This window comes from Faecalicatena contorta (assembly GCF_022835095.1).
Lineage (GTDB): Bacteria > Bacillota > Clostridia > Lachnospirales > Lachnospiraceae > Faecalicatena > Faecalicatena contorta.
Genome location: NZ_BQNQ01000001.1, coordinates 2652892 through 2883577 on the forward strand (window position 1 = coordinate 2652892; position 230686 = coordinate 2883577).

At 46.5% G+C, this 230686-nt stretch carries 203 protein-coding genes, 4 tRNA genes, 1 pseudogene and 2 other annotated features (2 of these 210 running past the window's edge); of the genes and pseudogenes, 43 read left to right on the top strand and 165 right to left on the bottom strand.

The genetic code is table 11. From position 1 onward, the window contains the following. Window positions 1-1078: the start of an ABC transporter permease gene (locus MWG26_RS11820; protein ID WP_244062727.1), read on the bottom strand. 1325 nt of this gene lie to the left of the window's left edge; 1078 of the gene's 2403 nt are visible here — the first part of the coding sequence; its start codon is at window positions 1076-1078; its stop codon lies off the left edge, out of view. A 363-nt stretch (window positions 1079-1441) separates the two neighbouring features. On the opposite strand from MWG26_RS11820, the gene MWG26_RS11825 reads away from it, so the two are divergent. Beyond that, window positions 1442-2986, top strand: coding sequence for an amidase family protein (locus MWG26_RS11825; protein WP_025657358.1), 1545 nt, complete (start codon window positions 1442-1444; stop codon window positions 2984-2986). A 102-nt stretch (window positions 2987-3088) separates the two neighbouring features. On the opposite strand, the gene MWG26_RS22730 is transcribed toward MWG26_RS11825, so the two are convergent. From MWG26_RS22730 to infC, 8 genes are all read right to left on the bottom strand, one after another. Next, window positions 3089-3211, bottom strand: coding sequence for a hypothetical protein (locus MWG26_RS22730; protein WP_275891945.1), 123 nt, complete (start codon window positions 3209-3211; stop codon window positions 3089-3091). Then, a complete protein-coding gene (locus MWG26_RS11830; protein WP_025657357.1) occupies window positions 3208-3480 on the bottom strand; it encodes a response regulator in 273 nt (90 codons plus the stop codon). Before MWG26_RS11830 ends, MWG26_RS22730 begins: the two co-directional genes overlap by 4 nt. A 971-nt stretch (window positions 3481-4451) precedes the next feature. Beyond that, a tRNA-Leu gene (locus tag MWG26_RS11845) sits at window positions 4452-4536 on the bottom strand. Window positions 4537-4704: 168 nt separating this feature from the next. Next, window positions 4705-6090, bottom strand: coding sequence for a TrpB-like pyridoxal phosphate-dependent enzyme (locus tag MWG26_RS11850; protein ID WP_117440849.1), 1386 nt, complete (start codon window positions 6088-6090; stop codon window positions 4705-4707). 1302 nt (window positions 6091-7392) lie between these two features. Continuing rightward, window positions 7393-8415 (bottom strand): DUF2804 domain-containing protein, encoded by a 1023-nt coding sequence (locus MWG26_RS11855; protein WP_025657356.1) that lies wholly within the window; start codon window positions 8413-8415, stop codon window positions 7393-7395. Window positions 8416-8503: 88 nt separating this feature from the next. Continuing rightward, the gene (gene rplT / locus MWG26_RS11860) at window positions 8504-8860 is read right to left on the bottom strand and encodes a 50S ribosomal protein L20 (protein WP_025657355.1); all 357 of its coding nucleotides are present in this window, start codon (window positions 8858-8860) and stop codon (window positions 8504-8506) included. 31 nt (window positions 8861-8891) lie between these two features. Next, window positions 8892-9089, bottom strand: a complete 198-nt coding sequence (rpmI, locus tag MWG26_RS11865; protein WP_009004123.1) for a 50S ribosomal protein L35 — start codon at window positions 9087-9089, stop codon at window positions 8892-8894. 61 nt (window positions 9090-9150) lie between these two features. Beyond that, entirely contained in the window at window positions 9151-9645 is a 495-nt protein-coding gene (infC, locus tag MWG26_RS11870) for a translation initiation factor IF-3 (RefSeq protein ID WP_025657354.1), read from the bottom strand. Window positions 9646-9987: 342 nt separating this feature from the next. On the opposite strand from infC, the gene MWG26_RS11875 reads away from it, so the two are divergent. Both MWG26_RS11875 and MWG26_RS11880 read left to right on the top strand, forming a co-directional pair. Then, window positions 9988-11334, top strand: a complete 1347-nt coding sequence (locus tag MWG26_RS11875; RefSeq protein ID WP_025657353.1) for a sodium-dependent transporter — start codon at window positions 9988-9990, stop codon at window positions 11332-11334. 88 nt (window positions 11335-11422) lie between these two features. After that, window positions 11423-12781 carry a sodium-dependent transporter gene (locus MWG26_RS11880; protein ID WP_025657352.1) on the top strand — a complete coding sequence of 453 codons (1359 nt, stop codon included), beginning with the start codon at window positions 11423-11425 and terminating at the stop codon, window positions 12779-12781. Window positions 12782-13329: 548 nt separating this feature from the next. Here the strand turns inward: MWG26_RS11880 and MWG26_RS11885 are convergent. Together MWG26_RS11885 and MWG26_RS11890 are read right to left on the bottom strand one after the other, a co-directional pair. After that, on the bottom strand, window positions 13330-14193 hold the full coding sequence (locus MWG26_RS11885) for a DegV family protein (RefSeq protein WP_025657351.1): 864 nt from the start codon (window positions 14191-14193) through the stop codon (window positions 13330-13332). A gap of 18 nt (window positions 14194-14211) precedes the next feature. Beyond that, window positions 14212-15531, bottom strand: coding sequence for an MATE family efflux transporter (locus MWG26_RS11890; protein ID WP_044927337.1), 1320 nt, complete (start codon window positions 15529-15531; stop codon window positions 14212-14214). Between the two features lie 310 nt (window positions 15532-15841). Between MWG26_RS11890 and MWG26_RS11895 the strand changes: the two genes are divergently transcribed. After that, window positions 15842-16723, top strand: a complete 882-nt coding sequence (locus tag MWG26_RS11895; RefSeq protein ID WP_081733184.1) for a CPBP family intramembrane glutamic endopeptidase — start codon at window positions 15842-15844, stop codon at window positions 16721-16723. Window positions 16724-16805: 82 nt separating this feature from the next. On the opposite strand, the gene MWG26_RS11900 is transcribed toward MWG26_RS11895, so the two are convergent. The 11 genes from MWG26_RS11900 to MWG26_RS11950 all read right to left on the bottom strand — a co-directional run bounded on the left by MWG26_RS11900 (window position 16806) and on the right by MWG26_RS11950 (window position 30477). Then, window positions 16806-18173: a spore germination protein gene (locus MWG26_RS11900; RefSeq protein ID WP_025657348.1), complete on the bottom strand. Its 1368-nt coding sequence runs from the start codon at window positions 18171-18173 to the stop codon at window positions 16806-16808. 157 nt (window positions 18174-18330) lie between these two features. Next, window positions 18331-18852, bottom strand: a complete 522-nt coding sequence (locus tag MWG26_RS11905) for a dCTP deaminase/dUTPase family protein (protein WP_025657347.1) — start codon at window positions 18850-18852, stop codon at window positions 18331-18333. Window positions 18853-18933: 81 nt separating this feature from the next. Then, entirely contained in the window at window positions 18934-19425 is a 492-nt protein-coding gene (gene nrdG, locus MWG26_RS11910) for an anaerobic ribonucleoside-triphosphate reductase activating protein (protein ID WP_025657346.1), read from the bottom strand. 1 nt (window position 19426) lies between these two features. Then, the gene (gene nrdD, locus MWG26_RS11915; protein ID WP_025657345.1) at window positions 19427-21547 is read right to left on the bottom strand and encodes an anaerobic ribonucleoside-triphosphate reductase; all 2121 of its coding nucleotides are present in this window, start codon (window positions 21545-21547) and stop codon (window positions 19427-19429) included. Window positions 21548-21746: 199 nt separating this feature from the next. After that, entirely contained in the window at window positions 21747-22763 is a 1017-nt protein-coding gene (locus tag MWG26_RS11920) for an alpha-hydroxy-acid oxidizing protein (RefSeq protein WP_025657344.1), read from the bottom strand. A 130-nt stretch (window positions 22764-22893) separates the two neighbouring features. After that, entirely contained in the window at window positions 22894-23919 is a 1026-nt protein-coding gene (locus MWG26_RS11925; protein ID WP_025657343.1) for a GntR family transcriptional regulator, read from the bottom strand. A 48-nt stretch (window positions 23920-23967) separates the two neighbouring features. Next, window positions 23968-25446: a xylulokinase gene (gene xylB, locus MWG26_RS11930; RefSeq protein ID WP_117441180.1), complete on the bottom strand. Its 1479-nt coding sequence runs from the start codon at window positions 25444-25446 to the stop codon at window positions 23968-23970. Between the two features lie 13 nt (window positions 25447-25459). Beyond that, the gene (locus MWG26_RS11935) at window positions 25460-27871 is read right to left on the bottom strand and encodes a pyruvate formate lyase family protein (RefSeq protein WP_240285764.1); all 2412 of its coding nucleotides are present in this window, start codon (window positions 27869-27871) and stop codon (window positions 25460-25462) included. Between the two features lie 24 nt (window positions 27872-27895). Beyond that, a complete protein-coding gene (locus tag MWG26_RS11940; RefSeq protein WP_025657341.1) occupies window positions 27896-28762 on the bottom strand; it encodes a glycyl-radical enzyme activating protein in 867 nt (288 codons plus the stop codon). A 165-nt stretch (window positions 28763-28927) separates the two neighbouring features. After that, on the bottom strand, window positions 28928-30097 hold the full coding sequence (locus tag MWG26_RS11945; RefSeq protein WP_117441179.1) for an aminotransferase class I/II-fold pyridoxal phosphate-dependent enzyme: 1170 nt from the start codon (window positions 30095-30097) through the stop codon (window positions 28928-28930). 152 nt (window positions 30098-30249) lie between these two features. Beyond that, complete coding sequence (locus MWG26_RS11950) at window positions 30250-30477, bottom strand: helix-turn-helix domain-containing protein (RefSeq protein ID WP_025657340.1); 228 nt, start codon at window positions 30475-30477, stop codon at window positions 30250-30252. Between the two features lie 105 nt (window positions 30478-30582). Here MWG26_RS11950 and MWG26_RS11955 point away from each other — a divergent pair, with 105 nt between their 5' ends. Further along, window positions 30583-30801: a hypothetical protein gene (locus MWG26_RS11955; protein ID WP_025657339.1), complete on the top strand. Its 219-nt coding sequence runs from the start codon at window positions 30583-30585 to the stop codon at window positions 30799-30801. A gap of 260 nt (window positions 30802-31061) precedes the next feature. Here the strand turns inward: MWG26_RS11955 and MWG26_RS11960 are convergent, their stop codons facing one another. From MWG26_RS11960 to MWG26_RS12000, 9 genes are all read right to left on the bottom strand, one after another. Then, window positions 31062-31295, bottom strand: a complete 234-nt coding sequence (locus tag MWG26_RS11960; protein WP_025657338.1) for a hypothetical protein — start codon at window positions 31293-31295, stop codon at window positions 31062-31064. A 283-nt stretch (window positions 31296-31578) separates the two neighbouring features. Continuing rightward, window positions 31579-32937, bottom strand: a complete 1359-nt coding sequence (locus MWG26_RS11965; RefSeq protein WP_025657337.1) for a DUF1958 domain-containing protein — start codon at window positions 32935-32937, stop codon at window positions 31579-31581. A gap of 189 nt (window positions 32938-33126) precedes the next feature. After that, window positions 33127-34071 (bottom strand): homoserine O-acetyltransferase MetA, encoded by a 945-nt coding sequence (gene metA / locus MWG26_RS11970; protein ID WP_025657336.1) that lies wholly within the window; start codon window positions 34069-34071, stop codon window positions 33127-33129. A 3-nt stretch (window positions 34072-34074) separates the two neighbouring features. Then, window positions 34075-35424 (bottom strand): AI-2E family transporter, encoded by a 1350-nt coding sequence (locus tag MWG26_RS11975; protein ID WP_025657335.1) that lies wholly within the window; start codon window positions 35422-35424, stop codon window positions 34075-34077. Between the two features lie 152 nt (window positions 35425-35576). Further along, window positions 35577-35930 carry a DUF1540 domain-containing protein gene (locus MWG26_RS11980; protein ID WP_025657334.1) on the bottom strand — a complete coding sequence of 118 codons (354 nt, stop codon included), beginning with the start codon at window positions 35928-35930 and terminating at the stop codon, window positions 35577-35579. A gap of 58 nt (window positions 35931-35988) precedes the next feature. Continuing rightward, entirely contained in the window at window positions 35989-37914 is a 1926-nt protein-coding gene (gene thrS / locus MWG26_RS11985; RefSeq protein ID WP_025657333.1) for a threonine--tRNA ligase, read from the bottom strand. 76 nt (window positions 37915-37990) lie between these two features. Next, window positions 37991-38205: a binding site (T-box leader), on the bottom strand. 134 nt (window positions 38206-38339) lie between these two features. After that, the gene (locus MWG26_RS11990) at window positions 38340-38939 is read right to left on the bottom strand and encodes a DUF2798 domain-containing protein (RefSeq protein WP_025657332.1); all 600 of its coding nucleotides are present in this window, start codon (window positions 38937-38939) and stop codon (window positions 38340-38342) included. Between the two features lie 248 nt (window positions 38940-39187). Next, window positions 39188-39904, bottom strand: coding sequence for a YdcF family protein (locus tag MWG26_RS11995; RefSeq protein WP_025657331.1), 717 nt, complete (start codon window positions 39902-39904; stop codon window positions 39188-39190). Between the two features lie 105 nt (window positions 39905-40009). Continuing rightward, entirely contained in the window at window positions 40010-40525 is a 516-nt protein-coding gene (locus tag MWG26_RS12000; protein WP_025657330.1) for an SEC-C metal-binding domain-containing protein, read from the bottom strand. A 330-nt stretch (window positions 40526-40855) separates the two neighbouring features. Between MWG26_RS12000 and MWG26_RS12005 the strand changes: the two genes are divergently transcribed. Continuing rightward, a complete protein-coding gene (locus MWG26_RS12005) occupies window positions 40856-41080 on the top strand; it encodes a hypothetical protein (RefSeq protein ID WP_025657329.1) in 225 nt (74 codons plus the stop codon). Window positions 41081-41084: 4 nt separating this feature from the next. Here MWG26_RS12005 and MWG26_RS12010 read toward each other — a convergent pair whose 3' ends face one another. The 3 genes from MWG26_RS12010 to cls all read right to left on the bottom strand — a co-directional run bounded on the left by MWG26_RS12010 (window position 41085) and on the right by cls (window position 44755). Then, window positions 41085-41246 (bottom strand): hypothetical protein, encoded by a 162-nt coding sequence (locus tag MWG26_RS12010; RefSeq protein WP_153920911.1) that lies wholly within the window; start codon window positions 41244-41246, stop codon window positions 41085-41087. Between the two features lie 490 nt (window positions 41247-41736). Further along, entirely contained in the window at window positions 41737-43026 is a 1290-nt protein-coding gene (locus MWG26_RS12015) for an adenylosuccinate synthase (protein WP_025657328.1), read from the bottom strand. Between the two features lie 169 nt (window positions 43027-43195). Continuing rightward, window positions 43196-44755 (bottom strand): cardiolipin synthase, encoded by a 1560-nt coding sequence (gene cls / locus MWG26_RS12020; RefSeq protein ID WP_025657327.1) that lies wholly within the window; start codon window positions 44753-44755, stop codon window positions 43196-43198. Between the two features lie 180 nt (window positions 44756-44935). Between cls and MWG26_RS12025 the strand changes: the two genes are divergently transcribed. After that, window positions 44936-45223 carry a hypothetical protein gene (locus MWG26_RS12025; RefSeq protein ID WP_025657326.1) on the top strand — a complete coding sequence of 96 codons (288 nt, stop codon included), beginning with the start codon at window positions 44936-44938 and terminating at the stop codon, window positions 45221-45223. A 45-nt stretch (window positions 45224-45268) separates the two neighbouring features. Here MWG26_RS12025 and pdxR read toward each other — a convergent pair whose 3' ends face one another. Both pdxR and MWG26_RS12035 read right to left on the bottom strand, forming a co-directional pair. Beyond that, window positions 45269-46666, bottom strand: a complete 1398-nt coding sequence (gene pdxR / locus MWG26_RS12030) for a MocR-like pyridoxine biosynthesis transcription factor PdxR (protein WP_025657325.1) — start codon at window positions 46664-46666, stop codon at window positions 45269-45271. Window positions 46667-46749: 83 nt separating this feature from the next. Next, window positions 46750-48417 (bottom strand): glutamine--tRNA ligase/YqeY domain fusion protein, encoded by a 1668-nt coding sequence (locus MWG26_RS12035; protein ID WP_025657324.1) that lies wholly within the window; start codon window positions 48415-48417, stop codon window positions 46750-46752. 216 nt (window positions 48418-48633) lie between these two features. Here MWG26_RS12035 and MWG26_RS12040 point away from each other — a divergent pair, with 216 nt between their 5' ends. After that, window positions 48634-50106: a sodium-dependent transporter gene (locus MWG26_RS12040; RefSeq protein ID WP_025657323.1), complete on the top strand. Its 1473-nt coding sequence runs from the start codon at window positions 48634-48636 to the stop codon at window positions 50104-50106. A 48-nt stretch (window positions 50107-50154) separates the two neighbouring features. Here the strand turns inward: MWG26_RS12040 and MWG26_RS12045 are convergent, their stop codons facing one another. The 3 genes from MWG26_RS12045 to MWG26_RS12055 form a co-directional block, all read right to left on the bottom strand. Beyond that, window positions 50155-50859: an NUDIX domain-containing protein gene (locus tag MWG26_RS12045; protein WP_025657322.1), complete on the bottom strand. Its 705-nt coding sequence runs from the start codon at window positions 50857-50859 to the stop codon at window positions 50155-50157. A gap of 175 nt (window positions 50860-51034) precedes the next feature. Next, window positions 51035-52525, bottom strand: a complete 1491-nt coding sequence (locus MWG26_RS12050; protein ID WP_025657321.1) for a DUF4367 domain-containing protein — start codon at window positions 52523-52525, stop codon at window positions 51035-51037. 5 nt (window positions 52526-52530) lie between these two features. Further along, window positions 52531-53046 carry an RNA polymerase sigma factor gene (locus tag MWG26_RS12055; protein ID WP_025657320.1) on the bottom strand — a complete coding sequence of 172 codons (516 nt, stop codon included), beginning with the start codon at window positions 53044-53046 and terminating at the stop codon, window positions 52531-52533. 224 nt (window positions 53047-53270) lie between these two features. Between MWG26_RS12055 and MWG26_RS12060 the strand changes: the two genes are divergently transcribed. Beyond that, window positions 53271-54149 (top strand): AraC family transcriptional regulator, encoded by an 879-nt coding sequence (locus MWG26_RS12060; RefSeq protein WP_025657319.1) that lies wholly within the window; start codon window positions 53271-53273, stop codon window positions 54147-54149. A gap of 232 nt (window positions 54150-54381) precedes the next feature. Here MWG26_RS12060 and MWG26_RS12065 read toward each other — a convergent pair whose 3' ends face one another. After that, window positions 54382-54711 carry a hypothetical protein gene (locus MWG26_RS12065; protein ID WP_025657318.1) on the bottom strand — a complete coding sequence of 110 codons (330 nt, stop codon included), beginning with the start codon at window positions 54709-54711 and terminating at the stop codon, window positions 54382-54384. 203 nt (window positions 54712-54914) lie between these two features. Between MWG26_RS12065 and MWG26_RS12070 the strand changes: the two genes are divergently transcribed. Then, window positions 54915-55502, top strand: coding sequence for a DUF6512 family protein (locus MWG26_RS12070; RefSeq protein WP_044927322.1), 588 nt, complete (start codon window positions 54915-54917; stop codon window positions 55500-55502). A 105-nt stretch (window positions 55503-55607) separates the two neighbouring features. Here MWG26_RS12070 and MWG26_RS12075 read toward each other — a convergent pair whose 3' ends face one another. Continuing rightward, the gene (locus tag MWG26_RS12075) at window positions 55608-56306 is read right to left on the bottom strand and encodes a LiaF transmembrane domain-containing protein (protein WP_117441178.1); all 699 of its coding nucleotides are present in this window, start codon (window positions 56304-56306) and stop codon (window positions 55608-55610) included. Window positions 56307-56310: 4 nt separating this feature from the next. Next, window positions 56311-56763, bottom strand: coding sequence for a LytTR family DNA-binding domain-containing protein (locus tag MWG26_RS12080; RefSeq protein ID WP_025657316.1), 453 nt, complete (start codon window positions 56761-56763; stop codon window positions 56311-56313). Window positions 56764-56979: 216 nt separating this feature from the next. Between MWG26_RS12080 and dtd the strand changes: the two genes are divergently transcribed. Beyond that, entirely contained in the window at window positions 56980-57426 is a 447-nt protein-coding gene (gene dtd / locus MWG26_RS12085; protein WP_025657315.1) for a D-aminoacyl-tRNA deacylase, read from the top strand. 136 nt (window positions 57427-57562) lie between these two features. Here the strand turns inward: dtd and MWG26_RS12090 are convergent. The 16 genes from MWG26_RS12090 to MWG26_RS12165 form a co-directional block, all read right to left on the bottom strand. After that, window positions 57563-57635: transfer RNA gene (locus MWG26_RS12090), tRNA-Thr, on the bottom strand. 162 nt (window positions 57636-57797) lie between these two features. Continuing rightward, window positions 57798-58454, bottom strand: a complete 657-nt coding sequence (locus MWG26_RS12095) for an ABC-2 transporter permease (protein ID WP_025657314.1) — start codon at window positions 58452-58454, stop codon at window positions 57798-57800. Further along, window positions 58451-59302, bottom strand: coding sequence for an ATP-binding cassette domain-containing protein (locus MWG26_RS12100; RefSeq protein ID WP_025657313.1), 852 nt, complete (start codon window positions 59300-59302; stop codon window positions 58451-58453). The genes MWG26_RS12095 and MWG26_RS12100 overlap by 4 nt, the downstream gene beginning before the upstream one ends. Before the next feature lie 2 nt (window positions 59303-59304). Further along, window positions 59305-59676 (bottom strand): GntR family transcriptional regulator, encoded by a 372-nt coding sequence (locus MWG26_RS12105; RefSeq protein ID WP_025657312.1) that lies wholly within the window; start codon window positions 59674-59676, stop codon window positions 59305-59307. Window positions 59677-60025: 349 nt separating this feature from the next. After that, window positions 60026-60640, bottom strand: a complete 615-nt coding sequence (locus tag MWG26_RS12110; RefSeq protein ID WP_025657311.1) for a sigma-70 family RNA polymerase sigma factor — start codon at window positions 60638-60640, stop codon at window positions 60026-60028. 54 nt (window positions 60641-60694) lie between these two features. Next, on the bottom strand, window positions 60695-61465 hold the full coding sequence (gene rlmB / locus MWG26_RS12115) for a 23S rRNA (guanosine(2251)-2'-O)-methyltransferase RlmB (protein ID WP_025657310.1): 771 nt from the start codon (window positions 61463-61465) through the stop codon (window positions 60695-60697). A gap of 66 nt (window positions 61466-61531) precedes the next feature. Further along, complete coding sequence (locus tag MWG26_RS12120; RefSeq protein ID WP_025657309.1) at window positions 61532-61975, bottom strand: Mini-ribonuclease 3; 444 nt, start codon at window positions 61973-61975, stop codon at window positions 61532-61534. Next, window positions 61960-63366, bottom strand: coding sequence for a cysteine--tRNA ligase (cysS, locus tag MWG26_RS12125; protein WP_025657308.1), 1407 nt, complete (start codon window positions 63364-63366; stop codon window positions 61960-61962). The genes MWG26_RS12120 and cysS overlap by 16 nt, the downstream gene beginning before the upstream one ends. Continuing rightward, window positions 63353-64114, bottom strand: a complete 762-nt coding sequence (gene epsC, locus MWG26_RS12130; RefSeq protein WP_025657307.1) for a serine O-acetyltransferase EpsC — start codon at window positions 64112-64114, stop codon at window positions 63353-63355. The genes cysS and epsC overlap by 14 nt, the downstream gene beginning before the upstream one ends. 120 nt (window positions 64115-64234) lie before the next feature. Continuing rightward, window positions 64235-64465 (bottom strand) — a binding site (T-box leader). A 131-nt stretch (window positions 64466-64596) separates the two neighbouring features. Continuing rightward, window positions 64597-65724 (bottom strand): GNAT family N-acetyltransferase, encoded by a 1128-nt coding sequence (locus MWG26_RS12135; protein ID WP_025657306.1) that lies wholly within the window; start codon window positions 65722-65724, stop codon window positions 64597-64599. A gap of 19 nt (window positions 65725-65743) precedes the next feature. Then, on the bottom strand, window positions 65744-66289 hold the full coding sequence (gene ispF / locus MWG26_RS12140; protein WP_025657305.1) for a 2-C-methyl-D-erythritol 2,4-cyclodiphosphate synthase: 546 nt from the start codon (window positions 66287-66289) through the stop codon (window positions 65744-65746). A gap of 24 nt (window positions 66290-66313) precedes the next feature. Further along, window positions 66314-66859, bottom strand: coding sequence for a hypothetical protein (locus MWG26_RS12145; protein ID WP_025657304.1), 546 nt, complete (start codon window positions 66857-66859; stop codon window positions 66314-66316). A 106-nt stretch (window positions 66860-66965) separates the two neighbouring features. Next, window positions 66966-67039 (bottom strand) — tRNA-Met (locus MWG26_RS12150). A gap of 21 nt (window positions 67040-67060) precedes the next feature. Next, window positions 67061-67133, bottom strand: a tRNA-Val gene (locus MWG26_RS12155). Window positions 67134-67366: 233 nt separating this feature from the next. Further along, window positions 67367-71122 (bottom strand): phosphoribosylformylglycinamidine synthase, encoded by a 3756-nt coding sequence (locus tag MWG26_RS12160; RefSeq protein ID WP_025657303.1) that lies wholly within the window; start codon window positions 71120-71122, stop codon window positions 67367-67369. Window positions 71123-71221: 99 nt separating this feature from the next. After that, window positions 71222-71917, bottom strand: coding sequence for a TIGR01906 family membrane protein (locus MWG26_RS12165; RefSeq protein ID WP_025657302.1), 696 nt, complete (start codon window positions 71915-71917; stop codon window positions 71222-71224). A gap of 130 nt (window positions 71918-72047) precedes the next feature. Between MWG26_RS12165 and MWG26_RS12170 the strand changes: the two genes are divergently transcribed. The 6 genes from MWG26_RS12170 (at window position 72048) to MWG26_RS12195 (ending at window position 79244) form a co-directional block, all read left to right on the top strand. After that, window positions 72048-72920 carry a LysR family transcriptional regulator gene (locus tag MWG26_RS12170; RefSeq protein ID WP_044927320.1) on the top strand — a complete coding sequence of 291 codons (873 nt, stop codon included), beginning with the start codon at window positions 72048-72050 and terminating at the stop codon, window positions 72918-72920. Window positions 72921-72933: 13 nt separating this feature from the next. Further along, the gene (locus MWG26_RS12175) at window positions 72934-73638 is read left to right on the top strand and encodes a response regulator transcription factor (RefSeq protein ID WP_117441177.1); all 705 of its coding nucleotides are present in this window, start codon (window positions 72934-72936) and stop codon (window positions 73636-73638) included. Beyond that, on the top strand, window positions 73639-75048 hold the full coding sequence (locus MWG26_RS12180; RefSeq protein ID WP_025657299.1) for a HAMP domain-containing sensor histidine kinase: 1410 nt from the start codon (window positions 73639-73641) through the stop codon (window positions 75046-75048). 215 nt (window positions 75049-75263) lie between these two features. Next, on the top strand, window positions 75264-77741 hold the full coding sequence (locus MWG26_RS12185) for an ABC transporter permease (protein WP_181969601.1): 2478 nt from the start codon (window positions 75264-75266) through the stop codon (window positions 77739-77741). A gap of 15 nt (window positions 77742-77756) precedes the next feature. Beyond that, window positions 77757-78452: an ABC transporter ATP-binding protein gene (locus MWG26_RS12190; RefSeq protein ID WP_025657297.1), complete on the top strand. Its 696-nt coding sequence runs from the start codon at window positions 77757-77759 to the stop codon at window positions 78450-78452. Window positions 78453-78824: 372 nt separating this feature from the next. Continuing rightward, window positions 78825-79244 (top strand): Hsp20/alpha crystallin family protein, encoded by a 420-nt coding sequence (locus MWG26_RS12195; RefSeq protein WP_025657296.1) that lies wholly within the window; start codon window positions 78825-78827, stop codon window positions 79242-79244. A gap of 151 nt (window positions 79245-79395) precedes the next feature. On the opposite strand, the gene MWG26_RS12200 is transcribed toward MWG26_RS12195, so the two are convergent. The 16 genes from MWG26_RS12200 to MWG26_RS12275 form a co-directional block, all read right to left on the bottom strand. After that, window positions 79396-81771: an ATP-dependent DNA helicase gene (locus MWG26_RS12200; protein ID WP_025657295.1), complete on the bottom strand. Its 2376-nt coding sequence runs from the start codon at window positions 81769-81771 to the stop codon at window positions 79396-79398. A gap of 48 nt (window positions 81772-81819) precedes the next feature. Continuing rightward, the gene (locus MWG26_RS12205) at window positions 81820-82671 is read right to left on the bottom strand and encodes a sensor histidine kinase (protein ID WP_025657294.1); all 852 of its coding nucleotides are present in this window, start codon (window positions 82669-82671) and stop codon (window positions 81820-81822) included. Beyond that, window positions 82664-83386 (bottom strand): LytR/AlgR family response regulator transcription factor, encoded by a 723-nt coding sequence (locus MWG26_RS12210; RefSeq protein WP_025657293.1) that lies wholly within the window; start codon window positions 83384-83386, stop codon window positions 82664-82666. The genes MWG26_RS12205 and MWG26_RS12210 overlap by 8 nt, the downstream gene beginning before the upstream one ends. 80 nt (window positions 83387-83466) lie before the next feature. Continuing rightward, window positions 83467-84399, bottom strand: a complete 933-nt coding sequence (locus tag MWG26_RS12215) for an SPFH domain-containing protein (protein ID WP_025657292.1) — start codon at window positions 84397-84399, stop codon at window positions 83467-83469. A 3-nt stretch (window positions 84400-84402) separates the two neighbouring features. Continuing rightward, a complete protein-coding gene (locus tag MWG26_RS12220; RefSeq protein ID WP_025657291.1) occupies window positions 84403-84846 on the bottom strand; it encodes an NfeD family protein in 444 nt (147 codons plus the stop codon). 224 nt (window positions 84847-85070) lie between these two features. Then, complete coding sequence (locus MWG26_RS12225; protein ID WP_025657290.1) at window positions 85071-85871, bottom strand: TIGR03915 family putative DNA repair protein; 801 nt, start codon at window positions 85869-85871, stop codon at window positions 85071-85073. Window positions 85872-85884: 13 nt separating this feature from the next. Continuing rightward, complete coding sequence (locus MWG26_RS12230; protein WP_025657289.1) at window positions 85885-87216, bottom strand: putative DNA modification/repair radical SAM protein; 1332 nt, start codon at window positions 87214-87216, stop codon at window positions 85885-85887. Window positions 87217-88275: 1059 nt separating this feature from the next. Further along, on the bottom strand, window positions 88276-89709 hold the full coding sequence (locus MWG26_RS12235; protein WP_025657288.1) for a PTS transporter subunit EIIC: 1434 nt from the start codon (window positions 89707-89709) through the stop codon (window positions 88276-88278). Continuing rightward, window positions 89706-92039: a glycoside hydrolase family 95 protein gene (locus MWG26_RS12240; RefSeq protein ID WP_117441222.1), complete on the bottom strand. Its 2334-nt coding sequence runs from the start codon at window positions 92037-92039 to the stop codon at window positions 89706-89708. Before MWG26_RS12240 ends, MWG26_RS12235 begins: the two co-directional genes overlap by 4 nt. A gap of 132 nt (window positions 92040-92171) precedes the next feature. Continuing rightward, the gene (locus MWG26_RS12245; protein WP_244062728.1) at window positions 92172-92975 is read right to left on the bottom strand and encodes a MurR/RpiR family transcriptional regulator; all 804 of its coding nucleotides are present in this window, start codon (window positions 92973-92975) and stop codon (window positions 92172-92174) included. Window positions 92976-93005: 30 nt separating this feature from the next. Continuing rightward, window positions 93006-94628, bottom strand: a complete 1623-nt coding sequence (gene ptsP, locus MWG26_RS12250) for a phosphoenolpyruvate--protein phosphotransferase (RefSeq protein WP_025657286.1) — start codon at window positions 94626-94628, stop codon at window positions 93006-93008. 40 nt (window positions 94629-94668) lie between these two features. Continuing rightward, complete coding sequence (locus MWG26_RS12255; protein WP_025657285.1) at window positions 94669-94926, bottom strand: HPr family phosphocarrier protein; 258 nt, start codon at window positions 94924-94926, stop codon at window positions 94669-94671. 192 nt (window positions 94927-95118) lie between these two features. Beyond that, entirely contained in the window at window positions 95119-96051 is a 933-nt protein-coding gene (gene cysK, locus MWG26_RS12260) for a cysteine synthase A (protein ID WP_025657284.1), read from the bottom strand. A 126-nt stretch (window positions 96052-96177) separates the two neighbouring features. Next, complete coding sequence (locus MWG26_RS12265; protein ID WP_025657283.1) at window positions 96178-97467, bottom strand: O-acetylhomoserine aminocarboxypropyltransferase/cysteine synthase family protein; 1290 nt, start codon at window positions 97465-97467, stop codon at window positions 96178-96180. 61 nt (window positions 97468-97528) lie between these two features. Continuing rightward, window positions 97529-97969, bottom strand: coding sequence for an RrF2 family transcriptional regulator (locus MWG26_RS12270; protein ID WP_025657282.1), 441 nt, complete (start codon window positions 97967-97969; stop codon window positions 97529-97531). Window positions 97970-98353: 384 nt separating this feature from the next. Then, the gene (locus tag MWG26_RS12275; protein ID WP_025657281.1) at window positions 98354-98791 is read right to left on the bottom strand and encodes an RrF2 family transcriptional regulator; all 438 of its coding nucleotides are present in this window, start codon (window positions 98789-98791) and stop codon (window positions 98354-98356) included. A gap of 262 nt (window positions 98792-99053) precedes the next feature. Here MWG26_RS12275 and MWG26_RS12280 point away from each other — a divergent pair, with 262 nt between their 5' ends. Beyond that, the gene (locus tag MWG26_RS12280) at window positions 99054-99251 is read left to right on the top strand and encodes a cold shock domain-containing protein (protein WP_025657280.1); all 198 of its coding nucleotides are present in this window, start codon (window positions 99054-99056) and stop codon (window positions 99249-99251) included. Between the two features lie 516 nt (window positions 99252-99767). Here the strand turns inward: MWG26_RS12280 and MWG26_RS12285 are convergent. From MWG26_RS12285 to MWG26_RS12330, 10 genes are all read right to left on the bottom strand, one after another. Next, window positions 99768-100211 (bottom strand): amino acid-binding protein, encoded by a 444-nt coding sequence (locus tag MWG26_RS12285; RefSeq protein ID WP_025657278.1) that lies wholly within the window; start codon window positions 100209-100211, stop codon window positions 99768-99770. A gap of 14 nt (window positions 100212-100225) precedes the next feature. After that, on the bottom strand, window positions 100226-101560 hold the full coding sequence (locus tag MWG26_RS12290; RefSeq protein WP_025657277.1) for a phenylacetate--CoA ligase family protein: 1335 nt from the start codon (window positions 101558-101560) through the stop codon (window positions 100226-100228). Between the two features lie 42 nt (window positions 101561-101602). Continuing rightward, window positions 101603-102022, bottom strand: a complete 420-nt coding sequence (locus MWG26_RS12295) for an ACT domain-containing protein (protein WP_025657276.1) — start codon at window positions 102020-102022, stop codon at window positions 101603-101605. 18 nt (window positions 102023-102040) lie between these two features. Beyond that, a complete protein-coding gene (locus tag MWG26_RS12300) occupies window positions 102041-102610 on the bottom strand; it encodes an indolepyruvate oxidoreductase subunit beta (RefSeq protein WP_025657275.1) in 570 nt (189 codons plus the stop codon). Window positions 102611-102612: 2 nt separating this feature from the next. Further along, a complete protein-coding gene (iorA, locus tag MWG26_RS12305; RefSeq protein WP_025657274.1) occupies window positions 102613-104358 on the bottom strand; it encodes an indolepyruvate ferredoxin oxidoreductase subunit alpha in 1746 nt (581 codons plus the stop codon). 3 nt (window positions 104359-104361) lie between these two features. Continuing rightward, window positions 104362-105672 carry a phenylacetate--CoA ligase family protein gene (locus MWG26_RS12310; protein WP_025657273.1) on the bottom strand — a complete coding sequence of 437 codons (1311 nt, stop codon included), beginning with the start codon at window positions 105670-105672 and terminating at the stop codon, window positions 104362-104364. A gap of 230 nt (window positions 105673-105902) precedes the next feature. Further along, window positions 105903-107138 (bottom strand): serine hydroxymethyltransferase, encoded by a 1236-nt coding sequence (gene glyA / locus MWG26_RS12315; protein ID WP_025657272.1) that lies wholly within the window; start codon window positions 107136-107138, stop codon window positions 105903-105905. Between the two features lie 122 nt (window positions 107139-107260). Next, window positions 107261-111697: a PolC-type DNA polymerase III gene (locus MWG26_RS12320; protein WP_416388522.1), complete on the bottom strand. Its 4437-nt coding sequence runs from the start codon at window positions 111695-111697 to the stop codon at window positions 107261-107263. Between the two features lie 59 nt (window positions 111698-111756). Continuing rightward, a complete protein-coding gene (gene ispG / locus MWG26_RS12325) occupies window positions 111757-112812 on the bottom strand; it encodes a flavodoxin-dependent (E)-4-hydroxy-3-methylbut-2-enyl-diphosphate synthase (RefSeq protein ID WP_025657270.1) in 1056 nt (351 codons plus the stop codon). Window positions 112813-112886: 74 nt separating this feature from the next. Continuing rightward, window positions 112887-113345 (bottom strand): hypothetical protein, encoded by a 459-nt coding sequence (locus tag MWG26_RS12330; protein ID WP_025657269.1) that lies wholly within the window; start codon window positions 113343-113345, stop codon window positions 112887-112889. Window positions 113346-113548: 203 nt separating this feature from the next. Here MWG26_RS12330 and MWG26_RS12335 point away from each other — a divergent pair, with 203 nt between their 5' ends. After that, the gene (locus tag MWG26_RS12335) at window positions 113549-113914 is read left to right on the top strand and encodes a helix-turn-helix domain-containing protein (RefSeq protein WP_025657268.1); all 366 of its coding nucleotides are present in this window, start codon (window positions 113549-113551) and stop codon (window positions 113912-113914) included. Window positions 113915-114083: 169 nt separating this feature from the next. Here the strand turns inward: MWG26_RS12335 and hisC are convergent, their stop codons facing one another. The 4 genes from hisC to MWG26_RS12355 all read right to left on the bottom strand — a co-directional run bounded on the left by hisC (window position 114084) and on the right by MWG26_RS12355 (window position 119565). Further along, entirely contained in the window at window positions 114084-115145 is a 1062-nt protein-coding gene (gene hisC / locus MWG26_RS12340) for a histidinol-phosphate transaminase (RefSeq protein WP_117441223.1), read from the bottom strand. Window positions 115146-115161: 16 nt separating this feature from the next. Next, on the bottom strand, window positions 115162-116349 hold the full coding sequence (locus tag MWG26_RS12345; RefSeq protein WP_025657267.1) for a pyridoxal phosphate-dependent aminotransferase: 1188 nt from the start codon (window positions 116347-116349) through the stop codon (window positions 115162-115164). A gap of 91 nt (window positions 116350-116440) precedes the next feature. Next, complete coding sequence (locus MWG26_RS12350; RefSeq protein WP_025657266.1) at window positions 116441-117355, bottom strand: DUF2156 domain-containing protein; 915 nt, start codon at window positions 117353-117355, stop codon at window positions 116441-116443. Window positions 117356-117828: 473 nt separating this feature from the next. Further along, window positions 117829-119565 (bottom strand): ABC transporter ATP-binding protein, encoded by a 1737-nt coding sequence (locus tag MWG26_RS12355; RefSeq protein ID WP_025657265.1) that lies wholly within the window; start codon window positions 119563-119565, stop codon window positions 117829-117831. 343 nt (window positions 119566-119908) lie between these two features. Between MWG26_RS12355 and MWG26_RS12360 the strand changes: the two genes are divergently transcribed. Then, window positions 119909-120526, top strand: coding sequence for a VanZ family protein (locus MWG26_RS12360; RefSeq protein ID WP_044927311.1), 618 nt, complete (start codon window positions 119909-119911; stop codon window positions 120524-120526). 116 nt (window positions 120527-120642) lie between these two features. Here the strand turns inward: MWG26_RS12360 and prfA are convergent, their stop codons facing one another. From prfA to rpmE, 4 genes are all read right to left on the bottom strand, one after another. After that, window positions 120643-121716: a peptide chain release factor 1 gene (gene prfA / locus MWG26_RS12365; protein WP_025657263.1), complete on the bottom strand. Its 1074-nt coding sequence runs from the start codon at window positions 121714-121716 to the stop codon at window positions 120643-120645. Between the two features lie 28 nt (window positions 121717-121744). Further along, the gene (gene prmC, locus MWG26_RS12370; RefSeq protein WP_025657262.1) at window positions 121745-122650 is read right to left on the bottom strand and encodes a peptide chain release factor N(5)-glutamine methyltransferase; all 906 of its coding nucleotides are present in this window, start codon (window positions 122648-122650) and stop codon (window positions 121745-121747) included. After that, complete coding sequence (locus MWG26_RS12375; protein WP_025657261.1) at window positions 122647-123699, bottom strand: DUF1385 domain-containing protein; 1053 nt, start codon at window positions 123697-123699, stop codon at window positions 122647-122649. Before MWG26_RS12375 ends, prmC begins: the two co-directional genes overlap by 4 nt. 212 nt (window positions 123700-123911) lie before the next feature. Then, the gene (rpmE, locus tag MWG26_RS12380; RefSeq protein ID WP_025657260.1) at window positions 123912-124112 is read right to left on the bottom strand and encodes a 50S ribosomal protein L31; all 201 of its coding nucleotides are present in this window, start codon (window positions 124110-124112) and stop codon (window positions 123912-123914) included. A gap of 195 nt (window positions 124113-124307) precedes the next feature. Here rpmE and MWG26_RS12385 point away from each other — a divergent pair, with 195 nt between their 5' ends. Then, the gene (locus MWG26_RS12385) at window positions 124308-125090 is read left to right on the top strand and encodes a sulfite exporter TauE/SafE family protein (protein ID WP_153920998.1); all 783 of its coding nucleotides are present in this window, start codon (window positions 124308-124310) and stop codon (window positions 125088-125090) included. A 67-nt stretch (window positions 125091-125157) separates the two neighbouring features. On the opposite strand, the gene rho is transcribed toward MWG26_RS12385, so the two are convergent. After that, complete coding sequence (gene rho, locus MWG26_RS12390; protein WP_025657258.1) at window positions 125158-126507, bottom strand: transcription termination factor Rho; 1350 nt, start codon at window positions 126505-126507, stop codon at window positions 125158-125160. Window positions 126508-127203: 696 nt separating this feature from the next. Between rho and MWG26_RS12395 the strand changes: the two genes are divergently transcribed. The 3 genes from MWG26_RS12395 to MWG26_RS12405 are packed head-to-tail and all read left to right on the top strand — an operon-like array spanning window position 127204 to window position 129784. Beyond that, window positions 127204-128352 carry an NAD(P)-dependent malic enzyme gene (locus MWG26_RS12395; protein WP_025657257.1) on the top strand — a complete coding sequence of 383 codons (1149 nt, stop codon included), beginning with the start codon at window positions 127204-127206 and terminating at the stop codon, window positions 128350-128352. Continuing rightward, complete coding sequence (mnmL, locus tag MWG26_RS12400) at window positions 128353-129279, top strand: tRNA modification radical SAM protein MnmL/YtqA (RefSeq protein ID WP_173005753.1); 927 nt, start codon at window positions 128353-128355, stop codon at window positions 129277-129279. Continuing rightward, complete coding sequence (locus tag MWG26_RS12405) at window positions 129272-129784, top strand: DUF4364 family protein (protein WP_025657256.1); 513 nt, start codon at window positions 129272-129274, stop codon at window positions 129782-129784. Before mnmL ends, MWG26_RS12405 begins: the two co-directional genes overlap by 8 nt. On the opposite strand, the gene MWG26_RS12410 is transcribed toward MWG26_RS12405, so the two are convergent. From MWG26_RS12410 to MWG26_RS12420, 3 genes are all read right to left on the bottom strand, one after another. After that, window positions 129761-131077, bottom strand: coding sequence for a replication-associated recombination protein A (locus tag MWG26_RS12410; RefSeq protein ID WP_025657255.1), 1317 nt, complete (start codon window positions 131075-131077; stop codon window positions 129761-129763). The two genes, MWG26_RS12405 and MWG26_RS12410, sit on opposite strands and share 24 nt — an antisense overlap. A gap of 35 nt (window positions 131078-131112) precedes the next feature. Then, complete coding sequence (locus MWG26_RS12415; RefSeq protein ID WP_025657254.1) at window positions 131113-131838, bottom strand: tRNA threonylcarbamoyladenosine dehydratase; 726 nt, start codon at window positions 131836-131838, stop codon at window positions 131113-131115. Window positions 131839-131924: 86 nt separating this feature from the next. After that, a complete protein-coding gene (locus MWG26_RS12420) occupies window positions 131925-132635 on the bottom strand; it encodes a polysaccharide deacetylase family protein (protein WP_044927308.1) in 711 nt (236 codons plus the stop codon). Window positions 132636-132757: 122 nt separating this feature from the next. On the opposite strand from MWG26_RS12420, the gene MWG26_RS12425 reads away from it, so the two are divergent. Continuing rightward, window positions 132758-134152, top strand: a complete 1395-nt coding sequence (locus MWG26_RS12425; protein WP_025657252.1) for an MATE family efflux transporter — start codon at window positions 132758-132760, stop codon at window positions 134150-134152. A gap of 2 nt (window positions 134153-134154) precedes the next feature. Here MWG26_RS12425 and MWG26_RS12430 read toward each other — a convergent pair whose 3' ends face one another. Further along, window positions 134155-134985 (bottom strand): AraC family transcriptional regulator, encoded by an 831-nt coding sequence (locus MWG26_RS12430; protein ID WP_044927306.1) that lies wholly within the window; start codon window positions 134983-134985, stop codon window positions 134155-134157. 255 nt (window positions 134986-135240) lie between these two features. Between MWG26_RS12430 and MWG26_RS12435 the strand changes: the two genes are divergently transcribed. Genes MWG26_RS12435 through galT form a run of 3 tightly spaced genes read left to right on the top strand, consistent with a single transcriptional unit; the run spans window position 135241 to window position 138944 of the window. After that, window positions 135241-136413, top strand: a complete 1173-nt coding sequence (locus tag MWG26_RS12435) for a galactokinase (RefSeq protein WP_025657249.1) — start codon at window positions 135241-135243, stop codon at window positions 136411-136413. Window positions 136414-136449: 36 nt separating this feature from the next. Further along, a complete protein-coding gene (gene galE, locus MWG26_RS12440; RefSeq protein WP_025657248.1) occupies window positions 136450-137460 on the top strand; it encodes a UDP-glucose 4-epimerase GalE in 1011 nt (336 codons plus the stop codon). Continuing rightward, window positions 137454-138944, top strand: a complete 1491-nt coding sequence (galT, locus tag MWG26_RS12445; RefSeq protein ID WP_025657247.1) for a UDP-glucose--hexose-1-phosphate uridylyltransferase — start codon at window positions 137454-137456, stop codon at window positions 138942-138944. Before galE ends, galT begins: the two co-directional genes overlap by 7 nt. A 760-nt stretch (window positions 138945-139704) precedes the next feature. Here galT and MWG26_RS12450 read toward each other — a convergent pair. Further along, window positions 139705-140286: a flavin reductase family protein gene (locus tag MWG26_RS12450; RefSeq protein ID WP_025657245.1), complete on the bottom strand. Its 582-nt coding sequence runs from the start codon at window positions 140284-140286 to the stop codon at window positions 139705-139707. 71 nt (window positions 140287-140357) lie between these two features. After that, entirely contained in the window at window positions 140358-142010 is a 1653-nt protein-coding gene (locus MWG26_RS12455) for a putative manganese-dependent inorganic diphosphatase (protein ID WP_025657244.1), read from the bottom strand. Between the two features lie 730 nt (window positions 142011-142740). Here MWG26_RS12455 and MWG26_RS12460 point away from each other — a divergent pair. Then, a complete protein-coding gene (locus tag MWG26_RS12460; protein ID WP_025657243.1) occupies window positions 142741-143436 on the top strand; it encodes a S1 RNA-binding domain-containing protein in 696 nt (231 codons plus the stop codon). Window positions 143437-143509: 73 nt separating this feature from the next. On the opposite strand, the gene MWG26_RS12465 is transcribed toward MWG26_RS12460, so the two are convergent. From MWG26_RS12465 to MWG26_RS12485, 5 genes are all read right to left on the bottom strand, one after another. Next, entirely contained in the window at window positions 143510-144337 is an 828-nt protein-coding gene (locus MWG26_RS12465) for an Mrp/NBP35 family ATP-binding protein (protein ID WP_025657242.1), read from the bottom strand. A gap of 195 nt (window positions 144338-144532) precedes the next feature. After that, on the bottom strand, window positions 144533-145927 hold the full coding sequence (locus MWG26_RS12470) for an MATE family efflux transporter (RefSeq protein ID WP_347555526.1): 1395 nt from the start codon (window positions 145925-145927) through the stop codon (window positions 144533-144535). A gap of 178 nt (window positions 145928-146105) precedes the next feature. Beyond that, the gene (locus MWG26_RS12475) at window positions 146106-147257 is read right to left on the bottom strand and encodes an ABC transporter permease (RefSeq protein ID WP_025657240.1); all 1152 of its coding nucleotides are present in this window, start codon (window positions 147255-147257) and stop codon (window positions 146106-146108) included. Then, complete coding sequence (locus MWG26_RS12480) at window positions 147244-148374, bottom strand: ABC transporter permease (RefSeq protein WP_117441224.1); 1131 nt, start codon at window positions 148372-148374, stop codon at window positions 147244-147246. The genes MWG26_RS12475 and MWG26_RS12480 overlap by 14 nt, the downstream gene beginning before the upstream one ends. Window positions 148375-148385: 11 nt before the next feature. Next, on the bottom strand, window positions 148386-149315 hold the full coding sequence (locus tag MWG26_RS12485) for an ABC transporter ATP-binding protein (protein ID WP_025657239.1): 930 nt from the start codon (window positions 149313-149315) through the stop codon (window positions 148386-148388). 306 nt (window positions 149316-149621) lie between these two features. On the opposite strand from MWG26_RS12485, the gene MWG26_RS12490 reads away from it, so the two are divergent. The 3 genes from MWG26_RS12490 (at window position 149622) to glgX (ending at window position 153544) form a co-directional block, all read left to right on the top strand. Then, the gene (locus MWG26_RS12490) at window positions 149622-150740 is read left to right on the top strand and encodes a sensor histidine kinase (RefSeq protein ID WP_244062729.1); all 1119 of its coding nucleotides are present in this window, start codon (window positions 149622-149624) and stop codon (window positions 150738-150740) included. Between the two features lie 3 nt (window positions 150741-150743). Continuing rightward, window positions 150744-151364: a response regulator gene (locus MWG26_RS12495; RefSeq protein WP_025657237.1), complete on the top strand. Its 621-nt coding sequence runs from the start codon at window positions 150744-150746 to the stop codon at window positions 151362-151364. A gap of 62 nt (window positions 151365-151426) precedes the next feature. After that, window positions 151427-153544, top strand: a complete 2118-nt coding sequence (gene glgX, locus MWG26_RS12500; RefSeq protein ID WP_025657236.1) for a glycogen debranching protein GlgX — start codon at window positions 151427-151429, stop codon at window positions 153542-153544. Window positions 153545-154027: 483 nt separating this feature from the next. On the opposite strand, the gene dnaJ is transcribed toward glgX, so the two are convergent. The 4 genes from dnaJ to hrcA all read right to left on the bottom strand — a co-directional run bounded on the left by dnaJ (window position 154028) and on the right by hrcA (window position 159057). Continuing rightward, a complete protein-coding gene (gene dnaJ / locus MWG26_RS12505; RefSeq protein WP_025657235.1) occupies window positions 154028-155224 on the bottom strand; it encodes a molecular chaperone DnaJ in 1197 nt (398 codons plus the stop codon). A 136-nt stretch (window positions 155225-155360) separates the two neighbouring features. Further along, window positions 155361-157238: a molecular chaperone DnaK gene (gene dnaK, locus MWG26_RS12510; RefSeq protein WP_025657234.1), complete on the bottom strand. Its 1878-nt coding sequence runs from the start codon at window positions 157236-157238 to the stop codon at window positions 155361-155363. A gap of 40 nt (window positions 157239-157278) precedes the next feature. Beyond that, the gene (grpE, locus tag MWG26_RS12515) at window positions 157279-157980 is read right to left on the bottom strand and encodes a nucleotide exchange factor GrpE (protein ID WP_025657233.1); all 702 of its coding nucleotides are present in this window, start codon (window positions 157978-157980) and stop codon (window positions 157279-157281) included. Window positions 157981-158007: 27 nt separating this feature from the next. Then, the gene (gene hrcA, locus MWG26_RS12520) at window positions 158008-159057 is read right to left on the bottom strand and encodes a heat-inducible transcriptional repressor HrcA (protein ID WP_025657232.1); all 1050 of its coding nucleotides are present in this window, start codon (window positions 159055-159057) and stop codon (window positions 158008-158010) included. Window positions 159058-160583: 1526 nt separating this feature from the next. Here hrcA and MWG26_RS12525 point away from each other — a divergent pair. After that, window positions 160584-161129: a chromate transporter gene (locus tag MWG26_RS12525; protein WP_025657231.1), complete on the top strand. Its 546-nt coding sequence runs from the start codon at window positions 160584-160586 to the stop codon at window positions 161127-161129. Next, the gene (locus MWG26_RS12530) at window positions 161126-161680 is read left to right on the top strand and encodes a chromate transporter (RefSeq protein WP_025657230.1); all 555 of its coding nucleotides are present in this window, start codon (window positions 161126-161128) and stop codon (window positions 161678-161680) included. The genes MWG26_RS12525 and MWG26_RS12530 overlap by 4 nt, the downstream gene beginning before the upstream one ends. A gap of 232 nt (window positions 161681-161912) precedes the next feature. Here the strand turns inward: MWG26_RS12530 and hemW are convergent, their stop codons facing one another. The 37 genes and pseudogenes from hemW to MWG26_RS12710 form a co-directional block, all read right to left on the bottom strand. Then, the gene (gene hemW / locus MWG26_RS12535) at window positions 161913-163094 is read right to left on the bottom strand and encodes a radical SAM family heme chaperone HemW (RefSeq protein ID WP_025657229.1); all 1182 of its coding nucleotides are present in this window, start codon (window positions 163092-163094) and stop codon (window positions 161913-161915) included. A 1-nt stretch (window position 163095) separates the two neighbouring features. Further along, window positions 163096-164910, bottom strand: a complete 1815-nt coding sequence (gene lepA, locus MWG26_RS12540; RefSeq protein ID WP_025657228.1) for a translation elongation factor 4 — start codon at window positions 164908-164910, stop codon at window positions 163096-163098. Window positions 164911-164931: 21 nt separating this feature from the next. Further along, window positions 164932-165921 carry a DNA polymerase III subunit delta gene (gene holA, locus MWG26_RS12545; protein WP_025657227.1) on the bottom strand — a complete coding sequence of 330 codons (990 nt, stop codon included), beginning with the start codon at window positions 165919-165921 and terminating at the stop codon, window positions 164932-164934. Window positions 165922-166242: 321 nt separating this feature from the next. Beyond that, a complete protein-coding gene (locus tag MWG26_RS12550; RefSeq protein ID WP_244062730.1) occupies window positions 166243-166578 on the bottom strand; it encodes a type II toxin-antitoxin system HicB family antitoxin in 336 nt (111 codons plus the stop codon). An 11-nt stretch (window positions 166579-166589) separates the two neighbouring features. Then, window positions 166590-166844, bottom strand: a complete 255-nt coding sequence (locus MWG26_RS12555) for a type II toxin-antitoxin system HicA family toxin (protein WP_025657225.1) — start codon at window positions 166842-166844, stop codon at window positions 166590-166592. A gap of 118 nt (window positions 166845-166962) precedes the next feature. Continuing rightward, window positions 166963-167691 (bottom strand): ComEC/Rec2 family competence protein, encoded by a 729-nt coding sequence (locus MWG26_RS12560; protein WP_244062731.1) that lies wholly within the window; start codon window positions 167689-167691, stop codon window positions 166963-166965. Window positions 167692-167900: 209 nt separating this feature from the next. Next, window positions 167901-169229 (bottom strand): ComEC/Rec2 family competence protein, encoded by a 1329-nt coding sequence (locus MWG26_RS12565; RefSeq protein ID WP_240285767.1) that lies wholly within the window; start codon window positions 169227-169229, stop codon window positions 167901-167903. Beyond that, on the bottom strand, window positions 169226-170158 hold the full coding sequence (locus tag MWG26_RS12570) for a GerMN domain-containing protein (protein WP_025657224.1): 933 nt from the start codon (window positions 170156-170158) through the stop codon (window positions 169226-169228). Before MWG26_RS12570 ends, MWG26_RS12565 begins: the two co-directional genes overlap by 4 nt. Before the next feature lie 17 nt (window positions 170159-170175). Further along, window positions 170176-171648, bottom strand: coding sequence for a sensor histidine kinase (locus MWG26_RS12575; RefSeq protein WP_173005793.1), 1473 nt, complete (start codon window positions 171646-171648; stop codon window positions 170176-170178). Beyond that, window positions 171605-172294 carry a response regulator transcription factor gene (locus MWG26_RS12580; protein WP_025657222.1) on the bottom strand — a complete coding sequence of 230 codons (690 nt, stop codon included), beginning with the start codon at window positions 172292-172294 and terminating at the stop codon, window positions 171605-171607. The genes MWG26_RS12575 and MWG26_RS12580 overlap by 44 nt, the downstream gene beginning before the upstream one ends. A 93-nt stretch (window positions 172295-172387) precedes the next feature. Continuing rightward, window positions 172388-173002, bottom strand: a complete 615-nt coding sequence (locus MWG26_RS12585; protein WP_044927287.1) for a helix-hairpin-helix domain-containing protein — start codon at window positions 173000-173002, stop codon at window positions 172388-172390. 126 nt (window positions 173003-173128) lie between these two features. Next, window positions 173129-173560 (bottom strand): DMT family transporter, encoded by a 432-nt coding sequence (locus MWG26_RS12590; RefSeq protein ID WP_025657220.1) that lies wholly within the window; start codon window positions 173558-173560, stop codon window positions 173129-173131. Between the two features lie 105 nt (window positions 173561-173665). Continuing rightward, the gene (locus MWG26_RS12595; RefSeq protein WP_025657219.1) at window positions 173666-174856 is read right to left on the bottom strand and encodes an aspartate aminotransferase family protein; all 1191 of its coding nucleotides are present in this window, start codon (window positions 174854-174856) and stop codon (window positions 173666-173668) included. Further along, window positions 174843-175745 (bottom strand): acetylglutamate kinase, encoded by a 903-nt coding sequence (gene argB, locus MWG26_RS12600; protein ID WP_044927289.1) that lies wholly within the window; start codon window positions 175743-175745, stop codon window positions 174843-174845. The genes MWG26_RS12595 and argB overlap by 14 nt, the downstream gene beginning before the upstream one ends. Window positions 175746-175777: 32 nt before the next feature. Beyond that, the gene (argJ, locus tag MWG26_RS12605) at window positions 175778-177001 is read right to left on the bottom strand and encodes a bifunctional glutamate N-acetyltransferase/amino-acid acetyltransferase ArgJ (RefSeq protein WP_025657218.1); all 1224 of its coding nucleotides are present in this window, start codon (window positions 176999-177001) and stop codon (window positions 175778-175780) included. Between the two features lie 164 nt (window positions 177002-177165). Then, the gene (locus MWG26_RS12610; RefSeq protein ID WP_025657217.1) at window positions 177166-177612 is read right to left on the bottom strand and encodes a GNAT family N-acetyltransferase; all 447 of its coding nucleotides are present in this window, start codon (window positions 177610-177612) and stop codon (window positions 177166-177168) included. A gap of 111 nt (window positions 177613-177723) precedes the next feature. After that, window positions 177724-178764, bottom strand: a complete 1041-nt coding sequence (gene argC, locus MWG26_RS12615; protein ID WP_025657216.1) for an N-acetyl-gamma-glutamyl-phosphate reductase — start codon at window positions 178762-178764, stop codon at window positions 177724-177726. 765 nt (window positions 178765-179529) lie between these two features. Beyond that, window positions 179530-180780: a glutamate-5-semialdehyde dehydrogenase gene (locus MWG26_RS12620; protein WP_025657215.1), complete on the bottom strand. Its 1251-nt coding sequence runs from the start codon at window positions 180778-180780 to the stop codon at window positions 179530-179532. Then, window positions 180752-181750, bottom strand: a complete 999-nt coding sequence (proB, locus tag MWG26_RS12625) for a glutamate 5-kinase (protein ID WP_025657214.1) — start codon at window positions 181748-181750, stop codon at window positions 180752-180754. The genes MWG26_RS12620 and proB overlap by 29 nt, the downstream gene beginning before the upstream one ends. Window positions 181751-182186: 436 nt before the next feature. Then, window positions 182187-182321: a hypothetical protein gene (locus MWG26_RS22735; RefSeq protein WP_276519061.1), complete on the bottom strand. Its 135-nt coding sequence runs from the start codon at window positions 182319-182321 to the stop codon at window positions 182187-182189. Window positions 182322-182516: 195 nt separating this feature from the next. Next, the gene (locus tag MWG26_RS12630; protein ID WP_025657213.1) at window positions 182517-183158 is read right to left on the bottom strand and encodes a GyrI-like domain-containing protein; all 642 of its coding nucleotides are present in this window, start codon (window positions 183156-183158) and stop codon (window positions 182517-182519) included. Then, the gene (locus MWG26_RS12635) at window positions 183151-183492 is read right to left on the bottom strand and encodes a TfoX/Sxy family protein (protein ID WP_025657212.1); all 342 of its coding nucleotides are present in this window, start codon (window positions 183490-183492) and stop codon (window positions 183151-183153) included. The genes MWG26_RS12630 and MWG26_RS12635 overlap by 8 nt, the downstream gene beginning before the upstream one ends. Window position 183493: 1 nt before the next feature. Then, complete coding sequence (locus tag MWG26_RS12640) at window positions 183494-183949, bottom strand: GyrI-like domain-containing protein (RefSeq protein ID WP_025657211.1); 456 nt, start codon at window positions 183947-183949, stop codon at window positions 183494-183496. Window positions 183950-184031: 82 nt separating this feature from the next. Further along, window positions 184032-184940 carry a helix-turn-helix transcriptional regulator gene (locus MWG26_RS12645; protein WP_025657210.1) on the bottom strand — a complete coding sequence of 303 codons (909 nt, stop codon included), beginning with the start codon at window positions 184938-184940 and terminating at the stop codon, window positions 184032-184034. A 133-nt stretch (window positions 184941-185073) separates the two neighbouring features. Next, entirely contained in the window at window positions 185074-185691 is a 618-nt protein-coding gene (locus MWG26_RS12650) for a pentapeptide repeat-containing protein (protein WP_081733180.1), read from the bottom strand. Further along, on the bottom strand, window positions 185692-186189 hold the full coding sequence (locus MWG26_RS12655; protein ID WP_025657208.1) for a hypothetical protein: 498 nt from the start codon (window positions 186187-186189) through the stop codon (window positions 185692-185694). 224 nt (window positions 186190-186413) lie between these two features. Continuing rightward, a pseudogene (locus MWG26_RS12660) lies at window positions 186414-187603 on the bottom strand (iron-containing alcohol dehydrogenase). A 37-nt stretch (window positions 187604-187640) separates the two neighbouring features. Continuing rightward, on the bottom strand, window positions 187641-188165 hold the full coding sequence (locus tag MWG26_RS12665; RefSeq protein ID WP_025657206.1) for a cysteine hydrolase family protein: 525 nt from the start codon (window positions 188163-188165) through the stop codon (window positions 187641-187643). Next, complete coding sequence (locus MWG26_RS12670) at window positions 188162-189214, bottom strand: hypothetical protein (RefSeq protein ID WP_147324106.1); 1053 nt, start codon at window positions 189212-189214, stop codon at window positions 188162-188164. Before MWG26_RS12670 ends, MWG26_RS12665 begins: the two co-directional genes overlap by 4 nt. Window positions 189215-189276: 62 nt before the next feature. Further along, window positions 189277-189825 carry a signal peptidase I gene (gene lepB, locus MWG26_RS12675; RefSeq protein WP_153921746.1) on the bottom strand — a complete coding sequence of 183 codons (549 nt, stop codon included), beginning with the start codon at window positions 189823-189825 and terminating at the stop codon, window positions 189277-189279. A gap of 2 nt (window positions 189826-189827) precedes the next feature. Beyond that, window positions 189828-190868, bottom strand: coding sequence for a threonine aldolase family protein (locus MWG26_RS12680; protein ID WP_025657204.1), 1041 nt, complete (start codon window positions 190866-190868; stop codon window positions 189828-189830). Window positions 190869-191393: 525 nt separating this feature from the next. Next, on the bottom strand, window positions 191394-192161 hold the full coding sequence (locus MWG26_RS12685; protein ID WP_025657203.1) for an ABC transporter permease: 768 nt from the start codon (window positions 192159-192161) through the stop codon (window positions 191394-191396). Further along, window positions 192158-193075, bottom strand: coding sequence for an ABC transporter ATP-binding protein (locus MWG26_RS12690; RefSeq protein ID WP_025657202.1), 918 nt, complete (start codon window positions 193073-193075; stop codon window positions 192158-192160). The genes MWG26_RS12685 and MWG26_RS12690 overlap by 4 nt, the downstream gene beginning before the upstream one ends. Next, window positions 193072-193275, bottom strand: a complete 204-nt coding sequence (locus MWG26_RS12695; protein WP_025657201.1) for a PLDc N-terminal domain-containing protein — start codon at window positions 193273-193275, stop codon at window positions 193072-193074. The genes MWG26_RS12690 and MWG26_RS12695 overlap by 4 nt, the downstream gene beginning before the upstream one ends. 159 nt (window positions 193276-193434) lie before the next feature. Continuing rightward, window positions 193435-194532, bottom strand: coding sequence for a helix-turn-helix domain-containing protein (locus tag MWG26_RS12700; protein WP_025657200.1), 1098 nt, complete (start codon window positions 194530-194532; stop codon window positions 193435-193437). 283 nt (window positions 194533-194815) lie between these two features. Further along, window positions 194816-195895, bottom strand: a complete 1080-nt coding sequence (locus tag MWG26_RS12705; RefSeq protein ID WP_025657199.1) for a DUF4179 domain-containing protein — start codon at window positions 195893-195895, stop codon at window positions 194816-194818. Beyond that, complete coding sequence (locus MWG26_RS12710; protein ID WP_025657198.1) at window positions 195879-196421, bottom strand: sigma-70 family RNA polymerase sigma factor; 543 nt, start codon at window positions 196419-196421, stop codon at window positions 195879-195881. Before MWG26_RS12710 ends, MWG26_RS12705 begins: the two co-directional genes overlap by 17 nt. Before the next feature lie 320 nt (window positions 196422-196741). Between MWG26_RS12710 and MWG26_RS12715 the strand changes: the two genes are divergently transcribed. Beyond that, window positions 196742-197962, top strand: coding sequence for an argininosuccinate synthase (locus MWG26_RS12715; protein WP_025657197.1), 1221 nt, complete (start codon window positions 196742-196744; stop codon window positions 197960-197962). A 160-nt stretch (window positions 197963-198122) separates the two neighbouring features. On the opposite strand, the gene uraA is transcribed toward MWG26_RS12715, so the two are convergent. The 11 genes from uraA to MWG26_RS12770 all read right to left on the bottom strand — a co-directional run bounded on the left by uraA (window position 198123) and on the right by MWG26_RS12770 (window position 214815). After that, window positions 198123-199385, bottom strand: coding sequence for a uracil permease (gene uraA, locus MWG26_RS12720; protein ID WP_025657196.1), 1263 nt, complete (start codon window positions 199383-199385; stop codon window positions 198123-198125). A 366-nt stretch (window positions 199386-199751) separates the two neighbouring features. Continuing rightward, window positions 199752-201647, bottom strand: a complete 1896-nt coding sequence (locus MWG26_RS12725; protein ID WP_081733179.1) for a S8 family peptidase — start codon at window positions 201645-201647, stop codon at window positions 199752-199754. Window positions 201648-201682: 35 nt separating this feature from the next. Continuing rightward, window positions 201683-203608: a DUF5722 domain-containing protein gene (locus MWG26_RS12730; protein WP_025657194.1), complete on the bottom strand. Its 1926-nt coding sequence runs from the start codon at window positions 203606-203608 to the stop codon at window positions 201683-201685. 114 nt (window positions 203609-203722) lie between these two features. Next, the gene (locus MWG26_RS12735) at window positions 203723-204799 is read right to left on the bottom strand and encodes an S-layer homology domain-containing protein (protein WP_173005757.1); all 1077 of its coding nucleotides are present in this window, start codon (window positions 204797-204799) and stop codon (window positions 203723-203725) included. A 25-nt stretch (window positions 204800-204824) separates the two neighbouring features. Next, complete coding sequence (locus MWG26_RS12740; protein WP_025657191.1) at window positions 204825-206819, bottom strand: S-layer homology domain-containing protein; 1995 nt, start codon at window positions 206817-206819, stop codon at window positions 204825-204827. Window positions 206820-206985: 166 nt separating this feature from the next. Next, window positions 206986-207786: a hypothetical protein gene (locus tag MWG26_RS12745; protein ID WP_025657190.1), complete on the bottom strand. Its 801-nt coding sequence runs from the start codon at window positions 207784-207786 to the stop codon at window positions 206986-206988. Between the two features lie 26 nt (window positions 207787-207812). Further along, window positions 207813-209210 carry an alginate O-acetyltransferase AlgX-related protein gene (locus MWG26_RS12750; RefSeq protein ID WP_117441167.1) on the bottom strand — a complete coding sequence of 466 codons (1398 nt, stop codon included), beginning with the start codon at window positions 209208-209210 and terminating at the stop codon, window positions 207813-207815. Between the two features lie 13 nt (window positions 209211-209223). Next, the gene (locus MWG26_RS12755; RefSeq protein WP_309295986.1) at window positions 209224-210606 is read right to left on the bottom strand and encodes an MBOAT family O-acyltransferase; all 1383 of its coding nucleotides are present in this window, start codon (window positions 210604-210606) and stop codon (window positions 209224-209226) included. Between the two features lie 41 nt (window positions 210607-210647). Beyond that, entirely contained in the window at window positions 210648-212399 is a 1752-nt protein-coding gene (locus tag MWG26_RS12760; RefSeq protein ID WP_025657186.1) for an S-layer homology domain-containing protein, read from the bottom strand. 89 nt (window positions 212400-212488) lie between these two features. Beyond that, the gene (locus MWG26_RS12765) at window positions 212489-213721 is read right to left on the bottom strand and encodes a glycosyltransferase family 2 protein (RefSeq protein WP_025657185.1); all 1233 of its coding nucleotides are present in this window, start codon (window positions 213719-213721) and stop codon (window positions 212489-212491) included. Beyond that, on the bottom strand, window positions 213718-214815 hold the full coding sequence (locus tag MWG26_RS12770; protein WP_117441168.1) for a polysaccharide pyruvyl transferase family protein: 1098 nt from the start codon (window positions 214813-214815) through the stop codon (window positions 213718-213720). The genes MWG26_RS12765 and MWG26_RS12770 overlap by 4 nt, the downstream gene beginning before the upstream one ends. A 187-nt stretch (window positions 214816-215002) precedes the next feature. Here MWG26_RS12770 and MWG26_RS12775 point away from each other — a divergent pair, with 187 nt between their 5' ends. Then, complete coding sequence (locus MWG26_RS12775; protein ID WP_025657183.1) at window positions 215003-216565, top strand: glycosyltransferase family 39 protein; 1563 nt, start codon at window positions 215003-215005, stop codon at window positions 216563-216565. A gap of 46 nt (window positions 216566-216611) precedes the next feature. Here MWG26_RS12775 and MWG26_RS12780 read toward each other — a convergent pair whose 3' ends face one another. Continuing rightward, the gene (locus MWG26_RS12780) at window positions 216612-217610 is read right to left on the bottom strand and encodes a dipeptidase (RefSeq protein ID WP_049915870.1); all 999 of its coding nucleotides are present in this window, start codon (window positions 217608-217610) and stop codon (window positions 216612-216614) included. 206 nt (window positions 217611-217816) lie between these two features. On the opposite strand from MWG26_RS12780, the gene MWG26_RS12785 reads away from it, so the two are divergent. From MWG26_RS12785 to MWG26_RS12795, 3 genes are all read left to right on the top strand, one after another. Continuing rightward, window positions 217817-218557: a gamma-glutamyl-gamma-aminobutyrate hydrolase family protein gene (locus MWG26_RS12785; protein ID WP_025657181.1), complete on the top strand. Its 741-nt coding sequence runs from the start codon at window positions 217817-217819 to the stop codon at window positions 218555-218557. 183 nt (window positions 218558-218740) lie between these two features. Beyond that, window positions 218741-218923: a hypothetical protein gene (locus MWG26_RS12790; protein ID WP_025657180.1), complete on the top strand. Its 183-nt coding sequence runs from the start codon at window positions 218741-218743 to the stop codon at window positions 218921-218923. A 12-nt stretch (window positions 218924-218935) separates the two neighbouring features. Continuing rightward, window positions 218936-219193, top strand: coding sequence for a spore coat protein (locus tag MWG26_RS12795; protein ID WP_025657179.1), 258 nt, complete (start codon window positions 218936-218938; stop codon window positions 219191-219193). 423 nt (window positions 219194-219616) lie between these two features. On the opposite strand, the gene MWG26_RS12800 is transcribed toward MWG26_RS12795, so the two are convergent. Genes MWG26_RS12800 through MWG26_RS12810 form a run of 3 tightly spaced genes read right to left on the bottom strand, consistent with a single transcriptional unit; the run spans window position 219617 to window position 222656 of the window. After that, a complete protein-coding gene (locus MWG26_RS12800) occupies window positions 219617-220669 on the bottom strand; it encodes a lysylphosphatidylglycerol synthase transmembrane domain-containing protein (protein WP_025657178.1) in 1053 nt (350 codons plus the stop codon). 11 nt (window positions 220670-220680) lie between these two features. Further along, window positions 220681-222036, bottom strand: a complete 1356-nt coding sequence (locus MWG26_RS12805; protein WP_025657177.1) for a radical SAM/SPASM domain-containing protein — start codon at window positions 222034-222036, stop codon at window positions 220681-220683. Between the two features lie 44 nt (window positions 222037-222080). Beyond that, window positions 222081-222656 carry a manganese efflux pump MntP gene (locus tag MWG26_RS12810; protein WP_025657176.1) on the bottom strand — a complete coding sequence of 192 codons (576 nt, stop codon included), beginning with the start codon at window positions 222654-222656 and terminating at the stop codon, window positions 222081-222083. A 208-nt stretch (window positions 222657-222864) separates the two neighbouring features. Here MWG26_RS12810 and MWG26_RS12815 point away from each other — a divergent pair, with 208 nt between their 5' ends. Further along, a complete protein-coding gene (locus MWG26_RS12815; RefSeq protein ID WP_117441169.1) occupies window positions 222865-223434 on the top strand; it encodes a TetR/AcrR family transcriptional regulator C-terminal domain-containing protein in 570 nt (189 codons plus the stop codon). Window positions 223435-223447: 13 nt separating this feature from the next. Here the strand turns inward: MWG26_RS12815 and MWG26_RS12820 are convergent, their stop codons facing one another. From MWG26_RS12820 to MWG26_RS12840, 5 genes are all read right to left on the bottom strand, one after another. Next, window positions 223448-224257 carry a DUF6179 domain-containing protein gene (locus tag MWG26_RS12820; protein WP_025657174.1) on the bottom strand — a complete coding sequence of 270 codons (810 nt, stop codon included), beginning with the start codon at window positions 224255-224257 and terminating at the stop codon, window positions 223448-223450. A gap of 29 nt (window positions 224258-224286) precedes the next feature. Further along, window positions 224287-224829 (bottom strand): DUF6323 family protein, encoded by a 543-nt coding sequence (locus MWG26_RS12825; RefSeq protein WP_025657173.1) that lies wholly within the window; start codon window positions 224827-224829, stop codon window positions 224287-224289. Between the two features lie 181 nt (window positions 224830-225010). Beyond that, on the bottom strand, window positions 225011-225253 hold the full coding sequence (locus tag MWG26_RS12830; protein WP_025657172.1) for a putative signal transducing protein: 243 nt from the start codon (window positions 225251-225253) through the stop codon (window positions 225011-225013). A 17-nt stretch (window positions 225254-225270) separates the two neighbouring features. After that, window positions 225271-225489, bottom strand: a complete 219-nt coding sequence (locus MWG26_RS12835) for a DUF3795 domain-containing protein (RefSeq protein ID WP_181969598.1) — start codon at window positions 225487-225489, stop codon at window positions 225271-225273. Window positions 225490-225521: 32 nt separating this feature from the next. Then, on the bottom strand, window positions 225522-226718 hold the full coding sequence (locus tag MWG26_RS12840) for a coenzyme F420-0:L-glutamate ligase (protein WP_025657170.1): 1197 nt from the start codon (window positions 226716-226718) through the stop codon (window positions 225522-225524). 246 nt (window positions 226719-226964) lie between these two features. On the opposite strand from MWG26_RS12840, the gene MWG26_RS12845 reads away from it, so the two are divergent. From MWG26_RS12845 to MWG26_RS12855, 3 genes are all read left to right on the top strand, one after another. Further along, window positions 226965-228965, top strand: coding sequence for a hydantoinase/oxoprolinase family protein (locus MWG26_RS12845; RefSeq protein ID WP_025657169.1), 2001 nt, complete (start codon window positions 226965-226967; stop codon window positions 228963-228965). A 233-nt stretch (window positions 228966-229198) separates the two neighbouring features. Beyond that, a complete protein-coding gene (locus MWG26_RS12850; RefSeq protein WP_025657168.1) occupies window positions 229199-230446 on the top strand; it encodes a PocR ligand-binding domain-containing protein in 1248 nt (415 codons plus the stop codon). Between the two features lie 152 nt (window positions 230447-230598). After that, a protein-coding gene (locus tag MWG26_RS12855; protein WP_025657167.1) for a uroporphyrinogen decarboxylase family protein crosses the window boundary here: on the top strand, window positions 230599-230686 show its start. Its footprint extends 923 nt past the window's final position; the window shows 88 of its 1011 coding nt (coding positions 1-88); the start codon lies at window positions 230599-230601; its stop codon lies beyond the right edge, outside the window.

Consider the following 230686-nt stretch of genomic DNA (forward strand, 5'->3'; position numbering starts at 1 on the left):
CATTCACCCACAGATTAACCCGGGTATCTTCCATAATCATATTGCCGCTGACGGATGCGACCATCATTCTGCTGACAGGAATACTTGCTCCCAGTCCTGCCGCAGCGCCAATAAAAACGATCAGGATATATTTTATAAGGTAAAGCTTTTTAATCGCAAAATTCTTAAGTCCTATGGCTTTCATGATACCGATCTCCCGGTACTCTTCTTCTATTGTAAATACCAGCGTGAACCGAAGCACCAAAAGTGCTATCAGGATCAGGCAGATTCCGATCAGGATCAGCAGGCCCGCCATAATCATATCGAAAGAATACGCCATCGTATAAGTACTTTTGGTAATCGAGTTCATGGAAGTCACAAAACCTTCCGCGTCAAATCCGCGGACAAACCTGTTCACATCCTCCACATTAAAGTAATACAGCCCAATGAGGTTAGCATCCTCTCTCCCCGAAAAGAATTTATAATCCGCTGGGCAGACAATCATCCGGCTCATACCGGCCATATCGCTCCCGAAAGCAGCATCCTTGATCAACAGCTTAACGGTAAACAGCTTCTCAGAACCGCCCACGCTGAGTTTCACCTTGCTGCCTTCCTCCAGCTTATTTTTACCGGCCATTGCCTTCCCCAGCGCAATCTCTCCCTTTTCCAGGCTGAAATCCTTCCCGGCCGTATCATATACCTTGCAGTAATCGGCATCCTTTGTGCCCAGATACATGCTCGCCCCATGCGTATTAAAAGCCTGATCTTTTCCGTCTGCCCGGATCCGGATGTCCTTTTCGTTCAGCATAATAACCGTATTATAGCCCCACTCTTTCACGCCCGGGGCATCCTTCTCAATCCAGCTGTCGATCTGTTCCTTTTCCTGGGTACCCGAGATAATATAATTCACATCGGGTACATTGGCATAATCCATATAGTAGTTCACTGCAGAAGACACTACCATAATATTGTTGATGCTGCTTGACAGAAAGATGGACGCAATCATAATGAACAGAAAAAGAATGATATTAACGCTCTTTCTCCTCTTCAGATCCTTTTTCAATATCCTCTGTATCATGTAATTTTCCTTCCCTTTCATTGGTGATAAGGAGAGTATAGCGTACTGTTTATTAAAAATTCCTTAAATGAGAAGAATTTTGTATTCCAAATGATTCGTAACAACAAAAAAACACCATTCATATAGTATCATACTTATGGCTGAATTAGAAAATGCTATCAAATATTACCATCCCGGAGGAGGTGATATTACACTGAAAAGTACAATAGGTGTTGGGACTACGATCACCATTATCTTATAAAATCTCTATTTTAAAGCCAAATACAGGCCTGCCGCATAATCCTTGGCAAAAACGCAGACTATAAGTTAGTATTTACTTTTACTATTTGATCAAGATTGCATTTCAGATACACAAAATATAACAATCAATTGGAGGGAAATGAAATGAAAAAAAAATATAAGATTTTTATTGGGATCCTTATCCTCTTTTTCTGTATAGCTGCCGGAGGCTTCCTCTATTATAAAATGGCTGCCCCGCCGGGTGAAGAATGGCTGGCTTATCATAACGAGGAGCTGATATCTAATATCGACAGACAGCTTTCCGGTTTGGATATCGACAGTATCGTCCAGAATAAGGAAAAGTTTGTGATTGAAAAAGAGATCACAGATATTCAGGATACAATAAAGGCTGGCCGACTTACCTATGAGGAGCTGACAGCGATCTGTCTTTATAGGATCAAGACCTTGGATCAAAAGGAACATGGTCTTAATTCAGTTCTGACCATCAATCCCCATGCAATGGATGAAGCCCGCCAAAAAGATCAGATGTATAACAAGCGGACAGAAGTTAACTCCGAGATATTCGGAATTCCGGTTCTGTTAAAAGATAACATCAATACTGCTGGGAGCCCCACCAGTGCAGGTGCTGCTGCATTGGCAGATTTTATTCCTGCCGAGGATGCCGATGTTGCGGCCAATTTAAAAAAACACGGCGCTATTATTTTAGGAAAGAATAATCTCTCTGAATTTGCCGGATATATGTCCAGTACAGCCCCCGCCGGATACAGTAACGCAAAAGGACAGACCATCAATCCTTTCGGGCCTTTAAAGATCTCTGCGTCCGGTTCCAGCAGCGGAAGTGCTGTTTCCGTAACTGCCAATCTGGCCCCTGTATCTATAGGTACAGAAACAGACGGTTCCATCGTCGCCCCCGCATCCGCAGGATCAGTAGTTGGCTTTAAGCCCACCCGTTCTACAGTCTCCGGCGCAGGTATCCTTCCCCTCATAAAACAGATCGATACCCCTGGCCCAATTGCAAAAAATGTCCAGGATGCAGCGGTTGTATACAATGCCATGTCTGATCAGGCCATCACCCCTGTATGGGATAAAGATTTTCTGCAAGATAAGACCATTGGATTAGCCAGCTATGAATATAATGACAAATCCCAGGTAAGTATTTTAAAAGAAGCGCTCCAGAATGCAGGTGCAAAAGTCATCGATATCCCACTCAGCCAAGAAGGGGTCTTAGTCTTCAGCAACATCCATTTGACTCTCAAAAAAGATTATGAAGACTTTGCCAGTATCTATGATTTACCTGTCAAGACGCTGGATAACTTGATAACCCTTAATAGTAAAGATAAAGACAAAAATGCCAAATACGGTCAGGACTATCTGGAAGAAGCTGCGAAGACTGCAATTACTAGTTCTGATGAGATCAGCAAAAGTATAGAAAAAGCCGCATCTCTTCTTGAAACAGCCTTTAAAGAAAACGGTCTGGACGGCATTGCGTTTTTGAATAGCACTGCCTCCACTTTACCAGCAGCGGCAGGCTTCCCTGAACTCACGATCCCTTTAGGAAAAGATAAGAACGGTGTACCACAGGGAGCCACATTAACCGTTCCATCCGGCGAAGATGAAACTCTGTTAAAAATGGGTTATAGTTTTCAGGAATATACAAAGGGCCGCATATATCCACTGGGAACTCCCTAAGTCCAATATGGAATTTACTCTGTGAACACTGAATGGAAAAGCTGTAGATTTTACCAACAAGGAGTAAGCTGTTCTGGATGACCGCATATATCATTCGCCTTCTTAAGAACGCCAGTCATAGTAGCTCTGTCTGCCTGAGCAATCATCTCCAACACCCTGCTGTTCACCTATTCCAAAGCCTATGAGGTTCTCATCCAGACACTTCATGATCTTATCTAAATTCATGGAAACAAGACTTTCTTCCTCAACAGGATCAAATCATAAGAGCCCCTCCGGTACATCTCAAACTTTTCTATTGCCTGGCCTCCATCTATGGCTGTATCCATCTCAGTTCCTGCGATATTGCGGATATGGCTGGCAGTTTCCAGTCCATCCACGTTCGGCATCTTCCAATCAATAAAACAGACATTAAATGGCTTCTCCTGTTTCTTTGAGGCTTCAATAAGGGAGAATGCATCGATCCCACTATCCGTCCATTCCTCCTGTACCTGCAATTTTCGATGAAAGTAAAAGTATATCTGATTTTTCTCTGGGAATGAAGCAACGGCTGGGCATTGAATTGGAGCTGCTTAACAGCCCTAAGTTGTTGGTTCTCGATGTAAACTGGTGCAGCCTTTTTGGCTGTGTATTCAGTGCATAGAGTAAAAAAGAATGGAATATAGGTACTGAATGCACAGTCGATACAAAGAAATGTGTATGAAGCAAGAAAGAAATATGAATATCTGATATGTGTGAATAGAACCTCATAGCTAGTTTTTTTTATTGTCAGATATGCACAGTTCACCCATTAAGTCCATTTTCCGCAAGACTTCTTCGCATTTATTTACCCCAATCCCCAGAAGCGTTGCCCGTACTTTTAAGTTTTCGAATGCCGTCAAATTCTCATACAGCGGGGGATTCGAATAATGAACCTATATCCAACAAATCTTTTCCGGTCCAAGGGTGATGATTAAATAAAGTGTCACCGGAAGTTGGGCTGATAATTCCTGTTATCATTTTTAATAATGTGGATCTCCAGCACCGTTAGGTCCTATATCCATTGATTGCTCCCTCATATCAGTATATCCACAGTCAAGAACTGTGGTAACGATTCCTTCTGTTGATACAGCTTTGGAACCATTTCTGAATACTGACTTGCATTTTTGATGATAGTTCTTCCATATCAGAACTTCGTATTTTCAACTTTTAAGAGTAGGCTTCAAGAAGTCTAAAAGCTCTAGCACTAATTATTGCGGAGTTTTAGGGGAAAAGAACTACACTATGTTACGTGACGTTTACAATGAAAGGCTTACAGAGACAACAGAAAAAGAATACTGCTATAAAAACAATATCCCTGGTCTGTTTGATATTCAATTATTGAAATCCGCATATTATTTGCAATCTTATTTACCAGCCATCTGTTTTTCCGCAAAATAAAATAGCCAAAAGCTCCAACAAATCAAAGCTTTCAGCTATCCGCCCTTAATGCGGAAGATGGGACTTGAACCCACACGAGCGCATTGCTCACAAGATCCTTAGTCTTGCTCGTCTGCCAGTTCCGACACTTCCGCATTTTGTAGTGCTGTATCTCAACTGCGCTACGAATGATATCTTACTATTTATTTCCGAAAATGTCAACAGATTTTTGTAAATTTTTTGTATAATTTTGAAAATTTGTTAATGCAATCCCTCCAACCCGGATATTTAAGGGACTTGGAGGGATTAATGAATTAATTTTTTTATACCATGTTGCCCTCAAATTTGGGTATTCCATCAAATCCTGTCTGAAGATCTTCATCCGTAGGAATATAATCGGTCATTTCATTGTTATGGAATTTTTCATATGCAAGCATATCAAAATATCCGGTTCCAGTCAGTCCGAACAGAATAGTCTTCTCTTCTCCCGTCTCCTTGCACTTCATTGCTTCGTCAATGGCAACCTTGATTGCATGGCTGCTCTCCGGTGCAGGGAGGATGCCCTCTACCCGTGCGAACTGCTCTGCTGCCTCGAATACGGATGTCTGCTCAACAGAACGCGCCTCCATGTATCCGTCGTGATACAGCTGTGACAGAGTGGAGCTCATTCCATGATATCTCAACCCTCCTGCGTGGTTCGCAGATGGAATGAAGCCGCTTCCCAGAGTATACATCTTAGCCAGGGGGCAGACCATGCCTGTATCGCAGAAATCATATGCAAATACGCCACGGGTCAGGCTTGGGCAGGATGCCGGCTCAACAGCGATAAACTGATAATCAGCCTCTCCCCTGAGTTTCTCTCCCATAAACGGTGAGATCAGGCCTCCCAGGTTGGAACCGCCTCCGGCACATCCGATGATAATGTCCGGTTTGATTCCATATTTGTCCATAGCAATCTTCGCTTCCACACCGATGATGGATTGATGGAGCAGTACCTGATTCAATACGCTTCCCAGCACATATCTGTATCCTTCAGTATGTGTTGCCACTTCCACAGCCTCGGAAATCGCGCATCCCAGGCTTCCTGAAGTGCCCGGATGCTCAGCCAGGATCTTCCTTCCGACCTCTGTTGTCTCGGATGGAGACGGTGTTACACTTGCCCCATATGTCCGCATCACTTCTCTTCTAAACGGCTTCTGTTCGTATGAGCATTTTACCATATATACTTTACAATCCAGATCCAGATAGGAGCAGGCCATAGAGAGGGCTGTTCCCCACTGGCCTGCGCCTGTTTCTGTTGTCACACCTTTGAGGCCCTGATCCTTCGCATAAAAGGCCTGTGCAATTGCAGAATTCAGTTTATGGCTTCCACTGGTATTATTTCCCTCGAACTTGTAGTAAATCTTCGCCGGAGTCTGCAGCTTCTCCTCCAGGCAGTATGCCCTGACAAGTGGAGCCGGACGGTACATCTTATAAAAATTCCGTATTTTCTCCGGAATCTCAATATGACGGTTGTCATTATCAAGTTCCTGTTTCACCAGTTCATCACAGAATACAACCCCCAGCTCTTCAGCAGTCATAGGCTCTAAAGTCCCTGGATTCAGAAGCGGGGCCGGCTTATTCTTCATATCGGCCCTGACATTGTACCACTCCTTCGGCATCTCGCTCTCTTCCAGATAAATCTTGTAAGGAATTTTGTTTTCACTCATTTTATAAATCTCCTTTCTTTTTTAGGGATAAGCCTTTTTATCTGCATAAAAAAATACTCCTATCCCTCACAATAAATTATTGCAGGGACAAGAGTATGAATCATCAAAACTCCTGCGGTGCCACCCAGCTTGATGCGGCGAACGCATCCTCTCATGCATACTAACATATGCTGACTTTGTTAACGGAGTACTCTCTCCGGCTCACCTACTGTAACTTTCAGTTCGCCCTCAGAAGCCCATTCCCATCTGCCTTGTCCCGCTGCAATCCCACCGCCTGCAGCTCTCTGTGTGGTAAGTACAAAAGGTACTTGCTCTTCCTCATAGGTTTGATAAATACTTTACTACGGGAACTTTCAAATGTCAATACTTTTTTTTAAATCGGGAGTTAGTTAACGAGCTTTAGACTCGTTGACGGACGGGGACGCTTCATGACAGGGAGGCCGGGGAGGTGCTGGGGCTGTATATGCCGTTGCGATATGCACCCATGCTGCTAAGTGATTCTAGAACACCCGATGCCGGATAGGCGGGTACGCTGAACACATTACGGGAAATCTGATGATTTCCCGCGCTGGGTTCAGCAAAAACTTGATTTGGAGATCAAGTTTTTCCCCGCCTATCCGGCATCGGCTGTTCAAGAATCACTAAGCGCACTCCAGCATTTCGCAACGGCATATACAGCCCCAGCACCTCCCCGGCCTCCCTGTCATAAAGCTGGCTCATCCAATCGGCAGGAAAGCTCGCCAACCGGGTGGGTTCCCGACCAGGGCAGCGGATTTGGATTGGCTATGCGTATCTTTTCATCTTCAAGATGTGTATTGAATTATTTTGATACTGGAACCGTATCCCATTGCTTATGTACACCTACTGGGGGCATAAAAGTCCCGCCAATTCAATACCATACGTTGCCCCCGCTTGAGGCCTCTCCTTAGAAACGAGCTTTTTTCTGCCGGTTGGATGCGACAGCTCCATGAAGGGATAGCTGAAAGCCTCCCGGAGAACATCCATGTCCTTTCAAAAACGCTCAAAGCGGACCTTAGAAATTCTTGGTGGGAAACAGCCCGGAAAATGGAGAGATTTTTGGATTCCGAATCCAAAAATCAGATGACCCAGCGCGAGAAATCATCGGATTTCTCGTGATGTGTCAGTGGTGCTCCATTTTCAGGGCTGTTTCCCGCCTAGAATTTCTTAGGTCCGCGGCCGCGTTTTTGAAAGGACATGGATGTTCTCCGGGAGGTTTTCGGCTATCCCTTTATGGAGCGCCCCCATCCGCGCCGAGGCTAAAGCTCGTCGCTAAATCCCGATTTAATAGCGATTATGCACATCTTCCGCAAAGCACATAAAGTCTTTTAATTCGATAAACATCCCGTTATCCAGTATTGCCCTGCCGCTCAGCTTCCCAAAGACCTGATGCTGGTCAGAGGCAATTACCAGCGCTGATATTTTGGCCGCCCGATCCAAGACCGGTTCAAAATCCATCTCGAACCTGCCATCGCTGGATGTAAAACGCCAGGGCTTCATGTAATCGTCCTTTGGTATGTGAAATGTTACATCATCCAGTTTATGACATACGCCGTCATAGAACAGAATATTTTCCGTTGCCGCAGACGTGTCACCGAATCCATAACCTATATTAAAACCAAAGGGCCTTCCTCCCACAGTTCCGTTTCCTGACCCCCAGTACCAGCGGTTGTCATAGGTCCATACGCCGCGTCCCCAGTCCAGGGTTCCGTAATCCGTCTCCGGGCAGAACCAGTAGGTGGTTTCATCAAACGTCACGGATCCTTCGGCGCGCATACAGTTTATTTTCTGGTTGTAATAAAAGGCTGTCTTTTTGTTCTTCCAGGGCGTGGCTATGACCATTGTGTCCATCGGTGGCTGAGAAAGAGTTATCTCACAGTATAAGGGCTTTCCATCCCAGAAGTCCTTGAAATCACAGGTAATCGTCCGCTTTCCGGGTTCCACGCAGAATTCCATCTTCAGGCGTTTATCTTTGTAACGGATATTTCCCTCTGACGAAGTGGATGGCATCTTCATCTTCCCCATGGGAAATTTATTTAGAATCGTCTCGGTGTGTTCCCATCCTTCTTTAAAATTCAGGAGAGAGACTGACTGAAGGCCTATATACCCATCGTCCGATAGCGTAAATGCTGCTGCGAAGTCCTGGTTCAGTACCAGATAATAATCCCATTCTTTGATCCGCAGCTTAGACGCTTTAATCTGGTTTCGGTCATATTCCTGGATAAGCTGCCTGGACCATCCTGGTTCCCTCAGGCTTCCGTCTTTATTTAATAAAGGCTGCTTTGTTGTAACTTCATGGTTTCTCATACAAACATCTCCTGTCCATCCAAATCCCATATAAAAAATGAAAAAAGCCCGAGTCCCTAGGGGATTCGGGCTTCATAGTATTATTTTACTATGCAATCTTTGCTTTTGCAACCTCTGCCAGTGTAGCGAAACCTTCTTTGTCGCTTACTGCCAGTTCAGCCAGCATCTTTCTATTCATATCCACTTCAGCCAGTTTCAGTCCATGCATAAACTTGCTGTATGACAATCCATTCATTCTTGCTGCTGCATTGATACGCGCGATCCATAACTGTCTCATCTGACGTTTGCGCTGTTTTCTTCCTGCATAAGATGATGTAAGCGCTCTCATTACAGACTGTTTTGCAACTCTGTACTGTTTGGAACGTGCTCCTCTGTATCCTTTTGCTAACTTTAAGGTTCTATTATGTTTTTTTCTAGCGTTCATACCGCCTTTAACTCTTGCCATTTCTTAATCCTCCTTCATCAACTTCCAAATCTTACAGATATGGTAATACTTTCTTCATGTTTTTTACATTTGTAGCATCTGTGATAGCCGGGTGTCTGAGATTTCTTTTTCTCTTTGTAGACTTCTTTGTTAAGATATGGCTCTTATATGCTTTATTTCTTTTCAGTTTTCCTGTACCTGTTACTTTGAAGCGCTTTGCTGCCGCTCTATTCGTTTTGATTTTTGGCATGATGTATTTCCTCCTTCATTGTGCGTTTACTGAGTGTATAAACACCCGTAATAATATATTTTTAACGTTTTTCAGTTAAAACTATGCTCATGCTTCTTCCTTCAAGTTTTGCAGGTTTCTCAATAACCGCAATATCTGAAAGCATCCGTGCAAAATCGTCCAGAACATGTCTGCTCTGCTGTATATGAGCCATCTCTCTTCCACGGAAACGCAGTGTCACTTTGACTTTATTACCTTTTGCGATGAACTTCTTTGCATTGTTAACCTTTGTATTTAGGTCATTCGTATCGATATTAGGTGACAGACGCACTTCCTTTAACTCGACAGTCTTCTGTTTTTTCTTAGCTTCCTTGTCTTTTTGTGTCTGCTCGTATTTAAATTTGCCATAATCAATAATCTTGCAGACCGGCGGTTTCGCCATCGGTGCAATCTTCACCAAATCAAGTTCCGCATCCATGGCCATCTTCAGGGCCTCTCTGGATGACATAATCCCTAACTGTTCCCCATCCTCACTAACCAGACGAACTTCTTTGTCTCTGATCTGCTCATTAATCATTAAATCGCTAATTGTTGTATACCTCCATCAAATGAATTTCCTTCAGGTTCTTCCGCGATAGCAAATTGTTTCATAGGATCTGATTTCCTATAAAATTAAAAAAACGAGTGAACATCTCCACCCGTATATTGACATACACAGCCAATGACCGTGTAAATGTTTCAATATCAAACCAATAGTCACCCGATTGTGCTATGGTGAGAGTGGATACTCTACTTTATTTTTTGCCTCACGCAGATTATAATTTATCATATTTTCAGGTAAATGTCAATAGATTTCCTCTTAATTTTTCCATTAATCTATGTTATAATATTGCTACTTTTACAGAAAAGAGGAATGACTATGAGTAGTTTACAGCAAAATGGGGCAAAGAGCAAGCCGTCAGAGGACAAATTCAAAAATAAATGGGGATTTATCATTGCCTGTATCGGGAGTTCCGTGGGCATGGCCAATATCTGGCTCTTTCCCTATCGGATCGGAGAATTCGGCGGATTTGCATTTTTAATTCCTTATATCCTATTTGTTGTGCTGATCGGCCTTACCGGAGTGATTGGTGAGATGGCTTTCGGGCGCGCAATGCAGTCCGGACCGTTGGGCGCTTTCAAAAAGGGATTTGCGCAGAGAAATGCACCGGGTCTTGGAAGCCTGGTGGGGCTGATTCCGGTCATCGGCTCCCTTGGAATCGCCATCGGATATAGTGTTGTCATCGGATGGATCCTGCGTTTTCTTTTCTCTTCTATAACAGGGGACATTCTGGGTTCCAGGGAACCGGGAGAGGTTTTCGGAGCGCTGGCGCAGGATTTCGGAAGTATACCCTGGCATTTTCTGGGACTTTTGATTGTCCTGGTCTGTATGTCCTTTGGCATCTCACACGGAATCGAAAAAATCAATAAAGTCATGATGCCTGCATTCTTTATACTGTTTATCTTTCTTGCAGTACGCGTTGCCATGCTGCCCGGATCATTTTCGGGATATGCTTATTTATTCAAACCGGACTGGGGAGCCATGTCCAATCCAAAGACCTGGGTTTTTGCAATGGGCCAGGCATTCTTCTCCCTTTCTCTTGCGGGCAGCGGCACGGTTGTATACGGAAGCTACCTGAAAAAGGACGTGGACATCATCAGCTGTGCAAAAAATGTGGCTGTCTTTGATACGCTGGCCGCGCTTCTGGCAGGAATCGTTATTATCCCGGCAGTTTTCGCTTACGGCATGTCTCCCGATTCCGGTCCCGGGCTTCTATTTGTTACGATCCCTGCAGTCATCAGGAGTCTGCCTTTCGGCCGCCTGTTTGCAGTGGTATTCTTTTTTGCGGTACTCTGTGCAGGGGTTACCTCCCTGATGAACCTTCTGGAAAGCCCTGTGGAAGCTCTGCAGAGCCGTTTTGGATTTTCCCGTGTAAAGTCGATTGCCATCATCGGAGTGATCACACTCGGCATCGGTATCTTTGTAGAAGGTGACCTGCTCAGCATCTGGATGGATACCATATCGATCTATGTTATTCCGCTCGGCGCCCTTCTGGCAGGAATCACGATGTTCTGGGTCTGCCGCAGAGGTTTTGCCCTGGAATCTGTTCAGGCGGGCAGAAAGAAAAGGGTCGGCAAATGGTTCGAACCCATGACCAGATATGTATTCTGCGGTGTTGCCGTTCTTGTATATATTCTTGGAATTTTTTACGGTGGAATTGGTTAATTCCACTTGTCAACAGCCGCGCTTCATGTCATAATATAGCCATTAGTGTCTAATATTACGGGTCAAAATGAGGAGGTTTTTTTATCAAATGAACGAAAACAGAAGTAACTTCACGAGCAAAATCGGCTTTATTCTGGCTGCCGCCGGTTCTGCTGTAGGTCTCGGAAACATATGGCGTTTCCCATATCTCGTAGCCAAATATGGCGGAGGAACATTTTTATTATGCTATATTATCCTTGCTATAACTTTTGGTTTTACTCTTATGGTTGCCGAAATTGCTCTCGGCCGCAAGACAGGCCTGAGTGCAATCGGAGCTTTTAAAAAGCTCGATAAGCGTTTTGGATTTCTCGGAGTCCTGGCCGCTGTCGTACCGATCATCATACTGCCTTACTATTCTGTTATCGGCGGATGGGTTATCAAGTATTTTGCTACTTTTGTAACAGGGGGAACAAAAGCTGCCGCAGGAGATGACTATTTTACCACATTTATCGGCGGAGTCAAGAGCCCGATACTATGGTTTGCATTATTCGTTGTTTTCACGGCTGTTGTTGTTATTTTAGGTGTTGAAAAGGGAATTGAAACTGTCAGTAAGTTCCTGATGCCGGTACTCGTTGTCCTGACCATCGGTATCTCAATCTACGTTTTAACAATGGACGGAGCCATGGAAGGCCTCAAATATTACATTATGCCCCACATGTCCGACTTTTCGGTCAAGACATTGCTTGCAGCCATGGGGCAGCTCTTCTATTCCATGTCACTTGCAATGGGCATTATGATTACTTATGGATCTTACATGAAAAAATCTACCAGCTTGGAGGGCTCCGTGCGGCAGATCGAAATATTCGATACCGGTATCGCATTCTTTGCCGGGCTCATGATCGTTCCAGCCGTATTTATCTTTTCCGGCGGGGATCAGTCCGCCCTCAGCGCAGGCCCCGGACTTATGTTCATTACACTGCCCAAGGTATTTGCTAGTATGCCAATGGGAGGATTTGTAGGAACCGTATTCTTTATACTGGTATTCTTTGCCGCAGTAACCTCAGCCATTTCCTTGATGGAAACAATCGTCTCCATCCTGATGGACCGGTTCAAGTGGAAAAGAAAGTTCACTTGTATCATTGTAGTAATCTACGTACTGCTGATGGGAATCCCCTCTTCCCTCGGATTCGGAGTCTGGGATTTCATCCAGCCCATCGGAATGTCTATACTGGACTTCTGGGACTTTTTGAGCAACAGCGTCCTAATGCCGATCGTAGCACTCTTCACCTGTATCTTTGTTGGTTTTTTCATCAAACCCAAAACCATCATCGAAGAGGCATCCGCAGAAGGCGCAGCCTTTAAAAGTAAAAAACTTTTCACAGTCATGATAAAATGGATCGCGCCTATCTTACTGGTACTTATACTAATAAGCTCCGTAATGAATGCCTTAGGGATTATGAGTCTCTAGGGAGAGCTCCAGAAGAGGTCGCTAAGTGAAAGACGGGTGTGGGGGACGGGGGGCAGTGGATCTTTTTGAATACACGGAACGAAATTATACCGGTAGGCTATGCATATGTCTCTGTCAGTTAACAAAACAACAGGTATTTATGTTACGTGTATCCAAAAAAGATCCACTGCCCCCGTCTCAGAGCCCCACTAGAGGTGAGGATTGATCTGCCTTGATGCGTCCAGCCTGCCTGGAATGTGGAGCGGGATGTCCCGGGATAAAAAAGGATGGGGGCTGGATGCGTAGAGACCGCGGTTAGAAGTCCTTACGTAAAAGAAGCCGTCCATGAGGGCTGGGAAGTGATTTTCCAAAATCACTTCCCAGTACAACCTAAGACGGGAAAGCATCAGGCTTTCCCGTTGCATGTTGTACGTGCCCTCATGGACGGTTTCTTTTGCGTTAGAACTTCTCCGCGGACGGGTCGCATCCAGCCCCCATCCTTTTTTATCCCGGGACATCCCGCTCCACATTCCAGGCAGGCGTCCCCATACCAGCCACATCCCCTCGCACTAACGCTCTTCCCCCATGTAGAAGATGGCTACGACTCCCGGCCCTGTATGGCTTCCAATTACGGTTCCGATATTGTTGATCAAAACTTCCTTGGCTCCGAGTTTTTCTTTTGCCAGTTCTGCCACGTACTCTGCTTCTTCGATGCAGTCTCCGTGTGTGATCATAACCATGTCATTGTCCCAGCCCTGGGCTCTCTCTGCGGCCATTTCTACAATCTTGTTCAGCGAACGCTTGCGGCCCCGCTCTTTTGCGATTACCTGCAGCTTGCCCTCGTTGTCTACGTGGATGATCGGCTTGATCTTGACCATGGTACCTACGATTGCCGTGGCCTTTGATACGCGTCCGCCTTTGTGCAGATGATGCAGGTCGTCTACGGTTACATTGTGGCAGATATGCAGCTTGTTCTCTTCTACCCACTGTGCGATCTCATCGATATTCCTGCCCGAAGCCTTCTGTTGCAGCACTTTGTAGAGGAGAAGGCCTTCTCCCAGGCATGCACAGAGTGTATCAATGATGATGACCTTGGCTTCCGGATACTTTTCCGCCAGCTCTTCCCCTGCAATCCTCATACTGTTGTACGTGCCGCTCAGGCCCGATGAGAATCCCAGATGGAGTATGTCTTTTCCTTCTTTTAAAAATGGCTCCAGAGCTGCCTTGGCTTCATCCGGATTCACCTGGGAGGTTACGGACATATGCCCCTCTCTCAACTTTGCAAAAAATTCTTTGCCGGTGAGACCATACATATCTGTATAGGTTTCCCCGTCGATTGTATATTTTAAAGGAACAACCGGTACATTCCTCTCTTCTAACCATTTTCTTGGCAAGTCTACCGTACTGTTAACTGTAATTATAAATTCTCTCATATCCTTCCCTCCTGAAATTTAAGCTTTACCTATCATATCATTTTTTTCGTCAGAACGCAAAATCTTTTTGGCCGTAAGGAAAAAGAGAAGTGCTGAGATCGCCACGGAAGTAAAATCAGCTATCGGTTCGGCTCTGTAGATTCCTATGACTCCCATGAACTTCGGAAGGATAATGGCAAGTGGTATCAGCAGGATCACCTTACGCAAAAGCGCAATGATTAGTGAGACTTTTGCCTGGCCCAGAGCCAGGAATGTGGTCTGGCACGCCATTTGGATTCCAAACACCGTAATTCCGAGGAAATATACCGGCATTACCTTACAAGTCAGCGCGATCAGTTCCTGATTGCCTGTAAACAGTCTGGCGTATATTGCCGGATTTATGACAGCAAGCCCGGCCAATAGGACCGTGGCAGACAAACATATTACGATCATCCGGACAAATGCACCTCTTACTCTTTCCAGCTTTCCGGCGCCGTAATTATAGCTCATGATCGGCTGCACTCCCTGGGCCGCTCCCTGCACGGGAATTACAATCAGCTGCATGATGCTTGACATAATGGACATGGTGCCCACGTACAAATCCCCGCCGTATTTCTGAAGACCGGAATTCAAGGTAATCATCACGAGGCTCTCCGTGCTCTGCATGATAAAAGGAGATACACCGAGCGCCGCTATGCTCCCCACTGTTCTCGCATTCAGACGTATATACTGTCTGCGGATACGAATGACGCTTTTCTTTGAAGTCAGAAACCATATCACCCAAAGGGCGCTTACCGCCTGGGAAATGATGGTGGCAAGAGCTGCACCCCGCACGCCCATTCCTGCAGCAAAGATCAGGATCGGATCCAGCACGATATTAATCACAGCCCCAATCAGCACGGAAAACATGGCGATCCTGGCATTCCCCTGGCCGCTTATAAACGTATTAAGCCCCACGGCGAACTGTACAAATATGGTTCCGATCAAATAAATACTTATGTACTGTTCCGCATAAACGATGGTTGTTTCGCTGGCGCCAAATGCATATAATATAGGTGTTTTAAATATCAAAAATCCGACTGTCAGAATCACCGAAAAAATCAACAGCAATCCCACGCAATTACCCAGAATCTTTTCGGCCCCTTCGTAATTTTTCTTTCCCAGTTGTATGGATGCCAGCGGTGCACCGCCCATGCCTGCAAATGCACTGAAGGCCGCGATCACCATTAGAATTGGAAAGGTGACCCCTACTCCGGTCAGTGCCATGTCGCCATAGCCATGAATATGCCCTATATAAATACGGTCTACAATATTATAGAGGACATTGATAATCTGGGCTGCCACTGCCGGAACCGCCATCTCGGCAATCAATTTTCCAAGCGGCGCACTGCCCAGCCTCTCGTCCTTTCCTGGATTACCAGCACTGTCTGCTTTTTCAATTTCCCTGTTCTCTTCCAACTAAAACTACCTCTTTTCTTCACATGATTTTCTACATGCCTCTGCCCCGCCAAACCGGCTTTTAAGGTCTAGGCTGATTCCGGCTAAGAAGCTGTGCTGTAAACCGGAACAATGAATATAGTATAACACACTAACATTCCGGATTCTATATGGAACTTCTTATTAGCCTGTGGTATACTAAAGTCTAAAACAAAAATCTATTCTTTAAAATATGCTTTATAAAAGGAGGTCGATTCTCATTAAAAACATACTAAAAAAAGCCGGTTACTTTCTTATGGCCCTGCTTCCGCTGGCAGCCGCCTTCGCAATCCAGCTCTTTGCCAGCCTGATCTGCTCCTTATGTCAGGCTCTTTATATGCATTTCTTTTCTACGGGGGGTTTTGACATAGACGCGTTTGGTTACATCTTACTTGATTCCGGCTTTAATACTAAAATTATGCTCTTATACAGCGCGGTTACCATCCTGCTTCTCGGAACATGGTATCGCATCGCAGCGGTTCCCAAAGGGATGCTGCGGCGCCGGCTGGGACAGATTTTCAACGCCAGGATGCTGCTGGCATGTTTCATCCTGATGGTTTCCATGCAGTACATTGCTTCATATCTAATTATTGTGATTGCTAATTTCCGGCCTGACTGGTACGAAAGCTATAACCAGCTGTTTGAGAGCGCCGGCATGAACGATATGACGGTGCTTCTGACCGTTTATACTGTAATTCTTGCGCCTGTCTGTGAAGAACTGATTTTCCGTGGACTGATGCTTCATTTTTTTCGGAAGGCACTCCCTTTCTGGGCCGCCAATCTGTTACAGGCAGTTCTCTTTGGCGTCTATCATATGAATCTGATACAGGGGATTTATGCATTTTTAATAGGAATTATTTTGGGATGCATTTTAAAATTGGGGAGAAGTATCTATCCTGCTATTCTGTTTCATATCCTGTTCAATCTATTCGGCAGCTATCTGGACTTTTTAGTTGTTTACACAAGCAGCCCCCTTCTCTTTATTATGGTGGCAGCTGCGGCAGTTCTTCTGACAGCCGCCGGGCTTCGCCTGTATAAAAAGGGAGCTGATATGAGAGAGATACAGCGAAGGTGATAAAACGGTATGCCCTGCCTTTCCCATATTGCTTCGGAAAGAACAGGGCATTGATTTTCAGGATGCTTTACCGCTGATTCTGCTACTGTAGTTTTATATTAAGATAGTTTCTTCCGGATAACGTCTTATTAAATGCCAGGAAGCATACGATCAGAATGCATCCGATCACAAACCCAACGGCGTTGAAGCAGGCAGTCAGTATCAGCAGCAAAAGCCGCATGAATTTTAGTGCATACCCCAGTTCAAAGTTGGGCTGCGTATAGTTTGCTACCGCAACAAAAGCCATATAGAGCATCACCTCTGAATTAAACCAGCCTGACTTTACCGAGAATTCGCCCATGACAAGACCCGCTATTACACTGAGCGGCGTGCTGAGCATACTCGGTGTATTCAGTGCCGCAAGCCGCAGGCCGTCAATCGATAGTTCCAGTATTAAAAGCTGGAATATGAGCGGGATATTGACCGTATCTTTTACCGCAACAAATGCAAACACATCCGGCAGCCAGTTCGGGTTCTGCATAAACAGCAGAAAAACAGGAGTCAGAAACACCGTGAGTATGGTGATCAGCGCCCGGGATATTTTGAGGTAAACCCCTGTAAGGGTAGGAAAGTAGTAATCATTTGCCTCCTCAATCATATCAAATATGGAAGTGGGCAGTATCATTGCGGAAGGCGAATTGTCCACCATTATTACGACCTTTCCCTCCAGCAGGCAGGCAGCAGCTGTATCCGGCCGCTCCGTAAACTTGAATTTTGGAAATGGATTGAACCATTTTCGCTTAAACATGGCATCTGCCAGGCTCTGCTGATTCATCCTCAGATCATCCAGCTTCAGGTTCTTGATTCTCTCCTGCACATTCTTAAGCAGTTCCTGGTCTACGCGGTCAGACATGTAACAGAGAGCGATATCCGTTCTGCTTGTCTGCCCGGCTTCTACCATTTCCATAATCAGATGGGGGTCACGGATCCTCCTGCGCATCAGTGCCGTATTGAACACGATTGTTTCTACAAAGCCATCCCTCGATCCCCTGAGAGACTTATCCTTGTCCGGTTCTTCAACGCTTCTGGCGGGATAAGTGCGGCAGTCGATCGCAATACACACCTCATATCCATCAATAAACAGACATGTTACGCCCGAAAGTATATTTCGAAGTACCTGGTCAAAATCTCCGATAATGTCGACCTCCACATAGGGAATACACTGCTGGGCAAATGCGGTGGCGTCCTCAGGCATAGCATCCGCCTGAATTCCGAAAAATGAGGTCATGATCTTCAGCATGGTCTCATCTTTCGTAAATCCATCTATAAAATAAAAACTTGCCTTTTTTCCTCCTATGAGCATATCCCGTTGAATGACATCAAAGCTTTCCTGAACCGGCAGAACCTGATTCATATATTCTATATTTTCTTGGAAGGAGCTGCTGACTTTTTTCGTATTTTTCTCAATCATGGAATCTCTACCCTTTCTCTTTTACTGTCCTTTGGAAACAGATAATCTCTATGGTTAGAATCCCCGGTTCTTCCTGATTTATGCAATCGATTAAAAAGAGCGCGTCCTATGAATTGGTTTCCCATCATAAAACGTGCTCTTGATATCTGCTTTTTTATCAAAGATTTTTCTTTGTTGTACTTCCAAAACCACCGTTCCTGGTCTCGGTGGCATCATCATCGACAGTAATGCCGTATTCGGTGAATATCCCCTGCATGAAGCCTTCGCCTCTGCCTATATCGACGACCTTTTCTTCGTTCGTGTCATTCGTTATTTTCGAAAAAATATGTCCTTCATTATCAGAGTAGAAGTAATCGCTGTCTATAATTCCTACCGTATTATTCAGCTGCAGCCTATATTTGAAACCCAGGCCGCTTCTCGGATAACACTTGAGAACCCAGGAGTTCTCCATCTCTGCACGGATACCGGTAGGAACCTTGATCGTCTGGCCCGGCTCCAGCACCAGGCGGACAGGGGCATAAAAATCATAGCCCGCAGAACCTGCTGTCGCTCTTCTTGGCAGCTTGATTCCGTCATATATTTCCTGGATATCTGCTTCGTCTTCCAGTCCAAATGTATCGATCCAGTCTTTTTTAAACTGCTCCAGACTCACTTTATGAAATTTGGCAATTCTCTGCATGTTCTTTCTCCTTTGTTAACCTTAATCTGCTGCTCTATCGCAGCCTCCACCGCTGCATATGTATTACGCAGTGCTCTTTGGTTATGAGTCGTGCAACACAATCTGCTGCTTTTTCAGGCTTTCCTGAACGTCAATTACCTTCTGGTTTGCACTGCCCTTCCAGTGCAGCTGCGTATCCTTTTGGTCAATTTCAAACCTTCCGTCTACGATAACATCCAGATATTGCATTACAGGCAGGTCTTTGACCTCTTCCCACTCAAAGCCGGTATACAGCCACTGGGTTTTGTCCGGAAATCTTGCACGTATTTCTTTTGCAAGCGCTGTGATACATTCCCTGCTGGCAGGGAACAGCGGATCTCCGCCGCTGTATGTAATACCGCTAATATAATCTTTTTCCAGCTGTTCAAATAATTCCTGCTTTGTTTCTTCCTCAAAGGGGAGCCCGCCGTCCGGATCCCATGTAACAGGATTGTGGCATTCCCTGCATCCGTGTGAACAGCCCGCTGTCCACAGGACGACCCGCAGTCCATCACCGTTAAGCATGTCATCTTTTGTAATATTGTGATACTGCATGTTACATACTTTTCCTTTCCGCAATCTCTGCCATCTTGGCATCATTAAGTCTTGTATCGCCTTTCACTCTGGAGTAGGACAAATAACCGTTCATCCGGTCTATCTTGGTCAGATTCTTACTTCCGCACACCGGGCACACATCCATATCCAGTTCTTCATGGCCGCAGTCATCGCAGTAAGATAAGGACAAATTGACGCCCTCGTAGTATCCTTTTTCCATCGCTCTTCTGACCAGCGCCTTCACGGCTTCCGTATTGTAGCTGATGGGATACTTCACATACTGAATCTTACCGCCGTTGCTCAGATTCCAGAATCGTCCCTCCAGATCCTGCTTCTCAATCGGAGTGATCTCTTCGCTGACATGGCAGTGAAAGCTGTTGCTTACATATTCCCTGTCGGAAACATTTTCAATAATCCCGTATTTTTTACGGAACTGCTGTACCTGCACCCCACAGAGATTCTCCGCCGGCGTTCCGTAAATCGCGTACAGATGCCCGTCTTCTTTTTTGAATTCATTGACCTTGTCGTTGATGTAATTCAACGTTTCCAGCGCAAATGAGCCGTCTTCTGCAAGGGACTTCTTGTTATGGATCTGCTGCAGTTCATTCAGGGCAGTTATGCCAAATGATGCGGTGGCAGATTTTAACAGTGGCTTGATCTTATCATACAGCCCCAGGTGACCGCCATAGAAGCCGCCTTCACAGTATGCGAGCGGATTCGTGGATGCCTTCATCTCTCCCAGATAATCGTAGGTCCTCTGATGAAGCCTTCTGATCAGGTTCATATAATAATCCAGCACATCGTGGAAGTTCTTACTCTCTTGCTGTGCCTTTGCATAAATCATTGGCAGATGCAGGCTGATGGCTCCAATATTGAACCTTCCTACAAATACCGGTTTATCGTTCTCATCTGCCGGTTCCATACCGCCTCTTTCATACCATGGAGACAGAAATGCACGGCAGCCCATTGGGCTGATGATTTTCCCGTATTTTTTATAGATACTTGGAACATATCCCTCGCCTGTCAGGCTGAGCCAGTCGGGATACATCGTCTTTCGGGAACATTCAATTCCCGCTTCAAATACGTCCTCCAGCGGTTTTCCCGGCCCATGCAGGTTCTCATCGTATAAGAATACAATCTTCGGGAACAATACCGGCTTTTTATGTCCCTCTTTCCCCTGCCCCTTCCGGCGTACTTCCAGCATTTTTTTTGTAGCCAATTTGCCGTATTCGCTGGTTCGTGTACCTGCACTCACGGTAATAAAAGGATAGTCTCCCCTGCTTGAGGATACGGAATTAAACTTATATTCCCATCCCTGGAAACCCTGCTCCATCTCTTTTTCCAGGTCAGCCCAGGCAACCTCCTGCACCTTATCCTCCGGTAGTCCCAGGTTTCTATATTTCTCAATCAGTTTATTGTGCGATTTTTCTGCGTAGGGCTCCAGAATCTCGTCCACACTCGGCACCGTGAAGCCGCCGTACTGCTGGCTTGCGGCGCTGAGCACGATGTCTCCGATCACATCAAAAGCCGTATCCAGTGTCTTTGGCTCATTGTACCAGAGATTTCCCATCTCAAACCCGCCGTTTAACACGCTCTTCACATCAAAGAGGCAGCAGTTCATGGTGTCTCTTCTGGCAGACATATCATGTATGTAGATGTACCCTTCCCTGATCGCCTGTATCTCCTCAACGGTCAGGAAAAACTTCTTATATAACTCCTTATTCAATTCGTTGAAAATCAGGCTTCTTTTTGTGGAAACAAGGGCGCTGTCTGTATTGCTGTTCTCTTTGTCTCCAATGTACATAATAGACTGGCTCTTTTTATAAACCTCGTCCAGCATCTGTACAAAGTCCTGCTTATAATTCCGATAATCCCTGTAGCTCTTCGCGACAACCGGATTCACTTTCTCCAGCGCCCCCTCCACTACATTGTGCATCTCAGCGATCGGGATGTCCGTTATAGCCATGGACTGTACCTTTTCTTCCACAAAGCGGCAGATATAATCCAGTTCTTCATCCGTAAACTTGATGAGTGCGCGGTAGGCCGATTTGTTCACCGCAACAACCACTTTATGCACGTTAAAATCTTCTTTTGTTCCGTCCTTTTTTACTACATGCATCATGATGTCTTCTTCCTTTCCTGTTGTCATTTATTCTATATTTAGTATTCACTGCGCAATTCGCAAACTATATCCTGTGCCGTACAAACAATACTACCACTATAGAGCCTGCATCGTCAATACAAAATCTTTCACAAAAAAGGAGGAGGATAACGAATGAAATTTTGTTAAAAAATAAACTGGTAACTTCTGGAAACAATGTTTAGTTCCAGATCATATCACGCCGGATATCTGATAGAGTGAACGCCCCACACATAGACATGGTATCTTTTAGCTCTGCTTCAATCCTGTTGATATACGCTTTGACACCGTCTTCCTCGCCGCCGTATACCGCGGTCACGAATGGACGGGCAATCAGGACAGCGTCTGCCCCGAGTGCAAGTGCTTTAAATACATCGATCCCTGTCCGGATTCCTCCGTCAACAAAAATCGTCATCTCTCCCTTCACTGCTTCGACAATAGACGGCAGAACCTCCGCCGTTGACGGACACTGATCCAGCACGCGTCCCCCATGGTTCGATACAACGATCCCCTGGACCCCTGCTTCCTTTGCCTTAAGAGCCGCCCTGGGTGTCATAATACCCTTTAAGATAAACGGGATCTCGGCAATCTTCACGATCTCTTTCAACTCCTTCACAGACTTGCTTCCTGCAGGAGGATTCAGATTCTGCAGAAAGGGAAGGCCTGCCGCATCGATATCCATTGCCACTGCAAATGCGCCTGACTTCTTCACAAGCTCCATCTTTTCTCTGATTGTACCCATATCCCACGGCTTAACAGTGGGAATGCCCATGCCGTCAAGTTTCGTGATCGCTTTTGTGGCTTCTATCATGACATTATAATCTGTCCCGTCACCTGTAAATGCCGCTATCCCATTCTGTGCACAGGCGGAAACCAATATGTCATTATACTCCTGGTCCGAATATTTATCGCCGTAGTGCAGCTTCACAGCGCCCACCGGACCGGCAAAAAACGGGGCGGTGAATTCTTTTCCGAACAATTCGGTCTCTGTCTTCACCTGCTTCTGCCCGCAGAGGGTATCCATATTGATACGGATTTCCTGCCATTTCTGATAGTTTCGTGCTGCGAGGTCACCGACTCCTTTAGATCCCGGTCCCGGCATTGTATTTCTGCACGCAGCTCCATTGCAGGTATTGCATGCCTTACAGTAAGGCCCCATACAAGATCTTGCATTTTTGATTACTTCACTGTACTCCATATTCATTTTCTCCCATTCTAATAGAATTCTGCGGCCATCCGCAGAGACACCCGCAGAGCATATGCTGCGCAATGCCCTGCGGGTACGAATTTTCAAACACGTTATAGTATAGCACTTCTGGATTTATTCATCAATAACAAGTGAGCGTTCCCTCCACCTTACAGAGCTCCGCCTTCCACTCAGACTGTTTCTGGTTCTGCATAGCCAGACAGTAAAAAATCTGTTTCACGCTCCCCTCCAGGTCCTGCCTGTATGTGATAACCTGCCTTCTCCCGGCCTCTGGAAAATCATCAATCCCCGCCACCCGGATCTGCACCTCCTTCAGCCGCCGAACCGAATAGGATACAGCCGCCGCGATTTCCCGGTCACCACAGACAATGGCCTCAGGCAGGGGTTTGTTGTAACGCCTTAGATAATCCAGGACAAATTCGCTTACATGGTGCCTGCATTCCCACGGAAGATGAAGAAAGGGCACATCTTCACCTGTTTCTTTCAGACATGCCTCTTCACGGCATGCGATGCTGTATATATCCCGGCGGTCCCAGCCTGCATAACGGATGTCCCGGCAGCCCTCTTTTTGCAGCTCACCGCAGAGCGTACGCACTGCCTTGCCATTATCCAGCGCTACACAGTCCGCGAAGGGCAGTCCTTTATCTGTATCAAAGAAGACCATGTTCATGCCCAGCGCACGGAGGCGTTTCAGCTTTTCCATGTCCACCGGCAGATCTTCCAGCCATATCACCGTGTTCTGAAGCCCCCGTTTATAAAGGCGGTAGAGACAGTTCTCCAGGGTTTCCGTGCGCGGCTTCTCCACATACAGAATCATGGCCCCCTCCTGCTCCGCATAGGTCTGGATCTGTGCGATAAATTCAGCAAAAAACGGATTCTTCGCTGGAGCTATCAGTACGATCATATCCATACTGCTGGCGGTTCCATAATTGTGGAAACACACCCTCGTCCCGCTTCCAACTTCTCTGACAATCAGATGATCATGCTCCAACAGATCCAGGGACTTCCTAACCGTTACCCTGCTCACCTCCAAAGTCTCCGCCAGTATGCGTTCGGAGGGTATCCTCTTCCCTTCCTGATAGGTTCCGTTAAATATCAGGTCACATATTCTGTTTTTTACGTTGATGTATAAATTTTCTTCACTCATGCAAACAATTATAGTCTTTCTGCATTACTGATGCAATAGAGGTTACTATTAAAATAAATCTTTATTTCTGGGATACAGTTCTTTGTAGATCTGATATCTTTCCTCATATACTTTCTGATTTTCCGGATCCGGCGCTGCCACATCACTGCTGAGCCGGACAATCCAGCCGCATGCCTCTTCAAACGATGCATAACCGCCCGTGCCCACCGCAGCCGTGATGGCAGCCCCCATACAAGCCTGTTCCTGAATCAGGCTTGTATAGATTTCTTTTCCAAACATATCCGCCTGGATCTGACGGAAAAGACGACCTCTTGCACCGCCCCCGGATGCAAGGATACGCTGGAATCCAACCCCCATATCCTGAAAGATTTCCAAAGAGTTTTTCAGCCCGAAGATAATCCCTTCCATTGTGCTGCGTATCAGATCCGCCTTAGTATGGCTCAGTGTCAGGCCATGGTAGATGCCTTTTGCTTCCGGATCATTGTAGGGCGTGCGCTCCCCGCTCAGATAGGGGAGAAAAAGAAGGCCCCTGCTCCCGGCGGGAACCGTCTCGGCCAGGGCTGTCATATCATCGAAGGACTGCATATCCAGAATATTTTTCATCAGCCACTTCAAAGCCACGCCTCCGCTCAGATTGGCGCCCATGAGCATCCACCGGTCTTCTCGTACATGGCAGAAGGTGTTTGTTCTGTAAAGTTTGTCATACAGCGGTGTGCTGACAGCACAGGCCAGCTGGCTGGCCGTCCCAATATTAGCCGACAAAGTTCCCGGTGATATGATACCATTTCCCACCGCCTGCATCAGGCTGTCGCCTCCGCCATATACGAGCTTTGTCCCTGCCTTCAGCCCCGTCAGCCTCTCGCACGCAGCAGTTGACTCCCCAGCCGCCTCATAGGCTTCACGGCACGGTACGAAAAAGCCTCTCTCCAGTCCCAGCCGGTCTATGAAATTCCAAGCCCACTGCCTGCTTTTTGTGTCAAAAATGGCAGTGCTGGAGGCATCGGACATATCTGTGCCCAATTCTCCGCACATTCTGTAACGCAGATAGTCCTTGGGCAGCATTACCTTATCAATAGAATTGTAGACTTCCGGCTCATGCTCTTTCACCCACATCAGCGAGCTGATTAAAAAACCGGTACTCAGGGAATTCAGCGAGATTTGATGATATTCCTCCCTTGGTATGATGGAATATAGATTCTGAATCTCCTGCTGCGAGCGCTGATCGGCCCATATAATCGCATTTCTCAGGGGTTTCCCGTCTCTGCCAATCATAACCAGGCCGTGCATTTGCCCGGAAAAGCCCACGCCTTTGATACAAGCCCTTGCATCCTGATGTTTCTCCAGCAGTGACCTGACCGTGCGCAGGGCTGCATCGCAGAGCAGGTCTATATCCTGCTCCGCGTACTGCTGTTCCCGTTTTATAATTTCATATCCCACCTGTGCGGTCCCCACCGCCCTTCCATTTTCCTCCATAAGAAGAGACTTTACACTGGAGGTTCCCAGATCGATCCCTATATAATACTGCATATGATCCTCCTTTTTATAAACTGGTTGACTCTAGATCCAGACGTTTAATAATATCCTCCTGGATATCCGGCGAAAGATCCAGGAAGTTAACAAATGTACCGTGGATTCTCATAATATATACGCCGCTGGGGGCGTATTTTTTGGGATTTTCCAGCACCTTGCGCAGCATGCCGGGAGTTGTTACATTCACATACAAGTAAAATGGGGATACGCCCTCCTTCTGCGGATTATAGAACAATGGAGATATAATCTTATCCCGGAATTCCCTCCCTTTCTGCTCAAACAACTGGGTTTTAAAATAATTCGGATTGATCCCCAGATGGGATGCATAGCCGCCGTTCATTTTATCGAAAGGAAGCTTCATATTAGAAAGCATCCTGAATCCAAGCCCCTGATGCGCTTCCCCATACAGCGGATCCACTCCATATCCCAGCTGTTCTCTGGACTTCCTGCCGTCCGGCGTGGCTCCTACCCAGTATCCATAAAGCAGATGTGTCGAAGGAGTTGACCAGTCAGGCCGGAATGGATTGCCAAGATAATTCTTTTTGGATGCAATCAGGTCGCTGACACGGTTCGCGATCTCTGCGGCCTCGTTATCGACCCTTGCGATATTATTACCGAATTTAGGCGCTGTCAGAAGATACTGCTGCATCTCCGGATCCTGCTCAAAATTCGTGCGCAGCGCTTCAATCAGCCGGTCTGCATCCTGGGGGCATTCCTCCAGCAGGGTGTCAATGGCGGTGAATGCATCCGCCACAACTGACAGACCGTGAATCAGACAGCCGCTTCCGTTGTACCTTGTTCCCTGGCGCTTCGTGTCTCTGACATCTATCCCGCTCTCCACTCCGCCCATCATAGAAGATAAGAATGGAACCTGGAGCAAGCCAATCGCCTCTGATGCCGCATTCGCACATTCCACCATCATATCTGTATATTCCTCCAGATTGCTATAAAATATGGAACGAATATTTTCAAGAATCTCACGTTTATTCCCATATCCCAGCTCCTCGTCGCTTTTACCGAGCTTCCTGCCGGTGATCGTGGAGACACCTCCGTTCAGGGAAAGCTCCAATATCTTGCCGAGATTCAGCCAGCTGTTCGTTGTATTGCCATTGTCTTTCCCCATGATCAAAGGCTCCTGGCAGCCGGCTACCGAGTAATCCTGCAGGTCTTCCTCTTCCACACCGCTCTGGTTTTTTAGGACACAGAATACTGCATCGTCGTTAAACAGCGATGGGGTCAGGCATCCCGGAGTGAAGAAAAATCTGCCCATGCTCTCATATAGTTCCGGGGGCGTATTCTTATGAAGCTTAACAGAGAGAATAGGCTGCGGCAGATTCATATCGTAGTAGGCATCCAGGAGTGCATAAGAGGATGGATTTGTCAGGTCCTCCCCTTCATTTGATTTACCGCCTATCATTAGATTCTGAGAGATCGCCCAGCTTCTGTCCGCAACATTAAAAAACACAAGCAGATGCTTGAATAAAGCGGCTGCTGTCTCCCGGTCAGTCCCGTCCATTGCCCGGTAGGGTTCGAAAATCCGATCCGCATTTCCCACGGAAAATGCAAAGGGGTTCGGTGTCTGCTCCAGGCACATGGTCTGCCATATTAAAATAAAGGACTGAACCGCCTCGTACAGATTCTCAGCCCCACGTCCAGGAACCTTTCTCAGAGCCGCTTCCATCATCGCAAACCTTGGCTTATCCTCCTCCCCTGCACTTTCCCATTTTTTATGGGCAAGATCCGCATACCGGCCTGCAAGGACGAGAGCCGCATCCAGTGCCGTATTCATTGCGGTATAATAAATCTTCTTCTCCTCGTCTGTTACGGATGCCATCTGCTCCCGGATCTGTTCCTTAACGCCATGTATCCCTTTTTTTAACATAGGCCGTACGTCCGGAATCAGATGTCCTGTTACTTGTTCGATAAAAAATATGGCTTCACTCGTGCTGTCGCCCGCTATATCATAGGCCCGGCGCAGAGCATCTGCAAACTTCGTGTGATTGTTATATTCCCTTAGATCCTCAATTCTTTCTCTGGTGATATCACCAATGGGATCGATATCTCCAAATACAGCTACCGGATCACAGTATCCGCTGAAAGAGTCCACTGTGAATGCCGGATTGATCAATGCGTAGGAACGCGCAAAGGAATCATCCTGAGTTCCTGCAAACAGGTGATAGTCGCTGATCCACAGCGGAAGTTCCCTGGCAATCTCCACAAGTGTTTTGGCAATGCGGATGGAATCCGGATCTTCCCTGAATTCACTGTCACATCTTCTCATGATTTCTTTTGCCAGAAACCACCCTTCCAGATGGTCTATGCTCCGTTCCTCCTGAAATCTTTTTTTTGCAAGTTCCGTAATTTTTTCTGCCGTCAATACGTTTTCTGCCATCATAATCGCTGCTCCTTTCTCTCTTTTCAAACACACTTCCATATGCAAATCCATCTATGTACGCATATAATTCAGGCCAAGTTCCACGATTTTCTCCCTGAACAGCTGGATTGTCTCCTCTCTTACGTGGGCCGTTTCTGACATCTTGTATTCCCAGCCACACTGTTCCCATTTCTTTTTTCCAAACTCATGATAGGACAAGATCTCAAACGTCACATTATCTCCCCCGATGGTTTGAAAGAATTCGAGAAAATCTCTGATATCTTCTTCACTGTCGTTCACTTTACCGATCAGGGGAATTCGTACGTGCAGGCAGGGATGGACTCTGGCAGCGTGCCTTATATTCTCCAGAGTCTGCTTATTAGAAATGCCGGTTGCTATTCTGTGTTTTTCCTCATCACACAGCTTACAGTCCATGATCAGCTGGCTGATATAGGGAAGACATTCCTTCAGGCGCGGACTGGCGCCATTCGTTTCCAACGCTGTATGAATCTCCGCTGCATGCAGGCGTTCCAGAGTCTCCAGCAGTTCATCAAACTGTAGCGTTGCCTCTCCTCCGGTAAATGTAACCCCGCCTCCATCATAAAACATAGGGCTGTTCGCTGTAACTTCTTCTACGACTGCCTCCACCTCCACCTCTTCATAGGAAAGGCGTATTCCCTTCGTCCGATGCTTAGTCACGCATTCTTTTTCCATGCATTCCCGGCAAATCGTCCTGTCCAGCGTCTTATTTCGAACTGCATGATGTGGACAGACCTCATCCAATAGCCATTCTTCCTCTGTTATTAGTACGCCTTCCCATCTCATTCCTTCGGGATTCGAACACCAGGGGCAATTCATATTGCACCCTTGTAAATGATAGACCAGCCTATTTCCAAATCCATCCTGGGAATAGTTAAACCCTCTCTGAAATATCCGCATGGCATTGTCCTTTCCTTTCTGTGAGAAATAGTTCCCCTTCTAATTGGTATTGTATAATAATACCAATTAGAAGTCAACATAAAATACGCCTAAGAAGATTATAAAATCAAAAGCGTGATTGAAAATTGCTTGCCGCAGGCTGTTTCAATCACGCTCTCATACATCTTAAAATAAGTCCGCAGCTTCTACGGCATGCAGGATTTCCTCGATCTCCCCAGTTCCGACAACAAGGGCCATCCTGACGTATCCTTCCCCCTCGCTTCCAAATGCGCTGCCCGGCGTTACAATCAGCCCTGTTCGTTCCATCAGTTCCATACAGAATGCAAATGAAGACTCATATTTTTCCGGTATCCTGGCCCAGACAAACATCGTTCCCGCGCTGTCCGGGACATCCCAGCCGATCCGTCTCAATCCGGCGCACAGCGCCCTGTTCCTCCTCTCATATTCCAAGCGCTGCTCTTCGATAAAATCATCCGGTCCGGTCAGTGCGGCGATAGCCGCATACTGCACAGGCAGGAATATCCCATAATCAATCTGTGAACGCAGCGTCTTAAACTTCTCTACAATCTCCCGGTTCCCCACCACAAACGAAATTCTGGCTCCTGTGAGATTATAGGACTTTGACAGAGAGTAAAACTCTACGGCAACCTCCCTGGCCCCTTCAAAGGAAAGGAAGGACCGCCCCTGTTTCCGGGTATAAATAATATCCGAATAGGCATTATCGTGCAGAATAATGATTTGATGTTTTCTGGCAAACACAATCAGCTTTTCATAAAATTCATCCGGCGCACAGGCACAGACCGGATTGAGCGGGTAGGAAACAACCATGTATTTCGTTCTTTTCAGCACATCCTCCGGAATTTTCTCCAAATCCGGCAGATACCCGTTCCGCTCTTCTATCTTATAAGTCTCAACAGCTGCCCCCGCCATGATACCGCTCATCTCAAACAGAGGATACCCCGGATTCGGTACCAGGATTGATTCCCCCGGATTACAAAGGACCAGGCCAATATGGGCCATGCCTTCCTGCGACCCATAGACCGACATCACCTCATCTGGCTCAAGTTTCACCCCGAACCTTTTCTCATACCTGTACTGTACCGCCTCAATCAGCTCCGGCAGATCGGTAAGTGAGTATTTATAATTCTCCGGATCTTTGCAGGCATCCTGCATCGCCTTCATGATATGCGGGGCCGGTTTAAAATCAGGGGTACCGACCGACAAATTATATACCCTGCGCCCACGGGCAAGCAGCTCATTCTTCTTCTGATTCAGCGCGGAAAAGATTCCGGGTTGAATACTATTAACTTTTTCTGAAAATTGAAAACTTTCCATTCTTTGTGCCTCCTCTTTTGCAATACAGGTATTATATCATGCATTTCAGGATATGTGAATGCACTTGCCGCAGCTGGCGCGAATGCCAATACATTCGCGCCGCCTGCGGCAACGGGATTTGAATTATTTGAATTTTAGCCAGGTATTTCCGATCATTTCATAAAACGCTTCTTATCCTCCGGTGTCATTATGTACTGTACAATATCCTGCACATCACATTCCAAAATCGTGCACAAATCATTTAGTGTGACTGTGCTGATCGGTGCATTTTTTCTCAATCTGTCTATTGTAGAACCGGATACTTTGTAATCTTTTATTAATGTATAGGTGGATTCGTCCGAATTTTGAAGAGTCATCCAGAAAGGACTGTAGTCAATCATATCAATCTCTCCTTTTTTATAGGATAGTATGCGGTTCTTTAATTGACTATAGTCTATAAAGCGACTATAATAAGTACAAAGGAGGGATTCGTTTTGTTGCACAATATGAATTATGAACAAAAAAAGAAATTCTGGAACTTTGTGTATATGGATGATATCGATTTTTTTTATGAGTTTATCGCAGATCTGTCTGATGATGAACAGATTAGATTTTTTGAAGAAACACCTGATTTTCTGAGTGATAATTTAAATAACAACGAGACCACCGATCTGGAAGAGGATGCAATCTATCAGCGCATTATGAAGAAAATCAGTCAGCTTTAGGAATCAGACCGGTGAACAGATCAGGGGGAATATTACTCCAAAATGCAGACAGCAAAGTGGGCAAGCCCGCCTCAACGCCCCACCCCACTCATGAGGGGCTTGTACACTTTGGCGCCGCGATGCCGCTTGCGGCTCTGTACCTTATCGCGGCGAGTGCATCCTCCCGGAGGGTTTTATGATATAGGAAATTCCAGAGGATTTTCCTATATCATAAAACAGGGGTTCGGCTTTTATAACCGACCCCCTGTTTTCACCTTTGGTTAAGCAGTCTGCTGCTCTGTATGTTCTTCCTGCCCCACCAGATTATATATATCCTGAATGGACATATTATTTGTTGTCATAAAATCGTAAAGTTCTTTCAGCTCCTCGTCTCTCTTCTTATTCAATAGCTCTTTCTTTTGCTGTACTAATGCATCCAGCTTTTCCTGCAGTTTATTAATCTGCTCGTCCAAATTACGAATTTGTGTTTCCAGTGATTTTCTCTGTCTTGCCATTATACTTCTCTCCTATCATCAAATCTTGTAATTTAATAGTACTATATTAAAGTATATGTACAAGCTTGATAATTATTCCAAAATATTCCATATCTGTCTAAATAATTCTTTTATTTACCATCCTTTATGCTTCCGCAACGGTAGATTGCAATTTTAACGCAGGCTGGTCCAGTCATTTCATTTAGTACAGAAGATGACAGTGTGATTGTTTTTATATGCAGCAATGACTTTTAGAAACACTATTCGAATGCGGTTATGACTGATAAAAGCACTGGGAGAACACTTAATGATCTTTATCATGCAACGACCTGGTATTCTGCAGTTTTCTGCGTTCCATTCGTCTTTTACGGAGTTTTTTCCTCTGAAGTAAAACATAATAGAAACGGAGGCACCCTAGTAACAGGAGAATCATAATAATGAGAAGCAGAACTTTTATTACTATAGTAGACCATGAACCCGCACTCCCGGAAAAAATCGGGGCAGCTTCATATGAAACGGCAGGAGTTTGATAACCGGGCAGAAATTCTCTTTTTAAATTTACAGATACTTTCCCGTTGTCCAGATTAAATGAAACATCAGTATTTTGGGGGACACAGTCCCACAGGTCTTTTTTAATCTCAATTTTCTTATCATTAATCGTGTGGATACCTTTTTTTAGTACTTTCCGGTACTCAAAATTTTGGAAGGCCTGTTCCATAATGGCATTGCCAATGACATGGCGTATTTCCTCACCTGCCTGATCCTCCCACTTTGAAACACCCATTACAATCTCTACAAGACGGGTGTTTCCGCGCAGTGCAGTGGAAGAATAATTAAAACCGTTTTGATTGGAACCGGTCTTTAATCCATCGGTTCCTTTCAGCGAATATTTGGCTCCTTCGATCGAATACTGGTAAGTATCAAATTTCTCTTCGTACGGAGTTCCTTCTTTTACCACGATCTTAGGGTATTTTGTATGATTTAGGATATCCGGATAAGTTTTCACAAAATAGCAGCATAGCAGGGCATAATCCTCCGGTGTTGTGACATTCACATCCGTAAGTGAGGCATTGACAGGCTGGTAGGGAATCAGCAGTTTGTTAGGAACTCCCACAGGGTTATAATACCGGGTATTCTTCATACCAATGGATGCAGCTCTTTCGTTCAGAAGTGTAACGAACTTGTCCGGGTCTGGCTCAATCAGATCTGCAAGCATATAGGTTGCGGCAGCTGAAGATGGGACAATGATCAGATCGAATAATTCTGCTACAGTATAGGTAGCTCCGGCCAGCATCTTGTTGTTGCTCAATGAATACCTGCTGGCTATATCCAGATATTTGTCAGTGACAGAAACCTGGGTGTTCAGCGAGAATTTGCCTTCCTGAATGGCATCGTAAGCCAGCAGTATGGTCATAAGTTTAGACATGCTGGCTGGCTCCCAGGATATCTGCGGATTTTCCTGCCACAGGACTTGACCTGTATTTATTTCTACAATAATAGAACCAGCAGGCTGATAGCGCTCTTCCAGTTGATTACCGTTACTCCGGGCAATATCAATGGCCCGTTCTGCCCTGACTTCCATTCCGGGAAGCAAAAAAGATAAACATAGTGAAAAGGCAAAAACAAGAATAGCATATAAAAATAGATGCTTTTGTGTTTTCATAGATGTGAATCCTTTCTCAAAATTGTATTGTGATATAGTGTGTGCCCGAAAGTTGCAGACTATATCATACCCAAAGGGCATGAATTACGGGGTCCCTTTGGGTATACCCTTCCTACAATATATGATAAGATTTTGATATGCCCGCGGAATTGCTGCCGTTTCAGAACTACATGAATTCTCAATCCCCCCTTAACCACGCGGTTTCTCTATATTCTCAAAAGGTGTTCCATACAGGTCGTAAGGAGTCAGCTGATAGACGTAATAATTGAGCCAGTTCGAATAAAGATTGTTTGCATGAGAACGCCAGAGCAGTTCGGGCTTATTGCCCGGATCGTTGTTTGGATAATAGTTCACAGGCACTTTTATATCCAGCCCCTTGGCTTTATCCCTCTTATACTCCGCATCCAGCGTCACTCTGTCGTATTCAGGATGCCCCATTACAAAAATCTGGCGTCCTTCCTTTGCCATGCAGAGAAATACACCGGCCTCCTCCGATTCTGCCAGAATCGTAATTCGGTCATCTTTCTCCAGCAGCTCGCGTGGAACTGTCGTATGTCTGGAATGCGGTGCAAAGAACACATCATCGAACCCTCTGAGGAGAGGAATCTTACGGTTCCTGACATGGTGCGGGAATATGCCGAACATCTTTTCAGGAAGCTGCACTTTATTAATCCCATAATGATAATAGAGTCCCGCCTGGGCTCCCCAGCAAAGATGAAGCGTAGACGTAACATTGGTCATGGTCCAGTCCATGATCTCCTTCAACTCTTCCCAATAATCCACCTCCTCAAAAGGCATCTGCTCCACCGGTGCGCCTGTTATGATAAAACCGTCAAACTTCTGGCTTTTGATCGTCTCGAAAGCCTCATAAAACTTATAAATATGGCTGGTGGACGTGTTTTTGGACACATGGCTGCTTACCCGCACAAAAGTCACGTCTACCTGAAGAGGTGTATTGGAGAGTGACCGCAGGATCTGAAGTTCCGTATCCTCTTTAAGCGGCATCAGGTTCAGAAGGCCGATACTGATTGGGCGGATATCCTGGTGCGCCGCACGGGATTCGTCCATCACGAATATATTTTCCTGCTCTAAAATCTCTTTAACCGGCAAATCATTTTGTACTCGTATTGGCATATTTTATTCCCCTTTTTCTTTATTTGTTTCATTATCGTCTGAATGTACATAAGTCCCGTCAGCGTCTACATAGCTCATTTCTCCGTACGCTGCGGTATCAATCGGCAGTTTCTTCTTCTCAAGCATATGGTTAATCAGCATATTTATAATATAGTAGATTACCGCAAAAGTAGGCACGCCCAAAATCATGCCGATAACCCCAAACAGCCCTCCTCCCAGCAGGATTGCGAATACGACCCAGAACGCGGATAACCCTGTGGAATCGCCCAGTATTTTCGGGCCGATTACATTTCCGTCCAATTGCTGCAGAACCAGTATAAATAGAATAAAATAAATCCCCATCTTTGGATCTGTGAGCATGATCAGTACTGCACTCGGTATTGCTCCGATATAAGGCCCAAAAAACGGAATCACATTCGTCACTCCAACAATCACGCTGACAAGAAGCGTATATGGCATCTTCAATATGGAAAGCCCAACAAAGCAAAGGACTCCAATGATTGCCGAGTCAATAATCTTACCAATAATAAATCCCCCGAATATCTCATTGCTCTTGATGGTCAGATGCAGAAGCATATTTGCCTGAGAGGGTTTTAAAACTGCATAGACCAGTTTTTTTGATTGTCTTGCAAACTTTTCTTTGCTGAACAATACGTAAATGGATATGATGATTCCGATGACCAGATTCAGAAGTTCGCTGACAATATTGATGACTCCTACCGTCAGATTCGACATAACAACATTAATCTGATTCAGGAGGTCGGTGCGCATCCATGTCTGTATAAAGTCCGTAGCTTCCTTTAAGACATTGCTCAAAAGCTGGCCGAGTGTGGAATCCTGTGAATTCATCTCCATAACCTTGTCCACCAGCTGGTTCAGCTGGCTTGGTACCGTGAGAATCATATCCCTGATGCTTCCATATAATTCCGGTATCATCATATTAAATAATGCGACAATAATAAACAACAGCACCAGAACCGCCGCAAAGATCCCTGCGCCTCTCGAAAGCGCATGAATCCGTCTCTGATCATGTAATTTCTTTTCCAGAAAAGGTTTTAAATGTCTCTCAACAAATTTGACGATCGGATTCAGAAGATATGCAATTGCAAGCCCATAAACAATTGGCTTTAAGACTCTGAATATTTCTTTTAGGACTTCTGAAATTGCGGGCAGCCTTAACAGCGCAAAATAAAAGAGGATACAGGCAGCGATCACTACAAAAATAGTCATGCCCCGGCTGAACTTCTGCCTCAGTTTTGATGGTCCGTTTTGTCCGAAAGAAGGGCGTTTTGCATAATATCCGCTGCTTTCTTCTGTTTTTTTATACACCTGATTCTGTTTTTCTTCACTCATTCACATCAGAGTCCTTCCAATTTTTATGCAGATATTATGATTATAACGCCTAGCAGGTACTCAAGTCAACCAAGAAGAGCAGGTATGCCGGTTTCTAACCCGGATACCTGCTCTTCCTGCTTCACTTTTTCCAAGTGCGGAGTTTAATTTTCTCAACCTTTACATTTAAATGTGGCACATTCTGTACCCTCGCAATGACAGGCATTGCTTCCTTCTACACTGATCTTTCCTGCGTGGCATTCACAGTTACAGTTATACATACATTCTACTGCCTTACAGTCGATACAGCTGCAGTCTGAAGCCTTACCATTTACATCGCTGTAGCTGTTTGAATAGCTGTTGGAATAACTGTTAGAAGAGCTGTCATTCTTTCTTTCCTGGAAACTGTCGCAGCATGTCTCTCTGGGAGTTTTTGCGTTGCTTCCTCCTACCTCGATTTTGTCAAGGTCACATAAAAACTGCTTATTGTGCACACATGTCTGCACGGTACATTTTAATTCTGGCATGATCATACCTCCTTCTTATTAATAAAATCAGTATCATTATGCCCTGCCGCCCTTTGGATTATTCCTGTTTTACTACCTCACGGACTGTCTTTTCGGCAATTTCACTGGAAACAGAAGCAACAAATTCATCCAAGCTCTTCTGACCCTCGTCGCCGGCAAATCTGCTTCTCACAGATACAAGCCCATTCTCTTCTTCCTTTGCGCCTGCCACAAGCATATAGGGGATTTTCTGCATCTGGGCTTCCCGGATTTTATAACCAATTTTTTCGGCCCGGGTATCCATTTCAGTTCGGATCCCGGATTTATTCAGAACTTCAAATACTTTTCTGCCATAATCCATATATTTGTCGGATATCGGAAGTACCCGAACCTGAACCGGAGCCAGCCATGTCGGAAATGCGCCCGCGAAATGTTCAATAAGAATCCCAATAAACCGTTCTATGGAGCCAAATGCAACGCGGTGGATCATAATCGGCCTGTGCTTTTCGCCGTCAGCGCCGGTATACTCCAGGTTAAAGCGGAGCGGCAGCTGAAAATCAAGCTGAATGGTTCCACACTGCCATGTCCTTCCTATGGAGTCCTCCAGGTGGAAGTCGATCTTTGGTCCATAAAACGCACCATCGCCCTCGTTCACCACATAGGAAAGACCAAGATCATCCAGCGCGCCCCTGAGCGCATCTGTTGCCATGTCCCAGTCTTCATCGCTTCCCATGCTGTCTTCCGGACGTGTAGATAGTTCCACATGGTACTTAAACCCGAACAGACTGTATACTTCGTCGATTAGCCTGGCAACATCTTTAATCTCATCACGTATCTGTTCCGGCATCATAAAGATATGAGCATCGTCCTGGGTAAAACACCGTACCCTCATCAGACCATGGAGCTGTCCGGACTTTTCGTGCCGGTGAACCAGACCCAGCTCTCCCATCCTCATGGGCAGATCACGATAAGACCGCGGCTCCGACTGATAGACCAGTATACCTCCCGGGCAGTTCATCGGTTTGATCGCAAAATCTTCTTCATCGATCACCGTTGCGTACATATTATCCTTGTAATGATCCCAATGGCCGGAAGTCTCCCAAAGATGACGGCTGAGCATGATCGGGGTGGATATCTCCACATAGCCGTTCCTTTGATGTATCTCGCGCCAGTAATCCAGAAGCGTATTCTTTAAAACCATTCCTTTTGGAAGGAAAAACGGAAAACCAGGGCCTTCATCCCTCATCATAAAAAGGCCAAGTTCTTTTCCCAGCTTTCTGTGGTCACGCTTCTTCGCCTCCTCCAGCATGGCCAGATACTCATCCAGCTCTGCCTTTTTCGGAAATGCAGTCCCGTAGATCCGCTGCAGCATCTTATTCTTTTCGCTGCCCCGCCAGTAAGCTCCGGCCAGGCTTGTCAGCTTAAAAGCTTTTACCGGTTTTGTCGTCATCAGATGCGGCCCTGCACATAAGTCTGTAAACTCGCCCTGTGAATAAAAACTGATCACAGCATCATCCGGAAGATCTTCAATTAATTCTACTTTATATGGTTCTCCCTTTTCTCTAAAATATGCGATTGCTTCTGCCCTCGGTTTTGTAAATTGTTCGATAGGCAGCGCTTCTTTCACAATTTTTTTCATTTCCGCTTCGATTTTATCAAGATCATCCGCTGTGAGCGGTGTTTCACGGTCAATATCATAATAAAAACCGTCTGCCACGGAAGGTCCGATTGCCAGCTTTGTATCCGGATATAATCTTTTAACGGCCTGTGCCATAATGTGTGAAGCGGTGTGCCAAAATGCACTTTTTCCCTTCTCATCCTGAAACGTGAGAATATTCAGATCACAGTCACTGTCAACCACAGTCCGCAGGTCTGCTGTTTCTCCGTTTATTTCTCCGGCTGTTGCTATGCGTGCAAGCCCTTCACTGATATCAGAGGCTATTGCGATCACGGACTTGCTGCCCGCGTATTCTCTCTCTGAACCGTCTTTTAAAGAAATCTTCATTTTCTTTTCCTCCTAATACATTATTTAAAATTTTTTATTATAGAATATAAAAAATCCCTTTCCACAGAAAACTGCAGAAAGGGACGAGTCTATAAAGTTCTCGCGGTTCCACCCTATTTGTGCTGGTATACTGATACCAGAACCACTTTATTCATGATGATAACGGAATCACCGGACTGTTTTCAGCCACTCGGAGGTAGTTTTCAAATGCTTCCGAAACAGGGAGTTTTCAGCCTTGGCTCCCCTCTCTGGCGCTCTTCCACACTCTACTCGTCTCGTCTGCGTGTTATTATTATGTTTCCATCCACGTCAGGTAATTTCACAAAGTACGACTACAATGTCTGTGGGAGATACCAATTCCTCTCCGCCCGCCATTGCCGTTAATCTTGTTTTTCGTGATTCACCTCTCCCCTATAGAGGTGGGCTTATCTTGTTGAATCTAAACTCATTATAACATCACGGTTATTTTTGTCAACCATATTTTCTATATCTAATCCGGCCGTATTTCCAGCAATTTTCGGGTGCCTGATTTTCATGAATGCTCCGAATAGCAGCCTTGTCAGCGGTCCTGCTGCAAACAGATTCCAAAGCAGTGCCATGGGAAAATTCTTCAGCAGTGTCCCTGCCCAGATGGCCGGCAGCTGGCTCACGGGTGCATGCCCCAGGATAATATTAAACAGTATGGATGCCGCCAAACTCATGGTAGGACACATAATCAAAACTGTACATCCGGACATCATAAGTGTCATATAAAATGGATTATCGATTTCAGGACGAACGATTTTTCCGGCGAGCTTGCGTCCAACTCTGTTTCCCCACAGATTTGAAAAGATAAACACAAGGATCCACATATACGAAACTTCTATAAGCGCCTCCAGAAAAACGTGATTTGTCATATTGCTGAAACTGCCTGCCATTGTATGATACCCCTGTTTAATTGCAACATTGTATACTTCCATACCATAAGCCATGGTTATGGACATGAATGCCCCATATAGAATCCGCTGAAATTTTGTTTTTGGCATAATAAGCCCTCCTTCTCATATTTCTTGTCCTGCATTATTCTGCAGATATAAGAAAAAGGCGTATAATCTTTGAATTTACACTCATAGACTACGCCTTAAAGACTTATTTCTATTGGTATCATATGCCATATATACGAATATGGGGATTATGGCCTTTTTCTTCATTCCATTTCTATTTTAACAGATTTTTTTATTTTGTCAAAGCACTGTTTTAATTTTTTATTGTTTTGGATCCAATGCTTTTTATGTTACTGCCGTATCTTTATCCAGAGAACTGCAAAAAATTCCCTCACAAGATAATTCAGCAGCAGAACCGGATTTGAGCCTGCTGCGATTCCCTTAAGGTTTGTGAAACCTGCCTTTTTCCCAATCAACAGCGCGCGGTACAGATGGAAATTATTAGTCACAACTGCAGCCGGCTGTTCCAGATCTCCAATCATCCTGCCGCTATTTTTCATGTTTTCCCAGGTGGATGTGGAACTGTCCTCCTGAGAAATTCTGTTCCTGTCAATCCCCTGCTGTTCCAGATACACGGCCATTGCCTCCGCTTCTGTTATGTCCTCGCCTTTCCCCTGCCCTCCGGATACAACTGCCTTTGTCTCCGGATACTGCTCCAGGTAAACCAATGCAGCGTCCAGTCTGCGTTTCAGGGAATTTGTAATTTGGGTTCCTCTTACCTGTGCTCCAAGAATGATAATACAGGGCACCTCTTCTTTGGTCCTTCTCAGCATGGCCCTGCAGATCCAGGCCTCCGTATAGAGAAAGACAGCCCAGCAGATCAGCACAATGACGGACAAAAGCTGTCCGGCGGTTCCTCCCGGATCAAGATAGGCCAGTAGCAGGTGCAGCGCCCCGGCAGCAGGCCAGAACAGAGAAAAGGTTGAGGCCCATTTTCTTGTGTACAGATACATCACCAGATAATACATGATGCAAAAAACTCCGGTTATCAAATAATAAATTCTCATTAAGTTCTCCCAGTTATAATCAGATATTCAAAAATCCTCCGGCTTCCGTGCCCAGAGGATTTCTTTTACAATATACTGCCGAAGTATGCCGCCCCGCTTCATAGTCTAGGCGTTCTTACCACAGCACTTTTTATATTTCTTGCCACTGCCGCATGGACATGGATCATTTCTTCCAATCTTCTTTTCCTTACGGACAGTTCCTGACTGTTTCTGTTCGCGGAACAGACGCTTTTTTGACTCCTCATCAAAGATCTTGTCCCACTGGGGAAGCTCGTACAGCCACTCTGCCTTTGCATCCACCATGTTCTTGTATAACTTTTCCTTATCAAAAGCCAAGCTGACTTCTGTTGTTTCTGTCATCGTCTCAATCGGATTCGGTACCTTCAGGCTGTCATTGATGCCGTCCAAAAATCCAACCATCGTCATAACGTCCTGTCCATATTTTGCAGCCAGCTCTTCTACGGTTCCCTTTACTTCCTCATCCGGTGTCTCCAGAAGTTGTTCATAAATTCCCTTTTCAATATCAAAATAGCCGCCCCAGAACTCTTCCAGCTGGTTTTTTGTCAGCTCCTTGTTATAGGCTATATCCCGCCATTGATCCAGTAAACTTTTTTCACTCATTGTATATAACTCCTTTTTTCAAAATTTCGCTCGTGTCCCCATTATATAACAAAATTTACGGTTAGTAAAGAATTTATGGTCAATCCTCTACTACAGGATTTCAATTATGTAATAGTTCGGGCAGGCCAGAACTGTTCCCCAATTGCCCCCTATACAGTAAAAACAAAATACGGGACATTCCGGGCAGATACGCCTGCCTGGACATCCCGTTTCACATTTCACATTGATGCTTTTCACAAAAAGCACCAACTGCCGAAATCTTATTTGAAATACGTCTTTGTTTCGCTTATAATAAAACTATCTTATTATGTATGATAGAAAGGATTTATAATGAAAAAATCGAAACGTATTTTAGCACTGATCGGTGCCGTTCTTCTCCTATGTCTGTATGGCAGTACTTTGATTTTTGCTTTTGTTGACCGTTCCGCATCCTCGGGCCTGCTGAAAGCTTCCATTGCTGCTACGATATTACTGCCTGTTCTGCTGTATGCCTACACTTTAGTTTATCGTTTATCCCAAAAGAAAAAACCGGATGACTCAGATGAGGATCAATAGCCCTCTACACGAATAATGTTGCAATTTCCAGGGCAGCGCTCCATTCTGCTGCTCTTCTTTTTTGTGGTTCTTTCATGAATTCTGTTCTTCTTTTTTCTTGTCTTCTCTCCAGGTATTCTTCCATCGAAATTATCTCTTGAGTTCTTTCATTGTTGCTCTGACGCATAAAAATACCTCCTTTTCTTATAAGCCTCAGCCTTATTATTATATGTATACTCACCCGTAAATATGCCAAATAATGTAATCCAGGGGCTTGCTTCAGAACGAATTTCTGCGGCTGCTTTACCGGTATACATCACCCCTTTTGGCATATGTATATTCTACTGTGTAAATGTGACAGAGTTATGGCAGAAATATAAAGATTTTATTATCTAATTCTTATAAGAAATTGTACAACTATGCAGTTAATTTTCGATATAACGGTCTTCTGCGGAATCTGCCTGACTAGAACAAAGTGGGCAAGCCCACCTCAACTCCCCCCCTCACTCATGAGGGGCTTGCACGCTTTGGCGCCGCCGCGATGCCGCTTTGCGGCTATATACCTTATCGCAGCGTGTGCATCCCCCGGAGGGTTTTTATGATATAGGAAATTCCAGAGGAATTACCTATATCATAAAATACAGCAGGATTTTAAAAAATAAAATCCTGCTGCACTGCTACTCTGATATTATATTACGGTAAATGATGTCTTCTCTGCCCGGCCCATTGCTGATCAGAGTGATCGGATAGCCAATCTCTTTCTCAATAAACTCAATATAATTTCGGCAATTTTCCGGAAGTTCTTCATATAACTTAATTCCGCGGATATCCGTTTTCCATCCCGGCAGTGTCTTAAGCACCGGTTTTGCCTTTTCAAGCAGATGGGTTACCGGAAAATCTTTTGTAACCTCACCGTTGATCTCGTACCCCACACAGACTGGAATCTCATCCAGATAGCCCAGGACATCCAGTACGGTAAAGGCCACATCTGTTGTTCCCTGCAGCCTGCAGCCATATTTGGAGGCAACACAGTCGAACCAGCCCATACGTCTCGGACGTCCTGTGGTTGCACCGTATTCACCGCCGTCACCGCCGCGCCGTCTCAGCTCATCTGCCTCATCTCCAAAAATCTCGCTGACAAATGCCCCCGCTCCGACTGCGCTGGAATAAGCCTTACATACCGTGATAATCTGTTTGATCTCATAGGGCGGAATACCTGCCCCTATGGCGCCAAACGCCGCCAGCGTGGAAGAGGAAGTAACCATTGGGTAGATGCCGTGGTCAGGATCTTTGAGTGATCCCAGCTGTCCTTCCAGCAGTATATTTTTCCCATCTTTCATAGCGTTGTAAAGATACAGAGAGACATCGCACACATAAGGCTCAATCATCTCTTTATATTCTTTCAGTTCCTTATATATATCAGCAGGATTGATCTGTGGTTTGTGGTATAAGTGCTCCAGCAGAACATTCTTTTGTTCCGCCACACGCTCAACCTTCTCTCTGAGCAGTTCATCATCAAACAACTCACTTACCTGAAAGCCGATTTTAGCATATTTGTCAGAATAAAACGGCGCAATCCCCGACTTTGTGGAGCCAAACGATTTCCCGCCAAGCCTCTCCTCCTCATATGAATCGAAGTTTTTGTGATAGGACATAATAATCTGTGCTCTGTCGGAGACAAGAATCTTAGGCTTCGGAACCCCCTGGTCTACAATTGACTGGATTTCCTTAAACAGTACTGGAATATCCAGTGCCACACCATTGCCGATGATACTGGTTGTATGGTTATAAAATACTCCGGATGGCAGCGTATGCAGTGCAAATTTCCCATAATCATTTATGATCGTATGGCCTGCATTTGCTCCTCCCTGAAAACGGACAATGATATCGGATTCTTTTCCAAGCATGTCTGTAATCTTGCCTTTTCCTTCATCACCCCAGTTAGCACCTACTACTGCTTTTACCATGTCAAACCCTCCTGTGTGTATTATTACTTATAAGTTAACATTAGCAGTTCTTATAAATGAACCACCTAATGAATTATACTATATTTTTCCCAATATGTAAATTATTATTTTACAAAAAAGGACAGCTCCATTTGCATAGGAGTCTGTCCCTTTTTGTTCAGGTAATGCTTTACATTAGTGGCGCAATCAGCCGGAGTACTCTTCCGCAAATGGCCATAAGCGGGCTGATCTTTTTCAAGTCCGCTATGGAAATTCTCTGGCATTTTTCCAGAGTTTTCTGAAAATCTGACTCTATCTCTCTGACAACCGGATTGTTGTAAATAAAGACGCCGCATTCAAAATGCAGATACAGGCTCCGGTAATCCAGGTTGATGGTCCCCACGGTTGCCGTGTCGTTATCTGAGACAAATATCTTTGCATGTACAAAACCGGGAGTAAATTCATAGATTTGAACGCCTGCTTCTATCAATTCCCGGTAATACGTCTTGGCAACTGCAAAGGCATACCATTTGTCAGGAATATGCGGCATAATTATGCATACCTCAATCCCGCTCTTGGCCGCTCTTGTCAATGTATCGAGCATTTCATTGTCCAGAATCAGGTATGGGGTCATAATATGGACGTATTTTTTAGCATGATTCAGAATATGGAAATAGACTTCTTCCCCCACATCTTCGTTGTCATAGGGACTGTCTCCGTATGGAATCATGAAGCCAAGTTCGCGGTGCAGTTCGGCCGACATGGGTGTTACATAGCGTTTATACTGATCCGGCTTTAGTTCGGTCACATTCCACATCTGAAGAAACAGCATGGTCAGGCTCTGCACTGCATCCCCCTCCAGCATGACCGCAGTGTCCTTCCAATACCCGAAACGCACTTTCCGGTTGATATACTCATCTCCCAGATTTATGCCTCCTGTAAAACCAATTTTTCCATCTATAACACATATCTTCCGGTGATCCCTGTTATTCTGCGTGGTAGACAGCACCGGACGTATGGGGCTGAACATCTTGCATTGGATACCATACTTTCTTATCGTTTTAGGATAATTATAGGGAAGAAGGGAAATGCTGCACATTCCGTCATACATGAAACGTACTTCTACGCCCTCCTGCACTTTGCGCTTCAGAATATCGAGTATAGAATCCCACATATATCCCTCTTCTACAATAAAGTATTCCAAAAAGATGAATTTTTCCGCCTTCTCCAGACGCTCTAATAAAACAGTAAACTTTTCTTCCCCGCATGCAAAATAAGTTGCCTTTGTATTTCTGTATGTAGGAAACCCAAGCTGGTGCTTCATGTAGTGTGCCAGATTCGCGTTGGCAGGCTTGCTCAGACGCAGATCGTCTATGATCTCCTGTTTTTGTTCCATATACTGCCACGTATCCAGTTTCAGCCTGCCGAGGCGTTTTCCAATATATCTGGTACCCAGCTGGGACTTGACATAAAGATAGAACAGGCATCCGAATACCGGAAAAATCAGGATCAAAAGCACCCAGGTCATATTGAATGCCGGATTACCTCTCTGGTTGATAATATATATAACAATCACGGCGCCCAGAATATTCATGGCGCTGTATACATATACAACATAATCTCTTAGATACGTTGCTATCCCAAGCATCAGTAAAAATTGTACCACTACGAGCAGCAGGATCAACGCCGTCCTGCTGAATACAATACTGAGCGCACCTTTCTTCGCCTTTTCTGCAGTTTTATTTTCCATAATCCCTCACACACTCCTCAATTGGCTTATACTTTAACAGTTTAACACATTCTGCAGACAAATAGTAACCTGCAGTTTATTTTTGAGCACAATTTTGAGTACATTGTTGTAATTGCGTCCAAAAAGTATTACAATAGAAAATGAGTTTAGTTATTATCCCATAGAAAGGAGACTTATACATTGAAAAAGTTTTTAAAATGGTTCATAAGTCTTGCAGCTATTGGTTCTGCAATTGGCCTTATCATAGCTTATTTCTGTAAGGGCAGATGCTGTGACGATAGCTGTGATGACAGCCAGGATGATACAGAAGAGGATGATTTTGACTTGGACAGCGATCTGGAGCCCGTTCCTGACAGGGAATATGTTCCGCTGAACAGAACATCTGATGCTGCTTCCGACAATAAATCGGAAGGAACTGACAAGGAAGAAAAAGGATCTGCCGAAGCTCCTGTCGAAGAAAAAAAATAGATTTAATATCTCACGGAACCTGGACTATTGTCGCAGGTTCTTTTTCTATTTCCATGCCTCATCCAGTATCCTGACCGCTTCCTGTATCTTTTCCTCATTCATATTGGCATAGCCCAGCAGGATGGTCGCCTGTTTTCCCACCTGCGGTTCTATATAATATTCCGTCAGCCCGTAAACCCTGACGCCCTTTTGAGCTGCCCGAGCTGTCAGCTCATCTTCTGCCATATGATTATGAAAATGAAGCAGAAGGTGCACGCCGGCATTTTCCCCGGAGATTACACAGCGGTCCTGGAGGCTTTTCAGGCATCCTAAAAGCGTGTCATGTCTGCTCTTATACAAGGCCCTTGTTTTATTCAGATGCCGCTCGTAATAACCCTCTTCGATAAATTTTTGAAGAATGAGCTGATCTACCTTGGAAACGGTAGAATTTAAAAAACTGCTTTTTTCCTGATACAGGACCAGGAGGGATTTGGGAAGCACCATGTAGCTCATTCGGATTGCGGGTGCAATGGATTTAGAAAAGGTGCCCATATATATTACCTTATCACAGCTGTCATATCCCTGCAGCGCCGGGATCGGCTTACCTTTATAGCGGAATTCACTGTCATAATCGTCCTCTATGATATAGCGCCCCTCCTGCTCATTCGCCCATTTCAGAAGTGCCAGCCTTCGTTTGATCGGCATGACGATTCCAAGGGGATACTGATGGGAAGGCATGACAAAAGCAATGTCCGCGTTAGATTCCGTCAATTTTGTGATGTCCATTCCCCTGGAATCCATGTCGACTGTACAGACCTCATAGGAAAGATTTTTAAACAACCGGTATGCCTGCTTATAAGTGGGATTTTCCAGCGCCACCTTGTGTTCATGGCCAATGACCGTCGTGAGAAGCATAAGCAGATAGTCATTTCCTGCTCCTACGATAATCTGCTCCGGCTGGCAGTTCACGCCCCTTGCCTGATGCAGATAGTCACAGATTGCTTCCCGAAGGCCATATTCCCCCTGCGGCTCACCAAGACGGAACATCTCCGCCCGGTCATCCATCAGGCAGTCCCTGGACAGCTTCCTCCAGGCATTATAAGGAAAGCTGTTCAGATCAACGCCGTTTGGGGTAAAGTCATACGAATACCGCTTTTCTTCACGTACGGATCCTCCCGGGATCCTCTTTGGGCTCTGCTTCAACTGATATAATTCCTCAATCTGCGCCACAAAAAAGCCCCGGTACGGTTCCGATTCCACATACCCTTCTGAGAGAAGCTGTTCGTATGCCAGTTCTACCGTGCTCCGGCTTACTTCCAGATAACGGCTCAGGGAACGGGTGGACGGAAGCTTTTCCCCGCTTTGGATCCGGCCGCTCTGGATGTCTTTTTTTATATAGCTGTAAATCTGCTCGTACAGCGGTATATTCGATTTACTCTGAAGATTTATTGTTAATTCGTTCATATCACGCCTCCAACACCGGGGCTTCCCGGAAATCCCAATTGCCAAAGGGACAGGTCTGATGAATAGACCTGCCCCTTACCTGTTTATTTTGGTAATCTAAAAGAACTTTTCAGTGAAACTATACGATTGAAGACTAGAGCTTCCGGCTTGGAATCTTTTGCATCTATGCAGTAATACCCGTTTCTGACAAACTGGAAGCTGTCATAAGGTGCAGCATCTTCAAAACTTGGTTCTACAAAACAGTTTTTCACGATAGTGAGAGAATTCGGATTCAGATTCAGTGAACCATCTTCCTTATTATAAACGCCCTTTTCCTCGTCTACCAGATTCTCATATAACCTCACTTCGGCTTTCACGGCATAGGGAGCCGGAACCCAGTGGATCGTGCCCTTGACCTTCCTGCCTGTGAAGCCGCTTCCGCATTTTGTCTCCGGGTCATAGGTGCAGTGAATTTCCGTAATATTTCCGTTTTCATCCTTTACAAAACTCTCGCATTTTACAAAATAAGCGTGCATCAAGCGGACTTCATTGCCCGGGAACAGCCGGAAATACTTCTTAGGAGGTTCCTCCATAAAGTCATCTCTTTCAATATAAAGCTCTCTGCAGAAGGGAACCTTCCTGCTTCCAAGCTCCTCGTTTTCCAAATTATTTGCCACGTCCAGGTATTCAACCTGTCCTTCCGGGTAATTGTCGATGATCAGCTTAATCGGATCCAGCACAGCCATCATACGCGGCCTTTTCATCTTTAGATCCTCACGGATACAGTATTCCAGCATCGCATAATCCACAGAACTCTGGCTCTTGGATACCCCGCACATATCAATGAACATCTTAAGGGACTCCGGTGTAAATCCTCTTCTGCGCAGAGCTGCGATTGACACAAGACGCGGATCATCCCAGCCATCTACTATGCCGTCCTCCACAAGCTTCTTAATATACCGCTTACCGGTCACCACATTTGTAAGGTACAGCTTTGCAAACTCAATCTGTCTCGGGGGCTGTTCAAACTCACATTCCTTTACCACCCATTCATAGAGCGGGCGGTGATCTTCAAACTCCAATGTACAGATAGAATGTGTGATTCCCTCGATCGCATCTTCCAGAGGATGCGCAAAATCGTACATCGGATAAATACACCATTTATCTCCTGTATTATGATGGCTCATACGGGCAACACGGTAAATAATCGGGTCTCTCATATTTATATTCGGTGATGCCATATCGATCTTTGCACGAAGGACCTTCTCCCCATCCGCATACATGCCGTCCTTCATATTCTGGAAAAGTTCCAGATTCTCCTCCACCGTACGGTTCCGGTAAGGACTTTCCTTACCGGGTTCGGTCAGGGTTCCCCTGTATTCGCGGATCTCTTCCGGCGTCAGGTCACAGACATAAGCCTTTCCTTTTTTAATCAGCTTTACCGCATACTCGTACATCTGTTCAAAATAATCGGATGCAAAATACAGATGATCCTTCCAGTCTGCCCCCAGCCACTTAATATCTTCCTTGATAGAATCCACAAATTCGACCTTCTCCTTTGTAGGGTTTGTGTCGTCAAAGCGCATATTGAACTGTCCGCCATATTCCTGCGCCAGTCCGTAATTTAAAAGAATAGACTTGGCATGTCCGATATGCAGGTAACCGTTTGGCTCCGGCGGGAATCTCGTACAGACATGGTCATACACACCCTCGGCCAGATCCTTGTCTATCTCCTGCTCAATAAAATTCTTTGAAACTGTCTCGTTTTCCATAGTTTCCTCCTCAAGTAGTAACATTCTGCCAATTATCTTACCATAAAATGTATACCGCGACAAGGACTGCCGCCCAATATTTTCATTTCACTTTCAATGAAAATATGATATACTGTTATGGTTTAAAGCGAAAAAGGAGTGCAAGGGGGTCAGACCCCTCTGCAGAGGGGTCTGACCCCCTTGCACTCCTTTTTCAGATAATTTGGGAGGTTGTTTATGAAAAGAGAAAAATTTGGGTCCCGTCTTGGTTTTATTCTCGTATCGGCTGGATGCGCCATCGGACTGGGGAACGTATGGAAATTCCCGTACATGTCCGGTAAGTTTGGGGGAGCGGCATTCATTCTGATCTATCTGATATTCCTGGCGATCCTGGGTCTTCCTATTATAGTGTGTGAATTCAGTGTTGGAAGAGCCAGCCAGAAGAGCATCGCCACTTCCTATAATGCCCTGGAACCGGACGGCACAAGGTGGCATTTTACCCGCTGGTTCGCGATCGCCGGCAATTACATACTTGTCATGTTTTACTCTATGGTGGGCGGCTGGATGCTCTACTACTGCTTCCGTATGGCCAGAGGTGATTTTTCCGGTATCGTATCGGAACAGGTGACTGCCAACTATGACCAAATGCTCGCGTCTCCGGGAACTTTGATGCTCTGGACCGTAATTGTCATACTGATTGCTTTCGGAATCTGCAGTATCGGACTTCAAAAGGGCGTGGAAAAGATTATGAAGGTAACCATGATCTGCCTGCTGGCTATCATGGTCGTTCTCGCAGTCCGTTCTGTTACTCTGAGCGGTTCCAGCGAAGGCCTTCGCTTCTATCTGGTGCCTGATTTTCATAAAATGGTGGAAAATGGAATCGGAAATGTTATTTTCGGTGCCATGAGCCAGGCATTCTTCACGCTAAGTATCGGAATGGGCGGGATGGCTATCTTCGGCAGCTACCTGGACAAGTCCCGTTCTCTGACAGGGGAATCGCTGAGTATCGTAATCCTGGACACTTTTGTAGCTCTGATGGCCGGGCTCATCGTCATACCGGCCTGCTTTGCGTTCAATGTAGAGCCAGCCGCAGGTCCCGGACTTGTTTTCATCACGCTGCCCAATATCTTTACACAGATGGCAGGAGGCAGGATTTGGGGATCCCTGTTCTTCCTGTTTCTGTTTTGTGCTGCACTCTCTACGATTGTGGGCGTTTTTGAAAATATCGTGTCCTTTGGAATGGATCTGTTTCATTTCAGCAGGAAAAAATCTGTCGGGATCAATATCCTGCTGATTGCCGCCTTAAGCATTCCATGTATCCTTGGATTCAGCGTATGGTCCGGCTTCCAGCCTCTTGGAACCGGAACAAACATCATGGATTTGGAAGACTTCCTTGTATCAAACAATATCCTGCCGCTGGGTTCCGTTGTCTATCTGCTCTTCTGCACCCATAAAAACGGCTGGGGATGGAAAAACTTCATTCAGGAGGCCAACAGCGGCCAGGGAATGAAGTTTCCTGAAAAAGTCCGGGGCTACATGACCTACGTCCTTCCCTGGATCGTAGTCATTATATACCTGAAAGGCTATTATGATATGTTCAGTAAACAAAGCACGGCTATCTTTGTGATATGGATGATTATAGCGGTAGCGTTCCTCGCAATGATACTGTTTGTTACGGGTAAAAGGAAGAAAAAGGGGAACGCCAGGTAAAAGGGCGCGGCATATTGACAGTGCCAGCACCGTTTATCCTGCGCATAGTTACTTCTTCAGCCTCCCACGCAGAATCGTCATGGCCTGGGCCACGATTCCTGCGTGGTCCACTGCGATCATCCCCTGCTCGGAGACTGTAAAATGCTCTTCTCTGATCAGGCCCCGCCTCAGCGTGTGTTCTACCACGGCCCTAGTATCAAGACACTTCTCTTTATTCACAAAATGCAGAATATAGGTCCTTCTGACTGCTTCTTTTTCATTGCTCTCTGCTGCCAGTTCCATCTCCACGTTACACCAGGCCGCATCGGCCGCGTCATCTCCGGCCTTTATATTGACGTCTTTTTCATCCACCATCGCCATGTAGGCTGTCGTTATGACTCTGGTGCGCGGATCCCTGTTATAGTCCCCAAACGTAGCAAACTGCTCCATGACAGGATTTTTCAGACCGGTCTCCTCCATAAGCTCTCTTTTCGCCGTATCCTCCAGATCTTCCTTCATCTCTATAAAACCTCCGGGCAGTGCCCAGAAACCAATGCTGGGATGGTTGCTGCGCTTCACCATCAGGATCTTAAGCCCCTCGAGGGTTTCCGACAGCGCTCCGTCGTGAGAAAATACAACCGCATCCGTCGTACAGCTTGGTTTTTCATATTTATAAGGATCATAGTCCTCCAGAAAGTCCTCCAGCGTCTGTCCCGCCGGATTTTTATCATGAGTCCCGTAAAATGGTGTGATATCTTCCAAAAATGTTTGCATCTGTTTCTCCTCCTGCTGTATAATACCCAATACTGTGTTTGATATTTCAGGTAAACTACTCCGAGTTATAATAGAAAGACGGAACGAGGATGTTCCCCCGTCCCGTCTTTCCATTATATTAGATTTTATGTCTTCTGTAAACAGCTGCTTTTATAATTAAAATTCTGCAGGCTTCCTACTCGCTGATTCTAACGTACGGTGTTGTAATCGCACTACCGTCCGCATTCGTACCACCTGCAAATATCCGAAGATACAGATTATCCAGCTGGTCTTCGTCTGCAACATAGACCAGGGTGTATTCTATCTCTTCTCCTGCTGACATAGGGCGGAAAAATGCAGATTTCATTCTTTCGATCCCTTCCGTATAATATATATCATCGTAATAGATCGGGAAACTGCTGCCATTATTGGAAAGCCACTGCATGCCATACCCTTCATTTGCTGATCTGAAACTGTCCGCTGGATAAGCACAGCTGCCGTCTTCTCTTGGTATCAGTGTTGTCAGATCCGGGGCAATTGAGATGCCCATTATCTGATTGCTCTCTGACTGCACATCGGAATAATTTTTCGCTTTCATCTTAACAACAACATACTTGGACTTCACGGTTTCAAGCACGCCGTCCTGTGATTCCGTGCCATCCTCATCTACCGTATACCGATATCTCTCATGAGGTTTCAGAGTACCGTCTTCTTCCATCCACGGAGCAACTTCATCATAACTGGCAAAGTTCTCTGCCGGGTATTCTGACAGTGGAAGTGCGTCCAGAATTTCCGCATCCTGCACGGTAAAACGGACATCATCCGTGCCATCTATCTGCTGACCGTCCTCCATCATTATATTAGGATCACTGATTTCATCTCCTATTGCATAGATGTCATCGGCTGCCACTCCTGTCTGATAAGACTTTGCACAACCCTTTGCATAAGCTTCCATATCCTGAAGTTCTGCATCTGTCATATAGGGAACGGTCTCTTCCAGGACCTCAATCTTCAGTCCTTCTGCGACTTTTACTATTTCCTCTGCCGGAAGGTCGCTTTCACTCCATACCATTATTCCGTATCCATACTCTTCATTGAATAGATAAATACGCTTAACCGTCTCTTCGCTGTCTGTGTAAAAACTGTCATTCACAAATACATCCGTCTTCATTCCGCTGATTTCCAGCGTGTCCAAGTGGGAGTCCTTTGAATAAGACATGACGTCTACGGCACCGGTACGCTCTAAGTAATCCAGATCCGCTGCATTATATGGGATAACAGAAAGGGCTCCTCCATTTGCCTCATTATGCCACTTATTTCCATATGGGCTGTCTTCTCCGTACAATGTATACCCTTCAGGTATATAAGTCGCTTCCACAGATATCTTATGGGCTTCTTTTTCTCTGTCCACTTGAAAATCATATTTAACAGAGTTCTCATTCTCCACAAGATTTGCAGAAAGGAATTTACTTGCCGCCAGCGTGACAACAGACATTCCCACTGCCAGCACCGCCACTGCCGCCACCGCTGCCCATGTACGCCGCTTCCTTGTATACTTCATCGCTACCTTTTTCCCAATCCCCAGCTGCTCATAAGTATCCTGAATCCGATTCTCTATTTTCTCTGGGATTTCAACATCCTGTTGTAAAATTCGTTCTATTTTCTTTTTTGAATATTCGTTCTTCAACACTTCTACCTCCTTTGAACTGCCACTTCCAGCCCATATACTCTTTCAAACTGCCTGCGTCCCCGGACCAGCCTTGTCTTGACCGTACTCTCTTCCAGTTCCAGTATCTGTGCAATTTCTCTGATCTTGAAACCTTCCGAATAATACAAAAGCAAAACGATCCGATACTTGTCGTCCATCTGGTTCATCAGTTCTTCAAATTCATAATTCTGAAGCGCCATACATGTACCCTCCTGTTCCGGAACAGTATTTGAGAGATATTCCCGTTTTCCGGCTCTCAAAATGTCGTTGCATTTGTTGATCAGAATACGTATCAGCCATGTTTTAAAATACTTGGGTTCTTTCAGCCTGTCGATATTCTCATAGCATGTAATGATCGTTTCCTGTATGGCATCTGCAATGTCTTCCTGTTTATGCAGGTAGCTTCTTGCAGTCTTGTACATATCCTGCTTTACCAGTTCGATCAGTTCCACAAAAGCCTGATCGTCGTGCTTCTGTGCTCTTTTAATAAGGTATTTCAACAGAAGACCTCCTTCCCCTCATCAATGCCGGCATGATTATCTTTCACTTATTAGACGTACCGGGACAGCAAAAAGTTTCAGACTGCTGATAAAAATTTATAAATAGGAAACAAATAATTTCTGAAATTTATCGTAATATTACGAAACAACATTAACATTTCGATTATCTTCCAATGTTTGCCTGTTAGTATTCATGTTATTCTATAAAAAAGGGGGGTGCCGTTATGAACGATAAATTAGAAAGCCTGTTCAGTGCACATTATGGAGATAAAAATTTTCTGAACAGAAACTGTCAGCATTATTACTGCGATGTCCTATCGATTGCTTCAGCAGGGGAATCGACTGAATATCTTTCCAGTCCGTTCTGCCATTCACACCATGCTTACGAATTCATGATTCCATACAGCCCACTTCCCCTCATCATATATGAAGACGCTGTGTATATCGGTGAGGCTGGCTGTGTATATCCCGTGCAGAGCGGCCGGATGCACGCATACAGGTACCGCAATTCCAGTATTGCCCATGATAATATTGTAATTGAAAAGGACTTTTTTGAACAGATCCTGCATGAAAAAGGCTGCTATGGAAAAGAGTTTGATATGAGTTTTGACCTTACGAAAGAGGCCGGAACCTACATCCGGTATTTTAAAGAGGAATTTTCTAAACAAAATAACCGTGATTCCTCCAAGCTTATTCATCTCTCGGCCCTCATTGCTTCTGTGTTCACAGATTGCGAATTTAGTAAAAAAAGAGACCGCCTGAAAGCTCCTCCGCAGTATCAAAAAGGAATCTATCAGATTGTCTCTTATATGAACCAGCATTATGCGGATGACCTGCAGGTAGAAACACTGGCGGCCATGTGCGGCCTTTCCCGCACTTATTTTATAACTGCATTCAAGAAAGCAGTCGGCGAAACGCCTTATAATTATCTTTTAAAACTACGCATAGCCAAATCGCAGCTGCTGCTGGAGAATCCCAATTACTCCATCAAGGAAATCGCTCTGCTGTGCGGTTTTCAAAAGCCAAACACGTTTTCCTCCCTCTTCCGGAATTATACCGGTATGACACCTACCGAATATAAACAAAAACTGCTGCTTCCGTGACATTCACTCTCCAATTGAGTCCTAGGCTGCTGAAGTGAGTGTTTCCACACCTGCCGCAGACTATAACAGATTACATCGTTGCTCTCTGCCAGTCTCCTGTCTTTTCTTTCTGCTCCTTTATCTTGGATCTCATAGACATACAGAAGACCGGCGTAATATTATCCGGACGGCTTTTTGCAGACCGTGGCACATATAGACCCGCTCCCCTGAAAGATAGGGAACTCTTGCTTAACTATGCCAAAAAAGTTTCAATATTGGCAAGCAGTTCTATAAACCGGCAGTCTAATTCTGCCTTTTCCGCCGCGCTCTCCGCAGCAAAATCGAATCCTGGAATACCAAGCATCGCATGATTTGCAGCGCTCCAGTCCCGTACTAAAATCTGTTCCATCTGCTCCCATCCCTCATACTGTACAAGAAAACAGATCTCCAGATTGTATTTCATATTTTCAAGACACCTGTAAAAATATGGAATCTCTTCCATCTGAAGTTCATGAATAAAATCCAACAGTTCATCAAGGCATTTTCTTAACGGAACAAGATCTTCTCTGTCCAGGCTCTTCATGGTATTACCCCCCTCGTTCAAGCCTGCACCGAAAAATCACCCCTGAATCTTTTTGTATTATATCATAATCTCATGGAAATCACTCTATTTTCCGACATATTATAACAAAAATCGACAAAATGTGGCATCCGGTAAAAACCAGGTATAGAACTCGTTATTCCGCACATACTATTAGAAAAAATATCCTTTTGGAGGGTGCCTTAATGAAACCTTTTAACAAAAGAAATAAGCGGCTGTTTATCAGTACAATCATCGGAGTCATCTTTGTCTCTGCTGCAGGAACACTGCTTCATTTTGTCTACAGCTGGACAGGTAATAACTCCATTATCGGGCTTTTTGCCCCTGTAAATGAATCCACCTGGGAACATATGAAGCTTCTCTATTTCCCAATGTTGTTATTCTGTGCCGCGGAATACTTCTTTCTGTCGGGACACTATCAACGGCTGATCCGGGCAGATCTAGCCGGCATACTGGCAGGAACATGGGTGATTCCCGTTATCTTTTATACTTACACAGGAATTCTGGGATTCCATACGCTGGCGCTGGATATTCTAACATTTCTATTCAGCGTCTTAACCGCATTTTATGTGCGCTGCCACTCCCTTCTACTGCCCGGACATATAGAGAACACCCTTTTCGATAAAATATTCAAAACAAAATCAGGAGCGAAGTGCCGGGGACTGTCGGGCCCTGCCTTTTTCTATTTCATATGTGTCCTGATTACAGGTGTATGCTTTCTCATCTTCACTTATTACCCTCCGGCAGCCGGCCTGTTCGTTTTCCCCTCCTGATTAGGTTTTCTTTGGGTATCCAATCCCTCAGCATAAAAAGGAGAAAGCCAGCGAAAGCTTATCCAATTCGGATAAGCAGGGCTTTCTTCCTCTCATGTACCGTTGCTATATATAAATAATTGTAACTCCGGAAAAGCTCACTTTCCCATTGAGCACCAGAGAAACTGTCCCGTCCGGCTGGCATCTTCCCTTCTCGTCAACCCCCCCGAATGCTGCGCTCAACTGATTTACCACCTGCCAGCTGCGTGGAATATAGAGTTCCACACCACCAAAGGAAACATCCAGCTTAACAGCTGCCTGCCCCTGAGGAACCTGTGCATGGTCAAAGTACACCTTCATGGCACCGAAGGAACAATGGATACCAGCTCCCCTGAAGTCTTCGGAGTTAATATACTTAATGCTGGAGCCAAAAGAGCTTTCCATCCTCATCGCATCCCCGTCTATCGTCTCCACTTCGCTGAAGCTGCCGTCAAAGTGGGTACTGTGTTGATGCCAGCTCCGCTCCGGACGGTACAAAAATGCCGCGCCGATACTTCCGAGAAGAGCCGCTCCCAGAACCGTCCATGGGGTCAGTGCCGTAATTCCCAGCGGCTCTGCATAAATAATGCAGAGAAAAGCCAGAGAAAACAATACTCCCGGTATGCTTCTGTGGATCGCACTCTTAATCAGTGTCGCTGCAAAGATCACAGACAAGAGCAGCATCCAGATACTGATCCTTGTATTCAGGATTCCAAGTCTGCTGATGACCAGAAGCACCGCCCCAATGATAAAAAATATTCCCCAGAATAATCGTTCTTTTTTCATGTCCTTACCTCTTTTCTTCCAGCCGGTTTCGAAGCGGCTTGTAATAATATCTGGATACATATACCTGTTTGTGTGTTTCCTTAAACTGGACCACACAGGAAGTGGATACGGAACGATTGATTGCATAGATGCTTTTCGTGTTCAATATCGTAGACTTGGATACTCTCATGAAATATCCCGGCAGAATCTCCTCCAGTTCATACAGGCGGTGCCGGATTTTGTAAATGTCATCCACCGTATGTGCATGGATTGCCTTTCCGTCAGTCTCGAAGAAAAGGATATCGGTAAGCATCAGATAGTACTCTGTCTCTTCCTTGTAGAATACGATCCGCTGCTCCTGCCTGGAGATTTCGCTCAGCGCCTTCTGCACTTTCTGCACCTGGTCATTCAGGCTGCTGCTTCTGATAATGACCTCTTCCTCTGTTAAATTCTCATCAATTTCAATTCGTATTTTCATCTCATTTCCCTTTCCACCCATTTATCTAACCATATATAAACTCCCTTGTAAATACAAAAGGCGCATGTGGTAAAAATGGGAAGGCAAGTGGTCAGAAAACGAGTCTCATGTGCTGCTGCAAATTAAACAGAGGTTTTTACTATACCTGCTGGACTTTATCCGTCCTTCAGTATAGAATAAATACTGAAAGAATTGCAAAAACGGAGGAATCATAAAATGAAATTTTTGATACAGAGAGTATCCGAGGCTTCAGTAGCAGTGGAAGGCAATGTAATTGGTTCTATTGAAAAGGGGTTTCTCGTACTGATTGGCGTATCCGACAGAGACACCGAGGAGACTGCAGACAAGCTGGTACGTAAGATGACAGGGCTTAGAATATTTGAGGATGAGAACGGCAAGACAAACCTCTCTCTGGCTGACGTGGATGGCAGCCTTCTGTTGATTTCACAGTTCACGCTGTACGCAAACTGTAAAAAAGGGAACCGCCCCAGCTTCATAGAAGCAGGCCAGCCTGACAGGGCGAATGCCCTCTATGAATATATCATAGAAAAATGCAGGGCATCCGTCCCCAATGTGCAGACCGGAAGTTTCGGGGCAGAAATGAAAGTCAGCCTCATCAACGACGGTCCCTTTACTATTATTTTAGATTCAGAAGATCTGTGACATGGTGCATCCTGTCGGTAGGAAAGTTCGTCGCCTGGAGGCGGCGGCTGAACGGGAGCAGCGTATTGATTCGTTTGGTGGTACGGAAATTACTGCAAAAAAATACTCCCCTTAGGGAGTCTGAAAAAATTTAAAAAGCTGTCGAGCGGAATCGAACCGCCGACCTCCGCCTTACCAAGGCGACGCTCTACCGACTGAGCCACGACAGCCTGTGCGCGTTACTTACGCAACGATATTAATATACACTAAACCTAGTCTAATTGTCAACATATATTTGAAAATTTATCAAAAGTCAAATTGGATGTACCTAGCAAAAGGACGGCGGCTTTACCTTCCTTTTGCGGCCCCATCCAACGCCTGTAAGACACTTGTCAATACTGCTTTTTCTCAATAATCTTTAATGATGCGAGATAGGAGACCACAGTCAACAGTATACACCCAATGCCTGCAAACAACGCCACCCCTGCGAGTCCTGCAGATGGAAGGCTGTCAATTATAAGAACCAGATCTATCCCCATCATCCCCAAAAGCTTCACCACGGCAAATACCACCAAAAAAACAGCTCCCACCACTCCGATAATTGCTATCCTGCTTTTATCAACACCGAATTTCAACTGGACAGGCAGTGTAAAATCTAGAAATACAATTGCAATGATCAGATAAAATATCATGCTTATCACACTTTCCGTAATATCTGTCCCAGGATACCGGAGTACAGTAAATACTAATACGATTCCACCTGAAACCATCCATGCCACAGCAGCGATCAAAATCCCCAGCATATATTTCTCGATGACATACCCTTTTCTGGTAATGGGAAGCGTAAATAAAAACGCTCTTCCATTGTCAAGCTCATCATAGCTTATGGTGGTCAGTGTAAACATTGTGAAAATGATTGTAATATAATTCATGATAAATAGCAGATTCATATTTGTAAATGCCATCATAATACCAACAATACATATAATATAAAAGAAATTCAGCTGATTTTTTAGTAAACAGAGATCTTTAATTATTAACCCTTTCATTTTCCTTCACCTCGTATCATCATTGCTATTGTTTCATCAATATTACCGCGTTCAATTGTGGCATCCGGATAATTATCCAGGTAAAACTGTTTTTCATTTGTCAGGCAGCTATAGCCATAGCCTTCTCTCTTCCTTTTTATGATAAAACGCTTATCCAGCTTCTCATACTGTGCTTCAGTCACCTTGATTACTCCATAGTCACTCAGGAGCCTGTCGGTCTCTTCGTGCATAATAATCCTGCCGTTATGAATCATATAAATGTCATCACAAAGTCCTTCCAGATCGCTTGATATATGGGAACTGATCAGAATGGAGCTCTCTCCGTCTTCCATATACTCCCGCATCATATCCAGCAGCTCATTTCTGGCCATCACATCCAGTCCGACCGTCGGCTCATCCAGGATCAGCAGGCTGGCTTTATGCGACATCGCAACCAAAACTTTCAGCTTTGCTTTCATACCGGTAGAAAATTCTTTGATCTTTTTTTCAAATGGAATCTCGAATGTTCTGCACCTTTTTTCAAATTCCACTTTATCAAACCCCGGATACATACTGGCCATCACCGGAATGAGGTCCTTTATACAAAGGTAACCACTGAAACCCGAGTCAGAAAGTACAACACCCAGTTTTTCTCTTTCTTCCGTTCCAAGCTTCTTGATGTCTTTTCCGAAGAGTTCGATCTTCCCGCCGTCGATATCGATTAATCCTAACACCGCCTTAAATGTGGTACTTTTTCCTGCCCCATTCTGACCGATCAGTCCTGTAACACATCCCTTGTGTACCTCCAGAGAACACTGCAGATCAAACTTTTCATAATGTTTTTCTACGTTTTGTAATTTTAATACCATAGCTAATCCTCCAAGATAATCTGAAATAACTCTGTAATCTCTTCATTGCTCATTCCACAGCTTCTCCCCTTCCTGATCGCTTTTTCCAGGTCGGCTTCCACTTCTTTCTTCTTCTCCTCCAGCATCAGTTCCTGATTCGCACAGGCTACAAAGCTTCCCTTTCCATGAACGGTTACGACAAACCCTTCCTGTTCCAGGGTATCATAGGCCTTTTTTACGGTCAGTGCGCTGACTCTCAGATCCTTCGCCAATGTTCTGACAGACGGAAGCGCTGTATCTTCTTCAAGTTCCCCCTGCATGATCTTATTTCTGACCTGCGCTACGATCTGCTCGTAGATTGGCTGCATGGAAGAATTGTTAATTATCAGCTTCATTTTCTCCCTCCTTTGTCTATAAACAGTATATAACAGTATGTCACTGTTGTCAACTGTTTTATACTGTTTACTCCAAATAATGAGTTGCTTGTTTACTATGCACGGCCCATAGGCCGTTCATAGTAACTTTGCTTGTTGTGACTGTTCAGACCGTAAAGTGAAGCGGCATATTGCAACAAAGAATTTTCAGGCACGCTCCATGGGCATCTGCCTCTTAAATCAAAAAATCTGGCAAGACCTTTCCGTCATTACCAGATTCTTTCATCTATCTCATTGTAACAGTTCAGCCTGTCTGAGCTGATACAGCTCTTTGCCTTGTCCTCATCTCGTATATAAGGCAGAAAAACCGCTATCTTGCCAGCAGCTTCTCGGCCTTTCCCCGAATCCGCTGGAGCGCGTTGTCTATGGCTTTGGGACTTTTTCCCAGCAGCTCGGCTATAGTTTTATAATCCGTTCCCATCAGATGCAGATACAACACATGGTTTTCCAGGGCACTGAGATTTCCTTTCAGTTCCTCCACAAATACCTCTGTCATCTCTCTGCCAAAATACAAGGTCTCCGGATTATTTTCCACAACAGGTTCTATCGTATCAATCAGAGGTATCTTTTTTTCCTCATCCGTGCCTTCCCCGGCCTCATACAGGGAAATATAAGAATTAAGCGGCATATGCTTTTTTCTCTTGGATGCCTCTATTGCCGTATACATCTGCCGGGACACACACAGTTCTGCAAAGCTGGCAAAGGAGGCGCCCTGAGAAGGACTGAAGTCCCTTACTGCCTTAATCAGCCCTATCATACCTTCCTGTATCAGATCTTCATTCTCACCGCCTATGAGATACATAGCTCTCGCTTTTTTACGAACCATGGTTTTATACTTTACCATCAGATAATCCATAATTTCTGAATTACCTTTTCGAAACTCCAATATCAACTGTTCATCTGCAAGTGTGTCATATTTCTCCATCGGCCTTTTCCTTTCCAACGGTAATCCTCTGCTCTATTGAAAATCACGCCCTTTTTAGAGCATTCTCTGTCGGACAATCTCGTAGGCCAGCACCCCCGCCGCTACGGATGCATTCAGGGAGTCGATCTCGCCTTTCATAGGAATAGCGGCAATAAAATCACACTTTTCTTTTACAAGACGTCCCACACCTTCCCCTTCGCTCCCGATCACAAGCCCAATGGGGCCGGTCAGATTCAGTTTGTACATGAATTCTCCGCCCATATCCGCGCAGACGAACCACATACCCCGTTCCTTTAATTCTTCCATTGTCTTCGCCAGGTTTGTTACCTTCGCCACCGGCGTATAATTCAGTGCGCCCGCGGAAGTCTTCGCCACTACAGCTGTCAGGCCGACTGCCCTGCGTTTTGGTATGATAACGCCATGGGCCCCCGCCAGATTCGCCGTACGGATGATTGCACCCAAGTTATGCGGGTCTTCTATATTATCCAGCAGAATAAAAAACGGATCCTCACCCTTTTTTTCTGCAAGTTTGAACATATCTTCGATATCTGCATACTCGTATGCAGCAGCACAGGCCACCACACCCTGATGCTTGCCTGTTTCCGAAAGCTGCGACAGTCTTTCCTTTCCCACAAAATTTAATATGGTATCGTGCTTTTTCGCCTCCCTGACTATTGTCCGTATCGGACCATCCTGGCACCCATCCAATATGAATACTTTATCAATCGGCCTGCCTGAACGGAAAGCCTCCAGCACTGCATTGCGGCCTTCAATTATCAGCGTATTGTCGTTTTGTTCTCTTTCATTTCTATTATTTTCCTGCATTATATTCTCCATTTATATCCAAAGAAATCACGGATGTTCCCCTGGTCTTTGACTATACTGTTTCGCTTAAATTTCACTCAGGCTGTCCAGTCCTGCTTTTACCAGAGCCATGAGCCTTTCATAATCCTTTTTTAGATACAGGTAACCGAGCAGCGCCTCAAATCCCGTTGCCCTCCTGTAATCCGTGATGGACTGATTCTTTGCCGGTGATACAGATTTGGCATTTCTGCCCCTTCTGTAGATGGCATGCTCTTCTTCTGTCAGGTGCTGCTGCATTGTGCGCATCATCAGAGACTGGGTGGACGCCTGTACAAATCTGCTTGTCTCTTCATGCAGTTTATGCACCTGTTTATTTCCCCGGCTGATGATCATAGACTTGATAACCAGATCGTAGACGCAATCACCGATAAACGCCAGAACAAGAGGTGAATAGCTGTCAGCATCCACCTCTTGAAGACTTAATACTTCCGTTATATAATCATGAAAATCTAAATTTATGCTTTCTTCCATTTTACTCCTTCTCGGGTATCCTCCAGGACGATTCCTCTGGAGAGCAGTTCGTCCCTGATCTCGTCTGCTCTGGCAAAATTTTTCGCCTTTCTCGCTGCCTGGCGTTCTTCAATCAGTGCTTCGATGTCTTCTGCCAGCATCTCCTCGTCCTTCTCCACGATAATTCCCAGAACATCTGTCAGCTTAACAAGCAGATCTCGCAGGTTCTGCAGATATTCTGCTGAGCTTTCACCGTCTGTATTCGTATTGATATATTTAACGAGCTCGAATACAGAGGAAATTGCGTCTGCCGTATTGAAATCATCGTCCATCGCCCGCTCAAAGCTGTCAACATATTCCTGTGTTTTTGCAAATGCTTCCTTCTCCGCGTCTGTCATATCCTGCACTTTCGCATTGCCCTTCAGGAATTTCAGATTGTCAGCCGCGGTTATGATTCTCTCCAGTCCCGTTGCGGCAGCGTCCATAAGCTCTGCACTGAAATTCAGAGGACTTCTGTAATGCGCGCTGAGCATGAAAAATCGCAGAACCTGAAGGTCATATTTTTCGCTGATCTCCCTTACGGTAAAGAAGTTTCCCAGTGATTTTGACATTTTCCTGTTGTCAATGTTCAGGAATGCGTTGTGCATCCAGTAGCGGGCAAATTCTTTGCCGTTCGCAGCCTCACTCTGAGCAATCTCATTCTCATGATGCGGGAATATCAGATCTTCCCCTCCTGCATGAATATCGATCTGCTCTCCCAGATATTTTTTAGACATCTCAGAGCACTCGATATGCCAGCCCGGACGTCCTTCGCTCCATGGAGACTCCCATGCCGGTTCGCCTTCTTTTTTTGGCTTCCATAACACAAAGTCCAGAGAATCTTCCTTTTCGTCCTCTCCCGTTACAAGGAGTGAACGGCCGCCGGATTGAAGGTCATCCAGATTCTTATGGGAAAGTTTTCCGTAATCTTTAAACTTTCTCGTACGATAATATACCGTTCCGTTTTTCTCGTATGCAAATCCCTTCTCGATCAGTGCTCCGATCATATCCACCATACCACAGATTTCTTCTGTTGCCAGAGGATGCTTTGTGGCAGGTTTCACGTTCATGCCTTCCATGTCTTTCTTACATTCTGCAATGTAACGTTTGGAAATCTCATCCGCAGTAACGCCTTCTTCGATTGCTTTTTTGATGATCTTGTCATCTACATCTGTAAAGTTGGAAACAAAATTCACATCGTAACCTTTATATTCAAAATACCTTCTGACCGTGTCAAAGACGATCATCGGCCTTGCATTCCCTATATGGATAAAGTTATAAACTGTAGGCCCGCAGACATACATTCTGACTTTGCCTTCCTCTATAGGTACGAATTCTTCTTTTCTTTTAGTAAGTGTATTATATAGTTTCATCTGATTTCTCCTCTTTCTTTTCTTTTTCTCTGCATCCGCTGCACTGTGCTTCTGCTGGCTCCGTATTTTCCGCAAATTCATCGCCGTCCGGCAGCATACAGCGCATATGCCTCTCCATTTCTTTCAGCTGCTTATACAGGCGTATGTTATCATTCTGAAGCTCCCTGATATCATTCAGAACCGGGTCAGGCAGATGTATCTGATCCATATCCGTCCTCGGTACCTTCTGGTCACCCATCCGCACAATACGCCCCGGCACGCCGACTACAGTACAGTTCGGAGGCACCTCCTCCAACACAACCGAACCAGCCCCTATCTTAGAGTTTTCCCCAATCGTAAAAGACCCGAGTATCTTAGCCCCTGCGCTGACCATGACATTATCCTTCAGCGTAGGATGCCGCTTTCCCTGCTCTTTTCCCGTTCCCCCCAGGGTCACGCCCTGATAAAGCGTTACATTGTCTCCGATGATCGTCGTCTCCCCGATAATAACGCCGCTTCCGTGGTCAATAAACAGTCCTTTCCCAATGGTGGCGCCGGGATGAATCTCAATCCCAGTCTTTCTCGCAGCCTTCTGTGACATCCATCTGGCCAGGAAATAATGTTTCTTCAGATACAGCTTGTGTGCAACTCTGTACCTAAGTATAACTTTAAAACTCGGGTAAAGCAAGACCTCCATATTAGATTTAATCGCAGGATCCCGCTCCCGGATGACCTGAATCTCATTCTTAATATAAGATATAATTCCCATTTCATGATCCTCCATACCAATCGCATACAATATTTACCAACTCTGCTTTCATTTCAATCCACTTCACCTGCCCGAAATTCCAGAGGAATTTCCGGTATCATAAAAAAGACCCCGTCTCTTGTTAGAGACGAAGTCATATCCGCGGTTCCACTCTATTAAAAGAATTACTTCTTTCACTCACTGCATGTAACGTATGCCAAACGTATTCCGCTACTCACAGCATCCCGCCGCGTTTACAGAATCAGCTCCCGGACGCACTTCACAGACTCCTCCTTTAGAACCACTTACAGCCGGTGATGGTCCCTCTCTGCAATCTCGGAATCAGCTACTCTTTCCGTTCATAGCCTTTCACAAAATCAATATAGATATATCTTATGCAAAAAAGAGAAATTTGTCAACTGAATTTTGGAGCGCGAGGTGGGGACACCTGTCCGGGAGTGTTCAGCCCTTTCCCATTTGATGCGCCCAGCTAACACCCCACATTACACGATTTCATTGAGGTAGAGGGGGCGTAATGGCTCTAGTTTCCCCAGTTCCTGTTTCAGCCTCGGTGTAAGGATTACGCCTTCTTCACGGCTGATTTCATCTATTGTCTGGTAACCGAACAGCAAAGCTGTCAGGGAGTCTATTGTAAGCACTCCTTCCGAGTCCTCTGTTTCTGAGACCTGTATATCCGGATTCTCCCCGCTGCTCTTCAGCCTCCAGACTCTGCTGTTTTTTGTGATGATGGAATCAAGTACTGCAAAGGAGCAGTTTATCTCCCTGCCTGCTTTTGCCCTCATAGAAGCCAGAAGTGTCTCCAGGTGAAGAATACGTACCATGATGAGTGGTACTTTCCTGCTCCGGGCATTTTCTCTGCCTGCGTATATCTTTGCAGGAACGCCATGTTCTGCCCGCATCTGGTATACGGCTTTCTGGAATTCAGCTTCGAATCCGGGTAGGTAAAGGGCCTCTCGGATCTCGAGCGTGTTCTCCTCCCTGGCATACGCGAACATTCCAGCTATAGCGCCGTCTTGTTTTAATAGTTTTATACCCCCGTTTTCACTCTGCTGCTCGAATAACATCGTCTGGTAATACTGGTCGTCGCGCACGGCGCAGACCTGATATTGAGCGGCAAAATGGGCATTGAAAAATACGGCCATTGCACCGGCATCCGATAAGCCGGCGTCCGACATGCTGACTGACATGGAACCTGGTTCTCCGCAGGATTCTTCCTGGATCTGCGCGTAGACAAACCGGAAATCATAAGGCCTGTATATGGCCTCCGCTGCCGGCATGAGGAAAGTAAATGGCTGCTTCAGTTTATACATGTCCATCATAGAAGCTTTGAGCAAACGGCCCATATAGCCCCTCTTTCTGTATGCCTCCTCCGTTGCCACGGCAATGATATAATTGCATAACTGCTGTGTCCCGCCGATCCTCAGCATGTAAGGATTAAGCTGGAGCATGGAACGGACAGCTCCATCCTCCTCAATTACATAGATCTGATTGTTCCTGGTCTTTATAAAATAATAGTAGTCCAGAAATGCTTTGCTGTCTTCCGGAAATACCTTCTCCCACAGCGCTCTTGTCCCGCTGTGTTCACTGCTGTCAAGCTTTCGAAGCTGCATTCTATATTCCCCTCTTTTCTTACTGCCTGGGACAGCCCTTGCAGCCCTCGCATCCATTTGGATTCGGGGTTACATCGTAGCTGCTGTAGTTCATAATCTTTTCCAGAGCGCACACCGCCTGAGAGGAAATCCCCTCTCCGCGCCCTGTAAATCCAAGCCCCTCTTCCGTTGTTGCCTTGATATTGACCTGGTCAGGCATAAGATTCAGTGCATCCGCCACATTCTTTATCATCTCATCTATATATGGGCGCATCTTGGGCTGCTGCGCAACAATGGTCGCATCAATGTTCTCTATCACAAATTGCTTGTCATCCAGAAGTGCTGCTACATGCTCCAGCAGCCTGATGCTGGAAATGCCTTTGTACTGCGGGTCTGTATCCGGAAAATGCTTTCCGATATCCCCCAGTGCCGCTGCTCCGAGAAGCGCATCCATAATGGCATGTACAACCACATCTGCATCCGAATGTCCCTGAAGTCCCTTCTCATATGGTATCTCTACTCCTCCGAGAATCAGCTTTCTGCCTTCGACCAGCCTGTGTACATCATATCCCATACCTACACGCATGTTCTGTCACTCCTTATTCATATTCTATCTTTCTTCGTCGTCAGTCTCTTCCATTGACTCTTCCGTGGTATCCCCGTTTAGATCTATCAGTGTATCTGCAGATGTAACTGTGTCCTGGGCTGCATCGTCCTCCATAGCTTCTGCAGTTTTCGTCCTGTTATTCTTCTCACTGTCATCATTTGGATTCACTTTTCTATCATCTGAAGAATCTGTCTCCATGGAATCTGTGTCTTCCTTCCCGGAAGGCATTTCCGCCGCAGACTCCTCCTCGGTATCTTCCTTTTCTGAAGAAGTCTCCTCCTCAGAATCTGCTTCTATTGCATCTTCAGAATTGTCTTCCTCTGAAGATGCCTCTTCTTCGTTCTGCATTTTGTTTCTCATTGCGATTACGCTTTTTGCGGATACAATCACGATCACCGCTCCTATCACAATAAACAAGATACCCGCGGTCATCATAAACACCATGTTTTCGGGTCTTTCAGTAAGCATCCCGCTTACGATCTGGTACCCCAGATAGATCACATACAGGCCGGCTACAATTCTCAAAACGAGCCAGGATTTTTCATTCATTTGTTTGTCCTCCGTTTAATTTCTCATTCTCTGATTCTAACATACTTAGATAAGTATTGCCATAATCAGACACAAAAAAGCTTCGGAAATTTCCGAAGCTTCTCAGTAGCGGAAACTGGATTTGAACCAGCGACACCACGGGTATGAACCGTGTGCTCTAGCCAACTGAGCTATTCCGCCATATAAAATTTTAGAAAGTTATGGGACCTATAGGGCTCGAACCTATGACCCTCTGCTTGTAAGGCAGATGCTCTCCCAGCTGAGCTAAGATCCCATATTCTCCCGGTCTGCGTTTAAGTGTTTGTCTCACCCGCAACCCGCTTTGCTATTATACTATTATTTTTCATCAAATGTCAACACCTTTTTTCCTGTTTTTTCAAATTTTTTTAACAAATCAGAAACTTCATCCGGCGCTGATCATGGAACCCCTTATAAACACGGGCCGTATCCCATTTTTAAATATTTCGTACAGCGGATACGGCCACTTTTTATTGTAATAATTTAGATCTATTTGAAATATTTCACACCAGATTCAAAGATTTTCATGTCCTGTTCCCCATAAATATTTATGGCAACCGAGTTGTCTCTTCTCTCCGAATGCGCCATCTTGCCAAGCACACGGCCGTCCGGGCTTGTGATTCCTTCAATTGCGCGGTAAGAGCCGTTGACATTCCACTCTTCATCCATGCTGATCACGCCGTCAATGTCACAATACTGTGTCGCAACCTGACCGTTGGCAAACAGTTTATCCAGCCATTCTTCACTGGCAACAAAACGCCCTTCCCCGTGGGATGCCGGATTCGTATACACGCCGCCAAGAGACGCCTCCTGAAGCCATGGAGATTTATTTGTCACCACTTTTGTGTATACCATCTTTGAGATATGGCGTCCAATGGTGTTATAGGTCAGTGTCGGAGAATCCTCCTTCTGGCCTGTAATGGTGCCGTAAGGCACAAGCCCCAGTTTGATCAGGGCCTGGAAGCCGTTGCACACACCAAGGGCAAGTCCGTCTCTCTCATTGAGCAGTTTTTCTACCGCCTCTTTGATCTTTGCATTCTGGAAGGCTGTCGCGAAGAATTTGGCAGAACCGTCCGGTTCATCCCCCGCACTGAAACCGCCCGGGAACATGATCATCTGCGCCTGTGAAATGGCGTTTTCGAACTCTGCAACTGAATGACGGATATCTTCCGCATCCAGATTCTTAAATACCTTCGTTATCACCTTTGCCCCTGCGCGCTCAAAGGCTCTCTTGCTGTCGTATTCACAGTTCGTTCCCGGGAATACCGGGATGAATACGGTCGGCTGCCCGATCTTATGGCTGCAGATATGGATATCCTTTGTATCATATAAATTGTCTTCCAATACTTCTTTGCTGTCTGCAGAAGATCTTGTGGCAAATACTTTCTCCAGAGTCTCTGTCCAGGCTGTCTTCGCCTCGCACAGAGTGATCTCCGTGTTTCCATAGCTGAATATGCCGTCGTCTGTCACTTCACCGATGACAGTATAGCTGATTGCCAGTTCTCCCACCTGATCAGCAGGCACTTCCGCAACCAGATCTCCAAATGCTGGCGCAAACAGTTCTCCGGCATCCAAGCTGTGTTCTATCTTCAACCCAAGCCCGTTTCCGAACGCCATTTTACTGACTGCAGCCATCACACCGTGCCGGTCCAGAGCATATGCGGATACAATTTTGCCATTGTGTATATCGCTCTCAAACTTTCCGTACTGATCCATCAGCTGGCCGTAAACAGGGAGATCATATCCATCCTTCTCGATTCTCATCCATACCAGCTTATTTCCCGCCTTTTTCAGTTCCGGGGTAATGATATCCTTCTCCGTTGCCATATCGACAGCAAAAGAAACCAGAGTCGGGGGCACATCAATATCCTGGAATGTTCCCGACATACTGTCCTTACCGCCAATTGAGGGCAGGCCGAATCCCAGCTGTGCGTCATAAGCCCCAAGCAGAGCCGCAAAAGGCTGGCTCCATCTCTTCGGATCTTCTGTCATTCTGCGGAAATATTCCTGGAACGTAAAGCGGATCTTCCTGTAATCACCGCCGGCCGCCACGATCTTAGCCACAGATTCTACGACAGCATATACTGCACCGTGATACGGACTCCAGCTGGAAAGATACGGGTCAAAGCCATAGCTCATCATAGAAACGCTGTCCGTGCTGCCATTTTGCACCGGCACCTTAGCAACCATAGCCTGCGTCTCTGTCATCTGGTACTTTCCGCCATGCGGCATGAATACGGAGCCGGCGCCGATTGATCCGTCGAACATCTCCACAAGCCCCTTCTGGGAGCATACATTCAGATCGCTCAGCATGGCCAGCCATTTTCCTTTTACATCCTGCACGGCTTCCTTTACAAAAATTGTATCTTCTTTATTTGGAATCTCCACCTCAACGGATGTCTCCTGATGGGCACCGTTCGTATCCAGGAATGCACGGGAAATATTAACGATCTCTTTTCCGCGCCATAAAAGCACCAGTCTCGGGGACTCTGTAACTACTGCCACTTCAACAGCCTCCAGATTCTCTTCCTTTGCATAATCCAGAAACTGTTTTACATCTTTCGGATCGACAACAACAGCCATTCTCTCCTGAGACTCTGAGATCGCGATCTCTGTCCCGTCAAGACCGGCATATTTCTTCGGTACCTTGTCCAGATCTACACGGAGCCCGTCCGCAAGCTCTCCGATGGCAACTGAGACACCTCCTGCACCAAAATCATTGCATTTTTTAATCAGGGCGCTGACTTCTTCTCTTCTGAATAAACGCTGGATCTTACGCTCTGTCGGCGGATTTCCCTTCTGCACCTCTGCGCCGCAGGTCTCGATAGACTCTTCCGTGTGGACCTTGGAAGAACCAGTCGCTCCGCCGCATCCGTCACGCCCTGTTCGTCCGCCAAGGAGAATGATGATATCTCCCGGATCGGAAGTCTCTCTGATGACTGCACGTCTGGGAGCAGCGCCGAGTACTGCGCCGATCTCCATACGTTTTGCCACATAGTCCGGGTGATAGATCTCCTTGACCGCTCCGGTTGCAAGTCCGATCTGGTTTCCGTAGGAACTGTAGCCCGCAGCGGCTCCCCGTACCAATTTCTTCTGCGGAAGCTTTCCTTTTAAGGTATCCTTTACAGACACGGTAGGATCCGCGGCTCCGGTCACACGCATGGCCTGGTATACATAGGTCCTGCCTGACAGAGGATCGCGGATCGCGCCGCCCAGACAGGTTGCAGCCCCACCAAAAGGCTCAATCTCAGTTGGATGGTTGTGTGTCTCATTTTTAAAATTAATCAGCCACTCCTCTTCCACGCCGTCTACCTTGATCGGCACTACAATACTGCAGGCATTGATCTCCTCAGACTCCTCCTGATCCTGGAGATTCCCTTCTTTTTTCAGCTTTCTCATCGCCATAAGTGCCAGATCCATCAGGCAGACAAACTTGTCCTCTCTGCCGGCAAAGATCTCGCTGTGGTCTTTCAGATATTGTTTGTAAGTATTTACGATGGGTTCTTTATAATCCCCCTCGCCAAATGTAATCTCCTTTAATTCCGTGGAGAATGTTGTATGGCGGCAGTGATCTGACCAGTAGGTGTCAAGCACGCGGATCTCCGTCATCGTCGGGTCTCTGTGCTCTTCCCCGCTGTAGTACTTCTGGATATGCAGGAAATCTTTAAACGTCATTGCCAGTCCCAGAGAATCATAAAGCTTCTTCAACTCCTCCTGGGGCATATTCTGGAAGCCGTCAAATACTTTTACATCCTCCGGTTCCTCAAATACCGTGACCAGAGTCTCCGGTTTTTCCATTCCGGTTTCCCTGGAATCCACTGGGTTGATGCAGTGGTTCTTAATCGCACCAAACTCTTCTTCTGTTACTGTTCCTTCTATTACATAAGTAGTCGCAGTGCGGATGATCGGCTTTTCATCTTCCTTAATAAACTGCACGCACTGTTCTGCTGAATCTGCCCTCTGGTCAAACTGTCCCGGGAGATATTCTACTGAAAACACATGGCTCTCCTCTTTCAGCGGAAAACTTTCCTTATAAAGTGTATCAACAGGAGGCTCTGCAAATATCCCACTGCATGCTTTTTCAAAAGTGGTATCGGAAAGATTCTCCACATCATAGCGGATCAGGACGCGTACATCTGTCACCGTCTGAATTCCCAGATAGTGTTTAATCTCATGCCGCAGTTCCTTAGCTGAAACAGCAAATTCCGGTTTTTTCTCCACATAAACACGTCTTACATTACTCATAAACGATCTCCTTTGCATTTTATTCTGCCGCAGTTCACTGCGCTCTTTTCTATCCTATCACATTTTTTCTCATTAGTACAATTAATATAATTAAACTTATTAATTAGTACAGTTAATCTTTGACTTTTTTCTCCATATTATGCTGATGATCAGCAGTACTGCAAGCCCCGCTATAAAGAGAACCCCAATTCTAATAACCATATCAGAAAACAGTCCTTCCGGGAGCATTCTGATCATATAATCCTCCGCCGGATCAAACAGCCACAGGTCATTTGTAAAGAAAATCTCATGAAATTTTGTGAAGGCAGCCGAAAAATCCCTCGAAAACAAATACGCCAAAAGAGCCGTTCCCGCCGCCGTTAGCCCCAATGCGATCTGAAAAGCTCTGGGAATCAGATATTTCCAGCTTGCCTTTGCCGCAATCAAAACTACGAGGCAGATCAGCAATACTGCAGCAGCCCAAGTCCTGAGGCGCAGTCCTCCAATGAAAAGTCCCTGCACATCCGCCATATGCAGCTTGTCCTGTTCATTAAAGAAATCCTGTTCCTTCCCATCCACTGTAGTGATCACCTCCAGATTCTCCCGATCCCCCTTCAGATAATCCATCATCTCATGGGTCACATACATCACATCCTCCATCTTCATGTCCAGATCAGGGAGCACGTCGTATTTCTCATACTCTTTTTCATAAAAACCAAAATCCGCATACATCGCCGCTTGAAAGCTCGTGATCAGAAGGATCAAAATCACAGCCAGCGACAGTATAACGCCCAATACCCAATGTACTTTTTTCATCCTGCCATCTCCTATCATTCAATAAGTACAGATTTTATACTATCCAACGTATTTATTTTATCATAATACCGATTGTAATTCATCTCAATTTGGCTTATAATACAAGCAATACTTATTAGGAGGTCTAATAATGGATATCAATTATGAACTGTACAAAGTATTTTTTCATGTTGCATCCACCCTCAGTTTTTCGGAGGCGTCAAAACAGCTTTTTATCTCACAGTCAGCGGTCAGCCAGTCCATCAAAACCCTGGAACGCAAGCTGGACCAGACTCTGTTTATCCGCAGTACTAAACGGGTTCTTTTAACCCCGGAAGGAGAGATTCTGCTTCGTCATATCGAACCGGCCATGCATCTGATTCAGCGGGGAGAAGCACAGCTGCTGGATGCCGCTTCCACGGGAGGGCAGATCCGCATAGGGGCCAGCGACACGATCTGCCGCTATTTCCTGGTTCCATATCTTGAAAAATTTCACAAAGCATTCCCCAGCGCACACATCAAAGTAAACAACCAGACCTCCATCAAATGTGTGGAAATGCTGGAATCCGGCCAGGTTGACCTAATTGTTGTCAACTACCCCAACAATTATCTGAGCAACGTCTCCTCGATTAAGAAAATCAAAACATTCCGGGATGTATTTATCGCGAACGAGTCATTTCATGAACTGAAAGGGAAGAAGCTAACCTATAAACAGCTTTCCCAGTATCCGATCCTTATGCTGGACAGGCACAGCACAACGAGTGAATTTCTCCATCGGTTATTCCAACAGCACCAGCTGGATCTGGTTCCGGAGATCGAGCTGACAAGCAACGACCTGCTCATCGACCTCGCCCGCATCGGACTAGGCATTGCCTTTATCCCCGACTACTGCATGACGGGCGGGCAGAAAGACATATTTGTTGTGGAGACCAAAGAGGAACTGCCCGAAAGAGAATTAGTCATCGCTTATAACGAACAGATGCCGCTCACCAGGGCCGCGGAAGAATTTTTAAATTATTTTTAAGAAGGAAAAGCCGATGAATCATAAAATATTATTAGTAGATGATGAAAAGGATATTGTCGACCTGAACGAGGAAGTGCTGCGTCAGGATGGCTTTCAAAATATTGAAAAGGCATATACCGGGGAAGACGCCGTGGAGTTCTGCAAATCCTTCGAACCGGATGTAATCGTTCTGGATATTATGCTTCCGGACCTGGATGGAATCGAGGTATGTAAGAAAATACGCGGTTTCTCTTTTTGTTCAATTCTATTTCTTTCTTCCAAAAACGATGATGTCAACAAGATCCTGGGACTGTCCAGCGGCGGAGATGACTATATCACCAAGCCATTCAGCCCCAGGGAAGTCGTATTCCGGATCAAGGCACAGCTCCGCCGCCAGCAATATCAGTCCTCCATCCATACCCCTGAGACGGAAACAGTTGCTGCGGGCCGCCTTCTCCTGGACAAGGAAAGCTGCCGCATTCTAAAATCCGGAAAAGAGTTAAGCCTTACGGGCCGTGAATTTCTGCTCCTTGCCTATCTGATAGAAAATGCAGATAAAATCTTAAGCAAAGAACGCCTCTACGAGCATGTGTGGGGGGAATACAGCAGTATCTGTGATAATACAATCATGGTGCATATCCGCCATATCAGAGAGAAAATAGAGGATATTCCATCCAGCCCCAGGCAGCTTGTAACAATAAAAGGGCTGGGTTATAAGCTGAAGAAAAGGGTGGATTAAATGAGAAAATCTGGTTACCGCACTGCTTTTCATATATACCTTATCTTTTTTCTGGCGCTTCTCGGCGCCCTTATTTTCTCTGCCCTGTTTTTTTTCTCGGTTATCACCGTAAAGTTTCCCGATGGTTCTGTACAACGAAGCGATTATCCCAAGGCATTCACAGAGGATTTTGGCAGACAGATTACTTTTATAGATGGCAAACCGCAGATAAAACAGATCGGAATCGAACTGCTCCGTGCAAATCAGGCGGGTATCCAGCTTTTAGACGGCAGGGGCGGGGAAATCGCCAGTTATCATAGACCTGCGGATGCAAAGACTTCCTATTCTGATGCGGAGCTACTGCAGCTTTACCGGACAGGGGAGTTTTTCGGTACCACTGCGTTTATCGGAAATCTGAATGATAAGGACAAAGAGTTTTCTTACATCGTGTATTTTCCTGTAAATATAACAAAAGTCACCATGTTTCTGAACGGCGACAGGTTCACTACCGGTAAAACAATCTTTGCATTGGGCACAGGAGTGCTTATCATGATCCTCCTTGCCGGAAGCCTTATATATGGATTCTGGATCACAAATAAAATGAACCACATTTCTGAATGCGTTCGTTCTATATCAAAACGTGATTATACCCCTCTCATAGTCAAAGGCTCGTTTGGAGACGTATATGAAAGCCTGAATCAGCTTGACCAGGATATCCGGGACACCGACAGCTTAAAAGAACAGACGGAATCGATGCGTGAAGAATGGATTGCCAATATCACACACGATTTAAAAACACCGCTCTCCCCGATTAAAGGTTATGCGGAGATTCTATTTGAAAACGGCTCTGTTACAGGCCCGCAGCTTCATAAGTACTCTGGAGTCATTTTAAAAAATGTCTCTTCCATCGAACGGCTCATCGAGGATCTGAAGCTGACTTATCAATTAGAAAGCGGAATGCTGCCGGTTCAGAGCAGAAGACAGGATTTCGTGCGTTTTATGAAAGAGCTGGTCATTGATATATTGAATAATCCCGCATACGAAAACCGTGTTATACATTTTGAATCAGATCAAGAACCTATCTATTTTTTGTTTGATGAGAAGCTGATGGCAAGGGCTTTCCAGAACCTCATCCTAAATTCCTTTACCCACGGAAACAGGGATACTGAAGTTGATTTGGAGATCACGACACCGGACAGGATACTCACAATCGTTGTAAGCGACAATGGGCCTGGCATGAATCCTTCCGAACTGTCCATGCTGTTTCAGCGCTACTACAGAGGCGCCAGCTCCGGACAGAAAACGGAGGGGACGGGGCTGGGGCTTGCCATCGCCAAAAGTATAGTAGAGACCCAGGGCGGCAGGATCTGTGCAGACAGTGAAATCCATGCCGGAACATCTTTTAAAATAGAATTTCCCACAATGGTGTGAAATAAATTAAGGTTATTTAAGGTTGTGTGAAAATCAGATTAAGGTTGATAGTCTATTATAGATTTATAATAGCTGTCAGCCTTTTTCTAATATAGGAAATTACTCTGGAATTTCCTATATCATATCACCCTCATGAGCGAGGGGGGTGGGGAGCTGAGGTGGGATGACCACTTTGTTATTGGTAAAACAGTAGTCTAAAGAAAGCAGGTGTAAATGTGAAAATTATTTTTAAATACATTCTAACGAATGTGAAGGAAAGAAAGGTAAGAACGGCTGTCATGCTCTTGTCAATTATTCTCTCGACAGTCCTCTTATTCGTTTCCTTTTCGATCGGGGAATCCTACGAAAACGCACAGAGAAAAATGGCTCGCGGTATGTCAGGTACGGCGTCCGTCTCCGTTACTTCCAGGTCTGAAACAACTGGCCTGCAGTTAGAGGACATACCGGATCTGCCGGGTATCAAGGCGAAAGCCGGACTCCTGAAGGAAGACGCTTTATATCATGAAAACGGCTATTATGAATCCATTGACCTGATCGCGTCCGACCTTTCTTTATTGAATCAGATAAATAAACCCCAGCTGAGCGGCGGCGGTGAAATCGAAAATTTCTCCGGCTATCAGGTGATCTTACCGGATCGGTTTACGCAAAAGTATGGCATCAAAAAGGGGGATCGGATAATGCTGCAGATAAACGGCGCTTCTGTCGGATTTGAGGTTGCGGCAATTGCAAAGTATGATACCGTTTTTCTGCGTCAGACCAGAGGTGCAACCGCCCTTCTTCCCTTGGATACCTTGGCGGAAATCACTGGCAGCCCGGGTTACAGCGAAATCCTGATCGAGCCTGCAGACGGTATTTCGGCAGAATCACTGGCGGCTTCGCTCTTGGGCGAATTATCAGACAGTATATTTATCGTTACACAGATCGTTGACGAGGCAGCTATAGCGGACGGTGCCCGACAAAAGACAATGCCCTTTTTCCTGATCAGCTTTTTCTCCCTGACCATGAGTGTCTTCATTATTTACAGCAGTTATAAAGTCATCACTCTGGATCGCCTGCCCGTCATCGGCACCTTTCGCAGTATTGGGGCAACGCAAAAGATGGTCACCGGAATTTTACTCCTAGAAAGTCTTTTCTATGGCTGTGTGGGAGGCCTTGCAGGCATACCACTCGGAATCCTGGTTTTAAGAATGATCCTGCGGGGAATGAGCGGCACATTATCACAGGGCATAGAAATCTCCCCCGTGATTTCCTGGGCTGGAGTCTTACTTTCCTTTGCGGCAGCAGTGATTGTCACGCTGCTCAGCGCATGGTTTCCTGTCCGAAGGGCCGGGCGGCTTCCTGTAAAAGCAGTCGTCTTAGGGGTTGTGGAGGAACAAAAAGCCTCCAGCCGTTTTATTATGGGGACCGGTGCTGTTCTGTTTGTCATTTCAGCCGTACTCCCCTATCTGTTTTCCGGAACATTGCTGTATATAGCCGGATGTTTATCACTGCTTGGGCTGATCGCAGCGGCAATTCTGGTCATACCGCTTGTCACGAACCTGCTTTCAGGAATCCTGGAAAGAATATACGCGGTCCTCTTCAAAAACGAGGGTATGCTTGCCGCAAGAAATATGAAGAATAATAAGAATTTTACGCAGAACATCACCCTGCTGTTTATCAGCATATCAGCCTTGATTGCCATTACGGTAGTGGGAGGGTTTGTAAATACTTACATCACCGATGTCTTTAATGGCGCCGAACTGGAGGGATTTGCCGACGGGGAAATGGATGAAGTTTTTGTAGAAACAGTGCAAGAAATGGACGGAATCGATAAGGTGCTGCCTCTTTATGTTTTCAATAATCAAATAAGCAGCGGGGACATCACATTTACACGTTTGGAGGCCACCGACCATTTAGACTGGTATAATTCCATGTTCAATCTGAACTACACCAAGCACAAAATGGAAGACCAGGCCTCGGAAGATTTTAAGACGCAGCGCTCCATCTTATTAAGTGAGGACTGCATAACCCGTACTGGTTACACCGTTGGAGATCATCTGACCTTATCAGACAGCGACGGGGACTATTCCTATATCGTCGCCGGGAGTTTTAAATCAAGAGCAACCGATGTGGAGGCCATTATCCCTTCCCGCTTTGCCATTTCCGATTTTCACGCATCCACCTTCCATTTTCTGGCTTATACCGCAGCGGATCCGGAAGCGGTCATGGTTCAGATCCGCAGTCTGTTCGGCAAAACACAGAACTGGAGCAGAACCGTCGAGGAATTCAATACTGACGCTCATACCACCGTCGGCGCGTTTCTGAGGCCCATGCAGAGTATGACTTACTTCATACTGCTGCTGGCAGCAGTCGGTAATATTAATAATCTGCTGATCAACTATATACAAAGGCGCCGGACCATTGCCATGTATAAGTCCGTCGGATTAAGCAACAAACAAAACACAAAAATAATGGTAATTGAGAGCTGCACCGCCGGAATGATTGGGGCCTTTGTCGCCGTGCTGGTCTCCTATCTGGAAATAAAAACAATATTTCTAGTAGCAGGCCCCAAGATTTCCATGCAGCCGGAACTGGACATTGTAACCTTTCTATCAGCCGGGGCAATGGGAATAGCCGTAACTTTGGTCAGTTCCGTCGTTCCGATTATAAAAACCCGGAATATGAAATTAGTAGAAGAAATCAAATTTGAATAACTGGAGGTCTGACAGATGAAAGCAATGATCAACGATACAGCCATTGAAGGCAGAAATATTATCAAAGACTTTAATAATATAGGCGGCACACCGACACGGATTCTAAAAAATATATCGCTAAAAGTCAGAAAAGGGGATTTCGTCTCTATTATGGGTCCTTCCGGATCCGGAAAAAGCACATTACTCTACATCCTGGGCGGTTTGGATGTTCCCAGCAGCGGGTCCGTATATATGAACGGGACAGACATCTCAAAATTTGACGACCATAAAATGAGTATCATACGACGCCGTAAAATTGGATTTGTATTCCAGTTTTATAATCTCATCCCCAACTTAAATGTAGAGGAAAACGTCATGCTTCCTCTGCTGTTAGACGGGAAAAAGCTAAAGGATTACAGAAGCAGGCTGGATGACATCCTTGAAACTGTCGGGCTGGCAGAAAGGAAAAAGCACACACCCAGAGAGTTATCCGGGGGGCAGCAGCAGCGTGTCGCAATTGCGCGGGCTCTTATTGGAAATCCCGAGATGCTGTTTGCAGACGAGCCTACCGGGAATTTAGACAGCAAAACAGGTGCTGAAATCATGGAATTACTACATTCCATTAATAAACATACCGGTCAGACTATAATCATGGTCACGCATTCCGCGGAAGCGGCTGAACGCAGTGGCCGCATCATTACAATAAGGGACGGAGTGAGGTGCGTTGATTAATTTTGGGAGGGGCGCTTAATGAAGGGATCTCCGTCAGACTTCCTTCATTTCGCTGGATGCATCCAATCGGAAGAGTGGCTTGGCAAAGGTGGAGGCTCCGTAGCGGGGGCAGCGTATTGATTCGTTTGGGGGATCATATATTTTTCATTACTTTATCCTAAGCATATTGTATCCTTAAACGGATTCATACGCAGCCGCTATCCGTCCGCAAGGCTAGAGCTTGCGGACTTATATCTGTTTTTTGTAGTAGGTGGGGATGGAAATTATTAAGAAATTATAAAATTAGCACTCACCTATTGACAGTGCTAATAATCATATGCTATATTACATGTAGAACAAAGATAACAAATTGATTTTTAGGAGGTATGAACTATGTTATTATCAAACAGAAGTTTTTTTAATGATTTCTTTAAAGACCCATTTTTTGAAAGACCTTTTGACAACGCTTCATCCCAGATCATGAAGACAGACATTCACGAGAAAGACAATAACTACCTCGTAGAAATGGAGCTTCCGGGCTACAATAAAGAGGACATCAAAGCTGACTTGAAAGACGGATATCTCACAATAACCGCCACTCACGAAGAAAGCCAGGAAGAAAAAGACGAAAAAGGCAACTGCATCCGCAAAGAACGCTATACCGGTTCATGTAACCGCAGATTCTATGTTGGTGACCAATTAAAACAGGACGACATTAAAGCATCATTTAAAGACGGCGTCTTATGCCTGTGCGTCCCCAAAGAGGCTCCAAAGGCAATCGAAGAAAAACCTAAATACATCACTATCGATTGACTTTAAGTAAAACCTCTATGTGTAGATGTAAATCGTCTGACCTTTTGAAAATGTATATACGTAAAAAAGCAGGAAACCCAGTGTTTCCTGCTTTTTTATGATATATAGCCACCGAGCCGGCCTGCGTCCATAACAGTTCCTCCGGTCACTATTATACCAGGCTGTCCGAAGGTTCTCCGCCCCAGAATTCCTTTATCTTTAGGCCAAGGTTATCTATCCTGCAGATCTGGTACCCCTCCCACTCACGCGGAAATATCTCCCGGTACTGTCTCTGCACAAACCGCTCATCCAGCAGTATAATAACGCCACGGTCCTCCTCCGTTCTGATGACTCTGCCGGCAGACTGCAATACTTTGTTCATCCCCGGGTAAAGATAGGCATAATCAAACCCCTTCATGTTTCTGCTGTCAAAATACTGTTTCAGTATCTCTCTGTCATTGCATACCTGCGGGAGTCCTGTTCCGATAATCACTGCCCCAATCAGCCTGTCCTGGGTGAGGTCAATGCCTTCCGAAAAGATACCGCCCATCACGCAGAATCCCACAAGGCTGCACTCCCGCGCCTCCTCGAATGTCTCCAGAAAGATTTCTCTGGCTTCTTCTCCCATAAACTGCGACTGCACAATACATTCTATGTCGTGGCGCCCCTGCAGCATATTCTGAAAACATTCCTGTACATCTTCCATAAACCGGTAGGACGGAAAGAAAACCATATAATTGCCCTTTCTACCCTCCACTATATTAAGAATATACCTGGCAAACTTCTCGTACATGTCTGCTCCCCGCATGGTATACTTTGTGCTCACATCGTTGCCAAGAAGAAGAAGACGGTTCTCCCTTGGGAAAGCGGATTCCGCATAGATTGCATAATCATCACTCTCCACGCTGAGCAGCTTTTTATAATAATGGATGGGCAGCAATGTTGCGGAAAAAAATATGGTACTGTTTCCCTGCTCCAAGTAAGTCTGCAGATTTACAGAAGGATTGACACAGAGCAGCTTTACGCGGAAACGGCCGCCACGTTCAAGCTCCGAATAGATGACATAGTTTTCATCTAAAATATCATGAATATTCAAAAAGTCTCTGACTTGAAAATAAAAATCCAAAATCTGCTCTCTTTTTTCCTCGCTGTGTTCTTCCTCCAGATACTCCTCCAGACCGGACATTACATTCATCAGCTTAACCGCGATGTGGGAAACACTTTCCAGAATCTGATAGTTCTCACACTCTCTTTTCAGCATAAGCAGCTGCTTGTTGCACTCCTCCAGTTTTTTCGCCAGCTTAGGATCTTCGTTTTTTACCAGGCGCTTTATCTCAAGCACATCCTCTTTATATAAGACAGCGCTGTACATCTCGCGCCCCCGTTCAACCAGATTGTGTGCCTCATCAATGAGATACAGATAGCCGCCTTTATTTCCCTCGGAAAAAAAACGCTTTAAGTGAGCGTTTGGATCAAAAACGTAGTTGTAATCACAGATAATGGCATCCGACCATACTGAAACATCGAGCGCCATCTCAAACGGACACACATTGTACTTCTGCGCCTGTTTCTCTATTGCCTCTCTGCTCAAATCATCCGAGTTCATAATCAAGTCAAACACGGCATCATTCACTCTGTCATAATGCCCTTTTGCGTATGGGCAGTTGTCCGGATTGCAGACTGTCTCTTCGCAAAAGCATATCTTTTCTTTTGCGGTCAGGGTAATCACCTTCATGAGGAGCCCTTGACCCTTCAGGGTCTGAAAGGCCTGTTCTGCCACGGTTCTTGTAATTGTTTTAGCAGTCAGATAAAAAATGCGTTCCCCCAGTCCTTCCCCCATGGCCCGCACCGCCGGAAAGACGGCCGCCATGGTTTTCCCCACGCCCGTCGGGGCTTGTATAAACAACTTCTTCTTTCTGAGTATCGTTTTATAGACTGAAGTCACAATCTCTCTCTGCCCATCCCTGTACTCAAAAGGAAACTCTATCTTCTTAATCGATGCATTCCGCTCCGACTTCCATTCGATCTGAAACTTCGCCCATTTTTCATACTTAACAACCAGCTCCAGAAACCATTTTTCCAGTTCATCCCTGGTAAACTCCCGGATAAATCTCTTCAGTTCTTCCGTCTCCAGATTACAGTAGGTCATCTGCACACGGATGTTCTGCAGATTCTCCTGCCTGGCATACATATATGCGTAGCACTTAGCCTGTGCCAGGTGTACATTGGAGGGTGCCTCGATATGCAGGAGTTCCCTGAGGACGCCCTTGATTTCATCTATCATGACGCCCTGCCCATCCTCGATGACTCCGTCGGCCCTCCCTTCTACCTGCAGGGTAAATCCTTCGCAGGGAATCTGCGTTTTGAGAGAAACCTCTGCACGATAATCAGAACCCATACGCCGCTGTATCCTGCGATGGATTCTGCTTCCCTGCAGCATGGCCTCTTTGTCCGCGCTGCTCCCTGTTCTGTTGTCGATGTCCCCCTCGCGCAGAATAAATTCCACCAGATTGCGGACAGATATTTTGATCACTTCTTTTTCTTCCATGTATGTTATTATACCTCGTTCAAGCAGGAAAAGCCACTCTTGTTACCTCTAAATTACTACGGCAAACTGAATATAATTCTCTCCGCCGATCTCTTCCTGCCCCACGGTAATCTCACCCCCCGCTTTCTCTGCAATCATTTTGGCGCGGTAGAGGCCAAGCCCCCTGTCCCCTCTCTTTTTGCTCTTCGTAGTAAATCCATTCTCAAAAAAATGTCCGATCTCTTCCAGTGAGATCTTCTCGTGCTGGTTGAATATCTGGAAAATCAGATGATCCTGCCGGGAATCCAGAATCATGCGCACTCGTCCCCCCTCCTCGGGGCACGCCTCATACGCATTGTCTACCAGAACCCCAACAATCTCAATCAGACTGTGTTCTGATACCCGGGAAATAATCTCCCTGCTGCGCACCTCTATCTCTGTCTCAATGCCTTCCCTGGAACTGACAATCTTACTGTAAAGAAAGCCTGCGAGCACCTTATCACTGATTTTCAGAAGAGGCAGATACTGGCTGACGCCCTCTCTGCTGATCGCCTTCACATACTCCGACTGTCTGCGCACAAGTTCTTCATAAGAATCCACAGTAAGGTGCATGTTCAAAACAGCATTCAGATGATTGTCAAATTCATGCTGCCTTGCCCTGATCTCCTTTACCAGTTCCTCCAGCGGTTGAATATAGTGCTGATACATCTTCAGTTCCTTTTCCTGCTCCCTTATGATGTCATTGCTCAGCTTCCAGTCAATCGTCCCCCATATAATCACAACAAGTAATAAAATGAATACAATGATCATCTTAAAATCCAGCGTCCTGCTTATCTTCAGGTCAATCACCAGGTAAACTGCAATCGCAAGGGAAATGAAACAAAAGACCCGGTAAAGGAATTTTCTTACTGTTTTATTCATTTAGCAGCCTCCTGACCTCAGTCTTGTAGGTAACACCGATATCAATTTTCTCTCCATATCCCTCTACCTGTATCATCTGATTTACCATATCATAATACTTCACGTATGTCTTATTCACCGCAAACATCCTGTGGCACTGGAAAAACTCCTGCTTTGGCATTTTCTCCATAAGCTGCCGTATAGAGAGATATGGAATTTCCATCTTCTCCTCTTTCAGATAAAGGCAGACCCCCCTGGGAATTGCCTTACAGAAAACAATCTCTTCACACAATATCTTATAATTAATCCCGTTTTTCTTAACTATAATGTACGGTTTTTCCTCTGCTCGCACGTGGGACAGCACCTTTTTCACCACGGCCTGTACATCTGCTTCGCTGTAAGGCTTTAAGAGATACTGATAACAGTGTATCCTGCGGTAAGCCTCTATCTCCAGGGACGCAACCGATGTGATCATAACAACAGGTGTGAACTCATACTTGATGATATTGCGTATCTCCTCTGCAAAGATCAGGCCGGAGGAGTCTTCCTTGTCCTCTTTTACAAGATTTACATCCAGTAAAAATAAATCAAAAGAAACGGTGCCATGCAGCAGCAGCCTGGCTTGCGCCAGGTCTGCCGCCGTATTCACCGTTATGTCAGCCGATATGCGGCAGAGCATGTTCCGCAGTGCTTCCCTGCTCCGCTCCTCGTCTTCCAATACCAAAATTCTTGCCATATCCTGCTCCTGCTTCTACTGCCTTCTATTGTGCGGCACGCGATCTCCGATTGCCTGATTCCGTCCAGGCCCAAACCGGACTACTCAGCCTTCTCGTAATGCGCGATTTCTGAAATTGTCTTAGTCAGACCGGCAATTCCCTGCAGTTCGGATGGGATGATAATCTTGGTAGCCTTACCGTCAGCCGCCTTTGCAAATGCTTCCAGGCTCTTGATCGTCAGCACTGCTTCATCAGCGCCGGCTTCCCTGATAAACTTAATACCATCAGCCGTAGCCAGCTGTACGGATCTGATCGCTTCCGCCTGTCCTTCGGCTTCCTTAATCCTCTTCTGCTTCTCGGCCTCTGCCTTTAGAATCGCTGCCTGCTTCGCCGCTTCCGCCTCAAGGATCACGGACTCTTTCTCACCTTCTGCCACAAGGATCGTAGACTTCTTCTCGCCTTCTGCCCTGAGGATGGATTCTCTTCGCTCACGCTCAGCCTTCATCTGCTTCTCCATCGCATCCTGGATAGCCTTTGGCGGCATAATGTTCTTTAGCTCGACACGGTTCACTTTGATTCCCCATGGGTCAGTTGCGATGTCGAGAGATGTTCTCATCTGGGAGTTGATCGTCTCTCTGGATGTCAGTGTCTCATCCAGCTCCAGATCGCCGATAATATTACGCAGTGTAGTTGCCGTTAGATTCTCTATCGCTGCAATCGGACTTTCTACGCCGTATGCATACTGTTTCGGATCCGTAATCTGGAAGAATACGACCGTATCAATCTGCATCGTAACATTATCCTTTGTTATAACCGCCTGTGGTTCAAAATCTACCACCTGCTCTTTTAAAGACACTTTCTTTGCAACTCTGTCCAGAATCGGAATTTTAAAATGCAGGCCTACTCCCCATGTCTCTTTGTATCCGCCAAGACGCTCCAGTATATACGCATGTGCCTGGGGTACAATCCTGATATTTGTCACCAGGATTAACAGTACGATAATTAGTATTACAATTCCAATCCAAAGTCCCATATTCTATTCCTCCTCATATTTCTTTACAATCAGTTTCACGCCGGAAATGCTTACCACCTTGGCCAGTGTCCCGGGCTCCAGGATATCCTCATCCTTTTCTGCCCTTGCGGTCCACTCCAGCCCATTGACGACAGCGGTTCCCGTCTGTGCCAGATTATCTACAGTCTCCGTCACCCTGACTATTTTACCTATAACGCCCTCATAATTTGTCTTCTCATGATGGGCATTTATGTATTTTACCGCAAAGGGACGGGTAAAAAACAAAAGTAAAAATGAGACAACGAAAAATGCGCCAACCTGCCAGATCAGGTTCATACCGGCAATGTTTAAAAGCAGCGCTGCCAGAGCGCCCCCGGCCAGCCAGACCGATGTAAGCCCGACCGTTATAATCTCGATTACCAGAAAAACTATCAGCAGTCCAAGCCATACAAAAGCTTCTCTCTCCATATTTCTCCCTTCTCTCAGATTTTATTTCATCCGGTTAATAACCTTTCCTGATGATAGTTATATGTTAATCCAGCTTATTCTATTATACAATACTTTTTGCGTGAATGCAGTGAAATCCTGTTTTAATGAAATTCTTTAACAGTTCAGGTAAATCTGAACTGTTACGCATCCAGCCATTAAAATCGCTTTGCGATGGGATGGATGCCTGTGGCCACCTCATTTTCCTACGGTCTGCGCTGTAAATGCGCAGACCTGACTGCGCTGTCACTAAATTCTGTCATATCCTGTCGGAAATGCATCGGCAGGTGTGACCTCTGCAGGGCCAGATTCTCACGCTCTTTGATCGAAATCGAGCTGCAGAATCCTTTCCATAAACGCTCAAATTCCCCTTCAGCCTCCGATACTCTGCCTGCTGTCTCCGGATTCAGTTCCTCTCCCTGGACGAGAACCCAGTTCTTACCTGCCTGATGAACCAGAAATACCTTATGCGTTTTATCATAAACCATCCAGTTCTCCAGCGGAAAACGATTTGTAAAATGATCTGCAATGCAGGTCAGCACCTGCCCCTTAGGGGTAATCTCCGAGAGCAGGACTCCGTTCTCCAGTTCCCGAAAGCGGATGAACTCCGTAAACAGATGCGCTTCATTGGCCACGCTCCTGCTCAGTTCAAACACCTTGGCAACATATGGATTACTCAGGTGTTCCATGACCTTCCTGCTGTCTGGTATGGTTCTGGCTGCCAGCATGGTGTTATATACGGCATCCGCCTTCTCGGAATCGTCTGCCAGGAGGGCATGATAAATATCCCAGTAAGTATTATACCCAAGATTCTGTTTTATCAGCCGCTCAACCGCAATTGATTTTTTTTCCGACTCTGCGGTCTCCCTGTACTCACAGAACAGCTGCGGGGTCATCTGGCCGCGCAGTGCAATACCAGCTTCACCGTTTCTATTTTCTTTCCACGCATCGTGGATAGCGGAAAATATGCCTGTTATTGTGTCATAACAAATATAGACCTGTTTCATCTCTGTCCCTCTTTTACTCCAATATGCTGAAAACCTGTGCTTCCCTGAAGGTCACATCATCAAACAAAGAAAGCTGCCGGTAGGTCATACCGGTCACAGAATCCGGCAGCTTCTCCTTTGTATTCAGTAAGTTTCTCATAATATAATCCTCTTCTATCCTGGTTTTGTACATCATTCTGCCATTACATGTCAGAAAATAAAGTGCACGCTTTAGAACGACTCCCATCTTTTTTAAATCTTCAAACTGCAGAGTTCCCATCCTTCTCGCCTTCACAATCCTGGCAGCCGACTTTACTCCGATTCCGGGCACCCTCAAAAGTGTATTATAGTCGGCCCGGTTCACCTCCACCGGAAAATATTCCAGATGCTTTATCGCCCAGTCGCACTTTGGATCCAGAAAAACATTAAAATTCGGGTTCTTTTCATCCAGCAGCTCCCTTGCCTTAAATTGGTAATATCTCAGCAGCCAGTCCGCCTGATACAGTCTGTGCTCTCTCAGAAGAGGCGGCCCTTCCCCTGTTCTGGCTGGCAGAGCCGAGTCCTCATTCACAGAAACAAATGCGGAGTAGAACACCCTCTTCAGTTCGAATTTCTTATAGAGAGATTCTGCCACATTGAGGATCTGGTAATCGGTCTCAGGAGCAGCGCCGATAATCATCTGTGTGCTCTGCCCGGCAGGGACAAACCGGGGAGCATTCTTATATTGAACAATCTCCAGCTTATTGTCATTGTGCTTCTGCTGTACCAGACGCATCGGCGCCAGAATATTCTTCCTGCTCTTGTGAGGTGCAAGGAGCCGCAGACTCTCGGCGGTGGCAAGCTCCAGATTCACACTCATCCTGTCCGCTAAAAACCCCACCCGCTGAATCAGCTCCTGATCCGCTCCCGGAATCGCCTTCACATGAATATATCCCTGAAAATTACACTCCCTGCGCAGCTTGTACAGAGCAGCATAGATCAGCTCCATGGTATAATTCGGCGTCTTCAATATCCCAGAACTCAGAAAAAGGCCTTCAATATAATTCCGTCGGTAAAACTCCATAGTCAAAGTGCATATTTCGTCCGGCGTGAACGAAGTCCTGACTACGTCGTTAGACGCTCTGTTGATACAGTATTTACAGTCATAAATACATTCATTCGTAAATAAAATCTTCAATAACGAAATGCATCTTCCGTCAGCTGAAAAGCTGTGGCATATACCCGATTTCTTGCAGTTTCCCATCCCTGTCCCGTCACCCTGCCTGTCCACACCGCTGGACGTGCAGGCCACATCGTATTTGGCGGCATCGCTTAAAATCTGCAGTTTGTCATACATCGACATCTGTTCCTGTATAATCTCCGCCATCTCCGTGCACCCCTTTTCCTATACCTTATTCCGCAGTTTTCTGCGGATCCGCCCGCAGGGCATGAATTACGGGATGCCCTTTGGGTATACTTTCTTCAAATAAATCCTATAGCTATTTCGAACATCTGTTCTAACTATAACAAATCATACCATATCTTCCACGCATTTTCAATAGGGAGTTAGTTAACGAGCTTTAGACTCGTTAACGGATGGAGGACGCGAATGACGAGGTGAGTCCGGGAGCTGGTGGGGCAATGTCTGCTGGTGAAATGTCCTGACACTTCGCGAAGAAGCTGCAGAAGAAAACGGAACGGGAAGGGAGGTACATGCCGCATTTGGCCCGAATGCCGATGCATTCGCTGTTGCATCCAAACGGTAGTTAAGAGCTCATTCCCCAGAGGGGCCCTCGTACGGTAGCAACGGATGGAACAGAATTGGTGATTCGTTTATATAAGTGTAAGTGTTAGATCGCCTTGTTACCCGTAAATATACTGGATTTAAAAAATTGTATGGTTCATTCATAAAAAAGCATATGGAGTTACACACGATAATCGTTACTAAATAAATAGATTTCTTCAAAAACAGTCCCCAAAGCTCCCATACATAAAAGCCTTAAAATCCATTTAATCAAGATGCATGATACGCATAGCCAATTTCATCCGCCTCCCCCGTCTCGGGCTCCACCTTAGGAACGAGTCTTTGCCTACCGGTCGGATGCACCAGCCAAGCGGACTGTAAGCGGCAAGCCCTCCGACCTGTATGGTCGGTTTAAAACCCCTTATAGCGGACGATTAGAAGCTCTTAGAGAGCCGGAGGCATCCGGAAGGGATGAAAATTGATTCTCCGAAATCAATTTTCAATCCGGCCTGTACTGAAAAAATATCATTTTTTTCAGCGCATGCCGGATGTGCCCTTCCAGGTGCCTCCGGGTCTCTTAGAGCTTCTTCGTTAAGCGGTCAGGATTTTAAACCGACCATACAGGCCGGAGGGCTTGCCGCTTACAGTTCGCTTGGCGTCCCCCATCCGTGCCGAGACTAAAGCTCGTCACTAAATCCCGATTTATTTTTGATCCTGCGGCACCGAGTTTTTCCCAAATACTGCCATCAGGATAATTGCCGCAGCAAAACTTACGATACATGCGATAATAGCCGCCACAACCGATGAGTCAAATCCCGTCTCCGGATTGATAACCTGCAGCCATCCGAAGATCCCGTTTGTTCCATAGAAATATTGTTTTACTCCGCCGAATCCTATGATTGCCCCACCAATACCAGAAGCCAGGCACGCCAGGATAAACGGCTTTTTGAACTGCAGTGTGACACCATAGATTGCTGGTTCTGTAATACCTACCATGGCTGAAAGGATTGCAGGGCCGCATACGCTTTTGAGCTTTTTATTTCTTGTTTTGAGCATAATCATCAGTACCACTCCTGCCTGTGCAAATGCGGAAGAGAGACCTGCGATTGTGATCGGGTCGAATCCCATGGTCGCCAGATTATTTACAGAAATTGCAACGAATCCCCAGTGTACGCCGAACATAACACATACCTGAATTAACGCGCCATATAAGAAACCGCTAATAGTCGCGTTGAGATCAAATAATGCCGTAAATGCGGCTCCAAGCAGGCTGCTCGCAAAACTTGCAACCGGCCCGATAATCAAAAACGCCAGGACAATGCTGATGATGAGGGTAAGCGCCGGTACAGCAAAAGTCTTGAACAAGTCGCTCATCCTCTTTGCAAAGAATTTTTCCACTTTTGCAGCAAAGTAACATGTCACAATCGCCGGTATCACAGAGCTTGCATAGTTCATCAGAATGACCGGAATTCCCAGGAATGTTACGTAGACCGGAGATTCAAAAATGGTTCCTGCAAACAGTGTGTAAAGCGGTTCTCCTGCCATAATCGTTGTGAGGGATGGGTAAACCAGCGCTGCTCCAATGGCCATTCCGATAAACGGCGTGCCCCCGAATTTCTTCATCGCGGTGTATCCAAGGAATACCGGCAGAAAGTTGAAAAAGCAGTCGCCCACAATGTTCAGGATCTGATAAGTACCCGATGCGGTTGAAAGCAGGCCGGTCGCGGTAAGCAGTGCCAGAAGACCTTTGATTACACCGGTTGCGGTAAGCATTCCCAGAATTGGCGTGAATACGCCTGATATCAGATCGATAAACTGGTTTGTTACCTTTTTCTTCTTCATTTCTTCTTTGAATTCTTTGGCATCTCTTACTTCCGTCTTTTCGCCGTCCGCCCCCAGCATGGCCAGCATTTCTTTGTAGACATCCCCTACGTGCTGTCCGATCACGATCTGATACTGGCCGCCGCTTTTCACGATGGATAGAACACCTTCAATTGCTTTCACCGCTTCGTCATCCGCTGCCGCTTCGTTCTTCAGTTGAAGGCGCAGCCGTGTCGCACAGTGGTAGACGCTGGTTATATTGTCTCTTCCGCCGATTTTTTCTACAATCTCTTCGATCATTTTTTCGTACTTCATTCGTTAAATCCTCCTTCGCTCAATTCCGTAAAATCAAAAGTCATACTCTGTTCCTTTTGAAACTTAATCTTCTGCCGCTGTCCTGTTCTGTCTGCAAATATAACTGCAGAATCTCGGAGTCCCAGCAGCCTGATCTCTGTAATCTGTGAGTCTTTCCACTCCAGATCCAGAATACATCCGCACTTCAAGCGGATTCCCTGCACCTTTCCATTTTTTAATGCCTGGGGGAGGGCCGGGAGCAGAAAGACGATATCTTCAAAATCCTGCACCAGCATTTCCAGCAGACCGCAGGCGCCCCCAAAGTTTCCGTCTATCTGGAATGGCGGATGCGTGTTGAACAGGTTATCCAACGTGGCGCCAGTCAGCAGCTCACGCTGATTCTTCCACGCTTTTTCTCCGTCCCGGAGCCGTGCGTAAAACAGAATAATCCAGGCCTTGCTCCATCCCGTATGTCCGCCTCCATGACTCAGGCGTCTCTCCAGAGTATGAAGCGCTGCCTGCGCCAGCCCGGGCGTTGTGTCCGGGCGTATCTGCGCTGCAGGGTAGAGGGCAAACAGCTGGGAGATGTGGCGGTGTCCGATCTCCATTTCTTCATAGTCCTTCCGCCATTCCTGAATCTGTCCGTATTTTCCGACTTCGATGGGGGGCAGCCCTTCCAGGCGTATTTTCACATCTTTTTCCAGTTCGTCTTCCAGGCCAAGTTCTTCTGTGATCCTGATATATCCGCCAAACAGTTCCCTGAGGATTTCCGAATCCATGGCAGGCCCCATACAGAGACACCCGCATTCTCCCTGCTCATTCATATAGATATTTTCCGGGGAACTGCTCGGCCCTGTCATCCAGTATCCCTGCTCGTCCTGCACCATATAATCTGCGAAAAATTGTACGCTGTCCCTCAGTATTCCATAAAATTCTTCCATAAATTCACGGTCTTTTGTATACAGATAATGTTCAATAATATGAAGACAGAGCCAGGCCCCGCCCATTGGCCATATAGTTGCCGACACATGGCTGTCCTGCGGTGCGCAGTCCCCCCAGATGTCTGTATTGTGGTGGCAGCAGAATCCGCGCGCTCCATACATTTTCTCCGCGGTCTCCTGCCCATGCGGCCGCATCGTTTTCAGGTGCTCCAATAGCGGCATGTGCAGCCGGGAAAGCCCCGTCTTTTCCGCCATCCAGTAATTCATCTGTATATTAATATTGATCGTATATTTGGAGCCCCAGGCCGGCTCAAAGTCTTCGTTCCAGATTCCCTGCAGATTGGCAGGCAAGCTGTTTTCACGGCTGGAACTGATCAATAGGTACCTTGCAAAATTATAATGTAGATTTACCAGACCAACATCCTCCTCCCCGTTCCTCATCCGGGCAAGACGTTCCGGGGTGGAAAGCCTCTCAAATTCCTCCTCCTTCCCGAGCTCCAGTACACTGCTGTTATAAAGTGCATGATAATCATCGAGATGCTGTTTTTTTAACTTTTCATAAGGCTGGGTACCGGCTGCCTTCAAGGTTTCCATACACCACGCGGCTGGATCTTCGCTCCGGTAAGTGGTCCTGCCGGTTATAAAAAGCACCGCCTCCTTCGCGCCCTCTACGATGATATGACTGCCCATGCGGTACCTGCGCCCTCCTTTTGAGGCAATCCGCACCGCCATCTCAAAGGCGATCCCGTTATCCGCACCGTTTTTACCGTACAGGCGGATCGCATCGTCTCCCAGTGCTTCTGTACCGTCGCAAAAAGACGACCCCCTTCCCGATCGGTTGTCTTTTCGGGTAAGTGAAACCTCAAAATCCAACACCTCATCTGCATCTGCGTACATTTTATAAACCAGAACCTGTGCCGGGGCAGAGGCAAAAAATTCTCTTTTTACAGATCCCTTCTCCGTCTTATATGCAATGCTGCCCATTGCATCCTCCAGATTCAGTCTTCTTCGATATCCTTCGAATACCGGCGGTTCATACTCCACAAACGAAGTTCCGTTCTCTTTCTTCTTCACGATCTGCCTGCCGCGTGTATGAAAAAAATCAATCCATACATCTCCCAATGTCTGATAGTGCCTCATATGGGGATAGGATGCATACATACTGCGGGAAGCCAGAAGTTCCGCCTCCTGCACTCTGCCCTCCTTTAGCAGCTGCCTCACTTCATGCAGATGCTCTTTTGCATCCGGATTGACCCGTTCCATGTATCCGCCTGACCAGACAGAATCCTCATTCACCTGTATCCGTTCAACAGATGTCCTGCCAAAGACCATAGCGCCCATAAAACCGTTTCCGATGGGAAATGCCTCTGTCCACTCCTCTGCTTCGTTCCGAAACCAGATCTCATTCATCGCAATTCTCCTTCCTTCAAATTTCTGAGGCCATTATAGCAAAAAAAACAGAAGTTCCGAAAAAGTTCGCAAAATGGAAACTCTCTCAAAACTTCTGTTATTTTATCCTAATCTTTACAGCAATACATAAGATTAATCAATGATTACATCCTCAGGAAAGCCGTACTTATTCTGATACCTTGCCGTAATCTGTTCGATTAGGAACTGATAAAGAATCGGATGATTCTGAACCCGCTCCCCGTATTTTAGAAAAATGCACATATCCACTCTCGGATCCTTTTCCATCTTTGTGTTAGATGTAATCAGAACTACCCTTGCTTTTGTTTTATTAAAACATTCTTTTTCAGGTTCTCCGTCCAGTTTAGAAAACGTGCTGATATAGCGCCCTGAATTCGAGAAAATTAAAAGCAGTGTATCTGCGCCGGCCTCTGCAATATAATGCTCCTGCTTCCTGTCATTAATCGTTGTATAGACATATTTTCTGTAGTAGGACATTTTGTATTGAAAATTCAACGCTGCCGTCTCGGAATAAATCTCCCCAAAAGCGGCAATTTTCTTATAACCGTGGATATCCTCCACGAGGCGTTCTATCCTTTCCGTATCGATGGAGGCCGCCTGATTCCTGATATCATTCGTCAGCACCTGAACATAACGGTCCATCCCGTACTCCAGAATATAGTCCGTGATATTCACCGAATCTCCGCCCCGGATATAAACATCCTTTTCACGCTGGCGCATGGCCTCCAGCTTGAAATCCGTATAGTCGTCAAAACCAATCCTTCTCACAAACTTGGATACCGTAGACTTTGATACACTGCACAGGGCAGCCATCTCCCCGATCGGTATCTGATACAGCTGGTTGATATTCTCCAGCATCAGACTGGCGATGTGGTATTCTGTGGTACCGACAATCTCCTCATTAATTGTGGTGATCAAACGCTGATATAAAATATGCATTGTCTTTTTCTATTCGCATTCTCTGATTCGCTTTCTCAGCGGAAGTATCATAGAGGGAGATACGGAAAGCTCGTCAAGCCCCATCTTCAGGAATTCTTCCGTCAGTTCCAGATCGGCTCCCAGTTCACCACAGATACCAATCCACTTGCCCTCTGCATGAGCATTCTCAGCTGCCATCCTGATCATTGCAAGCACTGCCGGATGATGTGGATCATAGAATGCATCCAGTTTGGAATTCTGCCTGTCAATCGCCAGCGTATACTGGGTCAGATCATTTGTACCCACGCTGAAAAAGTCTACTTCTTTGGCCAGTTCCCTGCTGATCATGACAGATGCAGGTGTCTCAATCATCACACCGGTCTCTACATTCTCTTTAAACGGAATTCCCTCCGCCTTCAGTTCACTCTGCACTTCTGCAATAATCTCTTTGATCTTGTATATTTCATCAACTGAAATGATCATCGGAAACATAATGGAGATATTACCGAACATAGCTGCACGGTAAAGCGCACGCAGCTGTGTCTTAAAGATCTCTGTTCTTGTCAGACAGATACGGATTGCACGGTATCCCAGCGCCGGATTCTCTTCCTTGTCCAGCCCGAAGTAATCAACCTGTTTATCTGCTCCTATGTCCAGCGTACGGATAATAACCTTTTTGCCAGCCATATTTTCCGCAACCTGTTTATACACTGTAAACTGCTGCTCCTCGGATGGAAACGTGTCGTTCTCCAGGTATAAGAATTCACTCCGGAACAGGCCGATTCCGCCTGCATCATTCTTCAGGACAGCGCCAACATCGGATACATTGCCAATATTAGCATATACATTCATCTTCTGGCCGCTCTTTGTTACATTCTCTTTGCCTTTCAGCTGTTCCAGGAGGGCCTTCTGTTCCAGATCCTTTGCCCGCTTTTCTTGCATCTTTGCCAGCGTCGTCTCGTCCGGGTCAATATACAGCATTCCGGTAAAACCGTCAATTATTGCCATTCTGCCGTCATACTGGGCCGCTAGTTCCTCGCCCAGGCCAATGACTGCAGGAATGTTCATCGTTCTTGCCAGAATTGCCGTATGGGAATTGGAAGAACCATACATGGTTGCAAATCCAAGGACCTTGCTCTTGTCCAACTGTACAGTCTCGCTGGGGGCCAGATCATCCGCCGCAATAATACACGGCTCATCCGTCTGAGCCATACTTTCTCCCACACCGCAGAGGATGTCCAGTACACGCTCGGATACATCCTTTACGTCCGCCGCACGCCCCTGCATATATGCATCATCCATAGAAGCAAACATCTGCGCAAAGTTGTCCGCCGTTGTTGCTACGGCAAATTCTGCATTTACTTCCTGGGTACGTATAATATTTTCGATTGATTCAATATAATCCAAATCTTCCAGCATCATCTGGTGTATCTCAAAAATCATGGCATTCGCTTCGCCCACATCCTCAAGCGCTTTGTCATACAGCCCTTTGAGCTGTTCAACTGCCTCGGCCTTTGCCTCCTGAAAACGGATGCATTCCGCCTCCACATCATCAACGTGTGACCGCTTGATCACTTTTTGGTTCCTCTTATAAAATGAGAGCTTTCCGATGGATACACCGCCAAATACGCTTTTACCTGTTATTGTAATCATAGTACCTTCCCTTATATACAAATGATAAGTGCTCTTTTATTTATAAATTTTCTTTAAAAAATGCCTCTAATTCTGCGATTGCCTGATCTTCGTCTTCGCCCTCGGCTGTCATAGTAATCTCTTCCCCTGTTTTTACTCCGAGTCCCATGACTCCAAAGATTCTCTTTGCATCGGCACTCTTCTCGCCTTTAACGATTTTAACGGCAGATTTATAGCCTGCAGCCTGCTTTACCAACAGCCCTGCCGGTCTTGCATGAATTCCCTCCGGGTCTGTAATAACATATTTAAATTCTTTCATGATACTATTTTCCTCCTGTTTTTTATTTTTAACTTCAATTAGTATATAACATATCTCCGTTTTTTTCAATTGCTTATAAATTATTTCACACTACATTTCCATTTAAGAACTAAAAAAACGACATTTCAAAGGCATTTTGCAGCACGCTCCCTGCGGATTCTCCACAGGGCAAATGCCGCAAAATGCCCTTTTTTATGACTCAAACAACGGTGTAGAAAGATATCTTTCTCCTGTGTCAGGCAGGATCGCCACGATTGTTCTGCCTTTATTTTCCGGTTTTTTTGCAGCTTCAACCGCCGCATGGAGCGCCGCGCCGGAGGAAATTCCAACCAGTACACCCTCTCTCCTTGCCAGAAGTTTTGCAGCCGCATAGGCTTCCTCATCCTTTACCTGCACAATGGATTCATAGATATCTGTATCCAGTACTTCCGGTATGAACCCCGCACCGATGCCCTGCAGCCCATGTGGTCCCGGTTTTCCGCCCGACAGTACCGGGGAGCCGGCCGGCTCCACTGCAATCACCTGCACATCCGGCTTTCTGGACTTCAGATAGGTTCCCGTTCCCGTGATAGTTCCGCCTGTGCCTACGCCCGCAATAATGATATCCACCTGGCCATCGGTGTCCTCCCAGATCTCGGGACCTGTTGTTTTCGTATGAATTTCCGGGTTCGCACTGTTCACAAACTGGCCAAGTACGATTGCATTTTCCCGTTCTTTTACAAGCTGCGCCGCCTTCGCGATCGCGCCGTTCATTCCCTTCGCCCCTTCGGTCAGGACAATCTCTGCGCCATAACCCAGCAGAAGCTTTCTTCTCTCGATGCTCATCGTCTCGGGCATGACAAAAACTGCCTTGTATCCCTTGGCTGCCGCCGCCGATGCAAGCCCGATCCCGGTATTTCCGCTGGTGGGCTCAATAATTGTTGCTCCCGGTCTGATTAGGCCTTTCGCCTCCGCGTCCTCTATCATATTCAGGGCCACGCGGTCCTTCACGCTTCCGGCCGGATTGAAGTACTCCAGCTTTACCAGAACGCGCGCCACCAGGTTCAATTCCTTTTCAATATTCGACACCTCCAGTATCGGTGTCCTTCCTACCAATTCTGTAATGCTTTTATATATATTTGCCATTTTGCTTCCTCCAATTCTCTATCTATATTTTTATAGCTGAAAGCACATAAGTAACCGGATTTTGGTCTCTTATGTGCAATGCAAAATAAGTAACCGTCCAGATCTTCACGAGCCTTACAAATCTTATTATATTCGTTCTAAAGCCTGTTCCAGGTCATACAGGATATCATCTATGTGCTCGGTTCCCACGGACAGCCTGACCGTGTTCGGCCTGATGCCGGAAGCCTCCAGCTCTTCGGGCGTCATCTGGGAGTGCGTGGTACTGGCCGGATGGATAACCAGTGATTTCACATCTGCAACATTGGCGAGCAGAGAGAATATCTCCAGGTTATCAATGAATTTCTTCGTATCTTCCCCAGTGCCGTTTATTTCAAATGTAAAGATTGAAGCACCTCCATTGGGGAAATATTTCTGATACAGTTCATGATATGGACTGTTCTGCACGGACGGATGATTCACTTTCAATACTTTTGGGTGTGCCTGCAGAAATTCTACGACCTTCACCGTATTCTCCACATGGCGCTCCACCCGGAGAGACAATGTCTCCAGCCCCTGCAAAAATAAAAATGCATGGAGCGGCGCCATCGTTGCCCCGGTGTCCCGCAGAATCACCGCCCGTATTCTCGTTACAAATGCTGCAGCCCCTGCCGCCTCATAAAAGCGTACACCATGATAACTTGGATCCGGTTCTGTCAGCTGCGGATATTTACCGGATGCGTTCCAGTCAAAGTTCCCGCTTTCTATAATGACTCCGCCCAAAGCGGTCCCATGTCCTCCGATAAACTTAGTTGCAGAGTGAACAACAATATCTGCACCGTATTCAAAGGGCCTCAGCAGGTATGGCGTGGCAAATGTACTGTCCACTACCAGGACGATATGATATCTGTGGGCAATATCGGCGATCTCCTGTATATCGACCAGATTTGCATTCGGGTTCCCAATAGATTCTATAAATATTGCTTTTGTATTCTCCTGAATCGCTGCTTCCACTGCGCCTTCTACTTCCGGATCCACAAAAGTTGTGGTAATGCCCTGATCCGGAAGCGTATGTTCCAACAGGTTATAGCTTCCCCCATAAATATATTTTGAGGCTACAATATGGTCTCCCTGTTTAGCAAGATTCTGAAATGTGTAAGTAATTGCCGCCGCACCGGATGCAACACCGAGTGCCGCCGATCCGCCCTCCAGCGCCGCGATCCGTTTCTCAAAGACATCCTGGGTGCTGTTCGTCAGCCTTCCGTATATATTTCCTGCATCAGCGAGTCCAAAACGCTGAGCCGCATGCTCACAGTCCCTGAATACATAGGACGTGGTCTGGTAAATGGGAACCGCCCTGGCGTCTGTTGCCGGATCCGGCTGTTCCTGTCCTACGTGTAACTGTAATGTCTCAAATCTTAATTTTCTGTCTCTGCTCATTTGCGTTGTCCTCACTTTCCTGTCAATTCACCTTTACATGCTTCCTTTAAAACTGTCTGAATTAAATATAGTACATATTCGTACTGCAATCCAGATTCTCTCTGTACTCCCGCACCAGCTGGGCCAGCGTCCGTTTACTGAGGAATTCGTTCACCTTACTGTCAATCTCATCCCACACAAGTTCCTGTATGGCTTTCTGTACAGGATCCGCGGCCTCCTCCCCATTCCTGTCGATAATGGAAAATTCCCCTTCCAAAGCCTCCAGTATCTCCTTCACTGTAATGCACTCGGCGCTCTTGGCCAGCTTATATCCTCCGCCGGCCCCTTTCACACTGACAACAATGCCTGCTTTTCTCAAAACTCCAAAGACCTGCTCCAGATAATTTAAAGAAATATTCTGCCGCTTTGCCGTCTGGATCAGGGAAATCGGACCCTCCTGTGAATTCGCTGCCATATCCACAAGTGCACGGAGTCCGTATCTTCCTTTTGTAGATACCTTCATATAACACCTTCTTTCTATATCCTACTATTTTGATATGTATTGTATATTTAATGTTATACACCCATATTCCTACCATGTCAATACAAATTTTAAAACTGGATTTTATACGCTTGGGGGACGCCTTGCGTGGAACGGGGCGGGGGCAGACAGAAGCATACCGCTGTTTGGATACTGAGCGCTGCGCTAAGCAGCAGTAGATGTTTTCCAAACAGCGGTATGCTTCTGTCTGCCCCCGCCCCGTTCCACGCATAGCTAGGTTCATCCAAACGGCAGGAAAAATTAGTTTCCCGGCGGGATTCTAAACCAAGGGCGGCGGATGTGCAGTGGCTGCGCTGTACGTGGTCAGGGTTTTAAACCAACCTTACAGGCAGGACAGCCTGCCGTTTATAGTTTGCTTGACGTCCCCTTCATTTCCGCTGCCCGGATGATATCCGCTATTGTAACCCTGCCTACCGCATCATTCATCGTCTTCCACATTTCTTCCCAAGTATTTCTGGTTGGGCACAATCCGCAGGCTATGCCGCAATTGCTCTCTCTGGTAAGGCAGTGCACCGGAGCCAGTTCCCCCTCTACTGCCGTCAGTACCTCCAGCACGGTCAGTTCTTCGGCATCTCTTTCCAGGCAGTATCCTCCGTAAGCGCCACGAACACTCTTTACGATTCCCTTTTCTTTCATGGGCTTTACTATCCGCTCCAGATATTTCTCAGACAACTTCCGTCTTTCTGCTATATTCTTCAGACTCTCAAGATGATCCCTGCTGGAATGCAGCGCAAGATCTGCCACAATCTCCAGCGCATACTGTCCCTTCGTCGACATTTTCATTTTAAGCTACACTCCTTTGTTTTACTTACAATATGTATTTTAAACAAAACTCGCATAAAAAACAATCTTACTTTTCAAACAATCACGCAGTTCACAGATAATCCGTAATTTTTCGACACTTTTTGTATATTTTTATGGATTTTTTCACAAACACATTGACTTTCATTGTTAAATATGCTACGCTAATACAGCGTTGTTCAGAATAGAAATGAGCATTGCGAACACTTTATTATTTATTTTTTTATTTATGGAGGGCAACACAATGACAGGTACAGTAAAATGGTTTAACAACCAAAAAGGCTATGGATTCATCTCTGACTCAGAGGGAAATGACGTATTCGTACACTACTCAGGATTAATGATGGATGGATTCAAATCCTTAGAAGAAGGCCAGGCAGTTGAATTCGATGTAACAGACGGCGCAAAAGGACCACAGGCAGTCAACGTAGTAAAACTTTAATCAGAATTTTAAATGTACCTTTTAATATATAAATTAGATTTAATATTTAAAAGAAATACAGAGAAATGAGATTAAAAAAAGAGTGCCCGGATATTCCGGGTGCTTTTTTTGTGTATTGGAAGGGGACGCCAGCGAACAGGAGGCGGACTTGAATAAAGCGGATTGGATTGAACTGGATACCCGGAACACATCGTATTTAGTAGTTTTTCTGCAGCTTGCCACAGATCCGCCCAAACCAACCAACTCAATCCGCCTCCCCCGTCTGCTCCCCCACCGGGTAAGGCGCTATTTAACCGCCTTAATGCGCCCAGCCCCGGGAACCGGACACAGGGGTGTCTGGAAGCATAGGAGATGCTGTTAGCCGGAGTAACGGAAAAAAGAAGGAAAACCGGGGCCAGGTCTGCCCCGGTTTTCCTTCTTTTTTCCGTTACTCCAGCTTGCAGCTTCTCCCCCGTTTCCAGACACCCCTGTGTCCGGTTCCCGGGGCGTCCCCATACCAGCCAAATACCGCCCTGCCTACAAGCTTACATTGGAAACGTAAGCTTCCGCTGCCTCCCAGACGTCGAATCCACTTCCTCTTAATATATCAACCACCCTTGCCGGGTCGTCAGTTTTTAATACCGCCGATGCGTCTGTCCCATTTGCGAATGCATACATGTATTCAATATTGACTTCGCCTTCTACGATTTGATGCATTGCCTTGCTTAAGGATCCCGTCGCGTGAGGCACCCGAAGCGCCACAACGTCTGTCAGCATAGCTGTGATTCCATTGTCTTTAAGCACCGCTCTTCCCTTGTTCGGGTCGGATACAATCATGCGGAGCATTCCGTAATCTGATGTATCTGCCAGGCTCAGTGCAACGATATTCACATCGTTGCTGGCCAGCACTGCAAGCACTTCGTCCAGACGTCCCTCCCGGTTTTCCAAGAATACTGATAATTGTTGTATTGTGATTCCCATCGTGCTTACCTCCTCTACTGCAGGTTACGCTTATCTATTACACGTACTGCTTTTCCTTCGCTTCTCTGTATTGTCTTAGGCTCAACCAGCTTCACGCGGACGGAAACTCCAAGCGCCTGTTTCAGAACTGCGCCGATCTTTGCTTTCAGCGCATCCAGTTTTCTGATCTCGTCTGAGAACATGCTCTCATCGACCTCCACCATAACCGTCAGGACATCCAGATTATCTTCTCTGTCCACAATCATGAGGTAATGCGGTGCAACTGCGCCGCCCATGCTGAGAAGTGCTGTCTCAACCTGCGTCGGGAATACGTTGACGCCGCGGATGACTTTCATATCATCTGTACGTCCTGTAAACTTGGATATCCTCGGTGTCGTTCTGCCGCAGTCGCAGGTGCTGTGGTCAATGCTGGTAAGATCCTTCGTGCGGTATCTTAAAAGCGGCATCGCCTCTTTTGCCAGTGTTGTAAATACCAGTTCTCCTGTCTCACCGTCTGCACAAGCCTCGTGAGTTACCGGATTGAGTACCTCCGGATAGAAGTAATCTACATTGATGTGCAGACCTCTATGATGGATACAGTCCTGTGCAACTCCAGGGCCCGTAATCTCACATAATCCGTAAATATCAAAGCAGTTGATATGCAGAATACTTTCGATTTTCTTACGCATCTCTTCGGTCCATGGCTCTGCGCCGTGAATCCCGGCCTTCAGTTTCAGACGGTCCACAACACCGGCCTCCTGCAGGGATTCCGCAAGATGCAGTGCATAGGAAGGCGTACATGCGAACGCTGTAGACCCAAAATCTTCCATACACATCATCTGACGTTTGGTATTCCCCGCCGACATAGGGATCGCTGTCGCTCCAAGCGCCTTAGCTCCAAAGTCCAGACCCATTCCTCCTGTAAATAAACCGTATCCATAGCATACATGGATGATATCTTCCTCTGTCAGTCCGGCCATTGTCAGGCATCTGGCTACACATTCGCCCCACACATCCACATCCTTCTGCGAATAGGACGCCAAAGTCAGTTTCCCTGTCGTTCCTGATGTGCCCTGTACCCGGACAACATCTTTTTTGGGGATTGCCAGAAGCCCGAACGGATAGTTATCCCTCAGGTCTTCCTTTGTCGTAAATGGAAGTTTATTAATATCCTCGATTCCTTTGATATCACCCGGTTCTACTCCAAGGTCCTTCATCTTCTTACGGTAGAAATCTACATTGTTGTATACTCTTTCTACTACATCAGCCAGACGTCTGCTCTGCAGAGCAGCCATCTCGTCACTGCTCATGCATTCTATATCCGGGTCAAAGATCCGCTCTTTCCAGTTTTCTAAAGTCACTGCCGCCATTTTAGTTTAACTCCTTATCTGTTTTCCCATATTTCCGTAATTTTATAGATCCGCTTCTTTTACGACTTTTACCTCCGCTGCTTCCAGAACACGCGCAGCTTTTTCAAAATCATCTGTGTTGAACACCATAACCGGCGCCCTTCCCTCGCGGATTACAAAAGAATAAATATAATTGATGTTGATCCTGCCTTCTGCAAGTATGGAAAGCATCCGGTTCAGGTTTCCTTTCTCATCTTTGAGTTCTACACCAATTACGTCGTGTATCCTGACAACAAACCCCTTGCTTGTCAGATAGGTCTTTGCTTCTGCCGGTTTATCAACCACCAGCCTGAGAATTCCAAATTCAGGCGTATCAAATGAAGCGATCGCCCTGATATTGATATGTGCCTCCGTCAGCGCCGATGTCACCTGCATCAGGCTGCCCGGCCTGTTTTCCACAAATACTGATAACTGCTTAATCATCCTCTCACCGCCTATCCCTTATAATGTGTATCCTACATCAAATGCTTTTTTATTGATTTCAATTGTTTTTGGAGGAACCGTCTTTTCGATCACCTCATACCACTGCTCTTTTGTAAAGTCCATATGCTGTGCTGCAACACCCAGTACAATCAGATTGAATACTTTAGGATTGCCAAGCTTCTTGGACTCTTCCGTCGCATTTACCTTATAGATCTTATACTCTTTTTCCAGGGTCTCCAGGATATTTTCCGGGTATTCTGCTGCGCCGATTACAACCGGCATCGGATCGATGCGCCAGTCATTGACAATCAAAACTCCGTCCTTTTTCAGAAAATGTGCATACCGCAGGGCTTCCAGGCGTTCAAATGCAATGATTACATCTGCCTGCCCCTCTTCCACGATCGGCTCCGCCACCTGCTCGCCATAGCGCACAAATGTAACAACACTGCCGCCTCTCTGTGCCATGCCGTGTACCTCGGAAAGTTTGACATCATAGCCGCCTGCAATGGTAAGTCCTCCCAATATTCTGCTGGTAAGCAGGGTCCCCTGACCGCCTACACCTACAATCATAATATTCTTTGTCGCCATGATTATTCACCCGCCTTTACCAGTTCTATTGCACCAAATTTACATAGAGATTCGCACAGGCCGCATCCCGTACACATAGTATCGTCAATATGGATGGTGCCGTCTGCATTTTTCGTCATTGCGGGGCATCCCGGCTTCATGCACATACCGCATTTTTTGCATTTGTCCTCATGCACGGTATAGAGCGGCTTTTTGGATTTGTCCAGAAGTACGCACGGCGATTTTGTGATAATGACCGACACTTCATCTCTGGCAACTTCTTCCTTAATTGTCCTCTCCAGTGTGTCCAGGTCAAATGCATTTACCTCAATCACGTGATTCACACCCATAGCGCTGCACAGCTTCACAATATCAATGGCATAAGTCGGATCTCCCTGGAGTGTTTTTCCTGTCGCAGCATGATCCTGATGCCCGGTCATTCCGGTAGTGGAATTATCCAGAATCATCACGGTTCCTGTCGCTTTATTATAAACCATATTCATCAGGGAATTCACTCCTGTATGTAAGAATGTGGAATCGCCGATCACGGCTACCCAGTCTTTGATGTATTCCTTTCCCTTTGCCTTTTCCATGCCATGCAGGGTGGAAATGCTGGAACCCATGCACATCGTTGTATCAACTACGCTTAAGGGCGCAACCGCTCCCAGCGTATAACATCCGATATCCCCGGCCGCATGCATTTTCAGCTTATTCAGCACATGGTATACGCTGCGGTGCGGACATCCGGGACATAAAATCGGCGGGCGCTGCGGGGCATCTGCCGCTGGCTGGATATCCAGCTCCTCATTTAATATTGCTTTGCGCAGCATATTCGCGCTGTACTCTCCCTGCACGGTAAAGATCTCCTTACCGACTGCCTTGATCCCCCAGGACTTCACCTGCTCTTCAATGACCGGATCCAGTTCTTCTACAATATAAAGCGTATCTACTTTTGCTGCAAATTCCTCAATCATCTTCCTTGGAAGTGGATTGACCATTCCCAGTTTTAATACGGACGCCTGCGGAAGTGCCTCTTTTACATACTGATAAGGGATACCGCTTGTAATGACTCCTATTTTCGTGTCGTTCATCTCCACACGGTTGATCGGCAGTGTATTTGCGGCCTCGGCCAGCTCTTTGTTGAGCCTTTCTATCTCCACATGGCGCAGCTTTGCGTTGCCCGGCATCATCACATTTTTCCGGATATTTTTCACGTAAGGTTTATCTTCGATCTCTTCCCTGTCACACAGCTCTACCAGGCCCTGGGAATGTGCCAGCCTGGTTGTTATTCTGTAAATAAACGGTCTGTCAAACTTCTCACTTAGTTCAAAAGCTGCCTTGATATATTCTTTTGCTTCCGCACTGTCAGAAGGTTCGATCACCGGGATCTGGGCTGCTCTTGCCACCATCCTGGTGTCCTGCTCGTTCTGGGAGCTGTATAAACCTGGATCATCGGCAACTGTAAGCACAAGACCGCCGTTGACGCCCATATAGGATACGGAATACAGCGGATCCGATGCCACATTCAGGCCGACGTGTTTCATGCAGGCCATCGCACGCACACCTGCGATGCTGGCTCCTACGGCCACCTCAGCAGCTACTTTTTCGTTCGGCGCCCATTCTTCATAAAAAGTATCTTTATACTGAACCATGTACTCACTGATCTCTGTACTAGGGGTTCCCGGATAGGCTGAGGAAACTTTGATGCCGGCCTCATATGCGCCTCTGGCAATCGCCTCATTTCCCAGCATTATCACTTTCTCTGACATAGTTTATAGTCCATCCTTTCGTAAATCTTTCACTCTCTTTGCCTTGCCCTCAAATCTCTGAAGCGAGTTCGGGGCAACCAGCCTGATCTGTGTTGCGAGTCCAAGCTGTGACTTCAGAGAAGCTTTGATACTCTGTTCCAATTCACTTAACTTTGCGTAGCTGTCCAGCAGTCTGTCGTCGATCAGCTCAACAGAGATTGTCATAACGTCCAAACGGTTCTTTCTCTCGACCAGAATCTCGTAATGCGGCCCGATCTCTTCAATTCTCAGAAGGACTTCTTCTATCTGGCTTGGGAATACATTGACACCGCGGATTACAAGCATATCATCCGCACGTCCTGAAAGATTCTCCATACGTACCGTTGTTCTGCCGCATTTGCACGGCTCATACATCAGTTTGGTAAGATCTCCTGTACGGTAACGGACAAGTGGAAGCGCTTCCTTGCACAGGCAGGTTATTACAAGCTCTCCAGTCTCACCGGGAGCCAGCACTTCCTCTGTCTCAGGATTAATAATCTCCGGTATAAACCAGTCTTCATTGATATGCATACCGCATAATTCCGTACATTCCCCTGATACGCCGGGTCCGCACAGCTCGCTCATCCCGTAGTTCTGTGTACAGACAAACTGGTTGCCCCAGACTTTATGCATCTCATCGCGCATGGGTTCTGTCATCCCTTCGCCGCCAAACAGGCCGATATGTATGTTCAGATCCTTTGAAGGGTCAATTCCCCGCTCCCTTAAGATCTCTCCAAGATGAAGAGCATAAGAAGGCGTCGCTACCAGCAGTGTCACACCCATATCCTGCATAAACATAATCTGCTTATTCGTATTGCCTGAAGACATTGGAATAACGGACGCTCCCAACTTCTCCAGACCTCCATGCAACCCAAGTGCTCCGGTAAACGTACCGTATCCGAATGCAATCTGCGCTACATCTTCTGATGTTGCGCCGCCCATACATGCGATTCTTGCCACATTGTTCAGCCAGACATCCAGATCGTTCTTCGTATATGCCACTACGGTTGGTTTCCCTGTGGTTCCAGAGCTTGCATGGTACCTGACAATCTCCTTCTTATCTACCGCAAAAAGGCCGTCGGGATAATGATCCCTGAAGTCTGCTTTATATGTAAACGGCATCTTCTTTAAGTCTTCCAGGCTCTGAATATCTCCTGGCTTCACACCGGCCTCATCCATCTTCTTACGGTAAGGCTCTACCCTTTCATAAATATATGCTGCCGTTTTCTGTAACCGTTCCAATTGGATTTTCTCAATCTCGGCCCTTGGCAGAGTCTCTTCCTTTGCCCAAATCATCGTAAAAACCTCCTTCAACATCACATTCGTTATCCAATAGTATAACACACTGCTTTGACGAATTAAAGCATTAAATTTTAAAAAATTATGGGGAAAGAGTGCTTTGCAGAATGAGCAACGGGAGGGGCCGGAAAGACCTGTGCTGTTTTGTAGGGCGGGCCGCAGACTTAGCGGCAGTAAGAGGAAAAAGAAAGGATTGCAGGGCCCGGCAATCCTTTCTTTTTGGGGGATTAGATAAGCGGGTACTTTTTCGTAAGTTCTGCTACCATTCCCTGTGCTTTTTCTACATTTGCTTCATCATCTATAACCATGGCTATGATTTCTGCTATTTTTGCCATGTCTTCTTCTACCATTCCCCGGGTGGTGACTGCTGGGGTTCCGAGCCTTACTCCGCTTGTTACGAACGGAGAACGGGGATCGTTCGGGATGGTGTTTTTGTTGCAGGTTACGTGGGCTTCGTCTAGACGTTTTTCAAGTTCTTTGCCGCTTAAGTCGTTCTCTGTCAGGTCTACGAGCATGAGGTGGTTGTCGGTTGCTCCGGAGACGATCTTGACGCCTCTTTCCTGGAGGCCTTTGCACAATGCTTTGGCGTTTTTCACTACCTGTTCCTGGTATGTCTTGAACTCAGGCTGCAGGGCTTCTTTGAAGCAGACTGCCTTGGCTGCGATGACGTGCATCAGCGGTCCGCCCTGGATTCCCGGGAAGACTGCCTTATTGAAGTTGAACTTTTTATTCATCTCTTCACTGCACAGGATCATACCGCCCCTTGGTCCGCGCAGGGTCTTATGCGTTGTGGTGGTCGTCACGTGTGCATAGGGGATCGGGCTTGGATGAATGCCTGCTGCCACTAAACCGGCAATATGCGCCATATCCACCATCAGGTATGCACCTACCTCATCCGCAATCTCACGGAATCTCTTGAAGTCGATGGTCCTGGCATAAGCGCTTGCACCAGCAATAATCAGCTTTGGTTTATGTTCTTTTGCGATTTCAAGTACCTTATCATAATCAATGACACCGTTGTCATTCACGCCATACGCTGAGAAATCAAAATACTTGCCTGACAGATTAACCGGTGAACCATGAGTCAGATGTCCGCCGTGATCCAGGTTCATTCCCATCACTTTATCACCTGGCTCCACCATAGCAAACATTGCAGCCATATTAGCCTGTGCTCCGGAATGAGGCTGCACGTTGGCATATTCGCACTGGAACAGCTCTTTTGCCCGCTCTCTGGCAAGATTCTCAACAACATCCACACACTGGCATCCGCCGTAATATCTCTTTCCCGGATATCCTTCTGCATATTTATTCGTCAGCGGGCTGCCCATAGCTGCCATAACAGCCTTACTAACCCAGTTTTCAGAAGCAATCAGCTCAATATGAGAATTCTGCCTGTCCATCTCCGCCTGAATCGCTTCCGCAATCTCTACATCTTCATTCTTGATTTCCTCGAAACCGTACATAATTCTTCTCCTCCATAAATCTTTAAGCATTCCCGGGACATAAAAATTCCCCGATAAAAGTCCATTGGGAACATTATAGCATAAATAAGAATGGAAAGTCCATACATTATTCCCCGCGCTCCCTACCCAAAATCAAATAGCGACAACTGATTACTCTGCGGCAGGTCTCCAAACAGCCCCAGTTCCGCCATAAAATCAATGACTGTTTTGCTGACCTTTGTCCGCTGTCTGAAATCATCCAGAGACAGGTACGGCCCGTCTTTAGCTGCTTCCTCCACAGCCTCCGCGGCTTTCTCACCCATACCTTCAATACTGGAGAGCGGCGGCATCAGTTTCCCGTCTATAATCTGGAATTTGGTTGCCTTTGCCCTATAGATATCCAGAGGCAGGAACTCATAGCCTCTGGCATACATTTCCTGCACGATCTTCATGTCTTTTACTACATCCTGCTCTTTATTGCTCAGCGAATCCGCCCTGCGTTTGTAGTCTTTTATATAATAATTCAGCTTGTCTTTCCCCTGGCACATGATTTCATAAGAAAATGCATTGGCGCGGATACCAAAATAAGCGCCATAATACGCCAGCGGATAATTAATCTTGCAGTACGCGATGCGGTAAGCCATCATAACGTACGCCGCCGCATGGGCCTTCGGGAACATGTAGCTGATCTGTTTACAGGACCAGATGTACCAGTCCGGCACGTTCTTCTCCTTCATGGCTTCTTCCCATTCTGGTTTCAGCCCTTTTCCCTTACGCACACTCTCCATGATTGTAAAGGACAGCGCGCTGTCCACACCCTGGTTGATCAGGTAGATCATGATATCATCACGTGTACAGATACAGGTGGAAATCGTGGCCTTTCCTGATTTTACCAGTTCCTGTGCATTTCCCAGCCACACATTTGTCCCGTGGGACAGACCCGATATACGGATCAGGTCTGAAAGTGACTGCGGCTTCGCATCCTGTACCATCTGAATAACGAAGTCTGTCCCGAACTCAGGAATCCCAAGGCATCCCAGGTTGCACCCGTCTATATCCTCCGGTTTGATCCCCAAAGCACTTGTATCGTGGAACAGGGAGAGCACCTTCTTATCGTCCAGCGGTATATTGGTGGCGATAAACGGATTCTCCTCATTGTACTCATTGTCCATGGCATCCGATGTGATATATTCCTCTAGTGTACGGATCATGGTCGGATCATCATGGCCGAGAATGTCCAGCTTCAAAAGGTTATGGTCAATGGAATGATAATCAAAGTGGGTCGTTATGATATCTGTTGTCATATCGTTTGCCGGATGCTGCACCGGGGTAAACTCATTGATGCTGTGTCCGTGAGGCAGTACGACGATCCCTCCCGGATGCTGGCCCGTACTTCTGCGAATCCCTGTGCATCCCACCGTAATTCTGTCAATCTCACACTTTCTTTTTCTGTGCCCGCGTTCCTCGTAATAGTTCCTTACATAACCAAAAGCGGTCTTATCTGCAAGTGTTCCGATAGTCCCGGCCTTAAACGTATGGCCTTCCCCGAATAGCACTTCCGTATACTTATGTGCCTTTGCCTGATAATCTCCCGAGAAGTTCAGGTCAATATCAGGCTCTTTATCGCCCTTAAAGCCGAGGAAGGTCTCGAATGGGATGTCAAATCCCGCCTTAATCAGCATTTCCCCGCAGTTCGGGCATATCTTGTCCGGCATATCGAAGCCGCAGCCCCCTGCGTATGCCTTTACTTCCGGGGAGTCAAATTCATTATAGTGGCATTTCTCACAGTAATAATGCGGACTTAAGGGATTTACCTCAGTGATCCCTGACATCGTGGCAACAAAGGAAGAACCAACAGAACCACGGGAACCTACCAGGTATCCGTCGTCATTTGATTTCCATACCAGCTTCTGGGCAATGATATACATGACGGAGTACCCGTTCGATATGATAGAGTTCAGTTCCTTCTCCAGACGGGTGGATACCGGCTCCGGCAGGTCTTCGCCATAGATTTCATGAGCCCTGTTGTAACAGATATTCCTCAGATCCTGCTCCGAATTTGCGATCACCGGCGGACACTTATTCGGATTGATCGGAGATATTTTCTCAACCATATCGCAGATCTTGTTCGTATTCTCTATGACAATCTCTCTGGCCTTTGCTGAACCCAGATATTCAAACTCTTCCAGCATCTCCTCCGTTGTCCGCAGATACAGCGGCGCTTGTTCATCAGCATCACTGAATCCCTTACCTGCCATGATAATCCGACGGTACACCTCGTCCTCCGGATCCAGGAAGTGCACGTCGCAGGTACCTACAACCGGCTTTTTGAACTTTTCTCCCAGTTCCACAATCTTTCTGTTAATCTCCTCTAAGTCCTCCGTAGTGTTGATATCCGGAAACTTGTCACTGACCATCATAAACCGGTTGTTGCCGAGTGGCTGGATTTCGTAGTAATCATAGAAATCTGCAAGTCTTGCGATGGACTCTGCAGACTTATTGTTCAAGACAGCCTGGTACAGTTCTCCAGCCTCGCATGCGCTCCCCACGATCAGCCCCTCCCTGTACCTGTTCAGCACACTTTTGGGGATCCTTGGCCTTCTTGCATAGTAGGTCAAATGGGACTCGGTAATCAGCTGGTAAAGGTTATACCGGCCGATATCATTTTTTATCAGTATGATGATATGATAGGTGGGCAGTTTGCGGATGGCATTCGGATTCATGTCTCCAAACTGGTTCATTTCCTTTAAGGTTGTGATATTTTGTTCTTTCAGCATCTGGACAAACTTTACGAATATCTCCGCTGTAGCGGCAGCGTCGTCTACCGCCCGGTGGTGGTTCTCCAGGGAGATCCCCAGTGCCTTCGCCACCACGTTCAGCTTATACTTGGACAGTGTAGGCAGAAGTACCCTCGCCATAGCCACCGTATCCACATAAACAAAGTCCGGCTCTATATCCTGATATCTGCAATTCTGCTCGATAAATCCCACATCAAACCCCGCATTGTGCGCAACAAGCACCCCATCCGCCGCAAATTCCAGAAACTGCGGCAATATCGTCTCGATATCCGGATATCCCATCACCATTTCATCCGTAATGCTTGTGAGCTGTGTGATCTCAAACGGGATCGGCCTTTTGGGATTGACAAAGGTGCTGAACCGTTCCACAATCTCTCCATTTACAACCTTAACTGCTCCGATCTCAATTATTTTATCTTTAATAGCGCTAAAACCCGTCGTCTCCAGATCGAATACGATATATGTATCATCCAGCCGCTCATCCCCGGCATTCACCGCGATCTCCGTCAGATCATCTACAACATAGCCTTCCACACCATAAATCACTTTAAAAGGATCGTCCTTATCAAGTGTCTCGATAAAATGATTGGCATCCGGGAACGACTGCACAATACCATGGTCTGTAATGGCAACGGCGGGATGCCCCCAGTCATGGGCACGCTTCACAATATCCTTTACCTCAGAAACCCCGTCCATATCGCTCATCTTTGTGTGACAGTGGAGCTCCACTCTCTTAACCTGGCTCAGATCCTTTCTTGTAACGGTAAAATCTCCGCTCTTTTTGATGCCTGTCACTGAGCCGATGGTCAGTTCCCCGTCAAATTTATCAATGGTTGTAATCCCCTTGATTTTAACGAAAACACCCTTTTTTAAATCCCCCAGCAGCTCCGGCAGCTGATCATTTCTGGTGAACATCTTCACCGTAATCGTATCGGTAAAATCCGTGACTGCAAACATCAGAATCGTCTTGTCATTTCTGATCTCTCTGGTGTCAAAATTAATGATCTTTCCGTGGACGGTAATCTCTCCCATCTCGGTAACAACCTGATCCAGTGTGATCGGCTCATCATCGAAATTCCTGCCGTATATCAGACTCGGGTCATCGCCTTGCTTAAGCGGCCTGTAGAAATCTTTTTTCTTGAAATCTTTCTTCTTGAAATCGCCTTTCTTCCCGGAGTCTCCCCGTTTTTCCTGGTTCCCCTCCTTTTTTTCTCTCTGGCCGCCAACGCTGTCCTCTGCCGGTTCTTCGCCTCTCTGCTTTGCCCTGCGTTCAAATATGGCATTGATCTCCTGCTGGATCCTCTGCTCTTCATACTGACGGTCCTGCTCTCCCTGCGCCTCGCGGTACGTTACCCTGATGTCGGCTTTGATATGGAATCTCTTTTCATAGATTTCATGAAGCAGATCTACGATATACTCCCGTTTTCCTTCGGATACGATCGTATTGAGCATCTCCAGATACAGGATATCACTGCCTTCAAAGTGCATCTCTGCCTGTTCAAACATACTTGCCGCCAGCACGCTGTGCTGCTTCAGTTCCTGCACAATGCTTTCCCGGTATTCCATCATGAGCGTGCTCGCCGTGTACTGCTCGGACAACGCATACTGCTCTTCCAGGCGGATGGACACCCTCGTATTGCCAAAAAGCTGCTCTTTAATCTTCTGTTCCATCTGCCATATATGCTTTTTCTGGATCAGATGCCTGCTGAAAATGTGGACACGGAGAAAATCACGTTTTGAGTTCGTTGTGATCTTCGAGACCTCCACATCGCTAAAAAGCATCTTGATATCATTTTCCACTTTTAATGTTGGAAAAACATGAAAAAATATCTTTTCGTTCCCTATCTTTTCCAATTTAACAACTCCTGCCGCAAGGTTTCCAGAAGCTCCTCTTCCTTCACCTTTTTCACAATTTCACCTTTCCTGATCAGAAGGCCTTCTCCAATTCCCCCTGCAATTCCGATATCTGCCTCTTTTGCCTCACCCGGGCCGTTAACGACACATCCCATAACGGCAACCTTGATATCCAGAGGGATATCTGCCACCATATTCTCAACCTGGTTTGCAAGGCCGATCAGGTCAATCTTCGTCCGACCGCAGGTCGGGCAGGACACCACTTCGATCCCGCCTTTGCGCAGCCCCAGTGTCTTCAATATCAGCTTTGCAGTTTTAATCTCTTCCAGTGGATCTCCGGTCAAAGAGACACGGATGGTATCGCCGATGCCTTCGTACAGGATGATTCCCAGTCCTACAGAAGATTTGACATTTCCCGAGTAAACAGTTCCTGCCTCAGTGATCCCCACATGGAGCGGGTAAGGACACCTCGAAGCGATCTGTTCGTGGGCCTTCACACACATCATTACATCAGAAGATTTGATACTGACCACAAGGTTATCATACTCCATCTCTTCGATCATTCGGATCTTGTACAGCGCACTCTCCACGATCCCCTCAGCGGTCACGCCGCCGTACTTCTCCAGCAATGGTTTTTCCAGCGAACCGCTGTTGACGCCCACCCGGATCGGCGTCTCATATTCCTTTGCCTTTTTCACGACGGCCTGCAGACGTTCCCTGCTCCCGATATTACCAGGGTTGATCCGGATCTTATCTGCTCCGTTCTCGATCGCCGCAATTGCAAGCCTGTAATCAAAATGAATGTCTGCAACCAGTGGGATATGGATCTGCCTCTTAATCTCTTTTAAGGCATAAGCCGCCTCCATCGTTGGTACTGCGCAACGGATGATCTCGCAGCCTGCCGCCTCCAGCTTTCGTATCTGTGCTGCTGTAGACTCCACATCCTCGGTTCTTGTATTCGTCATAGACTGGATTGCAACCGTATGACCGCCTCCAATAAGGACATCTCCTATTCTGACTGTTTTTGTCTTTTCTCTTAACATCTCCATCGTAATTATCCTTTCTGCACACACCGTCTTATCGTAGAAAAACAGGGAGTGAATTCCCTGTTTTCCGGTTACTTTTTATCAAATATCATCTGATCTCCATACTCTCTGTCGGTCAGTGTCAGTGTACTTTTTTCAATGTTGTAGTCATACGTTCCCTCCAGCGAATTCACTGCCGAACTTAATCCTTCTGCTGTAGCAGTTCCGTCCGATGCATCCGCTGCCTTTTGTACTGCCTCGTCATCCGACCGCAGTGTAAATGTCTTTGTATCTTTGTCAACACTATACCTCATCTCAACAGAGACGCCTTCGCTCTCGAACTCTTCCGGCCATTCAAGTACTGCGGTCCCATTCCCCCTGATCGACATAACCAGGCCGCTGTCCTCATGACTCCACTTGCCTTCCACTGGATTGGCAGTAAAAAGCTTTATCACGAAAAAGGCTGCTATGATGATGATCAGCACAGTTGTCACAGCCATTACAGCCCTCCAGATCCGGTTTCTTTTTTCTTCGTTATTCTTTGCGATCATGCATATACTTCCCTTCTTTTTCTCAATTTCATTATACGAATTTTACCGGTCTGTGTCAACGGGTATCACTTTTGCAGCAATTTGTTCAGTAATCAATACGTGTCATATTGACACTTTTGTTTTTCTTATGTTGATTTTTGACACAATTTGTCTATAAATTGTAACAATCTGGTAAAATATACCATATTCTGGGAGGTGCCATTATGAAGTTTGCATCTACATTGAAACTACTAAGGGAACAAAATCATGTCACGCAGAAGGAACTGGCTGATTATCTGAAAGTGACACGCTCCACAATCGCAGGCTATGAGACGAAGGGCAAACAGCCGGATTATGAACGTTTGCTGCGCATCGCCGCATACTTCGGCGTATCGGCCGATTATCTGCTGACGGGTTCGAAGCTAGGGATTATCACAACCGCCAGTACTGCACCTGAAAGGGGGCGTGAGATCCTGATTTCTTATCTTCATCTTTCCGCGGAATCCCAACGGAAACTGGAAGAATATCTGCATCTGCTGATGCTGAAAGAACAAAATGAGGGAAAAGGACAGATGGAAGCGGGATCCTAAACCAAACCGGAAGTCAAAATATGTATTTCTGACAGCTCTGTTTCCTGTCTCAATACACATTTTGGCTTCCGGTTTTCTATCTGGTGATTTGAAACCTGTCACTTCCTCATTTATGGGGATGCTTCTATAAACTATCGTAACAGTTCAGGCAAGCCTGAACTGTTACAAATTATCTTATATAACTTTTCAGAAATGTGAAAAGTGCTTCCATCTCTTCTCTGGTTCCTACTGTGATTCGCAGATACTGCTCGATCCGTTCGCTGCCCCAGTACCTTACATAAATATTTTCTTTTTTCAGAGCAGCAAACAGTTTTGCTGCATCATAATCCGGGTGAGCAGCAAATATAAAATTAGCTTTTGCGTCGGGAAACTGAAAGCCCAGACTACTCAGCTCTTTCTTGGCCCACTCTCTGGTTTCTATGATACTTGCTGTCGTCTTACCAAAATACACTTTATCTTTTACTGCTTCTGTCCCGCATACAAGCGACGGAAGATTCATGGTATAAGAATTGAATGAATACTTCACATCATCCAGGTATTTAATCAAAGCCGGGCTGCTGATGGCATATCCGATTCGCATCCCCGCCATAGATCTCGCTTTTGAAAATGTCTGCACTACGATCAGGTTCTCGTACCTGTTTAAAAGTTCCAGCGCAGATCTTCCTGCAAAATCAATGTATGCCTCATCTACGATCACAATCACTTCCTGATTATGCTTTAGAATATCCTCAACAAACTCCAGATCCTCATAAACGGCCGTAGGAGCATTTGGATTGGGGAATATAATCCCTCCGTTTTCCTTATAGTAATCTTCCCTTCGGATACGAAAATCTTCATCCAGTTTCGGGCACTCATAAGGGATGTGATAAAGCTCAGCCCATACTTTATAAAACGAATATGTAATATCCGGAAACAAAATCGGCTTTTTTGAATTGAAAAATGTCAAAAAACACATTGACAGTACATCATCAGAGCCAACTCCAACAAATACTTGTTCACGGCTAACACCGTAATACTCTGCCAGTGCCTCCACAAGTGTGCCCGAGGCAGGGTCCGGATAAAGACGCAGACGGTCTGTGTCCAGATGCTTCAACGCTTCAAGCACCCCCGGCGCCGGTGGATAGGGATTTTCATTTGTATTAAGCTTGATTACCTTTTCCTGTGGCTGTTCACCGGGAACATAAGGCTCTACTTTACGTATATTTTCTAACAACTTTGCATTTGGTTCCATTTTCGCTGCTCCTGTCCTATCTGTATTCTGCCGCCAGTTCCGCAAATTTAGGCAGAGAATTCACGATTGTCTCATAGGATACACAATATGCCAGCCTGACATAGCCAGGGCATGCGAATGAGGAGCCGGGCACAATCAAAATATTATACTTTTTCGCTGCGGCACAGAATTCTTTTTCATCTGCAACCGGTGATTTTACAAACAGATAAAAAGCGCCTTCCGGTTTGATACATTCAAAGCCTAATTCTTTTAAACCGTTATATAATGTTTCTCTGTTTCTATTGTAATAAGAAATATCTGTCTTTTCGTTCAGACATTTCTTAACCACCTTCTGCTGCAGGGTAGGCGCATTTACAAAGCCCAGAATTCTGGTCGCCACATTTGCTGCTCCGATCAGCTTTTCACTGTCAGCCGCCTCATCCGGAATTACCAGATAACCGATGCGCTCCCCTGGAAGGGAGAGGGATTTGCTGTAGGAATATCCTACAACCGTATTGGCATAATACTTTGTAAGATACGGAACTTCTACTCCGTCATATGCCAGTTCTCTATATGGCTCGTCGGAAATCAGATAAATCTCCGTCCCATATTCTTTTTGCTTTTCATCCATGACAGCGGCCATCTTACGAATGGTATCCTCCGAATAGACAACGCCGGTCGGGTTGTTCGGAGTATTTACAATGACAGCCTTTGTCTTCGGCGTGATTTTGGCTTCAAATTCATCCAGTTTTGGCTGGAATGTGGAGGTATCCGGAGAAATCTCCACAAGCACTCCGTCATAATTATTCGTATAACTCCTGTATTCGCCGAAATAAGGGGCGAACGCAATGACCTCGTCTCCGGGGTTCAGAAGCGATTTGAGAATGACATTCAGGCCGCCTGCCGCACCAACCGTCATTGTAATATTCTTAGATTCAAAATATGTACCAAATCTTTTATTTAAAGATTCTGCAATGGCCTGTCTTACATCCTCGTAGCCTGCATTACTGTTTGTATATCCATGAAGCACAACGGGGTTTTCTTCATCAAGCAGCTCGCGGATCGCGTCCTTTACCGCCTCCGGCGCGGGAACATTGGGATTGCCCAGGCTGAAATCATATATATTCTCCGCTCCGTAAATCCCCGCCAGACGGTTGCCTTCTTCAAACATTGCGCGGATCGCAGAACTGTTCGCGACCATAGTTTCCATTTTTTTTGAAATCATTTTCCTCTCTCCATTTCTGATTTATTTAATATATGGACATCCGGGGATACCCTTCTGACAGTTCTGCGGAATAGCCGCAGAACTGAATTCGCTATTCGGTACCGCGGGCCGTCTTTTTAGTAACAACCCCTTTTTCTACCAGAAAGGCCGGCCTGTACGAAAGTTTTGCCTTCCTCAGCCCTTCCGCCCCCGTATCCTCCTCGCGGTTCACATATTTATAATCCATGCATTCGTGCAGCACAAACTGCTGGTTAATCATCGGATATGCACCGTCAATATCAGCAAATGCCTTTTCTATATGAACAACAAACGTATCCCCGCATACAGGTTCGCCAATCGTAAATGCGGCAATCTCTCCGTTCACCCTGAGAACACCGCCCCTCTGCCCAAGTTCCTTAAACAAACGCAGCGAATTCAGTGTCACGCACATCTCCGCATTCTTATCGGAATCCTCCTCACACCCATTCTGGTTACGCCATTTCAATGCCATCTGGAAACACTCTTCCTGGTTACTGTCATCCAGCGTCTCATAGCTCCAGTCCGGATTCGCCGTCTTAAACTTATTAATGTGGTTTCGTTTGCTGTGAAGCTTCTTGCCTGCCAACGTCGCTAACTTTTCCGTTTCATACACATAATCCGCTTGATCCCGTTCATACTCAATCTGGTATTCACCGGGATACCAGCGATCCAACTGCGCAAAATTTTCTTCCGTCACGTTATATAGTTTAAACGGATATCCCTTCTCCACGCTGTATTTCATAAGAAATTCCAGTGCATTTTTAACGCACTGTGGTTCTCCCGCCGGATAAGCAAACGCAAGATCAAATTCATCGTCCTGAAATATCAGGGCATCCTCTATAACAGCATACTTAACATGATAATGCCTGGACCAGAGGTACACGTTACTGAATGTCCTTTCGCAGCTCCTGCTAGGTGCCTTATAAAAATAAGAAGTAATGATCTCCCTGTCCTCCAGCTCCGGCCGTTTAAAATTTATATCGTCCATTCCTATCCTTCTCTTTCTGAATGTAATTACTAATAACCTTTTGTATAAACTTGTCTCACAGACAAATAATACTTTGATAGTATACCACATTTTTTCTTTAACTGACAATAAAAGCATAGATATTTAAAAAAATGAGATTTAGAGAGCTTTAGTCCCGGCGCGGAAGGGGACGCTTAATGAAAGGGATGCCGGGGAGGGACTAGGGTTGTATATGGGAGAGAATTGGTGGTTCGTTTATATCGGCAAAACTTTTTTGAGTGCTTTTATATCTTTGACCACACTGGTCTGTAAGACTTTTCAGTGAAAGCCCCCCTTCTCCTTCAAAACTTATCGGGGCTATAAAAGTCCCTCCAATCCAATGCCATACGCCGCCCCCTTTGAGGCCTCCTAAGGAATGAGCCTTTTCGTACCGCCCGGATGCGCCATCCCTTTATGGAGCGTCCCCACCCGTCAATGAGGCTAAGGCTCGTCCCTTAATTCCCGAACTGCATTTGGTACAGCCCCGCATATATCCCCCGTTTTCTCAGCAATTCTTCATGTGTCCCTTCTTCTGCAATCCCATGATCCGCCATGACCAGTATACGCTGTGCATTGCGGATCGTAGACAGCCTGTGCGCAATCACAAAGGTGGTTCTGTTTTTTGCCAGATTCTCCATTGACTGCTGTACTACTTTTTCACTTTCATTGTCTAGCGCAGAGGTTGCTTCGTCAAAGATCAGCACTTCAGGATTCCTAAGGAAGACTCTGGCAATGGAAAGGCGCTGTTTTTGCCCTCCTGACAGTTTTACGCCCCGCTGTCCGATATCTGTATCGTAACCTTCGGGAAAACTCATGATAAACTCGTGGGCATTGGCATTTTTGGCCGCACGTACCACTTCTTCGTCCGTAGCCCCGGGTTTTCCGTAACGGATATTATCCATCACACTGCCCGAAAACAGATAGACATCCTGCTGTACGATTCCGATATGACTGCGTAGTTCTTCCAATTTGATATGCCTGATGTCCGTTCCATCCAGAAGGATCCCGCCCTCAGATACTTCATAGAAACGGGGGATCAGGCTGCAAAGCGTTGTCTTACCCACTCCCGACGGTCCTACCAGTGCTATATAGTCGCCTGCCTCCACTTTGAGATCCAGATTGTCCAGAACTTTCTCACTCTCATTTTCATAGTAAAAGGATACTTTTTTAAACTCAATGGTGCCTTTTACGTCTTTCAAGGAAACCGCATCAGGCTCATCGGCAATATCCGGAGCTATAGACAGGATTTCCAGAAATCTCTCGAAACCGGAATAGCCGTTCTGGAATTGCTCGGTGAAGTTCACCAGTTTCCTTACTGGTTCCGTAAAATTATTAATATAAAGCAGAAATGTAATCAGATCCGTCACGGCAATCGAGCCATTGAGCATCAGGCTCACGCCAGCCAGCAGTACGACAACAGTAATCAGAGTACTCATTGCCCCAAGCCCGGAATTATAAATTCCCATGTACTTATAGCTCAGCTTCTTTGCCGCCACAAAATTCTCATTCCCTGCCTTGAATTTTTTCATTTCCATATTTTCATTTGCAAATGATTTTACGACACGGATACCCGAAAGACTGTCTTCAATCTGGCTGTTTATGTCTGCAATCTTCTCTCGGTTTCTTTTGAATGCAGTTTTCATTTTACCGTTATAATAAAAGGCGAATATCGCCATAACCGGAATAAATATAAAAGCGATCAAAGCCAGTTTTACATTAACAGTCAGCAGAATCACAAAGGAACCGATTATTTTAATAATAGATATCACAAGGTCCTCCGGTCCGTGGTGAAGCAGCTCACTGATATCGAACAGGTCGCTTGTAATTCTGGAGAGCAGGTGGCCGACCTTCTGATTATCATAAAACGCAAATGTCAGCTTCTGATAATGGCCGAATATATCGCTGCGCATATCGGCTTCCATCTTTGCGCCCATCGTATGTCCGAAGTACGCTATGTAAAAATTGCAGAAAACTTCCAGTGCCACAAGCGCCAGCATCACAGCACCCAGAACCAGAATTGCATGTCTCGCATCGGCCCTGTCAAAATAAATAACGTCGTTTGTAATATACCGGACAATCATCGGAATGACCAGGGTCACAGCCGCTCCAAGTATGGCAAAAAACATGTCGCTGTAAAACAGCCCTTTGTAGGGCTTATAATAGGAAAATAATCTCTTCAGTTTTTCTTTCATGGTCTTACCTCTCTCATTATAACAATTCGTATGTTAATCATATTACTCCAGTTCCTTCGTATCTGTAAACCCTTCATTTATATATCCATGCTTCAATACAGTTATACGGCCCTGCATCCGCAGTATCTACGCCCTCAGGCTTTTCGTGATACAGGAACTTCCTAAATCATAAAATCTTAATAAAATCCCCAAAGTATTTTAAGAAGAAGCTGAAATAATGAAACTAACGTAACAAATCAGGCAGGCCTGTCTGAACCGTTACAAACTAATGCATCGAAAATTTAGGTCAGTATAACAGTAAGTTAATTATTTTCGATGTACAAGCATCAAGGAGGAAACCGCTATGGCTGATATTATTATTACGCTCTATCCTATTTTATGTGTGCTGCTGCCCTGTCTTATCTATATGTTTATCCGGGCCCGCAAGCCCGGAAAACATCTGACTAAGGCTCATTTTATCTGGGTATTCCTGTTTGTGTTCTACCTCCATATGGTACTGGACACAACAGGGATCGGAACCATATGGGACATCGGCAAATACGACAGCATCCTTTCACTGGATAAGATCAACCTGATTCCATTTAACGATGGGCTGGAGCTTTCACAGATTTTGAATATCATCATGTTCATGCCACTTGGATTTCTCCTGCCGCTGCTCTGGAGCAATTACCGTACACTCCCTAGAGTCCTTCTGGCCGGAGCCGGCTATTCTCTTTCCATCGAAATCTGCCAGTTATTTAACAACAGGGTTACCGATATTAATGACCTGATCATGAACACCTTCGGCGCACTGGCCGGCTATTGCATCTGGATCGTATACCGGCGCCTGTTTCCCCGGACCGGCACGAGAAAAGAGCTCGCACTCTCCGCCCACGAGCCTGCGGTTTATATGGTGCTGAGCGTACTTGCCGTGTTCTTCCTGTGCAACTGGAGGTGGATGGTATATAAGTTGTATATGTAACAGAGCATACACATAAGAAACCTTTTTCAATCTGTACTAAAGTTTTCTGACGGCGCACAACTATAAGAGTCCGGCATCAGCTTTTACCGCTGATGCCGGACTCTGATTAATCCTGCTTAGTTATCATTCATATTAGCCAGTTTTGCCGCCTGGTCTGCAGCGGTCAGACTATCTATGATTTCATCCAGGTCCCCGTTTAGAATCGTATCCAGTTTGTGCAGCGTCAGCTTAATTCTGTGATCCGTAACCCGTCCCTGGGGGAAGTTGTAGGTTCTGATCTTCTCAGAACGGTCCCCGGTTCCGACCTGGCTTCTTCTCGCCTCAGCCTCGGACGCCTGCTGCCTTTCCAGTTCCAGGTCATACAGCTTGGAGCGAAGCAGCCGGAACGCCTTTTCCTTGTTCTGCAGCTGTGACTTTTCGGTCTGGCTGTAAATCACGATCCCCGTTGGATAATGAGTCAGACGTACAGCGGAGTCCGTTGTATTGACGCACTGTCCGCCGTTTCCTGACGCACGCATAACGTCGATTCGGATATCCTTTTCCTCAATGACAACGTCCACTTCCTCGGCCTCCGGCATAATGGCAACCGTAATTGTGGAGGTGTGGATTCTGCCGCCGCTCTCTGTCTCCGGCACACGCTGTACACGGTGTACGCCGCTCTCATATTTCAAACGGGAGTATGCGCCCTGCCCGCTGATCATAAACACACACTCCTTGAAACCGCCGATTCCGTTTTCATTCAGGGAAATCATCTCCACTCTCCAGCGGCGTCCTTCTGCATAATGAACATACATACGATAGATCTCTGCCGCAAACAGCGCCGCCTCATCTCCGCCGGCTCCTGCACGGATCTCTACGATTACATTCTTTTCGTCATTGGGATCCTTCGGAAGCAGCAAGATCTTCAGTTCCTGCTCGAGCTCTTCAACCCGGGCTTTGGAATCATTGAGTTCCTCTTTTGCGAGTTCCCGCATCTCCTCATCAGATTCTTCATCCAGCATGATCAGGCTGTCCTCTATGTTCTGCTTACACTGCTTATATTCTTTGTATGCCTCTACGATCGGAGTCAGGTCACTCTGCTCTTTCATCAGTTTCCGAAATCGTTCCGGATCATTAGCCACATCCGGCTCCTGCAGTTCTCCCATTACTTCCTCGTAGCGGATCAGCAAATCTTCTAATCTGTCAAACATATTTCTCTATCCTTTCTCACAACTCACTTCATTCATCATACACGCCCGAAACGACCCGGTCAAGTCCTGGCAGATCCTTTTTTACGGCAACATGGGTATAGCCCGCCTCACACATCATGGATTGCACGGCCTCACCCTGATCGGCCCCGATTTCAAACAGAAGACATCCGCCGCTTACGAGAAAGCGCCTTGCCTTGTCCACAATCTCTCTGTAAAAATACAAGCCGTCCTCTTTGCCGTCCAACGCCAGAAGAGGATCATGCTGCCTCACTTCTTCCTGCAGGGTCTTTATCACATCGGTTCTGATATAGGGCGGATTGGACACGATCATCTGGTAGGTTCCCTCCACCTTGTCAAATAGATCGCTGTGCAGGAAATCTGCGCGGATATGGAGCGACTCTGCATTCTCCCTGGCTGTTTCCAATGCTTTCTCCGAGACATCCGTCCCTGTTCCTTGGATCCGCATCTTCTCTTCTTTTCTAATCTCATGCAGAATACTCAGCAGGATACATCCGGAACCGGTACACATATCGAGAAGACGGAATATTTTTTCATTCTTCCCGCAGATGTTTCCGGCGAGCGCACCGCATGACTTTTCTTTATATTTATGAATAAACCGGATGGCTTCCTCCACCAAAGTTTCCGTATCCTGTCTCGGAATCAGCACATGTTCATTCACCCGGAATTCCAGGCCCATAAATTCCTGCGTTCCCGTCAGATGCTGCAGGGGGATCCTCTGCGCCCTTTTTTCTACAAATCCTATATACTGCTTTTCCTGTACCTCGGTCAGAATTTTATCCGGCATGGTATAATACATGGCCCTGCTGACACCGCTCACATGTTCCAGAAGATACCAAGCATCCAGGCGGGCATCTGTGATTCCGGCCTCTGTTAACAACACTTCTCCCCTTTGATACGCTTCACGCAGTGTCATAACTGCTGCCCTTTGGCTGCGGCCCGGCCCGTCATATCATATTGTCCGGCCGTCTGCCCGGATGCCACAACGGTTTTCGTTACTTGATCCAGTGTCTTCTCATCTGGCGTGCCTGCCGGCAGCTGGGTACCGAAATTCTCCGCCAGATATGCCTTCCAGTCAAATACGGCTTCCACTGCACAAATCGCCACTTCAATCATGCTGTCATCCGGCTCTTTCGTGGTCAGATTCTGCACCCACATTCCCGGCTTGCTCAGCAGGTTGATGAAATAGTTATCACTGTTTCCGGCCAGTTTGATAATCTCATATGATACCCCTGCGATCAGCGGGAGAAGCGCGATACGCAGCACAACTCTCATAACCTGTGACTCTGCTGTAATAAAGAAGCAGAATATAATACTCACTATCATGACAAAGAACAGAAAGCTTGTGCCGCAGCGTTTATGCTGCTTGGAGCTTTTCCTTACGTTGTCTGTATTCAGAATGAGCCCATGTTCAATACAATTGATGCACTTATGTTCTGCGCCATGATACATAAATGTTCTCTGGATATCTTCCATCCTGGAGACGAGCAGAATATATCCCAGAAAAATGGCCAGGCGGATCACGCCTTCCAGAATGGTGATTACCCCTCTAGATGCAATGTGCTTCCGCAGTATATTGCTCAAAAAATAAGGAAGAACCATAAATATGGCAACCGCAAGAACTACGGAAAATGCAACCGTCAGATTCATAAACAGTTTATCCTGCTTCTCCTTCTTTGCAATTGCTTCCTCTGTCAGCTCCACCTCTGTCTCTTCTTCCTCTTCAAAAAAGCTCGCCGAAAACATCAGTGTCTTCATCCCCAGGACAAGGGAATCTACAAAATTGAAGATACCCCGTATAAAAGGAATCTTCATCAGCGGCTTACATGGAATTACACTCTTGTACTCCTGTATATCTACCGCGATCTCTTTATCAGGTTTCCTGACCGCCACCGCATACTGATTACCATTCTTCATCATGATGCCTTCCAAAACTGCCTGTCCGCCTATGTTCGATGACTTCATGCGTCCTCCTGTCTTCTGTACCAGAAAAGGGTCAGTTCCTTCTTCTCCGAAGTTGCTGACCTTCTGATCAAATCTGCATATATAGTTACTTGTAAGGAACTGCCCGGAAATCACTTGCGCAATTTGCTGAGCAAAGTGATCATGTGATTACGGACAGTCCTTTACCCAAGAACAGGCTGAGATATCTCACCTCAGCCTGCAATAAGTCATTCCTATTTAATACCATATTTTTTGTTGAACTTGTCAACACGTCCGCGAGCCTGATTTGCTTTCTGCTGTCCAGTGTAGAATGGATGGCATTTGGAACAGATTTCCACGTGAATATTCTTGTTTGTTGAGCCTGTTACAAATGTGTTGCCGCAGTTGCAAGTTACTGTCGCCTGATGGTACTCTGGATGGATTCCTTCTCTCATGATTTTCACCTCTCTATTTTAATATATAGTCATTATAATCTCTAAACAGCTTTGTTATTGTATCATAAGATTTATGGTTTTGCAAGCTATTTTTCAGAATAAACAAATAAAATAGGACAAGTCTTTTTTGTATATCCGGTTTGTGATATAATTCCCATGTTTGATTTATCATTAATGACATAAGGAGTTGCTCATATGGATATCACTACCCCAATTATCGAACTTTCCGCTTCCACATTTCTAATCGTATGCCCCTTTCTTTTTCTTGCCGGGCTGGTAGATGCAATCGGAGGCGGCGGTGGCCTGATCTCTCTGCCCGCCTATCTTATCGCGGGACTTCCTCCTCATATGGCGGTTGCCACCAATAAGATGTCTTCCACCTGCGGAACCACGCTTGCCACAATACGTTTTATGAAAAACGGGCTTGTCAGCTTCCGGCTGGCCATTCCTTCCGTGATTGCCGCAATTGCGGGCTCTTCAATCGGTGCACATATTTCCATGATCGTACCGGAGAAGATCATGCTGTATGTACTCATTGGTATACTGCCAGTATCTGCATTCCTGGTGCTGAATAAAAAGCTGTTCCATGATAAAGGAAGCGATTCTGTTACGCTGGACAAAAGAACTTACATAACCGCAGTCATTGCTGCTTTTATCATCGGTATCTATGACGGATTCTATGGGCCGGGTACGGGTACGTTTCTGATCATCGCTTTTACCGTATTTGCTAAGCTCAGTATTAAAACCGCCAACGCACAGGCAAAAGTAATTAATCTGACAACGAATATTACATCCCTCATTATCTTTCTGCTAAATGGCCAGGTACTGATCCCCGTTGGGATCGCAGCCGCACTGTGCAATATGGCCGGCGGCTACCTGGGTGCAGGAATGGTTATGAAAAATGGCGCTAAAATCGTAAAACCAAGCATTCTGCTAGTGCTTTTCCTATTGCTTCTGAAGGTACTCAATGTATACTAGAACTGCGCTGCGTAAATTCCTTTGATATGGTATTCGCTGTCAGGACCAGCGTATCCTTATGCCATTGCTATAGAAATTTCTTTTTGATCACAACCTGGACAAGATCTGCATTGCTCTTTGTCTGTGAGAACATATTCAGCAGGTTGTCCACGGCTTCTTCCGCTTTCAGGCCGTTCATTGCCCTGCGGATAATATAGACTGCATCCTGTTCCTCTCTGCTGAGCAGGAGGTCTTCCCTTCTGGTTCCTGATTTTGGTATGTCTATCGCCGGGAATACCCTCTTCTCCTGGAGTTTTCGATCCAGCACCAGTTCCATATTGCCGGTTCCCTTGAATTCCTCGTATACCACATCGTCCATCTTGCTCCCTGTTTCCACAAGTGCAGTAGCCAGGATCGTAAGGCTGCCGCCTTCTCTCATATTTCTGGCTGCACCGAAAAACCGCTTCGGCATATGAAGCGCTGCCGGATCAAGACCGCCGGAAAGTGTTCTCCCTGATGGAGGAACCGTCAGATTGTATGCACGGGCAAGCCTTGTAATACTGTCCAGAAGGATCGTAACATCCTTGCCATGCTCAACCAGCCTTTTTGCGCGCTCAATCACCATCTCGGATACCCTTTTATGATGCTCCGGAAGTTCATCAAATGTAGAATAAATGACTTCTACATTCGGTCCTGCGATCGCCTCACGGATATCTGTTACTTCCTCCGGGCGCTCATCAATGAGCAGAATCAGCAGATGCATATTCGGCTCACGCTTTTGTACAGAGAGCGCCACTTCCTTCAGCAGGGTCGTCTTTCCGGCCTTCGGGGGTGACACGATCATCCCCCTCTGCCCTTTTCCTATAGGAGAAAGCAGATCTACGATACGCATAGCTGTAGAACATCCCGGTGTCTCCAGGCGCAGCCTCTGATTCGGGAAGATCGGAGTCAGGTCCTCAAAATTATTTCTCTTCATTGCCTCCGACGGCCTCATACCATTGATGGTGGAAACATACAAAAGGGCGCTGAACTTCTCAGACTGTGTCTTAATTCGTGTATTTCCGGAAATGATATCACCGGTTTTCAGATTAAATCTCCTGATCTGTGAAGGGGATACGTAAACATCGTTTTCTCCCGGCAGGTAGTTCTCGCATCGGATAAATCCGTATCCGTCCGGCAGAACCTCCAGAATCCCGTTGGCTGACTTACCGCTGTCCAGCTGTTCAATATCCGTGCCTTCCTTCTTTTCTTTCAATTCTTCTTTTACTTCTTCCTTGGCTTCTGCCCTTGCTTCTTCCATCTTCTCTTTCTCATCCTGAGCCAGCATAGCGTCAATCAGCCCGCTTTTTTTCATAGCTGATACACCTTTCATTTTTCGTGCTTTTGCCAGGTCTTTTAATGTTGCAAGCGGCAGAGATTCATATTTTTCTCTCGTCATAATACTTTAATTCCTTTCTCAATAAATATATGGCTTTTCTACAGTATTCTTTTGTTTCAATCCACGTCCGATAATTTCACAGAGTACGTGTACATCCAATACAGATGCGTAGATTGATCTCATGCCAGTGGGAGATAGTGACTCCTCTCCTGCCCAAACTGTCGTTAATCTTGTTTTTCATGATTCATCTCACCGTCTATAGCGGCGGGAAAATCCTCATCTTATCTTGTTAAATTTTACGGGAGCCTTTAGTCTGAAACGACTTGTCCGAATTCAGGCGTCTGCCTGTATCCTCAAAGATATACTATTCCTATCCGCACTCGGTAATTCTATAGAGTACGACTGCATCTTCCATCGATGCGTAGATTCATCTCATGTCAGTGGGGGATACCGATTCCTCTCCACCCAACACTGCCGTTAATCTTGTTTCCTGTGATTCATCAATCCACTTATAAAGGGAATGAATCCTCACTTGACTTGTTAAATCTGTAGCTATTATACATCATCTTCCACCAAAAAGAAAGAGTTTTTTTAGAGGGCTTGCGGCTAACACTTCATGGAACGTCCCAGTCCGCCAACGAGACTAAATCTCGTTACTATAGCAATCCTGCCTTGCGTTGCTTTTATAAGAGTGTTATTATATTGGACAGATAGCAAGAATCTATAAGAATATGAAGATACAGCGAGGTAAGAAAGATGACAAACAGTGAAAAAGCATTGCAGATGCACGAAAAATGGCAGGGTAAGATCGAGACTACTGCTAAGGCCCATGTGAACTCCCGCGAGGATCTTGCCATTGCCTATACTCCTGGTGTTGCAGAACCCTGTAAGGCAATCGCAGAGGATCCGGAAGATGCTTATAAATACACGATAAAATCTAATACGATTGCAGTTGTCTCCGATGGAAGTGCGGTTCTTGGACTCGGCAATATCGGCGCCCTGGCTGCAATGCCTGTTATGGAGGGAAAGGCCGTTCTTTTTAAGGAATTTGGCGGTGTCAATGCGGTTCCGATCTGTCTTGATACCCAGGATACCGAAGAGATCATTAAGACTGTAGTTCACATTGCTCCCGCATTTGGCGGCATCAATCTGGAAGATATCGCGGCCCCGCGCTGCTTCGAGATCGAGGAGCGTTTAAAAGAGCTGCTGGATATCCCTGTTTTCCATGATGACCAGCACGGGACGGCTATCGTTGTCCTGGCCGGTATTATCAATGCGCTGAAAGTCACCGGAAAGGTCAAAGAAGAATGCCGCGTGGTGATTAACGGTGCGGGATCCGCCGGTGTTGCTATCACCAGGCTTTTACTTACATATGGTTTCCGTCATGTTACCATGTGTGATATCAATGGTATGATAAGCAAGGCCTCCCCTGATCTGAACTGGATGCAGCAAAAGATGGCAGAGGTTACGAATCTGGAAGGACGGACAGGTACGCTGGCCGATGCGCTTCAGGGTGCAGATATATTTGTAGGTGTCTCTGCACCTAATATTGTGACAAAAGAGATGGTGTCCTCTATGAATAAGGACGCAATTCTTTTTGCAATGGCGAACCCGGTACCGGAGATCATGCCGGATCTTGCAAAGGAAGCCGGTGCAAAAGTCGTTGGGACCGGACGTTCAGATTTTCCGAACCAGGTGAATAATGTGGTAGCTTTCCCGGGTATATTTAAGGGTGCCCTGGAGGGGCGCGCGTCCCAGATTACGGAGGATATGAAGCTGGCTACTGCCAAGGCAATCGCCGGGCTTGTTGCGGAGGAAGACCTGAATGAAAACAATATCCTGCCGGAAGCTTTTGATCCGCGCGTAGCCGAGGCGGTGAGCAAGGCAGTAAAGGAACTGATATAGATGATGCGCTGGGGGGAAAAGCGTTACCACTCCATGGACTATGACCTGAAACAGGCCTATGGAGAGAAGGTATATAAGATCACCCTGGACGGCGGCATGACCTGCCCGAACCGGGACGGCACTTTAGGGCACGGAGGCTGTATCTTCTGCAGCGCCGAGGGCTCCGGAGACTTCGCCGGCTCAAGAGCCTGCTCCGTCACAGAGCAGATTGCCGCCGGAAAGCAGGCCCTGAATGGGAAACGTCCGGTTCACTCTTATATCGCATACTTTCAGGCATTTACCAATACCTATGCTCCGGTACGCCGTCTGGAAGAGCTGTACATGCAGGCCATTGCAGATCCTGATGTCCGAATTCTTTCTATTGCCACTAGGCCCGACTGTCTGGGCCCTGACGTCCTGGAACTGTTAGACAGAATCAACCGGATCAAACCAGTATGGGTGGAACTGGGGCTTCAGACAATCCATCCAGCAACTGCAGCGTACATCCGGAGGGGATATGACCTGCCTGTCTTTGAAAGTGCAGTCGGTGCTCTCAGAAGCAGGGACATTGTCGTGATCGTCCACACCATCCTCTATCTGCCAGGCGAGACCAGAGAGCAGATGCTGGAGACACTGGATTATCTGAACCACATGGATATACAGGGCATAAAGCTGCAGCTTCTGCATATTTTAAAAGGAACGGATCTTGCCCTGGAATATGAAAAGCATCCGTTTTACGTCCCCGGGATGATGGAGTATATTCAATTTTTGGGCACATGTATCTCGCATCTCAATCCCCGGATCGCAATACACCGTCTGACCGGCGACGGTCCCAGCGGTCTTCTGGCTGCTCCGCTTTGGAGCAGCAATAAAAGAACTGTCCTGAATACCCTGCACCGTTATCTGAAGGAGCAGGACATCTGGCAGGGAAAGGAGTATTATGACTGAAACATTTACCCTATATAAGTTAATCGTATTATACATGCTGGAGAAAGTAGATTTTCCTCTGACCACATCCCAGATTTCGGAATTCATTCTGGACAAGGGTTATACTACTTATTTTAAGCTGCAGGAAACGCTGTCGGAGATGGTGGAATCCGGGCTGCTCCGGGTAGAGACCACTCACAACCGTACGCTGTACCACCTGACGGAAAATGGAGCGGAGACAATCCAGTTCTTCAAGAATAAGATCTCAACCGCAATACAGAACGATATTGATGAGTTTTTAAAAGAAAAAAAGTATGACCTAAAAGAAGAAGTTGCTATCAAATCAGACTATTACCTGAATACAAACCATGAATATGAGGTGCGCTGCCAGATCGTGGAAAATGGCTTCAGCCTGATTGATCTTAAGATCACTGTCCCGACGGAGATCGAGGCCGAAACCATTGCCAGCAACTGGTCAAGGGAGAGCCAGAAGATCTATTCCTCACTCCTGTCTCAGCTTCTCTAAATATTCACGTATCGTTTTTTCGTATCCAAGGACGCCCGGTTCATAGAATCTGGCGTCTTTTATTTCGTCCGGAAGGTACTGCTGCTTTACGTAATGCCCCGGATAATCGTGTGCGTATTTGTACCCTACTCCATGCCCCAGCTTCTGTGAACCTTTATAGTGAGCATCCTGCAGATGGGCGGGAACCGTTGTCTTCTTCTGGCGGACACATTCTGTTGCAGAGAAAATGGCATTGGTGGCGGAATTGCTCTTTGGTGCGGATGCGACATAGGTCACTGCCTGCGCGAGGATGATCTGCGCCTCCGGCATCCCGATGCGTTCTACCGCCTGTGCTGCAGATACCGCAACCGTCAGCGCCATGGGGTCCGCATTTCCCACATCCTCCGAGGCACAAATCATAATCCGCCGCGCGATGAACTTGATGTCTTCCCCTGCATACAACATTTTTGCAAGGTAATAAACGGCAGCATCGGGGTCTGACCCCCTCATGCTTTTTATAAATGCAGAGCTTGTATCATAATGGTTATCTCCCGTCTTGTCATACCGCACAACACGCTTCTGGATACACTCAGAGGCCACATCCAGCGTAATATGGATCACCCCGTCCGCCCCTCTTTCGGTGGTCAGGATTCCCAATTCCACCGCATTCAGTGCATTTCTCGCATCACCGCCCGACACATCGGCCAAAAACTCCAGCGCCTCCTCCGTGATCTCTGCCTTGAAAGTTCCCATCCCCTTCTCTTTATCATAAACGGCGCGTTTCAGCAATGTCTTTACATCCCCGCGGCTCAAAGACCGCAGCTCAAACACACTGGATCTTGAAAGCAGAGCTCCGTTTACCTCAAAGTAGGGATTCTCTGTCGTCGCCCCGATCAGCGTGATGGTTCCGTCCTCCACATAAGGAAGCAGGTAGTCCTGCTGCCCTTTATTAAATCGGTGGATCTCATCGATAAAGAGGATGGTCTTCTTCTGGTACATGCCAAGAAGCTCCTTTGCCTCTTTTACCACCTCTTCCATATCCTTTTTTCCGGCAATTGTCGCGTTGATCTGCTTAAACTGGGCGCTTGTTGTATTGGCTATTACTTTGGCCAGCGTTGTTTTTCCGGTGCCGGGAGGTCCATAAAATATCAGGGAACCCAGCTTGTCCGCCTTGATTGCACGGTACAGCAGTTTGTCCTTTCCGATAATATGCTGCTGCCCTACCACCTCTTCCAGAGTAGACGGCCGCATTCTAGATGCCAGCGGCGCTTCCTTCTCCTGATTTGTCTCTCTCATATAATCAAATAAATCCATTCTTTTTCCACTGCTTGACAATCCGAAACAGACCATCAGGCTTTTCCTTTCTCAATGATATCCCGCAGGGCCTCCCCCGCAATCAGAAGTCCTGCAGCTGGGGGCACAAAAGAGATGCTGCCCGGTATGCTGCGGCGCTGCCCTTTGTCCTCCCCGGTATCCCTTTCGGATGTATCAATCGGTTTCTCTCTGGAATACAGTACTTTCAAGTGAAAGATACCCCGGGCTTTGAGCTCTTTTCTCATCACCTTGCACAGCGGACACACGCTTGTTTTGGACAAGTCTGTGATCTCAAACATCTCCGGGTGCAGTTTATTTCCTGTCCCCATGCTGCTAATGACCGGGATATCCAGTCTCAGCGCCAGTTCCACCAGCGCCAGCTTGGCAGTAACTGTATCTATGGCGTCGATGACATAATCCGGCTTCTCCTCAAACAATGCTTCCAGATTGTCCGGAAGCACAAACATCTCATATGTTTTTACGCAGATCTCCGGATTGATATCCCTGATCCGCTCCTTCATAACTTCTGTTTTATATCTTCCGATGGTACTGTGATAGGCAATGGACTGCCGGTTGATATTGGTCAAAGAGACGGTGTCATTGTCGATCAGCGTCAGACGGCCGACACCGCTGCGCGCAAGTGCTTCAATGCAGTGTGAGCCCACTCCCCCTACGCCGAATACCATGACAGATGCAGCCCTCAGCCGCTCCATCCCGGTTTTTCCAATCAATAATTCCGTCCTGGAATATTCATTTAACATCTTTTCCTCCATAAACTGCAGCTCTGCTGCAGCCCCTCAACAGGGCATGTATCCCGACTGCCCCGGGGTTACGTTTATTCTGCATGTCAGTCCAGCATCAGCTCATCTACGGTTACAAACTCATACCCCTCTGCCTGAAGCAGATCGATGATACGCAGCGCCGCTTTTACTGAGCTGTCGTAACAGTCATGCAACAGAATAATATCATTTTCCTGCGCTTCCGTCACTACTTTATTGACAATTTCATCTACATTTTCCGTAGCCCAGTCCAATGGGTCAATGCTCCACATCACTGGCAGCACATGGATCTTCTTTTCCAGCTCTTTCTGCCACAGGCCAAACGGAGGGCGCATAAACTGCACTTCCTCACCCGTAATGTTTTCGATGGCCTCATTGGTGAGCATTAGCTCCTGGTAGGCCTCGTCGTTGCTTACCTTCGTAATTTCCACATGGTGATATGTATGGTTCCCGATCAGGTGCCCTTCTTCATACATACGCTTTACAATCTCACTGCCGCCTTCCTTTTCTATGTTCTGCCCAATCAGAAAGAAAGTTGCCTTCACACCCCTTTCCTTCAGCCCATCCAGAAGCCGGGGCGTGTAGACGGCGCTTGGCCCGTCATCAAAAGTAATGGCAATTTTCGGCTTTTCCATTATAGAATCCGCCACATAGGCGGATGCATTGGCATATGCGGTTCCCGGCGCCTCCCCTTCCGCCTGCTTTCCAATTGTAAACAGGGACGGGCAGACCGCTCCCAGCAGCAGAAGCACGTATACAAAACCGGCTCCCTGCATCATTCTTTTTAAACGCAAACAGCACACAACCCTTTTTTAACGATTCTTTTATATATATGCATTGTACTTAAATTTTATTGATGTTATAATTAACACGTTCTACATATGAGGAGGTTGTATTTAAAATGGAAAAAACACCACAAGCGGAAAATAAAATGGGCGTTATGCCCGTTCCAAAATTATTAATCACCATGTCCCTGCCAATGATTATTTCTATGCTGGTACAAGCGCTCTACAATGTCGTTGACAGCGTGTTTGTCGCACAGATCAATGAGGAGGCCCTGACGGCGGTTTCCCTTGCGTTTCCTGTGCAGAATCTGATGATAGCTATAGCCGCGGGCACCGGGGTCGGCATCAACGCCCTCCTGTCCAGGAATCTTGGGGAGAAAAATCTTGAAGGGGCAAATGCTGCCGCTAAAAACGGAATCTTTCTTGGCATGATCAGTTATATTGTCATGGCGGTCATCGGTCTGGCCGGCTCCCATTTTTTCTTTACCGTCCAGACAAAAGATCCGGTCATTGTTCGCTACGGCACCCAGTATATGCTGATTATAACCGTTGTCTCTGTGGGGATATTTATGCAGATCACTTTTGAACGCCTGCTCCAGTCCACAGGCAAGACGATTTACAACATGATCACCCAGGGAACCGGTGCGATTATCAACATTGTCCTGGATCCGATCCTGATCTTCGGAATGTTCGGCCTGCCGCGCATGGAGGTCGCAGGCGCGGCTCTGGCTACCGTGATCGGACAGCTGGTAGCGGTCTGTATGTCCCTTTATTTTAATTGTAAAAAGAATACGGAGCTGGATCTGAATATGAGGACTTTCCGGCCCAATAAGACAATTATTGCCACTATATATAAGGTTGGTGTTCCTTCGATTATCATGCAGTCCATCGGTTCCGTCATGGTATTCGGGATGAATAAGATCCTTCTGATCTTCTCGTCCACTGCCGCAGCCGTATTCGGCGTGTATTTCAAGCTGCAGAGCTTTATCTTCATGCCCATATTCGGCCTGAATAACGGCATGATCCCCATCATAGCATACAACTACGGGGCAAAGAATAGGGAGCGAATCATGGCTACCATCAAAATGAGCGTCCTGATTGCCGTAGGGATCATGCTGGTGGGGCTGGTCGTGTTCCAGATTTTCCCTGTACAGCTTCTGGAAATTTTTGATGCTTCCGAAAACATGCTTGGAATCGGTGTGCCTGCACTGCGCATCATCAGTCTGAGTTTTATCTTTGCAGGATACATTATTATCATCATCTCCGTTTTCCAGGCGCTCGGGAACGGAGTTTACAGTCTGATGGTCTCCGTGATCAGACAGCTTTTTGTCATTCTGCCTGTGGCTTATCTGTTTGCAAGAGTGTTCGGTCTTTCCAGAGTCTGGTGGGCAATTCCGATTGCAGAGATTGTAGCCGTTACGGTCACCACACTGATGTTCAGGCGCATTATACGGCTGAACATCAAGCCGCTCGAGGAGCCTCGGCTGAACGGGGAACTGATAACAGGATAGGACTAGCCTCGTCTGTACTCGGTGGGGCTGACCAGCATCTGTTTCTTAAATGCTTTTGAGAAATAGAGATTATTCTCAAATCCAACAGAATATGCGATTGCAGCAATAGACAGGCTTGTCTCCTTCAAGAGGAGGCAGGCCTGTTTTACGCGGAAACTGCTCAGATACTCCTTGGGGGACTGCTGTTGGCAGGCCTGGAATGAACGGTATAGATGGCTTCTGCTGATCCCCACATAGGCCGCCACATCTTCCACCGTAATAGGATAGGAATAGCTGGTTGATATATAAGCCTTTGCCTTTTCCACATAGGAGAGCTGAATATCCCTGGCTGGTTCCCTGTTGCCCGAATAATGCATAAATGTGGAGAGCAGCGTGTACAGGGCGCCTGTCATGGCTACAGCCGCTTCATGGCTGTTCCCCTTCACCTCATAGATTCTGCTCAGCTGGCCCTGCAGAATCTTTCTGGGCGGACCTCCGTTCTCTATGAATGGTTTTTCTTTTGTGAAATCAGTTGCACGGATAATCGGTGCAGCATCGGTCCCCATAAATCCTACCCAGGCATATTCCCACGGATCTTCACGGTCCGCATAGTATCTGACCTCCGTATCCGGATACAAGATAAAGGTATCGCCCTCCGCCAGTCTGCTGGTGCTGCCATTTACGCTGTAGAACCCGCTTCCCGAGATAATATGGTGGATACAGTAATGGTCCCGCACTCCCGGCCCCCACTGATAACCCGGCCCGCATTTCTGATGGCCCACATTATAGACTGATAAGGAGGTCAGCAGGTTTTCATCTGCTTTATAAGAATACTTATAGGTTCCTTCCAACATCAATCTCCCCTTTCGTCTAAGATTTTATCCTTTTTTCTGATACCTTTATTCCCTTCTCTTATTATATCCTCCTCTCCATTTCCATGCAACATTATTACATATATCTGCACGGATTTTTTATATACATCCCATCCCTTTTTCGCTATAATAGGGGCAGGATAAAGAAGAAACCAGATGTTACTATTCACGGTACATAGGCCGTGAATAGTAACAACCAGAGAATGTATATACATAGACGAAAGTGAGGCAGAAATCATGAAAGACAAATTATTCGCAAAATTCAAAGAATTCTTCGGAAGCACTGAGGGTGCAGGATTTTACTTTTCGCCAGGGCGTGTGAACCTGATCGGAGAACACACCGACTATAATGGAGGCCATGTTTTTCCCTGTGCGCTGACCCTCGGCACCTATGGCATTGCCAAAAGACGTACTGACAGATCCATGCACTTTTATTCCATGAACCTGGATAGCTTCGGTGTGGTGGAAGCATCTCTGGACGACCTGACAAACAAAGCTTCCTATGGCTGGGCTAACTATCCCCTCGGCGTTGTATGGGCCTTCGCCCAAAAGGGCATCACACTGGACACTGGTTTTGACATGGTGATCTGGGGCAATATCCCGAACGGTTCCGGTCTCTCCTCCTCTGCTTCCCTGGAAGTGCTCACGGGCGTCATTCTGACCGATCTCTTTTGTATTGACCGCTTCAGCATGACCGATCTTGCACTCATTGGGCAGTATTCCGAGAATAACTTCAACGGCTGCAACTGCGGTATCATGGATCAGTTTGCCGTAGCCATGGGCAAAAAGGATCATGCCATTTTCCTGGATACCGCGACCCTGAATTACGAGTACGCTCCGGTTGAACTGGAAGATGCCAAAATCATTATCACCAACAGTAAGGTAAAACACAGCCTGGTGGATTCCAAATACAATGAGAGGCGCCAGGAATGTGCCGATGCACTCGCAGCGCTCCAGAAGGAGCTGGATATCAATACGCTCGGCGACCTGGATATGGATACCTTTGAAAAATTCAAGGAGGTCATCCCTGACCCGGTCAAAGTAAGGCGCGCTAAACATGCCGTTGCTGAAAACCAGCGTACCATCGAGGCTGTCAAGGCGCTGAAAGAAGGAAATATCACCCGTTTTGGGGAGCTGATGAACCAGTCCCACATATCTCTGCGGGATGATTATGAAGTGTCCTGCGAGGAAATCGATATTCTGGTCGACCTGGCATGGAAAGTTCCCGGCGTGACCGGTTCCCGTATCACGGGCGGCGGTTTCGGCGGATGTACGGTCAGCATCGTGGAAAACAGCGCAGTAGATAAATTTATCAAAGCTGTGGGCAGGGGCTATCAGGAAAAAACCGGCGGCGAAGCGGAATTCTATACTGTAGAAATCGGCGGCGGGGCCCGCAGGATTCCGTCTTAGGTAACCTGGAAACAAGATCAGAAAGGTGGAAATGAAATGTCTGTATTAGTATTAGGAGGAGCCGGATATATCGGTTCCCACACAGTGTATGAACTTATTGACAAGGGAGAGGATGTCGTCATTGCGGATAATCTGGAAACAGGCCATATCGAAGCGGTTCATCCCAAAGCGCGCTTCTATCAGGGAGACATCCGGAACCGTGTTTTTATCGATTCCGTTTTTGAAAAGGAAACCATCGACGCGGTCATCCATTTCGCCGCGAATTCCCTGGTAGGTGAAAGCATGGTGGATCCGCTAAAATATTATGATAACAATGTTTGCGGCACTAAAGTGCTATTGGAGTCCATGATTGCCCACAATGTCAAGAAAATTGTCTTCTCTTCCACTGCTGCTACCTACGGAGAGCCGGAAAACATTCCGATCCTGGAAGATGATAATACCTGTCCCACCAATACATACGGTGAGACCAAGCTGGCTATGGAAAAAATGATGATGTGGACAGATAAGGCTCATGGCCTCAAATTTGTTGCGCTGCGCTATTTCAATGCCTGCGGTGCTCATAAAAGCGGCTGTATCGGTGAAGCACACAGCCCGGAGACCCACCTGATCCCGCTGATTCTCCAGGTTCCGCTGGGACAACGCGATTATATCAGCATTTTCGGAGATGATTATGACACAAAGGATGGCACCTGTATCCGGGATTATATTCACGTAACCGATCTGGCACAGGCCCACATCCTGGCGGTAGAGTATCTAATGAACGGCGGGGAGAGCAATACTTTTAATCTCGGCAATGGCGTTGGCTTTACCGTAAAGGAGGTCATTGAAACCGCACGCAAAGCCACAGGTCTGGAAATCAAGGCACAGACTGCGCCGAGACGCGCCGGAGATCCGGCAAGGCTGATTGCCTCCAGTGAAAAGGCAAAGAAAGTACTCGGCTGGAAACCAGAGCATGCGGATCTTGAAGAGATCATCTCTTCTGCCTGGAAATGGCACAGCACCCACCCCACAGGATTTGCCGATGGCAGGAGGGACGCTTCATGTTAAGTAATTCTATCAAAAAGCTGGTTCAGTATGGAATTCAGACCGGCCTGACTCCGGAATGCGAACGCGTTTACACAACGAATCTGCTGCTGGATCTGTATCATGAAGACGAGTATGAAGATACTGACTGCGATCTTTCCGGCATTGTCCTGGAGGATGTGCTCAGAAACCTTCTGGACGAAGCATGCAGCCGCGGAATCATTGAAGACAGCATCGTATACCGCGATTTATTTGATACTAAACTGATGAACTGTCTGCTGCCCCGCCCCGCCCAGATCCAGAAAAAGTTCTGGGAACTGTACGAAACCTCACCTGTGGCTGCCACAGACTATTATTATAAGTTCAGCCAGGACAGCGATTATATCCGCCGCTACCGCGTGGCAAAGGACATGAAATGGACGGTTGATACCCAATACGGCACACTGGATATCACGATCAACCTATCCAAACCGGAAAAAGACCCCAAGGCCATCGCTGCAGCAAGGAACGCCAAGGCCTCCTCCTATCCGAAGTGCCTGCTTTGCATGGAGAATGAGGGATATGCGGGACGTACCAACCATCCGGCCCGCGAAAATCACCGGATTATTCCGGTCACTATCAACGACAGCGGCTGGGGCTTTCAGTACTCCCCCTATGTTTATTACAACGAGCACTGCATCGTATTGAACGGCGAACATGTTCCCATGAAGATAGAAAAAAACACCTTCCGGAAGTTGTTTGATTTTGTCAAATTATTTCCACATTATTTTCTTGGTTCCAACGCCGACCTGCCGATCGTAGGCGGCTCCATTCTGAGCCATGACCACTTCCAGGGCGGTAATTACACCTTTGCAATGGCAAAGGCACCTGTAATCAGCACATTTGAGGTGAAAGGCTTCGAGGATGTCAAAGCCGGCATTGTAAAGTGGCCTCTCTCTGTCATCCGTCTCCAGGGAAATAATGAAAACCGGATCATCGATCTGGCGGACCACATCCTTAAGGCCTGGAGAGGCTATACCGATGAGAAAGCCTTCATCTACGCAGAAACAGAAGGACAGCCTCACAACACCATCACCCCGATTGCCAGAATGCACAACGGTCTGTACGAGCTTGACCTGACACTGCGTAATAACATCACCACAGAGGAGCACCCGCTGGGTGTATACCACCCGCACGCAAACCTGCATCACATCAAAAAAGAAAATATCGGTCTGATAGAGGTCATGGGCCTCGCCGTACTCCCCGCCCGTTTAAAGGATGAGATGGAGCGGCTGAAGACCTTTATACTAGAGAAAAAAGACCTCCGCAGCGATGAGATTCTGACGAAACACGCCGACTGGGCGGAAAGCTTCCTGCCCGGGTATCCGGAGATCACCCCGGAAAATATCGACCATATACTCCAGCAGGAAATCGGTAAAGTCTTCTGCCAGGTACTCGAAGATGCCGGAGTGTATAAATGCAACGAAAGCGGACTCAAAGCTTTCCATAAATTCATAGGGATTCTTTAGGGGCTGGGACGCGGAATCGGGTAAGGGTCCGCCTGTGGAAAGAGGGAGGTCTGGGGCGGGGAAGAAAATACAGGGGAACCTTTGCTAAAGCAGCCCATTCTAGACCGCGCATTCTATGCTTTTGCAAAGGCTCCCCTGTATTTTCTTCCCCGCCCCAGACCTCCCTCCTTCCACAGGCTGCGTGCATCCGGGTATGCAGAGACCAGCCTGTGTGAGGGAATCTGCGGGAGAGACGGATGGGGGCGGCGATACGGAGGGCCGTTTTTGAAGGGCGTATCGGAAAACCCGGTTGGAATATCACGAAATTTCTGGGGAAGATTGGAAATATTGAAAATATTTTTTGGAATGCGCTTCCGCTCCCATCTTCATCCTCACATCCAACCAAGATCCACTGCCCTCGTGAAACGCCTCCCAAAGTAAGTTTTTATTTCCGGCCGGATACGCCCAGCCTGCCTGAGATGGGGAGAGGGATGCCGCCGGGACTTAGAGGAGGCTTTTTGTTCGTATAGAGCGCACGGTCTAGAAGTCCTTACGTAAAAGGAACTGTCCATGAGGGATGAAAAGTGATTTTCCGAAATCACTTTTCAGTACTACCTAATGCGAGAAAGCATCAAGCTTTCTCGCTGCATGTAGTACGTGCCCTCATGGGCAGTTTTTTGCGTTAGGACTTCTCCGTAAGCGGGTTACAAACAAAAAGCCTCCTCTAAGTCCCGGCGGCATCCCTCTCCCCATCTCAGGCAGGCGCCCCCCACCCGCAAACCTACTTCCCCCGTTTCCTCTTCTTGCGAATACTATATCCGAAGGTTCCGATTTTTTTTCCCAGCCCCAGGTATTCTCCATGGGAATAGGCGAGGAGTCCTGTTTTATTGAGTTCGAACTTGTTTTTTTCGTTTAGGTAGGATTCGTCAACCTGTACTGTATTTACCTCGGCCAGGAACATGTGATGGCTGCCGAGTTCTTTGATCTCGGTCACCCGGCATTCAATGCTGACAGGACATTCTTTTATGACCGGTGCATAGAGCAGAGTCTCGGCGGGCCCCGGTGTGAGGCCTGTCTCTTTCCATTTGTCTGTGTCACGGCCGGATCTAACCCCGCAGTAGTCCGTAGCCTTCGCCAGTTTTTCTGTTGTCAGATTTATAACGAATTCACCCGTGTCTTTTATCATCTGATAGGAATAGCGCTCCGGCCGCACGGATATATAGACCATGGGCGGATTCGTACAGATGGTTCCCGTCCATGCGACAGTCAGGATGTTTTGATTGCCTTCCTTGTCCCCTACGCTTACCATAACTGCCGGGAGGGGGTACAGCATATTGCCTGGTTTCCATATTTGTCTGCTCATGAATGTATGTGCCTCTTTTCTTTCTCTTCCAAGTGATGGGTACTTTAATCAGTTTCAATCACGATATGATCCTATTGCTGCAGTGCGCCTACCAGTGTTGGCACAAGCTGTTTCTTTCTCGATACAACCCCCTTCAGAAGGAGATCCTCCGTATCCTCACGCAAATCGTAGGCTGACATTACCTTTTCCCTTGCATCCGGCCCGCAGCAGAGCAGTTCGGAGGATTCGGTCACGATATTGGTCAGCATGAAAAATACCATATCCAGGCCGTGTGATTTTCGCGCGCTATCCAGATGTGGAAGCACTGTGGTCTTGATTTCCTTCAGTTCATCCGCACTCATAGAGTTCACCTGGCCTACGCCTATAACGGTCTCATTAACTGTAAACTGTTTGAAGTCCAGGAAGATAATTTCTTCCGCACTCTTGCCTTTTAGATTGCTGCCCGCATTGAACATTTCCAGGGCCAATTCTTCTATATTGATGTTCGCGGCCCTGGCCAGACTCCTTGCGGATGCCTCATCCAGGGATGTACATGTGGGTGAGCGGAACATCAGTGTATCGGAGATGATTGCGGAACAGAGGAGAGCCGCTATCGTCGGCTCCACTTCCACGCCTTCTTCCTGATACATCTGGTAAATAATCGTGGCTGTACAGCCCACCGGCTGATTTCTGAAAAATACCGGGCCCATCGTCTCAATGCTGCTCAGTCTGTGGTGGTCTATGATTTCCAGTACATCAGCCTCTTCGATCCCGTCCACAGCCTGATTCTTTTCATTGTGATCCACGAGGATCACCTGCTTCTTCCTGCAGTTAAGAAGCCTCCTTCTAGAAATAAATCCAAGGAAATTCCCTCTATTGTCCAGAATCGGAAAATCACGAAACCGCTTATGTGCCATGACCTCCTTCACATCATCCACATAATCACGCATCCTAAATGATATCAGCCCCTCCTTAGTCATAAAATGCCTGACAGGAATGCTCTGGTTGATCTGTCTGGCTACGGTAAACGTATCATGAGGCGTACTTATGATCACAATCTCCTTCTCCCTTGCCTGATCAATAATGTCATCCGGTACTTCTGCCCCCTGGCATACAACCATGCATCCCACATTCAGGTCAATCGCGCACTGCTGGGCTTCTCTTCGGTTTCCCAATATTACCAGATCATCCTGTTCTATAAAATCCGACATTAGATCCCGGCTGGAAGCTGCAATGCCTACTTTTCCTTTCAGCAGATAGCTGTGGTCATTACCGATCACGACCCGCCCGCCAATCGTTGTCGCTATATTGCGGTACTGCGTCCTAGCTCTCGACAGAATTGTACTATCATAAACATCCATATAGGATGTGGCGATATCGCCGATCGTAATCAGCCCTTCCAGCTTCCCATCCCTCGTAACCGGCAGTGTCTTAATATTCAGTTCCTTCATCCGCGCCCAGGCCGTCTTAATCGATACACTGCCGCTCAGCCCTTCAATCTTCCTCAGTTCCACGTCCTTAACCTGTATACGCAGATCCGACAAAAGTGCAGGAACCTTCACCTTAAAACGATCCAGCACATATTGGGTCTCCTCATTCAGCTGCCCCGCCCTGCGAGGAGTATGGTCCTCCCCTGTCACAATCGTCTTAAGCCTTGCATAAGCAATCGCAGAACAAATAGAATCCGTATCAGGATTTTTATGGCCGACTACATATACTTTTCGTTTATTAACTCCATTATCCATTTTATATCCCCTTTAAGCATAAATTCACATAATAGTAGATTGCCACCTTTTTAAGTTTTCGTCAACCAGATTTTAAACATTCACATTATTTTTACATAAGATACTACTCAAAAAACGGCCTGAATCCCACATCTGTCCCTATCCCCTGTATTTGTCCTCCCCCCATATACTATCAACTTTTCCCCAATCTCATCCGCCTGCCCTCGTTTTACCTCCTCTTCAAGAAAAGAGTTCTTCCCTGCCGGCAGGATGAACCAGCCTGGCGGGTGACTGGAGGGGGATGCTCTGACAGTGGATGGGTGCAGGCCTCCTGAAGGGCATACATGTCATTCCTGAGCGCTAAAACGGGCCTTAGAAATTCTTGGAGGCAGACAGCCGGGAAAATGGGGAGATTCCGTGATTCCGAATCACGGAATCAGCTGACCCAGCGTGGGAAAATATCGATTTTCCCATGATGTGTCAGCTGTGCCCCATTTTCCCGGCTGCCTGCCTCCTAGAATTTCTTAGATCCGTGTCCGCGCTTCAGAATGACATGTATGCCCTTCAGGAGGCCTGCACCCATCCACTGCCAGAGCATCCCCCTCCAGTCACCCGCCAGGCGTCCTCCCTCAAAAAACTCTCAATCTAAATTCAGTAATGTTACAAGACCTGTTGTTTTTTGTGGCACAAATATGCTATACTTATACTATATGGACTACATGAATTATAAAAGATAAGTTGAGGTGCGACGATGAGTGAAGAATTGAGAACTGAAGAATTACAGACAAACGATGAACCGGTTGAGACAATGGCAGATTACGAGGAACATTTTGATGATGCCAACCCATGGAACAGAGTGATGGATTATATGGAAAAGAAAACGGTTCTGCCAGTTAAGGTAGAAGGCATTGTCAACGGCGGTGCTATAGCCATGGTAGAAGGGCTACGAGGATTTATCCCTGCTTCCAAGCTTTCTCTTTCATATATTGAAGATCTTGAAACATATTTACTGAAGGACATAGAAGTCCGCGTGATTGATGTGGATCAGGCGAATAACCGCCTTGTATTGTCCGCACGTGAGATCCTGAAGGAAAAAGAACAGCAGGCACGTGCAGAACAGATTGCCAGCATTAAGACCGGCACTGTTATGGAAGGAACTGTAGAGACGCTGCAGAACTATGGGGCATTCATTAAGCTTGACAACGGTCTGTCCGGTCTTGTACACATTTCCCAGATTTCCCAGAAGCGTATTAAAACCCCTGGCGAAGTACTGAAGGTGGGCGACACTGTGAAAGTGAAAGTAATCGGCATCAAAGAAGGAAAGATCAGCCTGAGCATGAAGGCTCTGGAAGAACATCAGGAAGAAGTTGAAGAAAGAGTCGAGATTCCGAAGAGTGAGAACATTGGAACCAGTCTTGGAGATCTCTTCAAAAATATCAAACTTTAATAACTGATTGTTAAAAGGCATCATCCCTATGAAGTATTCACAGCGGATGATGCCTTTTCTTTTCCGACACGCTCTAAAGTTCGATATCTTTGAGATACGGATTCTCCGTCTCGTAGAATTTTTCCTGTTCTACGGCTTCTGCAATCTTTGTATCGACCGGCATCTTGCCAAGAACAGGCAGTCCCAGATCTGCTGCGATCTCATCGATGTGGCTTTCGCCGAAGATGCTGATCTCCTTGCCGCAGTCCGGACATTTTAAATAACTATAGTTCTCTACAATTCCCAGTACCGGAATATTCATTTGTTTCGCCATATTATAGGCTTTTTTCACGATCATCTGTACCAGATCCTGCGGAGAGGTCACGATAACTACGCCGTCTACCGGCAGGGACTGGAATACGGTCAGAGGAACATCACCGGTTCCCGGCGGCATATCCACAAATAGATAATCCAGGTCGCCCCACATAACATCGGTCCAGAACTGTGTGACAACACCTGCTATGACCGGCCCTCTCCAGATCACTGGGGTGTCCTCTTCCTCCAGAAGAAGATTCACGGACATAATCCTTGTCTCATCCTTTGCAATGCAGGGGAACATTCCATCCTCACTGCCCTTTGCCATCTCGTGCACGCCATACATCTTGGGTATGGACGGCCCTGTAATGTCGGCGTCCAGAATACCTACCGTATATCCTTTTTCACGCATCATTCTGGCAAGTGAAGCGGTCACAAGAGACTTGCCCACACCGCCCTTTCCGCTGATAACGCCGATTACTTTTTTTACCTGTGAATATGCATTTGCAGGGACTCTGAAATCTTCTTTTTTACTTTCGCATGTCCCGGCATGTGAACATCCGGAGCAGGATTGCTCACTGCAGCCATTGTTGTACTCTTCTGCCATAATACTCTACCTTCTCTTTCTTTCATGATACCAAATCCGGGCCTTCGTCCTGAACGCCGGCCCACTGTTCCTATTATAACACACTCTAAAAAAAAGTACACCCATGGGAGAAAACTAATCGTTACTGTACACGCCCGCAGTAACAGTTCAGGCCTGCCTGAACTGTTACCGCCCGCAGGGTATGCACAGTAACAACTAATCCAACTCCCGGGTCACGTCCTTCAGCCATTTATAGCTGCGGTACCTGATCCATGTGATAGGTACTTTAATCAGTTCGTCGCTCATCAGTATGATATAGACTACGGGCACGCCGCAGTGGAATACAAAGGCTGCCAGGAAACCAAAGAGTATGGAGCATCCCCACATCGTAGCAACGTCCATGATCAAGCCGAACCTCGTGTCTCCGCCGGAGCGGAACGTCCCGACCACCATCGTTGTATTGAACGACTGGGCAATCACGAAATAAGACATAACAAAGAACATAAACTTCAGATAGCTCTTTGCCGCCGGTGTCAGTGAAAGAAGAGCCGCTGTTACCGGAGCTGCCACGAGTATAATCACGCCGCCTATCGCCCCCATCACCACGCTTAGAAGAAGGAAGCGGTGTGCATAGGCCTTTGCATGTTCGAACTTCTTCTCCCCTATCGTCTTGCCCAGATAGATCGCTGTCGCGCTGGACAGTCCGAATGCAACTACCGTCGCCAGCTGCCTGGCCACCTGCGCCACGGAATTGGCCGCCACAGCCGCACTGCCCATATGTCCAAGAATCGCGGTGTTTGCCGCCGTTCCAAGCCCCCACATCACCTCATTCATCACTACCGGCAGGGCATACCGGAGAAAGTCCCTCACCAGCAGTTTGTCTGTCCGCATAAGATAGCGGAAACGGAACTTAATGTCCTTATTAAAGAGCCTGGCATAACCGAACACAAGTATTAGCTCCACAAACCGGGCTGCCAGCGTACCCAGCGCGGCTCCCTGTATTCCCATTGCAGGGCAGCCGATGAGGCCGAAGATAAAGATCGCATTCAGTATGACATTGCAGATCAGAGAGACCAGGTATACAACCGTTGCGACTACCACCCGTTCCACGCTGCGCATAATAAAAAGGTAAACCTGGGTAATTCCCATCAAGACATAGGAAAAGGCAACAATTCTCAGATACTTCATACCCTCGGAAATGACCGCAGGATCATTTGTAAATATCCGCATCAGAAGATCCGGGATCAGCAGGGCCGCCACCGTAAATATGGCAGTGACAATAATGGCCGCTTTCATCCCCAGTCCCAGAATCTTTTCTATAGTTTTCTTATCTCCCTTCCCCCAGTACTGTGCAGTCAGCACTGTGGCGCCGGAGGTCAGCCCAAACAAAAAAAGCACCATGATATACTGCACTTGTCCCGCCAGGGACGCTCCTGAAAGCGCCTTCTCTCCCACCCTCCCCAGCATAATTACATCGGCGGCGGTTACCCCCACATTAATCAGGTTCTGCAGCGCCATAGGAATTACAAGAGCAAAAACACTCCGGTAAAACTTTCCCCAGTCAATCCCTAATCCGTCATCTCCAAATAGTATTCGCTTCATAAATGTCATATAGTCCCGTACCTCTCCTCACTCAGTAAAATTTATCGTTACCGTTTACAGGTTTGTCTGTAGACAGTAACAATTTTTTCTTTCAATCCCAGAAAAAATGTTCTCCGCACTGTGCAGAGAACATCTTTTTTAGATTCTAACATATATTCCCAGAAAGGTACAGTCCTGTTTTTACAGTTTATGCCCCTATCTTCTTCTTTTTTGACACTGCCATAGCGATACACAGGATAGCCGCTGCAAATACCAGCTGGATGCCAACCGCCTGCAGCACTTCCGTGCGCACACTGCCTGTAATATTTCCAAAGTCCGCCAGCATATCATTCGCTTTTTCGTACCAGTAAACCGGCAGGAACTGTGCAACTGTTATTACCCCTTTATTCAGAACATCCAGCGGCACAAAGACCCCGCACAGGAAGCACATACCAAGCGACACCGTATTAACAATACCGTTGAGTGCATTTGTATTGTTGGTCAGCATTCCCACCAGATATGCCAGCGCCAGAACCACGAGCAGAACCGCCAGCGAGTTGAGCAGATAGTAAGGAATGGAACTGCTCTTGAGGAACGCTTTGCCATAGAGAACCAGGTTCCCCAGCATGCAGACCGCCCACAACGCTCCACCCATGAGCCCGGCAGCCAGAAGCGCTTCCAGGTTCTGCCTCCGGTTTGAAACTGCGCATGCCTGCATTCTTTTGGGGATATCCCCTTTATGGAATGCGGATAAGATATTTCCCAGCACATAGCAGAGGACACTCATCATCAGATATGGAATGTATCTGAAATAATAAGTATAACCTGGCACTTCTCCTGCATTGCCATTGATGTCCAGCATGGTGATCTCTGCCCCCTGCCTTTCCAGAGCCGCATCAACTGCATCCGATGCAGAATATCCGGCTGCATAGTAGGTCTTCACACTATTCAAAAAACTGGTAATCTGCTGATCCACATAAAAACTGGTGTAAGAGCCGGGCACCTTCGTCACCTCCAGCTTCTCCCCGCCTTCCAGACACTTTTTTTCAAAGCCGGCGGGAATCTTTACTATATACTCTAACTCTCTGTAGAACAGGCTTTCCTGTAATTTTTCTTTGTCATTATCTATCATAGTCAGGTTATGGAACTGTCCAAGATACTCCTTCAGCCCTTTTGCCAGAGCGCCCCCGTCCTCATCAACGATGCCTACATGTACGCTTTCCGCGCTGTAGCTGCCGCTCCCGGTATCTTTTGTAACTGCCTGGATCATCATAGTGATGCCGAAAAAGATAGCCAGATACATCAGCATCAGTCCCACATTTGCTTTTACAATTTTCATATAACCTTTAAATACTGTCATAACGTTCCCTCCTGACTGCTAAGAATGATCCCAGGATCAGCACCACTGACATGAACGTTAAGATGAGAAGGCTGCGCCTGAATCTCACCGGATCATCATAGACATTGATACAGTAGAATGCGTCTGATATCAGAGCCGCCGGGTTAATGCGGTTTATAATCGGGCAGTATCTTTCTACCGTATATTTCATTTCCGAGTTCATCAGCCCTGCCAGAAAACTGCATACCATGGAGATTCCGAGGAGTATCCCTATCTTGATGCCTTCCCCAAACTTGCTGATACTGCTGATAAAGATTCCCATGGAAACACCGATCAGACAGCCTATGAATGATACGAGCAGCATCTGCGGCATTTCCCCTCTGAATTCCAAGTGAAGCACATAACGCAGATATAATAGCAGGATGATGATATTCATAAAATGTATACCAAATGAAGTCAGCATCTCTGACAGGATCAGTTTCAGTTTATGAGTCGGCGTAACGCATCTTCTGGACGCAAGTGCGGTCAGGTTGGCCTGCAGGGTGAGCGCGGAACCAAATCCAATAAAACAGCCGTACAGACAGCCCATTGCGATGAGCGCATAAAAGAACTGTGAGTTTCCGTCTGTTGTCTTGCCGCCCAAAGAAACCTGTTTTACCATCTCCTGATAATCGGACATCTGGGCGGCTGCATTACGGATTCCCTCCGGGTGTCCCGCCGCGATCGTCATCATCGTCTGCTTCCCGTCCAAATAACTTTCCAGCAGAGACTGCAGGATACTTTCTCCCATTCCCACGCCTCCAACGGTAAGGGTTGGAGTCTCCCCTACATAGAATATCCCGGATATCTCTTTTCCTTTCAGAGCACGGAGTGCCTTTTTTTCATCCATAGTTTCTATATGGATCAGTTTGGAATCATCCTGCTCCATCATATCCAGAAACTCCAAAAATTCCTGGTCCGCTGCCTGCCCTTTTTCCTCTACAACCGCAGCCGGCACTGTCTCAAAATCAGCTTCGTCTATTTTGCCGAACGCAAAGTAAAAGAAGGTAGCCAGCAAAAGCGGAAAAAAGAAGGGCCAAAACAGCATATTAAAATTATGCAGCTTTACTTTGACATCATATTTCATTAAATGCAGCATGTGATCCCCTCCTAGTCTCTCAGCTCTTTTCCCGTGATTTCGAGGAAAACGTCATTCAGTGTCGGAAGCTCCGAGAATACCCTGCCGAATGGTATTTCATTTTCCTGTAAATAGTTCAATATACGTATCAGATTGTGTTTTGCCCCTGTGCAGCGCACGGTTAGTGTCTGTTCTTCATATTTTACATCGAACACATGGGGCAGAAGGCGGATATCCTTGATCTGTTCCGAATCAAGAGCAGCTGCCTCTATGGTAACCGTCTCCCCTGTCTTAATCATGCCCTTTAGTTCTTCTTTTGTTCCGACCGCAATGCTTCTGCCGTGATCCATAATAGCGATTTTAGTACAGATCTGTTCTACCTCCTCCATGTAATGGGATGTGTAGATGATGGTAGATCCCTGTCTGTTCAATTCCTGTATCCCCTCCAGAATCCGGTTTCTGCTCTGCGGGTCCACCGCAACAGTCGGCTCATCCATGATGATAAGGCGGGGTTTATGTGCAATGCCGCATGCAATGTTCAGACGTCTGAGCAGGCCTCCCGAAAGCTTCTTTGGCCGCATTTTTATATAGTCCTCCAGCCCCACAAAGTGAATGGCCTCCAAAACCAGCTTTTTTCTTCTCTCTCTTTCTTTCACATACAGCCCGCAGAAATAGTCGATATTTTCATAGACAGTAAGCTCATCAAAGACTGCTACATTCTGAAGGACAATTCCAATCTGCTGTTTAATACCATAATTATCAGGCCTCATCTCCTCGCCGAAAATGCTTACCGTGCCTTTGTCGTATTTTAAAAGTGCGAGCATACAGCTGATCGCCGTCGTTTTTCCGGATCCGTTTGGACCGAGCAGTCCATATATCTCCCCTTCCTCTATCTCCAGATTCAAATGATCCAGTGCCACAAGTTTTCCATAACGTTTTACCAGGTTTTCTATTTTTATCATTCCAAAGCCTCCTCTGACTTCATTTTCCTTAGCCGCTCGGCGGCCTTGTTCTTTATAGTCTCAGTATACTTTCTTTTCTTTCCTTCCGGTAGTGTCATACGTCATGATCTTCATGTGACAAATGTCACCTTCTCCTGTATACGTCCGCAGGGTATATACAGGAACGGTATCTCTTACCTGCGGAGCCTGTACCATATTAGTTACGTATCCAGCCATTTTATGATATAATGAGCGTTAGTTAGAAAAGCGTGTCTGTATATTTTCCGAACGGCAAATGGCGGTCATGAGTCTTTGATTCATGGTATAATGGAAAATATAACAGACTGTGATGATTTATCCGCACAGAAAGAGGTTCCCATGAATTTTTTCAGAGACACTGGATTATTGATTATATTTTGCTTTTTCACTTTATTTCATGATTCACCGGATATTGTTTATGTATTTGGGTTTTTAACGGCTCTGATTATCTGCTGCGCCGATTATTTTCTGGAGCTGAATAAGCTGCTCCTGCCCATCTCCCTCCTGTATCTGCTCGTATCCATACTGCTTCCTGAGCTGCTTTATTTTTATCCGGCATGTGCATATGTGCTCCTGCATCATAAGCGCTATATTCCTGTCGCTGCAGGCCTTTGCCTGTATATCTGGGCATATGGCATCCGGGAAGCAGACCTGTACCTTCTCTTTCTTGGAATCTTCGGGGTGATGCTAGCCTTTCTGCTCCAAAGAAACTCGGGAACCTATGAGCAGCTGGACAGTCTCTATAAACGGACAAGAGATGACAGTACGGAGCTGAATCTTCTTCTTACGGAAAAGAACCATGCACTGCTGGAAAAACAGGATTACGAGATCTACGCCGCCACCCTGAGGGAACGCAACCGGATTGCCCGTGAGATTCATGATAATGTCGGACATCTTCTTTCCCGCTCCATTCTCATGGTGGGGGCCCTGCGCGCCGTTCATAAGGAGCCTGCACTGTCGGAGCCGCTGGAGACCCTGGATTCTACTCTGAATTCTGCCATGAACACCATTCGCAGCAGCGTGCATGACCTCCATGATGAGGCCATAAACTTAGAAGAGGCGGTGAACAGCCTCCTCAAAGATTTTACAGCCTGCACGGTATCATTTGAATATGACATGAGCCGGGAATTACCCCGGGAAGTCAAATACTCCTTTATCAGTATTACAAAAGAGGCGCTCTCCAATATCATAAAACACAGCAATGCGACACATGTAACGATTATTATGCGTGAGCATCCGGCACTTTACCAGCTCTTAATTGAGGACAACGGAACAGCCCTTTCCCCCTCGGGTACCGGGATCGGGCTTGTCAATATGAAAGACAGGATCCAATCCCTGAAAGGCAATATACAGATTCAGACAGACAAAGGTTTTAAAATATTTATTACCATACCAAAGGAGATTTAAAGTATGAACATTTTGATCATAGACGATGATTTTCTCGTAGCAGGAGCCCTAAAAACGATACTTGAGACGCAGGAAGACTTTCATGTACCGGCCTGCGGAAGTGACGGAAGTGAGGCAGCGGCGCTGTTTAGGCAGCACCGTCCTGATGTCCTTCTCATGGATATCCGTATGAAAGATATGAACGGACTGGATGCTTCAGCGGAAATACTCCGAGAATTTCCGGAAGCAAGAATCTTGCTTCTTACCACATTTTCTGACGATGAATATATTATCAAAGCGCTGAAGCTGGGTGCAAAGGGGTACCTCCTGAAACAGGACTACCAAAATATCGTGCCTGCCATCCGGGCCGTGTATTCGGGCCAGACCGTGTTCGGAGATGCCATAGTCTCGAAGATTCCCTCACTTCTCCAGAGGCCCCCGGCCTTCGACTACGCTTCCTATGATATCAATGACAGAGAATTGGAAATCATCCGGCTCATAGCCGACGGGCTGAGCAATAAGGAGATTGCCTCTGCTCTGTATCTGAGCGAAGGAACTGTACGGAATTACCTGAGTTCTATCCTCGATAAGCTGGAGCTGAGGGACCGGACCCAGGTTGCTGTCTTTTATTATCAGCACAAATAATGCCGGCACACAAAATTACAGCCAAAATATTCTCAGCAAAAAAAAGAAAGGTTCTGATATTTATGCCATTACAGACTACCGATATGTCTCTTGTCCCCAGCGGGCAGCTGGAACCGCTTGACATGATCAGCGGTTTTCTCGTCCGTCCGGGATTTTTTAATACCTTTGGAGCAACTATCATTCCCGGAGGGGTCAATTTTACAATTCAGTCCCATAAAGCTTATTCCTGCGAACTGCTTCTCTTCCACAGGAAAGCAGAGAACCCTTTCGCAGTGATTCCCTTTCCTGAACATTATAAGATCGGGTTTGTCTATTCTATGATTGTTTTCGGGCTGGACATCGAAGATTTCGAATATGCATACAGCCTGGACGGGCCTTATGACGAGAAGAAAGGCCTTCGTTTTGATAAAACAAAGATTCTGCTGGACCCTTATGCCAGGGCCGTCACCGGCCAGAGCAAATGGGGCTGCATGAACTGCTCACAGCACGGCTACCGGGCGCGCGTTGTGCGCAATAATTTCGACTGGGGACGGGAACGCCAGCCTCAGATCCCCATGGAAGATATGATCATCTATGAGACCCACGTCAGAGGCTTTACCAAAGATGATTCCTCCCGTGTAAAACATCCCGGCACCTTCCGGGGGCTGGAAGAAAAGATCCCATACCTGAAGCAGCTCGGCATCAATACCGTGGAGCTGATGCCTATCTTTGAGTTTGATGAGATGCGCGATGCACGGCTGCTGGACAATAACCAGCTGCTGGACTACTGGGGCTACAATCCGGTCAGTTTCTTCGCCCCAAACACCAGTTACGCCTCTTCCGTGGAATATAACCAGGAGGGCAGGGAACTCAAGGAACTGATCAAAACCCTGCACGACAACGGCATTGATGTGATTCTGGATGTTGTGTTCAATCACACTGCCGAGGGCAATGAATACGGCCCCTGCTTTTGTTTTAAAGGATTTGATAATCATATTTACTACATGCTGACCCCCGATGGTTATTACTATAACTTCAGCGGCTGCGGCAATACGTTGAACTGCAACCACCCGGTCGTACAGCAGCTGATCCTGGACTGCCTGCGTTACTGGGTGACAGATTACCGTGTTGACGGATTCCGCTTCGACCTGGCGTCCATCCTCGGCCGCAGCGACGACGGCTCTCCTATCAGCCAGCCTCCGCTGCTGCGCAGCCTTGCCTTTGACCCTATTCTCGGCAATGTAAAGCTGATCGCAGAAGCCTGGGATGCGGGCGGGTTATACCAGGTAGGCTCCTTCCCATCCTGGAAGCGCTGGGCGGAATGGAACGGCAAATACCGGGATGACCTCCGCAGATTCTTAAAAGGAGATGCCTGCATGGCCAGAGCCGCCGCCATGAGAATCCTGGGTTCACCTGATCTATACGATCCGGATTCCAGAGGCCTGAATGCCTCTGTCAACTTCCTGACCTGCCATGACGGCTTCACCCTCTACGACCTGTACTCCTACAACCAGAAGCACAACGAAGCCAACGGCTGGGACAATACCGACGGAACGGATGACAACAACAGCTGGAACTGCGGTGTAGAAGGCGAAACCGACAATCCTGAGGTCAATACACTCCGTTTCCGCATGATCTGCAACGCCTGTGCGGTCTTAATGTGCAGCAGAGGAACCCCCATGTTCCTCGCTGGAGACGAGTTCGGGGATACCCGTTTTGGAAACAACAATCCCTACTGCCAGGACAATCTCATCTCCTGGCTGGACTGGCGTCTCTTAGAGAAAAACAAAGATCTCTTCCAGTTTTTCTGCTACATGACCGCCTTTCGGAAAAGCCATCCCGTAATCCGAAAGAACCTGGCTCCCAGCCGTACAGGTTTTCCGTGCACCAGTGAACACGGCCTGACCCCCTGGACACCAGACTACACTCCCGAATCCAGAACCATAGGAATCATGTTCGCCGGATACGACGAAGAAACGAAAAAAGAAGACATCGTATACCTGGCAGTGAACCCCTACTGGCGAACACTAGAACTAACCCTTCCTGAGCTCCCCCCGGATTACAGCTGGCACATAGCAGTAAACACCGGCGATTCGTCACAAATGCTTTACTATGAAAACACTGCCCCCAAGGCAACTGGAACCGTACTCCTGGGAGGCCGCTCAATCATCTGCCTGACTGCTGCTTCCCAATATCAGTAAGTCCCCCTTTCTTTGACGGCAGCTAGCCCCCGAGAGCACGAGTGACATATAAATCCTTTGATATTTAATTAAGTCCTTATTTAAAGTAGAGTTCAGTATAACCACCATTGAAACTATACCCGCCTTCGATCCCCATCCCCGCAGCGTTCCTCCCGCCTTGGACACCCCAGCTTAGTGATACCTCGGAACGGCCGTCCTCCCGGGAATCGGATATAGGGGCAGTCGGAAGCGTCTTTTGGCTGTTAGTTGGAGTTAAGGAAAAGAGAAGAAAAACCAGGGTGATTCTTGTGAGCACAAATCACAAAAATCCCTGGCCCCGGCGCGTGAAGCCATCAAGGCTTCACGTGATGTGGCCAGGTTACCCTGGTTTTTCTTCTCTTTTGCTTTACTCCAGCTTACAGTCAAAACCCGTTTCTCCGACTGCCCCTATACCCGATTCCCGGGAGGACGGCTGTTCCGAGGTTTCGTTAAGCGTCCTTCTCTTCACTCATCCAGCGCATCCTTCACCTTCCCTCTGAACCCTTTTTTCTTCCCCTTTGTAGGTTTGCTTTCCTCTTCCGGTTCCACATCCTGGTTCAGTGAATTCCCCGATAATTTATCAAACTGCTTCAATGCTTCCTTTGCCTCCGGGCTAAGTTTTTCCGGCGTCTGGATGACTAATGTCACATAATGGTCTCCCCGCACCTGAGAATTACGAAGGGACGGAACACCTTTTCCTTTTAAGCGCACTTTTGTATCTGTCTTGGTGCCTGCTTTTACGGTATACAAAACGTCCCCGTCTACGGTAGGTACTCTGATGTCCCCCCCCAGCGCTGCCTGTGCAAATGTAATCGGTACGGTTGAGAAGATATGCATATCCTGCCTCTGGAAGATCGGATGTCTGCTTACATTTACTTCTACCAGCAAATCGCCTCTCGGTCCGCCGTTAACCCCCGGCTCGCCCTTTTCCCGCAAACGGACGCTCTGCCCGCTGTCTATGCCGGCAGGCACAATTACCTTGATGCGCTTCTTGCTGGATGTATATCCCGTGCCTGAACAGGACGGACATTTTTCTTTAATGACTTTTCCTGAACCACCGCAGTTCGGACAGGTCTGGACATTCTGTACTGTGCCGAAGAAGGACTGGGATGTATAGACCACCTGGCCTTTTCCTCCGCACTTCGGACAAGTCTCAGGAGATGTGCCCGGCTTTGCCCCTGTTCCGTTACATGCTGTACATGGATCCTTTAATGCAACGTCCAATTCCTTCTCACACCCAAAGACTGCTTCCTCGAATGTAATTCTAATACTCTTGCGGATATTTGCCCCCTTCATCGGACCGTTGCTGGCCCTGCCGCCTCTGCGTCCGCCTCCGCCAAACAAATCTCCGAAAATATCACCAAATATATCACTGAAATCAGCACCGTTAAAATCAAATCCGCCGAAGCCGCCTGCTCCGCCGGCCCCACCTTCAAATGCTGCGTGTCCAAACTGGTCATACTGGCGGCGTTTATCAGGGTCGCTAAGTACTGCATACGCTTCCGATGCCTCTTTAAACCTTTTTTCGGCCTCGGCATCTCCGGGATTCATATCCGGATGGTACTTTTTGGCCAGAACTCGGTATGCCTTTTTAATTGCCGCGTCATCTGCATCCCTGCCTACGCCAAGCACCTCGTAATAATCTCTTTTTGACTCTGCCATAACACTCTACCCTTTCATCTGTCTGCTTAATTCTGCCACAAAAAGACGCTCGCAGCCTTTTTATAGACAGTTTGCAACAAAGAAATTCTACGAGGCCGCATTTCGCGGCTTCGTAGAACCTTTCTGCCAACGGATTTTATACTTCTTTATAATCTCCGTCTACTACATCATCTCCCTGGTAGCCTTCCGGCGCCGGACCTGCTTCCGGTCCCGGACCCTCTGAGAAGCCTGCTCCAGCTCCTGCACCAGCTCCTGCCTGCTCGTACATCTTTGTAAATAACTTCTGAGCGCTTTCCATCAGTTTATCCTTGGCCGCCTTGATCTCAGCAACCTGAGCGTCTGAGGTATCTTCCGGAGTAGATTTTGCAAGGATATCTTTCAATGCCTGGCAGTCAGCCTCTACGGCTGCTTTGTCTGTAGCATCCAGTTTATCGCCCACTTCCTTAATCGCTTTTTCGGTCTGGAATACCATACTGTCGGCTTCATTTCTCGTATCAATCGCCTCTTTACGTTTCTTATCCTGGCTCTCGAATTCAGCAGCTTCCTTAACTGCCTTCTGGATGTCATCATCTGACATGTTGGAGCCCGCCGTAATTGTGATGTGCTGCTCTTTGCCTGTTCCGAGGTCTTTCGCTGATACATTTACGATACCGTTTGCATCGATATCGAATGTTACTTCGATCTGCGGGATTCCACGTGGAGCCGGCGGAATTCCATCCAGCCTGAACTGTCCGAGAGACTTGTTGTCTCTTGCGAACTGTCTCTCTCCCTGTACAACATTGATATCAACTGCTGTCTGATTATCTGCAGCTGTGGAGAAGATCTGGCTCTTCTTTGTAGGAATTGTTGTATTTCTTTCGATCAGTCTTGTTGCTACGCCTCCCATTGTCTCGATAGAAAGTGACAGTGGTGTAACATCCAGCAGGAGGATATCGCCTGCGCCTGCGTCTCCGGCCAGCTTGCCGCCCTGTACAGAAGCGCCGAGTGCAACACACTCGTCCGGATTCAGAGACTTACTTGGCTCTTTGCCTGTCAGACGTTTCACTTCTTCCTGAACTGCAGGAATACGAGTGGAACCACCAACCAGCAGTACCTGGCCCAGCTCAGATGCGGAGATGCCTGCATCTGACAGCGCGCGTCTTACCGGTTCCGCTGTCTTTTCAACAAGATCATGTGTCAGTTCATCGAACTTCGCTCTTGTCAGGTTCATATCGAAATGCTTCGGTCCTTCAGATGTAGCTGTGATGAACGGAAGGTTGATATTGGTTGTTGTTGCGGATGAAAGCTCTTTTTTCGCCTTCTCAGCGGCTTCTTTCAGTCTCTGAAGAGCCATCTTATCCCCGGATAAGTCTACGCCCTCTTTTGATTTGAAGTCAGCCAGCATATAATCTGTAATCTTCTGGTCAAAATCGTCTCCGCCGAGTCTGTTATTTCCTGCTGTAGATAATACTTCGATAACTCCGTCTCCAATTTCAATGATTGATACGTCGAATGTACCGCCGCCAAGATCGTATACCATGATCTTCTGCTCTTTTTCATTGTCCAGGCCGTATGCAAGCGCTGCTGCTGTAGGCTCGTTAATGATGCGCTTCACGTCCAGCCCTGCGATCTTTCCTGCATCCTTTGTTGCCTGGCGCTGTGCATCGTTAAAGTAAGCCGGTACGGTGATAACTGCTTCCGTTACTTTTTCTCCAAGATATCCTTCTGCATCCGCTTTCATTTTCTGAAGAATCATAGCAGAAATCTCCTGTGGAGAATACTTTTTGTCATCGATTGTTACTTTGTAATCGGTTCCCATCTCTCTTTTAATGGAAGAGATTGTTTTGTCTGCATTTGTTACTGCCTGACGTTTTGCAGGTTCTCCCACAAGACGCTCTCCTGTCTTTGTAAATGCTACTACGGACGGAGTTGTTCTTGCACCCTCTGTATTTGCGATGACAGTCGGCTGTCCACCTTCCATAACAGCTACGCAGCTGTTTGTTGTACCTAAGTCAATACCAATTATTTTGCCCATAATCATTTCCTCCTAAAATATTTTGATTTTGAATGAGAAATTAGTTTGCTACTTTTACCATACTATGTCTCACTACACTGTCGCGGTATGTGTATCCTTTTTGGAACTCCTCGGCTACGATATTCTCGCCAAGTTCTTCGTCCTCCACATGCATGACTGCATTATGGAAGTCCGGGTTAAATTCGTTTCCAACCGCCTCGATCGGTTTCACGCCAACCTCTTCTAGTGTAGTCATCAGCTGTTTATAAATCTTTTCCATTCCCTCTGCAAAAGGATTGGACTGTTCTTCCTCCGGCACAGCTGCCAGGCCGCGTTCAAAATTATCCACGACCGGAAGAATCTTTTCTATGATATCTTTCGCACCTATCTCGTACATCTGGGATTTCTCCTTTTCTGTACGCTTGCGGAAGTTATCAAACTCTGCCATTTGACGGGTAAGCCTGTCAGTCAGTTCTTCGATCTTCTCGTCTTTTTTATCTTTTTTATTCTTTCTGCCGAAGCGCTTCTTTTCTTTAACGGATTTGTCTTCTTCATCCTCAGCCGCATCCGGTTCTTCATTATCTTCGGCTTCTTCCGCGTCCTCACCGCTTTCTGTGCATTCTGTTTCTTCCTGTACGTCCTCGCAAGCTTCCGGCCCGGCTTCGGACTCAGACTGGTTTTCGTCTCTTTCTTTTTCCGCTTCCTTTGCGGCCTTGGCCTTGGCTTCCTCTACGGCTTCTCTTACCATATCTTCTTTGCTCATCTTCTCTTCCACCAGCTATTCACCTTCCTATTCTTTTGGGTCTTTGTAATAAATTGCATCCAACTCATTCTGCAGAGTCTTCAGCGTCTTCATGACATGTTCATAATCCATACGCTTTGGACCTATAATACCTATAGTACCCTTCATGCCCTCGCCCAATTCGTAGGTTGCTGTCACAACACTGCAGTCTTTCATGGTCTTCACCGGTGCTTCATCTCCAATGTATACCTGAATTCCATGATTATCTTCACTGGCCAGTGTCTCGGTAACGAGATCGGCCAATTGCTGCTTTTCTTCAAATGCACTGATAATTTCCTGTGCGCTCTGCTTATCGCTAAGCTCCGGATACTTAAAAATATTCGTGGCACCGCTGGTATAAATCTCCATATCATCATCCACATGGATGATTTCTGCCACAGCATCCAGAACATCACTGATCACCTGGCTGTGAATCCCAGCCTGTTCCTTCAGCCTTGCGATCAGGCCGAGGTTAATCTCTTCTATGGACATCCCGTTCAGGGTCGTATTCAGCAGCATATTCAGCTTTAGCAGAGTCTCACTACTTAAAGTTTCACCGACATCAATAATTTTATTCTTGATGACGTTGCCTCCCATCACGATCACTGCCACAATCTGTTCTTCATCCACCTGTGAAAGCTGGATAAACTTCAATGTGTTCCTGCTGTTGACCGGAGCCGAAACCATAGTCGCATAATTTGTATTCGCTGCAAGAACTTTGGCTGCCTGCTGCAATATCTTGTCAACTTTGTCTGTCTTCTCCAGCATTGTATTCCTCAGTTCCGTGATCTCCTGCTCTTTCTCCTCCATCAGCATATCCACATACAACCGATAGCCTTTGTCTGAAGGAATGCGCCCTGCAGACGTGTGAGGCTGGAATATGTATCCCAGATCCTCCAGATCTGCCATCTCGTTTCGAATGGTGGCTGAACTCAGATTCAATTCCGTATATTTCGAAAGGGTTCTGGAACCTACCGGTTCGCCTGTTTCCAGATAATTCCGGATAATTGCTTTTAATATCACTAACTTCCTGTCAGTCATTTCAGTAACTGCTGCCATATCCGGACCCTCCTTTCTGATTCAGCCTTCTCGCTTATTAGCACTCTTTACTTTTGAGTGCTAACACCTTACGTATACTAAGATAGCACCATGAATAATTTTTGTCAACAGTCTTTATATATTTTTTATACAAAATCGGGATATAGTTAACGAGCTTTAGACCTCGTTGACGGACGGCGGACGCGAATGACGAGGTGAGTCCGGGAGCTGGCGGGGCAATGTCTGCTGGTGAAATGTCCTGACACTTCGCGAAGAAGCTGTTGAAGAAAACGGAACGGGAAGGGAGGTACATGCCGCATTTGGCCCGAATGCCGATGCATTCGCGCCGCAGGCGGCATCAGAATTTGCCTGGTAAGGCAAATTCTGCCCTCCCTTCCCGTTCCGTTTTCTTCAACAGCTTCTAATCGCTCGCTTTATGGACTTTTCACCAGCAGACATTGCCCCGCCAGCTCCCGGACTCACCTCGTCATTCGCTGTTGCATCCAAACGGTAGTTAAGAGCTCATTCCCCAGAGGGGCCCTCGTACGGTAGCAACGGATGGAACAGAATTGGTGATTCGTTTATATAAGTGTAAGTGTTAGATCGCCTTGTTACCCGTAAATATACTGGATTTAAAAGATTGTATGGTTCATTAATAAAAAAACATATGGAGTTACACACGATAATCGTTACTAAATAAATAGATTTCTTCAAAAACAGTCCCAAAGCTCCCATACATAAAAGCCTTAAAATCCATTTAATCAAGATGCATGTTACGCATAGCCAATTCCATCCGCCTCCCCGGCCTCCCTGTCATAAAGCTGGCTCATCCAATCGGCTGGAAAGCTCGCCAACCGGGTGGGATCCCGGACCAGGGCAGCGGATGTGGATTGGCTATGCGTATCTTTTCATCTTTAAGATGTGTATTGAATTATTTTGATACTGGAACCGTATCCCATCGCTTATGTACACCTACTGGGGACATAAAAGTCCCGCCAATTCAATACCATACGCTGCCCCCGCTTGAGGCATCTCCTTAGAAACGAGCTTTTTCCTGCCGGCCGGATGCGCCAGCTCCATGAAGGGATAGCCGAAAACCTCCCGGAGAACATCCATGTCCTTTCAAAAACGCTCAAAGCGGACCTTAGAAATTCTTGGTGGGAAACAGCCCGGAAAATGGAGAGATTTTTGGATTCCGAATCCAAAAATCAGCTGACCCAGCGCGAGAAATCATCGGATTTCTCGTGATGTGTCAGTGGTGCTCCATTTTCAGGGCTGTTTCCCGCCTAGAATTTCTTAGGTCCGCGGCCGCGTTTTTGAAAGGACATGGATGTTCTCCGGGAGGTTTTCGGCTATCCCTTTATGGAGCGCCCCCATCCGCGCCGAGACTAAAGCTCGTCACTAAATCCCGATTTTACAAAGGTTTGATTGAATCTTTTTATGAGAAGTCGTAGAATATATAAAATGATATGTTTTTACTAATTAGGAAGGAAAACACTTTCGGATATAAAGTGCCGGAGGGGTGTTTTTGTAATAGGAGGATTCTTATGAAGAAATTATGGGAATTGTATGCGACTTTTTTTCGTGTAGGAGGGCTTACTTTTGGAGGCGGCATGGCTATGCTGCCTATGTTGAAACGTGAGGTTGTGCTGAAAAAGAAATGGGCTACAGATGAGGAGATTCTGGATATCTATGCTATTGGGCAGTGTACTCCGGGTATTATTGCGGTTAATACCTCCACTTATATCGGATATCAACAGGCTGGCGTTCCGGGAGCTGTTTTTGGTACTTTGGGAATGGTAAGCCCTTCTGTTATTATTATCTGTCTGATAGCCAGTATTTTGAGCCGTTTTATGGACATTCCGGTCGTTCTGCATGCACTGGCCGGCATTCGGATTGCAGTTTGCGCCCTGATGATCAATACCGTTATCTCGCTGGCCAGATCAGGCATCCGTGATAAGCTTGGCCTGCTAATTTTCCTCGCTGGTTTTCTACTCGCCACATTCTCTCCGGTTCCTACTATTATACTGGTCATTTGTGCCGCCGGGACCGGCATCATTGTAAATATACTGAAGGAGAAAAAACGATCATGATCTATCTCACCTTATTTATAGAATTCTTTAAAATCGGGCTTTTTTCTATCGGCGGAGGAATGGCAACCGTGCCTTTTTTAATGGAGCTGACCCAAAAATATACATGGTTTACGAAAACGGAACTGGCAAATATGATAGCAATTAGTGAAAGTACCCCCGGCCCGATCGGAATTAACATGGCAACCTATGCAGGCTTTCATGCAGGGGGAATTCCCGGAGCGCTGACTGCAACCATCGGCCTAATCTGTCCTGCCCTCATTGTCATAATCATCATAGCCAAATTCATGTCCAACTTCAGCGAAAACAAATACGTCAAATCCGCCTTTTACGGAATCCGTCCCATGATAGCCGCACTGATCGGATACGCCGTATGGCAGATTGTCCGTATAACATTCGCCGACGCCAGCAAAGAAATCCTCTCACTCAACTATACCGCCATCCTGATCGGATTTGTCATCTTCACACTGCTGCAGATCAAACCACTCAAAAACATCCATCCCCTCATATGGATAATAGCAGGAGCGGTGGCAGGAGTTATTGTATTGAAATAGTGGTATGCTGCAAACTTCCCCCAATCATTAAAGCAGCTTTACCAACATCGCCTTTCAATACCGAACCTCTCCCCAACTCAATCCGCCGCCTCCCCAGAAATCCCCCTGGTAATTTTTCTCCCGCCCTGATGCGCCCAGCCATCGAGGAGCTAGATGCACCAGCGGCATGCGGGAAGGCTTATGCCGCTGGTGCATCTAGCTCCTCGATGGCGCCCCCACAGCCACAAAAAAATTACCCCATAAATTCCAAAAACACCAAATTACTGACATCGATCCCTCTTTCTGTCAGCCGGATACGATCTCCCGACATTTCCAACAGCCCGCTATCCATCAATTTTTTCATTTGTGTCCCATAAACATCAAATATACTCTGTCTATAGAGTTCTTCAAACCCGGAAATTGAAATTCCTTTAGTCTTTCTTAACCCAAGAAACATGAATTCTTCTATCTCGTCTTTAACCGACAGTTGTTCCACGTCCTCTTTTATGTCCGCTTTCTCCTGTACTTTTTGTATATAGGATCGAATATTACCCGTATTGTGATATCTGCTCCTGCCAATAAGGGAGGAGGCACCCAGACCGATTCCCAGGTATTCTTTTCTCTCCCAGTAGCCCAGATTATGGCGGCAGGCATATCCTTCTTTTGCATAGTTGGAGATTTCGTACCTCTGATAGCCATACTCTGACAGAATCTCTGCTGTCATCTCGTAGATTTTTCTTTCTGCGTCTTCATCTGGCAGCGGCGGCGCTGTATTTTCTGCTGCATGGCTTTCCGTCAGACCTTGTCCGGCATTTCCCCCATATCTTTCATAAAAAGGCGTTCCCGCCTCTATCATCAGGCTATAGGCGGAGATATGCTCCGGATCCAGCCTTGCGACTTTGGTGAGCGTCTTTTTCCAGCTCGCCTCTGTCTGTCCGGGGATGGCTGAGATCAGGTCGATATTAATGTTATCAAAACCCTGTTTTCTGGCCAGATCGTAGGTTGTGAGAAACTCTTCCCACGTATGGATTCTTCCAAGCATCTTCAGCTCTTCGTTATCCGCGGACTGAAGTCCGATGCTCAGACGGTTAATACCGGCCGCTTTCCAGGCTTTCAGCTTCTCTTTTGTTACGGTTCCTGGATTGGCCTCGATTGTGACTTCCGCATTCTCTGCAATCTGGAAACTTTGATGCAGGGCGTCAAATATTACTATAACCTGATCTCCCGTCAGCAGGGAGGGAGTCCCGCCTCCCATAAATATCGTCGTGACCTGGTACGGCTCATGGTATGCTTCATATCCCTGTATTTCGCAAAGCAGCGCATTCACATACTCCTGCTTTGCGTCCTCATCCGCAGGCGCAGAGAGAAAGTCGCAGTATGCACATTTTTTCACGCAGAAAGGGATATGCAGGTACAGCTCCAGTTCTTTCTTCATATTACTTATCATCCAATTTCAGCACGCTCATGAATGCCTTCTGCGGTATCTCGACGCTGCCAACCTGACGCATGCGCTTCTTTCCTTCCTTCTGCTTTTCCAGAAGCTTTTTCTTACGGGAAATATCGCCGCCGTAGCATTTTGCGAGCACATCCTTACGCATTGCCCTGACGGTCTCACGGGCGATGATCTTGCTGCCAACGGCTGCCTGGATCGGAATCTCAAACAGTTGGCGCGGTATCTCTTCTTTCAGCTTCTCGCACATCTTTCTGCCTCTCTCGTATGCGGTGCTTCCATGTACGATGAAGGAAAGGGCGTCTACCTCTTCTTTATTAATCAGGATATCCAGTTTCACAAGTTCCGACTGCACGTATCCCAGCATCTCGTAATCAAAGGATGCATATCCCCTGGATCGTGACTTCAAGGCATCGAAAAAGTCATAGATGATCTCATTGAGCGGCAGATGATAGTGCAGTACCGCACGCTTCTCTTCGATATATTCCATTCCCTGGTATTCTCCGCGGCGCTCCTGGCATAAGTCCATGATTGCGCCGATAAATTCGGAAGTCACCATGATCTCCGCTTTTACGATTGGCTCCTCCATGTATTCGATCTCCGCAGGATCCGGAAGGTTTGTCGGATTCGTCAGATCAATGATATCTCCGTTGGTTTTGTGTACCTTGTAAATAACGCTGGGGGCCGTGGTCACCAGATCCAGGTTGTATTCCCGCTCCAGACGCTCCTGAATAATCTCCAGATGCAGTAATCCCAGGAAGCCACAGCGGAAACCAAATCCCAGCGCAACAGAGGTCTCCGCCTCGAACTGCAGGGCCGCATCATTGAGTTGAAGCTTTTCCAGCGCATCCCGCAGATCCGGGTACTTCGCTCCGTCCGCCGGATACATTCCGCAGTAGACCATTGGATTTACTTTTTTATATCCCGGCAGCGGCTCCTCGCAGGGTCTCTCCGCATTGGTCACCGTATCTCCCACACGGGTATCTTTAACATTTTTCAGGCTGGCCGTAATATAGCCTACCATTCCGGCGCTCAGTTCTTCACAGGGAATAAACTGTCCTGCGCCGAAATATCCAACCTCCACAACTTCTGCCGTGGCTCCGGTAGCCATCATACGGATCGGTGTACCTTTCCTTACGCTTCCCTCTTTTACCCGGCAGAAAACGATTACACCCTTATAAGAATCGTAAAGAGAGTCAAATATCAGTGCCTGAAGAGGCGCCGAAGCATCTCCCTCCGGCGCTGGAATCTTCTCCACGATCTGCTCTAGCACCTCTTCCACATTCAATCCGGTCTTTGCCGAAATCAGCGGCGCGTCCTCGGCGTCAATGCCGATCACGTCTTCTATTTCTTCTTTTACCCGCTCCGCATCCGCACTTGGAAGGTCGATCTTGTTGATGACCGGCATGACATCCAGGTCATGATCCAGCGCGAGGTATACATTGGCCAGCGTCTGGGCCTCCACGCCCTGTGCGGCATCCACCACCAGGATCGCACCGTCGCACGCCGCAAGGCTTCTGGACACCTCGTAGTTAAAATCCACATGCCCGGGCGTATCTATCAGGTTGAGGATATACTCCTCCCCATCCTTTGCTTTATAGACAGTACGCACGGTCTGTGCCTTGATGGTAATCCCGCGTTCCCTTTCCAGATCCATATTATCAAGCACCTGGGATTGCATCTCACGGCTTGTCAGCAGTCCTGTCATTTCGATGATCCGGTCCGCCAAAGTAGATTTTCCATGATCGATATGTGCTATGATACAAAAATTACGAATTTTACTCTGATCTATTACTGACACTTTTATTCCTCCAACCTTTCTTTATCTCTTTGACACGGAAGAGTATTTTACAATAAACAGCTCAACCGCCAGTACATCCGTCAGACGCCCTGTTTTCACGCGTTCTTCAATATCCGCACTGTCCTCCATAATTGCGCGGAGTTCGCTGCTTCTGAAGTGTTTTGCCTGATCCATGTATTTGCCCGCAGCAAAAGGATGCAGGCCTGCCTTGGATGCGATTTCTTTTCTGCCATACCCCTTCTTTAGCAGATCCTTAACCTGGTGCAGAATCCGATACTGCCGGGTCATCAGATACAGAATCCGCATTGGAGGTTCTTTCAGAGCTACCAATTCATAGTAAAGCTCCAGCGCCCGCTCCTGCCTCTTATCCGCCACTGCATTGACCATATCAAAAATATGGTTGGAAATCTGCGTCACACATACCGCGTCCACATCTTCCGGCAGAATGCTGTCTTTCTCCAGTGTATAGCAGAATAGTTTTTCCAGTTCCTTCTGTATATTCCCCATATCTGTACCGACTTTATTCAACAGATAGGTCACTGTAGACTCTGATATCTGCTTATTCTCCTTGCGCACCATCCCCAGAATCCACTTTTTCAGCGTCGACTCATCCTGAAACGGCAGCTCTGCAATATGCCCTTTCGCCTTCACTGCTTTAAACAGCTTGCTGCGCTTGTCCACTTCATTTTCTACGAAAATAAAAAATGTAGTATCCGGCATATCCTTAATATAATCGGCCAGATCTGCCCCCGCACTCTTAAAGAATCCGGTGTTTTCGAATACCAGCAGCCGGCGCTCAGCAAAGAACGGCAGAGTTTCAGCCAGATCAATGACCTCCCTGACATCTACGCCTTTCCCTTCATAATAAGCGTAATTCATCGTATCCCCGTTCGGGAGCATTGCCTTCGTAAACCGATCCTTATACTGCTTCTTCAGATAATTTTCTTCCCCGTAGAGAAGATATATCTGCCTGAATTGTCCTGTTTTTAAATCTTCATTTAAACTCTTCATAACGTATCTATTATATAGGAAAGTTCTCGATTATGCAAAATATTTTCCGGCATATTGTAAAATAAATGTAACGGACGTTACTATGCACGGCCATAGGCCGTGCATAATAACTAGTATAACTCAAAGTAAATAGCACAATGTTTCGCCGGTCTGATTTCCCGAAAGCACAGATGCAAAAGCCTCAGCGTAGCCCCACTACGCCTGCGTATTTGCATCTGCACTCTCGAAGAATTATACGCAGCGAACCATCATGCTATTTACTTTGATCTATACTAGCGGACTGTAACAGTTTAGGCCCGCCTGAACCTTTACACGGACTTGTTATTTATGAAACGATGTGCCGGCATATAATGAAATTGCCTTTTCGACTAGTGCATTCAGGGAAATTCCTTCGTTCGCTGCGCGCAACGACGCTTCTCTATGAAGCTCCGGGGCGATCCGTATGTTAAAACTCCCCTTATAGCTCTTATCCGGAGCAATGTGTTTACTTTCACAGTCTTTCAGATATTCATCTACCATTTCCTGAAAAGACGCTCTTAATTCCTGCACACTCTCGCCTTCAAAGGTAACCAGTCCTTTGATACCAAGTACCTTCCCATGAAAGCATTGATCCTCATCTGAATATTCAATCGTACCATAATATTCTTTATATTTCATGCAGTTACCCATCACAATTCCTCCTTGCTTAATAAGCGAATCAGCTCTCTTAAAACATATTTTTTGACGATGTTTCCCGGATGCGGCCTATGTATATAGATGGGGACCCCTAACTCCCTGTTATAATACTTTACAGCTGAGCCGCTGGTTTTCCCGGTTTCTACTTCCCGGAACCCAAAATATTTTAGGAGCTGTCTTAGCTCATCGTATGTAAAATCACTGGGAACCGTATATAGACGCTTTATTAATTTATTTTTCTTACTCATTATTTCCTCCTTTATTATATAATAATGCAGCTGTATTTGCAACTATTTTTTAGTCGCAAAAATCATTAAATCCTTATCATTTTTTTAATAGTTTATAGATGTTCTCCAGTTTCTATATTCAACGGCGAAACGTTCTCAAATAGGCCTCAATCTCTGCGCTTTCTCCATCGGTCGCCAGCATTACCGCACCGCATTCCTGTGTACCGTATATTCTGCTCCCTGTCTCTTCCAGCTTTTCTATCGTCTCTTTGTGGGGATGCCCGTACCGGTTATCAATCCCTGATGATATCCAGGCGGTAACGGGCAGTGTCTGTTCAAGAAATGCCCTGGAACTGGAATTTTTAGACCCATGGTGCGCCACTTTCAGCACGTCATACCGGCGGAGCCCTCCCTGTTCCAGAAGTTTTTCTCCTTCCCCCTCCACGTCTCCGGTAAACAACATATCAAAATCTCCGTATTCTGCCTCCAACACCATGGATGCGGCGTTCCCGGTCTCCCCCTTGTACGCTGCTGCCGGTGCTTTGCAGGACAATTGAAAATTTCCTTCTGTCATTCTGTCGCCCACATCCATCACTACGACTCTCGTATTGTTTTCCGCTGCTTTTACTGCCAGCTTTTTCAGCGCATCGTCCTGTACTCTATCCGGCGGCAGAACCAGATTTCGGATGCGGATTCCCAGACGCTGGTTCTCCAGCAGTTCCTCGATTCCGCTCATATGGTCTGTGTCTCCATGAGAGATAAAGACATAATCCAGCGTTTTTACGCCCTGGGATTTTAAAAAGGGCTCGATCCTGTATTTACCTACATCGGAAACATCGCTGCTCCCTCCATCTATAAAATACTGCATCCCCTGCGGCCCTTTTATGTACAAGCCTTCCCCCTGCCCCACGTCAAGCATAGTAATCCGAAGGGTTCCTCTGGTATGATAGGTCCGCATACATGTGATAAATAATGTGCCGCAAAGGAATAAGAGCCCTGCGCCCCCCATTAGCTTTATGCGGGAGGATATCACGAACGGTAAAGACGCGCGGGATGTCCCCTTTTCTTTTATTGTTTTCAGCCGGTATCCGACAGACAAAACAAAAATAAGAGAATATAGTAAATAACCATCCACCCTTTTTCCGGCTGCCCCGATACAATCCTGCTTACCGGTAATTCCATACTGGCTGAACAAGCTTTTTCGTATAAAAACAGGACCCCCTTACAGACCTGCAGCAGCACTGCGCCTGCCCGTACGGATACAATGGCCGCCAGGGAGCCGATCACACCGCTTCCCAGCACCAGGGACATCAGAGGAATTACAAGAAGATTCAGGATAACGGAATACATAGGGAATTCAAAATAGAAATACAACATAACCGGCAGCAATGTAAGATTGACAGATAGACTTGCAAGGAAGCTGCTGAAGATTTTCCGACCTTTCTTTCCCCGCAAAAAACAGGATTCAAGACACGGATTGACGGCGGTAATTCCCAACAGCGCGCCGAAGGAAAGCAGAAAACCTGCGTCCAGAAGAAAAAGAGGCTGCCATGCCACGATCACTGCTGCCGCAAGCGACAGGCTGGTCGGCATATCGTAGTCTCTTCCGGTTATATCTGCACCCATTCTGACAAAATACATGACAAACGCCCGGATACTGGATACCCCGCAGCCGATCATCAGTGTATAGGACAGTAAGAAACAAATTCCAATCCCTCCGGCTATGCTAAAAGGCAGACCGGCTCTGCGCAATAATTTATACAGCCCGATGCCTAAAAAGGACATATGCAAACCTGAAATGGCGAGCGCATGCCCGATTCCGCTTTTCTGATATAGTTCTTTCAGCTCACTGTCCAGTCCGCTTTTGTCGCCCAGAAGCATAGCGCTCATAGTGTTCCCGTAGTATTCTCCCATGCATTCGATCAGGAGCGTCTTCCATCGCTCCCTGAGCACCGCCAGATTTTCCCGTATCCGATATTCTTCTGCATCCAGTATTTTTACGTCGTTCGCCCATACGGATACATGGATCCCCTGCTTGCGGTAATAAAATTTCTGATCAAAATTCCCCGGATTTCTGGCTTCTTGGAAGACCTCCGCCGTCCCTGTGATCTGTATTTGGTTCCCGATTGCTGTGTGATGTTCTGTTTGGATATAAACAAGAATTTTTGATTCCTGAAAGATTTGATTCTTCAGATGGACAAGATTGTCCTTAAGATATAATACTCTGCAGTTTGGTTTCTCTTCCCTGCGATAGATTGTCCCATCCAGCACGACTTTTTCTTTGCCGCCGATCCCGGACTCCAGCCGGGTGGGTTTCCAGTCCGGTGCTATATGAAACCCGCCCGCCAGGACAGTCTGTATTCCGAGAAAAAGAACTGCTGCCGCACATAGTGGCCTTTTTATCATTCTTCCTCCGCATTTTCTACCCAGCCCATATCCCGCTGCAGTGGCTGGGTCAAATCAACCGCATCCTTGTAAGATATGTTCTTTTCTCCGTTTACCGTAATCTGCACTTTACTCGCCGTTGTCCCCTCTACAAGAGAGTTTACTATGGAATAAATGGTGATCTCCGGTTTGACATCCACTCCCCCTGTCAAGAATTCATCATCCAGATTCACATAACAGATCCCGTCTTTTATTGTCACCCCGAGAAGGCTGACGGCCGGATTAATTGTGGGATATCCTGCATTCTTTTTCGGTCCCTTCATTAGCTTTTCCACGATCAACTTCTCTTTCGACATATTGCTGCTGTATTTTACGTCCATATGCTGCTCTGTCAGTTTATCACCTGTCTCATTTGCGAAGTATAGTGTCAGCGTGCCCGTTTGATAAGAGTTCAGTGAGGAGCCGGTGTTCTGCACAAAATCGTCTTCATTCTGATATCCCAGAATCTGTCCTTCACTGTCCCTCAGATCCTCACCGTCCACTGAAATCCAGAGAACACTGATTCCTTCAATCCGGATCAGAGACTGAACCACTGCCGCCCTCACCAGCTTTTCCTCAAGCGGCGGAATATCCGTATAACGCCCGTTGAAATCGAGATACAGAAGTTCCCCTTCCAGCTTACAGGTATTCACTTTTACCCCTTTTGGTATCGGCGCGGTATAATCAATATCTTCGGACGGCTTCGCCAGTTCTTTCAGCATTGCTTCTGCCGCCTGGAGCGGGTCATTGCTTTTAACCTCATAATTCACTTTTATCAGGCCTGTCCGATCCCCATTCAGACAATAGATAAAGGAACTGTCATCTTTCACTGCCGTCCGCTTTGAACATGCAGACAGAAGGAGAAGCAGGCAGAAACAGACGGTTAACAGGCCTGCAATTCTTCTTTTCATATTGGTACTGCCTCCTTCTAAGCAACATAGGTCAGCGGGATCCGTACCGTGAATGTCGTCCCCTCACCCTCGCTGCTGTATACTTTGATGGATCCCCGGTGCATAATGATTGCGTTTCTTGTAATGGCAAGTCCCAGGCCGGTACCGCCCATCTCCCGTGAATGGGACTTATCCACCCGGTAAAAACGCTCAAATATATGCTGCTGATCCTGTTCCGGGATACCGATCCCTGAATCCGCAACTTTTACATAGAAATATTTGTGGTCAGCATTAAGAGAGACATGAACCCATCCCTCTTCATGGTTGTATTTAATTGCATTCTCCACCAGATTAGAAATTGCCAGAGTAAGCTTTACCTCGTCAATCTCTGCCGTAACCGGACGGAAACTTTCCAGAACCACCTCAACATTCTTCTTTTCTGCAATCGGCTTGAGCCTCTTCAGAATCAGTTCCATCAGTTCGTTGATATTAACCGTATTAATATTCAGATTCTTGGCAGTCTTGTCCATCTTTACCAGAGACAAAAGGTCAGCAATAATATCATTCTCTCTGTCAATCTCTTTCGCAATGTCCCCCATGAACTCCTGATATAATTCGATCGGAACCTCTTCCTGCGACAGAAGGGAATCTGCCAGTACCTTCATGGATGTCAGCGGCGTACGCAGCTCATGTGATACGTTGGATACAAACTCTTCCCTGGATTCATCCAGCTGCTTCAGCCGCCCAAGCATCTTGTTAAAAGCTTCGGAGAGCTGCTTGGTCTCGGTAAATGTATTCACATGGAGTACTTCATCGTCATACCCTTCGGACACATCCGCAATAGATGCTGTGATCCTTCGCAGCGGTCTTACAATCAGATCCGCAATAAACAGGCTCAGTCCCAGCATCAGTATGAAAACGATTCCCAGAATAGCGCTTCCTTTTGTGCTCAGAATCTTCAGGCTGTCTTCAATCGTATCTGTCGATACACTGGCCAGCATGACGCCCGATATCTCTTCCGTATCCCCCGCCATAATCGGCGAGGTCACTTCTATGTACCGGTTCGCTTTATCATAATAATTCGTACTGCTGCCTTTCATACAGCGGATGACATCTTCGGATACGATTGTCTTCCCTTCATCCAGGCTGTAGGTGTCCTTTACGACACGCAGCTCTTTATCTACAATCATTACCCGCCCATTATATATATTCGTTAACTGCGTCAAACTTGCATTGATAACCTCGGATGAAGTATCCGCCAGATAATTATAGCTGTTCAGCTGATTGCTTAGAATTGTACATTGATTTTGTATATCCGCGGTTCTAAGGGATACTGCACGCGCCTCGTATGCCTTGATTATCCCCCTGTATGCTGCAGCACAGGGCACAATAGACACAGCAAGAAGCAGCAGTATAATACAGAACCGCAGGCTCTTTAGAAATTTACTATTTAGATTAAAATGAAAATCACCCCTGGAAATAATAACCAACTCCCCACTTTGTATGTACATATTTTGGCTCGCTCGGATTCTTCTCGATCTTCTCACGCAGGCGTCTGATATGCACATCCACTGTTCTTGCATCTCCCGGATAATCATATCCCCATATCAAATTCAGCAGATTCTCTCTGCTGTATACCTTATTTGGATTCATTGCCAGCAGTTCCAGTACATCGAATTCCTTCGCCGTCAGATTGATCTCCCGTTCACCGATGAACACTCTCCTGCTCTCGCAGTCAATCCGCATGGCCCCTTTTATAATGACCGTACTGCCTGCAGGCTCTTCCCGCTTCGCCGTTCGTCTCATAATGGCCTTTATACGCGCCTTCACTTCCAGGATGTTGAAAGGCTTTGTAATATAATCATCCGCCCCATACTCCAGGCCGAGAATCTTGTCCATGTCTTCACTCTTGGCTGTCAGCATGACAACCGGCATGTCGGAGAACTCCCTGATCTGCTGGCATACCTGAAAGCCGTCCAGCTTCGGAAGCATGACATCCAGGAGAACCAGATCATACTCGCAGTTTCTGGCGTATTCCAGGGCCTCCTCGCCGTCATAGGCACAGTCCACTTCCATGCCGTCTTGTTCCAGGCTGAAACGGATCCCCTTGACTATTAATTTTTCATCATCCACTACTAAGATCTTCTTTTCGCTCATACTCCTCTTTCCCTTACTCCCGCACGCTGAAGATCCGTTCATCCACCATGCCCGTAGACCATAAAAACCTCACGGGCCGAGTGGACAAATACCTCAGCTTACTACTCTGTCTTTTATTTTATTAAATACTCCCTCTTTGATTCCCTCAACCTGCATCAGCTCTTCCACGGTCTGAAATCCGCCGTTTGCCTCCCGGTAGGAAATAATACTGTCAGCTTTGGCATCTCCAATGCCGGGCAGTGTCTTGAGTTCCTCTTTTGCAGCCGTATTAATATTTATCTTTCCCTGGTTGTCCGTTCCTGTTACTTGTGCCGTCTGGCCGTCTACAATCCCTTTTTCCAGTTCCTCCGCCGTCGGTATATAAATGCGCTCCCCATCCGTTACTGTACTGGCCTGGTTTAAAGCTTCCCCTGCTGCTGCATCATTCAAGCCGCCTGCCAGTGCAATCGCCTCATATACCCGCGCATCACCGGCTAATTCATATACCCCCGGAGCATTCACGGCGCCGCATACATAAACGAATACCGTACCGGGATCTTCCCGCTGTACGGCATCTTCTGATGCCTCTTCTGCCTCACCCTTTTCCTGCTCCAGTTCCAACTCCGATAAAGAATCTGTTCTTTCTCTTGCGCATCCTGACGCCAACACTCCTGCGGTACAGGCCGCCAAGAAAAATACACAGAACTTTTTAACCAATCTGTCCTTCATAATTCCCTCACAGTCTTCGTGCTGTTTGAGAATCCCCTCGCCGGACATTAATATTGTAACGAATAATAGTTTAAATTACAATACATATTTTTACGTTTTTGTTACATCTTTATTAAGCCAATGCAGTTATTCCCACTGGAAGATCGCAATTCCGATCAGCGCAAGGGCAAGTCCGCCAATTTTTCTCCAGTCCAGCGGCTCCTTATCCACCCCAAACAGTCCCAGCAGCTCAATCACATATGCAACAATCAGCTGTGCAATAACAATCAAAAGGGCCGCTTTTGCAGGGCCCAGTGCAGACATACTTTTTATGACCGTCCAGGTAATACCTGCACCAATCACGCCTCCCAGCAGCATATATTTAGGCTCTACCTTTGCAATCGCCGTTATACTGTCGCGGCCTGTGATAAACCATGCAACCGCACATACCAAAAAAGCGGACAGCTGTACCCAGGCATTGCCGACCCACATTCCCGTCGTCTTTGTTACCTGTGTGTTAAATACCCCCTGAACGCTCATCAATGCACCTGACAGCAGTGCAATAAAAAAACCAATCATATCCTCATACCTCCTGCAGTTTTTCTTCTGCTTTTCTATAGTATGTCCTCAATGAATGGTTTTTATTTCGAGTATGTTATTATTTTCCGTGGTATAGGAAGGGATCTAGGTTAGTCCGGCAAGAACACGTTCAAACCGCTCCACCATCTCATCGATATGCTGTTCCTCCACAATCAGCGGGGGAAGCAGACGGATCACATTGCTCGCCGCCTGTATCACCAGCAGCCCTTCTTCGACAGCTTTCTGATTTACTTTGGCCACAGGTCTGTCAAATGCAAGCCCCTGCATCAGTCCTTTTCCTTTTCTCTGAAGAATACAGTCCCATTTATCAGTCAGTTCGTCCAGGCGTTTTATCAGATACGGGGAAATGTCATTGACGTGTTCCAGAATGTGCTCCTGTTCAAAGATCTCTATGACCGTCTTCACCGCGGTACATGCCAGCGGGTTTCCGCCATAGGTAGCCCCGTGGTCTCCCGGCTTCAGGGAGTAATCCGCAACCTCCTGGGTCATCGCAAACGCACCTACCGGTATTCCGTTGCCAATTGCTTTTGCCATGGTAAGAATATCCGGTTTTACCCCAAATCCCTGCCAGGTAAACATAGTACCCGTACGGCCCATACCGCACTGGACTTCGTCACAGATCATCAGGATGCCGTTCTCATCACAGATCCGCCGGATTCCTTCCATAAAATCCTGAGTAGCAAGGTTGATGCCGCCCTCTCCCTGCAGCGGCTCCAGGATAATGGCGCATGTCTTTTCATTTACCAGCGCTTCCACACTGTTCAGGTCGTTGAATTTTGCAAATCGTACGCCAGGAACCACCGGCTCAAATGGCTCTCTGTAAGAATCATGTCCGGTAACAGAAACTGCCCCGAAACTCCTTCCGTGAAACGAATTCTCCATTGCAATAAATTCGTATCTGCCGGTCTTTTTCGTATATGCATAGCGCCTGGCTGCCTTTAATGCCCCCTCGTTGGCCTCACTGCCGCTATTGGTGAAAAAGACCCTGTCCATGCCTGATATGCGGTTCAGCTCCCTTGCCGCCTCTCCACAATTCTCATGGTAATAAAGATTCGAAATGTGGTAGATCTTATCGATCTGCGTCTTCAGCGCCTCATTCAGTTTTTTATGGCTGTAACCCAAGCCTGTAACGGCAAATCCCGCGGCAAAATCCAAAAACTTTCTGCCTTCTGTGTCATAAACATACATTCCCTCCCCATGGTCCAGGGCTATAGGGAAACGATTGTAAACATGCAGCAGGTTCTCCTCACCTGCCTGAATCTTACTGTTCACCATGATAATACCTGCTTTCCTCTCCGTTTAGTATTGCGGTTCCAATTCCCTTGTTTGTAAAGATCTCCAGCAGCAGACAATGCGGAATCCGCCCGTCCAGAATATGTACCCTGGAAACCCCGTTTTCTATAGCATCAATACAGTTCTGCAGCTTGGGCAGCATGCCGCCTCCGATATAGCCATCGTTCATCAACTGCTGTGCCTCATCCACCCGGAGTTCGGAGATTAGCGTCTTTGGATCATCAGGATCTTTGTATACTCCCTCAATATCCGTCAGAAACGCTAGTTTTTCCGCTTTCATCGCTCTTGCGATAGCACAGGCTGCATCATCCGCATTGATATTGTATGTATTGTATTCATCGTCCATTCCCACCGGGCAGATGATTGGGAGAAAATCTTTTTCCAAAAGATCATAGAGAATCTCTGCATTCACCCTTTTAACTTCTCCCACGAAACCGATATCCTCTCCGTTGGAAAGCTTTTTATCTACTTTCAGGAGTCCGCCGTCCTTGCCGCTGATACCGATTGCGCGCACGCCCAGCTCCTCTACAAGCTGTACCAGGCTTTTATTCACCTTGCCGAGTACCATCTCCGCCACTTCCATTGTCTCCTCATCCGTCACACGCAGGCCATTGACAAAGTGCGGCTCCATCCCCACCTTGCCGACCCATCTGCTGATCTCTTTTCCTCCGCCGTGCACAATAATGGGCTTAAATCCGACTAGCTTCAAAAGCGTGACATCTTCAATCACCTGTCTTTTCAGCGCCTCGTCCACCATCGCGCTCCCGCCGTATTTTACCACAATTATCTTACGGTTAAAGCGCTGTATATAAGGGAGCGCTTCGATTAACACCTGTGCTTTTTCCAGGTACTGCTGCATATTCTCGTTCATAATTTCCTCCTTACTGCAGATACGGTATACTCTTAACTCCTGTAATCTGCATTGATATCAATATACCCATGGGTCAGATCACAGCCCCATGCCGCAGCGCTCTCTTCCCCTTCCTTTATATCTGCCGTTGCCGTAACCTCAGGCTGGGACAGGATCTCGGTCGCTTTTTCTTCACTGTAAGCGACTGCCGTTCCATTCTCTATAATCTGGATTCTTCCCGCTTTGCTCTCAAAATACAGATCCACCTTTTCCGGATCAAACTGAGCCCCTGAATAACCCATTGCACATAGAATTCGTCCCCAGTTGGCATCATGTCCTGCAATGGCCGCCTTTGTCAGGTTTGAACATACGATCGATTTGGCAAGCAGCTTTGCCTGCTCCTTCGTGGATGCGCCCGTTACCTTTGCTTCAAACAACGCGGTTGCACCTTCCCCGTCTCCGGCAATCTTTTTGGCCAGACATTCATTTACTATATGAAGCGCTTCTGCAAATTTTACATAGTCATCTGTTCCATATTTAATCTTATCGTTTTCCGCCATCCCGTTTGCCAGAAGCAGAACCGTGTCATTTGTAGACGTATCTCCGTCCACGGAGATCATATTATAGGTATCCTCCACATCGGTGCTCAGCGCCTTCTGCAGCGCCTTTCTGGAAATCGCCGCATCCGTTGTGATAAAAGAGAGCATGGTGCACATATTGGGATGGATCATCCCGGATCCCTTCGCCATGCCGCCAATTGTGACGGTCTTTCCGCCTGCCTGAATCGTAACTGCTATTTCCTTCTCGATTGTATCAGTTGTCATAATTGCCTTTGCTGCCAGAGTCCCGCTTTCAATTCCGGGATTCTTATCGGCCGCAAGCTTTGTAATCCCATCTTTGAGCTTCTCCATGGGAAGCTGCATTCCAATCACGCCAGTGGATCCTACCAGCACCCCCTCTGCCTTCACTCCCAGCGCTTTCGCCGCGGCATCCGCGGTCTCTTGGCAGTACGCATATCCCTCTTCTCCGGTGCAGGCATTGGCAATGCCGGAATTGACAACCACCGCCTGGGACTTAATGCCGCTTTCCACAATAGCTTTATCCCATTTTACGGGTGCTGCTTTTACCACATTCGTTGTAAATGTCCCTGCTGCCTTGCACGGCCTTTCACTATATATCAGCGCCATATCCGTCCTGTCCTGATACTTAATGCCGGCTGCCGCCGATGCTGCTTCGAATCCTTTTGCCGCGGTGACCCCGCCTTTGATTATTTCCATTCTGTTTTCCTTTCCTGCGTAATCTTTTTGTTACGCAATCTGCTCATTTTTTATTCATTATCTTATTTAATCCGCTATATATTCATTTGCTGCTCAACAGGCATGTCAGATGAATCGAATGCCTCTGATATGTGTACGTCTATTATTCATTAAATTGTGTACTTCTAATGTTCATTAAATGCGGTAATGTTCTTCTCATTCAACACAAAATCATAATAATTCAAATCCAGCCGTTCTGTCCATCCGATTGTATTCCAGAATGCATTCCCCACATCGTTTTTGGTAAATGCAATCAAAGAAACTTTGCTGATCTCCTCCCTGCGCAGTTCTTCCATGGCCTTTACAACCATAGCCTTTCCAATGCCGCGCCTCCGGTATGCAGCATCTACACATACATGATATAGACATCCCCGCCGTCCATCGTGCCCGCACAGGATACTTCCCACGATCAGGCCGTCCACTTCGGCCACCACGCTTGTTGTTGGATTTCTCTTCAGAAACCTGGCAACCCCCTCTCTGGAATCGTCAATGCTCCGTAGTCCAAAGCCCCTGATTTTTTTCCAAAGGGCATACACGCCGTCATAATCCTCTATTGTCATTGTCCGTACCATTTTTTCTTCCTCTCGATCTCTATTAGAGCCCATCCCTGTTATAATCGGGCTGTCCCAGCCATTTTCCGCCCCCTGAATCGCTTGCGTCCAGGATGTCTTCCGTTCATGCGCCTATGGGAACATCGGCACCAGTTCCAGTCCTTCGGATTCCTTCAGACCGAACATCAGATTCATATTCTGAACCGCCTGCCCTGCCGCGCCCTTCACGAGATTGTCTATAGCCCCCATCATAATGATGCGTCCTGTTCTGTCGTCAATCTTAAAGTTGATATCCACATAGTTGCTTCCTTCCACCCACTTCGTTTCCGGCCAGATTCCCTCCCCGAGTACCCGGACAAATTTCTCGTCCGCATAATATGTATCATATACAGCTTTTATATCCTGACACGTTACATTTTTTACAAGTTTTGCATACTCTGTGGACAGAATCCCTCTGTTCATGGGTACAAGGTGAGGCGTAAAGTTCAGAACCACCTGTTCACCCGCAGCATAACCCAGCTGCTCCTCAATCTCCGGCGTATGTCTGTGCGCAGCCACACCGTAAGGCTTGATGTTCTCATTCACTTCGCAGTATAAATTAGGAAGCTTAGCCCCCCTCCCTGCCCCGGAAGTTCCAGATTTGGCATCAATAATCAGAGTGCTCATATCGATCAGCCCCTCTTTTGCCAGAGGGTACGCCGTCAGTATGGAACAAGTCGTATAACACCCCGGATTTGCCACCAGCCTGGCCTTTTTTATAGCTTCCCGGTTAATCTCACAAAGCCCGTATACCGCTTCCTCAATAAAACGGGGGCTTTTATGCTGTATCCCATACCATTTCTCATATACGGATACGTCTTTCATCCGAAAATCCGCGCTCAGATCAATTATCTTCACTTTAGACAGTATGTCCTCGCTGACCAGCGATGCACACAGCCCCTGGGGTGTAGCAGTAAAGATAACATCCACCTGCTCCGCAAGCTCATCCATATTATCATCCATGCAGACCGCATCCACAATCTGGAACATATTCTGATAAACATCTGCATATTTTTTATCTATATAACTTCTGGATCCATACCAAACAATTTCTGCATCTTTATGTGCCGTTAAAATCCTGACAAGCTCACCGCCCGCATACCCGGTAGATCCAATAATTCCTACTTTAATCATATCTATCTCTTCCTTTCACGCTTCTAGTTCATAATCATATACCACTTTTTCAATGAAGTAAAGTGTTTGCCCGTTTTCTCAATCAGAAATACATATCGACTGCAAAAATGTATATATCTTATGCATGAATAAAAATAACACTTGCATAATTATACATCTATATTGTATATTATGCAACCCCCATCCAGAAATATTTTTAAATCGGGATTTAGTCGGCAAGCTTCAGCCTTGTCGACGGACGGGGACGCTTCATGACAGGGAGGCCGGGGAGGTGCTGGGGCTGTATATGCCGTTGCGATATGCACCCATGCTGCTAAGTGTTTCTAGAACAGCCGATGCCGGATAGGCGGGTACGCTGAACACATCACGGGAAATCTGATGATTTCCCGCGCTGGGTTCAGTAAAAACTTGATTTGGAGATCAAGTTTTTCCCCGCCTATCCGGCATCGGCTGTTCAAGAATCACTAAGCGCACTCCAGCATTTCGCAACGGCATATACAGCCCCAGCACCTCCCCGGCCTCCCTGTCATAAAGCTGGCTCATCCAATCGGCAGGAAAGCTCGCCAACCGGGTAGGATCCCGGACCGGGGCAGCGGATGGGACAGAATTGGCGGGACTTTAATATAGATTGTAAGTTTTAAACGCTTTTTTACCTTACTGATTACTTTACGCCAACCTAATTATTAATAACTTACTGGGGCTATCAAATCCACACCAATTCAATACCATCCGCCCCGGGACTAAAGCCCGTTGCTAAATCCCGATTTAGTTTCTAATCTGTCCGTTCCCAAATATAATATATTTTGTTGTTGTCAGCGCCTCAAGCCCCATCGGCCCTCTCGCATGCAGTTTCTGTGTACTGATTCCTATCTCTGCCCCAAAACCAAATTCAAACCCATCGGTAAATCTGGTGGATGCATTTACATAGACAGCCGCTGCATCAATTTCATCCTGGAATTTAAGCGCGTGGTCATAGCACTCTGTTATAATAGACTCGGAATGACCTGTGTTATAAGTATTGATATGCCGGATAGCAGCATCCAGTGAGTTTACCACTTTTATGGAAATCACTGCGTCCAGGTATTCGGTTCCCCAGTCTTCCTCATCTGCGGGGATAATATCCGCACTGTAACCGCATGCTTTCTCATCCCCTCTGATCTCCACATCGTGCATTTTTAAACGGTTTACGATCATGGGGATCACCTGGGCTGCCACATGGTCATGGATGACTAGCGATTCACAGGCATTGCATACACCCATGCGCTGTGTTTTTGCATTCTCGATAATGTCTGTGGCCATGTTCAGATCCGCACACTCATCTACATAAATATGACAATTCCCGGTGCCTGTCTCTATCACCGGCACGGTACTGTTCTGCACGACGCTGGCAATCAGCCCGGCGCCGCCTCTCGGTATCAGCACATCAATGTATCCATGAAGCTTCATCATTTCATAGACGGTCTCCCGGCCTGTATCCTCCACCAACAGGATCAGATCCTGGGGAAGCTTCTCTTTTCTGAGGCCCTCTTTTACGGCATGTACGATTGCTTTATTCGAATTGATTGCATCACTGCCTCCCCGAAGTATGACCGCATTCCCTGTTTTAAAACACAGTCCAAATGCATCCGCAGTCACGTTTGGACGAGATTCATATATAATCCCGATTACACCGAGCGGAACTCTCTTTTTTCCGATACGCAGGCCGTTTGGCCTGTTTTTCATAGAGAGCACCTCACCAACCGGATCTTCCAGCGCCGCGATCTGTCTCAGCCCTTCCGCCATATCCATAATTCTCTGCTCCGTCAGGCGCAGACGGTCAACCAGAGAACTTTTCATTCCGTTCTCTTCAGCTGCCCTGACATCTTTTTCATTTTCCTCTAAAAGCCGTTCTGTCTCCTGGCATAATTCCTCTGCTACAGACAGAAGCCCACGGTTTTTTTCCTCTGTTCCCAGCGCTGCTGCCTCCCGGGATGCTGCCTTTGCCCTGTTACCCAATGTTTCCATATAACTGCCCATAACTGCCTCCTATCAGATTCATTGATACTCCCATAGTCTCCTGTTCCATATGATACATGGATTTTGTCTCGTCTTCTTTCTGATTCTCTTTCTTCTGTTTTTTTGCCTGCCTGCGATATTGTGCCCGTTCCGGGGCCAATTCATTCTTTAGTTCGATCCCGTGCTCTCTGGATAAAAATAAGGTACCGATCTTCTTACCGGCCATAATGTCATTGATCGTATAAATATTCCTGCCGTTGGCGATCACCATGTCCGCACCGGATGCGGTAGCGATCTTTGCGGCTCCGATCTTTGTTGCCATTCCGCCGGTACCCATATCATTGGAGGCACCCTTTGCCATTTTCTCCAGTTCCTCATCAATGCCCACCACTGTATGGATGAATCTTGCATTCGGGTTCTTCTTGGGGTCATCGGTATAAAGTCCATCGATATCGGACATCAGGATGAGCAGATCTGCATCCACCAGCTTCGCCACATATGCCGCAAGTGTGTCATTGTCTCCAAAGTTACCATATGACAGTTCATCCACAGATATGGCATCATTTTCATTTACAATAGGAACTACCTTCATACGGAACAGTTCGTCAAATGTCTGGCGGGCGTTCTTGCGGCACTCCTCATTGGTAATAGATTCCTTTGTTAGAAGCACCTGTGCAGTCAGCTGGCTGTATTCGTTAAACAGTTTTTCATAGATCATCATAAGTCTTCCCTGCCCGACCGCCGCGCATGCCTGCTTGGCAGCCTCGCTCTCCGGCTTCTGCTGCAGCCCCAGCACATTTCTTCCGATTCCAACCGCACCGGAAGATACCACGATAACCTCCCTTCCTTTGTTGCGCAGGTTAATCAGTATCCTCACAAACTTCTCCAGTTTATCAAGATTAATATTACCAGTTTCATCATACGTAATTGTAGTCGTTCCTACTTTTATTACGATTCTTTTCTTATTTTGCAGAATTTCTTTTCTATCCATAGCGTTTAACCTTCCTCATTTTCCTTCTTGAGAGTGCTCTGCACGTTCCTGATATATAACAAAGTGTGCTAGCCCACCTCCGCTCCCCACCCACCTCACTTCAGAGGGGCTTGCACACTTTGGCGCCGCCGCGTTGCCGCCTTGCGGCTATTTACCATATCGCAGCGTGTGCATCCCCCGGAGGGTTTTTATGATATAGGAAATTCCAAAGGAATTCCCTATATCATAAAAAAGGAGAGCCGGATATATCTTCCGTCTCTCCCGTTCGATGGCTTTCCTGTAAGCTTTTCCGCCCCGGAAACCTCATTCGGTTCTCCTAAGGCACTCTACAGAAAAAGGATGGAAGCTTATTGCCATACTCCCATCCTTTGCATTCTATCCATATCAAACGATCAGCACAACGATATCCTCTTAACTGTCATTATTCATTTTTATACTATGCGCATACCCCAAGGGGACTTGGAACGCACGGCATAAAAACAACGCTGTCAGCAAGCGGCAGAGTCTGATTAAACTGATTCATGATGTCAAGACTGTTATGTTTTGCTTTCATCACTACAACTCCAATCATTCGTGTGTATGTTAGTTACTCCTGTTTTGTTTTATTTTACTCACATTTCCTGATTTGTCAAGGAATTTGGGGGATTTTCTCATGTTTCCAAAACTAGAAGGCAGTCTAAATGAACGCCAGTCTATCGCCGTCTCTATTCTATTTTCAAGGTGAACACAAAAATCATTAACTGGTTATAGATCCCAAATATTTTTCCTATTTTTTCCTCACCGGGTGACGGATTACCGTCTTTAAATTCTCTGGTTTTGTCTTTCTCGGGTCACCCAGATAGATCTCATGATGACGTCTCAGATCCGTAATGTCGGTAATATATCCATTATCCCGGATATATTCTTCCATCTTTGCGATCGTTGCAGGCTCATCATCATAGGGGCCAAAATGCATGACCTGACAGCATAGTCCTTCCCTGTACCGTTCCAGCCTGGTGTTGGAAAAGTCCAGTTCCGGCTTCTTTTTTTGAAGCTCACCCCTGGCCCATTCAAATACTTCTTCCGTCACAAATTCAGGCTGTCGTATCATGGAGGTCCAGCAGAACTTGTCTTTGTCCGTGATATTCAATCCGTCGAATTCCGCTCCTTCCACACTCCACAGGCCTTCCAGAGGCGGCACCACATATTCAAAATAACCTGCCGGCTGATTTCCCTTCATTTTGCTCATCTTGATCGTATAGGAAAGGCCGTACAGAATCTCCATTGCCTGCGCATAACTCTCCGATGTGTTTGGATTTCCTCTGCCATCCGTCATGATAAATACCATCTCAGGTATCTCAATGACAGAAGGTGATTTCTTCGGAAAATACAATTTTTTTTCAGATTTCTTATAATCCACTTTATCCATGATTCCTTGCCTTCTTTCCCGCCGTTTTTTGCTTTGGTTGGGGCAGTTCCTCACAGGTTCTACTTACCAGCTCTTTTAAAAACCGGGTATCCTCCAGATCTTCCACCAGATACATCCCCGGAGTTCCACCATGCGGAGCAGCAGGTTCTGCATCCGGCAGCATTTCGTGCCCTGCCTGCGTCATCTTGACATAAAACTGGTTGTCCTCCACTGTCCCGAAAAATTTGCCGTCGCACCAAAGGCCATACTCTCCAAACAGCTTTTTATAACTTATATTTCCTGCTTGGCCAATCTGTCCGGCCACATATTCTACGTATTCCAAACTGGATGCCATTTTATTTCACTCCTATATACATATGAATTTCAGCCTGCTCCATATCACTATTCTGGTATTCCTCATAATCACAGACATAGGTCCTGGGCAGATCTATTTCCCATAGCTTCTGCCAGAACTTTGCCACTGCCTCGTGCAGTTCTCCTTTTACAATGAATCTGGCATACTTCCCGGCCGGAATGACAGTAACCAATGTCCCCTCCGGCAATTCCCCTGTCCCGTCGGTTTCACAGGCCACCGTGATTGTATAATCTCCCTTTTCATCAGCCTCATATTCTGAATAAATCCCCAGTGCCTTGCCATCCGTTTTTCCCGGAATCATGTTATAGATTCCTTCCCCATAAAAACGCTGCCAGAGCCCTCCGATCACGTTTCCCATATCTGGAGACGCATTGTTCGTTCTGGCAGCCAGTCCTGCTGCTATCTTTTCTTTCATATCTAAGATTTCATATTCCATGTTTATCTTCCTCTTTCCTTTTATTGATAATAAGAGTTTACCAGAGGGAACATGACACCTATATGTCATATTTGATTTTCATTTAATCCCGATATTTTTCAGCCATTCTCCCAAGCATTTCCCGCATTTTCCTGCGGAGTCCGACCGGTTCCAGAAGCTGAGCCCTGTCACCAAAGCTCAAAAGCCAGCCAAACACGCTTTCCTGATCCATAAAACCAAACTGAAAAAGCAGCATTCCGTCGGGCTGCACCTGGAAGCTGTCGATCCCATATTCTTCAATCAGGCGCCACTTCATGGACGGGTCAAACAGTGCCTTCACCTGGAGCTGTGCCGGAAAAACCGCCTCATTCTCAATCCTGAACTCAGGCAGGCTGCGCCCTTCGAACCGCTCTCCTGTGGTTCTTAATTCCAGTATCCGATTCAACTTAAACATCCGGTAATCCTCCCTGTCAAGGCAGTATCCCCAGACATACCAGGACGCCCACTGGAAGACAAGCAGATACGGCTCAATTTCTCTGGTGCTGTCGCCGCCCGGGCCATAATAATCAAACTGGATCTTCTCTTTTCTGTCAATCGCAGACTGGATCAGTTCGATCTTCGGGGCCAGAGACACCTTATACCAGGAGGACAGATCAATCACGATATGCTGATTTGATTTCAGCACGCTTGAATTGCCCACGGACAGTTTCTCCATCAGCTGCTGGTACCTGCTGCTTCCGGCCACACTGTCCAGGCTTCTCAGTCCGGCCAGAATGGCCTGCATATCCGAGGAAGTAAGCAGCGTCCTGTCAATCCGGTACCCATCCATAATGGAGATACCGCCCCCGCTTCCCTGTGTCGTCACAAGCGGAATGCCCGCCTGGCACAGCGCCTCAATATCCCGGTTGATCGTCCGCCTGGATACCTCAAACTTTTCCGCCAGATAAGGGGCCGTTACCTTCTCCTGCTGAAGCAGGATGGATAAAATTCCAATCAGTCGGTCTATCTTCATCTCTCTTTGCTCCTCTGTTATATCTTATTCTGCAGTTATTTCATGTTCTGCAGTTATGCTGCAGGTGAATTTTAATGGGCTGGATGCGTAACAGTTCAGGCAGGCCTGAACTGTTACACGGAATACCTTTTGGTTATACAATCTTTACACCCAGTAGCTTTGCTATCTCCACTGCCTGGAACATGTTGATCTTCATACCTGCTACTTCCCGGTAACTATCCGATACCATGATGCCCTCAATGGTACTGTCGGAAAAATCAATCCCCTTGAGTCCGGTTCTGAAAAAATCTACCTTTGTGAAATCACATTTGGAAAAGCCGGTCTTCTTTAGTTTTACCTCCGAAAAAAAAGCCTCCCGGAAACTGCACGTCTGAGCAAAGCAGCTCTCCCAAAGGCTCTGCCCGAAATTAGCCATGTTCAGCTGTGTATCCTGTAAGCCCGTTTTTTTAAAGACAGCAAGGTCAAATCTGCTGCCGTTACCTTTGCATTCGATAATCTTAGTATCTTTCCAATAACTTCCGCTGAATATACAGTTGGAAAAATCACATTTTTCCAGGCGGGCCTGATAAAAGCCCGCCCCCGTAAAGTCGCATTCTACAAACCTGCACTTTTCAAATTTTACTGCCACAAATTCTACTTTGTGTATATCCGCTCCTGTCACTGTCTCATCTATATAACTCCGGTTTTCAACCGGCATCTCATCCTGTCTCGCACAGGCAATCTCTTCTGCTAAAATATGACTAGTTCCCATTTACTCCTGACGGCCCATTTCCTGACTCAAATGGTATTTTGCCTCCTCCGCATTCTTTTTTTCTGTGTACACTGCATAAGTCGCGTTGCAGTTTTCATTTTCTCCGATTCTTCCCAGCATCTGATTATTCCTGGTGGTGTGGCGCACAATCTTTGAACGGTAACGGATCTTATGGCCGCTTAGTATCCTCTCCGCCCTTGCAAACTCGCCCATATCCATCGTAAAAAAGACTTCTGTTCTGTCCCATATAGGAATCCCGCCAATCAGCCAGAAGGTAAGGGCAGTCACCAGGATTAATAAAATCGCTGCCATATATACAACGGTGAAATCCCGTGCGCTTCCGGCTATAAAAATACTCGTCGGACCATCGGATCTGCCAATCACAGACACAGCGGCATTTAATTTATTCTGCAGCCAGATACAGATCGCGCTGATTACAATCCCCACTCCGCTCAGAACACTTAAGATCCAAAGTATGATTTTTCTTGTTCTGCCCATCTCATCCTCCTGCCTTCTTTCGTTGTTATATTATTTGATAACACTACAGACAGGTCTGCGCATTTACTGCGCAGACCGTACGAAAACATGGTAGTTGCAGGCATCCAGGTCTCCGCTTCGATCCGTGCTAAACGTGCGCCACTGGCGCACAGCACACTTTGCCGCAGGCGGATTTCAATGAGCTGGATGCGTAACAGTTCGGGTTTGCCGCCTAGACTATTACATTATTTACGTACCCGTGCTTCTTTATATATCTTATAAACATCTTCTGCATGCAGCGCCTTCAAGCATCCCACGGTCCGCCGCCCCCAGAAACAACACTTTTCCGCCATCTCCTTCATCTGTGCGTCGGTCGGGTCTATCCCCAGTTCCTTCAGAGACGCAGGCATATTTATAGAACGGTAAAATGCCTCCATAGCCTCAATTCCCTTTAAAGCCGTCTGCATATCGTCTCCGCAGTCAGCCGCTCCCATAACATTTACGGCAAGCTTTGCAAACCGCCCGGGCCTTTCCGATACGACGTACCTTGCCCAGCTGCCCCACACTGCTGCCAGTCCGGCGCCATGTGCAACGTCAAACATGCCGCCCAGTTCATGCTCGATCTGGTGGGAGGCCCAGTCACCGCCGTCCGTACCGCAGCCGGTCAGCCCATTGTGGGAAAGGCTCCCTGCCCACATCACCTCCGCCCTAGACTCATAATTCTCCGGATCCTTCTGAAGAATAGCTGCATGTTTCATAACCGTGCGCAGCAAATGTTCGCTGATGCCGTCCGTCAAATCCATATTCACCGCGCGGTTCAGATAGCGCTCCATCGTATGCATCATGATATCTACGCAGCCGCTCATGGTCTGATACTCCGGCAGCGTCATTGTCAGCTCCGGGTTCATCACTGCAAAACGCGGCCTGCTGTAAGGACTGCTGTACCCCCGTTTTATCCAGCCTTCTTCATTTGTTATGACGGAGGAGTCGCTCATCTCCGATCCGGCCGCTGCAATGGTGAGGACGGCTCCTACGGCCAGGCACGCCTCCGCCTGTCTCTTCCTGTCATAAAAATCCCATACATCCCCCTCATTCGCTACACCATATCCGATCGCCTTTGCCGAATCAATTACGCTTCCGCCTCCTACGGCCAGAATAAAGTCAACCCCTTCCTTTTTGCACAGTTCGATCCCTTCATATATAAGGGATAAGTGTGGGTTGGGTACGACGCCTCCCAGCATAGTATATGCGATCCCAGCCTTCTCGAGAGAGACCGGCAGATCCGTTCCAGCAGTCCTGTCCTCTTCACGCTCCCGCTGCCGTAATGCACAAGAACCTTTGTGCATCCATATGCCTGGATCAGATTTCCTGTCTCTTCCTCCGCCCCCCGGCCAAACACAACCTTAGTTGGGGTATAATATTGAAAATTGTTCATATTCAGGTTCTCCTTATCATTTCTTTTCATTAATCATCTATTCATTGACGATATCAATCTGGCACACTTTCATAGCCTCCAGCGCCTGCCTGTGCGTATCCGGCGTCACCCCGGCACAACAGGATGCGTCCACGATCACCGGAACATCGGGCATGTATGCCTTTAAGAGGAGTGCATTGGATATCACGCAGATATCTGTGCAGACACCGATCAGTGTAATACTCTCTATAGGTTCCTGGTATATATGATAAGCTGACAGCAGCTGCCCCAGCCCTACGCTGCCGAATGTTGGCTTATCAACCGGCTGCTCCGTGAGCAGCGCGGCGATCTCCGGATGGATCTGCCAGCCTGGTGAATTCCGGATACAATGTATAACCGGAAGCTTTTCCCCTTCCTGCGTGTCCAGATACCCCTCCTCGTGGGTGTCTCTGGTTGCCAGGATCCTGCCTTCAAATCCCCTGATCTTCTCTGTCACTTTAGGCACGATGGCCTGCGCCTCCACAGTTCCCAGTGCGCCGGCTATAAAATCATTCTGCATATCGATAACCACTAATACTTTCATACGCTTCCTCCTCTTCTTTCCTGACCGTCAGGCCGCTCGTCCGGGAACAGATCAATAATCTGCTCTTCTTCCACAAGGCATTCCAGCCCTGTTAAGCAGAACTTACCGGACATGGATTCCCGTTCCTCTTTCCAGTAAGGCTTAGAAAAGCAGGGCTGCATATCACCACCGTACCGGCTTTTCTGTTCCGTCTTCCTGCCGGCAAAAAATACGGATACCGGCCCGGACTGGCCGCCGACAATGGACACCGCTCCTTTCTTCTTACCTGAAGCCATACAGGACATTGATGCGCCAAACTTCAACTGCTCATCTTTTCTCAAACCGGGCACGATCTCTGCCGTTGCAAGGGAATACTCCAGCCTGCCGTCGAATACTCCCGGAGCATCCAGTTTCTTTGCATCATAAATATAGACCCTGTGTCTGACATGGGTCAGGGGGTGGATGAACTGCATACACCCCTCCTCTCCCGGAGCCGCCGACGTCTCCTCGTCCAGAACATAGATCTTATGCTTCCTGTCCACCTCCAGCCTGATACTGCTTAGTGTGCAGGCAGTGAAATCCTGCTTTGTCTTTACACAAACGCGCTGACAGAAAAAACACGCTCCCTCTGCCAGATAATCGGAATAAGCCGCCCTGATTACCCGGATCATGCTGCGTGACTTTTCCTCCCGGACTAAAGGCAGATATCCCGTACTGCAAAAGGATATATCCTGTTCCTTTTCTCCATTCAGCCAGATTCCCTTTATGGCCACATTCTGATACGGATTCTCCTGCATGATCTTCTGTACCTGCGTATCGGAGAGCGAATCTGCTATTTTCTCCCAGCCTTTATATTTTTCAAAATATTCAACCATGTCCGTCTCTTCTACTACCGTGAGAATGTCAAAAATAATCCCCTGTTTAAAGCAGTATACTGTGGGGACACAGCGCGTCAGTCCCCCCTCTGTAAATACAGCATCTGTATCCTGCCGGACCTTACATGGTCTTCCCTTTTTTGACAGCCCGATAGATGTATCAAAGTATACCTGCATACTATTTCCTTTCCGCATCAAAGCTCTTATTTATCTGCCCACCTGCGGCAGTTTTCCAGTCGGAACGCCAAGTTTTTCTATCAGTGAAATGATTTTATCTCAGGATAGTATTCAAATTCCGCTTTTCCAATGATAGCGTCTCTGTGAAGGAACTTGTTCAGCCAGTATCTGGAATCCCAGGAATTGGTGCGGTTATCCCCCATCATAAAATAAGTGTCCTTCGGGATCTCATAGGGGCCAAAATCCTCATAGGATACTTCCCGTATATAGGGTTCTTCCAACATAACCCCATCGATATAAACGGCGCCGTCTCTGCCCTCAATCTTTTCTCCCGGCAATCCGACAATCCGCTTCATATACTCCGTCTCCCCATCATCCGGATAGTAAAAAGAAATGATGTCGCCTCTCTGCGGTTCCTGGAACAGATAAGCCTGGCGGTTGACAAACACACGGCTTCCGGTCATCACCGTATTCTCCATAGATCCAGATGTAACCTGCGCATTGGTAATCAAAGTCTTATTCAGCAGAAAAGAAAACGCGACGGCAAAAATAATCACCTTCGAGTATTCCAGAATCTCATGAATAATCTCCTTCCGGGTCCATACTTTTGTATTATCTGTCTCTTTCATCCTTATTCTCCTTTTCCTGAAATATCATCCGCAAGCGCTCTCACGTTCTCCGATATTGTTGCCCAGCTGGTGCAGAACCTGACGGCACTGTGCGTATCGTCTATCCTCTGCTGATAACAAAAAACATACTTCTCTTTCAATTGTTCCAGCTTCTCATCCGGCATGACCGCAAACACCTGATTGGTTGTATTTTCAACCAGAAACGGGTACCCAGCACTCCTGCAGGCATTGCGTATCTCGTCCGCCAGTTTGTTAGCCCGCTTTCCGATTGTAAAATAGAGTCCGTCTTCCAGAAGCGCCTGGAACTGCAATCCCAAAAGTCTGCCCTTTGCCAGCAGCGCACCCTTCTGTTTCATAATGTAGCGGAAATCCTCCTTCAGGCCCGGGTTGGCAATCACCACGGCTTCCCCGAACAAAGCGCCCACTTTTGTTCCTCCAATGTAAAATACATCGCACAGCCCGGCAATCGTTTTCAGATCCAGTTCATTGCCTGCAGCAGAAAGCCCGTATCCTAATCTTGCCCCATCCATATACAAATACAGCCCATTCTTCCTGCACACACCGGCCAGAAGTTCCAGCTCCGCTCTTGTATACAGCGTACCCATTTCCGTTGGATTAGAGATATATACCATCTTAGGCTGGACACAATGTTCGAAACTGTCATCTTCTATATGCCCTTTATAGGCCTCCTCCACCTGCTGTGCCGTAATCTTCCCATCCGCTGAGGGAATCGCCAGCACTTTATGCCCGCAGGATTCAATTGCCCCTGTCTCATGCACATTAACATGCCCGGTTTCCGCCGCCAGAACCCCCTGATGCGGCCGCAGTGCAGCCGAAATAACGGTAAGATTCGTCTGTGTCCCCCCAACCAGAAAATGAATATCCAGTGTATCATTCCCACAAAGCCTCCGTATAATCTCCCTTGCCCGCATGCAGTACGGATCTTCCCCATACCCATCCGTCTGCACCAAATTTGTCTCTAAAAGCCTGTCCATCACCTTTGGATGAGCACCTTCCGTGTAGTCAGAATTAAAAAAAATCATCTTCCAGTCTCCTTGTTTCAATCTACTCTCGGTAATTTCGCAGAGTACGACGGCATCTTATATAGATGCGTAAATTGGCCTTATGTCAATGGGCGATACCGATTTTTTCTCCGCCCGCCACTGCCGCTAATCTTGTTTAATATATAAAAAAATATAGATAAACAGATTATACTACGTCTCCTTCCCTTTTTCCATCCTTTAAAATGGAAAAGGAGGATAAAAATGGCTGAGAATCCGGTTCGGATCCGCTGTTATCAGCTTTCCAGGCGGGGAACATTATTTCTCCCGATTGAATGAGTCCAACTGTAAAGAATCGTGATAGGGCTTTTTTAGAAGTGTCTTTTGCGGTGTAACAGCCGCATCATCCAAAAAAGTACACAGACCGCAGAGCCACCGGGCCTGCGGTCAATTCATATGTTTGCTTTTATTTTGATTAGCAGCTGTTACACCTCAATTCCGTATCCAAAAGAGCCCTGTCGCGATTCCTCGCAGCGCCCCCATTCGAGTAAAAACCGCTTACTCCGTCTAAAGCTTCTTCTTATTGAAGATGATACAGGACAGTGTGACACAGATGAGGGTTCCTATGCATCCCACGACCGTGGGTTTCAGAAAGAGGGTAGACTCGACCTGTCCCTGCAGCAGCGGTGTCCCTTCTGTGATTAGTTCCATAGGGTTGAATTCTTTTATCTTTGGGATCATGTTCAGCAGGATCTGGAGAACAACTGCTATTCCTGTAAACAGGAGGCATCCGTAGGAATTCCTGAACAGGACGCTGCCCAGGATTGTTATGGACAGCAGGAAGATTCCGTACAGCCATGTCGCTGCAATGGCCGCATAGAGGCCTTCCATGCCGGCATCGGCCCTCCAGTAGTACCATGTATATCCATAAGCTGTTCCAAAACACAGCAGATAGGCTGCGGTCCAGAGCAGGGACGCTGCCGTGAACTTTGCCAGGACTACGGTTCTTCTGGGCAGGCCTTTTGTCAGCATGTGGATTAGTGTGCCCCTGGAATACTCTGAGGACATGATGCCTCCAAAGAGAATGACTGCCACCAACAGGCCCAGCTGTGATACGTTTTTGAAGAACTGCATCCAGGCGTCCAGCGCCGTTGGGGTGGTAAGTGCAATCTCCATCCCGGCAGGCATGAACTCACTGATGATTTCAGGCATGTATTTTGCTGCCAGAGGGCTCATGATTCCAAAAAATAAAAATACCAGGCCCAGAATCATCAGTTTATATGTTCTTGTAAACTCTGTAAATTCTTTTCTCGTAAATGCCATATATGCTTTCATTGTATTGCCTCCATAAACAGTCCTTCCAATGACGGCTCCAATATTTCCATCCTGGAGGGCATGATCTGGGTCTCATTCAGCCCTCGGATAAGCTCGGACTCGGCCTGCTCAATGTCTGCCGCCTCTATGATAATCTGACTGCCCTCCTGCCTTGACGAAGCAAGCAGTTTTTTGAAAGCTGTCTCATGTGTAAACCTCTGCAGACTTTCTTTTCTCTCAAATTCGATCAGCAGCGCATTTTTACGGTGCATTTCCCGAATTTCATCCAACCTGCCTTCCATGACTGTCCTTCCGTTGTTCAAGACTGCTACCCTGTCGCAGATTCTTTCGACATCCGTCAGTACATGGGTAGAAAAGATCACGGTCGTCTTGTCTTGGACCTGCTCCATAATATCCAGCACTTCCCGCCGTCCAACCGGATCCAGTGCAGACGTCGGTTCATCACAGATCAGCAGCTTCGGCTCGTTGAACAAAGCCTGGGCGATTCCAAGACGCTGCTTCATGCCCCTGGAAAATCCGCCGATTCTCTTTTTAACGCCCTTCAGACCTACAAGCTCCAGAAGTTCTTCTGTCTTGAGCCGGATCTGTTTCTCTTTCATCCCGGTTATTTGTCCACAAAGTCTTAAGTATTCCACTGGCGTCATATAGCTGTAGAATTCCGGAACATCAGGAAGATACCCGATAAAACGGTTTGCCGCGTTCTCCCCATATACAGACTTTTCTCCAAGCACATGAACCTCTCCGCCGTCCGATTGCAGCAGGCCAAGCACGATTTTCATCGTAGTAGTTTTTCCCGCTCCGTTTTTGCCCAGAAATCCAAAAACCGAGTGTTCCGGCACTGCAATTGATAATCCTCCGAGAACCTGATGGGAACCAAATTTTTTCTTCAAGCCGTTAATTTCCAGTACATTCATTCGTCATCCCCTCTTCCAAATAAGAAATAAACAATAGGACCCGCAATCTGAATAAACACCACGATTACGATCCAGACCACCCGATTGCCAAACCGGTAATTTGGATGGCGCAGCACATGAATCAGAGCCGTCACCATTAAAATCAGTTCTATAATAATCACCGGAAGCAAAATCGGAAAATATTCATATAAAGTATTCATCTTTTTACTCCTTTTTTGTTGTTATTCTTCGTTCTTCCTGTCCATGCCGCTACAAAACCAAGACACCATGGTACTCATGAACTGTCTTAATCTCCCCCGCTGCCTGCCAAAAGCGAGGTACTGCACAGTTACCGTCTTAAGGCCGTCTCCAGCCCTTTATCATCTGCCCCTGCTGAATTCCTCCAGTCTTTTCATAATCCGCTTATAATGTGGATTATCACTCAGGCATGAAAACAATGGGTTTGCCTCTACTGCCTGATAAATGCTCTGTCGGATGGCCGCATCACCTCGGGGAGCATCTTTTCCAAGCGCAAGATCTGACAGCCAGCCGTCCACTTTATCAAAATAGTCATCTCCATGTAATTTGATCGGTGTTTCCTGCATATACACACAGTCGGTATAGCGTTCCAGCATTTTTACGGCTTCTTCCGGGTTTGCTGTAATACAGTAATACTGGGCGGATGCAAGGTACACCTGGACAATGGTGTTAAAATGAAGATAATCCATATGGAATATGTCTGCTACTGCCAATGTACGCCTTATGATCTCTTCCGTTTTCCCGGACGCTTCCTGCTGCCATGCAATATGCATGGATGCATCCCCGATCAGATACAGCAAATGCTGGTACATCGAAATCTGTACAGCCTGCGCAGCTTTATCCAGGTTTCCCCTTAACTGATATGCCTGTGCCTGCATTTCCGCTTCCTGTGAGACCGGCAGAATCTCTTCCCCCAGTATATCCAGAATCTCCTCCGGCTGTCTCTCCATAAGATGGCAGCCACATTTCAGCATTGCCGCATTTTTGGCGAGATGTACATCCTTGCTCTCCTCAGTTATGCGATCTAGCAGTTCCGTGATATCATTCATAACCTCCTGTGGTTTTTCCGCCAGGTGATAATGATTCATTAAAAGAATTGCCATCTGCAAAAGCAGCGGGAAACAGGAATAATACTTTTTGATATATCCATCGCACTCTGCCTTAACCTCCTCAAATGGATCATTTACAAATCTGTCCGCAAGCCTGCGGTACAGCTTCTTAATATCCTCCTTCACCAATTGAGGCTCATACCCAATCAGATCATCGACACTAAGATTAAAGTATGCCGCCAAAACAGGAAGCAGCGTTATATCCGGATAACTCAGTCCCTTTTCCCATTTATTCACCGCCGGAGCCGATACCCCAATATACCTGGCAAGCTCCTCCTGCGTCAGCCCCATTTCCTTCCTCTTACTCCGGATCACATCGTGTATTTTCATATCCGCCTCCTACAACTAAACTTTCATTAATATAGTATTTCCTATTTCTCCTATAGCATAGCAGAACAACTACACTCTCACAACAGACCGCTTGTTAATTTCTATGAATAAAGTTAACCGTCAGTTAATTTTGTTTAGAAGATCACCTCTGCCTAATTGGAGTATGGTAAAAAAGAGGAAAAACAGGGCTGCCCCTGTTTTCCCTCTTTTTTACCATACTCCAGCCATTCCATGCCTCCAAGCACCCTTATATCGGGGGACGTCGCCACTTCCAATCACACACTCACTCCTGAAAATCAACTTGAATTTGGAAGGTGGATTTGGTTTTTATGAATTGTTCGAAGTCATCATCGCGGTACCGTTCCTGGATTGCCACGAATTCTTCCTCGGATGCCGCTGGATAGTAATATACTGTTATTTTTGATACGTTATGGCCATTAATCGGCAACATAAATCCGCCTTTGTCCGGCATATATTTTCCGTCTGCGTCCAGAATAACCATCTGCAGCCGTTCGTCAGTTACTTTATGTTCTTCGCTGAATATGCCATTGAGAATGATTTCGTATGGTGTTTTCGAGACCGTTGCGATTCCCGAACCATTTGGCGCGTATTGGTTGATTTCTTTTGTCACGGTCTGGTCACTATCCTTAGATACATCTACGGAAAATTCCCAGGGTGTGTCCCCGGACAGATGGCTGGCCTCTTTTTCAAGTGAATTGCTCTGTATATGAATTGCGCTTACTGATAGATCCAGATGGAAGGTATCGGGTATTACTACTTGGCTCAGGTCTCCCAGATTAAAATCAATTCTGAAAGCACCGGCAAAAGTATGGTCGTCCAGATACTCCCCGTTCACTTGTACGGAATCCTGCAGCCCCTCCGGCATGAAGTCAAAATTCTCTGCCAGATCCAGATACTGATAGCTGATTGTCCTGTCCCCGGCGGTCTGGTCTGCATCATGTTTGATTTCCGGAAACGGCGTTTCGGATTCGACCAGCACCGATATATTGATTGCTTCTGTATTGCAGTATATTTCTGATAAAGTCATCTTGATCCCACCGGACTCGCTGACATTGCCATCGCGGACCGGCTCCGCATCCTTGCTGAGTTCTCCAGAGTATATCTGCTTATCTTCCACCCTTTCAAATAAATGTCCAATCAGTGGAATCTGTTCCGCCAGAACCGGATTCATGGCACAAAAGCCTATGCCTGCCGCAGCCAAAATCACTGCAGCACTGCATCCTGTCAGGATTCTCCGGACTTTTTTTCTACGGCACTGTTTCTGTATCTGCTCCATATTTTTCTCTACTACAGCTTTTAACTCTTCTTCCGGCACTTCGATGTTGTTAAATGTGATCTGCATACAAATAATCCTCCTTTAAATATTTTTTCAACTCATCACGTCCTCTGCTCAAATAAGCCTTTACCGTTCCCACCGGCACCTCTATGGCGTATGCAATTTCATTTACAGAAAATCCGCTATAATACTTCAGGATTATAACCACCCTGTATTTTTCCGGCAAACGGTTCACGGCATTTTCCAGGTCGCACTTTTCCTCCAATGATACACCCTTATCCTGTTTTGATATCCGGACTTCCTCTATATCACTGAAGTAAACAATCTTTTTCAACTCATCATTTGCTGTATTAATTAGAATTCTGGTTATCCATGTTTTAAACCATTCCGGATTCTTCAGTGTTTTAATGTTCTGAAACCCCTTTAATATAGTAGTTCCCACCACATCAAGAGCATCCTGCTGGTTTTTCATGTAGAGAAAAGCCATTTTATACAGATATTCCTGATATTTTGTTATCAGCTGCCCATAGGCATCGGCATTTCCCCGCACCGCCTTTTTCGCAAGCTTTGAGATCCTCATCTCTTCATCCATCTGTTCACCTTTTCCTTTCCGGCAAAGAAGACTTCCCGCATTCTTTTTTATTTTACATTAGTTAGACCTTCAGGTGCTGAAAAAGGTTACAAATAAATATATTCATTTTCATGCTCCAGAAAGGCATGTTATGCATAAAATATGCATATTCACATCGGTTTAATGCATATTTATTTGTATTTAGTGTATATATTTAATTTTTTTCCGTTTTCTATTGCATAATTATAAAATATGGTGTATAGTATGTTTTAGCTTAAACAAGGGCATCACAAAAATTAAGTGAACAATAATATAACAAGATACATTAGGAGGCAAATGAAATGAGTAAAGAAAAAGTTGTATTAGCGTATTCAGGCGGGCTCGACACTACCGCAATCATACCTTGGTTAAAAGAGAATTTTGATTATGAGGTTATCTGCTGCTGTATCGACTGCGGTCAGGGAGAAGAACTGGACGGACTGGAAGAAAGATCTAAGTTATCAGGCGCTTCTAAATTATACATAGAGAACATCATCGATGAATTCTGTGACGAATATATTATGCCGTGCGTCAAGGCGGGCGCCGTATACGAGAATAAGTATTTACTTGGAACTTCCATGGCTCGTCCTGTTATCGCAAAGAGGCTTGTCGAGATTGCGCGCAAGGAAGGGGCTACCGCTATCTGCCACGGCGCAACCGGAAAAGGCAACGACCAGATCCGTTTTGAGCTTGGGATCAAGGCACTTGCTCCGGATCTTAAGATCATCGCACCATGGCGTATGACAGACGTCTGGACCATGCAGTCCCGTGAAGATGAGATCGAATACTGCCATCAGCATGGAATTGATCTTCCGTTCGATGCAAAACACAGTTACAGCCGTGACAGGAATTTATGGCACATCAGCCACGAAGGACTGGAACTGGAAGACCCGGCCAACGAGCCTAACTATGACGACCTTTTAGTATTGGGTGTTTCCCCGGAAAAAGCACCGGATGAAGGGGAATATGTGACAATGACATTTGAGGCAGGCGTACCGAAGAGCCTGAATGGAAAAGAGATGAAGGTGTCCGACATTATTACAGAGCTTAACGTTCTCGGCGGAAAGCATGGTATCGGCATTGTAGATATCGTAGAGAACCGTGTAGTCGGCATGAAGTCACGCGGTGTTTATGAGACTCCCGGCGGAACGATCCTGATGGAGGCTCATGACCAGCTGGAGGAACTCGTACTGGATCGTGCCACCTATGAAGTTAAAAAAGACATGGGTAACAAATTTGCCCAGATCGTATATGAAGGAAAATGGTTTACCCCTCTTCGCGAAGCAATACAGGCTTTTGTGGATGTAACGCAGCAGTATGTAACCGGCGAAGTAAAGTTTAAACTGTATAAAGGAAATATCATCAAAGCAGGCACAACTTCTCCATATTCACTGTACAGCGAATCACTGGCAAGCTTTACGACCGGAGAATTATACGATCATCACGACGCGGAAGGATTCATTAACCTGTTCGGACTGCCGCTTAAAGTACGCGCTATGAAGATGCAGGAGCAGAAACTGTAAAAAGAAGCATTCTACGAGGCTTATCATACATGTAAGGAAAAGAAGTTCTGATCAGGCGGCACCCCGCATAACAGAACTTCTTTTTCTATATGTCATTTATCATTTTCTAGCGTACTGTTAAAATAAAATATTAGACATATTGCAGCAATGAATTTTCAGGCTAGGCTTCCTCTCTGTCGTTTGTCAGTTTCAGCTTGTCCAGGATAAAGAACATCAGCCCCATCAGCATACCCACGACGCAGGCAAGAACCATTCCTGACAGCTGGATGCTTCCAAACTGAACGGATATACCGGAAAGTCCTGTTACGAAAATTACGGATGTCATTGCCATATTTCTGGATTTTCCGTAATCTACTTGTGCCTCTACCAGAATACGGATACCGGACGCGCCGATCATGCCATACAGCAGGAAAGAAATCCCTCCGATCACCGGACCTGGAATGGTACTGATCAGTGTGGTCATTTTCCCAATGAAGGAACACACGATGGAGAGCACTGCCGCTCCTCCTATGACATAGACACTGTATACTTTGGTGATTGCCATAACGCCGATATTTTCCCCGTATGTTGTGGTGGGCACGGAACCGATAAAGCCCGAAATCATTGTTGAAAAGTTATCCGCAAAAAGAGAGCGGTGAAGTCCGGGATCCTTTAAGAGATCCCGGCCCACAACCTTACTCGTTACAATCTGATGCCCGATATGCTCCGATGCGATGACCAGAAGCACGGGCAGAATAATCACGATTGCCTCCCATTTGAATTTTGGGGCTGCGAAATTAGGGATGGCCAGCCAGGTTGCGGCGCCGACCTCGGTAAAGTCCACGATGCCACAGAGCAGAGCGGCCACATAGCCCACAATGATTGCAACCAGAATCGGTATAACAGACAGAAATTTTCTAAATACCACAGATCCGATCACGGCCGTCAGCAGAGTCGCCAGGAATACGATAACATTTTTGGGATTAATGACCTCATCCTGCAGTCCTGCGTTTGAGGCCGCCGTTCCTGCCAGCTCCAGTCCGATCAGGGCCACAACAGGGCCCATAGCTGCCGGGGGCAGCACAACGTCGATCCAGTCCGAACCGAATTTATAAATAATCAGAGCCAGGATACAGCCAAAGAAGCCCACGACCACAAAGCCGCCCAGCGCATAATTATAGCCCCATTTGCTGATAACAATTCCCGCCGGTGCCAGGAATGCAAAGCTGGAGCCAAGATAAGCCGGTGCTTTCCCCTTTGTAATTAAGATAAATAACAGTGTTCCGATACCGTTCATAAATAGTACTATTGCCGGATTGATTCCAAATATAAATGGAACCAGAACAGATGCCCCGAACATCGCAAACATATGCTGAATGCTCAGGGGCACCAGCATCTTAAACGGTACTTTTTCTTCTACCTGAATGATTTTCTTACTTTCCATATAGCCCTCCATTTCTCTCTTGTTCCTTTAAAGTTTTTCATCTTTTCTATTGTACCACAGAATTCTGTATACAAAAACAACAAATTGAGAGTTAGTTAACGAGCTTTAGACTCATTGACGGATGGCGGACGCGAATGACGAGGTGAGTCCGGGCTCCACCTTAGGAACGAGTCTTTGCCTACCGGTCGGATGAACCAGCCAAGCGGACTGTAAGCGGCAAGCCCTCCGACCTGTATGGTCGGTTTAAAACGCCTTAGAGCTTCTTCGTTAAGCGGTCAGGATTTTAAACCGACCATACAGGCCGGAGGGCTTGCCGCTTACAGTTCGCTTGGCGTCCCCCATCCGCGCCGAGACTAAAGCTCGTCGCTAAATCCCGATTTGCTTTATAAACCTCATCATCATTGTCGCGCAAGCCGCCCGATCTGCAGATGCCGTCGGAGCCAGTGTTCCATCTCCATTACCAGTCATAATACCTTCTGCGTTGGCCCACTGCATTGCTTCTTCCGCAAAGGGGCTTACAGAATAGGCGTCTGGGAAATGAGAAAGACTGTTTTTGTTGGACGTATCAGCGCCGAGGTATTGTACATAACGGTAAAGCAGGACGGCCATTTGTTCACGGGTAATGAAATCTCCGGGGCCGAATGTTCCGTTTTCGTATCCTGTGATAATTCCACGGTCTGCAGCCCATGTTACTGATTCTGAGTAAAACTGGCCGTCTTTCACATCCGGAAATCTGGCTGCAAACGGTGTTTTATTTTCTCCTGATGCCCGATACAAAATTGTAGCAAACTGTGCCCTGCTTACTTTCTCGGACGCACCGAAGACTGTAGGCTCAAGGCCTGTCATTATTTTATTTTTGTACATATAGACGGCTGCATCGTAAAACCAGTCGTTTTTCTTTATATCGTTGTAAGGGAGCGTAACTTCCTCTTCACCCCCATAAAATGATGCTGCCCTTTCCACTGCCTTCTGCGCATTTACAATGCCAGCCCCTGTATAAATATCATAGCCTGGCGTTCCTATATCTGTGGCTGTAACTTGTAGTATTGTTCTTACTTCTTCTACCGAAAGCTCAGGATTTAGAGAACACATCATAGCGGCAACTCCCGCCACTTCCGGAGCTGCCATGGATGTTCCGTTCATATTTCCATAACTGCCGCCCTTAAGTGTGCTCCAGATTTTTACTCCAGGCGCTGATATGTCTTTCAGGGAACCATAGCAGGAACTACTTGCTTTTTGCATATTGTTGTCAACAGCAATTACGCTGATTGTGCTGTCATAATCCGAAGGAATCACGTTGATACTCCCGTTATCTCCAGTACCATAATTACCTGCGGCACATATGATGATGATTCCTTCATCCGCAAGACTGCGGCACATCCTGCTAAGCAGATCATCATACAAACCGATTTCTGACTTTCTCATACCCAGGCTCAGATTTATCACCTTGGCCCCTGCATTTCTGGCATATTCCAATCCCTTTAGAACATATGACACACTCGTTTTCTGATCCTGAGAAAATACATCTACTACCATCAGATCCACAACGGAATTGTCAAGAGCACTTCCGACACCGGCTATTCCCTCGCCGTTGTTGGCCTGTGCCGCAATAATCCCACTGACATGAGTCCCATGCCCTCCTCCGGAAGAATAGACACCATTCTGATATCCATCTCCCTGAAGAGGTCCCATGGATCCGTTTGAATTCAATATCTCTCTGCTGTTGTCAAGATCCAGCACGCTTTTTAAGTCCGGATGAACAATATCAGCTCCCGTATCCAGGACTGCGACCTTTACTTTGCTGTGTTCTTTTTGATTAACGATCTCCCAGGCCTGAGGCACTCTGATCTGCTGCAGATAAGCCTGCCGCCCGAAATAACTGTCGTTTACCGGCGTGTCGTTGAAAAGCTCCAGTTCATAATTTGGCGATACCGCAACAACACGGTCATCGGCAGCATATACCTCCATGGCCTCTTCCACAGATGAATCTTCTGCAACAGAAACTACCCCAATGTTTCCCTCTGCAGTCTCGGATATTAACTCAATCCCTTCATCCCCTTGTTCCTCAGCCATAACCTCGGCCTGATCCTCTGAGACATCCTCCCTATACAAGACGAGCACTTCACCCGGCACATAGGAAGCGCTACCGGTTCTACTGCCTTCTGTATCTGTCCCGTAAACGGTAATTACACTGCTCAGGATCAGAATGGTTGTCATAAATACTAGACTTAAATCTCTTATTGCCTTCCTACATTTTGACATAGACTTCCCACTGCTTTCTCAATTCTATTCATTATTTACAATCCGGAATATCTCTGAATAATGGTTGCGCATACGGCCCTGCTGACCTGTCCCTGCGGATTCAGCTGGCCGTTCGTCCCTTCACCCTGAATAATTCCTTCGCTCACAATCCACTGCATGGCTTCCGCTGCAAATCCACTTACATTTTTTCCGTCGCTGAATCTTCCCATATCTGCCCTTCCGTCTGTATCCTTCCCCTTATATTGTGCGTAACGATATATCAGTGTTGCGAGCTGTTCTCTGGTAATATTATCGCCTGTACCAAATAAATTATCGTGTCCATAACCTGTAATAATTCCAATACTGTTTGCCCAGCTGACCGGGATTGAGAAAAAATGATGATCCGGTACATCGATAAATTTATTGACATATCCCTGCTGAGGGCTGCCCTCCATGCGATAGAGGATGGTCGCGAACTGTCCTCTTCCAAGATTTTCTCCTGCACCAAAATTAGTTTCATTTAATCCAGTCATCCATCCGGCATCGTTAACTGCTTTTACTGCATCTAGATACCAGCTGTCATAAGATACGTCCCTGTACCCCATTCCGTGCATATCAAACCCTTTTACAATATCCTTCCAGCTCTGTATTCCAATTGTATTCAAACACTGGTTTGTTGCCCCGCCATAAATATTCGTATCCATATACTTAAAGACCTGATATGCCTTTCTTCCCAGAATGCCCAGCTGAAGGCCCATTTCATCTGGATTGTCCTCCCAGCTTCTGAAAATAACTGCATCGACCATGTCATTAAATTGTCCGGCATAAAAAGTATATGCCAGACTGGCCGCCTGATAGTCTTCTCCGCCCTTAGCATCAAACCCCTGCTCAGACAAGATAATCCTATGCTGTGCACCGTAAGTATTCTTCACGTAATCCGTCAGTACATTTAGATTAGCCGCGGTAACAAATTGTGCGTTCAGATTATTCGGTGTGTATTTATTATTTCCCCATAACAGTTTCTCAGACTCTGTAAACTTATTACTTGTCGGATCCATCACAACCGCATAGGGATGAAATGCAACACACCAGTTCACATCTGGCTGCAATACGTTCAATTCTGCAGCAAATCTGTCAAGAAAATCTTTTGCCCCTATACCTGTATAATTTCCATTATTATTCCAGCTTCTGTCCAGCGAAATGTATGCCTTCGCATCTGCCACACCTTGACGCTGTACATTCTGTTCCTGCAGTGCGTTATAAAGCAAAATAAAAGACTGCGCATATACCTTTGCATTGGTAGACGGGCTTAGAGTACCGGTCCAATTATAAGCGGAAGGCATATTTACTTCATTTCCCAATATCCAGTTTTCAATAAAACAGCCGGGCTGTCCGAACTTTTCGGCCAGAAAACCAAAAAGCGCACTCCATGTGTCCCTCGCTTCCTCGGTCTTTGTACTCAATGCATAAAAATTGTGGCCCCGCTCCGAGTTATAGACCAAGTCTTCCCATTCTTTCAGACCTCTGTCATCCTGTACCAGAAGTACAGTCGTTACAGTAACCCCTTTTGCATTCAGGGCGCGTACTGTCTTCTCAAATCCTTTCGAATAATTAGAATTAAACATGTAAGTTTTTCCATTGTATGTATACTCCGTATCACCATTCGAGAGAAACTGAGTGATGCCCAGGTTCAGCAGCACATGTTTAACACCAACCATCCCTTTTGCTCCGGCTGACATCCATTCTGACCCATGAATCCCTTTTTTAGACCCCTCCATCTGAATAACCGCACTGCTCCCACTGTAAGCCTCCATATCGGGTATATCAGGCACTTCTGCCTCACTATCAATAACCGTAGAAGGATCCAATCCCAGATAGGGCTTCTCAATCATCGGCTCTTCTGCTCCCGCCTCTGATACGCCCATCCCCATCAACAGCACGAGTGCCAGAAATCCCGCGACTATTCTTTTTGCTTTCTTCATTTAAGCCTCCCCTTATTTATGCCCTGCAAAAATGAGGCGCAATGCCGCCTTCCAGCGTATCGCTGCCTCATCTTAAATCATGTCTGTTTCATATTCTGATACTTAAATGTCTTTCTACTGCTCTAATGCGAAAGCCTCTGCCTGGCTGTCAAATGTACCAATTGCGCTCATCATAAATCTGCTGATGATTGCGGAACACTCTGCTCTTCCAGCAGTTCCCTGGGGATTCAGAGTTCCATCACCATTTCCGCTGATCAGTCCGCTTCCTACCGCCCACTTCATAGCATCAACAGCAAATCCGCTCACGTCTTTTCCATCCGGAAATACACTTAAATCCCCCACACCTGAAACGTCCAGTTTAGCAAATTGGGCATATCTATACATCATAACTGCAATCTGCTCCCTGGTAATCTCATCGCCTGCTCCAAATTTTCCGTCCGCATATCCTGTAATAATGTTAACATCTTTATCGCTTGCCCACATCACGGGTTTTGTAAAGAATTCTCCATCCGGAACATCAGGAAATCTATTTGCATCATATACAGCTTCCGGCATGTCTTCCATTCTCCAGAGTATGGTAGCGAACTGCGCACGGCTCACCTTTTCCCCTCCCCCGAAGGTCGTTTCATTCATACCGGTCATGATATCCATTTTATACAGCATTGTTGCATAATTTACAAACCAGTCCTGACGTGTCACGTCCGTATATGGCAGGTCACCATATAATGCCATCTCTATCAACTCATAGCTGCCGTCCTCCCTGAGGCTGATTGCCATAACAGCCATGCAGCTTTCCTTATCCCACGTAGATGGAAGGGTTCCGGAGAACTTCAGCTTAAGTTCACCTTTAGGTGCCATTTTTTCAGCGTTTGCGGCAACCGATGCGTCGTTAGGATTAACGATGATTGCATTGTCTGCAGTCCACTGAAAGCTGCTCACGTCATCCTTTGGGTCAAGTGAAAAGATACCCAGTGCGAGATGCCCTGTTTCATAAGTAATATCAGAAGTTCCATTTTCAACTTTTAAGTCAAATGTGACCTGCTTGTCAGCCGCCACTTCACCTTCCGTTGAGATTGACATGCCCACTCTTCCGGCAGCCTTGGAATTGAATCCCGCAATCAGGGTTCCAAACATCACCAGGGCAAATGTCAGAAGGACATTTTTCATCGTTTTTTTCATAGTTACTTTCATACATTTCCTCCTTGTTCCTTGTGTCTTACAGTCCATACTTCTGCATGAACCGCGTAATAATAGTTGCACAATGTGCACGGCTGGCATTTCCCTGTGGATTTAAGGTCCCCTGATCTCCCTGGATCAGTCCCGCGCCCACAGCCCACCTCATGGCTTCCTGGGAGAATCCGCTGACTTTGCCTGCATCCGGAAAACTGTTAAGATCAGCGCTGTCCTTTGTATCTAGTCCACAGTATTTTGCGTACCGGTACATCAGCACCGCCATTTGCTCTCTTGTAATGAGATCTCCGGGGCCGAATGTTCCATTCTCATAACCGGTTATGACCTGATTGCCGTAGGCCCACAACACCGGAGATGTAAAGAAATAACCGTCCTGCACATCCGGGAATACATTGCTGTATGATACAGAAGGAGAACCGGCCATACGGTAGAGAATTGTTGCAAACTGCGCGCGGCTTAAATCTTCTCCCGGTCCAAACCTGAACATATCCATACCGGTCATGATGCCACGGTCGTATACAAACTTCACATACTCATAAAACCATGCACTTCCATCCACATCCATAAACCTGTCAACACCTGCCAGGTTTGTCCCCTTATTAACAATAACGATACTATCAGCTGCAACGTAACCATACATGCTGCTGAAATCGAATTTGCCTGAAGAAGCGTCTAGTCCCGTTCGGGAACTGTTCAGCACACCATCGCTTATCACTTTGTAAAAACCGTTTTGTGATGTATTATCTAAAATCAGCAGTGATGTGTTGGACTGAGTACCTGTTGAGTAAAGAACCGTAGAACCTGCATTGCTCTCGGCTCTTACCTGTACATTCTGATGGCTGTTCGCCATGGTATCTTTGATTGCAATTGTATATACATTCTGATCCTGATTTCCACCCGCTTCATCCAGGAACCAGGCCGCGGCTGCAGCCTTTTCTCCCCAGTACGGATCAGAAGCATACTTCACATTAATTCCGCTGGCCTTATTCCCTAAAAAGCCGCCGAAATAACGCCAGTCCTTGGGATTTAAATACCCTTTTGACATATAAGTTTCAGAAAATGCTTTGATACAAACATCTATACTTGCGTAAGAAAATGCATCATCCGGATTAGAATCCACTGCATTTATTCCAAAAATATTATTCTTTGTAAGTGCCAGATTACTGTTTCCCCATGCACTTTCATTTGCCGCAATTCCTGCCGTCAGCAGGCCGTTCACTCCATATGTATTCTGATGGCTTACCAAGGAAGATCCTATTCCACGCATCTTAGACTCGGTTCTGGTCTCACTTGCAATTAGGGAATCCATAGACGCCGAAGAATAAGAACTGGAGCTTCTCATAGGCAGATATTGAAAGTAGTTATAATATGGGCTGCCCGGATTAATGGAACTGCTCCTGCTGTTGTTTTTATAATCATTCAGCATTACCGCAAATTTATCTGAAGCATAAAAATAATGGCCATCATAACTATAATATGTACTGCCCTCCGCCAGGAAAGACGGGGCGCGTCCACAGCGAATACTGCCTGCATAATTACTGCTATTCAAATTTGTTGTAATTCTATGTACAAGCCATCCGCCTGATACAGTGTAGTAACTCAACGACTTTGCCGATGATTTATTCAACACTTGTACTTCGCTTTTGTTTACTTCTCCTATCACGCCTGAAAGCATAAACTTTACTTTCCCGCCCGATTCTCCCAGGTATGCGGCATCTGCGCCCGAAGCTCCATTGGTATAACCTGCATCGCCTGTACCAACTTCGGTATATTCTGTCACCGCATTCCCTTTGGTATTGAAATTCACAATCTTCTCACTGCTGTTGGCAAATGTTGTGATTTCCTCCTCCACCAGCCCTACCTCAGGCTCTATCTCATAGATGTTTCCCTCTTCATCCATGCCTGTTATGGGTCGGCCTTCGTACTCCTCTGCCTGTACGTCAAATGAGCCCCACATACCTGCAAATAAGCAGATACACAGGCTCAGAATACACAGCAGTGTCTTCCTCTGCTTTCTCATTTACGTATACTCCTCTCTGTCTTTTGTCACACTGCAGCTACAGGTTAAAACCTGTCCCCCCTACAGTCCATGCCATCAGTATAACGTATCTTCACCTCATACGCAAGACCAAAATGCATACATGAATCCCCCATAATTTACCATATATTCAGATTATTCATCACATTTACTGATTAATCACGACTCCATCCAGGCAATTATCTGCTGACTGTTCCGGCGCCGTTTCCTGGGGCACCGGATCCTCAGCAGGTGCCTGCGGTGTCTCTTCTGCATAAGAATAGTCTGTATAATCGTCTGTATTCTCCTGTGCACCGCTCTGCACATCAGCTGCCTGAGCCGCTGCCTGTGCATCGGCTGCTGCTTTTGCTTCCGCTTCTGCCGCTGCCTGGGCCTGGACTTCCTTCTGTGCTTTCACGCCAAGTTCCTGTTCTTTTGTACTCACTTCATCTCCGGATGCCTTGCTTGCATATTTTGCAAATACAACATCATCTTCAAAGCAGATTTCTACATCCTTCAAAATATCGTCAAAGCCAAGCGAACTCAACTCCAGCTTACTGTCATCCGCCATAGTCAGCTGTACATTGTAAACCACATTAATGGCTTTGTCCGTGGCTGCCGCATTTGCATCCGCCGTCTTCTCGGGCGTGTAATAAAGCTGTGCCGTCTCACCATTTTTCAAAACTTGATCTGATTTCATCATATTTGCCGGATATTCTGTTTTATCCGATGTCTTAATGGAAATCCCTGTCACATCTTTCCCGGTACTGTTTTTCATAAGCACTTCATAGGACGTATCTGTCTTCGTGCCGATCACCTTATATTCTTCCTTCTCCTCTTTGTCGTCTGTTTTTGTTTCTGTGCTCTGCTTTTTATCCTCTTTCTCTGTAACCTCATTTTTTTTGCTGCATCCGGCAGCTGCTGCACACAGACAAACTGCCATCAACAGACAGATCACTGCTTTCTTCATCTTGTTTCCTCCTAATGTCCTTTTTCTTAGTTCCATTGTATATCTTTGCCGGCCACAATAAAAGACTGGCCTTTATTTGTAACAATTGTATTAATATGGAGTTGCCCGGCATGTACAGAGCTTCCCTTTATGTATAGCTGATACCCGTTTCCGTCTCCCTCTTCTGTCTTTGTATAAAATGTTTTATAGGTTCTGGATTCCATTGTCTGATTATTTCTTACAGATACTGTAATTTCTGTGTCCCCGGATATATACTTTTCATCTATGCTACCCTTTATCAGCAGATACGAACCTTCTTTTGAAGTCTCTATTGTGGAGTCCGTCACAGCTTCCGGGGCAAATATTGCTTCTACCTGGGACGTTTCCATAATTGGAACATCCTCGATAAAGTCTTTGATATTACGTTCAACCTTTTCAATCACGACATAATCCGGATGCAGATCTTCTATCTGTGTCAGATTATAGGGAACCAGTCTTGAAAAATACCCCTTTCCCATCTCATCTGCTACAAAAGGAAGAAGACTCTCTCCAAAGGAATCCCGAAACATAAGTATGCTTCCCTGTTTATCAGGGTTCACCGTTTCTATCCATTCGTCCATATTATCGGTCACGTCATTCACATAACTGAAACTTTGCTGTTTGTCATAGAAATATTCTTCTTCCGGTTCGGCAGCCAGCGGATACAGCATTTCATCGATATCCCCCGTATGCACCTTTTGGATCTCATAAGGGACGTTCAGATAGGTCTCGTGTTCCCGCCCTATAGAATCCATCAGCGTGTTATATGCCAGTACCGCGCCCCGGTTGTTCCAGTGGGAGTCTCTTTCAAAATACAATACCTCATCCCGGGATCTAAAAGCATCAAATAAATTTGTATATTGAATTCCTGCAGCCAGAAGCCTGGAGCTGAGCATGGCAATATTATTCGCCCCCCCTTTCCGATAATAATAAGGCATGTTTCCACTGTAGAGGCTGTTTTTATTGGGCGCTATGGTCAAGCGGAATGTACTGCCCTGTCCCTCCACATATTCCTGGATCAGTGACAGATTGTGGACAATATTAAACAATTCCCTATCCGACAGCAGATTTCTGCCTTGATAGTCGTCCAGTGTGCCACTGTAATACAGCCATCCATCCGTCCCAAGAACCACCTGCTCCGTCGCCTGGCTCTTAACCGTTCTGCTTCGTATTACTGCATTTGCAGTAACAAAATACTGCCTGAAAGCAAAGTGATCCTCAAAATATTCGCCCATTTCAGATAAATAGTCCTTATTCCATCCATCTTCATTTTTTATCGCCGGCCATTCTGCCAGAACCGTATTCTCAGAGGTAGTATTTGTCGGCCAAAATGTCATCCCGGCAAAGGGAACTATAAGGACAATCCAGACCAGTATGATAAATATCAGATATCTCTTATTTTTCATCTTCTGTATTCTCCTAAAATCTAAAATAAATAAAAGGATTATATGTGCCGCTGGAAAGGCTCAGCATACAAAGCAGCAGCAAGATAAAACTTCCCGCATAGCTTGCGGCAGTTGCTGCCCTGCCCTTGCCGCCTGCTTTTTCCGACAGCATCCTGAACTTATCCAAAAGCGGTATACTTCCAACCACTCCCAGAACAACTGTCAAGTCAAACAGCGGATTCATCTGGCTGACCGCCACGTTTATCATCCCGGCACTAAAGTCCCAGCCCGTAAACATTTTCCCGATCATTTGAATTCCCTGGGTAATGGTATCCGCCCGGAACATGACAAATCCCATACAGACAACTAAAAGAGTGTACAGATGGCAGAATACTTTCGGTAGTTTTTTAATAGGAAGAATCTCTTCCAGAAGAAGAAATGCCCCATGCCAAAGCCCCCATAGCACGAAGGTCCAGTTCGCACCATGCCACAGGCCCGTGGCAAAAAAAACAATAATCTTATTAAGGCAGGTCCGCAGTTTTCCTTTCCGATTCCCTCCCAAAGGAAAATACAGATATTCTTTGAACCAGGTAGACAGAGATATATGCCATCTCCGCCAAAACTCCTGTACGCTCCCAGACACATACGGATGCCGGAAATTCTCCAGGAAATGAAATCCAAACATATGCCCAAGCCCGATTGCCATATCGCTGTAGCCGCTGAAATCATAATAAATCTGGAGCATATAGGCAATAGCGGCAATCCAGGCGGAGAAAATATTAATTTCCCCTATCGGAGTCCCAAACAGAGCGTCTGCAGCCACTGCCACAGTATTTGAGATCAGAACCTTTTTGGCTAATCCTATGATAAAGCGGCGCATCCCTTCTGCAATCTCTTTCAGATCGGCATGCCTGTCCGTAATCTGCTTTTCTATATCATGGTATTTAACGATAGGCCCAGCGATAAGCTGTGGAAAAAATGAGATGTATAAAATCATATTCCACAGATTTTTCTGTACCTTAACATCCTGCCGGTAAGCGTCAATTACATACGACATTGCCTGGAAGGTAAAAAATGAAATACCGATAGGCAGCGCCAGGCGGACTTCCGGTATCGCCATACCACACTGCCGGTTGACCGTACCTATCATCATATCCGCATATTTAAAAACCACCAGAAATCCCAGATTTACACAGATCGATAATGCCAGCATCCCTTTTTTTAAACTTCTGTTTGCTGCTGCCATCGTCCTGCCAAACAGATAATTGATGATAATACTGAAAATCATCAGCAGTACATAGACCGGTTCCCCGTAAGCATAGAACAGCAGACTGGCAATGATTAACAAAAAATTCTTTAAACGCAGAGTCGGCAGCAAATAGTACAGCACTAGAACTACCGGCAGAAATACACACATAAAAACCATTGAGCTGAACACCATAGATGTTTAATTCCTTTCTACCACCGATACTGCAATACCGGGCTGTTGATTGGCTGCATATAGAAATTATATATGCCAATCTCTGCCTGAGCTTCCGGATCGCATATGTAAGATGCGCCATCTATATTGATCACGACCCAGCCATGAGGCCCATAACCTCCGGATGCCATACCGACCTGCCCCTCTACGAATTCAGCGTCATAACCCAGCCCTTTAGCCAGGAAATAAAAGGCGGCTGCATAACAGTAGCAATTTCCTCGGTGTTGTTCAAAAGCCCAGATAGAGTACCATTGGGCCCTTGTAAAACCCTCCGGCGGATCCAGCGGAATCGGCAGCGTATAATAACTTACATTATTCACGACCCACCAGTAGCAGGCATTCAGATCCTTTCCGACCTCGCTGTAAACATTCTCTACATGTCTGTCCACGCGCATCTTAGCCGCTGAGCCTTCGATTTTAGCGCTCTGTTCCCCTGCCTTCAGACGGATTCCCATCTCCAGCTCGACATATACAAGTAATTTATAGGTACCAACATGATAGCCATGGTTCTTTACATCCCCTGTAAAAGCATAAGTTCCGTTTGACTGCCGTGTTGCAGTATACCAATATAAATCACTCTGGTCATCGGAACACCATGCCGGAACCTGCACTCTGCGGATGGCCTGAGATGCTGTCACATCCGATACTGTAACCTTAAATGTCCCGTCCTTTTTACTAGAATTGCTGACAGTTACTTTCCCGACGCCTGCACTGATTTCAATGTCCGGAAGCTGCCCCGGCAGAAACGTCTCGCAGAATCTCTGGATAATCGTTGCACAAACCGCCCTGCTCGTGTTTCCCTGCGGATTAAGGCTGCCCTGGTCTCCCTTGATTATACCGCTGCCCACAGCCCACTGCATGCTCTCTTTTGCAAAACTGCTGACCTTAGCCACATCCGGGAAGGAATTCAGGGATTTTCCTTTTTCCAGCTGACAGCCCTTATACTGTGCATAGCGGTACATCATCGTAACCAGCTGCTCTCTTGTGATCATATCAGAAGAACCAAATCTTCCATCCTCATAGCCACTGATGACTGCCACCTCATCCCTGCTTGCCCATAAAACTGCTTTCGTGAAAAAAGTTCCATCCGGTACATCCGGAAAACGACCGGAATAGGAAACATCCTCCCTTCCATCAATCCGATACAGTACAGTCGCAAACTGTGCTCTGCTCAGTTCAGAGGACGGCGAGAACATATTATCTCCCATTCCGGTCATAATACCTTTATTCAATACATAGGACACATAAGAATAGAACCAGTCACTTTTTCTGACATCACTGAACACTTCTGCCCCAATGCTGTATGTACTGATATATGGTTCTGCCTCTGCCTGGGCCTCAGTGTCCTCTTCCTCCCCATCCTGGAGATCTGCTTCTTCAGTCCCCTCTTCCTCCTGAAGATCTGCTTCTTCAGTGTCCTCTTTTATCTCATCAGTTTCGGAAATGCCTGTTATGGCATCCTCCTCTTTTCCGGGCTGTCCTTCTGCTGTCTGGCTGTCTTTATCAGACAGTTCATCAGTTTCACCTGTGGGCTGGCCCGGTTCAATTTTCTCTGCTGCTTCGTTGCCCCGGACATCATCAGGCTCCTGGGTGCCTTCCGTCACCACAGCCTGGCCAACTGCATATTCATGGCCCGTTATATCATCCTGAGCCAGCGCAGTTCCCCCGAACAGAGAGGTTGTCATAACCAGTGTAAGCAACAAAGCAGTAGTTTTTTTAGTAAGCTTCATTCCATCTCCTCCTATTCCTTATATATCTTACACATTTTCCAATAAACGGTCAAGCCTGGCACACAATTTCCCTCCTACTAATTATTACATTATTTATGCAAAATTTTCCCTGCTGCGCGCAGAGGAGCAGTTACCTTCCAGCTTGTTGATTCCGCATAGTCTTTGATCTCTTTTCTCTGCCGCTTGATCTCAGCCCGCAGTCTGTCATTTTCTGCCTGAATCCGGGAACACTCTTCTGATTTACGGTGCATTCTCTCATTCCACATTCTATCACAGAAAAGATGACCGCCCGTCATTTGATAAAAATCTTTGACCGTAAACTGATATTTTTCTTCAAGCAGCCGCACTGCATCCTGATTCCGTAATAATTCATGGAAACGTCTTATTCCTGCTGCCGGAACAGCCTGTTCTGAAAGTATAGGACGACAGAGCAGAAAAGCCTTTTCACACTCCAGTTCCAGATCTGTCTCTGAATCCGGGCAAACAAAGTCATTGCGGAATGTATCGCAAAACAGCCCATCGTCCATCCCATCAAAGAAATGGGCACGGATATCCATATATTCGTTAAAAAATCTTGTATTGCTGATGTCCGATTGATTACTGTTATTTATATTCTCCTTTCCTTCCCCCATAAACCTGCGCATGGCAAGGAGCCTCTCGGGCATCACATAAAGCGGATGCTTTTTAGCAATACGAACCCAATAATCAAAATCATGAGACTGCATATATCCCAGGTCGAAATCTCCTGTTTCCCTCATAATCCCAGTCCGCATAAGCACAGAAGGATGTGACAGGCAGTTTCCCAGAAAATAAAAGGTGTGGAGACAGTCGCTCTGCCCCCTGAAACTTGTTTCAAACAATTCCACCATTTCCCTGTACTCTTCATTAATATTTCGTCCCGTTTCATCAATTAAATCAATCCATGAAAAACAGATGTCCCTGTCCGGATTGGAGCGAAGAAAATCCATCTGCCGTTCCAGCTTATCCGGATACCAGATATCATCGCTGTCTATCCTCGCAAGAAATTCTCCCTTTACTTTTTGAAACCCATAGTTCGTAGCGTAACAGATATGCCGGTTTTTCTCCAGCTTGTATAACTCAATCCGCTCATCCTTGTAGCTCTTAATCACTTTGCAGGAACTGTCTGTGGAACCGTCATCCACAATAATGAACTGCATGTTCTGATAGTCCTGTCTCAAAACACTCTCAATTGTTTCCCCTATCGTATCCTCATGGTTATAGTTAACCATCAGTACACTAACTAACTCATTTCCCATTCCGTTCTCTCCATATAACTTTTGTATATTTACTTCCTGTTTCATCCCCTTAAAATGTGGTCCAGTGCCCCAAACTGTCCGGCTGCCTCTGCAATTAGATTCTCCTTCTCAGGAGGTTTCAGCTTGTCCACTTTCCCTATCAGCTCCTCTACATCCGAATTCAGGTTGTCTAGCTGCAGATAAAACGGGTAGTCATTATCCTCCAGAGTATACTTTGTTTTCAGATCATAAATAATTGGAAGAACCTTTTTTCCCATAAGCCATCCCAGTATAATACTGTGAAATCTCGTCCCAATTACAATTTCGGATTCCGAAAAACACCCTATGCATTCCTGGAGATTCTGATCATAACAGCATTCCGTAACCCGGTCTTTATCAGGATTTCCCATTAACTCCCGAATTTCCTTTATGGCCTCTTCATCTCCCTGAAATCTGCAGAATGATATGAACTTAACTTCATACCCTCTTTCTAAGTATCCGTCTGCAAGTCTGGCAATAAATCTTTTATAAGCCATATCGTACTGGCTGATCCCCCATTTTCCATGCCGGTTCTTCATATCAATAACAGAAAAAAGAACCTGATGCTTCTGCTTTTGCACAGCTGCAGCATGATAGTTAAAAACAACATCAGGCGCATATCTAACCTGCGGAAGTTCAGGAAACAGGCCGGCGGAATATCTGTCCCTGAAGCTGATTCCTTTATACTTTATAAACAGTTCTCTGTAACTTTCCAGATACCGCTCATCTTCATAAGGGCCAAAATTTGCTCCAACTACAAAGATTCTTTTGCTCCTGGCACAAAGCTCTGCATCCAGACGGTATGCGTCTGCAAAATCATCCTGATGCTGTACAAAAACAGATCCCCCGATATGGACCGTCGCATAAGATGTTTTCAGCATCCACTTCCAAAATCCCCTGTCAGTATGCTTGACTCCGCCGGCAATGCGGTCCATTACACGAACATACCGGTCTTCTGGTGAGTATACCGACAAATTGCAGATATCTTTAAAACGCTCTTTGTAAGTGTGATCCGCAAATATTCTAAATTGAACTCTCGGATAACGCTCACACAATATCCGGATCAAGAGATCGTCTCCCAGGTTCCCCGCCGCATAGGCATGGATAAATACTTTTTTCATAAATTTTTGTCTCCATTTTCAAGTCTTATCATATTCCGTAAACCCGGCCTACTGATTTTTAATTATAACATTTACTATTCTTTCAGGCAATCTCTCCTCGACAAAATTACCAGGCGTGTTGCATTTTTTTTACTGCTCCTTTATAATCTTCCCATAATGATAAAAGTAATAGAAGGAGTTTTAAAAAATGACTACTGTGCCTAAAAACAAACGAACAACATTTTTTATCATGAGCCTCATCATGCTTGCCGGAATTTGTGCCACAGTCTTTGCAGTTTCATTAAAAAAGGGCATGCATGTAGATGAGTATTACAGCTATGGGCTCAGTAATTATTCCGGAGATGACATCTTTATGCATATAGATTTAGGGAAGACCTACGATGACCCTGCAAAGCCATTTCTGGACTATATGGCTGTACAGCCGGGCAATGGTTTTTCATACGGGAATGTATGGGAAAAACAGAGCGCCGATGTACACCCCCCACTTTATTACGTAATCCTTCATACTGTATGCAGCTTTTTTCCGGCAAAATTCAGCATATGGTTTGCGGGTGTCATCAATATTGCTTTTTTCAGCGGCATTATATTCCTGACTTACCTTACGATGAGACGCCTGGCCATGCAGCGCACTTCGGCTATGACTGCCGCATTATTCTGTGCATTGGCAGGCGGCCTACTGCAAATCAATACTTTTCTGCGTATGTATACGATGCTAATGTTTTATACTACGCTTTTGACCTGGCTTCATGTGAAGTATTATGAAGATCAGCCATTACGTTTTTTTATTTATTATCCCCTGGCCATACTCTCCGGCATGCTGACACATTATTACTTTTTTATCTTCCTTTTTTTGCAGGGAATGTATTTTGGCATTTCGCTACTCGTTCGAAGACACTGGAAATCCGCATTGCTTTATCTTGCGGAGACTCTGACTGCTACGGCTGCCGCAGTTTTCATCTTCCCGGCTATGATCACACATATCTTCACCGGTTACCGGGGGAAAGAATCACTGGATAATCTGGCGTCTTCCTTCGGTTATATTGACAGCCTCAGAGACTTCTTACAAATTATAAACAACAATCTGACCGGGAATATACTCTATATTATCCTCTTTCTTTTTGCTGCCGCGCTCGTCTGCCGGTTACATATAAATAAGAGGGCAGCTATCACAAACAGATGCCTTTGGGGTATGCTTTTGTTTCCTGCGGTCTGTTATTTTCTACTGGTTTCAAAGATTGCCGTTTACCATTATGATAGATATATCTCTCCAATATATCCTGTCTTAATACTATTAATAAGCGGATTGATTGATTTTACAGTCCGTACATTCTTCAGAGATAAGAACCTCCGCTTTACTATTTCGGTTCTTTTGACCATGGGGTGTATATTCCTCAGCTATTGGGGATGCGACTGGACTTATTTTGAAAAACAAACAGAGCTGTCTGTTGAGACTGCAAAAAAATATGCCGGGCTGGATTGTATTATTGTCAATGACGGGGTGAATTTCTGGAACCATACCCTTTATTATGAAGCTATAAACTATAATTCGCTAACATTTTTATCTTCTGAAAACTTAGATGTTTATACGGATACGACGGTTTATCAGGATAAACCCGTGATTGTTTACATCATGGATATCCTGGAAAACCAAGAGGAACTGCTCCAGAAACTGCTGAAACAAAATCCATCTTATTCCGGTTATACCCATATCACAGACAGTCATTATGCGAATGGGTATCTGCTGGAATAACCATTTCCCCGGTGTTTGTATTTCGGGGGACCCCTTGTGTATAATTTTACAAGGCATCCCGTATCACCCTAAGCGCATTCCCGGACATGATTTTATCCAGCTGACGCTCAGTAATGCCTCTCTTTTTCATGGCATCCCACACCAGGCCCATCTCGCACACATGCCCGATCCACCCGTCACGTACCTTATTTTCAAAACCGTCAAAATCCGTTCCTATAGCAGCCACGTCTTCACCGCCGCAGCGTATCATATACACTGCATGGCGGGCAATATCATCTAATACGGCCTCATCTCTTCCGGTCAAAAACGCCGGATAAAAGTTCAGCCCTGCCACACCGCCGTTTTCCGCAAGCGCGCGGATCATATGATCCGAAAGATTCCTGGGATGGCCGCAGAGAGCTCTGGCATTGGAATGGGAGGCACAGACCGGTGTTTTGCTGATTCTTATACAGTCCCAGAATCCACCGTCTGATAGATGAGACACATCTACAAGCATTCCAAGTTCGTTCATCCGTTCCACAGTAAGGCGTCCAAACTCTGTAAGCCCCTTCTCCATTATACTTTTGTCACGGGAATTCGGATACCCGAGGCAGTTCGGATGGTTCCACGTCAGCGTAATCAGCCGGACACCCTTATTGTAAAGCTCATCAATCCTCGATAGACTGCCTTTAATAACTCCGCCTTCTTCGACCGTTTTTACGGCAGATATCACTCCATTCACGGAATTTGTTGTTATTTCCTCCGCAGAATGTGCAACCTGTATTTTCTCATTCTGCTCCTGCTCTAACCTGTCTGCCATGGCCAGTACCGCCAAATATGCGCGCTCCCATGCTTCCGATGAAATCGGCTCCGTCCCTCTTGTATGTACATTCTTATTTTCAAAGGATACTGCATTTACAAAGCATGCAAAAAACTGGGCTAGTGTCCCCGCACTTTCCATCCCTCCCACGTCAATACTAAATTGATTCACAGCCAGGCACTCTCCTTTGGGGGCATCCATCAGCCTGCTGATCGTATCACAATGCATATCTATTAATCCCATCATTCACCATTCCCTTCACACTTATAATGTTTTCACATATTCATGGCAAAGTATATCCAAGGGCACACCGTAACTCAGGCCCTGCGGGCGGACGTGCAGTAAAACTGCACGACAAGGTATATTTTACCACTTTTTTACATACTCTATAACCACTACTTTTGGCGGGCGTAATCCTGTCTGAATTATCCTATGTTGAAAAAGGAGTGCTTATGAAACCGAAAATCGGAATCGTTGTCTGCGGCCTCATGGACGACAGGCAGTTCGTGACTAATACTTATATCCAGTCTGTCAGATACTCCGGCGGGCTGCCCTTTATCCTGCCTCTGATCAGGTCTGACCACGCAATCCAGGAATATATTGCCTTCTGCGATGGATTTCTCTTTTGCGGGGGAAATGATATTACGCCTCTTTTATTTGGAGAAGAGCCCAAAAATGGGATCGGAAAAACCGATATTACGCTGGATCTATTTCAGATCCGGCTCATGAAGGCTGTTCTGACCACAAAGAAACCTGTCTTTTCTATCTGCCGGGGGATGCAGGTATACAATGTTGCCTGCGGCGGTACGATCTATCAGGATATCTCCCTGCAGCCCGGCCGGCCGCTCAACCATATGCAGCAGTCCTACTCTCGCGCAGAAGTCAGCCACAAAATCCAGGTTGAAAAAGGGACACAGCTCAGGAAATACATCGGCTCCCGCCTGGATGTCAACAGTTTCCACCATCAGACAGTTGGCATGCTGGGCAAAAATTTGACCGCATGTGCACATGCATCGGACAAAACCATTGAAGCCATCGAAATGCCTACGCATCCATTTGCAATTGGCGTGCAATGGCATCCGGAGTGTATGTACCGCACGTCTCCTGAAATGCGCGAACTGTTTTCAGAATTTATTCTGCATGCAAGGCTCAGGCCTCCGGCACCGATAGAACAGCAGTCCCTGGAAAAATAATACCATTTATGTCATATTTTAGTCTATCTCTAAAAAGACTTTGTTTTTTTAATGCTGTTTATTGGAAATTTTTTTACAGCAGCTTTATTGTCAATATATACCGTAATAACCGGCCAAGTATAATTTTTCATGCCGCGGACATAATAATCTTCGAAAATATTATTTCTCAAAGGAGGTCAGATTATGTCCGAAATTTCTGTATTAGATCTGCAAAACTTACGTCACCTGATTGGCGGCTATGACACAACACACTGCAAAATGACTGATTATGCATCACAGGCTGAAGACCCTGAGGTTAAAAAACTTTTCCAGGATGCAGCTGATTCTGCAATGAAAAACAAACAGGAACTGATGAAATTCTTATAAGAGGTGACGAATATGAATGAAAAAACAATGGTATCCGATGCCTTAGTCGGAGTAAACGGAGAACTGAAAATGTTTGGCGACATGATTCCACAGACTGAAAACAAGGAATTAAAACAATGCCTGAAACAGATCCGCAACGAATGTGAGATGTCTCAGGAGAAACTCTATCAGGTAGCAAGAGAAAAAAGTTACTATGTACCGGCTCAGAAAGCATCACAGCAGGAAGTAGAACACGTAAAATCAATCTTAACACAGCCTAAGACTTTTTAAGCGGCGGGACGTGGGCGCTGAGTGAGAGATAGGCAGGGGAACATTTGGGTAATATTCACGGGGCCGTGCACCTTGCTGCACTGCATCCGGGCCAGCAAAGCGATGGGGGCGGGCATCTGGCTCCTCGCCACAGGCGACTTTAAATGAGCCAGATACCGTTACTATGTACGGCCCATAGACCGTGCATAGTAACACATTTGGGACTGTCTATGCTTTTTCAACTCCTGTCCGTTTGCGGAGAATCCGTTAAAGAAAAAAAGGGAGCATGAAGGAATTGCCTTCATGCTCCCTTTTTTTCTTTAACGGATTCTAACAGCGCTCTCGATGGAGTTCGAAAAGGTATAGACAGTCCCAAATATTCCCCTGCCTGTCTCCCACTCAGCTGAGTGCATCCGGTTGGGAGTAGCCCCTGTACGGGGCTTTTTAGCATACGGGGAAGGCGGATTGGGACTGGCTATGCAGGATTTTTTTGCTGTGGGTTGTTGCTGCTACGATAGCTCCTAAAATAAAAGGCAGTATATACGTTGCGAAGCGGTAGATCAGCATTGCGGATGCGGATTGTGTTTTTCCTATTAGCGGGGTGAACAGGAGGACGAAGAGGAATTCTGCGGCTCCTACTCCTCCGGGGGCGGGGATGACACCTGACAGGGCGGTCATCATTGCGGCCGTGGCCATGTATAGTGAGAGTTCTGAGGAATTGAGCAGGTGGAAGATGGTGACGGGGATGAGATACCATGCGCTTAGTTTTAGGAAATTCAGAATGAACAGGTCTAATAATAGCTTCTTGTTTTTTAGGAGGCTGCGGGCCTCTGTACGCACGATGATTGCTTTTTTCTGCCATTTGGACAGATCTTCTTTTTGTTTTTCTTTGCGGATGACCTTTTCTGCAAGTTGGAATATTAGGCGGTGCAGCGGGGCACAGACGCAGGCTGTAATCAGGGCGGCAGCAACTAATACGGCAAGTACCACACCTGTCGCCATATAGGTTTTATATTCACCGAAATATTGATTCATTGCTCCATAGTTACTTAGAAAACTAAAAAGAAAGTATAGACAAATGGAGATGCGCTGGATCGTGTAGTTTATGGTGAAGATTCCCAGGCTTCTGGAGGCCGGTATGCCTCTTCTGCTGACATAGTACATGCCCGCAGGGGCCGTTCCGCTCCCGAACGTAACCACTCTGAAAAAACTGTAATAGAAGGAACAGCCGATCCCCACGCTCCAGGGAGTATTCTCGTCACAGGTGCGCAGCAGTTTTGTCAGTGCACAGCCATCGCAGCAATTGTACAAAATGCTGAGAAAAAACACGCCTGTGACCACCTTAAAAGATGTTGTTTTTAACTCGTTCCATATGCTCCCCCAGGAATCCTTCAGGGCCAGGAATGCGGTCAGGAAAACTGCCGCCAGGAAAAGCAGCTTTCCGATGCGTTTCCATGAAGAACGTGTCTGCTCTTTCTTTTTATTTTCCTGCTTCAATAATATCCACCTTATTTCTCCCACAGCTCATCCGCTTTTTCTTTCCACTCCTTCGCGTACATCTCACATTTTCTGCAGAGATGCTCTACCGTCTCCGGGGACTGCATGTCAGTGGATCTGGCACCGGTTTTATTCACCATTTCCAACAGTTTCTCCGGGTTTTCAAGCATCGGACATGGGCGGAGATGGTTTTCGTTGAATGGCTGCCCCTCTCTGTATGCCATGAAAAGCGGCTGTTGAAGCGCTTCTAAGAGGCTCACCTCTTTGATATTTGCGCTGGAATAATGGATAAATACGCATGGCTCCACATCTCCGTTTGGATTAATATGGCAGTAATTCCGTCCTCCTGCGATGCATCCCCCTACGTATTCGCCGTCATTTTGGAAGTCGAATGCAAAGATCGGCTTTCCTCCCTCTACGGCCCTGATTTCACGAATTCTGTGATATATGTACTCCCGCTGTTCCTTTGTCGGCAAAAGCTCCACTGCCGCGTCATTACCAACCGGCATATAATGAAAATACCATGCGTACCGGCACCCCTTTTCAATAATCATGTCCAGAAATTCATCGGATGTTACGGTCTCAATGTTTGCCCTTGTATAGCAGATCGAGGTTCCGAATATCTGGCCGTGCGCCTTTAGTTTATCCATTGCTTCCATAACCTGGTTAAATACACCGATGCCTCTGCGTCCATCATTTACCTCCTCATAGCCTTCCAGGCTGATTGACAGGGACAGATTCCCGACCCGGTCCATCTCTTCGCAAAACGCCTCGTCCACCAGTGTGCCATTTGTAAATGCATGAAATGCACAGTCATTATGTTTTTCGCAGAGCCTGATGATATCTGCCTTCCTCACAAGAGGTTCCCCGCCGGTATACATATAAAAATAGATTCCGAGTTCTTTTCCCTGGGTAATGATACTGTCCAAATCCTCGTAAGTCAAGGACAGCGTATGCCCATATTCTGCTGCCCAGCAGCCTGTACATTTCAGATTGCATGCACTGGTTGGATCCAGCAGGATCAGCCATGGAATGTTGCACTGATATTTTTCCCTGCTTTCATGCATGATTTTCGTTCCGCTCAGCATGGCTTCGAATCCCAGGTTCATGGCCGTTGTTCGGATCACATTCGGGCTCACTTCATCTAAAATCCGGTTCACATAAGTCATCCATTTTCCATCCTTGTCCCGGATGATCCTCCTTGCCGCATCATAACTTTCCGGTAGGAACCGGTCTTTTGCAAAGCTTTCCGTCAGATCAACCATTTTCAGAAAACTTTTCTCTCTGTCTTTATTGATGTGCTTCATTGCGGAATCAATCACCTTGCCAAATGCCGCCCGCTCTGCCTGATGTCTCAATTTTCCCATTTCCCATTTCCTCCTTTTTTTCTCGTTTGTCACTTATCATTTCTTCATTTTATTCCCCTTATCAGCAATTCAATTCCACCAATTAACAGAATGCATCCGCCCAGGGCCACTATTTTGTTTTTCGACTGGCACCCCATCCAATATCCTGCATAAATACCGAGAATCACACTGGCGGCTGTCACAATTCCGATGATGAAGACTGTATCCGTCAGGTTTGTTCTGAAAAGCCCAAATCCTATTCCTGCCAGAAATGCATCAACGCTCGTTATACATGCCCACACCGAAACCTGTTTCAGCTCTACGCCTTCCTCCTTGTGTTCGATGATCGTCTGATGTCTTTTGCCCTTAAGGATCATATACATGCCAAGGCACGCAAAGATAAGAACTGAAATGTATTTCCAGTGGGCTGCGGCCTTCTCTGCCGATGCTTTCAGAAGCGGAATATTCGTGATCATATTTCCAAGCAGAAGGCTCGCCATCTGCCATACGGTAAAAACACAGCTTATTTTAACTAATGCAGATTTACGAATCTCAGGCATCATCGCGCCTTTGTAAAGTGCATATGCAAATACATCCAGGGATAATCCGATTGAAATCATCAGGATTTCAAAAAGTACCAATATCCTCCTCTCCTTCCCTTTCGTCTGCTTACCTTTATTTTATCAATGGTTCTGAAATTTCATAAGATGCAGACTTCACTTAATGTATTTTTATTAGAACAATTTTTCGGAAATGTTCCTTATAAGCTACATATTTTCTAATTTGTAGCCCGCCGCTTCATTTTCTAACGGTGAATATGTTATAATATCAGTAAAGGAGTGGAGTTTTATGGAAGATAAAAAGGAATTAACAAAGGATTTACTGACCTCATCATTCAAAGAACTCATCATGCAGGTGCCTTTTGAAAAGATCACAATTAAAATGATAACAGACGGCGCGGGGGTCATCCGCCCGACATTTTATAAACATTTTCAGGATAAATACGAACTGCTTGAGTGGATTTTTGAAAAGAATATAAAAGAAAATATACAGGTGCTGATCGAGAATAATATGGAAGAAGATATGTTCCGGCTTCTATGCAGCTGCCTCGAAAAGGAAAGGGCCTTTTATAAAAAGCTGTACGCTATACAAGGCCCCAATTCCTTTGAGGAACTGATGTATCAATACGTATTTACTATACTTCTGGACTTACTGAACAGATATCCGCTGAAATCTCCCGACAAGCTGGCCGCTCTTTCTAAAGATGCCGTTGCGAGATTCTATGCTTTTGGCCTGACTGATTCCTTGAGGTACTGGATCCTGCATGATACCGAGTACACTTCTGAACAGCTCAATGAGGCCTACCATTACATTATCCGCTGTTCCATCCTGGATCTGCTCGAATATCCGGTACCATAACCCCCTGTCCCAATCAAAACCGGGCATGGTTCTTGATTCTAACGGACAGTTCCCGGGCGCAGTACCGGAACCTGCCTGCGTATAATTCTTTCATAACAGCCTTTTCCAACAGATCCAGCAGATATGAGACCTGTCTCTCTATAGTCTCCGCCGGCATATCCTGAAAGTAACCCTCCGTTTCACTCTGCCCCTCCCCGTCCAGTTCCAGGTCAAAAAGAGGCCTTTCTGTGATCATGCAGGCCAGCGCACGAAACAGTACGGGAAGGCATATATTATCCAAGTACAGCTCTTCGTAATCCGGGCAGGTGGATTCCAACAGATTTACGATGCCTGGCCTGTGAAAACTTCGGAGAAAACGCTGCTCGTACTCAATCTGACTTAGATAAGCCAGGATTAAATCCACCCCCTTTTTCCCGCACTCCATTTGAAAAACCGGATAGTCCAATGTCAGAATATGGTCCTGGGGTTGAAATACCGGGTCATACCAGGTGAAAAACGCGGGCATACCGCTTACAATCGTCTCTCTGTAATTTTTGCATCCATAGTCGTCAAAGCCTTCAATAATATGGTGATATATCTCCTTGGCGCGGCCTGTCTTCTCCAGTACAATCCGGTACCCTGCCTCATAGGTGGACGCAGCCCCTGCCCGCTGCCCCTGAAGCATATATTCTGCAGGCTCTCCCGCCACTTCATTGATACAATAAACGACTGCTTCCATAAGCTGTTCCGCCGTTTTATAGGAAACAGAAGAACTTTCCTTTGATGTATAGCGTTCGGCCAGTTTTGCCACAACGGGCAGTAATTCTTCAATCTCATTGTGCATCCGTGAACCTCCTTCCACTGCTTTCCCCTTTACTCCCAGCACAGTTCCCTAAGCGCCTGCAGATACAATTCTTTGTCCCAGCGGGTCACCTCATCGAACTGTTCATACTCTCCGTTTCCGCCGCTAGCCGTATATCCACGGTAGCCTGCACGGACTGCCGCAGTAAAGACTTCCAGGCATGTTTCCTCCAGATAGTCCAGATCTCCTGCACAGACTGTCTCAAACTGTTCTCTCATAAAAGTCAGAACCTCATCATCTGTCATCTGATCCAGCGCAGCATTTTTGAATTCATAAAAAACATCCTGCAGCCGTTCCAGGCTGGACAGATAATTATGCTGGCTGATATACTGTGAATCACAGAAAACATAAATCAGTTGATCCAATATTCCCCTCCCGAATTCCACCCTGCCATACTTTTTCAGGCTCTGATTCCTGCATTCTGCCAGCTCTTTGATATCCGCCTCCCTGAGCACGAGTCCGAAGCGCTCCGTCTTCTGATTCATTGCGGACAATAATGCCAGTTCCTCTTTCCTCTTTGTCAGTTCCAGAAGTTCTAAAATATTCGTTTCCATGACACCGCCCCTTTCCCAATTGATTTTTCATTATAAGGCCGCGCCGCAGACTTTACAAGACTTGAAAAAATACGCGTTTTGTGGTAATATAAGGGTAGAAAATGAGGCGGAAATCAAATTTCCGCCTCATTTTTATTGTATTTTCCTTTGTTCCACATATGTCGTTTAAATGGCAGATTGTTCACTCTTCATCTGCCCCTTCAATGATATTCCAGATCAGTTCTCTGGCCGCTTCCACATCGCTCTCATCTGCAAAAATATCCTCGCCGAAGATGGAGTTTCCCGTATAGATATCCATGAGGCCTCCGCTGGCAATTCCCTGCCTGTACGCCTGGATATTATGCTGGCCCAAGATGTCCAGGATCATTTCTGCCTCTACCTTATCTCGTGCTGTACATACTTTTGTAACCTTCATTCCTTCCATACTGTTATCCTCCTTAATTACACTGCAGATTCAGCTGCCATCTGCCGGTACGTGCTTTGAATTATTTTCTCTACATTCTCATGTTCCATGCTGCAGCGGATGATCTCACACGTGGGCCTGCCTTCTCCACCGCATCCAGTGCAGTGTGATTCCTCACTAATATGATACATGGGGCACAGCCCGCAGTTTAATCCGCAAAGAGAAAACTGGGGGTAAGGTCTTCTGTATTTCTGCATCTAAACCTCCCTGCTATGACCGGATCAGTACATTAAGACACATAATTATCAAAATATCCCTGCACAAGGATAACCGGAGTTCCCTTATCACCAGAACCGCTCGTCAGGTCACAAAGTGAGCCAATCAGATCTGTAAGCCTTCTTGGGGTTGTTCCCTGTGCCGCCATATCTCCCACCAGATCGTCTTTTTTCTCTTTGATGCGCTGAGAGATGGCCTCTTTTAATTCCTGTCCGGATAAATCTCTGAACTCATTATCCGCCAGGTATTTTAACTTCACCTCATTCGGCGTACCTTCCAGCCCCGGGGTATTCGCAACGGACACGCATGGGTCTGCAAGTTCCCAGATCTTTCCGACAGGATCTTTGAATGCTCCGTCGCCGTATACCATCACTTCCACATGTTTCCCTGTCTTATCAAGAATACACTTTTGGATTTCCAGAATCAGCTCACCGCATTCCTTTGTCCGCGGGAATAACTTGACAGATTCCTCGGTGGATTTATTAGATCCGAGAAGTCCGTATTTTTCATTGCAGCCGCTTCCGTTCACCGGAGAGTTCAGCAGATCGTCCATGCCGCAGACAATCTCCGCACCGTTTTCTTTGAGCAGCCTTTTTGTTCTCTCACGGCTATGTATATCACAGTTAATTACCTTTTTGGTATACTTAAGAATCTCCTGCGGATGGTTGGCGAAGATGACCTCCACTTCTGCGCCTTCATTTCTGATTAAATCGCTGTAATACTGCACGTAATCCACGCCCGTGAAACGGTGTTTGTTCTCACCGAACAGCTCCCTGTAGCGCTCCAGATCCAGGACATCACTGTAAGGATTCACGCCGGCCGCATCCAGCTTATCCTGGGATACCAACTCGTTCCCCACTTCGTCTGACGGGTAACTCAGCATCAGCACAACTTTTTTGGCGCCCCTTGCCATTCCCTTCAGGCAGATAGAGAAACGATTCCTTGACAGAATAGGCAGAATAATTCCGATAGTCTCCCCGCCAAGCTTATTTTTTACATCCTCTGCTATGTTATCAACGGATGCATAATTTCCCTGTGCTCTGGCCACTATGGATTCGGTGGCTGCTATAACATCTCTGTCACGGATCTCGAACCCTTCACTCTCGGCAGCTAAAAGTACGCTGTCTACGATAATATCTGCCAGGTTATCTCCCTCGCGTATAATGGGACAGCGAATTCCTCTTGAAACAGTTCCAACTCTTCTTTCCATAATATAGTCACTCCTTATAATTTTCTTTTAACTTTTATTATTTTATCATATTTTCATCAATTATACCATAAATAACAACATCTTTATTGTAGTTGGCAGGCTTCCATTTCGCGCTCCAGCATTCACTCCCCCCTCCCATAAATGCAAACTCACGTATTTTTTACCTTTTCTCCCTAAAAAACTACTCTCTTCCGTCTCTTCCAAGTGTTAAACTTAACATAGATCATGTGGAAAAGAGGGATTTTTATGATAGGAATTGGAATTGATACCGGAGGCACTTATACGGATGCGGTTGTATATAATCTGGAAACGAATCAAATACTGGCATCTGCTAAGTCTCTGACAACGAAAGAAGATTTAAAAACAGGGATCCACAATGTACTGGAAAAACTTCCCGGTGACATGCTCTCCTCCTGTGGGGCGCTTTCTCTGTCTACAACACTCGCAACCAATGCATGCGTGGAAAACAGGGGCGGAAAAGGAAAGCTTGTCTTGATCGGGCTGGCCCGCCAGACGCTGGAATCTTCTTATCAGGATTACGGGATCGAATCGCTGGAGGACGTATATCTGCTCGAATGTGAACTGACTCCCAAGCCCTCTAAAAGCGTTCAGCCCGACTGGACTCAGTTTGCCAAAGACCTGCAAGACTTTGCCGGGGACTGTGACTGTATCAGTATTGTACAGCTCTTCGCAAAAGAGCATCACGGTAGTTATGAAAAAAGAGCGGCGGAAATAGTAAAATCGGTTCTTGATATTCCTGTGATTCTGGGACACGATCTGTTCCCCGACAGAAATATGTTACGAAGGGGCGCCGGGGCGTTGCTTAACGCGCGTCTGATCCCAGTCATCCATGAATTCATGACCGCGGTAAAAGCAGTCTTTTTGAACCATGGGCTTTCTCTCCCGGTAGTGATTATGCGCAGCGACGGCAACCTGATGTCCGATGAGTACACCTGCCGGCACCCGGTGGAGACGCTTCTGTGCGGACCCGCGGCCAGCATTACGGGGGTTCAGCATCTCGTCTCGGAAGAAAACGCAGTCATCGTAGATATGGGAGGTACGACTACCGATATCGCCATCATTAAAGGCGGGGAACCACTGAGTGCTAACGACGGGATCCAGATCGGAGACTGGAAGACCTTTGTAAAGGGCCTTTATGTAGATACCTTTGCTCTGGGCGGCGATACCGCCGTACATTATAATTACGACGGCGGCCTTTTCCTTGAGAATTACCGGATCATGCCTCTGTGCATGCTCGCCTCCAACTATCCCGGCATCAAGGAACAACTGGCCGGACTGGATGCATATCCCGAGGGACATACTTTCCCGCTGTATGAATTCTTCGTGCTTATGAAAGATGTCTCTGTGCATGCGCAGTACACGGAGGACGAGCTGGCTCTCTGTGAAGCCTTGAAAAACGGGCCTCTGATGTACCCAAATGCGGCAAAGGCGATCGGAAAAGATATCTACGGACTAAAAACTGCCCGTCTTGAGGAGGACGGCATTCTATTAAGATCCGGTCTGACACCAACTGACGTGATGCATATATGTGGGGATTTTGCAGCCTTTGACAAAGATGCCTCCCTGGCCGGCGCGGAATTTATTGCAAAATACGCCCATATCTCCAAGGAAGAACTTTGCCGGAAAATTTATGATATGGTGGAGGAAAAGCTCTACTGTAATCTGATCCGTATTCTGATGGACACGGAATTAGAGGGATTAAAACATACGATGTCCGATTCACAGATAGAAACGCTGATCCATATCAGCTACGCACAATTGAAATCAGGAAACGGCGCTTTCTTTTCAGCCCGCTTTTCTACAAAGGCTGTTCTGGTCGGCGTCGGAGCTCCTACACACATTTTTCTGCCCGCTGTAGCAAGGCTGCTCGGCACGAAAGCCGTGATCCCACCCCACGCCTCCGTGGCAAATGCGATCGGTGCGATTGTTGGCAATATATCAGCCACCGCCACCGCCGAAGTAAAGCCCGCCTACGAGGAGGAAGAAATGAACGGGTTCCATGTCACAACTGCTTCCGAATCTGTCTTTTTTGAAGAGTATGAGGATGCGCTAAAGTATGCTAAGGAAGCCTCCAAGGCAATGGCAATGGAGATTGCCAGAACCCAGGGCGCCATCGGGCCACTGACCACTTCCCGCCGCATAGAACGAAAAGAAGCCGCAATCAGCGCCAATCCGCTCCTGCTCTATGAACTCGTACGCACAACTGCAACAGGAAAGGCCATTTAGGCTTTTCCTGTTCTGTTGTAACAGTGCAGTTAAGCCCGGATCGAAGCGGAGCGGATACCTGTATGCCTGCAACCACTATGCTTTCGTACGGTCTGCGCAGTAAATGCGCAGACCTGTCTGAAATATTACTTCTTTTTACTTTTTTTGATATTTTTCTTGCAATTTCTAACCATATTCTTAGAAAAGTGTGTTACACTTATGATACTAAAAATTAGTGAAACGGAGGCTTACGAATGGCACCTTTATTATATTCCATCGTTTCGGAAGATACACTGCACTCCATGGTAGACACATTTTATGCCTGTATGAGGCTTCCTATCCAGGTTATCGACGAACATGGGGAGTTTTTGGCTGTAAGCGGACAGATGTCCAGCTTCTGCCGCTGTTTCCAGGACTATCTTCCCCCCAACGACAGCTGCGAAAAAATGCATATATCAGCCAGTAAAAAAGCGATCACGCTTGGCGAGCCTTACATATTCTCCTGTCATGCTGAATTGAATCACATCGTGTTCCCTCTGATCAGCAAAAAGACATTCCTCGGCTCTATCCTGGTAGGGCCGTTTTTGATGGATTCCCCGGACTCCATCCTGATCTCGGACATTGCCAGGAAGTACAATATTCCAACCGATGAGGCCCTGGAGTTATACGATGAAACGGGCAATATTCCCGTTGTCTCACCCTCCATGGTCAATCATATCAGCCACCTCTTATATTATCTGTTTGCCAACCTGATCGACGACAGTAAAGAAGAGCTCAAACAAAATAACCAAAAACTGCTCCAGCAGTCCAGGATCAATGAATCCATACAGCGTTACAAGGCCGAAAATATCAGTACTGCTTCCTATCCTTATGAAAAGGAAAAGGATCTGATCGCAAAGGTAAAGGTAGGCAATGTGCACGAGGCCAATGCGATACTCAACGACCTGCTCGGCTATGTGCTGTTCTCGGAGGGAAACAGCATCGAGATTGTGAAGTCAAGGGCTATTGAGCTGTGTTCTCTGCTTTCCAGGGCGGCAATTGAGAGTGGTGCTCCTACTGATAACATTTTAAAATTGAATAACCATTTTTTGAAAAACCTGCAGCAGATTACCACCATGGATACGCTTTGTTTTAAACTGCAGGAGATTGTAGAGGCCTTTTCTGAAAGTATGTTTAACTACATTCCTTCCAAAAACAGTGAACTCGTTAAAAAATCCATGCTTTATATATCGGAACATTTTAACGAACCTATTACCTTGGAAGATGTTGCCTCCCACGTTCATCTCCATCCGTCTTATTTTTCTACCATGTTCAAGCAGTCCACCGGCTCTTCCTTCAAAGAGTATCTGAACATGGTGCGTATAGAGGAAAGCAAACGCCTGCTTTCCAATACGGATTTTTCAATCATTGATATCGCCGTGGCTGTAGGTTTTGAGGACCAGAGTTACTTTTCCAAAGTGTTTAAGAAGTATACCGGACTGACGCCTAAGCAGTATCGGTAGCAATTTCATTTTCCAATATTGATATTTTTTTATAAATAAACTTAAAAAAAGCCAAAAAACAGAATATTTTTCATAAAAACCTCCCCGCAGTTCTTCTATACTTGAGTCATCAAATACAAATAAAAATGAAGAGAGCCTGGAGGTAATATTTTATGAAATTGAATATGAAACAGTGGATCGCAGATACAATCAATACACCGGTTAAAAAGGCAATGCCGGTATTATCATTCCCTGCCATCC

Excerpts from the sequence above, each read along its gene's own strand:
- MWG26_RS11825 (WP_025657358.1), top strand. The coding sequence starts at position 1,442 with ATGAAAAAAAAATATAAGATTTTTATTGGGATCCTTATCCTCTTTTTC.
- MWG26_RS22730 (WP_275891945.1), bottom strand. The coding sequence starts at position 3,211 with ATGAATTTAGATAAGATCATGAAGTGTCTGGATGAGAACCTCATAGGC.
- MWG26_RS11850 (WP_117440849.1), bottom strand. The coding sequence starts at position 6,090 with ATGAGTGAAAACAAAATTCCTTACAAGATTTATCTGGAAGAGAGCGAG.
- MWG26_RS11855 (WP_025657356.1), bottom strand. The coding sequence starts at position 8,415 with ATGAGAAACCATGAAGTTACAACAAAGCAGCCTTTATTAAATAAAGAC.
- rplT (WP_025657355.1), bottom strand. The coding sequence starts at position 8,860 with ATGGCAAGAGTTAAAGGCGGTATGAACGCTAGAAAAAAACATAATAGA.
- rpmI (WP_009004123.1), bottom strand. The coding sequence starts at position 9,089 with ATGCCAAAAATCAAAACGAATAGAGCGGCAGCAAAGCGCTTCAAAGTA.
- infC (WP_025657354.1), bottom strand. The coding sequence starts at position 9,645 with ATGATTAATGAGCAGATCAGAGACAAAGAAGTTCGTCTGGTTAGTGAG.
- MWG26_RS11875 (WP_025657353.1), top strand. The coding sequence starts at position 9,988 with ATGAGTAGTTTACAGCAAAATGGGGCAAAGAGCAAGCCGTCAGAGGAC.
- MWG26_RS11880 (WP_025657352.1), top strand. The coding sequence starts at position 11,423 with ATGAACGAAAACAGAAGTAACTTCACGAGCAAAATCGGCTTTATTCTG.
- MWG26_RS11885 (WP_025657351.1), bottom strand. The coding sequence starts at position 14,193 with ATGAGAGAATTTATAATTACAGTTAACAGTACGGTAGACTTGCCAAGA.
- MWG26_RS11890 (WP_044927337.1), bottom strand. The coding sequence starts at position 15,531 with ATGGCGGTTCCGGCAGTGGCAGCCCAGATTATCAATGTCCTCTATAAT.
- MWG26_RS11895 (WP_081733184.1), top strand. The coding sequence starts at position 15,842 with ATGCTTTATAAAAGGAGGTCGATTCTCATTAAAAACATACTAAAAAAA.
- MWG26_RS11900 (WP_025657348.1), bottom strand. The coding sequence starts at position 18,173 with ATGATTGAGAAAAATACGAAAAAAGTCAGCAGCTCCTTCCAAGAAAAT.
- MWG26_RS11905 (WP_025657347.1), bottom strand. The coding sequence starts at position 18,852 with ATGCAGAGAATTGCCAAATTTCATAAAGTGAGTCTGGAGCAGTTTAAA.
- nrdG (WP_025657346.1), bottom strand. The coding sequence starts at position 19,425 with ATGCAGTATCACAATATTACAAAAGATGACATGCTTAACGGTGATGGA.
- nrdD (WP_025657345.1), bottom strand. The coding sequence starts at position 21,547 with ATGATGCATGTAGTAAAAAAGGACGGAACAAAAGAAGATTTTAACGTG.
- MWG26_RS11920 (WP_025657344.1), bottom strand. The coding sequence starts at position 22,763 with ATGGAGTACAGTGAAGTAATCAAAAATGCAAGATCTTGTATGGGGCCT.
- MWG26_RS11925 (WP_025657343.1), bottom strand. The coding sequence starts at position 23,919 with ATGAGTGAAGAAAATTTATACATCAACGTAAAAAACAGAATATGTGAC.
- xylB (WP_117441180.1), bottom strand. The coding sequence starts at position 25,446 with ATGCAGTATTATATAGGGATCGATCTGGGAACCTCCAGTGTAAAGTCT.
- MWG26_RS11940 (WP_025657341.1), bottom strand. The coding sequence starts at position 28,762 with ATGCGGATATTTCAGAGAGGGTTTAACTATTCCCAGGATGGATTTGGA.
- MWG26_RS11945 (WP_117441179.1), bottom strand. The coding sequence starts at position 30,097 with ATGGAAAGTTTTCAATTTTCAGAAAAAGTTAATAGTATTCAACCCGGA.
- MWG26_RS11950 (WP_025657340.1), bottom strand. The coding sequence starts at position 30,477 with ATGATTGACTACAGTCCTTTCTGGATGACTCTTCAAAATTCGGACGAA.
- MWG26_RS11955 (WP_025657339.1), top strand. The coding sequence starts at position 30,583 with ATGAATTATGAACAAAAAAAGAAATTCTGGAACTTTGTGTATATGGAT.
- MWG26_RS11960 (WP_025657338.1), bottom strand. The coding sequence starts at position 31,295 with ATGGCAAGACAGAGAAAATCACTGGAAACACAAATTCGTAATTTGGAC.
- MWG26_RS11965 (WP_025657337.1), bottom strand. The coding sequence starts at position 32,937 with ATGAAAACACAAAAGCATCTATTTTTATATGCTATTCTTGTTTTTGCC.
- metA (WP_025657336.1), bottom strand. The coding sequence starts at position 34,071 with ATGCCAATACGAGTACAAAATGATTTGCCGGTTAAAGAGATTTTAGAG.
- MWG26_RS11975 (WP_025657335.1), bottom strand. The coding sequence starts at position 35,424 with ATGAGTGAAGAAAAACAGAATCAGGTGTATAAAAAAACAGAAGAAAGC.
- MWG26_RS11980 (WP_025657334.1), bottom strand. The coding sequence starts at position 35,930 with ATGCCAGAATTAAAATGTACCGTGCAGACATGTGTGCACAATAAGCAG.
- thrS (WP_025657333.1), bottom strand. The coding sequence starts at position 37,914 with ATGAAGATTTCTTTAAAAGACGGTTCAGAGAGAGAATACGCGGGCAGC.
- MWG26_RS11990 (WP_025657332.1), bottom strand. The coding sequence starts at position 38,939 with ATGCCAAAAACAAAATTTCAGCGGATTCTATATGGGGCATTCATGTCC.
- MWG26_RS11995 (WP_025657331.1), bottom strand. The coding sequence starts at position 39,904 with ATGAGAATTTATTATTTGATAACCGGAGTTTTTTGCATCATGTATTAT.
- MWG26_RS12000 (WP_025657330.1), bottom strand. The coding sequence starts at position 40,525 with ATGAGTGAAAAAAGTTTACTGGATCAATGGCGGGATATAGCCTATAAC.
- MWG26_RS12005 (WP_025657329.1), top strand. The coding sequence starts at position 40,856 with ATGAAAAAATCGAAACGTATTTTAGCACTGATCGGTGCCGTTCTTCTC.
- MWG26_RS12010 (WP_153920911.1), bottom strand. The coding sequence starts at position 41,246 with ATGCGTCAGAGCAACAATGAAAGAACTCAAGAGATAATTTCGATGGAA.
- MWG26_RS12015 (WP_025657328.1), bottom strand. The coding sequence starts at position 43,026 with ATGGTAAAAGCAGTAGTAGGTGCTAACTGGGGTGATGAAGGAAAAGGC.
- cls (WP_025657327.1), bottom strand. The coding sequence starts at position 44,755 with ATGGAAAATAAAACTGCAGAAAAGGCGAAGAAAGGTGCGCTCAGTATT.
- pdxR (WP_025657325.1), bottom strand. The coding sequence starts at position 46,666 with ATGAACGAATTAACAATAAATCTTCAGAGTAAATCGAATATACCGCTG.
- MWG26_RS12035 (WP_025657324.1), bottom strand. The coding sequence starts at position 48,417 with ATGGAAAACGAGACAGTTTCAAAGAATTTTATTGAGCAGGAGATAGAC.
- MWG26_RS12040 (WP_025657323.1), top strand. The coding sequence starts at position 48,634 with ATGAAAAGAGAAAAATTTGGGTCCCGTCTTGGTTTTATTCTCGTATCG.
- MWG26_RS12045 (WP_025657322.1), bottom strand. The coding sequence starts at position 50,859 with ATGCAAACATTTTTGGAAGATATCACACCATTTTACGGGACTCATGAT.
- MWG26_RS12060 (WP_025657319.1), top strand. The coding sequence starts at position 53,271 with ATGAACGATAAATTAGAAAGCCTGTTCAGTGCACATTATGGAGATAAA.
- MWG26_RS12065 (WP_025657318.1), bottom strand. The coding sequence starts at position 54,711 with ATGAAGAGCCTGGACAGAGAAGATCTTGTTCCGTTAAGAAAATGCCTT.
- MWG26_RS12070 (WP_044927322.1), top strand. The coding sequence starts at position 54,915 with ATGAAACCTTTTAACAAAAGAAATAAGCGGCTGTTTATCAGTACAATC.
- MWG26_RS12075 (WP_117441178.1), bottom strand. The coding sequence starts at position 56,306 with ATGAAAAAAGAACGATTATTCTGGGGAATATTTTTTATCATTGGGGCG.
- MWG26_RS12080 (WP_025657316.1), bottom strand. The coding sequence starts at position 56,763 with ATGAAAATACGAATTGAAATTGATGAGAATTTAACAGAGGAAGAGGTC.
- dtd (WP_025657315.1), top strand. The coding sequence starts at position 56,980 with ATGAAATTTTTGATACAGAGAGTATCCGAGGCTTCAGTAGCAGTGGAA.
- MWG26_RS12095 (WP_025657314.1), bottom strand. The coding sequence starts at position 58,454 with ATGAAAGGGTTAATAATTAAAGATCTCTGTTTACTAAAAAATCAGCTG.
- MWG26_RS12100 (WP_025657313.1), bottom strand. The coding sequence starts at position 59,302 with ATGGTATTAAAATTACAAAACGTAGAAAAACATTATGAAAAGTTTGAT.
- MWG26_RS12105 (WP_025657312.1), bottom strand. The coding sequence starts at position 59,676 with ATGAAGCTGATAATTAACAATTCTTCCATGCAGCCAATCTACGAGCAG.
- MWG26_RS12110 (WP_025657311.1), bottom strand. The coding sequence starts at position 60,640 with ATGGAGAAATATGACACACTTGCAGATGAACAGTTGATATTGGAGTTT.
- rlmB (WP_025657310.1), bottom strand. The coding sequence starts at position 61,465 with ATGCAGGAAAATAATAGAAATGAAAGAGAACAAAACGACAATACGCTG.
- MWG26_RS12120 (WP_025657309.1), bottom strand. The coding sequence starts at position 61,975 with ATGGAAGAAAGCATAAATTTAGATTTTCATGATTATATAACGGAAGTA.
- cysS (WP_025657308.1), bottom strand. The coding sequence starts at position 63,366 with ATGAAACTATATAATACACTTACTAAAAGAAAAGAAGAATTCGTACCT.
- epsC (WP_025657307.1), bottom strand. The coding sequence starts at position 64,114 with ATGGGAATTATATCTTATATTAAGAATGAGATTCAGGTCATCCGGGAG.
- MWG26_RS12135 (WP_025657306.1), bottom strand. The coding sequence starts at position 65,724 with ATGCAGCTTCGAAAGCTTGACAGCAGTGAACACAGCGGGACAAGAGCG.
- ispF (WP_025657305.1), bottom strand. The coding sequence starts at position 66,289 with ATGCGTGTAGGTATGGGATATGATGTACACAGGCTGGTCGAAGGCAGA.
- MWG26_RS12145 (WP_025657304.1), bottom strand. The coding sequence starts at position 66,859 with ATGAATGAAAAATCCTGGCTCGTTTTGAGAATTGTAGCCGGCCTGTAT.
- MWG26_RS12160 (WP_025657303.1), bottom strand. The coding sequence starts at position 71,122 with ATGAGTAATGTAAGACGTGTTTATGTGGAGAAAAAACCGGAATTTGCT.
- MWG26_RS12165 (WP_025657302.1), bottom strand. The coding sequence starts at position 71,917 with ATGAAAAAAGTACATTGGGTATTGGGCGTTATACTGTCGCTGGCTGTG.
- MWG26_RS12170 (WP_044927320.1), top strand. The coding sequence starts at position 72,048 with ATGGATATCAATTATGAACTGTACAAAGTATTTTTTCATGTTGCATCC.
- MWG26_RS12175 (WP_117441177.1), top strand. The coding sequence starts at position 72,934 with ATGAATCATAAAATATTATTAGTAGATGATGAAAAGGATATTGTCGAC.
- MWG26_RS12180 (WP_025657299.1), top strand. The coding sequence starts at position 73,639 with ATGAGAAAATCTGGTTACCGCACTGCTTTTCATATATACCTTATCTTT.
- MWG26_RS12190 (WP_025657297.1), top strand. The coding sequence starts at position 77,757 with ATGAAAGCAATGATCAACGATACAGCCATTGAAGGCAGAAATATTATC.
- MWG26_RS12195 (WP_025657296.1), top strand. The coding sequence starts at position 78,825 with ATGTTATTATCAAACAGAAGTTTTTTTAATGATTTCTTTAAAGACCCA.
- MWG26_RS12200 (WP_025657295.1), bottom strand. The coding sequence starts at position 81,771 with ATGGAAGAAAAAGAAGTGATCAAAATATCTGTCCGCAATCTGGTGGAA.
- MWG26_RS12205 (WP_025657294.1), bottom strand. The coding sequence starts at position 82,671 with ATGAATAAAACAGTAAGAAAATTCCTTTACCGGGTCTTTTGTTTCATT.
- MWG26_RS12210 (WP_025657293.1), bottom strand. The coding sequence starts at position 83,386 with ATGGCAAGAATTTTGGTATTGGAAGACGAGGAGCGGAGCAGGGAAGCA.
- MWG26_RS12215 (WP_025657292.1), bottom strand. The coding sequence starts at position 84,399 with ATGGGACTTTGGATTGGAATTGTAATACTAATTATCGTACTGTTAATC.
- MWG26_RS12220 (WP_025657291.1), bottom strand. The coding sequence starts at position 84,846 with ATGGAGAGAGAAGCTTTTGTATGGCTTGGACTGCTGATAGTTTTTCTG.
- MWG26_RS12225 (WP_025657290.1), bottom strand. The coding sequence starts at position 85,871 with ATGAAACAGGTCTATATTTGTTATGACACAATAACAGGCATATTTTCC.
- MWG26_RS12230 (WP_025657289.1), bottom strand. The coding sequence starts at position 87,216 with ATGGCGGAGATTATACAGGAACAGATGTCGATGTATGACAAACTGCAG.
- MWG26_RS12235 (WP_025657288.1), bottom strand. The coding sequence starts at position 89,709 with ATGAAGTACGAAAAAATGATCGAAGAGATTGTAGAAAAAATCGGCGGA.
- MWG26_RS12240 (WP_117441222.1), bottom strand. The coding sequence starts at position 92,039 with ATGAATGAGATCTGGTTTCGGAACGAAGCAGAGGAGTGGACAGAGGCA.
- ptsP (WP_025657286.1), bottom strand. The coding sequence starts at position 94,628 with ATGATTACAATAACAGGTAAAAGCGTATTTGGCGGTGTATCCATCGGA.
- MWG26_RS12255 (WP_025657285.1), bottom strand. The coding sequence starts at position 94,926 with ATGAAAGAATTTAAATATGTTATTACAGACCCGGAGGGAATTCATGCA.
- cysK (WP_025657284.1), bottom strand. The coding sequence starts at position 96,051 with ATGGCAAATATATATAAAAGCATTACAGAATTGGTAGGAAGGACACCG.
- MWG26_RS12265 (WP_025657283.1), bottom strand. The coding sequence starts at position 97,467 with ATGAGCAGAGACAGAAAATTAAGATTTGAGACATTACAGTTACACGTA.
- MWG26_RS12270 (WP_025657282.1), bottom strand. The coding sequence starts at position 97,969 with ATGAAGGTATCTACAAAAGGAAGATACGGACTCCGTGCACTTGTGGAT.
- MWG26_RS12275 (WP_025657281.1), bottom strand. The coding sequence starts at position 98,791 with ATGAAAATGTCGACGAAGGGACAGTATGCGCTGGAGATTGTGGCAGAT.
- MWG26_RS12280 (WP_025657280.1), top strand. The coding sequence starts at position 99,054 with ATGACAGGTACAGTAAAATGGTTTAACAACCAAAAAGGCTATGGATTC.
- MWG26_RS12285 (WP_025657278.1), bottom strand. The coding sequence starts at position 100,211 with ATGGGAATCACAATACAACAATTATCAGTATTCTTGGAAAACCGGGAG.
- MWG26_RS12290 (WP_025657277.1), bottom strand. The coding sequence starts at position 101,560 with ATGGCGGCAGTGACTTTAGAAAACTGGAAAGAGCGGATCTTTGACCCG.
- MWG26_RS12295 (WP_025657276.1), bottom strand. The coding sequence starts at position 102,022 with ATGATTAAGCAGTTATCAGTATTTGTGGAAAACAGGCCGGGCAGCCTG.
- MWG26_RS12300 (WP_025657275.1), bottom strand. The coding sequence starts at position 102,610 with ATGGCGACAAAGAATATTATGATTGTAGGTGTAGGCGGTCAGGGGACC.
- iorA (WP_025657274.1), bottom strand. The coding sequence starts at position 104,358 with ATGTCAGAGAAAGTGATAATGCTGGGAAATGAGGCGATTGCCAGAGGC.
- MWG26_RS12310 (WP_025657273.1), bottom strand. The coding sequence starts at position 105,672 with ATGATTTGGGCAAAGGAAGAGACTCTGCCAAGGGCCGAGATTGAGAAA.
- glyA (WP_025657272.1), bottom strand. The coding sequence starts at position 107,138 with ATGTACGGTTTCGAGGAAATCAAGAATGAAGATGTAGAGATTGCGGAA.
- MWG26_RS12320 (WP_416388522.1), bottom strand. The coding sequence starts at position 111,697 with ATGCTTTTTAGCGATGTGGAGGTCTCGAAGATCACAACGAACTCAAAA.
- ispG (WP_025657270.1), bottom strand. The coding sequence starts at position 112,812 with ATGTTAAGAGAAAAGACAAAAACAGTCAGAATAGGAGATGTCCTTATT.
- MWG26_RS12330 (WP_025657269.1), bottom strand. The coding sequence starts at position 113,345 with ATGATCGCAAAGAATAACGAAGAAAAAAGAAACCGGATCTGGAGGGCT.
- MWG26_RS12335 (WP_025657268.1), top strand. The coding sequence starts at position 113,549 with ATGAAGTTTGCATCTACATTGAAACTACTAAGGGAACAAAATCATGTC.
- hisC (WP_117441223.1), bottom strand. The coding sequence starts at position 115,145 with ATGGAACCAAATGCAAAGTTGTTAGAAAATATACGTAAAGTAGAGCCT.
- MWG26_RS12345 (WP_025657267.1), bottom strand. The coding sequence starts at position 116,349 with ATGATTTCAAAAAAAATGGAAACTATGGTCGCGAACAGTTCTGCGATC.
- MWG26_RS12350 (WP_025657266.1), bottom strand. The coding sequence starts at position 117,355 with ATGGACGATATAAATTTTAAACGGCCGGAGCTGGAGGACAGGGAGATC.
- MWG26_RS12355 (WP_025657265.1), bottom strand. The coding sequence starts at position 119,565 with ATGAAAGAAAAACTGAAGAGATTATTTTCCTATTATAAGCCCTACAAA.
- MWG26_RS12360 (WP_044927311.1), top strand. The coding sequence starts at position 119,909 with ATGGCTGATATTATTATTACGCTCTATCCTATTTTATGTGTGCTGCTG.
- prfA (WP_025657263.1), bottom strand. The coding sequence starts at position 121,716 with ATGTTTGACAGATTAGAAGATTTGCTGATCCGCTACGAGGAAGTAATG.
- prmC (WP_025657262.1), bottom strand. The coding sequence starts at position 122,650 with ATGACACTGCGTGAAGCGTATCAAAGGGGAGAAGTGTTGTTAACAGAG.
- MWG26_RS12375 (WP_025657261.1), bottom strand. The coding sequence starts at position 123,699 with ATGAAGTCATCGAACATAGGCGGACAGGCAGTTTTGGAAGGCATCATG.
- rpmE (WP_025657260.1), bottom strand. The coding sequence starts at position 124,112 with ATGAGAGAAGGAATCCATCCAGAGTACCATCAGGCGACAGTAACTTGC.
- MWG26_RS12385 (WP_153920998.1), top strand. The coding sequence starts at position 124,308 with ATGGATATCACTACCCCAATTATCGAACTTTCCGCTTCCACATTTCTA.
- rho (WP_025657258.1), bottom strand. The coding sequence starts at position 126,507 with ATGACGAGAGAAAAATATGAATCTCTGCCGCTTGCAACATTAAAAGAC.
- MWG26_RS12395 (WP_025657257.1), top strand. The coding sequence starts at position 127,204 with ATGACAAACAGTGAAAAAGCATTGCAGATGCACGAAAAATGGCAGGGT.
- mnmL (WP_173005753.1), top strand. The coding sequence starts at position 128,353 with ATGATGCGCTGGGGGGAAAAGCGTTACCACTCCATGGACTATGACCTG.
- MWG26_RS12405 (WP_025657256.1), top strand. The coding sequence starts at position 129,272 with ATGACTGAAACATTTACCCTATATAAGTTAATCGTATTATACATGCTG.
- MWG26_RS12410 (WP_025657255.1), bottom strand. The coding sequence starts at position 131,077 with ATGGATTTATTTGATTATATGAGAGAGACAAATCAGGAGAAGGAAGCG.
- MWG26_RS12415 (WP_025657254.1), bottom strand. The coding sequence starts at position 131,838 with ATGTTAAATGAATATTCCAGGACGGAATTATTGATTGGAAAAACCGGG.
- MWG26_RS12420 (WP_044927308.1), bottom strand. The coding sequence starts at position 132,635 with ATGATGCAGGGAGCCGGTTTTGTATACGTGCTTCTGCTGCTGGGAGCG.
- MWG26_RS12425 (WP_025657252.1), top strand. The coding sequence starts at position 132,758 with ATGGAAAAAACACCACAAGCGGAAAATAAAATGGGCGTTATGCCCGTT.
- MWG26_RS12430 (WP_044927306.1), bottom strand. The coding sequence starts at position 134,985 with ATGTTGGAAGGAACCTATAAGTATTCTTATAAAGCAGATGAAAACCTG.
- MWG26_RS12435 (WP_025657249.1), top strand. The coding sequence starts at position 135,241 with ATGAAAGACAAATTATTCGCAAAATTCAAAGAATTCTTCGGAAGCACT.
- galE (WP_025657248.1), top strand. The coding sequence starts at position 136,450 with ATGTCTGTATTAGTATTAGGAGGAGCCGGATATATCGGTTCCCACACA.
- galT (WP_025657247.1), top strand. The coding sequence starts at position 137,454 with ATGTTAAGTAATTCTATCAAAAAGCTGGTTCAGTATGGAATTCAGACC.
- MWG26_RS12450 (WP_025657245.1), bottom strand. The coding sequence starts at position 140,286 with ATGAGCAGACAAATATGGAAACCAGGCAATATGCTGTACCCCCTCCCG.
- MWG26_RS12455 (WP_025657244.1), bottom strand. The coding sequence starts at position 142,010 with ATGGATAATGGAGTTAATAAACGAAAAGTATATGTAGTCGGCCATAAA.
- MWG26_RS12460 (WP_025657243.1), top strand. The coding sequence starts at position 142,741 with ATGAGTGAAGAATTGAGAACTGAAGAATTACAGACAAACGATGAACCG.
- MWG26_RS12465 (WP_025657242.1), bottom strand. The coding sequence starts at position 144,337 with ATGGCAGAAGAGTACAACAATGGCTGCAGTGAGCAATCCTGCTCCGGA.
- MWG26_RS12470 (WP_347555526.1), bottom strand. The coding sequence starts at position 145,927 with ATGACATTTATGAAGCGAATACTATTTGGAGATGACGGATTAGGGATT.
- MWG26_RS12475 (WP_025657240.1), bottom strand. The coding sequence starts at position 147,257 with ATGACAGTATTTAAAGGTTATATGAAAATTGTAAAAGCAAATGTGGGA.
- MWG26_RS12480 (WP_117441224.1), bottom strand. The coding sequence starts at position 148,374 with ATGCTGCATTTAATGAAATATGATGTCAAAGTAAAGCTGCATAATTTT.
- MWG26_RS12485 (WP_025657239.1), bottom strand. The coding sequence starts at position 149,315 with ATGATAAAAATAGAAAACCTGGTAAAACGTTATGGAAAACTTGTGGCA.
- MWG26_RS12490 (WP_244062729.1), top strand. The coding sequence starts at position 149,622 with ATGGAAAATATAACAGACTGTGATGATTTATCCGCACAGAAAGAGGTT.
- MWG26_RS12495 (WP_025657237.1), top strand. The coding sequence starts at position 150,744 with ATGAACATTTTGATCATAGACGATGATTTTCTCGTAGCAGGAGCCCTA.
- glgX (WP_025657236.1), top strand. The coding sequence starts at position 151,427 with ATGCCATTACAGACTACCGATATGTCTCTTGTCCCCAGCGGGCAGCTG.
- dnaJ (WP_025657235.1), bottom strand. The coding sequence starts at position 155,224 with ATGGCAGAGTCAAAAAGAGATTATTACGAGGTGCTTGGCGTAGGCAGG.
- dnaK (WP_025657234.1), bottom strand. The coding sequence starts at position 157,238 with ATGGGCAAAATAATTGGTATTGACTTAGGTACAACAAACAGCTGCGTA.
- grpE (WP_025657233.1), bottom strand. The coding sequence starts at position 157,980 with ATGAGCAAAGAAGATATGGTAAGAGAAGCCGTAGAGGAAGCCAAGGCC.
- hrcA (WP_025657232.1), bottom strand. The coding sequence starts at position 159,057 with ATGGCAGCAGTTACTGAAATGACTGACAGGAAGTTAGTGATATTAAAA.
- MWG26_RS12525 (WP_025657231.1), top strand. The coding sequence starts at position 160,584 with ATGAAGAAATTATGGGAATTGTATGCGACTTTTTTTCGTGTAGGAGGG.
- MWG26_RS12530 (WP_025657230.1), top strand. The coding sequence starts at position 161,126 with ATGATCTATCTCACCTTATTTATAGAATTCTTTAAAATCGGGCTTTTT.
- hemW (WP_025657229.1), bottom strand. The coding sequence starts at position 163,094 with ATGAAGAAAGAACTGGAGCTGTACCTGCATATCCCTTTCTGCGTGAAA.
- holA (WP_025657227.1), bottom strand. The coding sequence starts at position 165,921 with ATGAAGAGTTTAAATGAAGATTTAAAAACAGGACAATTCAGGCAGATA.
- MWG26_RS12550 (WP_244062730.1), bottom strand. The coding sequence starts at position 166,578 with ATGAAATATAAAGAATATTATGGTACGATTGAATATTCAGATGAGGAT.
- MWG26_RS12555 (WP_025657225.1), bottom strand. The coding sequence starts at position 166,844 with ATGAGTAAGAAAAATAAATTAATAAAGCGTCTATATACGGTTCCCAGT.
- MWG26_RS12560 (WP_244062731.1), bottom strand. The coding sequence starts at position 167,691 with ATGCAGTATTTTATAGATGGAGGGAGCAGCGATGTTTCCGATGTAGGT.
- MWG26_RS12565 (WP_240285767.1), bottom strand. The coding sequence starts at position 169,229 with ATGATAAAAAGGCCACTATGTGCGGCAGCAGTTCTTTTTCTCGGAATA.
- MWG26_RS12570 (WP_025657224.1), bottom strand. The coding sequence starts at position 170,158 with ATGAAAAGAAGAATTGCAGGCCTGTTAACCGTCTGTTTCTGCCTGCTT.
- MWG26_RS12575 (WP_173005793.1), bottom strand. The coding sequence starts at position 171,648 with ATGTACATACAAAGTGGGGAGTTGGTTATTATTTCCAGGGGTGATTTT.
- MWG26_RS12580 (WP_025657222.1), bottom strand. The coding sequence starts at position 172,294 with ATGAGCGAAAAGAAGATCTTAGTAGTGGATGATGAAAAATTAATAGTC.
- MWG26_RS12585 (WP_044927287.1), bottom strand. The coding sequence starts at position 173,002 with ATGAAGGACAGATTGGTTAAAAAGTTCTGTGTATTTTTCTTGGCGGCC.
- MWG26_RS12590 (WP_025657220.1), bottom strand. The coding sequence starts at position 173,560 with ATGATTGGTTTTTTTATTGCACTGCTGTCAGGTGCATTGATGAGCGTT.
- MWG26_RS12595 (WP_025657219.1), bottom strand. The coding sequence starts at position 174,856 with ATGGTGAACAGTAAGATTCAGGCAGGTGAGGAGAACCTGCTGCATGTT.
- argB (WP_044927289.1), bottom strand. The coding sequence starts at position 175,745 with ATGAACGAGAATATGCAGCAGTACCTGGAAAAAGCACAGGTGTTAATC.
- argJ (WP_025657218.1), bottom strand. The coding sequence starts at position 177,001 with ATGGAAATAATCAAAGGCGGGGTCACCGCGGCAAAAGGATTCGAAGCA.
- MWG26_RS12610 (WP_025657217.1), bottom strand. The coding sequence starts at position 177,612 with ATGGTACGGACAATGACAATAGAGGATTATGACGGCGTGTATGCCCTT.
- argC (WP_025657216.1), bottom strand. The coding sequence starts at position 178,764 with ATGATTAAAGTAGGAATTATTGGATCTACCGGGTATGCGGGCGGTGAG.
- MWG26_RS12620 (WP_025657215.1), bottom strand. The coding sequence starts at position 180,780 with ATGGGCAGTTATATGGAAACATTGGGTAACAGGGCAAAGGCAGCATCC.
- proB (WP_025657214.1), bottom strand. The coding sequence starts at position 181,750 with ATGGATAGAAAAGAAATTCTGCAAAATAAGAAAAGAATCGTAATAAAA.
- MWG26_RS22735 (WP_276519061.1), bottom strand. The coding sequence starts at position 182,321 with ATGATTGGAGTTGTAGTGATGAAAGCAAAACATAACAGTCTTGACATC.
- MWG26_RS12630 (WP_025657213.1), bottom strand. The coding sequence starts at position 183,158 with ATGGATAAAGTGGATTATAAGAAATCTGAAAAAAAATTGTATTTTCCG.
- MWG26_RS12635 (WP_025657212.1), bottom strand. The coding sequence starts at position 183,492 with ATGGCATCCAGTTTGGAATACGTAGAATATGTGGCCGGACAGATTGGC.
- MWG26_RS12640 (WP_025657211.1), bottom strand. The coding sequence starts at position 183,949 with ATGGAATATGAAATCTTAGATATGAAAGAAAAGATAGCAGCAGGACTG.
- MWG26_RS12645 (WP_025657210.1), bottom strand. The coding sequence starts at position 184,940 with ATGAAGATAGACCGACTGATTGGAATTTTATCCATCCTGCTTCAGCAG.
- MWG26_RS12650 (WP_081733180.1), bottom strand. The coding sequence starts at position 185,691 with ATGGGAACTAGTCATATTTTAGCAGAAGAGATTGCCTGTGCGAGACAG.
- MWG26_RS12655 (WP_025657208.1), bottom strand. The coding sequence starts at position 186,189 with ATGGGCAGAACAAGAAAAATCATACTTTGGATCTTAAGTGTTCTGAGC.
- MWG26_RS12665 (WP_025657206.1), bottom strand. The coding sequence starts at position 188,165 with ATGAAAGTATTAGTGGTTATCGATATGCAGAATGATTTTATAGCCGGC.
- MWG26_RS12670 (WP_147324106.1), bottom strand. The coding sequence starts at position 189,214 with ATGCGGAAAGGAAATAGTATGCAGGTATACTTTGATACATCTATCGGG.
- lepB (WP_153921746.1), bottom strand. The coding sequence starts at position 189,825 with ATGAAAGAGACAGATAATACAAAAGTATGGACCCGGAAGGAGATTATT.
- MWG26_RS12680 (WP_025657204.1), bottom strand. The coding sequence starts at position 190,868 with ATGATTTTTTTTAATTCTGACTACACGGAAGGTGCTCATCCAAAGGTG.
- MWG26_RS12685 (WP_025657203.1), bottom strand. The coding sequence starts at position 192,161 with ATGAAAGCATATATGGCATTTACGAGAAAAGAATTTACAGAGTTTACA.
- MWG26_RS12690 (WP_025657202.1), bottom strand. The coding sequence starts at position 193,075 with ATGAATGTACTGGAAATTAACGGCTTGAAGAAAAAATTTGGTTCCCAT.
- MWG26_RS12695 (WP_025657201.1), bottom strand. The coding sequence starts at position 193,275 with ATGAATACTTTATATGAATATTTTCCGATTTTGCTTCCGGTGATTATT.
- MWG26_RS12700 (WP_025657200.1), bottom strand. The coding sequence starts at position 194,532 with ATGAAAATACACGATGTGATCCGGAGTAAGAGGAAGGAAATGGGGCTG.
- MWG26_RS12705 (WP_025657199.1), bottom strand. The coding sequence starts at position 195,895 with ATGCAGATCACATTTAACAACATCGAAGTGCCGGAAGAAGAGTTAAAA.
- MWG26_RS12710 (WP_025657198.1), bottom strand. The coding sequence starts at position 196,421 with ATGGATGAAGAGATGAGGATCTCAAAGCTTGCGAAAAAGGCGGTGCGG.
- MWG26_RS12715 (WP_025657197.1), top strand. The coding sequence starts at position 196,742 with ATGAGTAAAGAAAAAGTTGTATTAGCGTATTCAGGCGGGCTCGACACT.
- uraA (WP_025657196.1), bottom strand. The coding sequence starts at position 199,385 with ATGGAAAGTAAGAAAATCATTCAGGTAGAAGAAAAAGTACCGTTTAAG.
- MWG26_RS12725 (WP_081733179.1), bottom strand. The coding sequence starts at position 201,647 with ATGTCAAAATGTAGGAAGGCAATAAGAGATTTAAGTCTAGTATTTATG.
- MWG26_RS12730 (WP_025657194.1), bottom strand. The coding sequence starts at position 203,608 with ATGAAGAAAGCAAAAAGAATAGTCGCGGGATTTCTGGCACTCGTGCTG.
- MWG26_RS12735 (WP_173005757.1), bottom strand. The coding sequence starts at position 204,799 with ATGAAAGTAACTATGAAAAAAACGATGAAAAATGTCCTTCTGACATTT.
- MWG26_RS12740 (WP_025657191.1), bottom strand. The coding sequence starts at position 206,819 with ATGAGAAAGCAGAGGAAGACACTGCTGTGTATTCTGAGCCTGTGTATC.
- MWG26_RS12745 (WP_025657190.1), bottom strand. The coding sequence starts at position 207,786 with ATGAAGAAAGCAGTGATCTGTCTGTTGATGGCAGTTTGTCTGTGTGCA.
- MWG26_RS12750 (WP_117441167.1), bottom strand. The coding sequence starts at position 209,210 with ATGAAAAATAAGAGATATCTGATATTTATCATACTGGTCTGGATTGTC.
- MWG26_RS12755 (WP_309295986.1), bottom strand. The coding sequence starts at position 210,606 with ATGTGTGTATTTCTGCCGGTAGTTCTAGTGCTGTACTATTTGCTGCCG.
- MWG26_RS12760 (WP_025657186.1), bottom strand. The coding sequence starts at position 212,399 with ATGAAGCTTACTAAAAAAACTACTGCTTTGTTGCTTACACTGGTTATG.
- MWG26_RS12765 (WP_025657185.1), bottom strand. The coding sequence starts at position 213,721 with ATGAAACAGGAAGTAAATATACAAAAGTTATATGGAGAGAACGGAATG.
- MWG26_RS12770 (WP_117441168.1), bottom strand. The coding sequence starts at position 214,815 with ATGAAAAAAGTATTTATCCATGCCTATGCGGCGGGGAACCTGGGAGAC.
- MWG26_RS12775 (WP_025657183.1), top strand. The coding sequence starts at position 215,003 with ATGACTACTGTGCCTAAAAACAAACGAACAACATTTTTTATCATGAGC.
- MWG26_RS12780 (WP_049915870.1), bottom strand. The coding sequence starts at position 217,610 with ATGATGGGATTAATAGATATGCATTGTGATACGATCAGCAGGCTGATG.
- MWG26_RS12785 (WP_025657181.1), top strand. The coding sequence starts at position 217,817 with ATGAAACCGAAAATCGGAATCGTTGTCTGCGGCCTCATGGACGACAGG.
- MWG26_RS12790 (WP_025657180.1), top strand. The coding sequence starts at position 218,741 with ATGTCCGAAATTTCTGTATTAGATCTGCAAAACTTACGTCACCTGATT.
- MWG26_RS12795 (WP_025657179.1), top strand. The coding sequence starts at position 218,936 with ATGAATGAAAAAACAATGGTATCCGATGCCTTAGTCGGAGTAAACGGA.
- MWG26_RS12805 (WP_025657177.1), bottom strand. The coding sequence starts at position 222,036 with ATGGGAAAATTGAGACATCAGGCAGAGCGGGCGGCATTTGGCAAGGTG.
- MWG26_RS12815 (WP_117441169.1), top strand. The coding sequence starts at position 222,865 with ATGGAAGATAAAAAGGAATTAACAAAGGATTTACTGACCTCATCATTC.
- MWG26_RS12820 (WP_025657174.1), bottom strand. The coding sequence starts at position 224,257 with ATGCACAATGAGATTGAAGAATTACTGCCCGTTGTGGCAAAACTGGCC.
- MWG26_RS12825 (WP_025657173.1), bottom strand. The coding sequence starts at position 224,829 with ATGGAAACGAATATTTTAGAACTTCTGGAACTGACAAAGAGGAAAGAG.
- MWG26_RS12830 (WP_025657172.1), bottom strand. The coding sequence starts at position 225,253 with ATGGAAGGAATGAAGGTTACAAAAGTATGTACAGCACGAGATAAGGTA.
- MWG26_RS12835 (WP_181969598.1), bottom strand. The coding sequence starts at position 225,489 with ATGCAGAAATACAGAAGACCTTACCCCCAGTTTTCTCTTTGCGGATTA.
- MWG26_RS12840 (WP_025657170.1), bottom strand. The coding sequence starts at position 226,718 with ATGGAAAGAAGAGTTGGAACTGTTTCAAGAGGAATTCGCTGTCCCATT.
- MWG26_RS12845 (WP_025657169.1), top strand. The coding sequence starts at position 226,965 with ATGATAGGAATTGGAATTGATACCGGAGGCACTTATACGGATGCGGTT.
- MWG26_RS12850 (WP_025657168.1), top strand. The coding sequence starts at position 229,199 with ATGGCACCTTTATTATATTCCATCGTTTCGGAAGATACACTGCACTCC.